This window comes from Dongia soli (assembly GCF_034044715.1).
Taxonomy (GTDB): Bacteria; Pseudomonadota; Alphaproteobacteria; order Dongiales; family Dongiaceae; genus Dongia_B; species Dongia_B soli.
The window spans coordinates 1-227065 of the sequence record NZ_JAXCLW010000005.1; the positions used below are offsets into that span (position 1 = coordinate 1).

213 protein-coding genes, 2 pseudogenes and 1 riboswitch (1 of these 216 cut by a window edge) are annotated in these 227065 nt (G+C 61.2%); of the genes and pseudogenes, 110 read left to right on the forward strand and 105 right to left on the reverse strand.

Annotated features, from left to right (window positions below; genetic code table 11):
• The 3 genes from SMD27_RS24225 (at position 1) to SMD27_RS16720 (ending at position 2565) form a co-directional block, all read left to right on the forward strand.
• Positions 1–135, forward strand: coding sequence for a DUF3788 family protein (locus tag SMD27_RS24225; protein WP_407651940.1), 135 nt, complete (start codon positions 1–3; stop codon positions 133–135).
• A gap of 675 nt (positions 136–810) precedes the next feature.
• Positions 811–2211: an ATPase domain-containing protein gene (locus SMD27_RS16715; RefSeq protein ID WP_320509563.1), complete on the forward strand. Its 1401-nt coding sequence runs from the start codon at positions 811–813 to the stop codon at positions 2209–2211.
• Positions 2212–2217: 6 nt separating this feature from the next.
• Positions 2218–2565: a response regulator gene (locus SMD27_RS16720; protein ID WP_320509564.1), complete on the forward strand. Its 348-nt coding sequence runs from the start codon at positions 2218–2220 to the stop codon at positions 2563–2565.
• Positions 2566–3294: 729 nt separating this feature from the next.
• Here SMD27_RS16720 and SMD27_RS16730 read toward each other — a convergent pair.
• Positions 3295–3696 (reverse strand): helix-turn-helix domain-containing protein, encoded by a 402-nt coding sequence (locus tag SMD27_RS16730; RefSeq protein ID WP_320509565.1) that lies wholly within the window; start codon positions 3694–3696, stop codon positions 3295–3297.
• 197 nt (positions 3697–3893) lie between these two features.
• On the opposite strand from SMD27_RS16730, the gene SMD27_RS16735 reads away from it, so the two are divergent.
• From SMD27_RS16735 to SMD27_RS16765, 7 genes are all read left to right on the forward strand, one after another.
• Complete coding sequence (locus SMD27_RS16735; RefSeq protein ID WP_320509566.1) at positions 3894–4229, forward strand: ArsR/SmtB family transcription factor; 336 nt, start codon at positions 3894–3896, stop codon at positions 4227–4229.
• Positions 4226–4699, forward strand: coding sequence for an SRPBCC domain-containing protein (locus SMD27_RS16740; protein WP_320509567.1), 474 nt, complete (start codon positions 4226–4228; stop codon positions 4697–4699). Before SMD27_RS16735 ends, SMD27_RS16740 begins: the two co-directional genes overlap by 4 nt.
• Positions 4696–5283 carry a glutathione S-transferase family protein gene (locus SMD27_RS16745; protein WP_320509568.1) on the forward strand — a complete coding sequence of 196 codons (588 nt, stop codon included), beginning with the start codon at positions 4696–4698 and terminating at the stop codon, positions 5281–5283. Before SMD27_RS16740 ends, SMD27_RS16745 begins: the two co-directional genes overlap by 4 nt.
• A gap of 231 nt (positions 5284–5514) precedes the next feature.
• A complete protein-coding gene (locus SMD27_RS16750) occupies positions 5515–6015 on the forward strand; it encodes a DUF1579 domain-containing protein (protein ID WP_320509569.1) in 501 nt (166 codons plus the stop codon).
• Positions 6016–6157: 142 nt separating this feature from the next.
• On the forward strand, positions 6158–6595 hold the full coding sequence (locus SMD27_RS16755; RefSeq protein ID WP_320509570.1) for a VOC family protein: 438 nt from the start codon (positions 6158–6160) through the stop codon (positions 6593–6595).
• An 86-nt stretch (positions 6596–6681) separates the two neighbouring features.
• Positions 6682–7107, forward strand: coding sequence for a YciI family protein (locus SMD27_RS16760; RefSeq protein WP_320509571.1), 426 nt, complete (start codon positions 6682–6684; stop codon positions 7105–7107).
• A 56-nt stretch (positions 7108–7163) separates the two neighbouring features.
• Entirely contained in the window at positions 7164–7703 is a 540-nt protein-coding gene (locus SMD27_RS16765; RefSeq protein ID WP_320509572.1) for an SRPBCC family protein, read from the forward strand.
• Positions 7704–7731: 28 nt separating this feature from the next.
• Here SMD27_RS16765 and SMD27_RS16770 read toward each other — a convergent pair whose 3' ends face one another.
• The gene (locus SMD27_RS16770) at positions 7732–9225 is read right to left on the reverse strand and encodes a sensor histidine kinase (RefSeq protein WP_320509573.1); all 1494 of its coding nucleotides are present in this window, start codon (positions 9223–9225) and stop codon (positions 7732–7734) included.
• Positions 9226–9782: 557 nt separating this feature from the next.
• On the opposite strand from SMD27_RS16770, the gene SMD27_RS16775 reads away from it, so the two are divergent.
• The 3 genes from SMD27_RS16775 (at position 9783) to SMD27_RS16785 (ending at position 12384) form a co-directional block, all read left to right on the forward strand.
• Positions 9783–11819 carry a methyl-accepting chemotaxis protein gene (locus SMD27_RS16775; protein ID WP_320509574.1) on the forward strand — a complete coding sequence of 679 codons (2037 nt, stop codon included), beginning with the start codon at positions 9783–9785 and terminating at the stop codon, positions 11817–11819.
• Positions 11820–11962: 143 nt separating this feature from the next.
• Positions 11963–12142, forward strand: coding sequence for an SHOCT domain-containing protein (locus tag SMD27_RS16780; protein ID WP_320509575.1), 180 nt, complete (start codon positions 11963–11965; stop codon positions 12140–12142).
• Positions 12143–12168: 26 nt separating this feature from the next.
• Complete coding sequence (locus SMD27_RS16785; RefSeq protein WP_320509576.1) at positions 12169–12384, forward strand: hypothetical protein; 216 nt, start codon at positions 12169–12171, stop codon at positions 12382–12384.
• 3 nt (positions 12385–12387) lie between these two features.
• Here the strand turns inward: SMD27_RS16785 and SMD27_RS16790 are convergent, their stop codons facing one another.
• From SMD27_RS16790 to SMD27_RS16825, 8 genes are all read right to left on the reverse strand, one after another.
• Positions 12388–12960: a hypothetical protein gene (locus SMD27_RS16790; RefSeq protein WP_320509577.1), complete on the reverse strand. Its 573-nt coding sequence runs from the start codon at positions 12958–12960 to the stop codon at positions 12388–12390.
• A gap of 294 nt (positions 12961–13254) precedes the next feature.
• Positions 13255–15549 (reverse strand): xanthine dehydrogenase family protein molybdopterin-binding subunit, encoded by a 2295-nt coding sequence (locus tag SMD27_RS16795; RefSeq protein WP_320509578.1) that lies wholly within the window; start codon positions 15547–15549, stop codon positions 13255–13257.
• A 12-nt stretch (positions 15550–15561) separates the two neighbouring features.
• Positions 15562–16032 carry a (2Fe-2S)-binding protein gene (locus SMD27_RS16800; RefSeq protein WP_320509579.1) on the reverse strand — a complete coding sequence of 157 codons (471 nt, stop codon included), beginning with the start codon at positions 16030–16032 and terminating at the stop codon, positions 15562–15564.
• A 288-nt stretch (positions 16033–16320) separates the two neighbouring features.
• A complete protein-coding gene (locus SMD27_RS16805) occupies positions 16321–16740 on the reverse strand; it encodes a DOPA 4,5-dioxygenase family protein (protein WP_320509580.1) in 420 nt (139 codons plus the stop codon).
• Positions 16737–17606 carry a hypothetical protein gene (locus SMD27_RS16810; RefSeq protein WP_320509581.1) on the reverse strand — a complete coding sequence of 290 codons (870 nt, stop codon included), beginning with the start codon at positions 17604–17606 and terminating at the stop codon, positions 16737–16739. Before SMD27_RS16810 ends, SMD27_RS16805 begins: the two co-directional genes overlap by 4 nt.
• A 133-nt stretch (positions 17607–17739) precedes the next feature.
• Positions 17740–18279: a DinB family protein gene (locus SMD27_RS16815; protein WP_320509582.1), complete on the reverse strand. Its 540-nt coding sequence runs from the start codon at positions 18277–18279 to the stop codon at positions 17740–17742.
• A gap of 59 nt (positions 18280–18338) precedes the next feature.
• Complete coding sequence (locus tag SMD27_RS16820) at positions 18339–18983, reverse strand: helix-turn-helix domain-containing protein (protein WP_320509583.1); 645 nt, start codon at positions 18981–18983, stop codon at positions 18339–18341.
• Between the two features lie 241 nt (positions 18984–19224).
• Complete coding sequence (locus SMD27_RS16825; RefSeq protein WP_320509584.1) at positions 19225–19509, reverse strand: hypothetical protein; 285 nt, start codon at positions 19507–19509, stop codon at positions 19225–19227.
• Positions 19510–19917: 408 nt separating this feature from the next.
• Between SMD27_RS16825 and SMD27_RS16830 the strand changes: the two genes are divergently transcribed.
• Positions 19918–20313, forward strand: coding sequence for a hypothetical protein (locus SMD27_RS16830; RefSeq protein ID WP_320509585.1), 396 nt, complete (start codon positions 19918–19920; stop codon positions 20311–20313).
• A 26-nt stretch (positions 20314–20339) separates the two neighbouring features.
• On the opposite strand, the gene SMD27_RS16835 is transcribed toward SMD27_RS16830, so the two are convergent.
• The 4 genes from SMD27_RS16835 to SMD27_RS16850 all read right to left on the reverse strand — a co-directional run bounded on the left by SMD27_RS16835 (position 20340) and on the right by SMD27_RS16850 (position 23289).
• Positions 20340–21068: a hypothetical protein gene (locus SMD27_RS16835; protein WP_320509586.1), complete on the reverse strand. Its 729-nt coding sequence runs from the start codon at positions 21066–21068 to the stop codon at positions 20340–20342.
• 134 nt (positions 21069–21202) lie between these two features.
• A complete protein-coding gene (locus SMD27_RS16840) occupies positions 21203–21955 on the reverse strand; it encodes a hypothetical protein (RefSeq protein ID WP_320509587.1) in 753 nt (250 codons plus the stop codon).
• A 178-nt stretch (positions 21956–22133) separates the two neighbouring features.
• Entirely contained in the window at positions 22134–22427 is a 294-nt protein-coding gene (locus tag SMD27_RS16845; protein WP_320509588.1) for a hypothetical protein, read from the reverse strand.
• 619 nt (positions 22428–23046) lie between these two features.
• On the reverse strand, positions 23047–23289 hold the full coding sequence (locus tag SMD27_RS16850; protein ID WP_320509589.1) for a hypothetical protein: 243 nt from the start codon (positions 23287–23289) through the stop codon (positions 23047–23049).
• Positions 23290–23620: 331 nt separating this feature from the next.
• On the opposite strand from SMD27_RS16850, the gene SMD27_RS16855 reads away from it, so the two are divergent.
• On the forward strand, positions 23621–24142 hold the full coding sequence (locus SMD27_RS16855) for an SRPBCC family protein (RefSeq protein WP_320509590.1): 522 nt from the start codon (positions 23621–23623) through the stop codon (positions 24140–24142).
• A gap of 9 nt (positions 24143–24151) precedes the next feature.
• On the opposite strand, the gene SMD27_RS16860 is transcribed toward SMD27_RS16855, so the two are convergent.
• Positions 24152–25516 carry an MFS transporter gene (locus SMD27_RS16860; RefSeq protein WP_320509591.1) on the reverse strand — a complete coding sequence of 455 codons (1365 nt, stop codon included), beginning with the start codon at positions 25514–25516 and terminating at the stop codon, positions 24152–24154.
• 130 nt (positions 25517–25646) lie between these two features.
• Here SMD27_RS16860 and SMD27_RS16865 point away from each other — a divergent pair, with 130 nt between their 5' ends.
• Complete coding sequence (locus SMD27_RS16865) at positions 25647–26273, forward strand: TetR/AcrR family transcriptional regulator (RefSeq protein WP_320509592.1); 627 nt, start codon at positions 25647–25649, stop codon at positions 26271–26273.
• A gap of 346 nt (positions 26274–26619) precedes the next feature.
• On the opposite strand, the gene SMD27_RS16870 is transcribed toward SMD27_RS16865, so the two are convergent.
• A complete protein-coding gene (locus SMD27_RS16870; RefSeq protein ID WP_320509593.1) occupies positions 26620–27717 on the reverse strand; it encodes a glycosyltransferase family 4 protein in 1098 nt (365 codons plus the stop codon).
• Positions 27718–28066: 349 nt separating this feature from the next.
• On the opposite strand from SMD27_RS16870, the gene SMD27_RS16875 reads away from it, so the two are divergent.
• Complete coding sequence (locus SMD27_RS16875) at positions 28067–29866, forward strand: ABC transporter ATP-binding protein (protein WP_320509594.1); 1800 nt, start codon at positions 28067–28069, stop codon at positions 29864–29866.
• Positions 29867–30000: 134 nt separating this feature from the next.
• Positions 30001–30516: a YciE/YciF ferroxidase family protein gene (locus SMD27_RS16880; RefSeq protein WP_320509595.1), complete on the forward strand. Its 516-nt coding sequence runs from the start codon at positions 30001–30003 to the stop codon at positions 30514–30516.
• Between the two features lie 890 nt (positions 30517–31406).
• On the opposite strand, the gene SMD27_RS16885 is transcribed toward SMD27_RS16880, so the two are convergent.
• From SMD27_RS16885 to SMD27_RS16915, 7 genes are all read right to left on the reverse strand, one after another.
• Positions 31407–32018: a glutathione S-transferase family protein gene (locus SMD27_RS16885; RefSeq protein WP_320509596.1), complete on the reverse strand. Its 612-nt coding sequence runs from the start codon at positions 32016–32018 to the stop codon at positions 31407–31409.
• A 175-nt stretch (positions 32019–32193) separates the two neighbouring features.
• The gene (locus SMD27_RS16890; RefSeq protein ID WP_320509597.1) at positions 32194–32526 is read right to left on the reverse strand and encodes a hypothetical protein; all 333 of its coding nucleotides are present in this window, start codon (positions 32524–32526) and stop codon (positions 32194–32196) included.
• Positions 32527–32540: 14 nt separating this feature from the next.
• Positions 32541–33203 carry an SOS response-associated peptidase gene (locus SMD27_RS16895; RefSeq protein WP_320509598.1) on the reverse strand — a complete coding sequence of 221 codons (663 nt, stop codon included), beginning with the start codon at positions 33201–33203 and terminating at the stop codon, positions 32541–32543.
• Positions 33204–33333: 130 nt separating this feature from the next.
• Complete coding sequence (locus SMD27_RS16900; protein ID WP_320509599.1) at positions 33334–33765, reverse strand: hypothetical protein; 432 nt, start codon at positions 33763–33765, stop codon at positions 33334–33336.
• A 34-nt stretch (positions 33766–33799) separates the two neighbouring features.
• Entirely contained in the window at positions 33800–33985 is a 186-nt protein-coding gene (locus SMD27_RS16905; RefSeq protein WP_320509600.1) for a hypothetical protein, read from the reverse strand.
• A 5-nt stretch (positions 33986–33990) separates the two neighbouring features.
• A complete protein-coding gene (locus tag SMD27_RS16910; RefSeq protein WP_320509601.1) occupies positions 33991–34215 on the reverse strand; it encodes a hypothetical protein in 225 nt (74 codons plus the stop codon).
• 45 nt (positions 34216–34260) lie between these two features.
• Positions 34261–34473 carry a hypothetical protein gene (locus tag SMD27_RS16915; protein ID WP_320509602.1) on the reverse strand — a complete coding sequence of 71 codons (213 nt, stop codon included), beginning with the start codon at positions 34471–34473 and terminating at the stop codon, positions 34261–34263.
• Between the two features lie 315 nt (positions 34474–34788).
• On the opposite strand from SMD27_RS16915, the gene SMD27_RS16920 reads away from it, so the two are divergent.
• Positions 34789–35178: a hypothetical protein gene (locus tag SMD27_RS16920; protein WP_320509603.1), complete on the forward strand. Its 390-nt coding sequence runs from the start codon at positions 34789–34791 to the stop codon at positions 35176–35178.
• A 106-nt stretch (positions 35179–35284) separates the two neighbouring features.
• Here SMD27_RS16920 and SMD27_RS16925 read toward each other — a convergent pair whose 3' ends face one another.
• The 3 genes from SMD27_RS16925 to SMD27_RS16935 all read right to left on the reverse strand — a co-directional run bounded on the left by SMD27_RS16925 (position 35285) and on the right by SMD27_RS16935 (position 39586).
• The gene (locus SMD27_RS16925) at positions 35285–36118 is read right to left on the reverse strand and encodes a 2OG-Fe(II) oxygenase (protein ID WP_320509604.1); all 834 of its coding nucleotides are present in this window, start codon (positions 36116–36118) and stop codon (positions 35285–35287) included.
• A gap of 174 nt (positions 36119–36292) precedes the next feature.
• Complete coding sequence (locus tag SMD27_RS16930; RefSeq protein ID WP_320509605.1) at positions 36293–39109, reverse strand: CHC2 zinc finger domain-containing protein; 2817 nt, start codon at positions 39107–39109, stop codon at positions 36293–36295.
• Positions 39110–39337: 228 nt separating this feature from the next.
• The gene (locus SMD27_RS16935; protein ID WP_320509606.1) at positions 39338–39586 is read right to left on the reverse strand and encodes a helix-turn-helix transcriptional regulator; all 249 of its coding nucleotides are present in this window, start codon (positions 39584–39586) and stop codon (positions 39338–39340) included.
• A 434-nt stretch (positions 39587–40020) separates the two neighbouring features.
• On the opposite strand from SMD27_RS16935, the gene SMD27_RS16940 reads away from it, so the two are divergent.
• The 4 genes from SMD27_RS16940 to SMD27_RS16955 all read left to right on the forward strand — a co-directional run bounded on the left by SMD27_RS16940 (position 40021) and on the right by SMD27_RS16955 (position 44474).
• Positions 40021–41463, forward strand: a complete 1443-nt coding sequence (locus SMD27_RS16940) for an APC family permease (RefSeq protein WP_320509607.1) — start codon at positions 40021–40023, stop codon at positions 41461–41463.
• 221 nt (positions 41464–41684) lie between these two features.
• Positions 41685–43118: an NfeD family protein gene (locus tag SMD27_RS16945; protein WP_320509608.1), complete on the forward strand. Its 1434-nt coding sequence runs from the start codon at positions 41685–41687 to the stop codon at positions 43116–43118.
• 35 nt (positions 43119–43153) lie between these two features.
• Positions 43154–43927: a slipin family protein gene (locus tag SMD27_RS16950; RefSeq protein WP_320509609.1), complete on the forward strand. Its 774-nt coding sequence runs from the start codon at positions 43154–43156 to the stop codon at positions 43925–43927.
• Between the two features lie 103 nt (positions 43928–44030).
• A complete protein-coding gene (locus SMD27_RS16955) occupies positions 44031–44474 on the forward strand; it encodes a polyketide cyclase (RefSeq protein ID WP_320509610.1) in 444 nt (147 codons plus the stop codon).
• 121 nt (positions 44475–44595) lie between these two features.
• Here the strand turns inward: SMD27_RS16955 and SMD27_RS16960 are convergent, their stop codons facing one another.
• Positions 44596–44838 carry a DUF378 domain-containing protein gene (locus SMD27_RS16960; protein WP_320509611.1) on the reverse strand — a complete coding sequence of 81 codons (243 nt, stop codon included), beginning with the start codon at positions 44836–44838 and terminating at the stop codon, positions 44596–44598.
• Between the two features lie 484 nt (positions 44839–45322).
• Between SMD27_RS16960 and SMD27_RS16965 the strand changes: the two genes are divergently transcribed.
• From SMD27_RS16965 to SMD27_RS16975, 3 genes are all read left to right on the forward strand, one after another.
• Positions 45323–46189, forward strand: coding sequence for an EamA family transporter (locus tag SMD27_RS16965; protein ID WP_320509612.1), 867 nt, complete (start codon positions 45323–45325; stop codon positions 46187–46189).
• Positions 46190–46215: 26 nt separating this feature from the next.
• Positions 46216–47655, forward strand: coding sequence for an amidase (locus SMD27_RS16970; protein ID WP_320509613.1), 1440 nt, complete (start codon positions 46216–46218; stop codon positions 47653–47655).
• 237 nt (positions 47656–47892) lie between these two features.
• A complete protein-coding gene (locus SMD27_RS16975) occupies positions 47893–50445 on the forward strand; it encodes a bifunctional diguanylate cyclase/phosphodiesterase (RefSeq protein WP_320509614.1) in 2553 nt (850 codons plus the stop codon).
• 8 nt (positions 50446–50453) lie between these two features.
• On the opposite strand, the gene SMD27_RS16980 is transcribed toward SMD27_RS16975, so the two are convergent.
• Both SMD27_RS16980 and SMD27_RS16985 read right to left on the reverse strand, forming a co-directional pair.
• A complete protein-coding gene (locus SMD27_RS16980; protein ID WP_320509615.1) occupies positions 50454–51629 on the reverse strand; it encodes an enolase C-terminal domain-like protein in 1176 nt (391 codons plus the stop codon).
• A gap of 108 nt (positions 51630–51737) precedes the next feature.
• Complete coding sequence (locus SMD27_RS16985) at positions 51738–52391, reverse strand: TetR/AcrR family transcriptional regulator (protein ID WP_320509616.1); 654 nt, start codon at positions 52389–52391, stop codon at positions 51738–51740.
• A 100-nt stretch (positions 52392–52491) separates the two neighbouring features.
• Here SMD27_RS16985 and SMD27_RS16990 point away from each other — a divergent pair, with 100 nt between their 5' ends.
• The 8 genes from SMD27_RS16990 (at position 52492) to SMD27_RS17025 (ending at position 62993) form a co-directional block, all read left to right on the forward strand.
• Complete coding sequence (locus SMD27_RS16990; protein WP_320509617.1) at positions 52492–53667, forward strand: HlyD family secretion protein; 1176 nt, start codon at positions 52492–52494, stop codon at positions 53665–53667.
• Between the two features lie 38 nt (positions 53668–53705).
• Positions 53706–55289: an MDR family MFS transporter gene (locus SMD27_RS16995; RefSeq protein WP_320509618.1), complete on the forward strand. Its 1584-nt coding sequence runs from the start codon at positions 53706–53708 to the stop codon at positions 55287–55289.
• 224 nt (positions 55290–55513) lie between these two features.
• Positions 55514–57052: an ABC transporter substrate-binding protein gene (locus tag SMD27_RS17000; protein ID WP_320509619.1), complete on the forward strand. Its 1539-nt coding sequence runs from the start codon at positions 55514–55516 to the stop codon at positions 57050–57052.
• 77 nt (positions 57053–57129) lie between these two features.
• Positions 57130–58068 carry an ABC transporter permease gene (locus tag SMD27_RS17005; RefSeq protein WP_320509620.1) on the forward strand — a complete coding sequence of 313 codons (939 nt, stop codon included), beginning with the start codon at positions 57130–57132 and terminating at the stop codon, positions 58066–58068.
• Between the two features lie 9 nt (positions 58069–58077).
• Complete coding sequence (locus SMD27_RS17010) at positions 58078–58932, forward strand: ABC transporter permease (protein WP_320509621.1); 855 nt, start codon at positions 58078–58080, stop codon at positions 58930–58932.
• Entirely contained in the window at positions 58929–60611 is a 1683-nt protein-coding gene (locus SMD27_RS17015) for an ABC transporter ATP-binding protein (protein WP_320509622.1), read from the forward strand. Before SMD27_RS17010 ends, SMD27_RS17015 begins: the two co-directional genes overlap by 4 nt.
• Positions 60598–62058 carry an amidase gene (locus tag SMD27_RS17020; RefSeq protein ID WP_320509623.1) on the forward strand — a complete coding sequence of 487 codons (1461 nt, stop codon included), beginning with the start codon at positions 60598–60600 and terminating at the stop codon, positions 62056–62058. The genes SMD27_RS17015 and SMD27_RS17020 overlap by 14 nt, the downstream gene beginning before the upstream one ends.
• Positions 62055–62993 carry a MurR/RpiR family transcriptional regulator gene (locus SMD27_RS17025; RefSeq protein WP_320509624.1) on the forward strand — a complete coding sequence of 313 codons (939 nt, stop codon included), beginning with the start codon at positions 62055–62057 and terminating at the stop codon, positions 62991–62993. The genes SMD27_RS17020 and SMD27_RS17025 overlap by 4 nt, the downstream gene beginning before the upstream one ends.
• A gap of 14 nt (positions 62994–63007) precedes the next feature.
• Here the strand turns inward: SMD27_RS17025 and SMD27_RS17030 are convergent, their stop codons facing one another.
• From SMD27_RS17030 to SMD27_RS17040, 3 genes are all read right to left on the reverse strand, one after another.
• Positions 63008–63193, reverse strand: a complete 186-nt coding sequence (locus SMD27_RS17030; protein ID WP_320509800.1) for a hypothetical protein — start codon at positions 63191–63193, stop codon at positions 63008–63010.
• 113 nt (positions 63194–63306) lie between these two features.
• Positions 63307–63741 (reverse strand): CBS domain-containing protein, encoded by a 435-nt coding sequence (locus SMD27_RS17035; RefSeq protein WP_320509625.1) that lies wholly within the window; start codon positions 63739–63741, stop codon positions 63307–63309.
• A 483-nt stretch (positions 63742–64224) separates the two neighbouring features.
• A complete protein-coding gene (locus tag SMD27_RS17040; RefSeq protein WP_320509626.1) occupies positions 64225–65118 on the reverse strand; it encodes a LysR substrate-binding domain-containing protein in 894 nt (297 codons plus the stop codon).
• Positions 65119–65364: 246 nt separating this feature from the next.
• On the opposite strand from SMD27_RS17040, the gene SMD27_RS17045 reads away from it, so the two are divergent.
• Entirely contained in the window at positions 65365–66114 is a 750-nt protein-coding gene (locus tag SMD27_RS17045) for a sulfite exporter TauE/SafE family protein (protein ID WP_320509627.1), read from the forward strand.
• A 252-nt stretch (positions 66115–66366) separates the two neighbouring features.
• Here SMD27_RS17045 and SMD27_RS17050 read toward each other — a convergent pair whose 3' ends face one another.
• Positions 66367–67350, reverse strand: a complete 984-nt coding sequence (locus tag SMD27_RS17050) for a malate dehydrogenase (protein ID WP_320509628.1) — start codon at positions 67348–67350, stop codon at positions 66367–66369.
• A 350-nt stretch (positions 67351–67700) separates the two neighbouring features.
• Between SMD27_RS17050 and SMD27_RS17055 the strand changes: the two genes are divergently transcribed.
• The 6 genes and pseudogenes from SMD27_RS17055 to SMD27_RS17080 all read left to right on the forward strand — a co-directional run.
• On the forward strand, positions 67701–68897 hold the full coding sequence (locus SMD27_RS17055) for a thiolase family protein (RefSeq protein WP_320509629.1): 1197 nt from the start codon (positions 67701–67703) through the stop codon (positions 68895–68897).
• 357 nt (positions 68898–69254) lie between these two features.
• Entirely contained in the window at positions 69255–70004 is a 750-nt protein-coding gene (locus SMD27_RS17060; protein WP_320509630.1) for an acetoacetate decarboxylase, read from the forward strand.
• Positions 70005–70466: 462 nt separating this feature from the next.
• Entirely contained in the window at positions 70467–70916 is a 450-nt protein-coding gene (locus SMD27_RS17065) for an allene oxide cyclase family protein (protein ID WP_320509631.1), read from the forward strand.
• A 122-nt stretch (positions 70917–71038) separates the two neighbouring features.
• Positions 71039–71479: an RrF2 family transcriptional regulator gene (locus SMD27_RS17070; protein ID WP_320509632.1), complete on the forward strand. Its 441-nt coding sequence runs from the start codon at positions 71039–71041 to the stop codon at positions 71477–71479.
• Positions 71480–71616: 137 nt separating this feature from the next.
• Entirely contained in the window at positions 71617–72105 is a 489-nt protein-coding gene (locus tag SMD27_RS17075; RefSeq protein WP_320509633.1) for a group III truncated hemoglobin, read from the forward strand.
• 176 nt (positions 72106–72281) lie between these two features.
• Positions 72282–72860, forward strand: a pseudogene (locus SMD27_RS17080) (alternative oxidase); the annotation flags it as partial.
• 86 nt (positions 72861–72946) lie between these two features.
• On the opposite strand, the gene SMD27_RS17085 reads toward SMD27_RS17080, so the two are convergent.
• The gene (locus tag SMD27_RS17085) at positions 72947–73504 is read right to left on the reverse strand and encodes a histidine phosphatase family protein (RefSeq protein ID WP_320509634.1); all 558 of its coding nucleotides are present in this window, start codon (positions 73502–73504) and stop codon (positions 72947–72949) included.
• Between the two features lie 172 nt (positions 73505–73676).
• Here SMD27_RS17085 and SMD27_RS17090 point away from each other — a divergent pair, with 172 nt between their 5' ends.
• On the forward strand, positions 73677–74378 hold the full coding sequence (locus tag SMD27_RS17090; protein ID WP_320509635.1) for a DUF4136 domain-containing protein: 702 nt from the start codon (positions 73677–73679) through the stop codon (positions 74376–74378).
• A gap of 19 nt (positions 74379–74397) precedes the next feature.
• Here SMD27_RS17090 and SMD27_RS17095 read toward each other — a convergent pair whose 3' ends face one another.
• From SMD27_RS17095 to SMD27_RS17105, 3 genes are all read right to left on the reverse strand, one after another.
• Positions 74398–74685 carry a hypothetical protein gene (locus tag SMD27_RS17095; protein ID WP_320509636.1) on the reverse strand — a complete coding sequence of 96 codons (288 nt, stop codon included), beginning with the start codon at positions 74683–74685 and terminating at the stop codon, positions 74398–74400.
• A gap of 139 nt (positions 74686–74824) precedes the next feature.
• Positions 74825–76024, reverse strand: a complete 1200-nt coding sequence (locus SMD27_RS17100; protein ID WP_320509637.1) for an adenylate/guanylate cyclase domain-containing protein — start codon at positions 76022–76024, stop codon at positions 74825–74827.
• 129 nt (positions 76025–76153) lie between these two features.
• The gene (locus SMD27_RS17105) at positions 76154–76654 is read right to left on the reverse strand and encodes a PAS domain-containing protein (RefSeq protein WP_320509638.1); all 501 of its coding nucleotides are present in this window, start codon (positions 76652–76654) and stop codon (positions 76154–76156) included.
• A 391-nt stretch (positions 76655–77045) separates the two neighbouring features.
• Between SMD27_RS17105 and SMD27_RS17110 the strand changes: the two genes are divergently transcribed.
• Positions 77046–77759, forward strand: coding sequence for a class I SAM-dependent methyltransferase (locus SMD27_RS17110; RefSeq protein WP_320509639.1), 714 nt, complete (start codon positions 77046–77048; stop codon positions 77757–77759).
• A 118-nt stretch (positions 77760–77877) separates the two neighbouring features.
• Complete coding sequence (locus tag SMD27_RS17115) at positions 77878–78027, forward strand: DUF3096 domain-containing protein (protein WP_320509640.1); 150 nt, start codon at positions 77878–77880, stop codon at positions 78025–78027.
• On the opposite strand, the gene SMD27_RS17120 is transcribed toward SMD27_RS17115, so the two are convergent.
• Positions 78017–78520, reverse strand: coding sequence for a host attachment protein (locus tag SMD27_RS17120; RefSeq protein ID WP_320509641.1), 504 nt, complete (start codon positions 78518–78520; stop codon positions 78017–78019). The genes SMD27_RS17115 and SMD27_RS17120 overlap by 11 nt on opposite strands.
• Before the next feature lie 293 nt (positions 78521–78813).
• Positions 78814–79473: a TetR/AcrR family transcriptional regulator gene (locus tag SMD27_RS17125; RefSeq protein WP_320509642.1), complete on the reverse strand. Its 660-nt coding sequence runs from the start codon at positions 79471–79473 to the stop codon at positions 78814–78816.
• Between the two features lie 220 nt (positions 79474–79693).
• On the opposite strand from SMD27_RS17125, the gene SMD27_RS17130 reads away from it, so the two are divergent.
• The 6 genes from SMD27_RS17130 to SMD27_RS17155 all read left to right on the forward strand — a co-directional run bounded on the left by SMD27_RS17130 (position 79694) and on the right by SMD27_RS17155 (position 84090).
• Positions 79694–80656: a homocysteine S-methyltransferase family protein gene (locus tag SMD27_RS17130; protein WP_320509643.1), complete on the forward strand. Its 963-nt coding sequence runs from the start codon at positions 79694–79696 to the stop codon at positions 80654–80656.
• Positions 80657–80807: 151 nt separating this feature from the next.
• On the forward strand, positions 80808–81203 hold the full coding sequence (locus SMD27_RS17135; protein WP_320509644.1) for a Rap1a/Tai family immunity protein: 396 nt from the start codon (positions 80808–80810) through the stop codon (positions 81201–81203).
• Positions 81204–81269: 66 nt separating this feature from the next.
• Positions 81270–81566: a YMGG-like glycine zipper-containing protein gene (locus SMD27_RS17140; RefSeq protein WP_320509645.1), complete on the forward strand. Its 297-nt coding sequence runs from the start codon at positions 81270–81272 to the stop codon at positions 81564–81566.
• A 357-nt stretch (positions 81567–81923) separates the two neighbouring features.
• Positions 81924–82322 (forward strand): Rap1a/Tai family immunity protein, encoded by a 399-nt coding sequence (locus tag SMD27_RS17145; protein ID WP_320509646.1) that lies wholly within the window; start codon positions 81924–81926, stop codon positions 82320–82322.
• Between the two features lie 23 nt (positions 82323–82345).
• Positions 82346–82657 carry a YMGG-like glycine zipper-containing protein gene (locus tag SMD27_RS17150; protein ID WP_320509647.1) on the forward strand — a complete coding sequence of 104 codons (312 nt, stop codon included), beginning with the start codon at positions 82346–82348 and terminating at the stop codon, positions 82655–82657.
• 149 nt (positions 82658–82806) lie between these two features.
• Entirely contained in the window at positions 82807–84090 is a 1284-nt protein-coding gene (locus SMD27_RS17155) for an AI-2E family transporter (protein ID WP_320509648.1), read from the forward strand.
• A 6-nt stretch (positions 84091–84096) separates the two neighbouring features.
• Here SMD27_RS17155 and SMD27_RS17160 read toward each other — a convergent pair whose 3' ends face one another.
• The 3 genes from SMD27_RS17160 to groL all read right to left on the reverse strand — a co-directional run bounded on the left by SMD27_RS17160 (position 84097) and on the right by groL (position 88098).
• Positions 84097–85137 (reverse strand): isopenicillin N synthase family dioxygenase, encoded by a 1041-nt coding sequence (locus SMD27_RS17160; RefSeq protein ID WP_320509649.1) that lies wholly within the window; start codon positions 85135–85137, stop codon positions 84097–84099.
• Between the two features lie 410 nt (positions 85138–85547).
• Positions 85548–86126: an HPF/RaiA family ribosome-associated protein gene (locus SMD27_RS17165; RefSeq protein ID WP_320509650.1), complete on the reverse strand. Its 579-nt coding sequence runs from the start codon at positions 86124–86126 to the stop codon at positions 85548–85550.
• A gap of 322 nt (positions 86127–86448) precedes the next feature.
• The gene (groL, locus tag SMD27_RS17170; RefSeq protein ID WP_320509651.1) at positions 86449–88098 is read right to left on the reverse strand and encodes a chaperonin GroEL; all 1650 of its coding nucleotides are present in this window, start codon (positions 88096–88098) and stop codon (positions 86449–86451) included.
• 431 nt (positions 88099–88529) lie between these two features.
• On the opposite strand from groL, the gene SMD27_RS17175 reads away from it, so the two are divergent.
• From SMD27_RS17175 to SMD27_RS17195, 5 genes are all read left to right on the forward strand, one after another.
• Entirely contained in the window at positions 88530–88976 is a 447-nt protein-coding gene (locus SMD27_RS17175) for an Hsp20/alpha crystallin family protein (protein WP_320509652.1), read from the forward strand.
• A gap of 173 nt (positions 88977–89149) precedes the next feature.
• Positions 89150–89548: a group II truncated hemoglobin gene (locus SMD27_RS17180; RefSeq protein ID WP_320509653.1), complete on the forward strand. Its 399-nt coding sequence runs from the start codon at positions 89150–89152 to the stop codon at positions 89546–89548.
• Between the two features lie 250 nt (positions 89549–89798).
• A complete protein-coding gene (locus SMD27_RS17185; protein ID WP_320509654.1) occupies positions 89799–90500 on the forward strand; it encodes an SRPBCC family protein in 702 nt (233 codons plus the stop codon).
• Positions 90501–90513: 13 nt separating this feature from the next.
• Positions 90514–91683 (forward strand): zinc-dependent alcohol dehydrogenase, encoded by a 1170-nt coding sequence (locus SMD27_RS17190; protein ID WP_320509655.1) that lies wholly within the window; start codon positions 90514–90516, stop codon positions 91681–91683.
• A 35-nt stretch (positions 91684–91718) separates the two neighbouring features.
• Positions 91719–92285 carry a type 1 glutamine amidotransferase domain-containing protein gene (locus SMD27_RS17195; protein WP_320509656.1) on the forward strand — a complete coding sequence of 189 codons (567 nt, stop codon included), beginning with the start codon at positions 91719–91721 and terminating at the stop codon, positions 92283–92285.
• A 31-nt stretch (positions 92286–92316) separates the two neighbouring features.
• Here the strand turns inward: SMD27_RS17195 and SMD27_RS17200 are convergent, their stop codons facing one another.
• The 4 genes from SMD27_RS17200 to SMD27_RS17215 are packed head-to-tail and all read right to left on the reverse strand — an operon-like array spanning position 92317 to position 94922.
• Positions 92317–93180, reverse strand: coding sequence for an energy-coupling factor ABC transporter ATP-binding protein (locus SMD27_RS17200; protein ID WP_320509657.1), 864 nt, complete (start codon positions 93178–93180; stop codon positions 92317–92319).
• Complete coding sequence (gene cbiQ / locus SMD27_RS17205; protein WP_320509658.1) at positions 93180–93923, reverse strand: cobalt ECF transporter T component CbiQ; 744 nt, start codon at positions 93921–93923, stop codon at positions 93180–93182. Before cbiQ ends, SMD27_RS17200 begins: the two co-directional genes overlap by 1 nt.
• Positions 93910–94251, reverse strand: a complete 342-nt coding sequence (locus SMD27_RS17210) for an energy-coupling factor ABC transporter substrate-binding protein (RefSeq protein WP_379990119.1) — start codon at positions 94249–94251, stop codon at positions 93910–93912. The genes cbiQ and SMD27_RS17210 overlap by 14 nt, the downstream gene beginning before the upstream one ends.
• Entirely contained in the window at positions 94251–94922 is a 672-nt protein-coding gene (locus SMD27_RS17215; protein ID WP_320509659.1) for an energy-coupling factor ABC transporter permease, read from the reverse strand. Before SMD27_RS17215 ends, SMD27_RS17210 begins: the two co-directional genes overlap by 1 nt.
• Before the next feature lie 63 nt (positions 94923–94985).
• Positions 94986–95200: riboswitch (cobalamin riboswitch) on the reverse strand.
• 222 nt (positions 95201–95422) lie between these two features.
• Between SMD27_RS17215 and SMD27_RS17220 the strand changes: the two genes are divergently transcribed.
• The gene (locus tag SMD27_RS17220; RefSeq protein WP_320509660.1) at positions 95423–96364 is read left to right on the forward strand and encodes a GNAT family N-acetyltransferase; all 942 of its coding nucleotides are present in this window, start codon (positions 95423–95425) and stop codon (positions 96362–96364) included.
• On the opposite strand, the gene SMD27_RS17225 is transcribed toward SMD27_RS17220, so the two are convergent.
• Complete coding sequence (locus tag SMD27_RS17225) at positions 96336–97103, reverse strand: DUF6796 family protein (protein WP_320509661.1); 768 nt, start codon at positions 97101–97103, stop codon at positions 96336–96338. The genes SMD27_RS17220 and SMD27_RS17225 overlap by 29 nt on opposite strands.
• 651 nt (positions 97104–97754) lie before the next feature.
• On the opposite strand from SMD27_RS17225, the gene SMD27_RS17230 reads away from it, so the two are divergent.
• Both SMD27_RS17230 and SMD27_RS17235 read left to right on the forward strand, forming a co-directional pair.
• Positions 97755–98009, forward strand: coding sequence for a hypothetical protein (locus tag SMD27_RS17230; RefSeq protein ID WP_320509662.1), 255 nt, complete (start codon positions 97755–97757; stop codon positions 98007–98009).
• A 24-nt stretch (positions 98010–98033) separates the two neighbouring features.
• Complete coding sequence (locus SMD27_RS17235) at positions 98034–98642, forward strand: DUF938 domain-containing protein (RefSeq protein ID WP_320509663.1); 609 nt, start codon at positions 98034–98036, stop codon at positions 98640–98642.
• Between the two features lie 9 nt (positions 98643–98651).
• Here SMD27_RS17235 and SMD27_RS17240 read toward each other — a convergent pair whose 3' ends face one another.
• Both SMD27_RS17240 and SMD27_RS17245 read right to left on the reverse strand, forming a co-directional pair.
• A complete protein-coding gene (locus SMD27_RS17240) occupies positions 98652–99131 on the reverse strand; it encodes a metallophosphoesterase family protein (RefSeq protein ID WP_320509664.1) in 480 nt (159 codons plus the stop codon).
• 222 nt (positions 99132–99353) lie between these two features.
• Positions 99354–100874 carry a malonate--CoA ligase gene (locus SMD27_RS17245; protein ID WP_320509665.1) on the reverse strand — a complete coding sequence of 507 codons (1521 nt, stop codon included), beginning with the start codon at positions 100872–100874 and terminating at the stop codon, positions 99354–99356.
• Between the two features lie 171 nt (positions 100875–101045).
• On the opposite strand from SMD27_RS17245, the gene SMD27_RS17250 reads away from it, so the two are divergent.
• Both SMD27_RS17250 and SMD27_RS17255 read left to right on the forward strand, forming a co-directional pair.
• Positions 101046–103274: a mechanosensitive ion channel family protein gene (locus tag SMD27_RS17250; protein ID WP_320509666.1), complete on the forward strand. Its 2229-nt coding sequence runs from the start codon at positions 101046–101048 to the stop codon at positions 103272–103274.
• Positions 103275–103387: 113 nt separating this feature from the next.
• A complete protein-coding gene (locus SMD27_RS17255) occupies positions 103388–106390 on the forward strand; it encodes a PAS-domain containing protein (protein ID WP_320509667.1) in 3003 nt (1000 codons plus the stop codon).
• A gap of 5 nt (positions 106391–106395) precedes the next feature.
• On the opposite strand, the gene SMD27_RS17260 is transcribed toward SMD27_RS17255, so the two are convergent.
• The gene (locus SMD27_RS17260) at positions 106396–107370 is read right to left on the reverse strand and encodes a small ribosomal subunit Rsm22 family protein (RefSeq protein ID WP_320509668.1); all 975 of its coding nucleotides are present in this window, start codon (positions 107368–107370) and stop codon (positions 106396–106398) included.
• A 250-nt stretch (positions 107371–107620) separates the two neighbouring features.
• Positions 107621–109336, reverse strand: a complete 1716-nt coding sequence (locus SMD27_RS17265) for an MFS transporter (protein ID WP_320509669.1) — start codon at positions 109334–109336, stop codon at positions 107621–107623.
• Between the two features lie 153 nt (positions 109337–109489).
• Between SMD27_RS17265 and SMD27_RS17270 the strand changes: the two genes are divergently transcribed.
• Positions 109490–110323, forward strand: a complete 834-nt coding sequence (locus tag SMD27_RS17270) for a metallophosphoesterase (protein WP_320509670.1) — start codon at positions 109490–109492, stop codon at positions 110321–110323.
• A gap of 88 nt (positions 110324–110411) precedes the next feature.
• Here SMD27_RS17270 and SMD27_RS17275 read toward each other — a convergent pair whose 3' ends face one another.
• A complete protein-coding gene (locus SMD27_RS17275) occupies positions 110412–110612 on the reverse strand; it encodes a hypothetical protein (RefSeq protein WP_320509671.1) in 201 nt (66 codons plus the stop codon).
• Between SMD27_RS17275 and SMD27_RS17280 the strand changes: the two genes are divergently transcribed.
• On the forward strand, positions 110611–111189 hold the full coding sequence (locus SMD27_RS17280; RefSeq protein WP_320509672.1) for a hypothetical protein: 579 nt from the start codon (positions 110611–110613) through the stop codon (positions 111187–111189). The genes SMD27_RS17275 and SMD27_RS17280 overlap by 2 nt on opposite strands.
• Positions 111143–111760, forward strand: a complete 618-nt coding sequence (locus SMD27_RS17285; protein WP_320509673.1) for a DUF6766 family protein — start codon at positions 111143–111145, stop codon at positions 111758–111760. Before SMD27_RS17280 ends, SMD27_RS17285 begins: the two co-directional genes overlap by 47 nt.
• Positions 111761–111771: 11 nt before the next feature.
• On the opposite strand, the gene SMD27_RS17290 is transcribed toward SMD27_RS17285, so the two are convergent.
• The 3 genes from SMD27_RS17290 to SMD27_RS17300 all read right to left on the reverse strand — a co-directional run bounded on the left by SMD27_RS17290 (position 111772) and on the right by SMD27_RS17300 (position 114190).
• Positions 111772–112413 carry a glutathione S-transferase family protein gene (locus SMD27_RS17290; protein ID WP_320509674.1) on the reverse strand — a complete coding sequence of 214 codons (642 nt, stop codon included), beginning with the start codon at positions 112411–112413 and terminating at the stop codon, positions 111772–111774.
• Positions 112414–112500: 87 nt separating this feature from the next.
• A complete protein-coding gene (locus SMD27_RS17295; protein ID WP_320509675.1) occupies positions 112501–112848 on the reverse strand; it encodes a putative quinol monooxygenase in 348 nt (115 codons plus the stop codon).
• A gap of 103 nt (positions 112849–112951) precedes the next feature.
• Complete coding sequence (locus SMD27_RS17300; RefSeq protein ID WP_320509676.1) at positions 112952–114190, reverse strand: 2OG-Fe(II) oxygenase; 1239 nt, start codon at positions 114188–114190, stop codon at positions 112952–112954.
• A 764-nt stretch (positions 114191–114954) separates the two neighbouring features.
• Between SMD27_RS17300 and SMD27_RS17305 the strand changes: the two genes are divergently transcribed.
• A complete protein-coding gene (locus tag SMD27_RS17305) occupies positions 114955–115164 on the forward strand; it encodes a hypothetical protein (RefSeq protein WP_320509677.1) in 210 nt (69 codons plus the stop codon).
• A gap of 79 nt (positions 115165–115243) precedes the next feature.
• Here SMD27_RS17305 and SMD27_RS17310 read toward each other — a convergent pair whose 3' ends face one another.
• Positions 115244–116266: a GGDEF domain-containing protein gene (locus tag SMD27_RS17310; protein WP_320509678.1), complete on the reverse strand. Its 1023-nt coding sequence runs from the start codon at positions 116264–116266 to the stop codon at positions 115244–115246.
• 231 nt (positions 116267–116497) lie between these two features.
• Entirely contained in the window at positions 116498–117262 is a 765-nt protein-coding gene (locus tag SMD27_RS17315) for an SDR family NAD(P)-dependent oxidoreductase (RefSeq protein WP_320509679.1), read from the reverse strand.
• A gap of 540 nt (positions 117263–117802) precedes the next feature.
• Here SMD27_RS17315 and SMD27_RS17320 point away from each other — a divergent pair.
• The 4 genes from SMD27_RS17320 to msrA all read left to right on the forward strand — a co-directional run bounded on the left by SMD27_RS17320 (position 117803) and on the right by msrA (position 121791).
• Positions 117803–118261, forward strand: coding sequence for a hypothetical protein (locus SMD27_RS17320; RefSeq protein ID WP_320509680.1), 459 nt, complete (start codon positions 117803–117805; stop codon positions 118259–118261).
• Between the two features lie 398 nt (positions 118262–118659).
• The gene (msrB, locus tag SMD27_RS17325; RefSeq protein ID WP_320509681.1) at positions 118660–119172 is read left to right on the forward strand and encodes a peptide-methionine (R)-S-oxide reductase MsrB; all 513 of its coding nucleotides are present in this window, start codon (positions 118660–118662) and stop codon (positions 119170–119172) included.
• Positions 119173–119174: 2 nt separating this feature from the next.
• Entirely contained in the window at positions 119175–121034 is a 1860-nt protein-coding gene (locus SMD27_RS17330) for a cytochrome c biogenesis protein DipZ (protein WP_320509682.1), read from the forward strand.
• Positions 121035–121047: 13 nt separating this feature from the next.
• Entirely contained in the window at positions 121048–121791 is a 744-nt protein-coding gene (gene msrA, locus SMD27_RS17335) for a peptide-methionine (S)-S-oxide reductase MsrA (protein WP_320509683.1), read from the forward strand.
• A 177-nt stretch (positions 121792–121968) separates the two neighbouring features.
• Here the strand turns inward: msrA and SMD27_RS17340 are convergent, their stop codons facing one another.
• The 3 genes from SMD27_RS17340 to SMD27_RS17350 form a co-directional block, all read right to left on the reverse strand.
• Positions 121969–122475 carry a GAF domain-containing protein gene (locus SMD27_RS17340; protein ID WP_320509684.1) on the reverse strand — a complete coding sequence of 169 codons (507 nt, stop codon included), beginning with the start codon at positions 122473–122475 and terminating at the stop codon, positions 121969–121971.
• A 1160-nt stretch (positions 122476–123635) separates the two neighbouring features.
• Positions 123636–124499, reverse strand: coding sequence for an endonuclease/exonuclease/phosphatase family protein (locus SMD27_RS17345; protein WP_320509685.1), 864 nt, complete (start codon positions 124497–124499; stop codon positions 123636–123638).
• Positions 124500–124523: 24 nt separating this feature from the next.
• Positions 124524–127073, reverse strand: a complete 2550-nt coding sequence (locus SMD27_RS17350) for a VTT domain-containing protein (protein ID WP_320509686.1) — start codon at positions 127071–127073, stop codon at positions 124524–124526.
• 530 nt (positions 127074–127603) lie between these two features.
• Between SMD27_RS17350 and ligD the strand changes: the two genes are divergently transcribed.
• The 9 genes from ligD to SMD27_RS17395 all read left to right on the forward strand — a co-directional run bounded on the left by ligD (position 127604) and on the right by SMD27_RS17395 (position 139984).
• Complete coding sequence (gene ligD / locus SMD27_RS17355; protein WP_320509687.1) at positions 127604–130474, forward strand: DNA ligase D; 2871 nt, start codon at positions 127604–127606, stop codon at positions 130472–130474.
• A gap of 118 nt (positions 130475–130592) precedes the next feature.
• A complete protein-coding gene (locus tag SMD27_RS17360) occupies positions 130593–130964 on the forward strand; it encodes a response regulator (protein WP_320509688.1) in 372 nt (123 codons plus the stop codon).
• 161 nt (positions 130965–131125) lie between these two features.
• Complete coding sequence (locus SMD27_RS17365) at positions 131126–132031, forward strand: STAS domain-containing protein (protein ID WP_320509689.1); 906 nt, start codon at positions 131126–131128, stop codon at positions 132029–132031.
• Between the two features lie 3 nt (positions 132032–132034).
• The gene (locus SMD27_RS17370; protein WP_320509690.1) at positions 132035–132415 is read left to right on the forward strand and encodes an STAS domain-containing protein; all 381 of its coding nucleotides are present in this window, start codon (positions 132035–132037) and stop codon (positions 132413–132415) included.
• The gene (locus tag SMD27_RS17375) at positions 132405–132809 is read left to right on the forward strand and encodes an anti-sigma regulatory factor (protein ID WP_320509691.1); all 405 of its coding nucleotides are present in this window, start codon (positions 132405–132407) and stop codon (positions 132807–132809) included. The genes SMD27_RS17370 and SMD27_RS17375 overlap by 11 nt, the downstream gene beginning before the upstream one ends.
• Positions 132806–133930 carry an ATP-binding protein gene (locus tag SMD27_RS17380; protein ID WP_320509692.1) on the forward strand — a complete coding sequence of 375 codons (1125 nt, stop codon included), beginning with the start codon at positions 132806–132808 and terminating at the stop codon, positions 133928–133930. The genes SMD27_RS17375 and SMD27_RS17380 overlap by 4 nt, the downstream gene beginning before the upstream one ends.
• Before the next feature lies 1 nt (position 133931).
• Positions 133932–135767 carry an ATP-binding protein gene (locus SMD27_RS17385; protein ID WP_320509693.1) on the forward strand — a complete coding sequence of 612 codons (1836 nt, stop codon included), beginning with the start codon at positions 133932–133934 and terminating at the stop codon, positions 135765–135767.
• A 31-nt stretch (positions 135768–135798) separates the two neighbouring features.
• Positions 135799–137475 carry a response regulator gene (locus SMD27_RS17390; protein WP_320509694.1) on the forward strand — a complete coding sequence of 559 codons (1677 nt, stop codon included), beginning with the start codon at positions 135799–135801 and terminating at the stop codon, positions 137473–137475.
• 622 nt (positions 137476–138097) lie between these two features.
• Entirely contained in the window at positions 138098–139984 is a 1887-nt protein-coding gene (locus SMD27_RS17395) for a serine hydrolase domain-containing protein (RefSeq protein ID WP_320509695.1), read from the forward strand.
• A gap of 16 nt (positions 139985–140000) precedes the next feature.
• Here the strand turns inward: SMD27_RS17395 and SMD27_RS17400 are convergent, their stop codons facing one another.
• From SMD27_RS17400 to pdxR, 3 genes are all read right to left on the reverse strand, one after another.
• Entirely contained in the window at positions 140001–140321 is a 321-nt protein-coding gene (locus SMD27_RS17400; protein WP_320509696.1) for a DMT family transporter, read from the reverse strand.
• Between the two features lie 83 nt (positions 140322–140404).
• A complete protein-coding gene (locus tag SMD27_RS17405; protein WP_320509697.1) occupies positions 140405–140860 on the reverse strand; it encodes a carboxymuconolactone decarboxylase family protein in 456 nt (151 codons plus the stop codon).
• Positions 140861–140977: 117 nt separating this feature from the next.
• The gene (gene pdxR / locus SMD27_RS17410) at positions 140978–142429 is read right to left on the reverse strand and encodes a MocR-like pyridoxine biosynthesis transcription factor PdxR (RefSeq protein ID WP_320509698.1); all 1452 of its coding nucleotides are present in this window, start codon (positions 142427–142429) and stop codon (positions 140978–140980) included.
• A gap of 235 nt (positions 142430–142664) precedes the next feature.
• Between pdxR and SMD27_RS17415 the strand changes: the two genes are divergently transcribed.
• Complete coding sequence (locus SMD27_RS17415) at positions 142665–143312, forward strand: FMN-dependent NADH-azoreductase (RefSeq protein WP_320509699.1); 648 nt, start codon at positions 142665–142667, stop codon at positions 143310–143312.
• Entirely contained in the window at positions 143312–143893 is a 582-nt protein-coding gene (locus SMD27_RS17420; RefSeq protein WP_320509700.1) for an LOG family protein, read from the forward strand. The genes SMD27_RS17415 and SMD27_RS17420 overlap by 1 nt, the downstream gene beginning before the upstream one ends.
• A 34-nt stretch (positions 143894–143927) precedes the next feature.
• Here SMD27_RS17420 and SMD27_RS17425 read toward each other — a convergent pair whose 3' ends face one another.
• A complete protein-coding gene (locus tag SMD27_RS17425) occupies positions 143928–144209 on the reverse strand; it encodes a hypothetical protein (RefSeq protein WP_320509701.1) in 282 nt (93 codons plus the stop codon).
• A gap of 99 nt (positions 144210–144308) precedes the next feature.
• Positions 144309–145550: a cytochrome P450 gene (locus SMD27_RS17430; RefSeq protein WP_320509702.1), complete on the reverse strand. Its 1242-nt coding sequence runs from the start codon at positions 145548–145550 to the stop codon at positions 144309–144311.
• A gap of 175 nt (positions 145551–145725) precedes the next feature.
• Here SMD27_RS17430 and SMD27_RS17435 point away from each other — a divergent pair, with 175 nt between their 5' ends.
• Together SMD27_RS17435 and SMD27_RS17440 are read left to right on the forward strand one after the other, a co-directional pair.
• A complete protein-coding gene (locus SMD27_RS17435; RefSeq protein WP_320509703.1) occupies positions 145726–146592 on the forward strand; it encodes a glucose 1-dehydrogenase in 867 nt (288 codons plus the stop codon).
• Positions 146593–146660: 68 nt separating this feature from the next.
• On the forward strand, positions 146661–148247 hold the full coding sequence (locus SMD27_RS17440) for an alpha-amylase family glycosyl hydrolase (protein WP_320509704.1): 1587 nt from the start codon (positions 146661–146663) through the stop codon (positions 148245–148247).
• Between the two features lie 202 nt (positions 148248–148449).
• Here the strand turns inward: SMD27_RS17440 and SMD27_RS17445 are convergent, their stop codons facing one another.
• Positions 148450–148950, reverse strand: coding sequence for an SRPBCC domain-containing protein (locus SMD27_RS17445; RefSeq protein WP_320509705.1), 501 nt, complete (start codon positions 148948–148950; stop codon positions 148450–148452).
• Positions 148951–149149: 199 nt separating this feature from the next.
• Here SMD27_RS17445 and SMD27_RS17450 point away from each other — a divergent pair, with 199 nt between their 5' ends.
• Positions 149150–150946, forward strand: coding sequence for a serine hydrolase domain-containing protein (locus SMD27_RS17450; RefSeq protein WP_320509706.1), 1797 nt, complete (start codon positions 149150–149152; stop codon positions 150944–150946).
• 346 nt (positions 150947–151292) lie between these two features.
• Here SMD27_RS17450 and SMD27_RS17455 read toward each other — a convergent pair whose 3' ends face one another.
• Positions 151293–151976, reverse strand: a complete 684-nt coding sequence (locus SMD27_RS17455) for a tetratricopeptide repeat protein (RefSeq protein WP_320509707.1) — start codon at positions 151974–151976, stop codon at positions 151293–151295.
• 213 nt (positions 151977–152189) lie between these two features.
• On the opposite strand from SMD27_RS17455, the gene SMD27_RS17460 reads away from it, so the two are divergent.
• Positions 152190–154079: an ABC transporter ATP-binding protein gene (locus SMD27_RS17460; protein WP_320509708.1), complete on the forward strand. Its 1890-nt coding sequence runs from the start codon at positions 152190–152192 to the stop codon at positions 154077–154079.
• Between the two features lie 39 nt (positions 154080–154118).
• Here the strand turns inward: SMD27_RS17460 and SMD27_RS17465 are convergent, their stop codons facing one another.
• The 3 genes from SMD27_RS17465 to SMD27_RS17475 form a co-directional block, all read right to left on the reverse strand.
• The gene (locus SMD27_RS17465; RefSeq protein WP_320509709.1) at positions 154119–155558 is read right to left on the reverse strand and encodes a FecR family protein; all 1440 of its coding nucleotides are present in this window, start codon (positions 155556–155558) and stop codon (positions 154119–154121) included.
• A gap of 1133 nt (positions 155559–156691) precedes the next feature.
• The gene (locus SMD27_RS17470) at positions 156692–157426 is read right to left on the reverse strand and encodes a DUF4142 domain-containing protein (RefSeq protein WP_320509710.1); all 735 of its coding nucleotides are present in this window, start codon (positions 157424–157426) and stop codon (positions 156692–156694) included.
• Positions 157427–157537: 111 nt separating this feature from the next.
• Positions 157538–158542, reverse strand: a complete 1005-nt coding sequence (locus SMD27_RS17475; protein ID WP_320509711.1) for a M14 family metallopeptidase — start codon at positions 158540–158542, stop codon at positions 157538–157540.
• Positions 158543–159125: 583 nt separating this feature from the next.
• On the opposite strand from SMD27_RS17475, the gene SMD27_RS17480 reads away from it, so the two are divergent.
• Entirely contained in the window at positions 159126–162941 is a 3816-nt protein-coding gene (locus SMD27_RS17480) for a hypothetical protein (RefSeq protein WP_320509712.1), read from the forward strand.
• Positions 162942–163511: 570 nt separating this feature from the next.
• Here SMD27_RS17480 and SMD27_RS17485 read toward each other — a convergent pair.
• The gene (locus tag SMD27_RS17485) at positions 163512–163889 is read right to left on the reverse strand and encodes a hypothetical protein (RefSeq protein WP_320509713.1); all 378 of its coding nucleotides are present in this window, start codon (positions 163887–163889) and stop codon (positions 163512–163514) included.
• Positions 163890–164100: 211 nt separating this feature from the next.
• On the opposite strand from SMD27_RS17485, the gene SMD27_RS17490 reads away from it, so the two are divergent.
• From SMD27_RS17490 to SMD27_RS17505, 4 genes are all read left to right on the forward strand, one after another.
• Positions 164101–165204, forward strand: coding sequence for a polyamine ABC transporter substrate-binding protein (locus tag SMD27_RS17490; protein ID WP_320509714.1), 1104 nt, complete (start codon positions 164101–164103; stop codon positions 165202–165204).
• 258 nt (positions 165205–165462) lie between these two features.
• The gene (locus SMD27_RS17495; protein ID WP_320509715.1) at positions 165463–166641 is read left to right on the forward strand and encodes an acyltransferase family protein; all 1179 of its coding nucleotides are present in this window, start codon (positions 165463–165465) and stop codon (positions 166639–166641) included.
• A 143-nt stretch (positions 166642–166784) separates the two neighbouring features.
• Complete coding sequence (locus SMD27_RS17500; RefSeq protein WP_320509716.1) at positions 166785–167300, forward strand: PAS domain-containing protein; 516 nt, start codon at positions 166785–166787, stop codon at positions 167298–167300.
• A gap of 111 nt (positions 167301–167411) precedes the next feature.
• Positions 167412–168110, forward strand: a complete 699-nt coding sequence (locus SMD27_RS17505; RefSeq protein WP_320509717.1) for a hypothetical protein — start codon at positions 167412–167414, stop codon at positions 168108–168110.
• Between the two features lie 21 nt (positions 168111–168131).
• On the opposite strand, the gene SMD27_RS17510 is transcribed toward SMD27_RS17505, so the two are convergent.
• Together SMD27_RS17510 and SMD27_RS17515 are read right to left on the reverse strand one after the other, a co-directional pair.
• Positions 168132–168620, reverse strand: a complete 489-nt coding sequence (locus SMD27_RS17510) for a nucleoside deaminase (RefSeq protein WP_320509718.1) — start codon at positions 168618–168620, stop codon at positions 168132–168134.
• A 270-nt stretch (positions 168621–168890) separates the two neighbouring features.
• A complete protein-coding gene (locus tag SMD27_RS17515; protein WP_320509719.1) occupies positions 168891–170264 on the reverse strand; it encodes an MgtC/SapB family protein in 1374 nt (457 codons plus the stop codon).
• A gap of 147 nt (positions 170265–170411) precedes the next feature.
• Here SMD27_RS17515 and SMD27_RS17520 point away from each other — a divergent pair, with 147 nt between their 5' ends.
• Positions 170412–171161, forward strand: coding sequence for a DUF4142 domain-containing protein (locus SMD27_RS17520; RefSeq protein ID WP_320509720.1), 750 nt, complete (start codon positions 170412–170414; stop codon positions 171159–171161).
• 241 nt (positions 171162–171402) lie between these two features.
• Here SMD27_RS17520 and SMD27_RS17525 read toward each other — a convergent pair whose 3' ends face one another.
• Positions 171403–172137 (reverse strand): NAD-dependent epimerase/dehydratase family protein, encoded by a 735-nt coding sequence (locus SMD27_RS17525; RefSeq protein WP_320509721.1) that lies wholly within the window; start codon positions 172135–172137, stop codon positions 171403–171405.
• A gap of 174 nt (positions 172138–172311) precedes the next feature.
• Positions 172312–173010, reverse strand: coding sequence for a hypothetical protein (locus SMD27_RS17530; protein WP_320509722.1), 699 nt, complete (start codon positions 173008–173010; stop codon positions 172312–172314).
• Between the two features lie 224 nt (positions 173011–173234).
• On the opposite strand from SMD27_RS17530, the gene SMD27_RS17535 reads away from it, so the two are divergent.
• Positions 173235–173891 (forward strand): cupin domain-containing protein, encoded by a 657-nt coding sequence (locus SMD27_RS17535; protein ID WP_320509723.1) that lies wholly within the window; start codon positions 173235–173237, stop codon positions 173889–173891.
• Positions 173892–173977: 86 nt separating this feature from the next.
• Here SMD27_RS17535 and SMD27_RS17540 read toward each other — a convergent pair whose 3' ends face one another.
• The 7 genes from SMD27_RS17540 to SMD27_RS17570 form a co-directional block, all read right to left on the reverse strand.
• A complete protein-coding gene (locus SMD27_RS17540) occupies positions 173978–174190 on the reverse strand; it encodes a con-10 family general stress protein (RefSeq protein WP_320509724.1) in 213 nt (70 codons plus the stop codon).
• A 170-nt stretch (positions 174191–174360) separates the two neighbouring features.
• Entirely contained in the window at positions 174361–174588 is a 228-nt protein-coding gene (locus SMD27_RS17545) for a hypothetical protein (RefSeq protein WP_320509725.1), read from the reverse strand.
• Positions 174589–174649: 61 nt separating this feature from the next.
• Positions 174650–176077 carry an Nramp family divalent metal transporter gene (locus SMD27_RS17550; protein WP_320509726.1) on the reverse strand — a complete coding sequence of 476 codons (1428 nt, stop codon included), beginning with the start codon at positions 176075–176077 and terminating at the stop codon, positions 174650–174652.
• 59 nt (positions 176078–176136) lie between these two features.
• A complete protein-coding gene (locus SMD27_RS17555) occupies positions 176137–177063 on the reverse strand; it encodes a manganese catalase family protein (protein ID WP_320509727.1) in 927 nt (308 codons plus the stop codon).
• Between the two features lie 35 nt (positions 177064–177098).
• Positions 177099–177608: a ferritin-like domain-containing protein gene (locus SMD27_RS17560; RefSeq protein WP_320509728.1), complete on the reverse strand. Its 510-nt coding sequence runs from the start codon at positions 177606–177608 to the stop codon at positions 177099–177101.
• 512 nt (positions 177609–178120) lie between these two features.
• Positions 178121–178921, reverse strand: a complete 801-nt coding sequence (locus SMD27_RS17565) for a CTP synthase C-terminal region-related (seleno)protein (protein ID WP_320509729.1) — start codon at positions 178919–178921, stop codon at positions 178121–178123.
• Between the two features lie 44 nt (positions 178922–178965).
• Positions 178966–179859, reverse strand: a complete 894-nt coding sequence (locus SMD27_RS17570; protein ID WP_320509730.1) for a LysR family transcriptional regulator — start codon at positions 179857–179859, stop codon at positions 178966–178968.
• Between the two features lie 117 nt (positions 179860–179976).
• On the opposite strand from SMD27_RS17570, the gene SMD27_RS17575 reads away from it, so the two are divergent.
• Together SMD27_RS17575 and SMD27_RS17580 are read left to right on the forward strand one after the other, a co-directional pair.
• On the forward strand, positions 179977–180189 hold the full coding sequence (locus tag SMD27_RS17575; RefSeq protein ID WP_320509731.1) for a DUF1127 domain-containing protein: 213 nt from the start codon (positions 179977–179979) through the stop codon (positions 180187–180189).
• Positions 180190–180373: 184 nt separating this feature from the next.
• On the forward strand, positions 180374–180847 hold the full coding sequence (locus tag SMD27_RS17580; RefSeq protein ID WP_320509732.1) for an OsmC family protein: 474 nt from the start codon (positions 180374–180376) through the stop codon (positions 180845–180847).
• A gap of 89 nt (positions 180848–180936) precedes the next feature.
• Here the strand turns inward: SMD27_RS17580 and SMD27_RS17585 are convergent, their stop codons facing one another.
• Positions 180937–181128, reverse strand: a complete 192-nt coding sequence (locus SMD27_RS17585; protein WP_320509733.1) for a DUF2934 domain-containing protein — start codon at positions 181126–181128, stop codon at positions 180937–180939.
• Between the two features lie 158 nt (positions 181129–181286).
• Here SMD27_RS17585 and SMD27_RS17590 point away from each other — a divergent pair, with 158 nt between their 5' ends.
• Positions 181287–182360, forward strand: a complete 1074-nt coding sequence (locus SMD27_RS17590) for an NAD(P)-dependent alcohol dehydrogenase (protein WP_320509734.1) — start codon at positions 181287–181289, stop codon at positions 182358–182360.
• Between the two features lie 133 nt (positions 182361–182493).
• Entirely contained in the window at positions 182494–182784 is a 291-nt protein-coding gene (locus SMD27_RS17595; protein ID WP_320509735.1) for a DUF1330 domain-containing protein, read from the forward strand.
• A 175-nt stretch (positions 182785–182959) separates the two neighbouring features.
• Here the strand turns inward: SMD27_RS17595 and SMD27_RS17600 are convergent, their stop codons facing one another.
• The 3 genes from SMD27_RS17600 to SMD27_RS17610 all read right to left on the reverse strand — a co-directional run bounded on the left by SMD27_RS17600 (position 182960) and on the right by SMD27_RS17610 (position 186699).
• Entirely contained in the window at positions 182960–184300 is a 1341-nt protein-coding gene (locus tag SMD27_RS17600) for a cation:proton antiporter (protein WP_320509736.1), read from the reverse strand.
• Positions 184301–184416: 116 nt separating this feature from the next.
• Positions 184417–185070 (reverse strand): YbhB/YbcL family Raf kinase inhibitor-like protein, encoded by a 654-nt coding sequence (locus SMD27_RS17605; RefSeq protein ID WP_320509737.1) that lies wholly within the window; start codon positions 185068–185070, stop codon positions 184417–184419.
• A 423-nt stretch (positions 185071–185493) separates the two neighbouring features.
• A complete protein-coding gene (locus SMD27_RS17610) occupies positions 185494–186699 on the reverse strand; it encodes an aromatic ring-hydroxylating oxygenase subunit alpha (protein ID WP_320509738.1) in 1206 nt (401 codons plus the stop codon).
• 253 nt (positions 186700–186952) lie between these two features.
• On the opposite strand from SMD27_RS17610, the gene SMD27_RS17615 reads away from it, so the two are divergent.
• Positions 186953–188647 carry an acetolactate synthase large subunit gene (locus tag SMD27_RS17615; protein WP_320509739.1) on the forward strand — a complete coding sequence of 565 codons (1695 nt, stop codon included), beginning with the start codon at positions 186953–186955 and terminating at the stop codon, positions 188645–188647.
• 650 nt (positions 188648–189297) lie between these two features.
• Here SMD27_RS17615 and SMD27_RS17620 read toward each other — a convergent pair.
• From SMD27_RS17620 to SMD27_RS17635, 4 genes are all read right to left on the reverse strand, one after another.
• On the reverse strand, positions 189298–191826 hold the full coding sequence (locus SMD27_RS17620; RefSeq protein ID WP_320509740.1) for a tetratricopeptide repeat protein: 2529 nt from the start codon (positions 191824–191826) through the stop codon (positions 189298–189300).
• Positions 191827–191859: 33 nt separating this feature from the next.
• Entirely contained in the window at positions 191860–192891 is a 1032-nt protein-coding gene (locus tag SMD27_RS17625; protein ID WP_320509741.1) for an HAD family hydrolase, read from the reverse strand.
• Between the two features lie 75 nt (positions 192892–192966).
• Positions 192967–195375 carry an arylsulfatase gene (locus SMD27_RS17630; RefSeq protein ID WP_320509742.1) on the reverse strand — a complete coding sequence of 803 codons (2409 nt, stop codon included), beginning with the start codon at positions 195373–195375 and terminating at the stop codon, positions 192967–192969.
• Between the two features lie 30 nt (positions 195376–195405).
• On the reverse strand, positions 195406–197082 hold the full coding sequence (locus tag SMD27_RS17635; protein WP_320509743.1) for an arylsulfatase: 1677 nt from the start codon (positions 197080–197082) through the stop codon (positions 195406–195408).
• Positions 197083–197941: 859 nt separating this feature from the next.
• Between SMD27_RS17635 and SMD27_RS17640 the strand changes: the two genes are divergently transcribed.
• Positions 197942–198817 (forward strand): hypothetical protein, encoded by an 876-nt coding sequence (locus tag SMD27_RS17640; protein WP_320509744.1) that lies wholly within the window; start codon positions 197942–197944, stop codon positions 198815–198817.
• 84 nt (positions 198818–198901) lie between these two features.
• Positions 198902–199630, forward strand: coding sequence for a DUF3313 domain-containing protein (locus tag SMD27_RS17645; RefSeq protein WP_320509745.1), 729 nt, complete (start codon positions 198902–198904; stop codon positions 199628–199630).
• Between the two features lie 15 nt (positions 199631–199645).
• Here SMD27_RS17645 and SMD27_RS17650 read toward each other — a convergent pair whose 3' ends face one another.
• The 3 genes from SMD27_RS17650 to SMD27_RS17660 form a co-directional block, all read right to left on the reverse strand.
• Positions 199646–199813: a hypothetical protein gene (locus SMD27_RS17650; RefSeq protein WP_320509746.1), complete on the reverse strand. Its 168-nt coding sequence runs from the start codon at positions 199811–199813 to the stop codon at positions 199646–199648.
• A 185-nt stretch (positions 199814–199998) separates the two neighbouring features.
• Positions 199999–200961, reverse strand: coding sequence for a DUF4118 domain-containing protein (locus SMD27_RS17655; protein ID WP_320509747.1), 963 nt, complete (start codon positions 200959–200961; stop codon positions 199999–200001).
• A gap of 185 nt (positions 200962–201146) precedes the next feature.
• Positions 201147–201773 (reverse strand): isochorismatase family cysteine hydrolase, encoded by a 627-nt coding sequence (locus SMD27_RS17660; RefSeq protein ID WP_320509748.1) that lies wholly within the window; start codon positions 201771–201773, stop codon positions 201147–201149.
• Between the two features lie 129 nt (positions 201774–201902).
• Here SMD27_RS17660 and SMD27_RS17665 point away from each other — a divergent pair.
• Positions 201903–202067 (forward strand): annotated as a pseudogene (locus SMD27_RS17665) (IS630 family transposase); the annotation flags it as partial.
• Between the two features lie 15 nt (positions 202068–202082).
• Here SMD27_RS17665 and SMD27_RS17670 read toward each other — a convergent pair.
• Both SMD27_RS17670 and SMD27_RS17675 read right to left on the reverse strand, forming a co-directional pair.
• The gene (locus SMD27_RS17670; protein ID WP_320509798.1) at positions 202083–203000 is read right to left on the reverse strand and encodes a class I SAM-dependent methyltransferase; all 918 of its coding nucleotides are present in this window, start codon (positions 202998–203000) and stop codon (positions 202083–202085) included.
• A 178-nt stretch (positions 203001–203178) separates the two neighbouring features.
• Positions 203179–203919, reverse strand: a complete 741-nt coding sequence (locus tag SMD27_RS17675; RefSeq protein ID WP_320509749.1) for an SDR family NAD(P)-dependent oxidoreductase — start codon at positions 203917–203919, stop codon at positions 203179–203181.
• A gap of 99 nt (positions 203920–204018) precedes the next feature.
• Between SMD27_RS17675 and SMD27_RS17680 the strand changes: the two genes are divergently transcribed.
• Complete coding sequence (locus tag SMD27_RS17680) at positions 204019–204624, forward strand: TetR/AcrR family transcriptional regulator (protein WP_320509750.1); 606 nt, start codon at positions 204019–204021, stop codon at positions 204622–204624.
• Positions 204625–205403: 779 nt separating this feature from the next.
• Entirely contained in the window at positions 205404–207203 is a 1800-nt protein-coding gene (locus SMD27_RS17685; protein ID WP_320509751.1) for an adenylate/guanylate cyclase domain-containing protein, read from the forward strand.
• Between the two features lie 88 nt (positions 207204–207291).
• Here SMD27_RS17685 and SMD27_RS17690 read toward each other — a convergent pair whose 3' ends face one another.
• Positions 207292–209331 carry an NAD(+) synthase gene (locus SMD27_RS17690; RefSeq protein ID WP_320509752.1) on the reverse strand — a complete coding sequence of 680 codons (2040 nt, stop codon included), beginning with the start codon at positions 209329–209331 and terminating at the stop codon, positions 207292–207294.
• A 191-nt stretch (positions 209332–209522) separates the two neighbouring features.
• Entirely contained in the window at positions 209523–209780 is a 258-nt protein-coding gene (locus tag SMD27_RS17695; RefSeq protein WP_320509753.1) for a DUF2934 domain-containing protein, read from the reverse strand.
• A gap of 503 nt (positions 209781–210283) precedes the next feature.
• Here SMD27_RS17695 and SMD27_RS17700 point away from each other — a divergent pair.
• The 6 genes from SMD27_RS17700 to SMD27_RS17725 all read left to right on the forward strand — a co-directional run bounded on the left by SMD27_RS17700 (position 210284) and on the right by SMD27_RS17725 (position 218001).
• A complete protein-coding gene (locus SMD27_RS17700) occupies positions 210284–211072 on the forward strand; it encodes a terminase small subunit (protein ID WP_320509754.1) in 789 nt (262 codons plus the stop codon).
• A gap of 1194 nt (positions 211073–212266) precedes the next feature.
• Positions 212267–213787 (forward strand): terminase, encoded by a 1521-nt coding sequence (locus SMD27_RS17705; RefSeq protein ID WP_320509755.1) that lies wholly within the window; start codon positions 212267–212269, stop codon positions 213785–213787.
• Between the two features lie 347 nt (positions 213788–214134).
• Positions 214135–214305 (forward strand): hypothetical protein, encoded by a 171-nt coding sequence (locus SMD27_RS17710; protein ID WP_320509756.1) that lies wholly within the window; start codon positions 214135–214137, stop codon positions 214303–214305.
• Between the two features lie 77 nt (positions 214306–214382).
• Positions 214383–215600, forward strand: coding sequence for an ABC-three component system protein (locus SMD27_RS17715; protein ID WP_320509757.1), 1218 nt, complete (start codon positions 214383–214385; stop codon positions 215598–215600).
• Positions 215597–216106 carry an ABC-three component system middle component 5 gene (locus SMD27_RS17720; protein WP_320509758.1) on the forward strand — a complete coding sequence of 170 codons (510 nt, stop codon included), beginning with the start codon at positions 215597–215599 and terminating at the stop codon, positions 216104–216106. Before SMD27_RS17715 ends, SMD27_RS17720 begins: the two co-directional genes overlap by 4 nt.
• Positions 216103–218001, forward strand: a complete 1899-nt coding sequence (locus tag SMD27_RS17725; RefSeq protein ID WP_320509759.1) for an AAA family ATPase — start codon at positions 216103–216105, stop codon at positions 217999–218001. Before SMD27_RS17720 ends, SMD27_RS17725 begins: the two co-directional genes overlap by 4 nt.
• A 19-nt stretch (positions 218002–218020) precedes the next feature.
• On the opposite strand, the gene SMD27_RS24345 is transcribed toward SMD27_RS17725, so the two are convergent.
• The 3 genes from SMD27_RS24345 to SMD27_RS17735 form a co-directional block, all read right to left on the reverse strand.
• A complete protein-coding gene (locus tag SMD27_RS24345; RefSeq protein ID WP_452094313.1) occupies positions 218021–218260 on the reverse strand; it encodes a YunG family protein in 240 nt (79 codons plus the stop codon).
• Entirely contained in the window at positions 218202–218327 is a 126-nt protein-coding gene (locus tag SMD27_RS17730) for a hypothetical protein (RefSeq protein ID WP_320509760.1), read from the reverse strand. Before SMD27_RS17730 ends, SMD27_RS24345 begins: the two co-directional genes overlap by 59 nt.
• A 336-nt stretch (positions 218328–218663) precedes the next feature.
• Complete coding sequence (locus SMD27_RS17735) at positions 218664–219101, reverse strand: hypothetical protein (RefSeq protein ID WP_320509761.1); 438 nt, start codon at positions 219099–219101, stop codon at positions 218664–218666.
• 415 nt (positions 219102–219516) lie between these two features.
• Between SMD27_RS17735 and SMD27_RS17740 the strand changes: the two genes are divergently transcribed.
• Positions 219517–220881 (forward strand): calcium-binding protein, encoded by a 1365-nt coding sequence (locus SMD27_RS17740; protein WP_320509762.1) that lies wholly within the window; start codon positions 219517–219519, stop codon positions 220879–220881.
• 339 nt (positions 220882–221220) lie between these two features.
• On the opposite strand, the gene SMD27_RS17745 is transcribed toward SMD27_RS17740, so the two are convergent.
• Complete coding sequence (locus SMD27_RS17745) at positions 221221–222141, reverse strand: OmpA family protein (protein ID WP_320509763.1); 921 nt, start codon at positions 222139–222141, stop codon at positions 221221–221223.
• Between the two features lie 371 nt (positions 222142–222512).
• On the opposite strand from SMD27_RS17745, the gene SMD27_RS17750 reads away from it, so the two are divergent.
• Together SMD27_RS17750 and SMD27_RS17755 are read left to right on the forward strand one after the other, a co-directional pair.
• Entirely contained in the window at positions 222513–223361 is an 849-nt protein-coding gene (locus SMD27_RS17750) for a carbonic anhydrase (protein ID WP_320509764.1), read from the forward strand.
• A gap of 109 nt (positions 223362–223470) precedes the next feature.
• Entirely contained in the window at positions 223471–224349 is an 879-nt protein-coding gene (locus SMD27_RS17755) for a tetratricopeptide repeat protein (protein ID WP_320509765.1), read from the forward strand.
• A 122-nt stretch (positions 224350–224471) separates the two neighbouring features.
• On the opposite strand, the gene SMD27_RS17760 is transcribed toward SMD27_RS17755, so the two are convergent.
• Complete coding sequence (locus SMD27_RS17760; RefSeq protein ID WP_320509766.1) at positions 224472–224699, reverse strand: hypothetical protein; 228 nt, start codon at positions 224697–224699, stop codon at positions 224472–224474.
• 382 nt (positions 224700–225081) lie between these two features.
• Between SMD27_RS17760 and SMD27_RS17765 the strand changes: the two genes are divergently transcribed.
• On the forward strand, positions 225082–225414 hold the full coding sequence (locus tag SMD27_RS17765; RefSeq protein WP_320509767.1) for a GYD domain-containing protein: 333 nt from the start codon (positions 225082–225084) through the stop codon (positions 225412–225414).
• 94 nt (positions 225415–225508) lie between these two features.
• Here the strand turns inward: SMD27_RS17765 and SMD27_RS17770 are convergent, their stop codons facing one another.
• The 3 genes from SMD27_RS17770 to SMD27_RS17780 all read right to left on the reverse strand — a co-directional run.
• The gene (locus SMD27_RS17770) at positions 225509–225721 is read right to left on the reverse strand and encodes a hypothetical protein (RefSeq protein ID WP_320509768.1); all 213 of its coding nucleotides are present in this window, start codon (positions 225719–225721) and stop codon (positions 225509–225511) included.
• A gap of 42 nt (positions 225722–225763) precedes the next feature.
• On the reverse strand, positions 225764–226681 hold the full coding sequence (locus tag SMD27_RS17775) for a PAS domain-containing protein (protein ID WP_320509769.1): 918 nt from the start codon (positions 226679–226681) through the stop codon (positions 225764–225766).
• Positions 226682–227005: 324 nt separating this feature from the next.
• Positions 227006–227065 carry the 3' end of a hypothetical protein gene (locus SMD27_RS17780; RefSeq protein WP_320509770.1) on the reverse strand. 1059 nt of this gene lie beyond the right edge of the window, so only the last 60 of its 1119 coding nucleotides appear in the window; the start codon falls outside the window, past its right edge; the stop codon is at positions 227006–227008.

The following is a 227065-nucleotide window of genomic DNA, read 5'->3' on the forward strand; positions in this document are numbered from 1 at the left end:
TTGGTCAAGCTCTACGATGACGCCAAGACATACCCGGACGGGAAATGGCTGACAGTTGAGATTTCATCCGCAGATGATCGGCATGACGTGACGGAGCTTTTGACGATGAAGCGCCCTCCACGGCAAGGCGGTTGAATGTTGCCGCAATGCTGATTTTCGGGCGCCGCAAATGTCCGGGATTTAATGGTGCGAAGCTCGGGCGACCGTCCGAAAACGCAAGAAAGAATTCGGAAGGCTGGACTAGATCCAAGTCTTGGACGGTTCAGGCATTTGCGCAACGAAGCTAGATGTTCGATCCACCATGTGGATAATTGGAGTTCCGCCATGCGCTGGCCCGCTATGCCGCAGGCCGTCGTTGGTTGTGCCGTGATATAGATTCGCTATGCTCGCTCGGAGACTACGCGATCTAGGGCCGGAAAGTTTCCAGGCGTAGCGGACTGCATCTCCGACCAAGACGGCCTTGTTTCGAAGCTTGACTTTCGGCCAATCTGGCTAGGTCCAAATATATTTCGGCGGATTGCGCATCAAAGATAATCAACCAACCGCACGGCTATGCGACATAGAAGCGAGAAAAGTGATCCATGTCGTGTGCAGTTGCCGCCACCAAGCGCTACCGGATTAGCCAAGAATAAGCAGGCAGATCAAGCCCGTACTGGCATTGATCCCAGAGCGAACCGCACAGCTTGTGACTGGCCGAGTCTGGCTTTTCAAGTCCACCGACGATAGGATCGCTTCGCGAGTCTTGGAGGCCTGGCCAGACGCCAGCCAATTGCCTTTTCAGGGCGCTTCCAACGTAAGCGAGAAGGTAGAGTGGTGATCGAAAAATTTAATACGGGCGTCCCAGGGTTGGATCGGATTCTGGCAGGTGGCTTTCAGCGCGGATCTGCCTACATCCTGCAGGGCCCGCCGGGCGCCGGCAAGACTGTCTTGGCTAACCAGTTCTGCTTCTCACATGCCCGAGGTGGAGGGCGCGCGCTCTACATGAGCCTGTTGGCCGAGAGCCACGATAGAATGCTCGCTTATATGAGCGAGATGGCATTCTACGATTCGTCCTTCTTGCCGGAGAACCTGCAGTATGTGAGCGGTTTTGGGGTGCTTGAACGGGAAGGCCTGCCAGGCCTGCTCAAACTGATGCAGCATGAGATCAAGCGGCATCGAGCCACTGCCGTCGTTCTAGACGGTATCTTCGTCGCGCATTCCGACGTGACGGAGGGGGAATACCGCAAATTCGTTCACGAGCTTCAGGGGGTTGCCAACTACCTGAACGCCGTCCTCGTCATGCTCACACATCAGAACCGCAACTCCGGAAGCCCTGAGCATACGATGGTCGACGGATGGATAGAGCTTTCCGACGAGCTGAAGGACTTTCGCTCTTATCGCACCATCCAGGTCAAGAAGCATCGCGGTTCTGGCATTTTACCTGGCAAGCACCATTTCAGAATAGACGACCAGGGAATTTCCGTTTTCCCTCGTGTCGAGGTTATTCCCACCAGGGAGCTGACCCGGCGATTGCCGTCCGTCCGGATATCCACGGGCATTGGCGATCTGGACAAGATGCTTTGCGGCGGCCTAACCAAAGCCTCGGCCACGGTCGTCTTCGGCCCTACCGGTACCGGAAAGACGACCCTGGCCCTGCATTTTCTGGCGGAGGCCACGCCGCAGGAGCCGGCGATCATGCTCGGCCTTTACGAAACTCCGGCCGGCCTCTTGAATAAAGCAGGTAGCATCGGACTCGACCTAGATGCTGCGATCGCCTCCGGAGCGGTCGAACTCGTCTGGCGTCCGTCCGCGGAGAATCTCGTGGACGAACTCGTCCTTGACCTGCTTGCGAAGGTCGAGGCGCGTGGCGCAAAGCGTGTTGTGGTCGACGGGATTGTTGCTCTGCGGGACAATTTGGTCGCAAGGGGACGTTTCGCCTATATCCTGAGTGCGATGAATGCCCGCCTGAGCGAGCTTGGCGCCACGGTCGTCTATACGTCGGAGATCCGCGACATGCATGCGCCCAGCATGTTGCCAAGCGACGATATCTCCATGTTCGTCGAGAATGTGATTGTCTTAACCTATCTTCGCCAGGAAGATGCGCTGCGCCGGTCTCTTTCGGTATTGAAGCTGCGAGACAGCGACTTTGACCCAAGGGCAAGGGAATTCTATATCGGCGATTCCGGTATCATTTTCGGGATGGACCCGCAGCTTCGTCAAAATGGAGCATAAATCGCTGTGCTTCGCATTCTGCTCGTGGAAGACGAAAGGCTCCTCTCGACGGTCACGAGCGTGACGCTGGAAGACGCCGGCTATCACGTCACCGTTGCATTCGACGGCCAGAATGGCTTCGAAATCGCCCTTCAAGATCGGCCGGAACTGATCATCACGGATTTCATGATGCCGCGCATGACAGGATTGGAAATGACGGCAAAATTGCGCCAGCATGGGTTTGCGGGGCCCATCGTGCTTACCACCTCTGTGCCCGAGGCTCAATTGCCGGGGCGCAACGAATACAACGCTTATCTAGCCAAGCCGTATACGGAAAGCCAATTGCTCAAAATCTTGGACAAATTCATACCCTGAAGGGCAAATTGGGTTTCGGCCAGTCTAGCATCGCGGGGAACCGTGCGGCTGCCGGTGATCGAACTCCGCGCGGTTCGGGACGAACATGAATGCCACGACGGGTTGGCGATATCGATAACCAGCCCCTGAGCAGCAAAAGAGATCGGAACCCACCCACTCGCTGCAAGGATCCTACGTCTGCAACAAGAGGCCGACGTTGTGGCGGCGGAAGGCATCTCGGAAAGCGCCTTTTCCATTTGGAATCAAAGAGATAGATCGTTATATGCCGAGTGGCGGTCTCGCCTTGGGTGGGCTGTACGAAGTCGCCGGCGGCGGGCGCCCGGATCTCTTCGCGCCGGCGCTGGCCCAGGCCCGGTTGAAGCCGGGCCGGGTCATCTACATGGAAGCTGGTGACCGAGAAGACAGCATTGGCTGCAGCAAGCCGCTGAGACGGCCGGGACGATCGGCATCGTCGTGCGCCGCTGGCGTCGCCAAGCGGAAGCATCCGATTTCGGCCAGCCAACGGCCGCCGTCCCGCGCTGGCGGGTCTCGGTCCTGCCCTCGGCGCCGTTGCCGGTCCCGCAACCAGTGGGCCAAGCTCTGGAGGCCGGGTGATCATCCGACGAAGAATTCGGTAATCTCCTGTCCGCTCAAGTTCGCGAGCCCACCGCGCGTGCTTCGTATCTCAGCTTTCGGAACCGCATCGCGCGGGCTCCGGTGTAGCGAATAGATCGATTTGCGACATGGAGGTTATTGGGAGCCGTTCTTGCGCTTGCCCTTGGCCGGTTTCGCCCGGGCCAGGAGAAGATCGATGAAGTCGATAACCAAGGCTAGATCGTCATCCGAAAGTTCGGCCAGCCGGCCTTCAAGGACATGGCGCTTCGCGGAGGTCGTCCCAGGGATGCCACTAAAACGTTTCTCGATCGCGGCGAGCGGGTCCAAGCCCATCTGATGACAGACCGCCTCTATGGTTCGTATCGAGGGGAGGTGCTGCCCTTGCTCAAGCTTGTGCAACCCCTGACGATTGACGTCCGCCTCGCGCGCCACAGCCGCAAGGCGCATGCCTTGAGCTTCCCTGACGGTCTTGATGAACGTGCCGAAGGTCTCGGCGCTGAAGTGGCGAAGGTGGGTGGTCTTTGGAGGCCGCGGCATACCCCTGTTCCGCAATCGCCAGCAACGGCATTTCCTGCCTCGTCTTATCGCATAGTCTCCGGCGCGATTCAGTATTATGCAAAACCGGATTCATTAATTAGCAAATCGCGCATTTATTCTGCAAACCGACAAACTTGACAAAACCGGCCGCCAAGATTATTTAACCGATAAGTTATTTAACCAATCGGTGAAATGATATGTCAGCCGATCATTTGAGCATGACTTTCGCGGCTTTGGCCGATCCGACGCGCCGGGCGATCCTGGCGCGGCTGGCTTTGGGCGAGACCTCGGTGACAGAATTGGCGGAACCTTTCGAGATGAGCCTGCCGGCGATTTCCAAGCATTTGAAAGTGCTGGAACGGGCGGGGCTTATTACCCGCGGCCGGGAAGCGCAATGGCGTCCATGCCGCATCGAGGCCGGTGCGTTGAAAGACGTGGATGACTGGCTCAATTTCTATCGGCGTTTTTGGGATGAGCGGTTCGATCGGCTGGATGATTTTCTTCGCCAACAACAAAAGGGAGAGAAAAAATGAGCGCAGACAATGAGCGTGTGCTCGTCATCACCCGTGTCTTCAAGGGGCCACGTCATCTGATTTTCAATGCCTGGGCTGACCCGGCGCAATCCCGGCAATGGATGGGGCCGCGCGGCTTCACCGCGACCGAGGTGACCCAGGATGCGCGACCCGGCGGCATCTGGCGACTTTGCCTGCGGGCCGATGACGGCAGCCGCGAGCTGTGGCAGGGCGGGGTCTTTCGCGAGATCACGCCACCCGAGCGGCTCGTCTTCACCTTCGCCTGGGATGATGCGGCCGGCTGTCCCGGACATGAGATGCTGGTGACGGTGACTTTTGCGGAGCGGGAAGACGGCACGACGCTGATGACCTTCCGCCAGGAGCTCTTCGACACGATCGAAAATCGCGACGGGCACCGCGACGGCTGGGACAGCACCTTCGACCGGTTGGCGGATCATTTGGCGGCAATACAGGGAAGGCATGCAGGATGAAACTTTATCTCACCCCCGCCGCCTGCAGCTTGGCCGATCATATCGCGCTTTGCGAGGCGAAGATCGCTGTCGAGACGGTCAAGGTCGATCTCACGACGCGGCGCATGGAAGACGGTGGCGATTTCACCAAGATCAATCCGAAGGGTTATGTGCCCGCCTTGGAACTGGATGACGGCACCGTGCTGACGGAGAATGCGGCAATCCTCTGCTGGGTCGCCGACCGCGCGCCTGATCTGGCGCCGCATGGCGAGATGGGGCGGATCCGCCTGATCGAGATGCTGAGCTTCATCGCCAGCGAGATACACAAGCCCTTCATCCGCAGCTTCTTTCCCATCGATGAGAAAGATAGGGAGACGGCCGACCGGATGATTGCCACAAGGCTGGCTTTTCTGGAGGAGCAATTGTGCGGCGATTATCTGTTCGGCGAGAGCTATAGCGTCGCCGATGCCTATCTCTATGTCATGCTGCACTGGGCCAATCTGACCAAGCGGCAGGTGCCGGCGAAGCTCGCCGCGTTCTTTGAACGCGTCCATCGCCGGCCGGCGGTGCAAGAGGCGCTGCGGCGCGAAGGGCTCGCCCAATAGCGAGGCGCAACCCATGTCGGCAGGCCTGGCATCACGCTCGCCTTTGACAATGCCACCGAACTGGACAACAGTAAAACGCCCATGCAGAGGCCTGGACGTTAAGAATGCTGCCCTGCGTTTGGGGAGGAATGTTGCAGCGCGGCCTTGCCATCGCCGTCTGCGGAAATACCGGCAAAATTCCAGCTTTCAACCGCGTTTACGAACGACCGTGCCGATCGTCAGGAGGCAGAGATGAAAGCCGAACCGCAGAAGGAACATCGCTGGCTGGACCGCTTCATCGGCGATTGGAGCTTCGAAGCCCAGGCGCTCGTGAAGCCGGGAGCTGGGATCGTGCCGGGACAGTCGGCGGAGACCTTCAGGGGGAAGGAACATGTGCGCTCGCTCGGTGGGTTATGGATCGTGGCGGAAGGTGAGGGCGAGATGCCGGGCGGAGGCATGGCCACGACTTTGATGACCTTGGGCTATGACAGCGCGAACCGGCGTTACATCGGCACCTGGATCGGCTCGATGATGAGCTATCTCTGGGTTTATGACGGCAAGCTGGATACGGCGGAACGCATGCTGACGCTGGATTCGGTCGGTCCCAGTTTCCGCACGGAAAACAAGTTGGCGAAATATCAAGACATTACGGAGTTCAGGGACGATGGCGTCAGGATCATGACCTCCCGGATCCTGCTGGATAACGGGACCTGGCACGAGTTCATGACGGTGCAATACCGGCGTGGGACTTAAATTGTCAGATTAGGACTTCCATCGGTTCATCGATCGTCGCGAAAAATAAAAATCTGCCTGTCGAATTCCCTCCCGCCGTTCGACTAGGTTGCAATCGGCAAGAGATCAGCCGGGAAGCCTGACTATCAGCAAGGGGAAAATCATGGAAGTTCAACCTTATCTCTTCTTTGACGGCCGCTGCGAAGAAGCGATCGAATTCTACCGCAAGACCTTGAAGGCGGAAGTCGTCATGATGATGCGTTTCAAGGACAATCCGGACCTGAAAGCCAATCAGGGCAAGCCGCAACAGGAGGCGGCGGCCTGCATGCCGGCGGATCTCAACAAAATCATGCATTCGGCTTTGCGAATCGGCGAGACCATGATCCTGGCCTCGGACGGGCGGGGCGAAGGCAAGCCGGAATTCAAAGGTATCTCCTTAGCTCTCACCGCAGCTTCCGAAAGCGAGGCCGATCAGGTCTTCGCGGCGCTCAGCGACGGCGGCCAGGTCCAGCTGCCGCTGACCAAGACTTTCTTCTCGCCGCGTTTCGGCATCGTCGCCGATCGGTTCGGCGTGAACTGGATGGTCGTCACCAAAAGCTGACGCAGACCTTTATTGGCGAGGGCCGCCGGCCGGTCGCGATGGCTGGCCGAGGCGCGCCGTCATTACCGGATCGGATGGAGAACGAAATGCGCTTTATGATGTTGATGATCCCGAAAGGCTATGAAAGTGCCAAACCGGGCGCCATGCCGAGCGCCGAGGCGGTCGCGGCGATGATGAAGTATAACGAAGAACTGCAGAAAGCCGGCGTGCTGGTGGGGCTGGACGGGTTGCATCCGCCCTCGATGGGCGCCAGGGTCTCTTTCGTCGGCGGCAAGGCGAAGGTGACCGATGGTCCCTTCATCGAGGCCAAGGAGGTTCTCGGTGGTTACTGGATGATCAATGTGACCTCGAAGGAGGAAGCCGTCGCCTGGGCGATGCGTTGTCCCGCTTCGGAAAATGAAGTGATCGAGATCCGCCAGGTCCAGGAAATGGAGGATTTTCCCGAGGATGTGCAGAAGGCGGCCGAGGGTTTTTCCGAAATGCGGGCAGCGGCGAAAAATCGCGGGAAGTGACACTGGCGCGTATTGCGGAACGGTTTGCAATTGCGGTGATTGATCATGCGGAATTCATGGGAATTGCAGTCATTGTGATCGTCGTCTTGTTGGGCGGGGTGGCAGTGCTTGCTGCCGCCAAGCCCGACACCTTCCGCGTCGAGCGGTCGATCGATATCAAGGCACCGCCGGAAAAGATCCTCGTCTTCATCGAGGATTTCCACCGCTGGGGCCTGTGGTCGCCTTATGAGAAGCTGGATCCGTCGATGCAGCGCAATTTCAGCGGCGCCGCCACCGGCAAGAGCTCGGTCTATAGCTGGGCGAGCGACGGCAAGGCGGGTGCAGGCCGGATGGAGATCACCGATGTCTCGCCGTCACGGGTTCTCATTCAGCTCGATTTCAGCAAGCCCTTCGAGAGCCATAACCTGGCGGAGTTCACGCTGACGCCGAGCGGGGATGCCACCAATCCCGATACCAAGGTAATCTGGGCGATGTATGGGCCCAATCTCTTCATCGGCAAGGTCATGAGCCTTTTCTTCGACACCGACAAGATGATCGGCGGTGATTTCGAAACCGGCCTCGCCAATCTGAAGGCCCAGGCGGAAAAGACCGATTGAAATAATGAGCCGTCGGTCGCGCCGACGATCAGGCCGTGGCCAATTGTTGCGGCTCGCCGGCTTGCGTCACGGGAAAGCGCAAGGTAACGCGGGTGCCGACGCCGATATGGCTGGCGATATCCAGCGTGCCGCCCTGAATCTCGATCAGCCGGCGGCTGAGCGGCAGGCCGAGGCCGATGCCGCCATGGCGTTTGGTCAGGATGGGTTCGGCCTGCCAGAAGGGGTTCGCCACCAGTTGCAGGTCTTCGCGGGTGATGCCGGGCCCGCCATCCTGGACCGTGATGGTGAGATGGCGGTCGCGGATCAGCGTGACATAGATGCGGATGATGCCATCGACCGGCGTGAAGCGGATCGCATTGTCGAGGATATGGCTCAACGCTTTGCGGGTCGCATGGTGGTCGAGTTCCAGCACCGGCAGATTGGCCGGCACATCCGCCTTGATCGCGATGCGCCGTGTGTCGGCCAAGGGCCGCGCATCGAGCATGCAGGTGTCCAGCAGCGCGTGCAGGGAAACCGGCGCCATCCGTATCTCGTAGTTGTTGGCGTCGAGGCTGGCGAAATCGAGAATGTCGTTGATCTTGCACAGCAGGCGCCGGCTGCTGGACTGGATATCGGCGGCATAAGCCACGCGCGACGCGTCATCCAGCGGTCGGCCGGTCATGGTGAGAAGATCGGAAAAGCCGATGATGGCATTCAGCGGCGTGCGCAATTCATGGCTCATATTGGCCAGGAAGTTGCTCTTCGCCCGGCTGGCCGTCAGCGCCTCTTCGCGCTGTTTCTGGTACATCTGCGCCAGATGTTCGAGATCGACCGCTTGCTTTGCCAGCAATTCATTGGCTTCCATCAGGGCCACCTCGGATTCCTGGCGCCGGCGGTTCTCCTCGGTGAGCTCGGTGGCGCGCTGTTCGGCGGCAATGGTGGCATCACGCTGGGCGGAAACCAGCAGGCTGAGGCCGATGGTGAAGTCGAGAAGCGCGCCGATCATGAAGCCGAAGGGCGCGATGCCCGGGACATCGCGCAGATAGGGATAGTTCGCCAAATGCAGCGCGCGAAGGATGAAGATGGCGCCGACCACGATATGGCCGCGATTAGGCGCGCTGGCATCGCGCCGGATGAAGGACCAGCCGATCAGCGCTAGAATGACGGCGGGTACGGTATAAGGCGGAATGAGATAGAGCAGGCGCGGCGTGCCAAGAACAGGGGTGAGCCCGATCCAGGCAAGCAAGGCGGCGACCAGGATGATGGCGCCCAGCGGATGAAGCGGGCGGTGCCGGTCGAGCCTGCTGCCGAGCCAGAGACAGGCGACGGCGAGGGTGATGCAGATCTCACTAGCCGGGGAGGAGGCCAGGGCACCGGTGGTGGTCGCGAAGGAAAAGCCGTATCGAGCCGCATTCAGGAGAAAAGCAGCGCCCCAGAAGCGCAGATACGGCAAGGAACTGACAGCCGCCAAATAGAAACAGGCAGCACTGACCAGCAAGGCCGCAATCGCCGAGATGACCAACGCCGTTTCAAGGGAAAACATCGATAATCCGGGTCCGCATGTGTCAGCTCAAATAGGGGCGCCGCGCAAGCGGCCTCTTTGGACAAACATCCGAGTTTTAACGGCAGACCGTTAACAGGATGTTGAAAAAATTCCTTCGTCTGTTCAGAACTCCCCCGCCTATAGCGTGCTTTTTTTTGCAGCCGCAAGCACTGTAAGCGCCCTCGTGAAAGCGTCCGAATTTAGACGGATTATTGAGGCAAATCCAACCCAAAGGCCGGGGAAAAATGCGGCGACGGTATTGGCGGCCGCGCCGCGCGAATCCGGTCGCACGCCGTGGCTTGCCCTTATGTCCATGGAATTGCGGCGAGTTGCGGGCCTGGGGCGGTCATTCTGGAGCGCTTATCCACCGGTTTGTTTCGGAAGAATAATCGGCCCGTTAGGAAAATATTTATTTCCTCGAGATAAGGCGGAGGGCGGATGTCACGTCCAGGCGTCCGGCTGCCTCCTATTGCATGGTAAATGGCGCCGGCACGCCAGATGAGCCCGGTGCCGCAAGGCGCCGTTCCTGTCGTTCAGAGTATAAAGGCTGGGGCCCGATGATTACGAAACTCCTCGATTTGCAGTTCCTGTCGCGACTGCGCATTGCAACGCGGATCGCCATCGGTTTCGCGCTGCTTTTGCTGTTGCTGGTGGCCGTGGCGGGAATGAGCTATCTCGGCTTCCATCGCATCGGCAACGACATGGAAAACTTCGCCGGCATTTCCCAGGAAACCACCGGCGTCCTGCAAATCGACCGTGACGGCGCCTTGCTGCGGGTCGATGTCGAGGCCTTTTTCCGCGACCGGGACAAGGAAGCGCTGAAGCGGGTGATGTCCACTTTGGGTAGCTTGAAAAAGCGCCTGTCGGATCAGATCAGCAATACGGCGGAAGCGGGGCGGCGCGCCGCCTTGAGCGAGATGAACCAGGTCATCGACGCCTATCGCACCGACCTCACCGTCGCGACGGCGATGAAGACCACGCAGGACCGCCTGATCAATACAACCTTGCCGAAACTCGGTTCGAAAGCGAGCGGCATCGTCGATGCCCTGCAAAGCCGGGCGATGCAGGCACAGCAATTCCAGGCTGCCGCCATTGCCGGTCAGTTGCAGGCGAGCATCATGACATCGCGCCTTGCCTCGGCACGTTATACCGCGACGCCCGATCCCAAGCTGATCGATGATGCGGTGAAGAGCGTCAGTGACTTCAATGCCGGCGGCACTGCGCTGCTGGCCGCCTTCTCAGGCGATGCGCAGGCCCAAAGCGATGTCGACGATGCGCGTAAATCCCTGCAAGATTATGTCGCCTCGCTCAACCAGTTGAAGGCGGTGAGCGACAAGATCAGCGGGTTGCTGCGCGACAAAATGGCAAAGGAAATGGCGCGTTTCACCGATCTCGCCGCCGAGGTGCGCGACCAGCGTCTGGCAAGGATGGGTGAGGTCAAGGCCGCTGCCGATACGGCGATCCGCAACATTCGCATGCAGACCATCGCCGGTGTGGTCATCGCGCTGATCCTGGGCGTCGGGTCGGCGATGCTGATCGGCCGCAGTGTCTCGCGCCCGATCCGGTCGATGACAGCGGTGATGCATCATCTGGCGGAAGGCAATCTGGACACCGAGATTCCCGCCCAGGAGAATCGCGACGAGATCGGCGACATGGCGCGGACCGTCGTCGTCTTCAAGGATGCGCTGGTCAGCCAGCGTGCGGCGGATCAGGCGGCCAAGGCCGATGCCGAGGTCAAGCTGCAGCGCGCCCAGGCCCTCGATCATCTGATTGCCGGTTTCGAAGGCAAGGTGGGCGAATTGGTCACCGCTTTGTCCTCGGCGGCCACCGAACTGGAAGGCTCGGCGCAATCCATGTCGAGCACGGCGGCCCAGACCAACCAGCAATCCACCGCCGTGGCTGCGGCAGCGGAACAGGCGACCGCCAATGTGCAGACGGTGGCGGCCGCGACGGAAGAATTGACCTCCTCGATCCAGGAAATCGGCCGTCAGGTGGCGCAGTCAAGCACCATGGCGCGGCGCGCGGTCGATGAGGCCCGCGAGACCGACCGGCAGATCCAGGGGCTCGCCAGCTCTGCCGAAGCGATTGGCGAGGTCATCAATCTGATCAACGACATTGCGGGCCAGACCAATCTGCTTGCCCTCAATGCGACGATCGAGGCGGCGCGGGCCGGCGAGGCCGGGCGCGGCTTTGCGGTGGTCGCTTCCGAAGTCAAGAACCTCGCCACCCAGACGGCGCGGGCGACGGATGAAATCGGCAGCAAGATCACCGAGATCCAGAGTTCGACCCAGCAGGCAGTGGGCGCCATCCAGAACATCGCCAAGGTGATCGAGGAACTGAACCAGATCGCCGCCGCCATCGCTGCGGCAGTCGAGGAACAGTCGGCGGCAACGGCTGAGATTGCCCGTAACGTCCAGGAAGCAAGCCGCGGCACCACCGAGGTCTCCGGCAACATCCTCAGCGTCACGGAAGCCGCCAAGGAAACCGGCTTGGCGGCGGGGCAGGTGCTCGATGCCGCCACGGTGCTCGGCCGGCAGTCGCAGAGCCTGAACGGCGAGGTCGATCAATTCATCACTCAGGTCCGGGCGATCTAAGCCTAGGAACTGCATCGTCCGATAGGAACGGCCGCGACGGGAGTACTGTCGTGGCCGTCTTTTTTCATGCTAGATTGCTGCTTCGGATTTCCGCAAAACGGGGGCAGTCGATGCTGGGCCGGGTTTTGATTATCGGAATTTCCTTGAGCAGCCTACTGATGCTAGCTGCCTGCGGCGGCGGCGGGGCGAGCCAGGACACCACGGTGCGCAACACCACGGTGAGCAAGGGCCAGGCCTTGATCGATCTCAAGAACGCCTATGATTCCGGCGCCATGAGCAAAGACGAATACGAAGAAGAACGGGACAAGATACTCGACGAGTAATCAGCGAGACTATCGGGAGGGTGGCGATGACACGATCCTATGTCACTGCCGCGACGATCGCCGCGTCGCTGGTCGCGACCGCTCTGTTGCTCGCGTCATGCGGATCGGACCATAAGACCATCACCAACCGCCTGGTGCCGATGGCGCAATCGGAGGCGGATCTGAGACGCGCTCTGGATATGGGCGCGATCTCGCAATCCGAATACAATGACCAGATCGATAGGCTGCATCACGGCGATTAGGCGTCAATCGAAGTGATAGGTGAAGCCGATATGGGCGGCGGCGTTCTGCTCGTCGAGCTTCCAGCCCTTGCCGTCGGCGGCGCAGCAGGCATTCGCTACCTGATCGTTGCCGCCGACGCTCATATACCGGTAGTTCAATTGCGCTGACCAGCTTTCCGTCGGCTTGTATTGCAACGCATCGCCCGACGGCTCGTCCGGCGCTTTCATCGGCTTAAGCGCGGCCTCATTGACGGTGCGGGAGGTCGCGGGCGGGGTCGGTTCGGTCGTGGTTGGCGAGCTGGCATCGGCTTGGCCGGCTAGGGCCGGCGCGCCATTCAGATCCGATTCGCCAGTCAGCGGCTGGGTGATCGGCGTCGTCGCGCCGACAACATTGACGGCATCACTGGAGACCGAGAGATCGACATTGGCGCCGGCCTGGGCAATGGGCGGCGTGTTGGAGACCGTCATATCCGTTGCGTTGAACGTGACATCGGGTTTAGCCCGGACATCATCACCCGCCGCATTGGTCAGCAGCCCCAGGCCGCCGAGGCTGATGATGGCGGCCGTCGCGGCCAGAGCATGCATAACAGGTCGCATGAGAATCACCCTTCAATCCGTTGCAACCAGGTTTTTTTGTCCGCCGTTAGCCCAGAGAAGGGACGAGCCGCACCGTGGTTGACCAAGTCGGAAAGAAACGTGCCGGCGGATCGATAGTTCCACTGCCGTGAGTTATCTATTGGTGACCAATTTCTAGCGTCCCGGCTGCATTTGTCACGGAATGATCACAGCCCCGTGAAACCGGTTTGGCATAACGAGTCGGGGAAAGACAAACCGCCCGACTGCTTCGACAATCGGCGGTTTGTTGTAACTTCAGCAACTTCGGATGCGAAGTTATGTGCCCATTGCCGCTTTCACTCTCTCCGCCGTGATCGGCAGGGACCGGACCCGTGCTCCAACGGCACGATGGATCGCATTGGCGATGGCCGGGGCCACGGCATTGAGTGGCGGCTCGCCGAGGCCGACCGGGAATTCCGTACTGTCGGTCACATAGGAGACATCCAGTTCCGGGACCTGCGACATGCGGAGCGGCGTGTAGCTGTCGAAGTTCTCGGGCTGGATCCGGCCATTCTCAAACTGGCCCTGCTCATGGAGGGCGATGCTGACGCCCCAGAGGGTAGCGCTCTCCATCTGCGAAATGATGCCATCAGGATTGATCGGCAGGCCGGCATCCAGCACCTGGGTGATCTTATGCACGGTCACATCGCCGGTCTGGCGATCGACCGAGACCTCCACGGCACAGGCGGCGAAAGTCGGGACAGCGTGGCTTTGGCCGGCACTGACGGCCAGGCCGATCGCCGTATCGGCGGGCAGGGTTTTCTTGCCATAACCGGAACGCTCGGCCACCATTTGAAGAACGGCGGCCTGACGCTTGGCGCCGCCGCGATTGCTCACCGTGTCGCCACCTGCCTGCCGGCCGGCGCCGTCGAGATGCTTGAGGCGGAAGTCGAGCGGATCGGCCTTCGCCTTTTCCGCCATTTCATCGATGAAGCTTTCGACGGCCCAGGTGGTGAAGCCGGGACCAACGGCCCGTAGCCAGCCTGGCGGCAGCACTTCCTGGGAATGTTCATTCTTGATGGCGCGCAGATGATGGTTGGGCAGGCTGTACCAGAAATCGGCGCCATCGAGCGCGGAATCATCGAGCTTTGTCTTGCCGTCGGCACCGGTCGACATGAAGAACGGCGCGATCATCGCCATCGGCCAACCCGCCACCACATCGTGACGCACGGCGGCGAGTTTGCCATCGGCATCGAGCGAGCCTTGCATCGCCTGGTAGCTGGGCGCACGGGCGCAATCGAAAGCGAAATCGTCGGCACGGCTGTAGATCAGCTTCACCGGCCGTTCCATGGCCTTGGCAGCGAGCGCGGCGGGGATCATGTAGTCGCTATAGAGACGCCGGCCGAAGCCACCGCCGAGAAATTGCTGGTGGACGATGACATTCGCCGGATCCATGCCGAGTGCTGCGCCGACCATCTGCATGCCCGAGGTCTGGAACTGATTGCCGCAATAGATGTGGCAGGTGCCATCGACCAGCACCGCCGTGGCATTGACCGGTTCCATCGTCGCATGGAAATTGGGATCGGTCGTATAGACGACGTCCAGCTTGTTCGCATCCTTGGCGAGGAGATCTTCTGCGTGACCCTCATTCACGCTGCTGACGCCGGATTTGGGATCATCCGATAGCTTCTTCGCCGCCTCGAAAATTGTCTGGGTCGAAGCGGTCGCATTAGGACCGGTGTCGTAGCTGACTTTGATCGCATCGGCGGCCTGGCTGGCGGCGTGATAGGTCTCTGCCGTCACCACCACCCAGCCATCGAAATGCTTGCTGGGATCGTCGATCTTGATGGCTTTGACATAGCCTTTGACGCCCTTGGCGCCGCTATCGTCGATGGCGGTCACGCGGGAGCCGGTCCGGGTTGGTGGCACGATCGGCTTGCCGTAAAGCATGCCGGGCAGAAAGACATCAATGCCGTAGCGGGCGGTGCCGTTGGTCTTGGGCGGAATGTCGAGAGCAGGGATCGGCTTGCCGACGATCTTGTAGTTCGCCGGTTCCTTCAGCTTGATCGCCGCCCAATCACTTTCGCCGATGGCATTGCCGATATGCCCCTGCGTGATCAGCTCGCCATAGGTGATCGATTTTCCCGAACTGTGCTTGACCGTGCCGTCGGCGGCACTGCATTCACCTTCCGGCACCTGCCAATGTTTCGCTGCCGCTTTGATAAGCGCCATGCGGCCGGCGGCACCGGCGCGCGACATGGTGTCGAAACTGGTATTCACGCTGGTCGAGCCGCCGGTGATCATGAGGCCCCATTTCGGCGCGCTGTCCACATGTTCGATGCGTACATGCTCCCAGGGCACTTCCAGCTCCTCGGCGAGCGCCTGGGCAAGAGGCGTGCCGACATGCTGGCCCATCTCCGCCTTGGTGATATAGACCGTCGTCGTCATATCCGGCGCCATCGAAAACCAGAGGTTCGGCGCGAAATCTTCGGCGCCGGGCAGGATCACATCGGCCTGTGCCGAGGGCATGCGGCCGAAACCGGCGACCAGGCCGATGCTGGCCAGGGAGCCGACCAGGAAGCCGCGACGATCGAGAACGCCTTTATCGGTCGTGGGGGTGAGATCGTTCATGGCCGTCCTCCCTTACTGCACGCCGGCTTGTTCATTGGCTGCGGCGACGGATTTGATTGCCTTCTTGATGCGGATATAGGCCATGCAGCGACAGAGATTGCCGTCCATCGCATTGACGATCTCTTCGTCGCTGGGCTTCGGCGTCTGTTTCAGCAAGGCCGCGGCCTGCATGATCTGGCCGGACTGGCAATAGCCGCATTGCGGCACTTGTTCCTTCACCCAGGCCACCTGCAGCGGATGCTGACCTTGCGGGTCGAGCCCTTCGATCGTGGTGATCTCGCTGTCGCCGACATCGCTCAAGGCGGTCTGGCAGGAACGGATCGCTTCCCCATTCTGATGCACCGTACAGGCGCCGCAGAGGCCGGCGCCGCAACCGAATTTCGTGCCGGTCAGTTGCAGATGCTCGCGGATGACCCAGAGCAGCGGCGTGTCGCCGGGAAGATCGACATCGAATTTTTGGCCGTTGATCTTGAGCGCTGTCATGGCAGGTCCCTTCGGTCGCGACGAAAGTGCCGTCTGTCGGGCGATGTATCAGAACGGCAAGTCACGCGAGAGCAGGCGCAAGACAATACAGCTTAAATTGAGGCGTCAGTTCACCTCGCCTCGGTCAAGCCGAATGCGCCAGCGCTGGGGGCCGGAAGAAGCCGTCTGATATCTTTCACAGGAAGGAAAAGGCTCTCACAAATCTGTGAGACTGTCTAGTGGATGAAGGCCCAATAGGGATAAAGATCGATGACAGAAGGACGAAGCGGCGATGGCACGCGGGTAGCGTCAGATTTCCGTAACGCTGGGTGTTGTGTTCGGCCCCAACCTCTCCGGCTCTTCATCCGCTCCAATCGTCTCCGGCAAACTATCCTCCTTGACCGGCAGCTTCTCGCCGATCCAAAGCGCGTGGACAATATGATCATCGCGCGGCCGGTCGGTATTGGGATGAATGATGATGCTGAGACCGCGATGGTTCAGCATCAGCCAGGGCACGAGCTGGGGGAAGACCTCGACGGCGAAGGCGATCTGGTACATCGATTTCAGATGCGGTCCCACCAACTCGTCATGCCAATTGCCGACCCGTACAACAAAGCGCTCGGCGATCTGCCGGCGCAGGATTTCCGCATCACCCTTGGTCTTGGCCACATCGTAATAGATATGCGCGTGATAGGAGGCGATCTCGGCGATGCGTTTTGGCTGTGTCATTGCTGTTGTGTCCCGTCGTTTCGCGCCGCCAAGGCCTTAGCTGGATGCGAGGACCCGATCATCGGGATCAGCTCGACGGATGTCAGCGGATCCTCCTCGATCTGGCGCAGACGATAATACAACACGGCCTGCAGCGTCGTCGTCAAATAGCTGGTGATGGCCGTCTCGATAATTGCGGCATAGTCACCGATGCGGGAGGGCAGGATTTCAGCCACCGAAGGAATGATACCGATAAGCGAAACGCAGCCGGCGATTGCCATATAACCGCCGATGGCGGCGAAGAAGATGAGAAGGAGTTTCCAGCGGCGGCCGCGCGTGAGGAAAAGAGCCTGCCGGACACTTGGCCAGAAACCACGCCGTTCAATAGCGACGACAGGCGTGAAGATGATGAAGCTGATATAGAACCCGATCAGCGAGAAGCCGGCCCAAAGGCCGATCAAGCTGTTGATGAAGCCCTTCCCGGCGACAAAACCATGGCCCACCAGGGCGATGGCGAGCGCCACAGCAAAAATCAGCAGGCCGGTAAAAAAGAGAAGCAATCCTAGAGCGACGCAAACGATCAAGACGCGGCGAACCGCCCATTGCAGGGCTGCCTTGTAATCGACCCGGAAACTATCGAGATATTGCAGGCTGGCGAAGATCACGACCAGGCTGGTGAAGACCGAAGGCAGGATGATCGCCGCCTGGATCAGATAATCAATGAAATTCGTGTTTAAACTTGGCGGCAGGCCGTATTCGGCCGGGCTGCCCGGTGTTACAAGAAAGAATCTCGGTGCGGCCCCGCAGAGCATGATGAGAAAAAGTGGCAGAAAATGCCGCCGCGAAAACGCTCCGGCATCGCGGAAAGCTTGTCGAAAAAGAAACACCGAATATCTCAATGTTTCAGGACGAGGGCCTCTCGCCGCTTCACCCACCATGTTTCCCCCAACTTATCCGCGCATTCCCTGGATGCGCGCCCCGGCACAGATTACGCCATCCGTCCGATCGAAAGCCAGCCTCTCACCAACCGATCTTGAGACGCTGCAAGTCGGCCTCGCGTTGCGGTGCGTCGGAAGCCAGGAAGAATTCGTCGAGCTGCGGTGGAGCCACATCAGTACCGGCCAGCATGGCATGGGCCTGGCCGCGATGATGGATCTGATGCACGTAGAGATGGGCGAGGATATCGCCGATAGTTTCGCGATAATCGACGCCGTCGCGCCGGTCGATGGCCACGATCCGCTCCAGATCGCTCTCGCCGAGGCTGTCGCAGAAGGCGATCAACTGCCGGTCGGTCTCGCGTTGCGCCGGCGCCAGTTCCGCCATGGTGGAATATAGAATCTCCTCGTCAAAATAGGGCCGGCCGGTGCCCCGCATATCGGCGAGATAATTGCGGTCGACGATGAGGATGTGATTGAGCGTCGCCTGCAGCGAAGGAAAAAAGCTGATCCGCCTGGCAGAAAAATCGGCATCGCTCAATTTAGCGCAGGCATCCAGGAGGCGCGCATTCGACCAGGCATTGTTGCGGGCCATGGCGCGGAAATGATTGAGGAGCGATGGCATGGCAATCTCCATATCGAGCTGTGCCGGTGCGAGCTATACCGGGGACGTAACCGCGCGCTTTACGGTTTGATCCACAGAACCGGCGTTGCCGAGAGGAGGGCGATGTTCTCCTTTTCGCCATTGCCGTCGGTCAAGGTATAGCGATCGAAATCGAAGCCGGGGGCGACATGGCCGAGGATCAGCTTCTTGTTGCCGAGACGGACGACTGAGAGGCGGCCGATGGCGCTGGGCTCCACCGTTTCGCTGGGCTTGAAATAGAGCAGGCTGCCGCGCATCAGGACCGGGCGGAAGACATCGCCGATTGCACGGATGGCGACCGCACCTTGCGGCAAACGGGACGGGGCATCAACCTGCTGTTTCGGCGCTTTGCCGTCCTGGCGGATTTCGCCGCTCCCATCGACCGTGCCGATCAAGGGGATCGGCCCCGCGAAAGATGCGGCGGTCCCGCTTTCAGAAATCCCATTGCCCGTGCCGGCTGCCTGGCTCAATTCCAGGCCCGCATTGCGTAACACGTCTTCCACGGCGAGGCCGAGGAAATGCGCGATCTGTTGCGCTTCCGTCAATTGCATGGCACGGCGCCCCTGGAACATCAGGGTAATAGCCGAAGGATCGAGTTCCATGAAGCGCGCCATTTCCCGCTGGCTCTTGCCGGCAGTCTGAAGGGCGTCACGGAAAAATTGGTCGTTGATCGGGAGTAGTTTCATAAAGCCATTGTTGTTCAAATAACAATGGAACGCAAGGGGAATGTTGGTATTGGCCCATAACGCTACTAAATATAGCGTTGTGGCGGGGTAAAATGGTATTATTGTAATTAAAACAACGATTTGACCTGCGCCGGATTATTCCGTCAAGCGAGAAGGGGGCATAAGCTGCGGTCTTCGCTGTCGAAAAGCAGCCGGGCAAGCGGCCCGTGAGGCGATTGACGGCAAGGCTGGTGGGCAGCGCTCAGCCGTCGTAGCGGCCGAAAGCGGCGAGGTAGAAGTCGCGTTCCAGCAGCTTGAAATTGCGCTGGGCTTCGATGAGGGCGGCGCCGAGATCGATTAAATTTGTCTCCATCTGATATTTCGATGGCGCCGCTGCAAAGAGCGGATCCTTGCCGGCAATGGCCAGCAGATAAAGCACGGCGTCCCGCAGCTGCGCCGGCGTCATCGCCTCCAGCGTATCGGCACCGTAACGTTCAACGACATGGCGAAAACGCGCCGCTTCGACGGAACCCGCGAGACGCCGCATTTGCCGCTCCTGCGCCATATCTTCCGGTCTCGCTTCTCCCTGACTCATGGCCGCCCCTGTCGTCATTGCGCCGCATGTTTTCGTATCTGTTTCCATGACAAGCCGTTTGCTGTGTGAGGGTGTTGATATTATCTCAAAGAAGGCGGGTAACATCAATCTTCAGGCTTCCATTCCCACGACTTTTTTTTGATTGCCGCAGGAAAGCATATCGCATCGCGTGTCATAGAGGGCGGCTGCGGGTCCCTCTCCCCGAGGCCGCGCCAGCGTGGGCTGACTTCGCGAAGAGCCGCTTGACCGCATCGCCGCGAAGAGGTCAAATGTTCACGTAATGTTCTCTCTCTATGCATAATTATCGATATTACGTAATTCTGGTCTACGGGTCAATCAGCGAATTAGGAGGAACGTCGTATGTTTGAGCGAAAAATGAAGATCAACCGGCTCGCGATAAGTGTCTTATTGGCGGGTGGCTGGATGAGCTGCACGAGCCCGGCAATGGCGGCGTCTTGCCAGCCCTGGCAGATCGATTGCAATGGCAAGGCGATGAATGGCGGAACTGTCGATGGTTACGGCAATACCTGGAACCAGAATCTCGGCGGCGGCTATAGCGATCAGAATGGCCGGAGCTGGAGCCAGAACATGAACGGCAACTGGACCCGCAGCGACGGCTATAGCGTGGAGAAAACCATGAACGGCTATCGCGACAGCCGCGGCGAAACCTTCGAACAGACACTGGGCGGCGGCTATCGCGGCAGCAATGGCACCGAATGCACGCAGCTCATTAGTGGCAATTGGAACTGCAACTGAGCTGCGCTTGGCCGTGATCGCTAAGGTTAGCGCTTTAGAGCGGTGCTGATTTGCGCGGCGATCGGCTGAACGCTGGAGCGGATGCCGTTGGCCGCGCGTTGCGGATCCTTGAAGACGGCGTCCTTGCTGCGGAATTCATAGCCGCTCGAGGGCTGGAGCAGTGTATCGCCGCCATTATGCCGACGGGCGTAGCTGTAGATGTCGCTATAGAGGACGCGCTGGGTTTTGAGGTCGGTCAATTGCGCCCGCACCATGACGGCGGGTTCATACGGATTCCAGGTCCGATAAGCATAGCCGGCAGACGGGATCGCCAGGTCGAGCACCGCATCCGCCTGGCCCTTCAGCGAACTGTAGTCCGTGGAAAGCTCGCCCGGCCGCGCGGCCGCAAGGCTGACGACCGTCACCGTGTAACCGAGCTTTTGCAGATCGGCTTGCAAAGCGCTGCTGAGATCGGCGCCCAGCGTCAGATGTTGCGCCTTCATATCGCCGTTGAATTTCACATTGAAATCTTTTCCGGCATTGGCGGCTTTGACGCCCTCGGCCGTCAGCACGCCGAGAAGACCACCGCCATTATTGGCCCAGTCGCCATTGGCGCCGAGCAGGAAAGGGGGATCCAGTGGCTTCACCACAGCGATCTTCTTGATGTTGGTGGCTTCTTTGGCCTGGAAGGACTGGCTTGCGCAGCCGGCCAGAAAAGATAAAGCCAGCAAAGCCGGCAGCAGGCGGCTCACCCGCCTTTTCAGATTTTTTGTCATCGCACTTCCCCAATGATGCGCGATAGCGCGCACCTGAAATTCAACTCTTTGTATCCATTTCGGAGGAGGACGACAAGACGCTGCGGTATTCCGGCTGGTGGTGCAGTCGGTTCCTGAGATGCAGCAGGGCGGTGTTATCGCTTGATATCGTCTGCCACGACCTTGGCCATCACCGGCAGGGCGGCGCGGACGCCGTCGACGGCGCGGGCCGGATCGTCGAGAATGGCCCTGCCGTTCTTGAAATCGTAGCCGTTGTTGCAACTGACCACCTTGTCCTTGGTCCGGATCGCCGATGCATCGGCGCAATAATAGGTCCGTTGCAGCAAGATCTGGCCGGTAGCTGTCTCGGTCAGACGCGCATCCAGGCGCATTGCCGGCCGATAGGGTTGTCGATTGGCATGGGCATAACCGGCCTGCGGCACGACGAGGTCGAGCACCGCATCACTGCCGGCAATCTCCGGTCGGTTTTTCAGGGCCGCGACATCCGGCAAGAATTGGCCGGTCTCGGGATTGGGCACGGAGATGACGGTGACCTGATAGCCGTCATCGCGCAATTCCTGCGCGATATCGGTGGCAAGCTCTGGGCCGATCGACAACTTCTGCTTCTCGACGTCATTGCGGAAGGTGACGACCGTGACATTGCCAGTCACATTCGTTTTCGGAAGTTGCTCCAGCGGCACCATGCGGTCCTGCCGCCAGTAGAGATCGTAGAGCATCGGTTCGGCCGGCGTGATCAAGGCGATCTTCTTGACCTGACCGAGGCCGGCCGGATTTGTGACATCGGGTGTTGGTGGCGTCGAACAGCCGGCAATAAGGGAAGCTGTCGCAATCGCCAGCAGAACACCCGTCGATCGTTGCATCGACTGCCCCGGCACCGTGTCACTCATAGCGTCGCTCCCTCAAGGCCATCCCGCACGAATTGATCACGAGCGCATGTGATCTGTGGTTGTAAAGCCTAGGGAAAGCTCGCCTCGCAAGCAACGGCCTTGACGATCAAGATTATGCGAGGAATTCGCCGCTTGGTCGTGAAGACCGGTTGGCGCGACCACGCCGAAAAGAGCCGGTTTAGCCGGGGTCCCCATCGCCCAGATGAGGGGCGGCCGGGCATGGCGCTCGATAGCGGCGGTGGCGCAGCCGGTCGGCGATCTCGTGGATCAGGCGCCAGACATCGCCTTCCTTCAGATGATCCGCCTGCCAAAGCACGGGCATCACCGGATCCGACATCAGATCGTCGAGCGTGGCTTCGCCGTGAAACCGGCCAAGGCGGAAGCCGGCATTGGATGTTGTTGATGCTATGGCTCGGTGGCCGTTCTGGCCGCCGATTTGCGGTGCGTTTTCGGGCATGGCCTGTATCGACATCAGGGCACCTTTGTTTGAACTTGCTGCCGTTTGATGTCCGGCAGCTTGGGGGCTGATCTTGGCGGGAATTCGCCGTTTTCCTGGCAATGATTGGGAAAGAGGAAGCTTGGAAACGGAATCGAATGGAGAGGAACGTGGCAGGAAGTCTAATCGGCAATCTTAACATTATACTGCCGGGACGCAGATTTCCTGCGCCGACCCTGCAGGCCGCGTTGTGTGCCAGGCAGTAACGCGTGGCGGCGAGGAGCGCGCTAAAGCGGCGGGGGAACGGAGGCGAGAAAGTGGCGGATAGCCGAGCCCGAAAGCATGCAAGGGAACGCCAAGGTGTCCGCCGGCGCTTGGGGGCTCGCTCGGCAGGAACAGGGAGGACTCATCTTGGCGTTCCCTTGGGCAATGAACGCATGTGCCCGGTAGGAGTTCCCAAGTTTTTTCGGCAGCATGAAAATTTTCCCGGAAGCTGTCTTCCCACACGCATTTCTGACGCCAGCCTGACGCGATCACCTCTTGGCGAAAGCCCAAATGAGTCGGCCGGCTTTCGGAAAAGCCGGCCGCTTGAGCGTAGTTGGTGGCGTGGTCGTGGTGATGGTGGCGGACGCGTAAGGGGAGGCGTAATCTGTCGTCAGGTGTGCTGTGACTGATTGTGCCGATGCCAGAGGCCATTATCATGGCGGCGCGCAGCAACATCGGCGATGGTGCGGCGCACATCGCCTTCGCTGATGCCATGGGCATGCCATAGAACGGGCATCATCGGATCGGCCAGCAATTCATCGAGGCTGAGCTCGCGGCGCGTTTCGTGGTCGCTGTCATGCCCGGCCTGCGAGCCGCATGGATAACTCTCATAGGATTGGCTTTGATCGAACATCCCGCACCTCATTCGTTTCTTCATTGCGCCGGTCGTTGTCGTTGCGTCGTCGGTTGCGACATTCGCCAGCGGCTCTTTCTATGGGACGGAAGATAGATGTCGAACGTGGCGAGACTTGGGCAGTCGGATGAAGCTTTGGTCACGATATTGTTAGCCGCCATCGTATCCCGGTGTGAGGATGCAACGCGCCCTGAGCTGTTGACTCCTGCATCAGGCAATTTGACTCAAATTCCCGACGAGGTTTCAAATGATTTCAGCCGAAGTTCCAGCGAGGCGATGGCTGAGGCAGAGGCGAACGCCCGATAGAAGGCGGCATCGATATTGGGAGTAGATGATGAGCAATTTCGGCGACTTCACGGATACGGATACCTTGCGGTTGGTGCGTGTGCTGCTGGCTAAACCGGCCCAGGTGTGGACCTATCTCACGGAACCGGAGAAGCTCTCCACTTGGCTGGCGGAAGCGGAAATCGATCTCAAGCTGGGCGGCCGCGTGCAACTGCACATGTTGGCGAAGGATGGGCCGGCGGCGCAGCGCCCGATGATCCACGGCACCGTCACGCGCTGTGATCCGGCACAGCTATTGGCCTTCACTTGGCGGGATTCGACCTGCGGCATCGATGCGCCGGAGACGGAAGTCTGTTTCGAGTTGAGCCAGCAGGGCGAGAAGACGGTGTTGACGCTGATCCATCACCGCTTGCCGGCGGAATGGCTGGCGCCGGTCGGTGGCGGCTGGCATCTGCTGCTGGAAGATCTGCAGAACCGCCTGCTCGGGCGCCGGCCCGAGCCTTTTATGCCCCGGGCGCAGGCGATCTTTCCGGAATATGAGACGCGGGCGAAATCGATCCGCGGTTGACCGCCCAGATTATGAGGTCGCGAGCGCCGGTGCCCGTGAGGTGTCGCGGATCAACAGCGCGAGGAAGGCGGCGATCACCCCGGTAGAGCCGGCGATGACGAAGGCATCTACGTAATTCCCCTGAACTGTCCGCATGTAGCCGCCGAAGAAGCTGGCGCAGGCGGCGCCGATCTGATGACCGGCGGCGATCCAGCCGAAGACGATGGGCGCATCGCGGTCGCCGAAGACTTCATTGGCCAGGCGCAAGGTCGGCGGCACGGTGGCGATCCAATCCAGGCCATAGAAGACCGCGAAGATCGTCAGGCTGTAGACAGTAAAGTCCGAATAGGGAAGGTAGACCAAGGACAGGCCGCGGATGCCGTAATAGACGAAGAGCAGTTTGCGCGGATCGTAGCGATCGGTCAGCCAACCCGACCCGGTCGTGCCGAAGAGATCGAACAACCCCATCAGCGCCAGCAGGCCGGCGGCGCGGAATTCCGGGATCCCCATATCGCCGCAAAGGGCGATCAGATGTGTGCCGACCAGGCCATTGGTGGTGAAGCCGCAGATGAAGAAGGTGGCAAAGAGCAGCCAGAAGGCGCGATGCCCCATCGCGTGCCATAAAGTGCCGAGCGTGCGGGACACAAGATCCTTGGCCTGCAGGCGCGGCGGATCCTGATAATGGCCTTCCGTGCCGTAAGGCTGCAGGCCGATGCTGCTCGGCCGTTCCGGCAGGAGAAAGAAGACCAGGGGGATCAGGACGGCGCAGGCGAGGGCGACGCACCAGACCACCGGCTGCCAGCCGCCGTTTTGCGCCAGCGCGGCCAGGAAGGGCATGAAGATCAAATTGCCGGTCGCGGTGCTTGCCGTCAGCAGGCCCATGATCAGGCCGCGATTGGTCTTGAACCAGCGATTGACGACGGTGGCACCCAGCACCACGGCGACGCAACCGGAGCCGAGGCCGGAGAGAACACCCCAGGTCAGCATCAGATGCCAGGGCTCGGTCATCAGCGTACTGGCCGCCGTTGCCGCCGACATCAAGGCAAGCGCGCCGATCAGCGTGCGCCGCAAGCCGATGCTTTCCATCAGCGCGGCGGCGAAGGGCCCCATCAGGCCATAGAGGAAAATGCCGATCGCGGCAGAGAGCGAGATGACGTCGCGGCTCCAGCCGAAGCTGCGCTCCAGCGGCGGGATCAGCACGCCCGGCGCGCCGCGTACCCCTGCGGCGATCAGCAGCGAGGCGAAGATCACGGCGACGACGATAAAAGCGTAATTGCGGCCGCGGCTAAAACCGAAGACGCTGAGCAGGCGCGGACCAAAGACGCCGCCGCCGGGGGGCAAGGCGGTTGTCGTACCGGTTCCGGTATCGGGCTGGCGGGGCGGCTGGTTCTGCATTATATTCCCTATGTGACTGACCGGTACGTTCTATCAAAAAAAATACGTACCGATCGGTAACATCGTCAAGCGGAAATTCGAAACCGCGCCATAAGCTGCAGAGGGCCCGGCCACCTTGGCGGGTGTGAAAGTGAAGAAGGATCAACCCCAGAGCGATTTACTGAGCGCGCCGGACAAAAAACCGGCGACCAAGAAAGTGCGGGCGGCCGACCGCATCCGGGAGACCGCACGGGCACTGTTCTACAGGGAAGGCATCCGCGCGGTTGGCGTCGATGAAATCGTCACCCAGGCCGGCGTCACCAAGCCCAGCCTCTATCGCAGTTTTGCCTCAAAGGATGAATTGGCCGCCGCTTACCTGCGCGACTACGACGGCGAATTCTGGCAGCGTTTCGATCGCTGCGTCGCCATGCATCCGGGCAATGCGAAAGCGCAGTTCCTGGAATATGTGCGGGGACTCGGCGTGCGGGCGAGCAAGGATGGCTATCGCGGCTGCGGCCTCACCAATGCCGCCGTCGAATATCCCGCAGCCGATCATCCGGCGCGCCACGTGGCGCTGGAAAGCAAGATCGAATTGCGCCGGCGCTTGCGCCTCATGGCCAGAGACATGGGCGCCCGCGATCCGGACACGCTCGGTGACGGCTTGCAACTGCTGCTCGAAGGCACCTATGCCTCGGGCCAGCTTTTCGGCGATGACGGCCCGGCCTCGGTGCTTGCGGAAATCGCCGAGCGGCTGATCGATGCCAGCATTGGGAAGTAGGCGGTACAAAAAACTGACGTTGGCCTGCAACGCCATCTAACGATCATCGCACAACGTTGCACCAAATTCGCTCGTCACCCCTCGGGCTTGATTCGGCGTTTGGTACGCGACGGATTCGTGCAGTTGTTGCCGTGGACCCTCGGGTCAAGCCCGAGGGTGACAACCCAGTTTGATATTGAGCGCCGTGTGAGACGCGGTCTCATCTCTTTCGTTAATGATCATGGCACATTATCCGCTATCGCCCGCTTGCCACCCTCGGACTCGATCGAGGGTCCATCGAAGAGACTGACGTAGAAGGGCCGCATGACGGCATTGCACCATCATGCGGCCCTTGGATGCGTGAAGGTTACCGACGGACCAATGACTGCAACGGTTCGGCGCTGTCGGCGTCCTTGACCAGGCGCAGGGTCGGCTTGGTGCGGCCAGCGAGTTCGTTGTAGAGGGCGACATATTCCGAGGCCATGCGCTTCGCGGTGAAGCGCGTCTCGAAATGCTGGCGGATCCTGCCGCGCGAGAGTTCGCCGAGCCGCGAGACGGCGGCGACCGCTTCATCCTCGTTCTTGACGACAAATCCCGTGAGGCCGTTATCGACAACTTCCGGCACAGATCCGCGATTGAAAGCCACGACCGGCGTGCCGCAGGCCATGGCTTCGATCATCACCAGGCCGAAGGGCTCCGGCCAGTCGATCGGCACCAGCAGGCCCATCGCGTTGCTGAGGAAGGTCGACTTCTCCCGGTCGCTGATCTCGCCGATGAATTCGACATTGTCGTGTGTGTCGATGAGCGGCTTGATTTTTTCCTGGAAGTATTTCTGATCGACCTTGTCGACTTTGGCGGCGATCTTCAGCGGCAGGCCGCAGCGAGCGGCGATGCTGATGGCGCGATCGACAGCCTTCTCCGGCGCGATGCGGCCGAGGAAAGCGAGGTAGCTCGGTTTGCCTTGCTGCGGCATCAGCAGATCTTCCGGCAGGCCATGATAGACGTTGCCGACCCATCCGGCTTGCGGCAGCGGGCGACGCTGTTCATAGGAAATCGAAATCACCGGCGCCGAGGAGAAGGTCGTGAAGACAGGCTGATGTTCCGGCAAATCCAACCGGCCGTGCAAAGTGGTGACGAAGGGCGTCTTCTGTCTCGAGAACAGGGAGAAGGGATAGTAATCGAGGTGGAAGTGCAGGATATCGAATTCGTGGACGCGCTGCCTGACGCGCTCCAGCATCACCATATGCAGGGCAATCGGATCGAGCACGGTGTCGTCGAGGCGCACCGCACGCGGCCACATCGGCTCGAGTTTTGCCGAGGTCTCGGAATCACCACTGGCGAAAAGGGTGACGTCATGGCCGAGATCAACGAGTGCTTCGGTTAGCCATGAAATCACACGTTCCGTGCCGCCATAGAGGCTCGGTGGTACCGCCTCAGTGAGCGGGGCTATTTGCGCAATACGCATCTAATGGACTCCCTATTTCGCCAATTTTGGAAAAAATGAATGCGCCCTGTTCTTTGCGATAACCCTCCACTCCGGGTGCCGTGGTGGCAAATAACATGGAAGTGAGGCCGCCGAGGCCTAGGTAAAATGGAAGTGAAGAGCAGGGGGCTTGTGTCAACGGCGCTTGCGGTGTTGCGATAACTCCGCCATATGGCGCTGAACATTTTCCAAGGGAAACGACTTCCACCGCGATTCCGAACTCGGCTCATTAAACGTTCGGACTCGTGAGAGTTCCCCCCAATATCACCTTGCAGTTTGCTGTCCCTCGCAAGTTCAAGTGCACCGGAGATGGCATGGAGTTGAACAATCGATGCAACGCCTCACACGCTACGCCCAACACCCCTTCGCGTTTTGCCTGCTTTATGTGCGGCGGCGCGCCTTCTCCCATGTTTTTATTCTTGCCGCGGTGCTAGGCGCAGTCGGCTGTTCGGTCAGTACACAATATGGCGTGAAGTTCCTGGTGGACACATTGTCGCGGGGCGCGAGCGGTGATAATCGCGTGTGGCTGGCCTTCGGCGTGCTGATTTCGTTAATAGCGGGCGACAACTTATTGTGGCGTGTGGCGGGCTGGATCGCGAATTATACGTTTGTTGCCGTAACAGGCGATATACGCAGCGACCTGTTCCGCTATCTAACAGGACATGCGCCCAGCTATTTCGCCGATCGCCTGCCCGGCATGTTGTCGAGCCGCATCACCGCGACCTCCAACGCGGTCTTCACCATGGAGAATATGCTGTCCTGGAACGTGCTGCCGCCCTGCGTGGCGACGATCGGCGCGATCATGTATCTGCTTACCGTCAGCGTGCCGGTAACGCTGGTCGCCATGGGCGCCGCGCTGGCACTTTCTTTCGTCATCTTCCGGATGGCGAAGGCCGGCAATCCCCTGCATCACCGCTTTGCCGATAAGGCGGCGGCAGTCGACGGCGAGATGGTGGATATCATTTCCAACATGTCGATCGTGCGCGCCTTCGGCGGCTTGCACCGTGAATACAACCGCTTTGACGAGACGATCGGCCGTGAAATGACGGCACGCCGGCACAGCCTGTTCTATCTGGAAAAACTGCGGCTGTTCCACGCGGTCGTCACCATCATTCTCACGCTGGGCTTGCTCGCCTGGGTCATCGCGCTCTGGGAACGCGGCCAAGCCACCACCGGCGATGTGGTTTTGGTCTGTACGCTGGGCTTCACCATCCTGCATGCCTCACGCGATCTTGCGGTTGCTTTGGTCGATGTCACCCAGCACATGGCGCGGTTTTCGGAAGCGATCGATACTTTGCTGGCGCCGCACGAGATTCACGACCATCCGGCGGCCTCGGAACTGGCGCCACGGCGCGGCCATGTCCGGTTCGAGAGTGTCGATTTCGCCTATCCGAAAGGGCGCCGGGTTTTCGGGAAATTCGATATCGATCTCGGTGCCGGCCAGCGCATCGGCCTGGTGGGTGAATCGGGCAGCGGCAAATCCACTCTGTTCGCTCTGCTGCAACGCTTCTACGACATCCAGGGCGGCCGTATCCTGATCGACGGCGCCGATATCTCCCTGATCACCCAGGAGAGCCTGCGCGAGGCAATCACCATCGTGCCGCAGGATATTTCGTTGTTCCACCGTTCGGTCATGGAGAATATCCGCTATGGCCGGCCCGATGCGACCGATGACGAAGTCTATCAAGCTGCGACAGCAGCCCAGTGCCTGGACTTCATCCTGGCTTTGCCCGAAGGTTTCGCCACGGTGGTGGGCGATCGCGGGGTAAAGCTCTCGGGTGGGCAGCGCCAGCGTATCGCCATTGCCCGGGCTTTGCTGAAGGACGCACCGATCCTGCTGCTCGACGAAGCGACGTCTTCGCTCGACAGCGAATCCGAAGAGGAAATCCGCCAGGCGCTCGACCGTCTCATGCAAGGCCGTACGGTGATCGCCATCGCACACCGTCTTTCGACGCTGCGGGGCTTTGACCGTATCGTCGTTCTGCGGACAGGGCGTGTCATCCAGGACGGCCCGCCCAGCTTGCTGATGCAGCAAAAGGGGCCTTATCGCGATTTGATCCAACGGGAACGAAGCCGCCTTCTGCAATCGGCCGAGAGCGAGCAGGAGGTTCGCGCGGCTTCGGCGGGCTAAGCTGGCCAGAGGCGCATCGCCGCGTACGCGGCTGCTACGGTCCAGGCACTGCGTTCCGCTTCACCCAACAGCAATTTGGAACCAACATGGCGATGCCGGCTTCTTAGGCTACACGCATCTAAGAGGAGGCAATCATGGCCCGAAAAATGAAAGCGCTCGACGACCTTTTTCTCGACGGCTTGAAGGACATCTACTACGCCGAGAAAAAAATATTAAAAGCCCTGCCGAAGATGGCGAAGGCCTCGACCGTGACGCAGCTTGAGGAAGCTTTTTTGACCCATCGAGACGAGACCGAAGGTCAGATCGAGCGGTTGGAACAGGTGTTCGAGATGCTTGGCAAACGGCCCCAGGGGAAAACCTGCGACGCAATCGATGGCATGATCGCCGAAGGCGAGCAGGTGATTGCGGAATATGAAGGCAGCGACGCCGTCGATGCCGGCTTATTGGCAGCCGCGCAAGCGGTCGAACATTATGAAATCTCCCGTTATGGGACATTGAAGGTGTGGGCAAAAACGCTCGGCATGAACGAGGCGGGTACGCTTTTGGATGAGACCTTGGAAGAAGAAAAGCGCACCGACAAGCTTCTCACCAAGATCGCCCAATCGGCAGCGAACAAAAAAGCCGGGGCGGGCAGAAGGGCTGCGGCTTGAACGAACCCGTCCGCATCGGGCAAGTCCTGCGACAAAGATCCGCCGGCATTGCCGTCAGGCTGCTCTCCCCTTTAGACCCAGGCGGGGCGCCGTGACGCGCACCGAGCGCGGCCAGCCAAAAGAACAGAGCCTCCGAGGCGGCTCCAGCATTCCACGGTCCGTGACGGTTTGTTCCTTTGCGGCCGTCACGAAAGGTAAATTTCCAGGGCGATGCGGCGGGCGGCGGCGGCCTTGAGGGTGAGTGGGAGTACCGGCGGATTCCTTGGTTTTGCCCAGCTCCGGGCGTTGCCGGTCGCCCTAATTGTTGTTCTGGGCCATCCTCGTCCCTTTCCATGGCCGGCGCCGCGCTGCAGACCCATCCAGATCACGAGCCGATGCGCGCGATGGAATCGCGTCGCGGTATTGGGAGCTTCGTCACTCATTCATCCTTATCGCAAGCTGGGAAAGCTTGCGGTTGCGACCGGGCAAGGCGAATGCAATGGAATGGCGTTACCAAAAAAGACGGAAACGGCTGCGCGCTGAATATGGAGGAGTTCATCGCAGCATCGCCGTTTCCGGCTGAGTCGGGGCTGGTAGGACCGTTAGGTACTACGGACAGGAGGCCAGTCCGCTGGTGCGAGGATCCAACGTAACTGAGAGCCAAGCCTCCGCTGCCAAAACCTTGCATGCGTCAAATGGTTCCGGTGGAAAATAATGGAAGGAAGCCGGGCTTGGTTGCCCCGAGGAACATTCGACTGTTCCCTGGTTGGCGCGGGGCTTGTTCGCCCCATCTACCCACGAACAGTACGAAAAGCTCAGGCGTGGCGCTCGCCGAATCAATAACGACGTCGGAGTTAGCTCCGATCCGATTTACGCCCGGTCTTCTTCCACCTACCGTTATGCCGGCCTCGTCAGATAGCCTGGGCTTTCTTCACGGCCGGACGCTCGGCCATGCGGTTGCGGTGATCGAGGACCTTGGGGAACCGGGTTACATCGACACCATCGCTTTCCAGCCAAGAGGCAATGGTGAAGAGATAGGGGTCGCAGATCGTATATTGCCCGCCCATTACCCAGCCGCCTTGAGGCAGCGCTTCTTCGATCAATTCGAAACAGGCGGCCACGGTTTCGGGGACCTTGCGCTTCATCTCCGCGATGGCGGCCGGATCGTCGGCCCAGCGCGAGCCGCGCGGACCATGGGCATGGGCGACATGCACGGTCGCGGCGAGATAGGCGTTGAAGGCCTGGACCTGACCGAAGGCGAAGGCGTCGTCGAGCGGCGCAAGCTTGGCCGCTGGGAAGCTCTGCGCGATGTAAGCAAGGATCGCCGGATTTTCAGTCAGCACGCCGCGATCGGTCGACAAAGCCGGCACGCGGCCTTTGGGGTTGATCTTGAGATAGTCGGCGCCGCGCTGCTCGCTCTTGGAAAAATCCAGCCGCACGAGTTCATAGGGAGCGTCGGCCTCTTCGAGAGCGATCCGAGAGGCGAGGGCGCAGCTACCTGGGGAATAGTACAGCTTCAGCATGATGTCTCCGCATGAGAACGAGGTGTTGGTGGTGATGGCTAAAGCACGCCGACGCGCTGTTGCACGTCGAAAGCTTGCATCGCGAAACCGGCCGGTGTCGAGGTGAAATACCATCCGCAAGAAGGTGGCGCCATCGGATCTATCCTCTGCTATCCCCGTGCCGGAGAATAGCGGGTTATTTCAGCAATCGGACATCGAATTCCTGGACTTCGACCTTCCCGGTCTTCTTGTCATAGAGGCAGAGCATGGCGCCGCGCTGGTTGTTCATGTGCTTTTGCGGCCACCTGCCGTCGATGAGGGCCACCGCCTGGTTTTCGAAATAGAGATCGCTCCAGGTCAGCTTCGCCGATTTCAGCTCTGCTTTGGCGAGGCAGGCCTTCCGCATCTTGTCGGCCAGTTGCTGCCAGGCATCGGTCGATGAGGCGTTGGCCGATATGAGGATCGCTGGCAGGGCGGTGATGACAAGCGAGAGGGCGGGAACGAGGAAGGCTTTGCTGGAACGTGGCATCTGTTGCTTTCGTGTTAGTGAAGGGGAGCAATCAGCTCGGCGCCGGCTGCCTTCACGCTGCTCACCGCCTTGCCGACCTGGTGCGCCTGCATCTGGGCCGATGGAAAGGCGCGCATCATGTCGACAGCTTTCATAAGCGATGTTGCCGGTGACAGCCAGGCCTCATATTGATCCGGCGGCAGGATGACCGGCATGCGTTCATGGATCGGTGAGATCAGGCCATTGGATTCCGTGGTGAACAAGGCGCAGCTTTCGATCTTCTCGCCATCGGGCGGAGTCCAGTCTTCCCAGATGGCGGCGAAAGCGAAGGGGCCGTTATCTTTCAGGTGGAACAGCCAGGGCCGCTTTTCCTTGCCGACCACCTGCCATTCATAGAAGCCGTCCGCTAGCATCAGGCAGCGGCGCTTGGTCATGGCCATGCGAAACATCGGCGAGGTGGCGGCATTCTCCGATCTGGCCGCGATGACCGGTGCGCCTTTCGGCATTTCCTTCAACCAGAAGGGCAGCAAGCCCCAGCGCATATAGACGAGTTCGCGTCCCTCAGTGGTTTGCCGCAGGACCGGGACCTGCTGGGTCGGGGCGATATTATAGCGTGGTTCGAGGTCGATCTCGTTGCGCGGCCGGAAGCATTCTCGCACGGCTTCGTCACTGGAGGTAAAGATGTAGCGACCGGGCATCGCAATCTCCTCAAACGCCAATTGCTGCCAGTGTGATCAGCGCAGGTTTGGTCAGGAGCACGTCTTACCAAGCGGCCAGTATCGCAGGATGGGAACGACCCTGCCAGCAGGTTTGCGTTAACGGATGCGGTTAACGCCAGCGCCGGAGATGGTCGAGCGTCGCCGCATCCAATGTCGGGGTCAGGCCGCGCAGATTGCAATGGCTGATATAAGACAGCATCTTGCGGCGCAGCGCGTGATAGCCACCCGGCTGATCGCGCCACTCCTCGAACAACTTGCGTTCGACCTGGAAACTCCCGCAGCCGGTGCAATGCTGCTCGATGCCGTTCTCGATATCTGTCGTCACCTCGGCGCCATAGCCGCAGATCAGGCAAGGGCGCTTATGCGGATCGCTCCGCAGGCGGACCATGCGCTCGACAACGCATTGCATCTTGTCGGCATCATCCGCTTCGCCGCGATTGGCCATATCCTCCGCCTTGGTCAGCAGGTCCTGCTCGGCGCAGCCTTTCTTGATCATATCCCAGGCGGCATGTGCTAACTCATTGTCGTTATGGAAGATCATGACAGCCCTCCCTCGGTCGGCATCGTTTAACCCGCTACTTGGCATTTGGTTGCTGCAACCGGCCGATGGCGGTGGCAACGCGCTGCCACAACTCGCTGCCCGCTTCGTCACCTTTCTCGGCCAGCGATCTGGCATAATCCGTTGCCTCCTGTTGGGCATCGGTCCCGCTGGCGCGCAGCATCTGCCAGGCATGACGCAGAACGGCATCCTCGCTGATCATTGGCCTTATCCTTTCACTTGCATGACGGTGATGGAAGCCCGGCCGCGCTGACCACAGCGGCGGCAGCGCAATTGTTTCTCGAAAGCGGCTAGCTGGATCTCGCGGCTGATCTTCGCCGGCACATCGGCCGGATAGATATTGTTGCGATGGCCGCAGGCATGGCAGCTCGCGACCAGCATTTCGCGGCGGCTGATCTCACGCAGCCGGACATGTTGAAAAGCGCCCTGCATCACATCCTCTAATCATTTCGGCCGTTGATCCTCAGCGGTTGATCCTCAGCGGTTGATCACGGTGACGATCACATCGCCTCTGCGCCGGCATCGCTTGCACCGGAAACGCGGCTCAATAGAGCGGATCAGGGTCATGTAGTGGAACTGCGCGAGATCGGGCTGATGCAGGCGCCCGACATGCCCGCAGGCGCAACGCACTTCCAGCCAGTCGCCTTCTTCCAGGTCGCGAAACCGGGCAATCAGGTAAGTCGAACGCATGGTCTATTGTTCTCTTTTTGTTCTCACAAAGAATGCGCCGGGGGGCCCGGGCGAGTCAATCGACCGGCAGTTGCAGGAACCGTAAGAAGATTCGAAGAATTGGACGATAAACGGCACCCAGCGCGGCCGGCTCCTATCGCTGAAATATTGCCCGGCCGGCAGATTTTACCGGGTAAATTGTGCCGGGCAGCGGCGCCTCATCAGGCTTGCCGCCTGATTTTCCGGGATATTTACTGGCACGAAACCTGCTCCTGAAGGGCAAAGAGCCTGTCCGTCTATGGGACCACCAGCGGCGGCAGAGAACAGGAGGATCCGGTGCAGGTCGCGAATTCTTTTTCGGCTTCGATGGCAAGCAAGCTCCTCATCCAAAAGGTCAGCGATACCACGACCCCAAAGGATGACGACAAGAAGACGACCGGGCTGGGCGATCAAAGCGGGCTGAGCCAGCCCGCCCAGGACTTCCTCGATTACATGAAAAAGACCCCGGCCCAGCGCATGGTCGATGCCTGGCTGAAGCAGCATAACCTGACGCAGGAAGAACTGAACGCCATGCCGGCGGATCAGCGCGAGGCGATCACCAAGCAGATGGCTGCCGATCTCAAGGCGCAGATGCAGAAGGACCAGATGCAGAAGCAGGAGCAGGCGAAAGTCGGCAAGCCCTCGGCCGCCGGCGGCATCGCCACGCTCATTGCCAATGCGATGTGATCGCCCGTCCTATGTTTGAGCCGGCCTGCTGATCAAGACTTCCAATCTCCGTCGCACGCAGCTTCACGCTTCGGCCCTGTTCGGAGGTCTCCCAAGGATGGAGCTCCTACTTCGACCGGCGGATCTCGCGGATCGCGTTCCAGTTACCGACCGCTGCGGGCAAAGAGATGAGGGGCAAACGGAAAAGGTGATGTGGCACTTCTGCGACCAGATTGATGTATCTGCGTGACAGCGAGCCAGGATGCCTTGGCGACACGCCATGAACCGAAGATGGCGAATTCACAAAACAGACAAACTGGTTGGCTGAATAATGGCTCGTCGCGCAGTGGGTGACATCCTTCGCTAATATCATTCGATATGGCAGGAAACGTGGCGATCTGTTCCACCGGTAAAGCTCCAGGTGACCCCCCTCCGTATCGTCTTCATGATCCCTTAGATAAAAGAGACCGGCAATCAGGGTCTGCCGCTTATCGACGTGGGGCGTCTTGATCGCTTCCATCATCATTCCGGGCGGATTGACCACGAACTGGCATTCCAGTTTCACGTCTGCCGGGCCGGAATTGCCACGTACGCCGACACGGAAGTCTTCGAGCGGCCGTCCCAGGCGTTCCTCCAATCTCGGATAGATGCTTCGGATGGCTTGGCCAAAAACCCGCACCAGGTCGCGCCAGTAATCCTCTGAAATGTGGTACTGAAAAAAATCCTTCCATTCGCGAGAAATTTGCCGCGAGGCAAAGACAGCGGCGCTCGACATTCGAACAGCGACATTGCCGTGAGAAGGAACCCGATCACCGCAAACAACGGTGTTGGAAGGAAATGACCTTTCGAGCTGGGCGTAATATTCAGGGGAAATAGCGCCGCAGCGCGTTAAGTGTGGGAATGGTTCTTTAGCGACCTCTTCGTTCGTTATGTTCCCGAGAAGACTTTCGACAGTACCCACTAGGATTCCCCTCCGATACCTCTGACTGCCCCGCTAATAATCATGCGCGATAACACCGAATTCTATCATCTCCGAAAGTATCCGATAAGCCGGTTGCCTTTCTTGCCCGCGGATTGCGTCAGCCCGCATTGACACCGGGAGCATGGACATCGAGTGGCCGGAAGGTCCGCTCTGTTACGCTGATATTGCACTGCGACTGGCCGATGCCGGGTCGGCCCCTTTCACCGCTTCGCTTTCATTCTCCATCCCCAGCAACTTTACCGGCAGCCTCGTCGCGCGGCTGCGCAGACCTGGGCTGAAATAGGTATTGGGGGCGGCTTCGGCGCCGGGGAGCATGCGCAGGGGACGAAGCCAGTCGGCGGCCCAGGGCGTGCCCTCCAGCAATTTCTTCAGCGGGCTGGCATTATTGGCGATCAGCACATGATCGCCATCGAGACGGAAGCCGTTGGCGCCCAGTTCGGCGGCCCAGTCGCCATATGAGTCCGGATTGCCATGCACCGCCATGATCGCCTGGCCCACCGTCACCTCGCGAATGCCGGCGGCGGTCGGCACGCGCAGGCGGCGGGTGGCGAGGCGTTCCAGCAAGCGGGTCTCATCGCCGACGGCACCCAGTGCCGTATGGTCGTGCCAGTCGCGCTCCTTGATCCAGGCCTCGGCATCCTCGACGCTGATTGCCTTGGTGCTGTAGCAGAGATAAAGCCCCGCCAGCATGGTGCCGATCTGATCGGCGGCGCGGCGTGAATGCAGGATGCGCGCGGCGGCGGTCTTGAAGGTCTCGGCATTCTTCAGCAGCACCTCGATATGGGCGATGGAGCGGGCGAGCATGGGCGCGGCGTAATCCGGGGTGAACCAGCTGTCGATATCGTCGGTCAATTGCCGGTAATGCTTGTCGGCTTCCGGTGCGTCGTTCTTGCGCAGGACCAGCTTGCTGATGCGCGTTTCATCGGCGTAATGCGAGACCGCCGTGTTGATCGAGGAAAAGCAGAAACAGGCGCGCAGGGTATAGGTGATGGGCTTGCCGGCGGTCGAACCTTTCACAACGGTGCCGCCGCTGGAACTGACCCGTGCCAGGTCGAGGATCTGCTGCATGCGCTGGGCGGCCGCTTGATCCTCGCTTTCCGCTTCGTCGAGGATGACCGGCCGCGCATCCGAGCCGAGCAATTGGCGGATGCCGGCTTCGGTGGTCTTGCCATCCATGTATAAGGCGAAGAAGCCGACGACACGGCCGATGATGTCTTTCAGCACGGTCGATTTGCCGGCCTGGGCCGGGCCGGTGATCCAGATATGCGGCCGCCAGGCGAGTACGCCACAGATGAGGGCGATGACGCACCAGCCGGCGAGAAGATCGCCGCTCAAGCTGTTCTCCCAGCAGAGCCGCTTGCAGATCTGCACCAGCCGGTTGGCCTCCGCCGTGCCGGCCGGTTCCGATGGCTTCAGCGTGAGGGCAGGCGAGGCTTCATAGACATATTCGCCGGTGACGACGGCAGGGTCGTAAGCCCTGCCGTCGATATAGGCGACCGGGCCGGTATGCACGACGATGCGTGCGCGTCCGTCTTCATAATTGTCGCGCCAGGCGCCGCGACCGCGCAGCCGGTCCGCGGTGAAGAGCCCGACGCGGTGCGCCGCATTGATGAGCGCATCCGCTGCCGCATCGAGATCGAAGCCGTTGCGGCCGGGATGATGCTGTGCCCAGTAAGCGAGCGGGGCGAGGGTCAGGAGATGCGCCTTGCTATGGGCGGCAGCGCTCAGCGCCACGACTTGCTGCGAGGCGCGGGGATAATAGTAATAGAGGCCCTTGTTGAAGCCGAGGATGCGGAAAGGCGGTGCATCTGCGCTGCGGTCCGATGCGTGTTCGTGCAGCGGGATCTCCGGCCCGTCATAAGGTGGCAGGGGAATCTCCGCATCGGCCGCATAGGGTGCTGCCTCCTCCTGCGGCATCGTCGTCGCCGGTGCTGGCATCGGTGCCTGCCAGTTCCGCACCCGCGCTGACAGCCAGGCGAGCAGCTCATCCGCCATCATGCCGCCGCATTCGGCATCGGCGGCATCCCAGCCGGCCGGCTTGTCGTGATCCCAGGGAATGAAGCGTATGGTCTTCGCCCCGGCCATATGGCAAAGCTGCGCGACACCGTCATGCCAAAGCTCTTGCCGGTCGTGCCAGCCGAGCATCGCCTCTTCGCCCGGCTGGTCGGCATCGCCCCACAAGACAACGCTTCGGCCCTGCAGTACCGACCAATCGGCATGGCGCGCGGCCTTGCCGCCGCCGGGCCAGCAGGTCACCGCCAGCGGCAAGCCGGCAAAGAGCCGCCGTGCCGCTTCAGCGGCTTTCTCGCCTTCCACCACCAGCACCTGGTGCCCAGGATGCGCCGCCAGTTCCGGCAAATTGTAGAGCGCACGGGGTCTGTCGAAGGCCCAATGGGTCCAGGCGTGGGTGCCGTCGGGCAGGCGGGCATGGCGGATCTGCGGCGTGATCTTGCGGCCATCGGCAAGATCGATGCGCAATACATAGCCGATCAGACCGCCGTCTTTATCGCGATAGGGAAAGACTAAACTTGGCCGATAAGTGACCCAAGGCCGGTCGGGCCGTTTCGGATTCCAGCAGCGCACCGCCTGTCCGGCGGCGATCTCTCGCGTGCCGGAATCGGCGGCGGTGAGATCGGCATAGGGATCGGGCGTCGTCGCGACCGGTTCGCGCCCCTGTGACTGATGCGGTGTTGCGGCGCTGTCCTCACTCTCGCCGCCGAGCAGGCGACAGGCCGCGCGGAAATCGAGGCTGTGATAATCGGCAATGAAGCTGATCACATCGCCATGGGCGCCGCAGCCGAAGCAGTGATAGAAGCCCTTGGCCTCATTCACCGTGAAGGAGGGCGTCTTTTCCTGATGGAACGGGCACAGGCCGAGCCATTCGCCGCCATTGCGCGTCAAGGCGATGCGCCCGCCAATGGTAGCCGACAGCGGATTGGTGCGGCGGATTGTGTCGAGATCGAAGGTCATACCCGATTGCGATCCACGGTTGAGTAACTTGCTGGAAGTTGAGACAGCGATCGCGTCGACCGCGAGCCCTCACCCCGGCCTCCCCCCGCCCGGAGGCGGAAGCCGAGATGCGTCGGCACGCCGAGGCGAGGGAGAACAAGGCCGAACCTGCTGTCCCACAAAAATGCGACCTCCGTTATCGGCAACAGCGCTCCCTCGCCCCTCAGGGGAGAGGGTCGGGTGAGGGCGTCAGGCTTCCTCGAAATCCAGTTCTTCCGGCTCGCTGTTGTCGCGCAGCAGATCCTGGATCGCTGCGACCAGCCGGGCGGAGCCGGGATCGCGGCCCTTTTCCAGATCGGTGATGCGCTGGGTCTGGGTATCCAGCAGGGTCGCAAGCTGCGCCCGGCTGAGGCCGTGCCGGCGGCGATATTCCCGGCTGGAGGCGCCGGCTTTTTCCAGGTCTTCGTTGCTAAATTTACAATAGTCCAGGCGTGACATATCCTTAACCTCCGTTAGCGGCGGTTTTTCAGGGGAAGATGGCCTCAGGGAAAGCGGCCATTATTGTTTAAATAACAACATACACTTTCCGATGATATAAAATCAACATCAAAGCGATCTGGAACCAGGCTCCCTGGTTTCTGACAACAAGGATACTTGCCGGTAGCCCGTCGAGGATCGGCTGCACCGCGTGATAGGATTACCGTCTCCGAGCCCTGCGCGGTCTTGGTGCCGAAGGCGGAGACGGGGAGCTGGGCGAGGCGAATGGCGTCTTTTACCCGATCGCACGGCTTCGCGGCGCTGGCGCCTATGCCGCCTTGTTGGCCATCCGCTGCATCGGATTCTGTGTTACAATTTATCGTACTTGGTTGCCGGCCATCCGAAAAATCTCGGCCAGATCCTTCTGAGCCGGAGAGTGACGGGAGGATGTCATCATGGCGCAGGCGGTTCCTGAGAAAGTCGAGTTGTTCAAAGGGATCCGGTGGTATGACGGTTTCGTCGTGGCGCTGGCCAATCCCGGTTTCCTGATCGGGTCGTTGGGCTATTCCATCGGTGCGCTGGGCGGATGGGGTGCTGCCCTGTTGTGGTCAATTTCGATGTTGATCGGTGTGGGGTCCAACTGGATCTATGCCGAGATGGCGTCGATGTTTCCCGACAAGCCCGGTGGCATTGCGCTCTATGCCCACGAAGGCTGGCGCCGGTATTTTTCCTTGATTGGCGTGGTCGCCACCTTTGGCTACTGGTTCGCGTGGTCTACCGTGCTGTCGATCTTCGGGATCGTCGTCGGGACCCTTGTTCAGTCCCAGTGGTTTCCTGGCCAGACATGGACATTCTTTGACGGTGCGATTGATGTCGGGCTGCCGCATTTCATCGCAGCCGGTCTGATCCTGTTGGTTTGGGCGTTCAACATCTTCGGCATCCGGCCTGCCGTCTGGTTCGGATATGTCACGGGTGTGCTGCTGTTGATTCCGCTGGCCGTCTTCATCATTGGGCCGTTCGTAACGGGGCAGTGGCAAGCGGCCAACTTACATTTTGGCATGGGCGACAACCATATCACCCTGAAGCTGGCGCTTGTCTGGCTGTATGTCATGGGCTGGTCATCATATGGCGTTGAAGCCTGTGCGGCCTTCGCGCCGGAATATAAGGACACAGTGAATGATACGAATCGCGCCCTCAAAAGCGCGGCGCTGTTTTCGCTTGTCGTTTATGCCTTATTGCCGCTGGGCATCACTGGGACCATCGGCGAACAGGCAGCGGTGAAGGACCCGGTTGCTTTCTACGTCCCGGCTTTCACGCAGATCGTGGGCGGCGCCTCGGGATTGATGGTTTTCCTTCTCGCGGCAAGCTTGGTCCTGTCGATGAATACCGCGACGGCCGATGGCTCGCGCGCTTTATACGGTATCGCGCGCGATGACATGACGATCAAAGAGCTCTACCAATTGAACAAGTACCGCGTGCCGAGCCGGGCGATGACGGTTGATATGATCGTCAACCTGCTGCTGGTGTTTTTTGTCGGCAATACGCTGGGAATCCTGGTGGCAGGGAATCTCGGCTATATCCTGGCTCACTTCTTTGCGCTGACAGGGTTCTTGCTTCTGCGCAAGGATCGTCCGGATTGGCCGCGCCCAATCCGCGCCAATAATATCTGGATTCCGATCGCGGCCCTGCTGGCTGTGGCGAACCTGGTTTTCATCATCTTTGGTGTGACTAACCCGGATATTACCGGTTACGGCACTTTTCGCGATTTGCTGATCGGCGTCGGTGTGTTGTTGATTTCAGTGCTGCTCTATATCTATCGCCGGGTCGCCCAGGACCACCAGTCCGTCAGGCTGCGCGAAATGCCGCCGCCGCTTCCGCCTGCAGGGGCACACGGCTAGACGGCGTGCCGCTTGATCCTGGTCCGCGTTCAGGCGCGATGCAGGCTGCCGCACTCGGCTCCTGCCTAACAGCGCCTGACAGGCTGAACAGGCAGGGCGCATCAGCAGCGGTCCAAACCCTGAGCCTTTGCGAATGCGGCGGGCCCTGCGCAGAAAGGCGGGCCATGCAGTCCGGTCTCTCCCAACACGTTCGCAGCGCAACCGGTCGAGGCAGACATTGGTTGGGAGGGCTTGCACTCGTCCTCGGCACCCTTGCCATCTTGGCCACCTCGGTCTCGATCGCTGCGCCGCGAAGAGCCGTGGTGCTTGAGCTTGACGGCATCATCGGCCCCGGGATCGCCGACTATGTCCTGCGGGAGCTCGCGGCCATAAAGCCCGAAGATACTGAGCTTGTTATCCTGCGCATGGATACGCCGGGCGGTCTCGATACGTCCATGCGAGAGATCATCCGGGCCATGCTCGCCGCACCGGTGCCGATCGTCACCTATGTCGCACCTGGCGGCGCGCGCGCAGCAAGTGCCGGCACCTACATCACTTATGCGGGGACTATCGCTGCCATGGCTCCGGGCACCAATTTGGGAGCCGCCACGCCGATACAGATCGGTGCTTCTCCCTTGTCGCCCGGTGCGCAGCCGGGCCCGTCGAGCCAGCCATCGCCTGACAAGGACGGTCAAGCGCAGCAAGGTGCCGCCGACAGCAAATCAACAGGCAAGCCTAAAACTGAACCGGCTAACGTCGCGCCCAACACCACGGAGCCATCTCCTGCTGAACCAATGGATACAGAATCCCGCAAGATGATCAATGATGCGGAGGCCTATATCCGCAGCCTCGCCGATCTCAATGGCCGTAACGCCGAATGGGCGGCAAAGGCAGTGCGGGCGTCGGTCAGCCTGCCTGCATCCGAAGCCCTCAGGTTGCACGTCATCGACATCATCGCCGATGATGTTCCGGACCTGCTCCATCAGATCGATGGCAGGACGGTGACGATTGGCGGCAAGCCCCGGCGCCTGGCCACCGCGGAGCTTCAGGTGGTGGACCTCGCGCCAGATTGGCGTACGCAATTGCTGACCATCATCGCCAATCCCAATATCGCCTATATTCTGCTGCTGATCGGCGTCTATGGGCTCTTCTTCGAATTCGCTAATCCGGGCACGGTGGCGCCCGGCGTCATTGGCGGGATCAGCCTCTTGCTTGCTGTCTTCGCCCTCAATCTCTTGCCGGTCGACTATGCCGGCGCCGGCCTCGTGCTGCTGGGTATCGCCCTGATGATCGCGGAAGCATTTATCGGCTCTGTCGGGGTGATCGGCATCGGTGGCGTCATCGCTTTCGCGGTAGGCTCGCTCCTCATGTTCCGCTCCAGCGCCACCGGTTTCGGCCTTTCACTATCGGTGGTCGTGGCAGCCACGGTCGTAACGGCGGGCTTCTTCCTCCTGATAGTCGCCATGCTGTTGCGCTCGCGACGACGGCCAATCGTTACCGGCAGGGAAGCCCTGATCGGCGGCGAAGGCGAGACGGTGGCATGGCAGGGCGAGCGCGGCCGGGTTCGCGTGAAGGGCGAGATCTGGCAGGCCTATGCGCGCCATCCGTTGCAGCCCGGTACGCGTATCAGGGTGATCGGCCGGGAGGGCCTCATCCTTACTGTCGAGCCGATCTGACAGGCAACCGGATACGCAGCCACGGAGGCGGAACCATGCTCACCACGGTCGTCAGCATTGCCCTCATCGCCATTCTCGCTTTGGGCATCTTCAGTTCGGCCGTCCGGATCCTGCGCGAATATGAGCGGGGCGTCATGTTCACACTCGGTCGCTATACTGGCACCAAAGGGCCGGGTCTTGTGCTGATGGTCCCTTTCGTGCAGCAGATGGTGCGCGTGGATCTGCGCATCGTGGTCGATGATGTGCCGCCCCAGGACGTGATCTCCCGGGATAATGTCTCGGTCAAGGTGAATGCCGTGATCTATTTCCGAGTGGTCGATGCAGAGCGGGCGATCATCCAGGCCAAGAACTACATGGAGGCGACCAGCCAACTCGCACAGACGACGTTACGCTCGGTGCTGGGCAAGCACGAGCTTGATGAGATGCTGGCCGAGCGGGACCGGCTGAATGTCGACATTCAGGACGTGCTGGATAAGCAGACGGATGCCTGGGGTATCAAGGTCTCGAATGTCGAGATCAAGCGCATCGATCTCGATGACAGCATGATCCGCGCGATCGCCCGTCAAGCAGAGGCGGAGCGTACCCGCCGCGCCAAGATCATCAATGCCGAAGGCGAGCAGCAGGCGGCGCAAAAACTGCTCGATGCTGCGCGCATTCTGGCGCCGCTGCCTCAAGCGATGCAGTTGCGGTATCTTGCCACCTTGTTCGATATCGCCGGCGAACGCAGTTCAACCATCGTATTTCCTTTCCCGATCGATCTGATGCAGTCCTGGGCCGCGCAAGCCCCGCGCGGTCCGGAGCAGCAATAGCGGCGGGCATTACCGCCGGATTTCCGGAAAATGTGGTAGAGTGGCTGCGACAGGCCTTCGGTCGGCGGTTCCGTCATTGGGCGGCTCCGCCATTCAGCGAGCGATGAATCTCCATTTCGAAAGCGGTGATGACATGAGTGCTGCCTTGCCATGCCGGACGCTTTCCGTCTGGGTCGATTGCGATCCGCAGACCGTGTATGCCTTTCTCGCCGCCCCGACGAATTTTCCCAGATGGGCGTCCGGCTTATGCTTCTCGATCGAGACGATGGGCGATGACTGGCTGGCCCAGACACCGCATGGTCCGATGCGCGTGCGTTTCACGCCACCGAACGATCTCGGTGTGGTCGATCATTATGTCCTGCCGGAAGAAGGGCCCGTCATCTATGTGCCGATGCGCGTCATCGCGAATGGAGGCGGCAGCGAAGTCTGCCTGACCTTGTTCCGCCAACCCGATATGTCCGACGAAAAATTCGCCGGGGATGCTGACTGGGTGGAACGCGACCTGCAGGGATTGAAGCGGGTCTTGGAACAGGCCGGCGAACAATAAGTCCGCCGGCCTTCACTCCGGTCAGTAGCTGAAGCGGAAGCCGCCGCCGGTCCCGCCGGTCGGATAGGCGGTAATCCGAACGATCAGTTGACGAGTGCCATAAGGCCTGTTCGGGCGTGAACTAGGAGATTTCACGGATTCGCGCCTTGCTGGACAGCATTCTCACGAGATTGGTGATCTGATAGATCGCCGCGATCGCCACCAGCACGTAGATGACGCGCGATATGCCGGACTCTGTCGCTGTGTACGAGGCGCCATCACCGAATATTGCCCGCACCAGGTCGAATTCGAACAAGCCGACCAGCCCCCAATTCAATCCGCCAATAATAACGAGCAATAGAGTAATAATATCGAGCGCGCGCATTTGCTTTTCCTCTTGTAAGGTCGTGCCTCAACACCGCGCCCGCATATTGGTTCCCGAATTCGATGCCATTGATCAGCCGCTTCCGAATTCGCCGTCCGTTACTGCGCGTGCCGTTCCACGCTGCAACTTCTCCAGCCCCTATCGGTTCTATCCGGGATCCAACCCCGCGGAACACCGCAGGGCCTTGTAGAGTGGAGGGAAAGTCGGACCGCCGCGCCTTGTTAAAAAATATCTGTGCCGAAGGGGTCCGCAGGTACTTCTCGCGGCCTGAGGTCGCCAGGAGAGCACGGGCTGGATGGATTGGGGACGGCCACCAGGATGGTTCCCATCGCCCGCCGCTTCGCCAGCCAAGCAAATAGGACATGACCCGTCTGCCGCGCGGATGGCTGGAGCTACGGCGCGTCCGCTGATAGCTTGCCCCGTCTAGCGCGGAGGGGAAGATGCGGATGTCACTGGCAGCAGGATCGGCCGGCGGAGGGAAGGGATGACGCCTGCCTCGGCCAGCTCGGCCACATCACCCGCCCATTCGCCGCTCACCGGGCCGCTGCTCGCCGCCGGGGCGATGATCTGCGTGCAATCCGGTGCGGCCTTGTCCACGGAAGTGATGAATGTGCTGGGCGCGCCGGGCACCACCTGGCTGCGGCTTTGCTTTGCCGCAGTTTTCCTCATCCTGCTCAGCCGGCCCAGATTCCATCTCTACAGCAAGGCGCAGTGGAAGGCGGCGATCATGCTGGGCGTCGCCATGGCGGCGATGTCGCTGTGCTATTTCGAAGCCCTGATGCGCATACCGCTTGGCCTTGCCACCTCCATCGATTTCCTCGGGCCGCTCGCCGTCGCGGTAGCCGGCATGAAGCGTGCGCGGCATCTGATCTGGCCGGTGCTGGCCGGGCTTGGCGTCATCATGCTGGTGCATAATGGGACCGGCTGGACAGTGGACCTGGTCGGCGCCGGTTTCGCCCTGGGCGCCGCGGCGGGCTGGGCCAGCTATATCCTGCTCTCGAAGCGGGTGGGGTCGGTCTTCTCCGGCCTGCAGGGGCTCGCCATGTCCTTTGTGGTTGCAGCAATCGCCAGCCTGCCTTTCGGTATCGGCGGCGTGGTGGCGGGAGTGACGCCATTTTATCTACTTGCCGTCGCCGCTTTGGCGGTGCTGGTACCGCTGTTGCCTTATGCCTTGGAGATGACGGCGCTGCGCCGCATGTCGACCCGTGCTTTCGGTGTGCTGATGAGCGCCGAGCCGGCGATCGGTGCGCTTTGCGGCCTGGTATTGCTGGGACAGGAGCTTTCCCTGTTGCAATATGCCGGCATCCTCTGCGTCACCGCTGCCAGTATCGGCGCGGTGGCTGAGAAATAAGGTGCTGAAACAAAAAGGGGGCGATCATGACGGATGACCAGGCTTTTGCCGCTTTCGATGGGTGTGGTCTTGCCGAGGAGATCGCGACAGGACGGATCACGCCGCTGGAAGCGGTCGATGCCGCCATCCGCATCATTGAGCGCCATAACCCGCTGCTGAACGCTGTCGTCATGGAACGCTTCGACGCGGCCCGCGCCGAGGCGAAGAGAGCAGGCGCGGGCAGCGGCCTTTTCGCCGGCGTGCCGTTCCTGGCGAAGGATATGAATGTCTTCACGGCGGATATGCCGACGACCTTTTCCTCGCGCTTCTTCGCCAAAGCGGCACCGCGCCCGGATAGCGAGATCGTGCAGCGTTGGAAGCAGGCCGGCTTGATCATTCTCGGCAAGACCAGCACCCCGGAATTCGCCGCCGATTTCGTCACCGAGCCGAGTTTCCGCGGCCCCTGTCGTAATCCCTGGAATCCGGATCTGACGCCGGGCGGTTCCAGTGGTGGTGCGGCAGCAGCGGTTGCCAGCGGCATGGTGCCGCTCGCCCATGGCACCGATTCCGGCGGATCAATCCGCGTGCCCGCCGCCTGTTGTGGCCTCGTGGGTTTCAAGCCGAGCCGTGGCCTCACGCCTTCGGGGCCGGTTTATCCCGAACTGGCAGGCGGCCTCAATTGCGATCACGCGCTGACCCGGTCGGTACGCGATACGGCGGCGATGCTGGATATCACGGTTGGCCCGGAACTGGGCGGCGCCTATTACATTCCGAAACCGGCGGAAGCCTACCGCGATGCCATCCGGCGCAAACCGGTTCGTCGCCGGATCGCTTATACCGCCACCGCGCCCTCCGGCGTGACGGCGATGCCGGAGATCGTCGCCTTGCTGCACCGCACGGTCGAGGTCCTGCGCCGCCAGGGACATGAGCTGATCCCGGTGGCCTTGCCCGGCGATGTCGATCCCTATGACGCGGCGGCGAAATTGTGGATGCCCCCTTTGGCGTTGGAGATCGAGGAGCGGGAGAGGGCGCTCGGCCGCGCGGCGCGCGACGAGGAACTGGAGGCGCTCAGCCGCTATTCGCGGCAGGTCGCGGCAAAGATGACGGCGCTGGATTATCTACGGGCCAGGCAGCGCGCCCATGACATCACCGTCGCCATGGCGCGTTTTTCCGAAAGCTTCGACCTTCTGCTGACGTCCACCATCGGCACCCTGCCGCCGGCGATCGGCGCCATCGACAGCCGGTCGGACAGGTTCGATCACGATGCCTGGCAGGAGGGCGCTTATTACTTCGCGCCGTTCACCGAACTCTTCAACATCACCGGCCAGCCGGCGATCTCTTTGCCTCTGTTTCAGACGGAAGCGGGGATGCCGGTTGGGATGCAGCTGATCGCCAAGATCGGCCAGGATGCCGAGCTGCTGCAACTCGCCGCGGCGCTGGAAGCCGATCTGCCCTGGAGAGACGTGCGACCGCCTTATTGGAGCTGAGGCATCATAAAAGGCTCTATTCCCGGCAAAACGGCTGCATGCGCACACCCATATATGCGCCGATTAAGCAATTGCTAAGAAATAATGACGAATATTTAAAGGCGCCGCCCAGGTGGGTGGCGTGGATATTGACGCTTTTCTGGGGGGCCTCTCAGAAGCACATATCCGGACGATAATGCCGCCTGGGTAGTCCGCCGCGAAGCTGTCGCGCGGAATTGGCGGTGAAGGAATGCCGCCATGCTGCGTGTATATGAGTGCCTGACGCAAGAACACGACCTGCGTCTTGTCGTCTTGGCCGGGCTGATCTGCCTCCTCGCGAGCTACACAGCCTATAGCCTGGTGCAGCGCGCACGCGGAGCATCCTTCCGGGCGCGCATCAGTTGGATCTCGGGCGCAGCCCTTGCGACTGGCAGCGGCGTCTGGTCGACCCATTTCATCGCCATGCTGGCCTTCCAGCCCAGCGTTCCGGTTACCTATGATTTTGGCCTCACCGTTGCATCGATCGTCATCGCGGTCCTGATCTCCGGGCTCGGCCTGTCGCTCTCTTTGGTCGGCAGCGAAAGATATGCGACCGACCCGCGTTATCGCGGGCATATCCTGATCGGTGGCGCCGTGGTGGGGCTCGGCATCGCGGCGATGCATTATGTCGGCATGTCAGCGATCAACGTTTTCGGCTGGGTGCATTGGGATAAAAACATGGTGATCGCCTCGGTGCTGATCGGCATGGCACTCGGCGGCGTGGCGGCCAAAGTCGGTCATACCAAATCCGATTTCAGATCCCTCATGACGGCGGCGACGTTGCTGACCCTTGGCATCTGCGGCATGCATTTCACCGCCATGGCGGCCGCGTCCATCGTGCCGGATCCCACCGTGCCGATGCCGTTGCAGTCGATTGACCCGCAGGAACTGACGATCCAGGTCGCGGCCGTCGCATTTCTGATCCTGGCGCTCAGCCTGGCCGGCGCAATCATCGACCAGCATCTTGCCCATCGCAGCGCGGTCGAGGCGCAGAAACTGCGTGCCAGCGAAGCGCGTTTCCGGCAGCTCGCCGATTCCACCTTCGAAGGCATCATCATTCATGTCGATGGGAAGATCGTCGATGTCAACGATGCGCTGAGCAACCTGGTCGGTCTGCCCGCGGACCGGCTGATCGGCCGGCATTTCCTTGATATCGTCGCACCGTCCAGCGCCGCCAAAGTGCAAATGCAGCTCTCGGTAATTGCCGAACGCCGCGCGACCGCCGGTGGCCGGAAGACCGACCCGGCCCGTAGCGATCAGAGCGGGGCAGAAGCTCCGACCGCGGTCAAGGCGATAGAGATCGAGCTGCGCCATGCGGACGGCACGATCATTCCGGTGGAGGTCTTCGGCCGCATAATTCAGCACGGCAACACCGATGCGCGCGTGGTTGCGGTACGAGACATCCGCGAGCGCAAGGCGGCGGAAGAACGCATCCGCTTCATGGCGCATCACGATGCCCTGACGGGCTTGCCCAACCGCAATCTGTTTCACGACCGCCTCAATCATGCAATTGCCCGCAGCAAGCGTGGCGCCACGACGGTCGCTGTCCTCTGCATGGATCTCGACCGCTTCAAGAACGTCAACGATCTCAGCGGTCATGCGGCCGGCGACGAATTGTTGCGGCAGGTGGCGAACCGCTTGAGCGCCAGCGTGCGCGCTGAGGATACCGTGGCGCGGCTCAGCGGCGACGAATTCGCCATCGTCCAGGTCGGCGTCAATCATCCCGATGGTCCGGCCGTCCTGGCCGACCGTTTGGTCAAGGCCATGGCCAAGCCCTTCGATCTCGGAGGACAGCAGACGATCATCGGCACCAGCATCGGCATCTCGCTTTTCCCGGGCGACGGCGACAAGGGTGACGAATTGGTGCGCGCCGCCGATACCGCACTTTACCGCGCCAAGAGTGCGGGCCGCGGTACCTTCCGTTTCTTCGAGGCGCAGATGGATATGCGCCTGCAGGAACGCCGGCTGCTGGAACGTGATCTGCGCCAGGCTTTGGCCACCAACCAATTGGAAGTGCATTACCAGCCGCTGGTCGATTGCGATCAGGTCAAGGTGCTGGGTTTCGAGGCACTGGTGCGCTGGACCCATCCCGAGCGCGGTTCCATCTCACCCGCCGAATTCATTCCATTGGCCGAAGAAAGCGGGCTGATCATTCCGCTGGGCGCCTGGGTGCTGCGTACCGCCTGCACCGAAGCCGCGGCCTGGCCCGATGACAAGATCATCGCCGTCAATCTCTCGCCGGCGCAATTCCGCCATGCCGATCTTGCCCGCGAAGTCCTGACCATCCTCGATGAGACAGGATTGCCGCCGCATCGGCTTGAGCTGGAAATCACCGAAGGCGTGCTGATCGATGACACAGACCGCACCTTGGAAACGCTCAACACCTTCAAGGAAGCCGGCGTGCGCATCTCGCTCGACGATTTTGGCACCGGCTATTCCAGTTTGAGCTATCTGCAGCGTTTCCCCTTCGACAAGATCAAGATCGACCGCTCATTCATCTGGGAAATGGAGAAGAATCCGGATTCGATGTCGATCGTGCGCGCCGTCATCGCGCTGGGCCGTTCGCTTCGCATCACTGTGACGGCGGAAGGCGTCGAGACCCAGGAACAGCTTGCCTTGCTGCAGAATGAGCAATGCGACCAGGCGCAGGGCTTCCTGCTCGGCCGGCCGCTGCCGCTTCGCGATGTCGGCAAATTGCTGGCTGAGCCGAGGCTCACCGTTGTTTCAACGGATAAGCCGGTCCGGGAAGCGCCCAAGCCGGCCGCGGAGTAAGCCGTTCTTCAGCCGGTAAGACGGCGCAGCAGCTTCATCAGCTCGGCACGACCTTCGAAGCCGATGCCGGGCAGGTCCGGCAGCCGGGCCTTCCCGATGGCGATTTCGGTATCGTCGGTAAATCCGCCGAAAGGCTGGAAGCTGCAGGGATTGTCCTCGCAGCCGCCGAGGCCGAGTGCGGCGACGATATGCATGGCGAACAGATGGCCGCCATGGGGGAAGAAGGTGCTCCGGTGCCAGCCGGCAGCCTCCATCGTGGCAACGATATCGAGATAATGCGTCAGCCCATAACAATGGACCGGATCGAATTGCAGGAGGTCGTGTTCGGGCCGCAAGCCGCCATGCCGATGCAACAGCTTCGCTTCTGCTAAGGAGAACAAAGCCTCGCCAGCGCCGATCGGTCGGGTATATAGCCGGGCGATATGCGAAAGGGTTTCGAAATCCAGCGGGTCGCAGGGGTCTTCGAACCATCGCAAGCCAACAGGTCCAAGCACGCTCGCCATCCGCAAGGCGTCTTCATGGCCATAGCTGTTCATCGCATCGACCGCGAGATGGCCGGGACCGGGTAGCAGTTTCAGCACTGCGTCGATGCGCTGCAAATCCTTGGCCTGGCTGGCGGCGCCAATCTTGATCTTGAAATCGGTATGCCCGCGATCGAGGCTGCGGCGCATTTCATCGGCAAGGCGCGTCAAATCGCCGAGCGGATAAAGATAGCCGCCCGATGCATAGACCGGCACTTGCGGTTTTTCCGATAGCTGTTCCGGCAGATCGCCGCCCAGTCGATCGGCGATAAAACGATAGAGCGGCAGATCGGCGATCTTGGCCGCCGCATCCCAGATCGCCATGTCCAATGTGCCGACGGCAACGCAGCGTTCGCCATGGCCGCCCGGTTTTTCACCTTGCATCATGGCCGTCCAGGCGCGCCGGGGATCGAGATGATAATGATCCGGCGTGGCGAGATCGACCGTGCTGGCGACGAGACGCGGCGCGAAACGTTCGCGGATCAGCCCGCTCTGGCCATAGCGTCCGAAGGACGAGAAGCCATAGCCGATGATGGGCCGTCCGTCGCGCTGAATATCGGTGATGACGGCGACGATACTGGTGGTCAGTCCGCCCGACGGCAGAACCGGGTCGACGAAGCGGGAGATCGGTATCGCCTGTTCTCGGATATCGACGATGCGCATGGCGTATCATGCCGTCTTGCGGCGCCTCCGGCTAGAGGCGCGCCGCAAGATGTGATGAGGCTAAATCGTTAAGGCCGGCCCGCCGGTTCGTCTGGCGGGGTGCCAATATCAGGCCAGGCAGCCATTCAGGAACAGCGTCGCGCAAGCCCTCGCCCTGCGCTCGATCTCCGCTTCAGTCGGTATATCCTGCTGGCCAAGAAGTATGTCGCGCTGCGGATCCATCAGCATCATGCCGCGCAACATGCCGACGGCGGCGCGCGGATTGTCCAGCTTGATGGCGCCGCGTTCCTGGTGATGCACCAGCCAGGCTTCCATCACATCATTGATTTTTGTCACAGCCTGGTCATAGAAGGCGCGCCCGATCTCCGGAAACCGTCCGCTCTCTGCCGTCACCAGCCGCATGATGGCGATCGTCTCGGGTGCCAGTGTCAGCTTGCCGTAATTGGTCAATATCCGGGTCAGCGCCTCCACCAAGGGAAGCTGGTCCAGTTGCGCCTCGTCTACGGTCAGGATGAAGCTGCCGGCGCGGTCGGCGATGAACGCGCCGAATAATTCCGCCTTGTTGCTGACCAGCTGGTAGATCGTGCGGGTGGAAACGCCCGCCCGCGCGGCAATCTTGTCGATGCAGGTATTCGCATAGCCATTGGCCTGAAACTCCTGAGCCGCCGCTTGAACGACCAGGCGGCGATTTTCCTCCTCGGAGCGGGCCGGGGGTCTCCCACGGCCACGCTTGATCACTTTTTTATTTTGTAAAACGATCATTTTCAAAATCCCTTGACGTCTGGTCCGCTCATGCCTAATTTTGGAAAACGATAGTTTTACAAATAACGCAGCGCCTCTCTTTGTCAAGCAGGACACGGCCATGAGCAACGAACCCCGCATGATGGAAGTTGACCCTGAGACCTCCACCTCGACGGCGGAGGACCTCCCGGCAACCCGCAAGCCAAAGAGAAAAAAGCTGCTTTTTCTGGGGGTTGGGCTGATTGCCTTGATCGGCGCAGGCTATTACGGCTGGGATTACTGGACAATCGGCCAGTATCTCGTTTCCACCGACGACGCTTATGTGAAGGCCGACAGCACCATTGTTGCTCCTAAGGTATCAGGATACCTCGACAATGTCCTCGTCAGTGACAATGAACGGGTGAAAGCCGGGCAGGTGCTGGCTCATATCGATGACCGTGACTTCCGCGCCGCTTTGAATCAGGCCAAGGCCGATGTGATGGCTGCACAGGCGGCAGTTGCCGGCAAGGAAGCTGCCTTGCAGACCCAGCAATCGATCATCGACGCGGCGCGCGCCACCATCGAGGTCGATAATGCCAATCTCAGCTTCGCCCAGCAGGACGACCAGCGCTACAAGGCCCTGGCCAAGACCGGTTTCGGCAGCACCCAGAATGCGCAGCGCGCCGGCTCCCATAACGCGGAGATGCGCGCGGTGCTGGCTCGTGATAGCGCGGCACTCGCCACCGCTTTAAGCCAGGTCGAGATCCTGAAGGCGGAACTGGCGGAAGCCAAGGGCACGCTGGAACATGACCAGGCCGCGGAACATCAGGCCGAACTCAATCTCTCCTATACGACGATCGTTGCCGCGGTCGACGGCGTCGTCGGCAACCGCACCTTGCGCGTCGGGCAGTATGTCCAGGCGGGCACGCAGCTGATGGCGGTGGTGCCGACCCAGGCTGCTTATATCGTCGCCAATTATAAGGAAACGCAGCTGACCGACGTGCAGCCCGGCCAGCCTGTCGAAGTCGAGGTCGATATGTTCCCGGGCAAAAAGGCGCGCGGCCATGTGGACAGCATGGCGCCGGCCAGCGGCCAGGAATTCGCACTGCTGCCGCCGGACAATGCGACCGGCAACTTCACCAAGATCGTGCAGCGCATTCCGGTGAAGATCGTGCTCGATCCCGGCAGTCCCCTGGCCGGCGATCTGCGACCCGGCATGTCGGTCAATCCCACCATCGATACGAAAGCGGCGCCGGTGAGCCAGGGAACGCAGCCGGGGAACAAGGTCGCCGCTTCTGACACCGCCCATGCAGGCTGAACCTCGATAATCCGTCGCCTCATCCGGAGGAAACGATCATGACGACCACAAGCCTGACAAGTGCCGCGGCGGCGAGCGGCGGGAAATCCTCGGTTGCCACCTGGATCGCGGTCAGCGCCGGCATGATCGGTGCCTTCATGGCCATTCTCAACATCCAGATCACCAATGCTTCGCTGCTCGATATCGAAGGCGGCATCGGCACCGGCGTCGATAACGGCGCCTGGGTTTCTACCGCTTATCTGATCGGCGAGATCATCGTCATTCCGCTGACCGATTTCTTGAGCCGCGTCTTCTCCTTCCGCCGCTTCATGATCGGCGGCACCTTCTTTTTCATGGTCTTCTCCATGGCCTGTGCCGGCGCCCATGACCTCGGCACCATGATCATCCTGCGCGGCCTCCAGGGTTTTGCCGGCGGCGTCCTGATTCCCATGGCGGTGACCATGGTCGTCACCAAGCTGCCGAAGCCGCAGCAGCCGCTGGGCTTCGCCATGTTCGCTTTGTCCGTCACCTTCGCCCCGGCGATCGGTCCGACCATCGGCGGCTATCTCACGGAGAATTACGGCTGGCAGACGATCTTCTTCGTGAATACGCCGCCCAGCATCCTGATGATCGTGGCGCTGCTCTTCACGCTGGAGAAGGAGCCGATGCGCCTTGGTCTGTTGCGCGAAGGCGACTGGCTCGGCATCATCACCATGGCGATCGGTCTATCCGCCTTCCAGACCATGCTGGAGGAGGGCAATAAGGATGACTGGTTCGGCTCACCCTTCATCGTGAAGCTCGCCATCATTGCGGCGATCTTTCTGTCCGCTTTCGTGTGGATCGAACTCAAGGTCAAGAATCCGTTGGTCAATCTGCGCCTGTTGCTGAACCGCAATTTCGGCATCGGCACCCTTTCCAATGTGCTGGTCGGTTTCGCGCTCTTCGGCACGGTCTATGTGCTGCCGCAATACCTCGCCCAGGTGCAGCGTTATAATTCCGAGCAGATCGGCAACGTTCTCGCCTGGACCGGCTTTCCGCAGATGGTCCTGATTCCGCTAGTTCCATGGCTGATGAAGAAGTTCGACATCCGCTATATCGCCATCTTCGGTATTGCGCTTTTCTCGGTCAGTTGCTTCATGAATATCCATCTGTCGCTGGATGATTCCGGCGATCAGTTCCTAATCCCCAATATCGTCCGCGCCATCGGCCAGGCCTTCATCATCACGCCGCTGACCTCGATCGCCCTGGCTGCGATTGGGCCCAAGGATGCCAGCAATGCTTCCGGCCTCTTCAATATGCTGCGCAATCTGGGGGGCGCCGTCGGCACCGCCGCGCTGCAGACCATCATCACCAAGCGGGAGCAGTATCATTCAAACATCATCGGCCAATCGGTGACGGTGTTCCGGGACGAGGTGCGCCAGCGCCTGGACGAGCTGACCAATTACTTCCTCGCCCATGGCGCCGATCGCGCCTATGCCCAGCATGAAGCGGTCGTGGCAATGGGCAAGATCGTGCGGCGCCAGGCTCTGGTCATGGGCTTTGCCGATACCTTCGCGGTGATCGGCGTGATGCTGGCGATCGCCGCCGTGTCACTGGTCTTTGCCGCCAAGGCGAAAGCCGGTTCGGCCGCGACCGCCCATTGAACGCTAGCGCAGCGCACCGGACACGCACGGAATTCCGGCCAGCGTCACTGCCTAGCGGCTCACTGATTGTCGGCTCACTGCTTGTTAGGGTCGGGCCGCGCCGCCTTCGGCATGGCCAGTTGACATTATGTTATCTTCATAACATAGTTTCTGCGCCGACGTAGAAGTCTAACAACATAAAATCAGTAACCCTGCGCCGGTCCATCTAATTTGAGGAAACGGCCATGTTCTTGAAAACGCGCGTTCGGGCGCTGGCGTTTGCCGCTGCGCTCTTGGGGACTGCTTCGGCTTTGGGCCTTGCCGGCAACGCCCAGGCTGATGATGCCATCCGCATCGCTTCGCCCTATCAGACGACGGTACTGGACCCGATGCGGTCGGCAGCGGCGGGCAATATCGAAACCTATGGGCTCCTCTATGCCCGGTTGATCCGGCGTAATCTGGAGACGGGCGCCTTGGAGCCGGGCTTGGCGGAAAGCTGGGAAACCTCCGCGGATGGGCTGACTTACACGCTGCATCTGCGCGAGGCGACATTCTCCGACGGATCGCCGATCACCGCGGAAGACGTAGCTTTCAGCCTCGATCGCATTCACGGCGACAAGCAATCGGCTTATCCGGCGCCGCTCAGCGCGATGGAAAGCGTCAAGGCGACCGATCCGAAGACTGTCGTGATCAAGCTGAAATCAGTCTTCGTGCCCTTCCTCGGCAATCTGGAAATCTGGAACATGGGCATTGTCTCCAAGGCCGATGTCGAAAAGCGCGGCCTGGAAAAGGCCTTCGCGACAGTGCCGGTCACCTCCGGACCCTATGCGGTGAAGGAGTGGAAGCCGAACCAGAAACTGGTCCTGGTGCCCAACAAGCATTATTGGCGCCAGGGTTATCCGAAAAGCGATGCCATGGTCGAATTGCTGGAGATCGCCTCGCCAGAGACGCGTGCGGCGATGCTGAAATCCGGCGAGGTCGATGTGGTGCGCGGTGTCGAATGGGCGCAGGTTGACGAGCTGAAGGCAACCGAGAACGTCGATATGCGGCTCGAACCCTCGACCGTCATCTATATGACCCTGCTCAACGAGACGCGTGAACCCTTTTCCAACATGAAGGCGCGCCAGGCAGCGGCGCATGCGATCGACAACAAGGCGTTGACCAAGGCGATTACCCATGGCTATGCCACGCCGGCCAATACCACTTTGCCCGGCGCGATCGAGTATCACGACAAGAGCAATCCCGGCATCGCTTATGATCCGGCCAAGGCCAAGGAAGAGCTGGCGGAATCCGGCATGACCGGGCGTGAGGTCAAAATTCTCGCCACCGCCGGCGCCGCCGAACAGCAGATGGCCCTGCTATTGCAGGCCCAATGGCAGGCCATCGGCCTGAAGCCGGTCATCGTCAATGTCGATAACGCCGCCTGGTGGGATGCCACCGGCAAGGGCGATTACGATGCCGCCGCCACCTGGTGGTACAATGAAACGCCGGATCCGGACCTCGCCGTGCGTTGGGCAGTCTGCGGCAGTTGCGGCTCCGCTTCTTTCAATACGCATTACGATAACAAGAAGGTCGATGACCTGGTCGAGCAGGGCACCCGCGAGACCGATCCGGCCAAGCGGGCGGAGATCTATAAGGAAATCCAGAAGATCACCACCGATGAAGTCTCGCAGATCCCGCTTTATTACGCGCCGAATGCGACGGCCTATAGCAAGCGCCTCAGCGGGCTGAAGCTCACCTCCTCGCTGCAATGGACGTTGGAAGAAACGACCTTCGTTAAGTAAGACGGCTGGCTCTCATCCCCGTCCTGCCCCTCGCGCCATGCGAGGCGGCAGGGTGGGGAAGCCGGCGGGAGATCGTTTTGGGACATCTGCAAGCAATCCTGCAGCGCCTGCTGCAATTGATTCCGGTTCTGCTTGGCATCACCATTGTCGCCTTCCTGCTGCTGCATCTGGCACCGGGTGATCCGGCGCGGCTGCTGGCCGGTGATCGGGCGAGTGCCGAGACGATCGCGGCGATCCGCCACCAATACGGTCTCGATTTGCCGCTTTGGCGGCAGTTCCTGACTTATATGGGTAATCTTCTGCAAGGTGATATCGGTCAATCGCTGCGTTTCCAGCGGCCGGTCGTCGAGCTGATTGGGCAATTCATGTGGCCGACTTTGTTTCTCGTCAGCTATGTGGTCGTCCTCTCGGTGCCGCCGACCCTGATCCTCGCGATCACGAGTGCCCGCAAGCCGGGCGGACTTGCCGATCAGATCATCCGGCTGATCGGCGTCGCTGGCCTGACCATTCCGGTCTTCTGGCTCGGCATCATGATGTCGCGTTTCTTTGGCGTCGCCCTCGGCTGGTTCCCGGTCTCAGGCTATGGCGAGGGCTTCCTCGATCACCTGCATCACCTGTTCCTGCCGGCGCTTTCCACCGCCATCTGGTTCATTCCGGTGCTGACGCAAAGCCTGCGCGCGGCCTTGATCGACAAGGCGACGGCGGATTTCGCCACTGCGGCCAAAGCCCAGGGCGCCAGTCAGCGGGACATCTTCTGGTCGACCGTGCTGCCCAATGCAGTCTTGCCGACGCTCAACCTGCTCGGCGTATTGGTTGCTTTCATTATCGGCGGCACCATCATCGTGGAAATGGTCTATGCCGTACCCGGGCTCGGCACGCTGATGATCAAGTCCTTGCTGGGGCGCGATTACTATGTGGTGCAAGGACTGACCCTGGTCTTCGCCGTGGCGACCGTTCTGATCACCCTGGCGGTCGATGTGCTGACAGCGATCATCGACCCCCGCGTCAAGCTGTGAGGCAAGGCAATGGCGGTAATCTCTCTCGGCAATGATGCGAAAGTGAGGCGCGGCCGACAGCTGCCCTGGACCATGATCATGGCGATCGCCATTCTCGGCGCCTGGATCCTGTTGGCGGCGGGTGCGTCTTTGGTCGCGCCTTATGACCCCGATGCGGTCGATATTATGAATATGATGGCATCGCCCAATGCACAGCATTGGTTCGGCACCGACCAGGTGGGACGTGATGTGTTCTCACGCGTGATCTATGCGGCGCGGGTCGATCTCTTCATGTGCGTAGCGGGCGTAGTTCCCCCGCTCATGATCGGCGCGACGATCGGCCTGCTGAGCGGCTATTTCGGCGGTTTCGTCGATGGCTTCTTCATGCGGCTTTACGACATCACGGCGGCTTTTCCCTTCTTCGTCCTGGTGCTCGCCATCGTCGGCGTGTTGGGGCCGGGGCTGACGAACTACTTCATCTCCCTGGCTTTGGTCGGCTGGGTCACTTATGCACGGCTGGTGCGAGCGGAGGTGCTGACGATCCGCGACAGCGAATATGTCCAGGCGGCGCGCTCGCTCGGCTATGCCACGCGCATCATCCTCCTGCGCCATGTCCTGCCTAATGCCTTCGGCCCGGTCATCGCCTATGCGGTGAGCGATGCGGTGCTGGTCATGCTGGCCGGCGCCAGTCTCGGTTTCCTCGGCATGGGCGCGCAGCCGCCGCTGGCGGAATGGGGTGTCATGATCAGCGACGGCCAACCCTTCGTGCAGCAGGCCTGGTGGATCTGCTTCTTCCCCGGCATCGCGGCAATCACTCTCGGCCTCGGCTTGGCCTTCCTCGGTGATGGCCTCGCGCAGATACGCCGCAGGCAGGTGGCGCAATGAAGGGCGAGCGTCACATGGAAAAGCAGGCGGCCTTGCTGAGTGTTGCCGATCTGACCGTAGCCTTCGGCGGTTTGACGGTCGTGAAGGGAATCTCCTTCGAGCTTCATCCCCGCGAGATCATCGGCATTGTCGGCGAGAGCGGCTCCGGTAAATCCATCGCCTGCCGCGCGGTGGCAGGCTTGCTGCCGTCGAGCGCAGTGGCCACGGGCAGGGTGATGCTGGAAGGCCGCGATCTGATGCGGCTTGATGAAACACAGTGGCAGCAGGTGCGCGGCCGCGATCTTGGCATGATCTTCCAGAATCCAGCCTCGCATCTCGATCCGCTGCGCCAGATCGGCCGCCAGGTCGCGGCGCCGCTGATCCGCCATCAGCATCTCGGCCGCCGTGATGCCCAGGAGCGCGCCGTCGAGCTGCTGGCGGATGTCGGCATCCGCCAACCTGAAATGCGGGTGAAATCCTATCCGCATGAATTTTCCGGCGGCATGAAACAGCGCGCCATGATCGCTGCCGCCATCGGTTGCGGCCCGAAGCTGCTGATCGCCGACGAACCGACCACGGCTTTGGATGTCACGGTCCAGGCGCGCATCCTGAAACTGCTGAAGGATCTCAACCAGCGGCACGGCCTTGCGGTCATTTTGATCTCCCACGATCTCGGGGTCATTGCCGATATTTGCTCGCGCGTCGTGGTGATGCGCCAGGGCGAGATCGTCGAACAGGGACCGACAGGGCAGGTGGTCGGCGATCCGCAGCACGCTTATACCAAACTGCTGATCGATTCCCAGCCGAGCCGGCGAGCCAGCCGGGGATGGAGAGTGGAAACGAAGAGCGCCGAAACATCGCCTTTCCTGGCGGTGGAGAAGTTGTCGGTTTCCTTCCCGGTGAAACGCGGCCTTGTGGCCGGTTTGCTGAACCGGGGCGAAGCGACGTTCCTCGCGCTGGATAAGGCGGATATCCGCGTCGCCCAGGGAGAAACGGTCGGCATCGTCGGCGAAAGCGGCTCCGGCAAGAGCACGCTTGCGCGTGCCATCACCCGGCTCAATCAGCCAAGCGGCGGTGCGGTCAAGCTCGGCGGCGAAGACGTCCTCGGTCTGGCCGGCGAGGGGCTGACGCGCTTCCGCCGCCGCGTCCAGATGGTCTTCCAGAATCCCTATGACTCGCTCAACCCCCGTTTGACCGTGGCCGAAGCCATCGCCGAGCCGATCTGGCGACATGGTCTCGCCAGCCGCCGCGAAGCGGCGAAGCAGGCGGATGATTTGCTGGAAATGGTGGAATTGCCGCATGCCCTACGCGACCGGAAGCCGCGCCAATTATCCGGAGGGCAATGCCAGCGTGTCGGCTTGGCGCGCGCTTTGGCGCTGCGGCCGGAAATGCTGATCGCCGATGAAATCACCTCCGCCTTGGATGTCACCACCCAGGCGCAGATTCTCGATCTGCTCACCCGGCTGAAGCAGGAGCGCGATCTGACCTTGCTCTATATCTCACATGACCTCGCGGTCGTCAGTGCGTTCTGCCAGCGCGTCTATGTCTTCAAGGCGGGACGCATCGTCGAAAGCGGCGCGGCGCAACAAGTGCTCACGGAACCGCAACACGATTATACGCGCGAACTGGTTGGCGCGGTGATGCATCTGGCGCCCTCATCACAGAAGAAAGGATTGGAACCCGATCATGCGGTTGGATGAATATGCGGCCTATGACGGCATCGGCCTTGCCACATTGCTGGCAAAAGGTGAGGTGACGCCGCACGACCTCGGGCGGTGTGTCACTGAAGGCGTGGCCGCGCTCAATCCACAGCTCAATGCCGTGGTGGAACTCTATGAAGACGCCATTGCCGTCTTGCCGCATGCCGCAGGGGCCGCTCCCTTTCATGGCCTGCCGACCCTGACCAAGGATTTTCCCATCGAGGCGGGACGGCCGGCGGAATTCGGCAGTCGTCTCGCCATGGGCCATCGCGCCCGCCATGATGCCGTCTTCTGGTCGCGGCTGCGAGCCGGCGGTCTTCTCAATATCGGCCGCACCGCCAGTTCGGAATTCGGCATTGCCGCGGCGACCGAGACACGCCTTTACGGCGCCACCCGCAATCCCTGGGACAGGACCCGTGGCGTTGCGGGATCGAGCGGCGGTGCGGCAGCCGCGGTTGCCGCCGGCATGGTGCCTTTCGCCCAGGGGAGCGATGGCGGGGGATCGATCCGGACACCGGCTTCGTTCTGCGGCGTCATCGGTTTGAAGCCGTCGCGCGGCCGCATCACCGGATCGCCCGGCGCCAATGCGCCCTTGCTCGGCATTGCCATCGCCTTCATGCTGACGCGCAGTGTGCGCGATACCGCTTTGCTGCTGGATCTCTGCCATGGCCCCGATGCCGGCGATGGTTACGAGATCACCCGGCCCGCCATGCCTTATACCCGGGCGATCGAGCGGGCGCCCTCAGGCCTGCGCGTGGCTCTCTGCACCACATCCTGGTCCGGCTATCCCGTCGATCCGGAGATCATCGCCGCGGTCGAAGCGACTGGACGGCAGCTGCAATCGCTCGGCCATCATGTCGAGACCGCCTCGCCGGATTTCGATTACGAGCCTTATCTCGCGGCGCAGAAGGTGATCTGGGCTGCCGAGAACGCGGCCTCGCTGCCGGCGCTCGCACGCATTCTCGGCCGTCCGATTGATGAGACGACATTGGGCTCGACCGTGCTCGCTTTGCATCGCTACGGCCTGACGGTGAGCGGCGCGCAACTGGTCGATGCGCTGGAAGTCTATGACACGGTCACGCGCCAAGTAGGGCGGTTCATGTCCGGATACGATCTCCTGCTGACGCCAACCTGCGCCGCTTTGCCGGAAGAGATCGGCACTTATGATCCGTCGCGACCGGGTCTGACGGTGGATGATGTTTTCGCAGATCTGGCGCCGAAGGAGACCTTCTCCGCCTTGTTCAACGCGACCGGCTTGCCGGCGATTTCGCTGCCGCTGGGGCAGAGCGTGTCGGGATTGCCGATCGGGCTGCAATTCATCGCGAATTTCGGTGGCGAAGATATTCTGCTTGCTTTGGCGCGAGTCCTGGAAGGAGATTTGGCTGGCAAATCGGGGGCATGGCCGGCGAGGCCGCCGCTGCATGTCGGTAATCTCAGCAGGATATGATGGCGAAACGAACGGCATCGCCGAAGAAAGGCATGAAAGCGAAGCAGCCCGATCTGGCGGCGCCGATCGATCTGGAAAATCTGCTCCGGATGCGCATGATCGATCTCTCACCCTCCGAACAGAATCTGGCCGCTTATATGCTGGAGAATGTGCAACTACTGCCTTTCGAAACGGGCGCCAGCATTGCGCAGGCGGTCGGGGTCAGCGAGATGACCGTATCCCGTTTCGTGCGTGGCCTCGGTTTCGACAGCTTGCGCGATCTGAAAGGCCGCTTGCGGCATGCGATGGCCGAGGAAGACAGCGAGATCGACGACAATATGGAGCGCTTCCAGGTGCGCAACAGCCGGCAGCGCGCCTTGAAGGAGAGCCTGCGCCTGGAACTTGATGCCATCGTCAAGGCTTATGCCCTGACCGATACCAATGTCTGGGGCGAGGCGGCGGAGTTGCTGACGACCATGCCGACGGTTTATGTGGTCGGCTTCCAGGCCTCCCAGGGCCTCGCCTTGGATTTTTCCAGCCGGCTGCTCTGGAGCCGACCCGGTGTCATTCATATCGCCAATGCCTCGGGCACCTTCGGCGAAATCGTCACCGCCGATCCGAAGACCAGCGTCATCGTTCTGGTGGATACTGCGTCCTATGCGATACGCGGCGTCAAGCTGGCCGAAAAGCTGAAGGCGTCGAATGTGCCGTTGATCGTGGTGACCGACAAATTCAGTCATTGGGCCTTATCATTCACACGCTTCGTCTTCGAAGGCCACACCCATGTGCAAACCTTCTGGGATTCAAGCGCAAGCCTCAGCGTCATCCTGAACTTGCTGATAGATTCCGTGGCCACCAGACTGGGCGCCAAGGCGCGTGCCCGCTTCGATACAATGAGCAGCCTGGGCGATATGTTCGGAGAATTTGTTGGCGGGCGCTACCTCGATAGGAAATAGCGCCCGCCAACCTATCAATGCGCCGGCAGCGATGGGACGCTTGAGCCCTTATCGTGGATGGCGAAACGGTCCATCATCGTCGTGCTGGCCTCGTTGAGACCGAGGATCTGTACCTCGCTGCCCTGGCGCCGCATTTTCATGACGACTTTATCCAGCACGCCGACGCCGACCAGCGAGGCGATGCGCTTGGCGCGGCACAAACGAGGTTGTCACCCTCGGGCTTGACCGGAGGGTCCATGGTCGAGGCCGGTTACGATGTTTAGGCCGATTGCAATGTTTAATGGCGGACAAGTCCGGCGCATATCAGCCGGCCCTACTGCATCTGCGTGTGGTTGCCGCCCGGTTCAACCACGCCGGTCAAGGCCGAGCCGGTGGCTTCGGGATCGTGCTTCAGGGCGGCGTCGGCCAGCGAGACGACGCCGACCAGCCGCTTGTCGCGATTGACCACCGGCAGGCGCCGCACCTGGAGATCGCCCATATTTTCGATCACATGGTCGATCTCTTCATCCGAGAAGCAGTATTTGACCTCTCGCGTCATCACATCGCGTACCCGGGCATCGCCATCCTTGCCGGAGGCGACGCCGCGAATGACGATATCGCGATCGGTGATGGTGCCGATCAGCCGGTCATTCTCGCCGACCGGCAGGAAGCCGATATCCTCCGAGGCCATGATGCGGGCGATCTCTTCGATGGAATCGTTGGGGCTGGCGATATGCACATCGCTCGACATGATTTTCGCTACCTTCATCTGCCTGTCTCCACTTTGTCTGTTTCGCACTGATTTGGCGTCGATAACTCGGGGCGCATCGCATGCGCGGCAGCCTCGCCGCAGCGAACCATGCCCCTGCTCTTTGTGAACGGCGCATGATTCAATGCCACCCATCAGCCGAACAGATCGGGTAGCGACCCGTTCCCCGAAACTGGTACCTAAACGGGTTCTGACCTATTACGATTAGGATATGCCACTCTGACCCGCTCTCTCGTCAGAGGGTTATAGCGGGCCTCGTGGCGCCGACCGGCTACCACTCGATACTGCAGCGTAGGCTGGCGAGCCGAGAACAAAGAAGACGGGACCTACTCTACGCTTGTAGCTACATAACGCGCTCTATGTTCACGCGTGGCGAACCGTGGCTTCCTCATGTCGGTGAGAGGATAATGGCGAGGAGCGGCGTGAATGACGGAAGAATCAGCAAGCCTTCTAACGGCTGGACAATTGCTCCAGCCATAACGCCTAAGGGATAGCGACCTTCGGCTCCATGAGCTGTTGTGCGAGCAAGCCGGCGTGTGGCGGGAGCGCAGAAAAATCACGCGCGCAAAGATAAAGCTGCCTAAGCGCCCAGGGGTCTCGCAGCGGCACAATTGCCAAGCCGAGATGCCCCAAATCTTTAGCGGAAGCTTCCGATAAAATGGCGATCCCAACACCGGACTTGACCAACATCGCGACCCCCTCAATCCGTCTGAGTTGAATGCGGTAGTAAATCTGGCGACCCAGGCGGGCTGCGCGTTCTCCCAGATGAGCTTCCAGCGCGGCGTCGGACAAGCCGACGAACGGCTCACCCACAACTTCCGCAAAAGCTATCGATCGTTGATCGCTGATGCGATGCGTTTCGCTCGCCACAACGACCAGTTGATCCTGCGCGATAAGGCGGGTTTGCAACGCTGCCAAATCGGCGATGTCGGCCACAACTCCCAAATCCGCACGACCTTCCGCGATGGCCAGTGCAATCTCAGTGCTTGGCCGTTCATGGAGGTCGATAGAAAGATCCGGATAGGCTACCAAGAATCGGCCGAGTTGATGCGGTAGAAAAGCAGCCAACCCAGCCGTGTTGGATAAGAGCCTGATGCGCCCTTTCAGGCCAGTGCCGTAGGTGCGCAGTTCTCCACGCATCTGCTCCACTTGGTCCAGGATCAAACGGGCATGGCGGACCAGGGCATCCCCGGCCGCAGTCGTTGTGACCCCCCGCCTGTTTCGCTCCAGTAATTGCGCGCCAAGCGAAGTTTCCATCCCGGAAATGCGCTCGCTCACGGATGCGAGGGCTAGATTCATGCTCTCGGCGCCCTTGGTGAGGCTGCCTTGCTCCACCACGGTCAGGAACAACCGCATATCCGTCAAATCGAAACGCAATGCCTTTCCTTCGCTTCTGCCGAACCTTCCCATCGGAAACTAGCCAATTGTGACGTTTGGCTCGCTCGCTTACTTTACTACGCGAGACGTCAGGCTTCCTGATTTTTTGTGGCAGCGCAAGGCATTGATGAAGCTAGCGCCTGACGAGAGGCGGTTCGCTTGCGGGTCCGTCGCACCCGTGTGCGCGCGTGCCATCGGTTCACGCGAAGTCATCCAATGCAACGCTTTTCAGGCGGGTGAGCCAAAATGAACGACTATTTTTCACCGCACGTCCTGATTATCGCGTTGACATTCTTCCTCGCCGGGATCGTCAAGGGCGTGGCGGGGATGGGGCTACCAACCGTTGCGATGGGTATTCTCAGTGCGATCATGTCGCCAGTCAGCGCAGCTTCGCTGCTGGTTATCCCATCCTTTGTCACAAATTTTTGGCAGCTATTTACGGGGCCGAATTTCCTGGCCTTGATGCAAAGACTTTGGCTGATGATGCTCGGCATCGTGGTGGGCACCCTTGCCGGCTCATGGCTTCTGACGAGCGCCAATACGGAATACGCAAGTGTTGGATTGGGCTCCGCCCTGGTTCTCTATGCGGTGCATAGCCTCTGGGCGAAGCCGTTGTCGGTTCCCGCTCGCCTTGAGCATTTTCTATCGCCCGCTATAGGGTTGACGACCGGGGTGATCAACGGAGGGACTGGCCTTTTTACGATCCCGGCCGTTCCCTATCTCCAGGCCCTTGGCCTTTCCAAAGACAATCTCATCCAGGCGCTCGGGCTGTCATTCACGGTCTCGACAATTGCGCTTGCGGCGGGCCTGGCTCGTGGCGGAGCTTTCCATCTTGGAAATATTACGTTGTCCGCACTTGCCGTCATTCCCTCGTTGCTGGGTATGTGGGTCGGAACAGCGATCCGTGGGCGCATAAGCGCCACAACTTTTCGGCGCTGGTTCCTGATCTTCCTTGCCGTTCTTGGTCTTGAACTCGTCGGTCGTCCATTCTTCTGAGGCAGATGGCGATGCGCCGGAACGCAAGCCCTCCATTCCGTCGGACCCCGCTACCATCACCCAGCGCTATGACGCTCTCGTTGCGGGTGGAACAATTGAGCGCGATCTAGCGCAAGAAGGAAGGATGCCGGCGTGACTGGACGCGACGAGGTCGGCATGGTGCGGATCCGCATCTCTCGTCGCTGGCGAGAGCAAAGAAAAAGGCGGCGGTGCCGTGGCACCACCGCCTTCATCTCAATCGAGACCAACCGCTTACTTCAGCAGATCGGCAATAGCGTCGCGCTCTTCGATCAGCTCGGCGAGGGTCTTGTCCATCATCTTGCGGGAGAACTCATCGATCTCCAGGCCCTTCACGCGCTCATACTTGCCGCCGCTGCAGATCACCGGGACGCCGAAGATGATGCCTTCGGGAATGCCATAGGAACCGTCGGAGGGAACGCCCATGGAAACCCAGCGGCCATTGCTGCCCTGGACCCAGTCGCGCATATGATCGATCGCGGCATTGGCGGCCGAGGCGGCGGAGGAGGCGCCGCGCGCTTCGATGATCGCACCGCCGCGCTTGCCGACGGTCGGGATCAGCGTCTCACGGTACCAGGTTTCGTCATTGATCAACTTCGGCAGCGGCTGGCCCTTGGCGGTCGCGAAACGGTAATCGGCATACATGGTGGGGGAGTGATTGCCCCAGACGGCGATCTTCTCGATTTCGGCCGGGCCGACACCGGCTTTCGCCGCGAGTTGCGAGACAGCGCGGTTGTGATCGAGCCGCAGCATGGCGGTGATATTGCCGGCCGGCAGGTCCGGCGCGCTCTTCATGGTGATATAGGCATTGGTATTGGCCGGGTTGCCGACCACCAGCACCTTCACATCGCGCTTGGCGGCTTCATTGAGCGCGCGGCCCTGCACCTTGAAGATCTCGGCATTGGCGGAGAGCAGGTCGCGGCGCTCCATGCCCTGGGAGCGCGGGCGGGCGCCAACCAGCAGGGCGGCATCGATATCGCGGAAGGCAGTCTTCGGATCGTCGGTCACGACCACGCCGCTGAGCAACGGGAACGCGCAATCTTCCAATTCCATGACCACGCCATTGACCGCCTTCTGGGCCTGCGGCAGGTCGAGAAGCTGCAGGATGACCGGCTGGTCCTTGCCGAACAGATCGCCATTGGCGATGCGGAACAGCAGCGAATAGCAGATCTGACCGGCAGCACCGGTCACTGCCACGCGAACAGCGGGTTTCGACATGTATGAGATCCCTTTCTGAATAAGGCGGTCGAGTCAAAGCCGGCCGCGCGGCACCGAAAAGATGCGGCAGACTGTACCGGCGTGGGGCACTCTATAACCGTCTTCGTGACAGTGGCAAGCATTGCGGCAAGCCTTGTCGAGGCTGCAATCGCCAGCAGCCATACTTCAAGCATTCGTTAGCGATACGCGCATAACTTACGCGGTTTCCTTTCATAAGGCCGGAGCAGGCAGCGCGCTCGACTCGCTTGTCTTCCTCTTGGCAGATTATATGATGGTCATCATATATATATCAGGATAACGGCCATCGCCATCAGACCTGCTATCATCCGGCGCTGCCTAGGAGAGCCATCATGCCCGCTCCAACTTCAACAGATCCTGTCGTCATTGCCGCCGCTCTGCGGACACCCCTCGGCCGGTTCCAGGGCGAATTGTCCGGCGTGACGGCGCCGCAGCTCGGCGCCCATGTGATCCGCCAGGCGCTCGACCGGGCGAAACTGGCGCCGGACCGGGTGGATGAGGTGCTGATGGGTTGCGTGCTGCCCGCCGGTCAAGGCCAGGCCCCCGCGCGCCAGGCGATGCGCAGCGCCGGCTTGCCTGATGCGACCGGCGCCACCACGGTGAACAAGGTCTGCGGGTCCGGCATGAAGGCAACCATGCTGGCCCACGACCTGATCCTCGCCGGCTCGGCCGAGATCGTCATTTCCGGCGGCATGGAGAGCATGACCAATGCGCCCTATCTGATGGCGAAGGCGCGTGGCGGCTATCGCATCGGCCATGACCGGCTGTTCGATCACCTCATGCTGGACGGGCTGGAAGATGCTTATGAAGGCGGCCGGCCGATGGGCAGTTTCGGCGAGGCAACGGCGGAGGCCTATCAATTCACCCGCGCCGATCAGGACGAATATGCCATCCGCAGTCTGACCCGTGCCCGCCAGGCGATCGAAAGCGGCGCCTTCGAAGCGGAGATCGCCGCCATCGAGGTGCCGGCGAAAGGTGGCGCGGTCAGTGTCGCGCGCGACGAGAATCCGCTGAAAGTCTCGCCGGAAAAGATCCCACACCTGAAACCTGCTTTTTCCGTGAACGGCACCGTCACCGCCGCCAGTTCCTCGGCCAATGCCGATGGCGCGGCGGCTTTGCTGCTCACCCGCCGCTCGGTGGCGGAACGCGAGGGTCTCCCGATCCTGGCCGAGATCAAGGGCCATGCCACCCATAGCCAGGATCCCGCCTGGTTCACCACCGCGCCGATCCCGGCAATCCGCAAGCTGATGGCAAAGACCGGCTGGTCGGTGGATGATGTCGATTTCTTCGAGATCAACGAGGCTTTCGCCGTGGTGGTGATGGCGGCGATGCGCGATCTCGACTTGCCGGCTGAAAAGGTCAATGTGCATGGCGGCGCCTGCGCCCTCGGCCATCCGATCGGCGCCACCGGGGCGCGGATTATCGTCACTTTGCTGCATGCGCTGCAACGTCACGGCGGCAAGCGCGGCATCGCCGCGCTTTGCATCGGCGGTGGCGAGGCGACGGCAATCGCGATTGAACGGGTGTAAGTCCGATCATCGTCAGGCGATGACCGGCGGCACCGCTGGCTCGTCTCCATTGCAATGGCCATCGGACGCCGCTCGCGCCAAACCAGCTTGTCACCCTCGGACTTGATGCGAGGGTCCAGCGCGGCGGAAGGCCATAGCATACGCGGTTGAATGTTGCGTATTGGTGTCGGTCGGGAAGCGTCAGGATATCGACATATTTACCAAGCAGCATCACCCGTTGTCACAATTCCATCGCCCTTCTTGCTTCTAATGAGCGACCGCTCAGCGACCTTGGAGCTGTCGTTACTTCATCTTCATTAATTGCCTGCATTCCACCGACATCGTTTCATCGCCGTCATACCCCAGGAGACAATGATCATGCGCAAGGAAGAGGTTCTCGCTCTCCCCTCGATGCCGGCAGCCGGCCCCAGTTACCCCGCCGGTCCCTATCGTTTTTACGATCGGGAATACATGGTCATCACCTACGAGACAGATCCGGCCTTGATTGCCCAGCAATTGCCGGAGCCTTTGCAGCCTCTGGCGCAGCCGCTGGTAAATTACGAATGGATCTCCATGCCGGACAGCACGGGTTTTGGCGCTTATAGCGAATGCGGCCTGGTCATTCCCTGTCGGCTGGGCAGCGAGGAGGTGAATTTCGTTTCGCAGATGTATCTCGATGACGATCCGCCGACCGTGGCCGGCCGCGAGATCTGGGGCTTTCCGAAGAAATACGCCCATCCGAAGCTGGAGATCGTGAAGGATACGCTGACCGGGACCTTGGAATATGCCGGGCAGCAGGTCGCCATGGGTACGATGGGCTATAAGCATGAGAGCATGGCCGGCAACGGCGAGCGCACCATGGCCGCCTTGTCAAAGACGCAGGTCAATCTGAAGCTGATCCCCGGGGTCGATGGCGAGCCCGAGATCTGCCAGCTGGTTTCCTATAACCTGACCGATATCGTCGTGAAGGGTTCCTGGAGGGGCCCGGCGCGGTTGCATCTCGTGCCCCATGTCAATGCGCCGGTGGCGGATCTACCGGTCCGGCGTGTGCTCGGCGCGCATCACTTCATCGCCGATCTGATCTTGCCCTATGGCCGGGTCGCCTATGATTACAAAAAGGAAGGCTGATGGAGGCGACTGGCGCACTATTGCGTCAGCCTTTATTTGACTGAGCCACCGGCCGCGAGACCAACCGACAACCAGGCTTCCGGTGGGCGAACTTCGACCGATCGGAAAAATCGGTCGTTGCCTGCGTCGATACATCGGGATGCCGCCAAGCGGCGACATGATGCCCGCCTGGATACATGAAGGCCACGCTTCATCTGCCGTTGTTGTGTCATGATCGATGCTTCCTGAATCGTCGTTCTCGCTTGGCTCCAGTAATCTCTACTTGCGCTCTAGGGTAAGCGAGCATTCCTTCGACCGATGGCAAGGAAAGCTCGCGGACTGGGGCGGCAGGCAAAAACGCCATCAAGCGGGCCGAACGGATACGTGATTGGCAGCGCCGATCGTTGCAGGCCTAGCATATTCGCTGCCCGCTTCGATGAGGCGTGTTGCGCATTCAATCGACAAGGAACGGAGGAGGATCAGATGACAAAGCTTCTTGCTGGTCTCGCAGGTCTCGGCGCGGCACTCGCGATAGGGTTCCTCACCACCGCAACCGCGCGGGCGGAAATGACGATTGTTGTGGTGGAACGTGCGACGACGGATGCCGTCACCGATCTTGGCGCGAAGGGCGACAGTGCGGGCGATCTGCTGACCTTCGCCAATGATATTTACGACGAACAGAACGGAAAGAAGATCGGCACCGATAACGGCTGGTGCATCCGCACCGTGGCCGGCAAGGCCTGGGAATGCTTCTGGACAATCAGCCTGCCGAAGGGACAGATCACGGTGCAGGGCCCGTTCTATGACGCGGGCGATTCCGTGCTGGCGGTAACCGGCGGCACCGGCTCCTATACGCTCGTGCGCGGCCAGATGGGCTTGCATGCCCGCGACGACAAGGGCAGCGAATACGATTTCAAATACAGCCTGCGGTAAGGTGAAAAACGAGGGCGTCTTGTTCCGGCCTTGCAGAGGGGCACAGCCTTGACGATTAAGCCGGTCGGTCTATAACAGGTGGACTGAATGCATCTTATGCCATAGTCGATCGGACGAGCACCTTGCGCCTGACCTTGCATACCGATTACGCCCTGCGCCTGTTGATGCTGCTCGCTTTGGAGCCGGATGAGCTGCATACGATCGAGGAGATTGCCTCGCGCTATCGCATCTCGCGCAACCACCTGATGAAGGTGACGCAGACCCTGGCGAGCGCCGGTTTCGTCGACAGCCTGCGCGGGCGGGGTGGGGGATTGCGCCTCGGCAAGCCGGGCGGGGAGATCATCCTTGGCGATGTGGTGCGGGCGACCGAGGACGGGTTCAATCTGGTCGAATGCTTCGACCGCAAGTCGAATACCTGCGTCGTTGCGCCGGTCTGCGGCCTGCGCGGACCCCTGGAAGAGGCCACATTGGCTTTCCTGGCCGCCTTGGACCGCTATTCCCTGGCCGATCTCGTGGCCAATCCGGGGTCGATGCGACGCATGAAGATGCTTCTCGCCGGTTAACCGGCGGCGGCTCCAGTCATTCAGGTTTCTGTCGGGCAGAATGCCCCAGGTGCAAAAAACCTGTTGTCTCCGCCGGTTTTGCTCCCAAAATAGGTACTAACGATACCTCTTTAAATCAATGACAAAGCAGGCCGGCGATGACTTTGCCGATACGATCCGGGCAATTGGCGGAACGCCCCGAAAAGCGGGCGCAGATCACCGCGGCGATCCAGGCGGAAACCGGGATTGATGAGACGATGATCAAGCGCCTGGTCCACCGGTTTTACGACGCCGTCCGTGCCGACGATCTGCTGGGGCCGGTCTTCGCCGCGCGGATTTCCGATTGGGAACCGCATCTGGCGCGCATGTGCGAGTTCTGGTCATCGGTCGCCCTGATGAGCGGCCGCTATCACGGCCAGCCGATGCAAAAGCACATGCCTCTTCCCATCCATGCCGATCATTTCGACCGCTGGCTGAACCTGTTCGAGGCGGCAGCCAAGGAAGTCTGCCCGCCCGCCGCCGTCACGCATTTCATGGAACGCGCGCGACGCATCGCGGAAAGCCTGGAACTTGGCATTGCCGGCATGAACGGCGTCCTGCTGGGCAAGGGCGATCGCTATCGCCCGGCGGCGGCAAAGTCGGATTGAGCCTGGGGAACCAACCCGGCCTTGCCGGCAGCGCCGGTCGGCAAACGCCATGTTGGGGGCAACGGCGTGTGGAGAAGAGGGGGCATCATGACTGCTTCGAAACTGGTCGATCTGGCCGTTCATCATAAGCCGATGGGGCTGGGTGATCGCGTGGCTTTCGCTTTCGTCAAAGTGCGCGCTTCTGCGCCGATACCTTCTTCGCCAAGCGCTATGGCCACCGGGCGATCGTGCTGGAAACCGTCGCCGCCGTGCCCGGCATGGTGGGGGCGACGCTGACCCATCTGAAATGCCTGCGCCGCATCTGCGACGACAAAGGCTGGATCCGAACCTTGCTGGATGAGGCCGAGAATGAGCGCATGCATCTGATGACTTTCATCGAAATCGCCAAGCCGAATTGGCTGGAACGCACGCTCATCCTGCTGGTCCAGGGCGGCTTCTATAACGTCTTCTTCCTGCTCTACCTGATCTCGCCAAAAACCGCGCATCGCGTGGTCGGCTATTTCGAGGAAGAGGCGGTGATCAGCTATACGCAATATCTGGCGGAGATCGACGCAGGGCGGCATGAAAATGTCCCGGCGCCCCAGATCGCCAAGACCTATTGGCACCTGCCGGAAAATGCCACCTTGCGCGATGTGGTGATCGCCGTACGGGCCGATGAAGCCGGTCACCGCGATGTCAATCACGGCTTTGCCAATGAGCTGAACGGCGATATCTCGCCGGCAGCCCCGGTTGCGCCGGACCGCGAGGCGGCTTGAGACTGATCTAGCGGTTTGAGAAGAAAGGCGGCAGAAGCGATATCGCTTCTGCCGCCTTTTTCTTTGCCTGCCTTGCTATGGGGGGCTTAGCGCGTGATCGCCCATTCCACGACTTCGCAGTTCTTCAACTGGCGGCCGACCAGGCGATAGAAGAAATCGCCATGGCCGATCACCGCGATGCGCTTTTCCGCGCGGGCGGCGATCATCTCCTTGAAGCTGGCGACGCGGTCGAGCAGGACATGTTCCGGTTCGCGCGCGAAGCCGTGTTCGCAAAGCGGCCCATCGACATGCCACCAGGGATCGCTGAGATGGGCGAAATCCAGAGTCGGGAATTCGCTGGCGAGATCGCGGATGCTGCGGCCGATATCGCAGCTGCTGTTCAGCCATTCGCGATGCAAGGCATCGACGATGATCGGGGCGCGCGTAGCGAAAATACCCGTGGCTGTCTGGATGGCGCGGGTGAGGGGCGAGGCGATCACCAGATCGAAATGCTGGCTTGCCAGTGCCTCCCGCGTCGCGGCCACCTGTTGAAGCCCGATCTCGCTTAACCGTGCATCGAAATGCATCGGATCTTCGCCGGTCGCTTCGTAATGCGCGTTGAAGGTCGATTGGCCGTGGCGGATCAGGTGGATGGTATCGGGCATGACTCTCTCGTCGATATTTTGCACCGGTTATATAGGCGGCTTTGGTGAAGATATGAAGTCGAAGCCGCGCCCGTTCCCGTCAAGCCTGACATCTTGATTTTTTATGCGCGCAAAAGTTATATTTCTGGTATTAAATTCCCTTTAAGAGATATAGTGGAACTGGGGAAGCGGAATGCTGAGACGCATCATCCTGCCGGCTTTGGCCTTGCTCGGCCTGGCATTGAGCCTCGCCGGCTGCACCTCGATCTTCCACGCCAATGTCAGCTCATTTCAGCAATTGCCGCCCGGCCTGCAGGGCAAGACGATAATCGTCGTCGCCCCGGCGGATCAGCAGGACAGCATGGAATTCATCGCCTACCGGCCGGTCTTGGAAGCCCGGCTGGCGAAGCAGGGCTTCGTCGTGACGCGCGATGCCGATATGGCCGATCTTATCGCCGGTGTGCTCTATGGCATCGATGACGGCAAGACCAGCAGCTACAGCTATATGGCGCCGATCTATGGCACGATTTCGGGTGGCGGCACGGCGGATTATTCGGGCACGGTGAATACGCCGAATGGGCCGGTCCCATATCGGGGAACCGTCGATGTGCCGGAGCAGCGTGGCGTCATCGGTTATGAACCGAGGACCGTCACCGAGACCACCTATCTGCGACATTTGCAGCTGATGATCCTGGATGCCCACGATCTCTCGCGGCACGATGCCCTCTATCTCGGCAAGGTCGTGTCGACCGGCCGGTGCTCCTCGCTGCCGGCTGTCTTCGATAAATTGGTTGAGGCGCTGTTTGAGGATTGGCCCGGCACGAATAATGCCGTTCGCCAGGTCAGGCTAAGCGCCGGCGACATCGAATGCGGCGGTTTAACGGGCGCGCTGTGACCTGGGGCCCTGAGGCGGCTCAGCCCCGGTGCTTCTTCCGGCCGGCTTTCGCCGTCTCTATATTGACGGCGGCATCTTCACTGTGCGGACAGGCGGCATTGGGAATCCAACCGGGGGGATCGCTGGCGGGGAAAGAATCGATCGAGGCGGTCATGACGCAATCCTGCCGGTCCCGCTCGGAATAGCCCTGGACCAGCTCTTCGCCGGCCTCGGCATGCCAAGTCTCGTCGCTCTTGCTGCCTGCAAGTTCCGGCCGCGCGGCGCGGCTCTTGCTTTGGCCGGTCTTGCGTTTGGCATGCTGTACCATCTTCGCCTCACTAGCCGTGATACGGAATGCCGGCTCCGGCAATATCGAAGCCCGAATTCGTGTACTGGAACACGATCTGGAAAGGAAAGTTCCGGGAAAGCGCGGCCATTCCCCGGTGTTCACTGTCAATCCGGCGTGTTCATTCCGTTTCGTCGACAGCGAAGATGCGCTGCTCGCCATCGATATCGCGCAGGACATGATGGCCAAGATCCATCAATTTGCACGAGCAGGTATCGGCGAAGGTTTCCGAGACCAGCAAACGCTGGCCGAGCTGTTTGGTCAGTTCCTGCAGACGAGCGGCGCGATTGACGGCCGGACCGATCACCGTGAAATCGAGGCGGGTCGGTGCGCCGATATTGCCATAGGCAACTTCTCCGACATGCAGGACCAGGCCGTAATCCAGCGGCGGCAATCCCTCCATCCGGCGGGCTTCGTTGATCTGGACAGCGGTCGTACCGAATTCCCGGGCGGCGCTTAAGGCGCGGCCACAGGTATCCTGGATGCCCTTCTCATCACCCATGATGGGAAAAATGGCCAGCACCGCATCGCCGATGAATTTCAGGACCTCGCCGCCATGGTTTTCGATCACCGCGACCATCGGTTTCAGCCAGCTGTTCAGCCCCTGGATCACATCGGCGATCGAAGCTTCCTCCGAAAAACGGGTGAAGCCGCGCATATCGGCCAGCCAGATCGCCGCCTGGATATGCTCAACCTGGCCGAGCTCGATCTGGCCATCGGTGATGCGCTCGCCGCTCCGCGGCCCGATATAGATGTCGAGCAGGTCGACGGCGAGACGGCGTAGCACATGGCGTTCGGCATAGGGGCTGAAGAGCAGGGCGGCGAGCTTCAGATCGTCGATCTGTCGCTCGGTGAAGCCGTCCGGCATTTGCGTGGCGAATGAAACCACAGCGGTGCGACGCTTTTCCAGGAAAGGCAGGGGGATCATCACATAGTCGGTGGCACCGGACTGCCGTAAATCTTCAAGCAGCGGTATATCCGGGCTTGGCCGATCGAGGCGCCGGCGGAAAGTTTCATTGGTTTCATCGACGATGCGCGTCGGACTGTTCGTGTAATCCGGCGATTGCATGACCTCGCTGCGTTGGGCGTCACGGACGGTGAGGTTGTCGTCCTTCCAGACCAGCATGATGCCTACCTGTTCGGGATGCAGCACCTCCAACCCTAACTGGCCGCGCCAGAGCGGCAGATCGCGCCGGCGCAATTCGTTGCAAAAGGCGGAAAACAGCGTTTTCAGATCGCGGCGTTCCAGCGCCTCGCGGGCCAGCCAGCGTCCCAAGCCATTGCAGGTTTCGCTTTCCGCGCCTATCAGGTTTTCCAGCATCCGGCGAGCCCTTGCATCCGACCGACGTCAATTTGTCCGAACCGCGCCAGTGAGTCGATTGATTGCGCTGGCTCGCGCGCTCGATGCGCGCGTTAATCTATCAAACTTTCTACGATAATGACGCCAGTTCTACTCGAAATATTTCACATTGTTGTAAAGCTGGCTCGAAAAGGGCTCCAGCTTGCCGAAGTCTTCCAGCGCCAGAAACTGCGCCACCTCCGTGCCGCCCTTGGTCAACGGAAAGAGGCCGAACTCATAAGTGAAGCTGCCGCCCTCCACCGTGGGCGAAGTGACCTCGCCATAGACCGGTATCCTTTCGCGGTAGCAGAGCTGGTAATGGCCATACCAGTCTTCCTTGACCTCCGGCCGCAGCAATTCATCGAGATAGCGGCCGGTGAAATCGATTCCCGAAACCCGTACGACGCGCGTTCCGACCAGGCGATAGCGAATGCGAAAGGGGTCAAATTCGGGTTCAGAAATGAGAATATTGGGCAACAGCTCTTTCAGCTCCAGCGGATCGATATCCCGCCGGTCCGGTATGTCGCCTCCTGCCCGCTTGCTTTGCCAGTAATCGTGCAGCTTCCGCAACAGCGGACTGCCGACGCGTTCGAGTTCACGCCAGCATGGCATTATCAGCCCAACGACTAAGCATTATTCCCCACCCAGTTCTATTTTCCTGTCGGTCTTTTGCTGTCTCGCCGGACGAGTCACCAAGTCGAGCTCAACTTCCGGTACACAGCCGTCGCCGATTCTGTCGCAATCAGTTTATCCCTAGTTGCAGGCGAGATACAGATAGAGGTTTTGCCCGATTTTTTTCGTCGATCAGGGCGCAAGAGGGGGAACGCAGCCGCAGATGGAGGTGTTACACCGCTGCCGGGGCGAGCCATGCGCGTTGGGCTGATGCAGCCTATCGAGAAGCCCGGCCTAAGCAAATGATCCTCAGGACGAATGCCGGGGATCAACCTCGGGGGGATCAACCGCCGGGATGGGGTGAGGCGCATTAATCAGCGAGAGGAGAATCATGTCGCAGGCAACCGATTTCCACCGCGGTGCTTATGCCGATGGATCCTATCTGGATCTGACCGGCGGCACCTGGCATTTGCAGGATTCGCAAATGAAGGCCGGCTGGATCATGAAACTTCTCGCCAGTCACCCTGAGGCGAAGGTTAACACTGTCTGCGAAATCGGCTGCGGCGCCGGCGGCATTCTCGCATCCATGCAGACGCGCATGCCGGAAACGGCGCAATTCACCGGCTATGAGATCAGCCCTCAGGCTCATGAGATGAGCCGCCAGTTCGAGAATGACCGGTGTCAATTCATTCTTGGCGATGCCTTTGCCGATCAGCGGCATTACGATCTCGTCATGGCGATCGACGTCTTCGAACATATCGAGGATTGTTTCAGCTTCCTGCGCCAGACCCATGAGAAGGGGCGCTATCAGATCTATCATGTACCGCTGGACGTACATGCGAGCGGCATCTTGCGCGGCAAAAATGCCTGGGACAGTTCAGGCCATATTCATCTCTTCACGCTGGAAACGGCGCTGAAATCCCTTGAGTTCACCAATCATCGCATCATTGACTGGTTTCTCACCAATGGCGCGGCCGAATTGCCGAACCGCAAGGCGCGCACCAAGGTGCTGAATACGGTGCGATATGCGATGCAGAAGGCGGTATCGGAACGTTTCGTCGCCCGGTTGCTGGGCGGGTATTCCGTGCTCATCCTGGCTGAATAACCGATTTCACTTCTTTCCCGCATCGCTTGCATGCGATAAAGCAAGGACCGGCCGCCGGCAAGGGCGGCCGGTCCTTTGCCAGCCTTTTCCCATTCAACCGTTTTCGGAGATGTCCGATATGACCATCAGTGTCGTGATGCTTCAGCCGCTGATTGCCTTGCTTGCCGGCGTTCTCATTCTGATCATGCCGCGGCTGCTCAACATCATCGTCGCGCTTTATCTCATCCTGGTCGGCATCTCCGGCCTATGGCCGCATTTCATCCACTGAGCCCGGAGACGGCAGCGGTCGCGTAATTGCCCGTGGGATCTGATTGCATGAACCACCCTGAGCCTTCGCGTTCTGCCGAGCCTGGCAAGCGTTCATGCAGCAGAGACCGGATCTCGGCGGTGATGTCCAGCGTGCTGCCCTTGGTCAGATCCTTGGCAAGTTCGGTCTGGATCAGATGGCCGAGGCGGTTGTCGATATTGTCATGCAGAACATCGAGCATCTGCGGCGGCGCGATCAGGATAAGACGCTGGAAGTCATTGCATCGCGCTGCATCCTCCAGGCGTTGCACCATTTGGCGCACGAAGTTGCGCAAGATTGCGGTCGCGGTGGTGCTGCAGGCGGGATCGGAAGCCGGCGCTCGTTGATACGGCTCTTGCGGCCGCATGATGCCGATCGCATTCACCTTGCCATTAGCAAGACAGGACCAGATCTGCGCGTAGCGCGGACTGGCGACGAGAACCCAACTCTTCGATTTTGGTACTGCCGCGGTCATTCATCACCTTTGCCAATGGGCTCCGATAGCGGAGCACGAACGCAAGACGGAGAAATGCAGCACAAGCAGCCCTAACATAAGAGCGCGGCGGCGCCCAAATGCCAAGGAAAAAGCTGCCTTATAGTGAGAAGAATCACAGGTGACACCACCATTTCCCCACGACAGTAATTTCGTGGCGGCCGAAATGTTCCATCATGATCGTCGCGGTGATGCCCACCGCAATGAAAAAATTAATTTCCGGGTTAATTAAGGGGGAACGTCACCGTTTTTTCACAGACGGTGGGACGCTGCGATCAGCTCGGCATGAAAATTGATCTGATAATGTCGCGATATATCAGGATCTGCTGCGGTAGGATGGAACCATCTTGCAAGGCGCGGCCCAGTACCAAGCCGCCTTCAACCAAAGTTACCGCCATATCGGCCAGTTTATCGGTATCGATCTCGTCGCGGGGCGGATACTTGTCGGCGATATCCTGAAAATACTGGCGAAACCGATCGCGCCAGGCCTGCATGCCGGCGGCATTCAAATCGCGGATGTCGCGGCTGGAAAGCTGGTCCTGATAGCAGAAAGACGCCGCCAGGCAGCCGGGATGCGCTACCGGCAGGCTCGCCATCATTTCCGCGAATAGTTTCAGGCCGACGAGAAAACCGTGCAGCGGATCGTCATGCAATTCCCTGGCGCGGCGAAAGAGGTCGTCGAGTATCTCCTTGTCCTGCCGGATGTAGCGCTCGATGAGCGCCTTGGCGAGATCGTTCTTATCCTTGAAATGATAGAAGAAGCCGCTCTTGGTGATGCCGGCCGCGGCGATGATTTCATCGATCGAGGTTGCGGCGAAACCCTTGGCCAGGACCGCTGCCTCCGCATGCGTCAGGATGCGCTCGCGGGCGCTACCGCGTCTACTGGCCGCAAGGGGAACCGGCGCGGCGACAGAGATAGGATCCGATCGTGCCATGCACAACTGTACCACAGGTGCAGCCAGGCGACGGAGGAAAGCGACAGCTTGCTGGCAGTCAACCTTCATGCATCCCGCTAATGTGCTGTCCGTCACATAGAATTTTCAAAATCGTCAAACCGGACCATTGATTGGCTAGTCGCGGCGCTCTGACTGCATCATGTTTCATTTGTGGGGACGTGATGCATTAGCATCTTCATTTGGGAATGGAATCCACGAGATGAGCCTGTATCGTAATCGACTACCGCAATTGGCCGACAATGTGTTCCTGACCGATGGTGGTTGCGAGACCACCTATATTTTTCACGAAGGTAAGGAGCTACCGTATTTCGCCCTTTTCGATCTGCTGAAGAGCGAGGAGGGGCGGGCATGGCTGCAGAGCTATTATGCGCGCTATATGGCGATCGCCAAAAGCAATGGGACCGGCTTCATTCTGGAAAGCCCGACCTGGCGCGCCAATCCCGATTGGGCGGCGAAACTTGGCTATAGTCAGGCCGCGTTGGATGCGGCTAACGCGCAGGCGATCGATGTGATGCGTACCTTGCGCGATCATGCGATGGCAAAAGATGGCGGAAAAGCGCAGCCCATCGTCATCAGCGGCTGTCTCGGCCCACGCGGTGACGGATATGACCCGGGCCAGATCATGACGGCAACCGAAGCCGAAGAGTATCATAGTGCACAGATACGGGTCTTCGCCGCCTCGCAAGCGGATATGGTATCCGCCATGACCATGACCAATGCCGAGGAGGCAATCGGCATCGCCCGCGCCGCGGCCTCTGCCGGCATTCCCTCGGCGATATCCTTCACCCTGGAAACCGACGGCAAACTGCCGACCGGCCAGAGCCTGCGCGATGCCATCGAGACGGTGGATGACGAGACCGACGGCAGCCCAGCCTATTTCTGCATCAATTGCGCCCATCCCACGCATTTCACGACCATGCTGGCCAATGACGGCGATTGGCTGCTGCGGCTGCGCGGCATCCGCGCCAATGCGTCCAAGCGTAGCCATGCCGAATTGGATGAAGCAACCGATCTCGATGACGGCGATCCGGTTCAGTTGGGCCGCGAATATCTGGCGATCCGCCGGCACGCACCCTGGATCAACGTGCTGGGCGGCTGCTGCGGCACCGATCATCGCCATGTTGAACAGATCGGCCATTGCTGCGCGTCGGCTGCAGGATAGAAGGACCGCCCTGTTAAGCAAGCTTAGGTCTCAGGGCCGCCCATCTGGATCTCCGGATGGGTGGTTTCTTGTGCGAAAAACTCGTGTATCATTCACGCCAGTTCCCAGACAGATCATCGAGCTTGAAGACGCAACGTGGTGGAGGCGCGAGATGGCCTATCGTCAGGTGTCGATTGCGGTGACCGCGTTCTTGCTGATGGCGGCTGCGCCGGTCGGAAAGATCGCCCAAGCGGCGACAGCAGAGCAGTTCCAGGTGCGCACGACGGCGGATTACGTCGCCGTCTGCACCACATCGCCGAATGACGATACCTACCAAGCGGCGATCGCTTTCTGTCATGGCTTCGCCGTGGGTGCCTATCAATATTATGCCGCTGTGGCCGAGGTATCGTCGCAAGACCGCTATGTCTGTTTGCCCGATCCGCCGCCGTCGAGAGTGACGGCGCTGACGGAATTCGTCACCTGGGTCAAAGGCAATCCGCAATATATGCAGGATAGGCCGGTCGATTCCATCTTCCACTTTTTGAAGACGCGTTATCCTTGCAGCTAGTGATGCCGGTCAATGCTTCTAGTCAATGCGCCGCTGTCGTTATTGAGGGAGAGGGATATGAGAAAGATGCAGTTGCGCACAGGCCGCGTCCAGGCGGGCGTCGCTACAATTCTCCTCTCCGCGTGCTTGACGGTGACGGGCTGCACCGGCATGAGCGATACGCAGCAGCGCACCGTGACCGGCGCGATGGGAGGTGCTGCCGGCGGTGCCTTGATCGGCGCTATCGCTGGCAATGCGGCACTGGGTGCTGCCATCGGTGCGGCGGCCGGCGGTGTCGGCGGCTTCGTCTGGGATCAGCATAAACAGAGCGAGGATGCCGCCTTTCAGCGCGGTGTGGCGGCCGGCGGGCAGACCACCGATTGAGGACTGGAACGCGTCCCGGGCCTTGCGCACGGAGCTTTGTTGCCCTCGCCATGGAACGATGTGACAGTTTCCGACTTTCGGGAAGGTATTGTTCGTTGAGAAGGCCTCACGTCGGTTCCGTCAAAGTCGCCCGTCTCCGAGAAGCTAAAGTTCGCCTCGCTCGGGGGGGCCGGGAGGGAAGCTTGGCGCGTGATGTGCCGACCGAAATAACCTTTCCGCAGGAGCTGCTGCTCCAACCGCCACGGCCCATCCGGATTTTCGGATCGGCCGTTTCTCGCGCGAAAAAGTAGTGTATCATCCACGCCAGTTACCAGATCGATCAGCAAGCTTGAACACGCAACCGAGTGGAGGCGCGAGATGGCTTATCCCCGAGTAGCGGTGGCGGTGATCGCGTTCTTGCTGGTGGCGGCTGTGCCGGCCGGGTACAGTGCCGAGGCAGCGACTGCGGATCAGTTCGAGGTGCGGACAACCGCTGATTATGTCGCCCTCTGCACCACACCGCCGGAGGATGACACTTATCAGGCGGCGACGGCCTTTTGCTATGGCTTTGCGGTGGGCGCCTATCAATATTATGCCGCCCTGGCGGAGCAATCGGCGAGCTATCGCTACGTCTGCCTGCCGACGCCGCCTCCGACCCGCAGCAGCGCGCTCACCGACTTTGTCGCCTGGCTCAAAACCCATCAGCAATACTTGCCGGAGAAGCCGGTCGATACCATATTTCGTTATTTACAGGCACGCTATCCCTGCGGCCAGTGACGGCTGCATGTATGGAGGTGACCATGAGACGGATGCATATACCGACCGGCTCTCCGCGGTCTCTTTTATCTGCCTCCCTGTTGTCCGCAACACTGCTCGTCAGCGGCTGCACCGGCATGAGCGATACGCAGCAGCGCACCTTGACCGGCGCGGCTGGCGGTGCGGCGGGCGGTGCAGCGATCGGCGCCATTGCCGGCAATGCCGGCCTGGGCGCGGCGCTCGGCGGTGTGGCCGGCGCTGCCGGCGGCTATATCTGGGACCAGCACAAGAAGAGCGAGAACTCTGCCTATCAACGGGGCGTCGCCGCCGGCCAGAAGCAGCAAACGACGAATTGAGGATTGATGACAGGTTGCCTCCGCGCCGGGGTGGCTGACGGCGCCCAATCCTGCGCGATCCTGCGCGCACGAAGCTTTGTTGTGACCGGAAGGGAACGATCAGACGATTTAGTGCTTTGGGGAGGCATACTGTTCGTTGAGAGGCCTTCATGTCGGTTCCTTCTAAGTCGCCTGCCCCGGCAAAGCCGGCCTCCTCCCCAAAGTCCGTTTCGCCCCGCCGCAACAGCCCTGGCAATGGTGAAGAGGGAACGTCAGCCGGGGGGGCATCGGCTGCGGACACTCCCGCCACGATAACTTTCCCGGAGGATTTCCGCCTCATCGTCCAGCTTGGCCTGCTCATTCTGGCATTGCTGGCGGCCATGTATGTGGCAGCGGAAGTAATCCTGCCCATCGTGCTGGCCTTCGTGCTGAAGCTGCTGCTGCAACCCGCAATGCGCGGCTTCGAGCGCCTGCATGTGCCGCGCCCGCTCGCCGCCTTGCTGGTGCTGTCGGTTTTCTTCGGCGCGATCCTAGGCGTGGGGACGGCCTTATCCACCCCTGGCGCCGCTTGGCTGGAGCATTTGCCGCAAGCGGTGTCGAAGCTGGAAGAACGGTTGAGTTACCTGCGGGAGCCGCTCGGCGCGATGCGCAATTTCCTGCGCCGTGCTGAAGAGCTAACGCAGGTAGGCCCGGCCGACCCCTCGCCGGTCGTCTCGCCATCCCTCGCCGGGTCTTCGGAAAATCTCAGCGTCGGTGCCGCCGCTGTGCCACCGCCCGCACCGCCGGCTCCGGCACCCTCTGCCATGTCATCCGAAAGCGGCGCCTTGTTGCATCAGATCTTCATGGGCACCTGGAGCTTCGCCGCCGGCTTTGCCACCACGATCCTGATGCTGTTCTTTCTGCTGATTTCCGGCGATACCTTCCTGCGCCGACTGGTGGAAATCCTGCCGAGTTTCAGCAACAAGCGGCAGGTCGTGGATATCTCTCAGCAGATCGAGCGCGATATCTCGATTTATCTGATGACAATCACCATCATGAACGCGTTGGTGGGCACGGCGACTGGGCTGATGATGTGGACCTTCGGCACCGGCGATCCGATCCTCTGGGGCGCCGTTGCCTTCCTGTTGAATTACATTCCGGTCATCGGGCCGCTCTTCGGCGTCGGCCTCTTCCTTCTGGTCGGGCTGCTCGGCATCAACACGGTGTGGCAAGCGATCCTGCCGGCCGCCTGCTATCTGATGATTCACCTGATCGAAGGCCAGATCGTGACGCCGCTGATCCTGGCCCGGCGCTTCACGTTGAACCCTGTCCTGGTCATCATGACGCTGGTCTTCTGGTTCTGGATGTGGGGCGTGGTCGGCGCCGTGTTGTCGATCCCGATGCTGGCCATCGCCAAAATCATCTGCGACCGCATCCGGCCGCTTGCCGCTTTAGGGCACTTCCTTTCCGGATGAAAGGACCTATTGCGCTGCCGATAGGCCGCGCGGTGGGCGGCGATGTTCGAGCCCGGCGAATTCAACGAATTTCGTCGTCGATTGCCAGAGATAATCGCCATAGAGGAAGGGCGTGAAGGCTTGCATGTCCGCTAAGGGCAGGGGGCTGATCACCGCATCGACGCGCGGCTCGTAGAAGAAGGGAATGGAATATCGTTCCTGGCCCCAGCCGATCACGCGATGTTCCGTCGCCTTGATGCGGCCGCCGGTCCAGCGTTCCAGCAGCTTGCCGAAATTGACCACCAGGCTGTTATCCGTGGGCGGCACATCGATCCACCCACCGTCGCGGTGGCGCGCCTGCAGGCCTTCGACGCCGTCCTGTGCCAGCAGGGTGACAAAGCCGGAATCGACATGCGGCGTGCCGAGGAAATATCCGGTGCGGCCATCATGCGTGACGGTCAGGCGGTCACGCTGCAAATTGCCATAGGATGCGTCGCTACGTACAGGATAGCGGATCAGCCGGAAGGTCGAGATGCCGCCTTTGAAAGCCGCATCGAAAATCCCGTCGTCGAGGCCGAGGCCGCGGGCAATGGCGCGCATCAACACGCCGCCGACCTGTTCCATGCCGCGATAATAAGCGCCGGCATCGGCACGCCAGCCCGGCAGATCGCTTTCCGGCGGCAAGGGTGTCGCTTCGCGCAAGGGATCGGTATTGTCGATGACGGCATCGCCATAGGCGACATCCGGACCCATATCGATGCCTTCCTTATATGTCTCGAAGCCGTTCTGCAGCGGAAACCAGCCGCGATAGATATTCTGGTTCTCGGGCCGGAATTTCTGTCGCAATAACGGGCGGCGCTGCTGCTCCGTCAAAGCGAAGGCGCGTTTCAGCTTCTGCAACTGCGCCGGAGCGATGGGGATATGCGCCGCCAGGCCGGTGACCAGCATGAAGCCGCTCTCCGAAGCCGCAGCGGCGATGGCACGGTCGGCGGCCTCCCGCGCCAGCGATGCGGCCGGATCGAAGAGGGCGGCGATATCGATACTGGGTATCATCATCGGACGGGTCATCGGAGCGGCTCATGCGAGGGGATCGGTGCGCCGAGCTTAAGACGCCTGATCTCCACTGCAAATGGCAATAAACTCATCGCCGGTTCACATAATTCGATAGCTGGTGCTCCATACCTGCCAGATAGCTCCGCAACGACATAAATTTTGATCAATTCCGTCGCGGTCAGCCATCGCAAGGGGGATGGGGATGACGAAACCTGGTGTAACCGGCAACAGTCATCAGCCGCCGCCATGGAACCCTCGGGTCAAGCCCCTGGGGTGACAACCGCGTTGCGGATTGCTTTTGTGCGAATCTCTCGAAAGCGGCGGTCGCAGCCATCGCAGCGCGTCCAGGAAAAACAAGGTTGTCACCCGCAGACTTGATCCGAGTGTCCATGGTCGAGGCCGGAGACGATGTCGGAGCACATGCTTTACGGCATGCTTTGCGGCGCACTTTGCAAACGAACGGAGCTGGCCTGGGGACCCATCGGGCCTTCGGTGGTGGCGCGGGTCACATGCACCATCATGCCGGGCTTGATATCGTCGAAGCGGCCGTCAATAACGGCGTTGCGGGTAAAGTAGAGGCTATCGCCTTCGCGGATTTCGATGAAGCCGTAATCCTCCAACGGCATGATCTCGCGGATGCAGCCGGTTTCGCCCGCACCCTCATGCTGCTTCACGTCGCGGGCAATGACGCGAGAGACATCCTCAAGCTGTCGCTGTGCCGCATCGAAGGCCTGGTTGACGACAGCAAGGGAATCGCCCTTGGCATCACGCCGTTCATCGGATTTCTTGGCGACGATGGTCGGGCGCCCCGGTACGTCCAGTTCGATGGAAATACCCAATGGCGATTTGGCATTCGAACTCTTGTTCCTTAATTCAACCACAACCCGGCAGCCGATCAAACGTGGAAAGAAGCGCTCCAAGCGATCCACGCGGTCGCGGATGAGCGTTTCCAGATGCGGCGAATTGTCGAGGTTTTTAAAAGCGATCTGCAGGGGTTTTTCCATCGGCATTCCTCACACGCAGGTCAAAAATCGGCGCGTCCCCGCTTGCCGCATCCCTCTTCCATTGCGCGGCCAGACAGGCGCGTCAGGCACAAGCCTATCTTCTCTCGAACAGGATGACCAGCGTGGAAGTTCCACCAAAGGACGACAACAGAGGCTGAGGCGCAACACTGTCGCGTGTCGGTTGTTCAGTATCGCGAGCCGGCGAGAACCGGCCCGCGATACCGCTTGCCCTGCATATGACGGTAGAGGGATATCACAATTGTGATGACAATCGGACCTTTGCTGCGGGTAAGTCTCCCTTCAGGCAAAATCCCATACTGCCCTAGAAGCCCATGTCACCCATGCCGCCCATGCCATCCATTCCCGGCGCGCCTCCGGAAGCGGGCTTTTTCTCCGGCCGTTCGGCGACCATCGCCTCGGTGGTGATCAACAGGCCAGCCACCGATGCTGCATCTTGCAAAGCCGTGCGAACAACCTTGGCGGGATCGATGACACCGGCATTGACCAGATCCTGATACGCACCGGTGGCGGCGTTGAAACCGATATTGTATCTGGATTCTTCTAGCAATTTGCCGACGATCAGCGAGCCGTCCTCGCCGGCATTCATGGCGATCTGACGAGCCGGCATCTGCAGCGCGCGGCGCACGATCTCGATGCCGGCCTTCTGGTCGGCATTGGCGGGCTTCAGGTTTTCCAGCACTTTGCTGGCCCGCAGCAGGGGCACGCCGCCGCCCGGCAGAACCCCTTCCTCGACGGCGGCGCGTGTTGCATGCAAGGCGTCATCGACGCGGTCCTTGCGTTCCTTCACTTCGATCTCGGTTGCGCCGCCCACCCTGATGACCGCAACGCCGCCGGCAAGTTTCGCCAGACGCTCCTGCAATTTTTCGCGGTCGTAATCCGAAGTCGTCTCCTCGATCTGAGCGCGGATCTGGGCGCAGCGCCCGTCGATCTCCTTCTTCTTGCCGGCGCCGTCGACGATGGTGGTGCTCTCCTTGTCGATGACGATCTTCTTCGCTCGGCCCAGCATCTCGATGGTGACATTCTCGAGCTTGATGCCGATATCTTCGGAAATCATCTGCCCGCCCGAGAGAATGGCGATGTCTTCAAGCATCGCCTTGCGGCGGTCGCCGAAGCCCGGTGCCTTCACTGCCGCCACCTTCAACCCGCCGCGCAATTTGTTGACGACGAGCGTCGCCAAGGCTTCTCCCTCGACATCCTCGGCGATGACCAGCAAGGGCTTGCCCGTTTGCACCACCGATTCCAGCAGCGGCAACATGGCCTGCAGGCCGGAGAGTTTCTTTTCGTGGATCAGGATATAAGGTTCTTCCAATTCCACCCGCATCTTGTCGGGATTGGTGATGAAATAGGGGGAGATATAACCGCGATCGAATTGCATGCCCTCGACGATGTCGAGCTCGGTCTCCAGCGACTTCGCTTCCTCGACGGTGATCACCCCTTCATTGCCGACCTTCTGCATGGCCTGGGCGAGGAAGCGGCCGATCTCCTGGTCGCCATTGGCCGAGATGGTGGCCACCTGGGCGATCTCGTCATTCGACGTCACTTTTTTCGCATGGGACTTGATGTCGTTGACCACCGCTTCCACGGCGAGGTCGATGCCACGCTTCAGATCCATCGGATTCATGCCGGCGGCGACGGATTTCGCCCCTTCCTTGACGATGGATTGCGCTAGCACCGTTGCCGTGGTCGTGCCGTCGCCGGCGATATCGCTGGTTTTCGACGCGACCTCGCGCACCATCTGTGCGCCCATATTCTCGAACTTGTCGGCCAGTTCGATTTCCTTGGCCACCGTGACGCCGTCTTTGGTGATGCGCGGCGCACCGAAGGCTTTGTCGATCACGACATTGCGGCCCTTGGGTCCGAGCGTCACCTTCACCGCATTGGCGAGGATATCGACACCGCGCAGCATCTTGTCGCGCGCTTCGGTGGAGAATTTCACGTCTTTCGCAGCCATCTTTATCTCCTTGCTTTCACAATAGGACGTCAGAATGGTTTTGCTGATGCGGAAGGCGGGGAGCGCCTGCGCCAGACGGCGCTGAAATGGGCGGTTCCGTTGCCCAGAGCAAGTGCATCGCTTGAAAATTTTGGCACTCCGCAGCCCGGAGTGCTAGAATATAAATAGCTCCCCGGCGGCGGAATTCCGGCCGGCGGCGCTGCTGCGCGTCCCTATTCAGCGCGCGCGCTCCTGTATTGGCGAGACCGGCTCGCTTCGTTTCAGCCGACTTGACGACGCGCCGCGATCACCTAAATCGACGATATTGGATGGCGGCCAAAGAAACGCCCAACCGCCGGGCGTGCTGGCACCATCCCCTTCATTGCACAAGGTCTGACGAATGGAGGTCCAGGATGCGAAATCTCATTCCATGGGGTCGTAGCGATCGCAACATGCCTGCGCGCAATTATGGCGACGACGGCAGCCCGTTCTTCTCCCTGCACCGCGAAATGAACCGGCTGTTCGACGACTTCTTCCGCGACGTCGATTTTCCTGCCATCGGCCGTCGCGGCTGGGCGGGGGGCTGGCCGCAGGTCGAGATGCGGGAAACCGACAAGGAGGTGACCATCGTCGCCGAATTGCCGGGAATGGAAGAGAAGGATGTCGAACTCAGCCTGCAGCAGAATGCGCTGACGCTGAAGGGCGACCGGAAATCGGAAAGCGAAGGCGCGCTCTACAGCGAACGCTGGCATGGCCAGTTCCAGCGCACCATCCAGCTCAGCCCCGATATCGATCCGGAAAAGGCCACGGCGGCTTTCAAGAACGGTATTCTGACGGTTACCTTCGCCAAGCGGCCCGAAGCGCAGAGCACGACGAAGCGTATTCCGATCGGCAAATAATAATCGGCAAGTGCAACGGCGGCCGCGCTCTCCAGGGCGCGGCCTCCTTTTCGACGAAAAAAGGCATTTCCGGTGCCGCTTTTGATCTGCTACGCTCCGCTCCCGGTGCAGTAGTTCGACGAACAGGAATTCACCATGCCATCGCATACCGGGGAATCGGTGGGAAAGGGAAAATGACGGTCTCAGCGAAAACCTCGCTTTACGATCTGGTGGGCGGCGCCGAAGGCGTGAATCGGCTGGTCGAGACCTTCTACGACATCGTGGAAAAAGAGCCGGCGGGCCATGTGCTGCTGCTGTTGCATCTGCGCGGCAATGGTGTCGCCCATTCCCGTGTCGAACAATTCAATTTCCTCTCCGGTTTTCTCGGCGGTCCGCGCCTCTATGTCGAGAGGCATGGCCATTCTGATGTGCGCGAGATGCATGCCCATGTTGAAATCGGCAGCGAGGCGCATGACGCCTGGTTGACCTGCATGGCGATGGCGATCGACCGGGTCGGCATCGCTGCGGATGTCAAAGAGCGGCTGATGGGGCATTTCCGCCGCGTGACGGCAATGCTGAAGAATCGTCCTTGATTATCTCCTGATTCCGGCGCCCCGCCGGAACAATCATCACGCCCGTATGTTGGCGCTTATGTCTGGCGGATGAACCGGACAGTTGGCCTGTTCTCTTTTTTTTTGAAGCGGACGGGCCTTGCGCGACCAAGCTTCTACTGTGCCCTGCGTTCGAACCAAGTGCCGATCATGTCCTGCTGATGCGTCCGCAGGACACTCGGGCGCAGTGTCACGCCTCACACAACCGCATCGAGCCGCTGAGGAGATAAGAATGGGCTATGCAAGGGAATCTTCGCCCCGACAGGATCGGCGGCGCGGCTCTACCCAGGCCGGGAACAGGGGCAAGGGCCTTGGCAACGTGGGCATCGCGGTCGCCCTGGCCGGCGCGGCGGCGCTGGGGGTGATCGGGGTCCAGGCGCTCAGGCGTAGCTCCAAGATGCGGGTCGGTGGGATGAGTGGCGCGACGGCTGGGGCCTCCGCCCACGGACCGGAGGTGGAGCGATCGCTGACGATCGAGAAAAGCGTGGATGAGCTTTATCGTCGCTGGCGCGACCCACAGAATTTCCAGAAGATCATCGGCCATTTCGCCGAAGTCGAAAGCCTCGGCGACGGTCGCGCCCGCTGGTCGGCGCCGGCGCCGCTCGGCGAATGGTATATGCGCCAGGTCGAGGATCGCCCCGACGAGCTGATGCGATGGGAGGCGGAAGAGGCTTCCGCGCCGCTGCAGGAAAGCTCGGTCCGTTTCCGCCCGGCAAAAGGCAAGCAGGGCAGCGTCGTCACAGTGCATATGCGGCTGAACCCGCCGGGCGGCGTGCTGGGCCGGGCGGCAGCAAAGATCATGCATAACGTCATCCCCGCGGAGATCGCGTCGAAGATGCTCCATTACTTCAAGAGCCTCGTCCTTACCGGCGAAGTCCCGACCACCGATCGCCAGCCGTCAGCCCGGCGGGATCCTGACCGGCGCGACTATTGAGGAGGAGGCATACATGCGCGCACTTTGCTGGAACGGTGTCAACGACCTGCGCGTCGAGACGGTCAGGGACCCGCAGATCGTCAATCCTCATGATGTGATCGTGAAGGTCCGCAAGACCACGACTTGCGGTTCGGACCTGCATTTCATCAACGGCTACTTGCCGACCATGCAAGTGGGCGATGTTATCGGCCACGAATTCATGGGCGAGATCGTCGATGCCGGTTCGGAGGTCACCAATGTCGCAAAGGGCGACCGCGTCGTGGTCCCATCCTTCATTTCCTGCGGCCAGTGCTGGTATTGCCAGCAGAAGCTCTTCTCGCTTTGCGACTGCACCCATCCGAAGCCGGAACTGCAGGAGCCGTTCTTCGGCTATCCCACTGCGGGCATCTATGGCTACACCCACGCCTTTGGTGGCTATGCCGGCAGCCATGCCGAATACATCCGCGTGCCCCATGCGGATGTCGACTGCTTCAAGCTGCCCGACGGCGTTGGCGACGAGCAGGCCGTGTTCTTGTCCGATGCCGTGCCGACCGGCTATATGGGCGCCGATTTCTGCAACATCCATCCCGGCGATGTCGTGGCCGTCTGGGGCTGCGGCGGCGTCGGGCTGATGGCGCAGAAAAGCGCCTTCCTGATGGGGGCGGAACGGGTGATCGGCATCGACCGCTTCCCCGAGCGCCTGGAGATGGCGCGCCAGCATGTAGGCTCGGAAACCATCGACTATACCGCGGTGGACAGCGTTCTCGACGTGCTGAAGGAGATGACCGAGGGGCGCGGGCCCGATGCCTGCATCGATGCGGTCGGCATGGAGGCCCACGGCACGGGCCCGCAATATGCCTATGACCGGGTCAAGCAGACGCTGGGCCTGGAAAGCGATCGCGGCCAGGCTTTGCGCGAGGCGATCATGGCCTGCCGCAAAGGCGGCACCCTCTCGGTGCTCGGCGTCTATGGGCTGATCGACAAATTCCCCATGGGCGTCATCGTGAACAAGGGGCTGACCTTGCGCACCGCGCAACAGCATGGCCAAGCCTATCTGCCGCGTCTCCTGGACCATGTGCAGAAAGGTGAGCTCGATCCGTCCTTCCTGGCGACGCATCGCATGTCCCTGGAAGACAGTCCGAAAGGCTATGGCCTTTTCAAGCACAAACAGGATGGCTGCGTGCGGGTGGTCTTCACGCCCTGACATCGCATCCTAACCAAGATTGAAGGAGCAACCACATGTCCGATGTCACCGGATTGAAAGTCGCCATTCTCGTCACCGATGGCTTCGAGGAAGTCGAATTGACCGAACCGCGGAAGGCGCTGGATGCGGCCGGCGCCGAGACCTCGGTGGTATCGCCCAAGGACGACCAGGTGCGGGCCTGGCGCTTCACTGAATGGGGCGACAGCGTGCCCGTCGATATCCCGCTCAGCGAGGCCAGGGCCGAGGAGTTCAGCGCGCTCCTCTTGCCTGGCGGTGTGCTCAATCCCGATGCGCTGCGGATGGATGTGAAGGCGGTCGCCTTCGTCAAAGCCTTCTTCAAGGATGGCAAGCCCGTGGCCGCGATCTGTCACGGCCCCTGGACCCTGATCAATGCCGGTGCGGTGCAGGGCCGGCGCCTGACATCATGGCCCTCGCTCGAAGTCGATCTGCGCAATGCCGGCGCCGATTGGGTCGATCAGGAAACGGTGCTGGACCAGCGTCTGCTCACCAGCCGCAAACCCGATGACATCCCCGCTTTCACCCGTGAGTTGATTTCCCTGCTCAGCAAAGTACGCGCTCAAGGCCAGGACGCTTTTGCTTGAACCGCAGCCTCGACTCATCGCTCATCTAACACTAGACGGAGAGATCCGCCGCGATCCTGTCCATCGTCGCTGTCTCGTGGCCGATGAGCTGGAGGAGATCGCGTCGGGTCCGGGGCAGGGGACCGGTTGCGGGCAGCATGCCGGCGGCACGCATCGCCTGGGCGATCTCCCAGATGAGCGGTGGGCGCATATGCAGGCGGTGCAGCAGGGCCCGATCAGCAAAGATATCCTCCGGCGCGCCGTCGCAGGCGATGCGGCCTTCCCCGAAGATGACGATGCGGTCGGCCCAGCCATAGGCCATGTCGATGTCATGGGTGGTGAGCAGGATCGCCGTCTCCTGGCCGGCAATGCGCCGCAGCGCCGCCATCAGGTGACTGACGCTGAACGGATCAAGCCCGGCACTGGGTTCGTCCAGCAGCAGATAACGCGGCTGCATGGCGACGATGCCGGCAATGGCGACACGCTTGCGCTGGCCGAAGCTCAGCATATGGGTCGGCCGGTCGCGCAGATCCTCGATACGCATCGCCGCCAAAGCAGCATCGACCTGGCCGCGCGCCGCGTTCGGCGCGAGGCCGAGATTGAGCGGCCCGAAGGAAACATCCTCGAAGACGCTGGCGGCGAAAAGCTGGTCGTCGGGATCCTGCAGCACCAGGCCGACCTGCCGGCGCAGATGGCGCAATCCCGCTTTGTCGTAGCGGATCTCTTGTCCATCCAGCCGCACGCTGCCGCGATCCGGCCGGATCGTGCCGTTGAGCAAGGTGAGGAGCGTGGTCTTGCCGGCGCCGTTCGGGCCCAGGATCGCGACTTTTTCGCCCGGCTGCAGCGCGAGGCCGATGCCGGAGACCGCGGCGATCCCGCCGGGATAGCTGTAATCGGCCGCAACGATTTCCAGCATCAGTAACCGACCCGACCGATCATGGCGATGGTGGTGATAAGGGCGGCTGTCCCAGCAAGGCGCACCAGCGATAATTTTTCCTCAAGATCGATGAAGCGCAATTCGCCATCATAGCCGCGCGCCGCCAGACCGGCTTCCACGCGCTGAGCCCGGTTGAGCACGCGCGGCAACAAGGCGGCGAGCAGCAGGCCGAGCGAGCGCAGGCTGCGGCGATAGCCATCATAGCCAAGGCGGTTGGCCTGGGATCGCGAGGAGCTTTCGACGCAATCCAGCGTCAGCCAGATGAAGCGGAACATCATGAGGGCGATATCGCTGGCTTCGGGACCGATGCCGGCCCGGCGCAGCAAGCGCAGGATGTCGGTCAGCGGCGTGGTCAAAGCAAGAAAGAGCAGGGCGGCGACACAAGCGAGGCTGCGCAAGGCGATGAAGCCGGCCGGCAGCAGGGCCGCTTCGGAAAGACCAAGAACCGGCCAGGCGCTATTGAGCTGCAGGGTCACGACCTGCGCCAGGCTGCTGAGGGCGATGAACCCGGCCGGCACGCTGGCGCTGCGCAGGATGTCGCGGCACGAGATACGGGCGCCCCAAAGCAAGAGCGCGGCGCAGCTCACAAGAACGACGCCCTGCGCCATCCAGCCCGGACTGCACAAGGCGGCGGTCATCATGCCGATTGCCAGCGCTGCCTTTTCCAAAGCGGGAAGGCGGCGCCAGCGATTGGTCTGGGCGTTGCGATCAATGAGCCGCATGATCCTGCGGATTGCTGGCAGCTTTGGCCGGACTTCCTTCTTCGGCCAAGCCCCCTGCTTCGGCCAAGCCCCGGCGGCGGCCGAAATAATAGCCGAGCAAGCCGGCGCCGATCGCCGCCTGCAAGGCGAAGAGCAGGCTTTCGATCTCGCTGCTCGGTGGTTCCCAAAGCGGCGCCGCCCAAGGCTTGTAACTGGGATCGAGCGCAGTGATCGCTTGTTCCGCCTGGTTGTCGGAACCGGCGAATTCCGCATCCTTGCCGTGGATCAGCAGCGGTACAACGGCCAGCGCGATGACGGCGGCGAGCAGCCAGAGATTGCGCTTCATCATCACGCGGCCTTCCGGGAAATATTGCTGAGGACCGCCAATTCGCCATTGCTGTATTTCGACAGCAGGTTCCACACCACCACAGTCAGCAGGCCTTCGCTGATCGCCAGCGGCACCTGGGTCACGGCGAAGATGCCGAGGAATTTCGCGGCAGCGCCGATGATGCCGCTTGCCGGATCAGGGAAGGCGATGGCGAGCTGGAAGGAGGTCGTCACATAAGTGGCAAGATCACCCAAAGTGGCGGCGGTGAAGATCGCGATGGTGGTGCCGAGGCCGATCGCCTGGATGCCGCGATAGAGGCCGTAAGCGACGAAGGGGCCGACGATGCCCATGGAGAAGATATTGGCGCCGAGCGTGGTCAGGCCGCCATGAGCCAGCAGCAGCGCCTGGAACAGCAGCACGATCGCCGAAAGCACGGTGGTGACGGTCGGGCCGAACAGCGAGGCGGCAAGGCCGGTGCCGGTCGGATGCGAGCAGCTGCCGGTCACCGATGGCAGTTTCAGCGCCGACAGGACGAAGACATAGGCGCCGGAGGCGGCGAGCAGCATCTTCACCTGCGGATGTTCGCGCACCACACGGGCGATGCGGCGCAGGCCGAGAATGACAAATGGTGCGGATGCGGCAGCCCAGCCGATGCAGTGACTGGCCGGCAGATAGCCTTCCATAATATGCATGATCCCTCCGATGCATGTCCCTCTATCGCGCATCGAGGCATATGCCTCCGGGGTGGAAGGCCGGCGCCGATGCGTCCGATGGCAGGTCTCCTGGCTCGCGGGTTATCGCCTTGCATCGACCTTCCCGGCTCGCGCCAGTGGTACGCTTGGATGCTCGGCTATCCGCTTACAGTTGCGGGGGCAGCCACGGTCTTGGCCCCTTTTGGGTCGTCCGCACCGTGTTCCCTATTAATCCCCTGGACTTCAGCCGTCGGGGAACCATCAGCGGGGCGGATCATGCTCAGGCACCCTTGCGGTGTCAAGCTCGGCAGGGCGAAATCCTTCGCCGTTTTTTACCGGTCTCTCAGGGCGCCGATCAGCCCCGGTTGTCACCTCGGACTTGATCTGCGGTTCATGGTAACAACCGCGCTTGGCCTCGCCCATGGATCCTGAGGTCAAGCCCGAGGATGACGACCTTGTTTGTTTTTAGTGCTCTGCGATGACCATCGCCGGCAGAGTTGGTGGCATGGAGGCGTTTCCTGCCGGCTGTGGTTGAGTTATTGTCGCGCATGCATCCTTATCCGGGCCTCACCTATCGCTGCGACGATCTGACCGACCCGGCCAAGCGGGTGGCCTGGGTCGAGCTGCTGCAGGAGATTTTCGGCATCGATCTCGGTCCCTTCAGCGCCTTGAATATCTGGCCGCCGGATTACCGGGCCTTCTCCTATCTCGACGGCGAGGCCATGGCGGCCAATGTCTCGCTGCGGCCGATGCCGATGATGATCGGTGGGCGCCGGGTGGAGGTGGGGCAGATCCAGTCGGTCGCCACCCGGCCCGCCTATCGACGGCGCGGCCTGTTCGGCGACCTGATGCGGCGCATGCTGGCGGAGGCCGATCGCCATTATGAATGCCAGATGCTTTATACCGTCAGTCCGGATCTCTATATGCCCTTCGGCTTCCGGCCGCTGACCGAGCATTATTTCCGCGGCCAGCTCCATGTCGCGGCCGGTGATGCGGGGGATCTGCGGATCGAACGGCTGGATATCGGCCGGGAAGAGGACCGTGCGACGATCCTCGGTCTCTTCAACCGGCGCCGACCGGTCTCGGATCATTTCGGCCTCTGCGATGATCATGCGATCTTTCTCGCCAATCTGCTGGCCCGGCGCGACTGGCATCTCAGCTTCCTGCCGGCGGAACAGGCATTGATCGTCTGGGAACAGCGCGATCGGACGACAAGGCTGCTCGATATCGTCGCCCCGCGCATTCCGCCGATGGCGTCGATTGCCGCGGCACTTGAACTCAGCGAGATGACGGAGATCAAGATTCTCTTTCCGCCCGACCGCCTCGTCGGCAATCTGACGGCAGCACCCTATAAGACCGACGACAATGTCATCCTGATGGTGCGCGGCCCCTTCGCGATCGAGGGCACGCCCTTCATGCTGCCACCGACGGCGGAATCGTGAAGGCTCTTTGCACGCCGCGTTCTTTCCACAGATAAAATGTCGACAATCCATAAGCGAGCAGGAAGGCGATGTTGATGCCGGCGCCGTTGAGCCAGCTGCACACCGGATGAGGCGCGAGGTGGGGCAGGACATGGGCGACGAGCAGCAAGGTGACCGGGTTGATGATGGCGGCGAACCAGCGCGGATAGAGGCTATAGCCGCGCGCCGTTATGACGGCGAGCAGCGCCATGCCGCAGAACAGCAGGATGTCTGCTGCCAGATAGGCGATCAGCAGGACCCTGTTGAATTGCTGCCCCAGCTCCAGGAAGGCCGGATAGGCTTCTTGTGGCACATTCAGCATCGCCTTATAGACCATGCCGACGAAATAGAAGGCGCCATGCGCCAGCGGCGAATAGGCATTGCCGCAGAGCATCAGCAGGAAGACCAGCGTGGCCAGCACCCGGCCCGCCGGCCGCGCCACCACATAAAGGTGACAGGAGGCGGCAAGGTAAAAGGGAATGGCGAAATTGGCGATCAGCGCGCCGGCCGCCAAACGCGGTTCGGAAGCCGGCAGCATACTTGACAAGCCGCCGAAATCGATCGCCCCGGCATAACGTTGGAGCAGCAGCGGATATTCGTCGGGCGTGGCATGGCTGCCGACAATCAGCATATCGCCGATGATCCAGCAGATAGCGCCGATAATGCCGGCAATACCGGTAAACCGGAGGAAATGTCGTTGCATATCGGTGACGGGCATCATGTGTCTCGCTGTGGTGATCGATTCTGTCGTTGCACGGTCCCATAGACCAGGTCCGAGGGCGACAGATACTACGCAGCAAAGCCACAGGCTTGCTGACGTCGACTGTCATGCCGTGCACGTTACTGCCCGTCCCCGCGCGGCATCGACAATCGATAAAGCTGACGCAGTGTGCATGCAGGAGACAGCTTTGTCACCCGCTGCCTGTAGCGTCGCCAAATTGTCATTAGCTGCGAACCCTCGCCGTGGTCCACACACTGTTCGGTGAGCCGCGCATGATGCGCCGGCGCATGGCGCGGGCGACAATGACGAGGGCAAGGGCGCCGAAATCGCGGTGATATCAATCACAGCCATCGCCCAACCGCCGATCAGGATGCTGGCGCCAGGATGTTGACCTGCGACAAGAGCGTTACTGACCAGGATGAGATCGTCGATCCAACACGGACCGACCATGCCGGCCTCGCCGTTGTCTTCTCACCGAGCCGACTATTGAAGGCAGTGCCGAGCCGCACGGGCCGGCGTCTGCATGGTCGAAGCCGCCTTGACAGCCCCATATGCAGATGATGAGGGCGAGGCAGGCGGTAGGCGATATGACAATGAGAATTACTCGCAATTCAGGAATGGAGTCAAGATGCGGCTGGTCCGGTATACAGCTTGAAAGGGCCCGCTTGCCTCGGCGCGATCATCCGTTATGCTCGGCACATGGAAGATGTCACCTTAGATCCGGCCCTGATGGGGCGATTAGCCAAAGCCGTGGGCTTTATCTGCGGTCCCAGGCATGCTTGCACCGTTGCGCTGGCGAAAGCGGCGGAAACGGGCGCCCCGGCGGATATCAAGCGGGCCCGCGCGCTGTTCCTCAAGTTGAAACATGCCGAGCGCCAGGGCGCCCTGGCCATGCTGGCCGACTGAGCGCTCGCCGATTTCCCCACCAGCATGATGAACGACCAGCGCCTCCACTATCCCGCCACTGCCCGCAACCGCGATCCGATCCTGGCGGTGCTGCGCCAGATCCTGCCGCCGCGCGGCCTTGTCCTGGAAATCGCCAGCGGGTCGGGTGAGCATATCGTGCATTTCGCCGAGGCGCTGCCGCATCTCGACTTCCAGCCTTCCGATCCGATCACCGAGGCGGTGCAGAGCATCGATGCCTGGCGCCAGTCGGCGGGTCTCGCCAATATCCGCCCGGCACTCACGCTCGATGCCGCGGCCGCGTCCTGGCCGGTCGAAGACCTGGGCGCGGTCCTGTGCATCAATATGATTCACATTTCCCCCTGGGAGGCCACGGAAGGCCTGATGCGCAACGCCGCCGCGTGCCTGCCGGCGGGTGCGCCGCTTTATCTTTATGGCCCCTATAAGCGCGGGGGCCGGCATACGGCGGCCAGCAATGAGGATTTCGATGCGAACCTCAAGGCGCGCGATCCGCGCTGGGGGGTGCGCGACCTGGAAGCGGTGGCCGCCCTGGCGGCGGCGGCGGGCTTTTCCGCACCGACCGTGACCGAGATGCCGGCCAATAATCTCAGTTTGGTGTTTCGCCATGACGGTTGACGCGGCGCGCTAGGCGATCGAGAGCTCGATCAGTTCCGCGGCAACCTGGCCGCCGTCGATGCGCAATTTGCCGACGGCGATCGGCAGCTTGAAGCGTCGTGGCCCGGCACTGCCCGGATTGATGAAGAGCACACCGTTCTCTTCACGACAGAGCGGCTTGTGGGAATGGCCGGAGATGATGACGCGGCAGCCGGCCGGCGGCGGCATCTGTTTGAGATCGGCGACATTGTGAATGACGAAGATGGTAATGCCGCCGATCGTCAGCGTCTCGGTATCGTGCAGGGAGCTGGCCCAGGGCGCCATATCGTTATTGCCGCGGATCGCCGTCACCGGTGCAATCCGCGCGAGATCACTGAGAATTGTGGCATCGCCGATGTCTCCCGCATGAATGATGCGGTCGCTGTCTTCCAGTGCGGCGCGTGCCTCGGGCCGCAACAAGCCGTGCGTATCGGAGATCAGGCCGATCCTGGTGATGCGCGATGACGTCATGCCTTCATCTTGCAGGCGGTTTTGTGGTGAGTCCAGCGCCGCGGGATCGCGTCCGGCCTCTGCCGTGGACCCTCGGATCAAGTCCGAGGGTGACAACCTTGCTTGCTGTGACTGCCGTGCGAAAACTTTTGGCGATGTTGCCGATCATCACAGGACTTAATGCCACTCTGGCTTGTCACCCTCGGACTTGAGGGTCCATAGTTGCAACGGACGAACGGCAAGCTAATTGCGAAACAGATCCTTGTAGCTGTCACGCAGGATGTTCTTCTGCACCTTGCCCATGGTGTTGCGCGGCAGGTCTTCGAGGAAGGCGATGTGTTTCGGCTGCTTGTATTTGGCAAGCCGCGTGGCAAGCGCCGAGGAGACGGTGGCGGCGCTCATCTGCGCGCCTTTCTCAAGCACGACCACCGCCACGACCGCTTCACCGAAATCGGCGTGGGGCACACCGATGACAGCACTTTCAACCACGCCCGGCAAGAGGTCGATTTCGGTCTCGACTTCCTTGGGATAGACGTTGTAGCCGCCGCTGATGATCAGGTCCTTGCCGCGGCCGATGATATGCACATAGCCGCGTGCATCGATCTTGCCGAGATCGCCGGTGATGAAGAAGCCGTCGGCGCGGAATTCGGCCTTGGTTTTTTCCGGATTGCGCCAATAGCCCTTGAAGACATTCGGCCCCTTGATCTCCAGCATGCCGATCTCGTCCCGGCCGATCAATCTGCCGGTCTCCGGCTCGGTGACGCGGATCTCGATGCCGGGCAAGGGGAAGCCGACCGTGCCGGCGATGCGCTCGCCATCATAAGGGTTGGAGGTGTTCATATTGGTTTCGGTCATGCCGTAGCGCTCCAGGATGGCATGGCCGGTGCGGGCCTGGAACTGGTGATGCGTCTCGCTCAGGAGCGGCGCCGAGCCGGAGATGAAGAGGCGCATATGCCGTGTCGCCTGGCGGTTGAGGCCGGGATGCTGCAATAGCCGCACATAGAAGGTCGGGACACCCATCAAGGTGGTCGCGCGCGGCATCAGCCGCATGATCTCATCGGCATCGAAACGCGGCAGGAAGATCATCGAAGCCCCGGCGGCGAGGATGACATTGGTGGCGACGAAGAGGCCATGGGTATGGAAGATCGGCAAGGCGTGCAGCAGCACGTCATCACCGCTGAAGCGCCAGTAATCCTTCAAGGTCGCCGCATTGGAGAACAGATTGTCATGCGACAGCATCGCGCCCTTGGAACGGCCGGTCGTGCCGGAGGTATAGAGGATGGCGGCGATATCGTCCGGTCCGTTGGCGGCATCGATAAATTCCTTGGCTGTCACCTGGCGCATTGACGTGGTCAGGCTGCCGCTGCCATCCGCCGCCATGGTCTCCAACTGCTTGGTTCCGTGTTTCGCCGTCAGCGCGCCGATCTCGCCGGCCCGGCGCGGATCGCAGACCACCATGACCGGTTCGGCATCGCCGATGAAATAGTCCAGTTCGGCGGCGGTATAGGCGGTGTTGAGCGGCAGGAAGATGGCGCCGAGGCGGATGGTCGCCAGATAGAGCAGGATCGCTTCGACGCTCTTCTCCACCTGGACCGCCACGCGGTCGCCGGGCTGCACACCCTTGTGGCGCAGCACATGGGCCAGTTGGGCGCTTTCCGCGATCAGGTCGCCATAGGTCAGCCGGCCGCCGCCGGGCCGTTCGATGCAGGTTTTCGCCAAAGCGGGAAAATGCCGGCTGAGGGAGGTGAAGAGGTTCTGGCTCATGATGCGGACGGGAATCGTTACGAATAGGGCATCAGAGGTAGCAGATGTTGCGGGCGCCGGCATGGAGATTTTCGCCGGCGACCGCAACCCGCTCCCAGGCAAATCGGGTCTTGCAATGCTATGCTGGGGACGGCCGAATCGGCACCGGCACACAAAGGGCGGGGGAGTCAAATGCGTTACTTGTTGTTTTTCCTCCTCATCGCGGGCCTGCTCGCCGCCGGGCCTGTTTTAGCCCAGTCGCCGGCGCCCGGCAGTTCAAGCGCGGGAAATGCCAATCCGGCAAGTCCCAGCCCGGAGAAATTGCGCGAATTGACCGATTTGCTGGGCGATCCGGCGATCCAGGCTTGGCTTCGCAGCCAGGCGCAGACACCGGGCCAATCCCCGGCTCGGTCTGCGCCGGCGACGGGCGAGACCGCCGAAAGGGGCGGCATGGGGGCGATACCGGCTGCCATGCCGCAGCATATGGTGGCCAGCTGGCTCGATGCCATCCAGGCCTTCATTCGCCAGACCGCGGCGGCGGTTCCGGCCGTACCGGCGGAAATGCGCAAGGCCTGGACCATTCTGTCCTTCGATATCGAGGAACATGGCCTCTTCAGCATTGTCCTGCTGCTCGGCGTCTTCCTCGCCCTGGGCGCGGGGGTGGAGCGGATCCATTGGTGGCTGACGACCAGTTTTCGCAAACGCGTGATCGCCGCCCCATTGCGCAATGTGCATGACCGGCTGCGCATCGCCGGCATCCGGATGATCTATGGCCTGAGCCTGCTGGCTGCGGTGGCGATGGGCAGTGTCGGCGCCTTCCTGCTGTTCGACTGGCCGCCGCTCCTGCGCGAGATCGTGCTCGCTTATCTGCTGCTCTTCCTGATCGTGCGGCTGGTCCTGATCCTCGGCCGCATCATCCTGGCGCCGGGGGCAGAACGGTTTCGTCTGTTGCCGATGGCAACGGTGACGGCACATTTCTGGTTCATCTGGTCGGCAGTCCTGACCGGCTATTTCTTTTTCGTCAAATTCTCGCTCGGCCTGCTCAAGACCCTGGGTATGAGCCGGCCCGCCCTCGACGTCATTGCCTTGGCGAGCGGCATCGGCCTGCTGGCTTTGGCCCTGTTCGTTGCCTGGCGCTGTCCGGCCATGGATGGGCGGCCGCGCTTGCATCGTTTCGGCACCTGGCTGCTTTCCGCCTATATGGTGGCGGTCTGGCTGGTGCTGCTGACCGGCAGCTATGCCCTGTTCTATGTCGGCCTCATTCTATTGCTGCTGCCGATCGTCATTCATTGCAACCAGCTTGCCGTAAAGCATGTCCTGCGCCCCCCCAGCCCTGGCGGGAGCGGTGAGGACGCGGCAGGTGAGAACGGCGCTGGTGCGACCGGAACAGCCGAAGCCGAGATTTCGTCATCATCACTGATCTCTGTCTCGCTGGAACGCGGCTTGCGGGCGCTGCTGCTGATCGGCGGCGCCTTCCTGATCGCCCATATTTTCGATTTCGATCTCAGCATGCTGGCGGCACAGGATACAATGGCGATCCGCCTTCTGCGCGGCGTGCTCCATGCCGTCGTCATCCTGCTGATCGCCGATGTCGTCTGGCATATGCTGAAGGCGCTGATCGATTCTCGGCTGCACCTGGCGCTGGAGCGCGGCCAGGGCAACAGTGATGAAGCAGGACGCCAGGCGCGGCTCCGCACCCTGCTGCCGATCCTGCGCAATATACTGTTCGTCGGCCTCGCCACCATTACGGTGCTGACGGCGCTCTCGGCGCTCGGCATCGAGATCGGGCCGCTGATCGCCGGCGCCGGCGTGGTCGGCGTGGCCATCGGTTTCGGCGCCCAGACCTTGGTCAAGGATATCATCAGCGGCATGTTCTACCTGCTCGACGATGCTTTCCGGGTCGGCGAATATATCCAAAGCGGCAGCTATAAAGGCACGGTCGAATCCTTCAGCCTGCGCTCGGTCAAGCTGCGGCATCATCGCGGACCGCTCTACACCGTGCCCTTCGGCGTGCTCGGCGCGATCCAGAATATGAGCCGCGACTGGGTGATCGATAAACTGACTGTTGGCGTTCCCTATGACACCGATCTCGACATGGTGAAAAAGCTGATCAAGGAGATCGGCAAGGAGCTGAAGAACGATCCGGAACTTGCGCCGCATATCATTGAGAGCCTGAAAATGCAGGGCGTCGAGCAATTCGGCGATTACGCCATTCAGATCCGCATGAAGATGATGACCAAGCCGGGAGAGCAATTCGTGATCCGCCGCCGGGCCTTTGACATGATCAAGAAGGCCTTTGCCGCCAATGACATCCGCTTTGCCCAGCCGACGGTCCAGGTAGCCGGCGAAAAAGCGGCCGTCGAACAGGCGGCGGCGCAAACCAGTTTCAGCCTCACACGTCCATCTGCGGTGCCGGAATAAGTGCTTAAAACCGGCGCGAGGCTCAGCGGGCATTGCGGCGGCATTTAATCCAAGTTTAATGTTTGTTTTCCCAGACTATTCACCAGAGAAAGGAACCGGCCGGGAGCGGCGAGATGCATTCAATCGGCAGCATCAGTCTTCAGCTTCTTCAGAATGTCTCTCTTTTTGCGCTGGTGGTTGTGGGTTATGCCGCGATCCGGCGGCGCCAGACGCTCTCGCCGGTGCTGCGCGATGCGATCATCGGCCTGGTCTTTGGTGGCTGCATGGTGCTGGCGATGAGCCTGCCGGTCGTGCTGGGGCCAGGGGTCATGATCGACGGACGGTCGGTGCTGACGGGCACGGTCGCGGTTTTCGGCGGGCCGCTCGGGACGGTGGTCGCTCTGGTCATGGCGATCGGGTATCGCGTCTGGCTCGGCGGCTCGGGCGCGGCGGCCGGGGTCATCGCGATCAGCATTGCCGGACTGGTCGGCTTGACCTTCCGCAGCCTGTTGCTGCGCGGCAAATTCAAATCCGGGCCGCTCACCTTCCTGGTCCTCGGCACCTTGGTGGTAAGCGCCACAATCGCCGCTTTCTTCCTGTTGCGCTGGAACGCGATTTCGCCGATCGCGCATGAACTGGTGGTCCCGCTTTATCTGGTGGTGCCCATCGGCACTGCGGTGCTGGGTGCCATGCTGATGCGCGAGGATGCGCGCCTGGCCTTGCAGCGGACTTTGTCGCGGCAGACCCGTCTCTTTGAAACCATCTTCGATTCCATGAGCGAAGGCGTGACAGTGGCCGATCCTGACGGACGGATCATTCTTGTCAATCCGACGGCCGAACGTCTTGCCGGCGCGCCGGTCGGCTCCATGCTCAATGCTGAGCGGATCAGCAAATTCGGCATGCTGGAAACCGACGGGCAAACGCCTTTCGCGGTGGAGAAACTGCCGCTCGCCCGGGCGATCAGGGGCGAGGCCACCGACGATATCGAGTTGATCGTGGATAAGAGCGGGGACGGCGCTGCCCGCCGCTTGACTGTCAGCGGCCGGCCCCTGATTGACGAGGATGGCAAGATCCAAGGCGGTGTCGCCGTCTTTCGCGATATCACCGAACAGAACCGGATAGAGGAGGAGCTGCGGCGCAGTGAGGAGCTCTTCGCGCTGGCGGTTTCCGGTAGCCGCGACGGCATCTGGGACTATAACCCGGTGACCGAGGCGATCTGGTTTTCGCCGCGTTACAAGGAAATTCTCGGCTATACCGATGCCGATTTCCCCAATGACCTGCAATTCTGGAAAAGCCTGATGCTGCCCGAGGATCATGCCGCCTCGACCAAGCAGTTCTTCGAATACCAGGCCGGCTTCTGCGACAGCATCGATATCATCCAGCGTTTCCGGCACAAGGATGGCAGCATCGTCCATACCCATAACCGGGCCCTGGGCCGGCGGGATGAAAGCGGGCGCATCATCCGTTTGGTAGGCGCAATTACCGATATCACGCCGCTGATCCGTGCAGAGGAACGTCTGAAATCCGCAATCGGCGCGATGGAAAGCGGTTTCGCCCTGTTCGATGCTGAGGATCGCCTGATCATCTGCAATGACGGTTTCCTAACCCCGGCGGCACGGGAGGAATATGATGTACGGCCGGGGTGCCGTTTCGAGGATATCTTCCGTGCGCTTGCCAGTGGCCCGCTCAGCGCGGTCGATGCGGCAGCCGATCCGGAAGCCTGGCTCGCCTGGCGCCTGGAGATGCATCGCAACCCGCCGCAAGAGCCGCTGGAAGTTCAAAGCACCGATGGGCGCTGGATGCGTGTTACCGAGCGGCGCACGGCGGAAGGCGGCTATGTCTGCATCTGGACCGATATCTCCGCCGTCAAGGCGGCGGAGGCGCGGCTGCGCGATGCCATTGAAAGCATTCATGAAGGCTTCGCGCTGTTCGACGAGGATCTGCGCCTGATCATCAACAACCAGCGTTTCTGCGATCTCTATCCGCGCAGCGCCCCGGTGATCCGCCCTGGCGTCACCATGGCGGAAATCTTGCGCTATGGCGCAGAGAACGGGGAATATCCCGATGTTGAAACGCCCGACGAGATCGAGAATTTTGTCCGCCAGTGGTCGGCCCGTTTCCGCCAGCGCCAGCCCTTTGTCGGCGAAGGTCCCTTCACCGACGGCAGATGGGTACTGGTGAGCCATCGCAGCACGGCGAGCGGCGGCTATGTCAGCACCCGCGCCGATATCACGGTCCAAAAGCAGCGCGAGGAAGCGCTGCAATTGCAGCAGGCGCTGCTGCGCTCCATCACCGACGCGATCCCGGCCATGGTGGCCTTCGTCGATGCCGAGGGACGCTATCATTACTGCAACAAGGCCTATGCCGATGCGCGCGGCACCGATCGCGAAACCATCGCCGGTCGCAGCCTGCGCCAAGTCTTTGGCGAGAATTACGACGAGATCGCAGCCAATGTCGAGGAAGTCATGCAGGGTCGCACGATTTCCTTCGAAAGGCCGCTGATCGATGCCAGGCATCGCCATGTCGAAGGGCGTTATATCCCGCAGCTTGGCGTCGGCGGCGAGGTCGAGGGCTTCTATGTGGTGCTGTGGGACATCACCGAGCGTCACGCCAAGGAACAGAAGCTGATCGCGCAAGCCAATACCGACCGCCTGACCGGTCTGATGAACCGGGCGCAGTTCACCGAATTATTGCAGGAGGAATTGAACCGCCAGGCGCGCTATGGCCAGAACATCGCCGTCATGTTCCTGGATGTCGACCACTTCAAGACGATCAACGATACACTGGGCCATGCCGCCGGCGATGCGGTGCTGAAGACTTTCGCCGAGCGGCTGCGGGCGAATATCCGCAGCTCGGATTACGTCGCCCGGTTCGGCGGCGATGAATTCGTCATCCTGTTGATTGCTCCACGCAGCGAAGCCGATGTGCGCGCGGTGGCGGAAAAACTGGTAAGTGCCGTGCGCGAGCCGCTGATTTTTCAAGGACAGGAAATCGCGCTTTCCACCAGTATCGGCATCGCTTATGCCAGCACCGCGGTACATGCGCCGGAGATCTTGCTGGCGACCGCCGATACGGTGCTCTACGAGGCCAAACGGGCGGGGCGCAATACGTTCCGGCTTAGCCCGGTCGTCTGCTGAACGGATTAAGGCTTCAGCAGATCGCCCCAATCGACGCGGCGGGCGGCTTTGAACAGCGCGCCGTCGCGTTTGGTGATCAGGCTCTCCGCGGCTTTGCCATCGGTCTGGCAGAGTTTCAGGCTGACGCGGCCGCTGCCACCGCGGGGCGGGGCGATGACGCGAGGTGCTGGTTCCGCCAGTTTCAGCTCCGGCCGCGCCACCGCGAGATAGATGAATTTCTCATCCTCCCATGGCACCTCGGCGCCCTTGGCCTGGCGATGCAACCGGCTGCGGGCGACACGGCGGGCGAAATGGCACCAATCCGGCGCGATCAGCGGACAGGCTGCGGCATGGGGGCAGGGCGCGACGATTTTTGCGCCTGCAGCGATCAGGCGCTGCCGCACATCTAGAATGCGTTGCCAGCCGGCCGGCGTGCCGGGTTCGACGATCAGCAGGATGCCGCCGGTTAGCGACCACAGCCGGTCGATCAGCTTTTCGCGTGCCGCGGGCGCCAGTTCGTCCAGCACGTAGCAAAGCGTGACCAGATCGTGCTGCAGCAGATTGCCTAGTCCCTCGGCGAGATCGCCGGCCTGCCAGCGGACCTGGGCAATCGCCATCTCGGCGGCAAGCTCTTCGCCCCAGCGGCGGATCGCCGGGCTGGCCTCGATCATCAGGGCATCCTGCAACCCGTTCCAGCAATCGCTGGCGGCCCAGAGCGCCGAGCCGGGACCGGCGCCGATATCCAGCAGCGAGCGCGGCGCGAAATCCGGCGCACGTTCGGCCACTTCGCCCATGCTGGTACGGATCGCCGCAAAGGTCGCCGGCAATCGGGTCGCGAGATAGGCAAGTGCGGCGGCATCGTCAGACAAATGCAGGCGGCCGTCACGGACTTCCGCACGATAACGCTGGGACAACACCGCCGCCGCCTGCGCCAGATCGGCGAGGGCGATACCGTCCAAGGCGCGATCGACCGCTTGGCGCAAGGCGTGAGGCAGTTCCATAGCCAGTGACTAGAATCTTCGCAACGCGCTGGCAAGCGGTCAGTTGCACGTCTTAGATCGTGCTCGGCTTCTGCCATGGACCCTCGGGTCAAGCCCGAGGGTGACAGCGGGGGGTTGATGGGCGTTGTGCGAATTCATGGACGGTGATGCCGCCGGTCATCGCACAGCGCCAAATGTGAAATCAATCGCGATGATCATCGCACAGTGTTGATGCCATGCGATGGCCGCCGGCACCGATTCGGCCTCTATCTCAATGCTCGATCAGCACCATGGGCTGGTGATGGCCAGGGCCTTTCTTGACCCAGATGAAGGCCACGATTGCGGCGAGGATCAGCAGGACGGCGGAAATGAGGAAGGTTTGATCGAGGCCGGTGACGATGTCCTGAGCCGCGACCAGGCCGCCGAACAAGGCGACACCGACCGCGCCACCCACTTGCCGCGCGGTATTGAGCACGGCCGAGGCGGTGCCGGCGCGGTTGCGCTCGACACTGGCGAGGATCGAGGCGGTCATGGCCGGGACGGTGATGCCGGTACCGGCAGGAATCAGCGCCAGCAGCGGCGCCATATAGATGAAGGGCGTCGTCGCATCGACCCGGCAGAGCAGCGCGAAGCCGATGGCGCCGACCACCAATCCGCCGGCCATCGGCAGGCGGAAGCCGAAATGCGCGGCGATCCAACCCGAGGCGATATTGGCAACGATGAAAATCGCCGTCAGCGGCAGGAAGGCAAGGCCGGTCTGGACCGGCGAATAATGCCGCACTTCCTGGAAATAGAGGCTGAGCACGAAGATCAGGCCGTAGAAGGTGAGATTGGCGGCGATTCCCACGACCACCGCGGCAGAGAAGGTCGGCTGCCGGAAGAAGACCAAGGGCAGCATGGGATGGCGGCTCTTGGCCTCGGTCGTGATGAAGGCCGCGAAGGTGAGGGCGGCAGCGACCAGCCCGCCCATAACCCAGTGATCCGACCAGCCGCGCGGCCCGGCTTCGATCACCGCGCCGGTCAGGCAAGTCAGCATGATAATGGCGATGATCTGGCCGATCAGGTCGAAGCTGCCGCGCTTATGGGTGGGCGCGGCGCTGACATGGCGCCAGGTCATCCAGACGGCGATGGCGCAAAGCGGGATATTGACCAAAAAAATACTGCGCCAGCCGAATTCGCCGATCAGGAAGCCGCCGATCACGGGACCGGCCGCCACGGCGGCGCCGCCGGTCGAGCTCCAGATGCCGATGGCGCGGGTGCGCGCCTTGTGATTATCGCCGCAGACATGGGCGATCAGGGCAAGCGAGGTCGGCATGATCATGGCGGCGGCGATGCCCTGCACGGCGCGGGCGGCGATCAGCAGCGGCGTATTGGTGGCGATGCCGCAAGCGAGCGATGAAAGCCCGAACAGCAGGATGCCGAGGTTATAAGTGCCGCGCGACCCCATCCGGTCGCCCAGCGCGCCAGCGGACAGCAGGAAGGCGGCGAAGGCCAGGGTATAGGCATCGACCACCCATTGCAGCCCGCCGACCCCGGCCGCCAGCTGCGACCCGATATGCGGCAAGGCGACATTGACGATGGTGATGTCGAGCTGCACCACGACCAGTCCCAGGCTGGTTGCCGCCAGCGTCCAGCCGAGATTGGGAACGCGTCCTTCCCGCCGGGGGGCCGACGGCCCGGTGCCGCCATTCGCGTTATCATTGGCGGTGGGAGACGGGCCATACTGGTCCGCAGCGATGCCGGTTTCGGAACGCGCGGCATTGCCGCTGCGATTTTTCCCCTGATCGATCATGATGCTTTCGGTATCATTTATGAGTGTATTGTGACGGGCCGATCCCGCTGAAACGGGTTCGACCGCCCCCTTTTGAGCTGTGCCACGCTCGGCCCCGACGAGGGAAGGACCGTGCCACAATTGACCCGCCGCGATATCGATGCCGATATAGGAATACGCCGCATAGAGGAATTCTCCCCGGGGAGCATTCTCCATGGGCAAGCAATGATATGATCGGGCAGGCGGATGGAGTGAGACGGATTGATATCAGCCCGTCTCGATCCACGACAAGCGTCGATCCTACATGTAGGGCTTCCGGTTTTCACATGACTGATGCGAAACGGGGCCGGCGAGAAAGAACTTAAGCTGATGATTGCTTGCGAGATTTCCGATTGGATGCAGGCACCCGCCTCGGTCACGCGACCGGTCTTCGCGATCGGCGATGTGCATGGCTGTGCGGACTTGCTGGTGAGCTTGCATGACACAATCCGAAAAATCGTGACGGGCGAGGCCGAAGGTCAGGATGGTGCGCCGCTTCTGGTGCATCTCGGCGACTATATCGATCGCGGCCCGCGGCCCTTGGCAACATTGGAACTAGCCTTGCGCGGCTGCGAGGGCATCGAGACGGTAAGCCTGCCCGGCAATCACGAACAATATTTATGGCGGGCCTTGACGGAGCGACCGCCGACGGAGGTGTTGCTGAGCTGGGTAGGCCGGAATGGCGGCGCGGCCTTGGCCCTGGAACTTGGCTATACGGACGCGGCCACCGTCTTTGCCGATTCCGACCGCTTCATTGCCTTGCTGCGCGAGCGGCTGGGCCCCGATCTGCTGGCGCGGTTCGCAGCCATGCCACGCTACCTGCGGCAGGACCGCTATCTGTTCGTCCATGCCGGCATCCATCCCCATATCGAGCTGCAGCGGCAATTATCACTGTCCTGGCACGACTTCGATGGGGACCGGGCGGAGATCGATACGCTCTGGATCCGCGAGCCCTTCCTCTATCATGCGGGGCGGTTTCCGGAGAATGTCGTCGTCGTTCATGGCCACACGATCGATGCCGTACCGGCTGTGCGCTCGAACCGCATCGGCGTCGATACCGGCGCGTTCATGTCAGGCCATCTGACCGCCGTCGAATTGCGCGGCAACCGCCTGCGCTTCATCACCACCAGCGGCCCGCCCGGTAAATGGGTGAACCGGATCTGATCGCGGCCCCGCGTCAATGGCAAGCGACGACGCCATCACCCATCCGGGTGACTGCCGATTCACCTGTTGCTCGGGCGCCGTATCGCTTTCAGCTTTTCAGCTTGGGATCGTGGCTGTGATGATCGTCGCGTTCGCCGCCGCCGCCGGAGACACGGCTCTTCGGGCCGCTGGTGGCTGCCTCGCCGCCTTTGACGGGATAGCCTTCCGGCGTGGTGCCCGGTTTGCGGGGCTCCGAGCTTGGCGTGGTGCGATCCTTGACGGCATGGGTTTTCGGCTCACGTTGCGGCATGTTATCGATCCTGCTGATAACCCTGGTTATGGGTGTTCTGGTGAATATTGCCCTGGCGGCCTTGTTCTCTCAGATTTTCCCGGTCGCCTTTTTTGTCGTCGGCCGGTGCCCGGCCTTCCGCCGGACTCGCTTTGCCACCATGGCGCGGTGGCTGTCCCGCAGGTGGCTTGCCGGGAATATCATGCTTTGCCATGACCTTACTCCTCCTGACTTGGAAACTCGCTCAATGCTTGGATCCATACTGGCGCTGCTCGCCGCATCGGCCACTTTGTTTGCCGGTGATTGGGTCAACAATTCTGGCCTCTTCCGACGATTCTATCTCGCATTAACCCACGAGCCGGCGTTTCGCTCCCGGTTTTCACCATTGCCTGTTCAGGAAGGAGTTACGGAACTGCGCTTCGCTGGAGCTGTTTTGTGGACGCAGGCAACCGGAGACGGCTTTGGCGAAAGAAGCAGTGTTGATGAGAGAGGCCGGATTAAGAGGTTTCTGGCGGCGCAATTCACTGAGCATCGTCGTCCTGGCGTTCTTTGTGTTTTTCTGGGCGGGCCAGGCCGTGGCGGGATGGCTCAGTTATAACGAGATGCGGATCGAGCATCAGCTCGCACCCCTCAATCTTACCCGCTATCTCTCCAGCAGCCATTTCATCGAAGCGACCAGCGAGAATTGGGAAAGCGAATTCCTGCAGATGGGTCTCTTCGTCCTGCTCACCGTCTTTTTACGGCAGAAGGGATCGGCGGAATCGAATCCAATGCCGGAGGAGGAAGGGGAAGAAGATAGCGGATCGGCGGAACATTCGATCAAGAGCGAGCCATCCGCCGCCCGGCAGCGTCCGCGTCGGGGTCTGGGGCGATGGCTGTACGAACATTCGCTGAGCCTCGCTTTTTTCCTGCTCTTTTTCCTCGCTTTCGTGGCGCATGCGATCAGCGGCGCGAGTTTGGAGAATAGCGAGCGCATGGCGCATAATGAGCCGCCGCAAGAGCTTCTCGGTTTTCTTGCCTCGTCGCAGTTCTGGTTCGAATCCTTCCAAAACTGGCAAAGCGAGTTCCTGGCCGTCGGGGCTATCGTGCTGCTATCGATCTGGCTCCGGGAACGCGGCTCATCGCAATCCAAGCCGGTCGATGCGCCGAATGAGAAGACCGGCGGCTAGGCGTGGCCGGTTCACGGCAGCTCACGGCCCGAATGCGGATCGATATCATAAGCGTAAGTCTTGTCGAGGAAACCTTCCTGCTGCCGGACCCGCCCGATCCAGGCGCAGAGCTGCGGATAATCCGCGAGCGGCAGCTTCGCCTCTTCCGCCCGATGCACATAAGCGAAGACCGACATATCGGCGATGCTATAGGCATCATCGACCAGGAACTGGCGGCGGGCAAATTCACGATCGAGGATCGCCAGAACTTTCAACGAGCCCATCCGCTTGCTCTCGACCAACTCGGCCCGCCGGCGCGTCGCTTTGCCGGTCATGATCCAATGCCGCAAGGTGGCGATGGTGGATTGCACATAATCGGCTTCGAAGAACAGCCATTGCAGCACCTTCGCCTGTAGAAAGGCGTCCTCCGGCAGATAGCGCGTCTTGCGCGCCAGATGGAACAGGATGGCATTGGATTCGGCGAGGACGCCGCCATGGGCAAAACGCAGCACCGGCACGGCGCCGGTCGGGTTGAGCTCTAGGTAATCCGGCCGCTGGCCCTCGCCGTCGAAGATCGCAATCAACTCGCTGCGATAATCGCGGCCAAGATGGCTCAGCAGCAGCCGGACCTTATAGGCATTCTGCGACGGCAGATAATCATAGAGCGTGAGCATGCGCGCCATCCGATGATGAAGGAGATGCCGCGATCCTGCCCGAATCTCCGCCGCGGGACTTCCCGCTTCTTGCGACGCAAAGTGGTTTTAGCGGGTGGCGGTTTTCGGCGATGAAATGACGCCTTCCACCGGCGCCAGGGAAATCTTCGAGGCGAGCACATCGGCCTTCTGGATTTCCGGCGGGCTCGTCAGCAATTCGCTGGCCCGTTCCTGCAACGCAGCGGCAACCTTGCCGGCGAGATGCGCATCGCGGCCATGCTCGCTGGAAAAGGCATCGAAGATGGCGAAATGCGACCGGCCAAGCCGGACAGCGAACCAGGCGATCGTTCCCGGTTCGGCCTGGACCATCGCCTGCGCATGGCGGAGGAGGTCCGCCAATGCATCTTCCTTACCTGGCTTTGCTTCCAGCGCGACATAGAGGGCAAGCTTGGGCATGGCATGATCCTTCCCATCTGAAGACCTCCGAGACCGTCATTCTACACCCGCCGGCCGCGTCTGGCGAACACTCGCATATGCAGCGGCTTATGTGGCGAAATATTCAGCGGTTCTGCTTGTCTTCCGGCGGGACGAAATCGGCAAAAGGCGTTGCGCCGCCGGTTTGATCGGAGGCGGCGCGATAGGACGCCTCGCCTTCGAGATAAGGATTGTTCGCCTCGCGCTGCCGCGCCGCCGCCTCGTCATAGAGGAAAGGCAGGAAGGCATAGCGCCGGCCCTTGGTCACCGCCCGCGCTTCGTGCAACAGGCTGCAGGAGAAGACGACGGCACCGCCGGTCGGCGCACGATAGGTGACGCGGCCATATTCGGGAAAGGCCAGGTCGCCACCTTCATAATCGCCGGCATTCAGGTTGACGGTCACGGCGAAGCGGCGATGGGCCGTGCCCTTGGTCGTGTTATCGCGATGGGGGCGGAAATAGCCGCCGGCCTCGGCGTCATAGCAGGCCACCAGGTAACGCTCCATGCGGGTTACCTGGAAGTTGAAGGCCTTGTGAATCTCCGGCACAAGGCGCCGCATGATGCGGTCGCGAATGGCTTGGCGCAGCGTCTCGTCAATGATCGTCCAGTCGCTGCGGCGCTTGTGGCGGTGATCGACCACCTGCACCGTCTTGCCGTCACGCTCCACCATATAACCGGATTCAATCGGCTCGCTGGCATTATAGCCGTCGATCAGGCGGCGGCAGAGTGCCGGCTCGAAAAGATGCGGTAGGACCAGGACCGGGGCTTGCGGCTGGAACGGGCGGGGCGGGGGCAAAGGCGGCAGTTGGCGCAAAAGACTCATGACCGTCATGGCCTGGGCCTTGCCGTCCGGTTCGGCGACGATGGCGAGGATGCGCAGGTTGCAATCCAGCACATAGGTGACCGGCCGGAACGCCGCCGAGCTCGCCGCGGCCTGGGCCGTCAGATCGGCGGCAAGCAAATTGTAGAGGCGGGCGACCGCCCCGTCGCTGTCCCAGAAAATATCCATCCCTGGCGCCTTGGTGGTAAGCGATGGGCGGTTGCGGTCTTCCCGGTCGAGGGCGACGCCGAAGAAATAGAAATCCGGGTTGAGGAAGAATTCGCCATGGGTCTGGACAGTCTCGATCAGCGACCCGCCAATGGGATGGCGCGTGCCGCCGAAAAAGCACAAAACGATGTAGCGCCCCGCCGCGCTGGCGAAATTGAAGCGCGGATTGACATTGCTGGCGGCGATGAAGGTGGGCGCCGGATCTCCGGGGGAAAGCAACCGCAATGCGGCCGCCGGCCCGCCTGCCAAACTGCCCGGCGCGGATGTGCCGGCCATCGGTTGCAGTTCGGCCGTTTGCTGCGCTGCTGACTGCGACTCTGCTGTCCGGGTACTCAGGATCGTACTCCCTCTGCGATCTGCTGAACGCATTGTGATCGAGGCGGGGATCGCATGCAATGACAGCCACAGGCTGAAAATCTTCCCTACAGGATGTTCGTCGCAGGCAGCAAGCCGGCGCTGTGGTTTCGCGCAGCGGTTGGTGATGCTGGATATGGGGGTGATTTTCGATATCCGAAATCCGCCGCTGTTACCGGCGGATTTCCCTGCGCCGTTACCTTGCCGGGCATGCGCCGGGCAGACTCTCTGGGGCGCGGCTCGTCTGCTGCGCCGCGGCGGCCATAAAAACGCCTGTCGTGATGGAACCTCATGCTTAATGGCCAGTTAATTTCAAGAGGGGTGGCGGACCTATGGTTGAAAGACCGGCCGGCGGAGGATCCGGCCCCATTTTCCGGATAGGCAAAATTAGTTGTGGATATCCGCCTGTCTCGGCCTCGACAAACAGGGTCGATTTCTGTCACTCTATTTGCTGCATAACCGCGCCAGCTCCGTCGGCGGTGTGAAAGCCCGGCAAAGATGCAGGGCGATGATTATCCGATCAAATAAGACGTTAAATATAAATGGGCCGGCAAATGTCCGGTCACCGCAGAGGACGGTTCTGCATTAGACATGGGTATCGTCTCCCAAATCGGCCTCATGAGAGGGCGAGGCGAAGGGAGGCCGACAACCTTGGCCCAGAAGGGCTTGATAAGAGAGGGTTGCCGATGATCAGTGAACAGGACGTTTACCGGAGGGCTTCCATCATGCTGCGCGACCGCAAGCCGGGCGACGCACTCATGCAGGCAGCGGAGATGGTCGAAGCTTGCCGTGACCGCCGCGATACCGAAGGCCGCAACAACTGGATTCTCATTACCCTGGCGATCCAGGAACTGGTCTATGAAAGACAATCGCCCAGCAGTCGCGGCGCGGCGTAATCGCCGCTTCAGCTGCACGGGCTTCAGCTTCAAGGCACGGCATTGACCGGACGGGCATCGCGCCGACGCGTCGTGTGCCTCAATGCGAGTTGCTTGCTTCCACCCGATTGCGGCCGTGGCGCTTGGCTTGGTAAAGCGCCTGATCGGCCTGATGCAGCGCCGCTTCCAAAGACATGCCTTCGGTGATTTGACAGACACCGATGCTGATCGTCAGGCCGAAGGTTCGGCCCTCCGCGGCAAGCTCGATCCTCTCCACTGAGTCACGTAGCCGCTCGGCGGCCGCCATGGCTGATGTCAAATCGGCATGAGGCAGGAGAAGCGCAAATTCCTCGCCGCCGATCCGGCCCAGCAATGTCTCGGGCCGCGCCGCCCGTTTCAATTGGCGAACCGTTTCCACCAGCGCCCGGTCGCCGCTCTCATGGCCATAGGTGTCGTTGATCTTCTTGAAGTGATCGATATCCGCCATCATCACGCTGACCGCCTGGCCATAACGGCGTGCACGGGCAATCTCGCGTTCGGCACGGGCAAGAAACTGCCGCCGGTTGCCGGCACCGGTCAGTGAATCGAGACCCACCAGGCGCTGCAGATCGATATTGGCCCGATGCAATTCCAATTCATCGACCACGATAGCGGCCAGGTCCTCCAGCATCGCGCGATGCTCATCCGATATCGATCGCGGCTTGCGGTCGATGACGCAGAGCGTGCCGAGCCGGTGTCCTTCGCGCGATCTCAATGGCGCGCCGGCATAGAACCGGATATAGGGCGCGCCGGTGACCAGGGGATTATCGGCGAAGCGGCGATCGGTGGCGGCATCTTCCACCACCATGACATCATTGTCCTGGATCGCATGGCTGCAGAAGGCAAGCGAACGCGGCGTCTCGGCCACATCCAATCCCTCGCGCGCCTTGATCCATTGACGCTTGGCATCGATCAGCGATATGAGGGAAATCGGCATATCCAGCAAATTGGCGGCAATTTTGACAATACGGTCGAATTGCGGCTCGGCCGGCGTGTCGAGAATTTCGAACGACTGCAAAGCGTGAAGACGCTGATGTTCGATACGCGAAGAGTCCGGCACTGCGGTGCCATGGTCGACAGGCATCCAGTTTCCCTCTTATCAGATCGAGCGCCGGTTCTCCGGCCGGTTGTTGGAACGGGCGGTGATCTAACGTTTACCCGCTGCAATCGGTTCGTTGCGTCCGACGGGTTTCTTGCCTGTCAGGTTCACGTCCGAGTGAAGAAGATAAACAACCTGTCGATTCGACATCAAGCTGCCGCCGAACCGCAACATCGCCCCCAGTTAACCAAAAGCAGAATGTTGGCGCCGGTCAGGTCAGCCTCCCAGGACCTGGCCGCCATCGGCGACGATGGTCTGGCCGGTAACCCAGCTCGCCATCGGGGAGGCGAGGAATTCCGCGACATTGGCGATCTCATCCGCGCGGCCGTAACGGCCGAAGGGGATCGATTTCAGCGTGGCCTCGTATAAGTCCGGATTCGTCGTCTTGCGCTTCTCCCAATAGCCGCCGGGGAATTCCACCGAACCCGGTGCGATGCAATTGACGCGAATGCCCTGTGCCGCCAGGGCGAGCGCTTGCGAGGTCGTGTATTGGATCAGCGCCGCCTTCGCCGCCGCATAAGCCGGCGTGCGCATGGATGGCCGCAGGCCGGAGATCGACGAGATATTGATGATCGAAGCCTTGCCGGATTGCGCGAGATGCGGCAAGGCGGCATCCGATGCCCGCACCGCCGCCATCACATCGACCGTCAGGCAATCCTTCCAGGCATCGACCGTCTCTTCGGAATATCCCGTCGCATTATTGATCAGCACATCCACGCCACCGAGGGCAGCGGCAGCCGCCGCAATATAACGGTCGATCGCCTGGTCATCGGCAAGATCGCAGACGGCGGCATGTATTTTGTGCGCCTGTCCCTTGCCAGCATGATCCGACAACTCGCCTTCAGTTTGCCGCAGGCTGCTTTCGCCACGCGCGCAGATCGAGACAGCTGCGCCTTTCTTGGCAAAGGCGAGGGCCGTGGCGCGACCGATGCCGCGGCTGCCCCCGGTGACGACGACTTTATATCCGGTGAAATCGAGCATGCTGGTTTCCTTTGAGGTGCTTGATGACGTCGACGTCAATATCACGTCTCCGCCATCTTTACCCGACATTCCGTCGAGACAAGTCCGAGGGTGACAAGCGAGTGGCCGTTCATGGTGTGCGGTGAAAGGAGAGGCCACCAGCAACGAGCGAAGCCCTCACACGCTGCCGAGGACAAACAAGCTCGTCACCCTCGGGCTTGACCCGAGGGTCCATGGCAGAAGTCGAACACGATCGGCCAGTGGCAGTGGTCTGTGTGCGTCCGGAAAGAGCATCCAGCGCGGCGATGGACCCTCGGATCACGTCCGAGGGTGACAAGCGAGTGGCCGTTCATGGTGTGTGACGAAAGGAGAGGCCACCACCAACGTACGAAGCCATCACACGCTGCCGAGGATAAACAAGGTTGTCACCCTCGGGCTTGACCCGAGGGTCCATGGCAGAAGCCGAGCACGATCGGCCAGTGGCAGTGGTCCGTGCGCGTCCGGAAAGAGCTTTCAGCGACAATGATGGACCCTCGGATCACGTCCGAGGGTGACAAGCGAGTGGCCGTTCATGGTGTGCGACGAAAGGAGAGGCCACCACCAACGTACGAAGCCACGCCGCGCGGCGAGGTGGTGTCCCGGGAGGACACGCCCGAAATTCTGCGCAATCTTGTCGAGCGGCGCAGTATGGAAATCCGTGACGCCGGGTCGCAGAAGAGCTGGCCGGATCTTTCGCTGCCGGATCACTCCACGGTATCTCAGTCCGGTTTTTCCGGCACGGCGGAGCGGATGGGGATGAGTTGGTCATGGCGCCGACGGACCTCACCGGCGGGGGAGCCGCAAGCGGAGCCGTGGCCGGATGAACCAGCCAGGACGGCAGAAACCATGAGCGCAGTGATCGTTCCGTCGCTGACAGCCGAAGCGGCGACAAGAGCGGTGAAGCCGCTGGAGGCCGATCTCGTCCCCGAAGCGATTGCCTTTCCCGATGCGTTGAGGCGTCCTCTCGGATACCTGCGGTGAGGCCGAATGCCCGCCTCCCGAGATCGCCCCGCTCGATGCAGAACTGGCGGCGCGGCTGGAGGCATTGACGGCGGAACAGGAGCTTGCACCGGAGAGTCTGCGCCCGCTTCCGCCCGCGCCGGGACGAGGCCCGTTACCTGCGCTCGCCCTGGTCGGCCGACTGGATGCGTGAGGAAAGCTAGGCTGGCGAGCCGGCCCGCCGCGGATTCAGACTTTCTTTCAGTTTCAGCAAGTTATTGGCGGCGGCGAAAAAAAGCGTTTCATGCCGCGTAACCGCATGGCGCGGTCCGCCGAATGGAATAGTCAGGATGCCCCGGCGTCTATCGAGGACGCCAGCCACTGGCAGATTGCTCACTGCCAGATTGCTCACTGGCAAATTGTTCATTGGGAGATTGCTCATGTTGTCGCGACGCGCGGTTCTGACCGGGACGGTTTTCGGCCTTGCGGGTGCCGTGGCCATCTGGCGATCGGCTTCGTTCCTGGCGAGAGATGCGGCGGCCGATACCGCAAAAGAGAGCTTCGCCGTCACCCATAGCGAAGCCGAATGGCGCAAGCTGCTGACCGCCGATCAATATGCGGTGCTGCGCGAGGCGGCGACCGAGCGGGCCTTCAGCAGCCCGCTGCTGCATGAGGAACGGCGCGGCAATTTCGATTGCGCCGGCTGCGATCTCCCGCTCTTCTCCTCGACCACCAAATTCGACAGCGGCACCGGCTGGCCCAGCTTCTGGGCGCCGCTCGACAAGGCGGTCGGCACCACCGACGACTCATCCTTCGGCATGATGCGCACGGAGGTTCATTGCAGCCGCTGCGGCGGCCATCTCGGCCATGTCTTCGATGACGGGCCGCAGCCGACCGGCCTGCGCTATTGCATGAACGGCCTTGCTCTTACCTTCAAACCGGTTGCTGTTTGATCATGATCCTCTTTCTGCTCGCCTATCTCGGCGGTGTCCTGACCATCCTCAGCCCCTGCATCCTGCCGGTGCTGCCGTTTGTCTTTGCCCGCTCGGACCGGCCGTTCGTGCGCAGCGGCCTGCCGATGCTGGCCGGCATGGCGCTGACCTTCGCCTTGATCGCCAGCCTGGCGGCGGTGGCGGGCGGCTGGGCCGTGGCCGCCAATCAATATGGCCGCATCGCCGCCATCGTGCTGCTGGCCCTGTTCGGCGTGACCCTGCTGTTCCCGGCCTTGGCCGACCGCCTGATGCAGCCGCTGGTCGCCTTGGGCGACCGGCTGTCGCAATCGGTCTCGGCAAGCGCCGATGGCGCGCGCTCGCCGATCCTGCCTTCGGCGTTGCTGGGCGTCGCCACCGGGCTTCTCTGGGCGCCCTGCGCCGGTCCGGTCCTTGGCCTCATCCTGACGGGTGCTGCCCTGCAGGGGGCGAGCGTGCAGACCTCGCTGCTGCTGCTCACTTATGCGGCCGGTGCCGCGACATCTCTGGCGCTGGCCTTGTTGATCGGCGGCCGGGTCTTTGCCGCGATGAAGCGCTCGCTCGGTGCCGGCGAGTGGATCCGGCGCGGCCTTGGCGCGGCGGTGCTGGTTGCCGTTGCCGCCATCGCGCTCGGCCTCGATACCGGTTTCTTGACCCGCGTCTCGCTCGCCAGCACGGCATCCTTGGAACAGAACCTGCTCGACAAGCTGCATCCGTCCACTGACGGAAATGCGATGAAGAGCGGCACGCTGTTGGGCCGGGATGAGAAGATGAAGGCCGAGAGCGGCCAGATGACCGCCGACGGTGTGACGCCCGATGGGGGCGCGATGATGATGAAGGCCAAGCCGGCTGCCGCCGAGGCCAAAGCCCTGCCGGTCGAAGGCAAGCTGCCGCCGCTGGATGGCGCGGTGCAGTGGCTGAATTCGCCGCCGCTTTCCGCCGAGGCGCTCAAGGGCAAGGTCGTGCTGGTCGATTTCTGGACCTATTCCTGCATCAATTGCCTGCGCGCCTTGCCCTATGTCGAAGCCTGGGCGCAGAAATATAAGGAGCAGGGCCTGGTGGTGATCGGCGTGCATGCGCCGGAATTCGCCTTCGAACGTGATATCGCGAATGTGCGCAAGGCGGTGGGCGATCTCGGCATCACCTATCCGGTGGCGATCGACAATGATTATGCGATCTGGCGCGCTTTCGATAACCAGTACTGGCCGGCGCATTATTTCATCGATGCCGAGGGCCGCATCCGCCATCACCATTTCGGCGAGGGCGATTACGACGGTTCCGAACGGGTGATCCAGCAATTGCTGGCGGAAGCCGGCAACAAGCAGGCGGCCGCCGGATTGGTGGATGTCAAGGGAACCGGTGTGCAGGCGGCGCCCGATATGAACGATATCGGCTCGCCTGAGACCTATATCGGCTATGAACGCGCGGCGAATTTCATCTCGCCGGGCGGTGCCTTGCCCGATCGCGGCCATGACTACACGGTGGACGAACCGCGCCTCAACGAATGGGGGCTCTCCGGCAACTGGACGGTGAGCGGCGAGCAGGCGGTGCTCAACAAGGCTGAGGGCGGCATCGTCTATCGCTTCCATGCCCGCGACCTGCATCTGGTCCTGGGTCCCGGCAGCGACGGCAAGCCGGTGCGCTTCCGCGTCACCATCGACGGTACGGCACCGGGCGACAATCATGGCACGGATATCGATGCCGAGGGCAATGGCACCGTCACCGGACAAAAGCTCTACCAACTGGTTCGCCAACCTCTCCATGAGGGCGGCGAGATTGCCGATCATACCTTCGAAATCCGTTTCCTCGATCCAGGCGTGCGAGCCTATGCCTTCACCTTCGGCTGATAGGAGCTGCGAGATGAGAACCAGACCGACCCGCAAGGCACCGCGTTTCTTGCGACATGCCCCGCTTGCCGTCGCCGTCGCCGCGACTTTGCTGCTGGCGGCAGCCGCCGGCTTCGGCGTAACACCTTCCGCCGCCGATGAAGGCCGCGCCATTCCCGCGCCGGCGGTGGATGAAACCGCCAATGCGAAGACCGAGACAGCCGTCCTGGCCGGCGGCTGCTTCTGGGGCGTGCAGGGCGTGTTCGAGCATGTGAAAGGCGTCAGCAATGCCGTCTCCGGCTATGCCGGAGGCGATGCCAGCACGGCCAATTACGAGACGGTGAGCGAAGGCGAGACCGGCCATGCGGAGTCGGTCAGCATCACCTTCGATCCGCATCAGATCAGCTATGGCCGCATCCTGCAGATCTTCTTCTCGGTCGCGCATGATCCGACGCAATTGAACCGCCAGGGTCCCGATCGCGGCACCAATTACCGCTCGGCGATCTTCCCGGCCTCCGCCGAACAGGCCCGCATCGCCAAGGCCTATATCGCCCAGCTCAGCCAGGCGCATATCTATGAGGCCGCCATCGTCACCACCATCGAACCCGATCGCGCCTTCTATCCGGCCGAGGGCTACCACCAGGATTTCCTGGAGCGGAATCCCAGCTATCCTTACATCGTGATCAACGATTTGCCGAAGGTGGAGAACCTGAAGCGCCTGTTCCCGGATCTTTATCGCAGCGATCCGGTCCTGGTCTCGGCCGCCGCGACGAATTAGGCGCCGTTTTTCAGCCACCACGATGGACCTTCGGGTCAAGTCCGAAGGTGACCGCCGAGGGTGGCTGACCTTGTGCGATGACCGGCAACCGCGTCCTAGCGCACACACGCCACAGCAAACTCAGTTGTCCCCCTCGGGGCTTCACCCGAGGGTCTCCGACAGAAGCGGGGCGCGTTGTCAGATATTGCTGGCCGTCAGATAAACCTCAGCCAGCTTTTCGACACCGGCTTGATCCTCGGTGTCGAAACGGGCGGGGAGGGGACTGTCGAGATCAAGCACGCCGATGATGCGGCTGTCCTTGATCAGCGGCACCACTAGTTCCGAGCGCGAGGCGCTGTCGCAGGCGATGTGATCGGCGAAAGCATGCACATCCTCGATCCGCATGGTCTCGCGCTTCGCGACCGCTGCGCCACAGACACCGCGCCCGATGGCGATCCGCACGCAGGCAGCCTTGCCCTGGAACGGGCCGAGCACCAGTTCTTGTCCCGCTCCGTTTTGGGCATCGCGCAGGAAATAGAAGCCGGCCCAGTTGAGATCCGGCATCATCTCGAACAGCAAGGCGGCGCTATTGGCCGCATTGGCAATGGCGTCCGTCTCGCCATGCAGGAGGCTGCTCAATTGCTCTGCCAGTTCGGCATAGAATACCGGCTTGCTGTCGCTCTCAATCGCCCGTGCCTCGAACATGGCCGTTCCTTTATACTGGACTTCAACGGCGCGCATCGTCGCGCAATCGCAGCCTGCTTACAACAACTCACTCGTCACCCTCGTACCAGAGCAGTTCCGGGGCCGAAGGTCGGCCCACGCCGACGGCGATCAAGTCCGAGGGTGACAACCTTGTTTGTGGTTGGTGCGCGGCGAGAGCTGGTCGGTGGAGAATGATGCCCGCCGCCGTGAGGCGCGATTCATGAAGCGCCTGGTGGCCCCAAGGCGATCGGCCTGGAGGCCTCGGGCGGTTCTGAAAAGGCGCTGCTCAAGCGGCTGAGGGCGGCCGGCCTGCCGGTCTACCTGCTCGATGCCGATACCGGCGTTTCGCCGCCGGCCACCGGCGGCCAAAGCGGCCAAGGTGATGGCATTCTCCAGGAAAATGCGGGAAGGGAGGGTGGAAATACCGTCTCTTTTTGCGGGTCTTAGGGCTGGGCAGCCGGTCCCGCCCAGCCGCGGCGCCCCAGATACCGTTCAAACCTTATTCGCCGGCTGGAACCGCAAGGCGTGTCAGGCGTTTCCGCTTTGATGTTGAATTATAGCGCCGAAATCCGCTGGTTCCTGCATGGACCGATTCCAGGCGCGATGGCGGAATGGTTTGCCATCGACGTGCTGGGGAACGAACCTGAGGAACGCAGCGACGACTATATTCTGCTCCCGCTCTGCCCCAGCGCCGGGATCAAGCTGCGTGAAGGCAAATTGCAGGTAAAAAGCCTGTGCCGCGAGCCGTCGCCGCTCATGATCACGGACGAAATCAATGGCCGGGCCAGCCGCTGGGTCAAGTGGTCGCTTGACCTCACCAGCTCCTCGGCGCGCAATTTTTATCGCCAGAACGACACGATCCGGGTGCAAAAGAAGCGCTGGCAGCGCAAATTGGTGCTGGATGGCGATTTCGCGGAGGAAGTCGCACCGGGCAGCAAGGCCGAACGGGGCTGCACCATGGAGCTCGCGGCCTTGCAGGTGGAAGCCGATATCTGGTGGACGCTGGCTTTGGAATCCTTCGGCGCCCCCTCGACCATCCAGGACTCGCTGCAACGCTGCATTCTGCACTTTTTGCGCCGCTCGCCGCCGCCGATCCGGCTGCTGGCCGCGGATTCCAAATCCTATTCGGAATGGCTGGAAATCGTGGCGCGGGGCTCCTCTCAGGAACCGCCGGCTTCCGGCCCGCCCGGCTCAGATCTCCTTGGCAATACGCCGTCGCTCGGCGGCTCCGGCGCCTCGATGCGCTCCATGCTTTCCGCGATCCTGGGGGCCGGCAACGCGACATCCGCCACCACCGGTAAGTGATCGGAGGCGAGGGACCCCTCGGGATCGGTCCAGCTCCGCAACAATGAGCCGGGGTCGCAGCAGAAAACCCGATCCAGTTTGAAGATCGGCCGCCGCGCCGGGAAGGTCTTGTGCAAGGTGCGGACCGGCACCCAGCGGTGCAGCATGCGCCGCACTTGGCCGTTCCAGTCATTGAAGTCGCCCAGCATCACCAGATTGCGCTGCTTGCATCCCTCGCCAATCAGGCGTTCGGCGATACTGGCCAGGGTACGGATCTGGCTGCGCTGCTCGATCATCCGCAGGCCGAGATGGGTGGCGACGATATTCATCAAGCCGAAAGGTGTGCGCACCGCCGCCTCGATCACGCCGCGCGGCTCCTGGCGCGACACGCTGATATCGTGGAGATTGACATCTTCCAGCGGCCAGCGGCTGATCAAGGCATGGCCATAATGCCCATCGGGCGCGATGATGGTCTTGGCTTCGGCGGCATGGCGGCCCAGCACCTCCTTCAACAAGGCCAGCGGCATGGCGTCATGCGGATGGCCCCTTGAATCGATTTCCTGCAAGGCGACGATGTCCGGATCGTGATGGCGGATCAAAGCGATGATGCGGTCGAGATCGTAGCGCCGGTCCGGTCCGATCCCCGAATGAATGTTCCAGGTCAGCAGCCGCATGCTGGCGGGCCGTCCGGGCCGCCCAGCAAACGGATTTCTGCCGGCGATGTTGCTTTGATCATTCATGACGCCAACTTGGCCAAATATCCGCTAGCCGAAATAGGCTCTCAGCCGTGCCGCCAGCTTTTGCAGCGCGATCGCAAGGACGATGGAAGCGAGGAACAGCAGGGCCAGCAGGGAAAGATTGAAGAGGTTCGGTTCGCGCACCAGGGTGATGACACGGTCGCCCAGGATGGACATGACAAGCACGCCAGGCAATAGTCCCAGCATGGTGCCCAGGACGAAATCGAGCGCTGGGATTCGAAGCCCGCCGGCTGCAAGATTGACTACGGTGAAAGGGGCGACGGGCATCATGCGGGCCACGGTCACCGCCAGAATGCCGCGTTTTCGCAGACTTTCATTGATGCGGTTCAAATGCGGTCCGAAGGTGTGCCGCAGCAGGTCGGGGCCCAGCCACCAGCCGACGATATAGGTCGAGACGGCGCTGATCATCGCGCCGAGGATGGCATAAAGGGCGCCCGGCCAGGCGCCGAAGGCCACTGCGGTCGCAGCGATCAGCACGACCACTGGAAAGGCGATGAAGCCGGCGATGATGAAAATGGCGACCACCGCCAGCAGCGCCCAGAGACTATTGCCGCCCTGGTCATGCGCCGCCAGCCAGGGTCGCAAACGCGAGGGATCGGTGATGGCATCGGCGACCGACGAAAGGGGGGTATAGCTCCAGGCCAGGCCCATCACGACGGTAAGGACCATCAGTCCAATGAAAATGAACAGGCCGCGCCGGTTGGAAGGTCGAGGCTCGCTGCTTTTGCCCGCAGCGGCGGGAGGAAACCTGCCGGTTACTTTTCCGCCCGCGTCGCTATCGGTGCCTCGGTTTGGGGCGCTGTTTTGCTTCTGCACTGTCTCTGCTTCGATCGAAGGAGGGACATCGCCGGCCGTACTCGCCGAGACCGGAACCCCATCACCGTGCCGCCGGCCGGCGCCTTTGCCAATACCGCTCTTGCCAATACGGCTCTCCGTCGAGGCCGGCTGCAGCAACAATAGGGGGTCGATCGGGCGAGGCGGATCGGCAATGGCGGCGGCGGCCATCCCGCCCGGCAGGTCGGATTCCAGATCGGGGATCGGTTCCAGGCAATGGCTCTCATGAAAATTGTCGATGGCCCGCAGCATCGACCCGGTCTTCTCCAGCGCGCCGCCCATTTCCGCTGCTTCCGCGCCGCAATGTTCGCCCATCAAGCGGTTGCGGATGCGGCCGATCATGGCGCGCTGCTCCTCGCTTTCAGCAACCAGCACCAAGTCACATTCGGTATCGCTGCCCATCGACCGGTTGCAGAGATTGGCCGAACCGACCCGTAAATACCGGTCGTCGACGATCATGACCTTCGAATGTATCTTTACGTCGATATCGATCGCCGAGGCGTCATCGCTGATATGCGGGTGGCACAGGGCCACGCGGTCCCTCACGCCGGCATCCCGCAAGATATCGACGAAACGCTGGCGGCCATCCGTCATCGCCATGTTCTCGATCCAGCCGGCATATTCCTTCGGCGTGACGATCACCGCTTCCAATTCTGGCTTGGTCTGCATCGCCTTGGCCAGGCATTCCGCGAAGCCGCTATGGGTGGCGTATTGGCTTTCGATATAAAGGTGGCGCTGTGCCGCCGCGACCATGTCGCGGAACAGCATTTCGATCTCCCGGGTTTCCGGTATCTCCAGGAAGGCCGCCCTGGTGCGTGCGATACCGGCGGTGACATCGCAGAAATCGGGCCTGAGCCGGTCGGGCCAGGGATCCGAACCGGTGTCTTCCGGACGCGGCAATGTCTCCTTGGCGGCGCATTGCCAGCGGCCGCGCACCAGGTCGCCCAGATGGCGCGCCGTCTCGCCGCTGACGGCCAGCTGCACGTCATGAAAGGGCGGGTAGGACTTGCCGTAGGGATCGGTGCGGCGTGAATCGACCGGTAGATGCGCGCAGGTATCCCAGCGCCTTATGGTGAGATCGAGGCCGCCGCAAAAAGCGACCTTATCATCGATCACCACAATTTTTTGATGGTGCGAAGAGGCGAGGGGGACGCAATCATCGAGACAGAGATCGACTTGGGGCGGCGTGCTCCAGCGCAGCGACAGGGCCGGCATGCTTTCGCGCTCGGGAGCATAGATGACGGCATAGTTCCACAGCAGGATCTTGATCGACAGCTCCGGCCGGCGCGTTGCAAGTGCTGTGAGGAACGGTCCCAATTGCGTCGGCAGACCGTCCTCCGGCTTCGTCTCCGGGGGTAACAGGGGCGTGCGGCTGTCCACATCCCAGCCGGCGATGTAAATGGTACGTTCCGCCCTCAGCATGGCATCCCGCAAGGCGGAGAAATAGTTCGCTGCATCGACGAGGACCGCCGCCCGCTCAGCCTTGGTGATGCGCCAGACATTGCGCTTCGGCTGCAGGCAATGATCGCCATACTGCCGGCTATCGATGATGTCGCCGCTGGAATCGAAGTCGTTATCGGCGCTCAGCCGCTCGATCCCTGCGCGGTCGAAACCGCTGCGATCGAAACGCTTGACCACCCCACCACGATTGTCGCGGCCGATGATGCCACGGGTGAACCAGCTTCGACCTCGCTCCGCCCGTTTAAGTGATGCTGGATTCACGATCGGAATTCCTCCCGCCTTGACTTCGTGTCGCGGATTAAACAGGTCGCTAACGGCGTCGGTTCCGCCAGTTCACATCTTGATGAGACTGTCGAAGGATAACGGGCGGTTTGACGGCAATAAGGGAAGCGGATGGCAATCAGGGAAGCGCAAGCCGGGAGCGGCAAAAATTAACCCGCTCAGATCCGCAAATGCGCGGCGGAAGAGAGCGGGCGGAGCCATGCGGTCCTGTAGATATAGCCGTAGCGGAATCAGGAGGATCATCGCTGACGGGTCGCCCCGCCAAGGAAATCGACCGCCACGGTGATGCGTCGAATGGAGCGATCATACCGAACTCGCAGCCGCGCCCGCATCACTGTCGCGTGAGGCGCGCTGCCCTAGCATCACGGGCGCGTGAGGTGCAGCGCCTGCTCACGGCACGGTGATGACTTGGGGGAGGGGACTGGATGATCACGCCGGCGTGATCGGCCCCGGCGCAACGAACCGCGCAATCTGCTGTTTCTGCATATCGCGCGATTTCAGGAGCGATTATGGCGCAGACGAGGCAATCCGGTACCGGCAAGAAAGCCAGCCCCAAGAAGACCGCCAGGAAAACGGCCAGCCGTAAAGCGGCGAGCTCCCCAGGCACCGGCCGCAAAACCGCGAGCCGCAAAACTGGCGGTCCGCTGGCAACCTACCGGTCTATGCGGGATTTCAGCAAAACCCGCGAGCCGGCCGGCGCGGCGGACCCGGCCGCACGAAAAGGCGATCAGCCTTTGCGCTTTGTCATCCAGAAACATGATGCGACGCGTCTGCATTACGATCTCCGCCTGGAACTGGGCGGCGTCTTCAAATCCTGGGCGGTGACCAAGGGACCGTCGCTCGATCCCCATGACAAGCGCCTCGCGGTAGAGGTTGAGGACCATCCGCTCGAATATGGCGATTTCGAAGGGACGATTCCCCAGGGCCAGTATGGCGGCGGCACGGTGCAGCTTTGGGATCGCGGCTATTGGCGGCCGGAAGACGGGCAATCGCCGGAACGGGGACTGGCAAAAGGCGATCTCAAATTCATCCTGGAAGGCAAGCGGCTGCATGGCAGCTGGGTCCTGGTGCGGATGAAAGGCGACCGCTGGCGCAGCTCGGGACGGGGCAAGAAACGCAACAACTGGCTGCTGATCAAGCATCACGACGATGCGGCGGTGGAGGGGGACGGCGATGCGGTTCTGGCGGAGGACAAATCCGTCGCCTCGGGCCGTAAGATGGCGCAGATCGCCGCCGGTACCGGACGCGCGCCGAAACCCTTCATGCAGGCGAAAGCACCGGAGGCCGATGCCGTCTGGGGCACGACGGCCGAGGATGATGCCGCCGCATCGAAGCCTTCCAACCGCGCCATCCGCAAAAAAGCCGAGCCGGAGCAGGCTGCCGGCAAGCCGATCACGAAAATGCCGACTTTCATCGAACCGCAGCTCTGCACCCTGGTCGAGCGGCCGCCTTCGGGCGCCAACTGGGTGCATGAGATCAAGTTCGACGGCTATCGCATCCAGATGCATGTCGAAGCTGGCAAGGTCACGTTATATAGCCGTCGAGGTCTCGACTGGACGAAGAAGTTCGCCGCCATCGCCCGCGCCGCGGCGAAGCTCCCCGATGCCATCATCGATGGCGAGGTCTGCGCCCTCGATCATCGCGGCGCGCCGGATTTCGCCGCCTTGCAGGCGGCGCTGTCGGAAGGCAAGACCGATGCGCTGGTCTTCTTCGCCTTCGACCTGCTGGTGGCCGAGGGCGCCGATCTGCGCAAGGAAAAGCTCAGCGTCCGCAAGGCGCGGCTGGAGGAACTGCTTGGCGACCACGCCGGCAAGTCGGCGCTTATTCAATATGTCGAGCATTTCACCAGCGGCGGCGATGCGGTGTTGAAATCCGCCTGCCGGCTGGAGATGGAAGGCATCGTCTCGAAGCGGTTGGATGCCAGCTATCTCTCCGGCCGCGGTCATTCCTGGGTGAAATCGAAATGCCGCGCCGGGCATGAAGTGGTGATCGGCGCCTGGGCCGATACCAACGGCAAGTTCCGCTCCTTGCTGGTCGGCGTCTATCGCGGCGGCCATCTGGTTCATCTTGGCCGCGTCGGCACCGGCTATGGCGGCAAGGTGGTGCAGCAATTGATGCCGCATCTCAAAAGACTGGCGAGCGACAAGAATCCCTTTGGCGGCAAGACCGCGCCCAAGGCCAAGAGCAATATCCATTGGGTCAAGCCGGAATTGGTGGCGGAGATCGAATTCGCCGGCTGGACCGGCGACGGCAATATCCGGCAGGCCGCCTTCAAAGGCCTGCGTCTGGATAAGCCGGCGACCGAGATCGCGGCCGAGTTGCCGGTATCGCCCAGTAGCACCGACGTGGCGGAGCCGGTACCGGGCGGCGAAAAATCCGCAAAGGGCAAAGGCGGGGCGGAAAAGGCGGCGCCGGGAAAGACCACGACGAAGACGGCTGGCCGAATGGCCGCGCTCAAATCGGCAAAGACCGCCATCATGGGCGTGTTGCTGTCGAATGCCGATAAGCCGCTCTGGCCTGACGGCGATGCGGCCGAAAGCGACCGGGCGATCACCAAGCTGGAACTGGCGCGTTATTACGAGGCGATGGGGGAGTATATCATGCCGCATATCGCCGGCCGGCCGTGTTCCATCATTCGCGCGCCTGACGGCTATCAGGGCGAAAAGTTCTTTCAGCGCCACGCCATGAAAGGCATGAGCAATCTCCTCGACCTGACGGAGGTATGGGGCGACCGGAAGCCCTATCTCCAGGTGGACCGGGTGGAAGGCCTGGCGGCGCTGGCGCAGATCGCCGCGCTGGAGCTGCATCCCTGGAACTGCGCACCGAAGCAGCCGGAAGTGCCGGGGCGTCTGGTCTTCGATCTCGATCCTGGCCCCGATGTCGATTTCGACGCGGTGGTCGCCGGCGCCAAGGAAATCCGTGAAAGATTGGAAGCGCTGGGCCTTGTCGCCTTCTGCAAGACGACAGGCGGCAAGGGCCTGCACGTGGTGACGCCGCTGAGCACCGGCGGCAAGAAGCAGGTCGATTGGCCGGCAGCGAAGCGCTTCGCCCATGAAATCTGCAAGCGCATGGCGAAGGACAGTCCGGACCGTTACCTGGTGAACATGGCGAAGGAGCGGCGCAAGAACCGTATCTTTCTCGACTATCTCCGCAATGACCGGATGTCCACGGCGGTGGCGCCATTTTCACCGCGCGCCAGACCCGGCGCAGCTGTTTCCATGCCCTTGACCTGGGCGCAAGTGCGCGACGGCCTCGACCCGCAACGTTTCACTTTACGGACCGTACCGAAACTGGTCGCGCGCAGTCGCGCCTGGGCCGATTACGATGCGAGCGCACAACCCCTGGCGGCTTCCATCGCGCGGCTTGAGAAGCTGGGATAGAAGGTAGCTTTAAGGTCCCTGTTCCCGGCATCGGGCCAGGGACAATTTTTGCTGGGATCGCTGTCCGATCGATCAGAGCGTGGTGACGGAAGCCGCATCCCTGGGGAGGAGTAAAGAGATGCCGCGATTGCTGGTGATGGATGATGATGCAGATATCGGCATCATCATCGGCGATGTCGCGACGGGATGCGGTTACGAGGTCAAGGTCATCCAGGATTCGACCGAATTCATCGATACCTATGAAGCCTTCCGCCCCCATGTCATCGTGCTGGACATCACCATGCCGAAGATCGACGGCATCGAATTGCTGCGCTCGCTGGCCGATCGCAAGTCGCCGGCGCATATAGTGCTTTTCAGCGGCATCACCGCGCAGCTCATCGAATTGTCGTCGCGGCTGGGCAAGGCCTACGGTCTCGATATTGCCGGGCAATTGGCCAAGCCGGTCCGCGTCGCCGACCTCCGCGCGCGCTTGTCGGCGTTGATCGCATGAAGGGCGCGGCGGAGCAGAGGCGTTCACCGAAGCGGTGGGCCATTTCGTGTTTACTCTCTGCGAGATTCCAGGCTATCGTTGCGCCGCTGTCAGAGCCTCCGCGAAACTGCGCGACGGCCTCTTTCATTTCCGATATGTCCAAAGAGTGAGGGGGAACTGAGATGGCGAAAGCTCCGCTATCCGATCTGCCGAGGATCTTGCAGGAACACGAGAGCCAGATCCTGGCTGAATGGCTGCAGTTGCTGGGCGAGGTGGTCAAGACCGGTCGCGGCCGCATCACCGAAAAGGAACTGCAGGATCAGTGCCGCGAATTTCTCGCCAGATTGCGCGAGGCGATCAGCGACGGCAATGTCGACAATATCCGTGCCGAAAGTTTCGAACGTCTGCGCGACATGCTGGGGCACATGTCGCGAACCCGCGCGGCCCAGGGCTTCACGCCCAGCGAAACCGCCAACTTCGTTTTTTCGCTGAAGCAGCCGATTTTTGAATTGCTGAAAAACGGGAAGGCATCGGAGGGAAGCTGGGCGCTCAGCACGCTGCTCGATCAGCTCGGCCTCTATTCGATGGAAGAGTTCCTGAAGCGCCGCGAGGAAGTGATCCTGCGCCAGCAGCAGGAAATCGCCGAGCTCTCGACCCCGGTGGTCAAATTGTGGAATGGCATCCTGGCCTTGCCGCTGATCGGCACGCTGGATAGCAGCCGCACCCAGGTGGTGATGGAGAACCTGCTGCAAAGCATCGTGCAGGAAGGGGCGGAAATCGCCATCATCGATATCACCGGCGTGCCGACGGTGGATACGCTGGTGGCCCAGCATCTGTTGAAAACCGTGGCGGCGGCGCGGCTGATGGGCGCCGAGTGCATCATCAGCGGCATCCGGCCGCAGATCGCACAAACCATGGTTCATCTCGGCGTCGAGCTGAATGTCGCGTCGAAGGCATCGCTCGCGGATGCCTTCGCACTGGCCTTGCACCAGACCGGCCGCCGCGTCACGCGGCTGCAGGGTAATGAGGCGCAGGCGCCGGGCGCTGCGCCGGCAGGCATCCCGGGACAGACGAACATCGGGGGCTGACCGATGGATCGCATACCCATTCTGCAGATGGGGCGTGCCCTGCTGATCACCATTCAGGTGGATATGCATGACCAGTTGGCCCTGGCGCTGGAAGAAGACCTGACCGCGAAGATTGCTTCCAGCGGAGCGCGCGGCGTTCTGATCGATATCTCCTCGCTGGAAATCGTCGACAGCTTCATCGGCCGCATGCTGGATAATATTGCCGCCGTGTCGAAACTGATGGATGCGGAAACGGTCGTTGTCGGCATGCGTCCGGCGGTGGCGATTACGCTGGTCGAACTCGGCCTGTCGCTTTCCGGTGTGCGCACGGCGCTCAATGTCGATCGCGGCATGGCGATCATCCAGCAGCGCCTGCATGACTATGAGATCACCGATGGAGGGTAATTCGGGCGATGTGCTGGTCATCAATAGCGCCGATGATATCGTTCGCGTCCGGCAGGCCGTGCGGGCCAAGGCAATCCAAATCGGACTGAGCCTGGTCGATCAGACCAAGATCGTCACGGCGGCGAGCGAAATCGCCCGCAATACGCTGGATTATGGCGGCGGCGGGACGGCGACGCTTCTGGTTCTCGAAAACGGCGGCCGGCCGGGCCTCAAGCTGGTTTTCGAAGATCAGGGTCCGGGCATTGCCGATCTCGAACGCGCCCTGACCGACGGCTACACGACGGGAAAAGGGCTCGGCCTGGGCCTTGGCGGGGCCAGGCGGCTGTCGAACGAATTTAAGATCGAGTCAACACCCGGCAAGGGCACGCGGGTCGTCATCGCGCGCTGGAAATGATGCAAGCATTCCCTGTCCAGGACAGTTCCCATATCGCCCAGGTGCGGCGCGACATCCTCGCCACCGCCCAGCGGATCGGTTTCGACACGATCGAACAGGGGCGGGTCGCCATCGTCGTCACCGAGCTTGCCACCAACCTTCTCAAACATGCAGGCGGCGGCATCCTGCTGGTGGAAAACCAGCCCGCTTTCGCCGATCCGGTCCTGGATTGCGTGGCCCTGGACAAAGGCCCCGGCATGCATGACATCGCCGCTTGCCTGGGCGATGGCTATTCGACGGCCGGCAGTGCCGGTAGCGGCCTCGGTGCCGTGCTGCGTCAGGCCGACCTGGTCGATATCTATTCTCAACCGCAAAGCGGGACAGTACTTTTCGTCAGGCTGCGGCCCGGAGAGTCGAAGGGGGCACAACCGGTCCCCGCGTCGCGGAACCCTTCGACCGCGCGGTTGTTTAGCCCGGGCAAAATTGCGAGTGGTGAGACCGAAGGCTGGGATGTTGAAAACTGGGGTGGCGTCTGCGTGGCGAAACCGGGAGAAGATGTTAGCGGCGACAACTGGCAAGTCAAACGGCGTGACGACGGCTTGATCGCGGTTACGGTGGACGGGCTTGGCCATGGCATGCTGGCGGCGGAGGCGGCAAATGCCGCTTTGGCCATTTTCGATCAGCATTATCAGCGCCGGCCGGCGGAAATCATCAATGCCATGCATGCCGGCATGCGCCATACGAGGGGCGCAGCGATCGGCATCGCGCATCTCGACCGGGTCGCTCAAAGCGTGCATTTTGCCGGCATCGGCAATATCGCGGCGGCATTGATATCCGCGGAAGCGGGCCCGGCCCAGGAGGCGTCAGCGTTGCGGCGCGGTCCCCGTCGCATGGTGTCGCAAAATGGTACGGTCGGCCATGCCCTGCGCCGGGTCCAGGAAATGGATTATCCTTTCGATCCGGTGCAAGGCGGCGGAGAGGCGATGGTCATCATGCAATCCGATGGCATTGCCAGTTCCTGGTCGCTCGATGCTTATCCCGGCCTGACCGATCATCATCCATTGACCATCGCGGCGACGCTTTACCGGGATTTCCGGCGTGGCCGGGACGACGCCACAGTCTTGGTGACGCAGGTTAGGTGAGATGCAGCAGGCGGTGACCAGTCCGGGCTTGATCGACCTCGCCGGATATCCGATCCGCAGCGAGAGCGACATTGTCCTGATCCGTCAGCAGGCCCAGCGCCTGGCCCAGGGTCTCGGTTTCGACCGCCAGGATCAGACGCGGATCGCCACGGCGGTGTCGGAGATCGTCCGCAACGCTTTGCAGCATGGCGGCGGCGGCACGATTAAATTCGCCATCGAAGCTCCGGTCGAGGCATCGGCCGAGACATCCGTGGCGGCACGGGATGAAACCCAATATCTCGTCGCCGATATCGGCGACTGCGGCCCCGGCATCGAGCAACTGGAAGATGTGCTGCAGGGTCGGGGCGGGAACAATGCCGTCGGCCTGGTCGCGGCGCGCCGGTTGATGGAACGGTTCGAGATCGACAGCTCCCCGGCGACCGGCACGCATATCCGCATGAAGAAGCGCTTGCCGCGCAGTTATGCCTTGGATGATGGCGCATTGAAGACGCTGACGGCCGGCCTTTCCGCCCGCGCGGCCGAGGAGCCGGTGGCGTTGGTCCAGCATCTCAACCACGAGCTCGCTCTTTGCCTGGAGGAATTAAACAGCCGCCAGGAAGAGCTGGAACGGTTGAGCGCCGAGCTTGAGGACACCAATCGCGGCGTCGTTGCGCTTTATTCGGAGCTCGACGACAAGGCCGAGGAGCTGAAGCAGGCGAGCGAGCTGAAGTCGCGCTTCCTGTCCAACATGGGACATGAATTCCGCACGCCGCTGAATTCCATCCTCGCTCTTTCCGGTTTGTTGCTGGACGGGCTCGATGGCAGCCTGACCAGCGAACAGTCGCGCCAAGTCACCTATATCCGCCACGCGGCGGAAGGATTGACCGAACTGGTCAATGATCTGCTGGACCTCGCCAAGGTGGAATCGGGCAATGTCGATCTGCGGCCGCGCGATTTCACCGTGCATGAATTGTTCGGCAGCCTGCGCGGCATGTTGAAGCCACTCTCGCTCAATGACCAGGTCGCGCTGATTTTCGACGAGGGCCGGGACCTACCCCCCTTGCGCACCGATATGGGAAAGCTGTCGCAGATCCTGCGCAACTTCATTTCCAATGCGCTCAAATTCACCGAGGAAGGCGAAGTCCGGGTGACTGCGCGGCTGACCCCGGATCGGCGGCGCATGGTCTTCGCCGTGCGCGATACCGGCATCGGCATTGCACCGGAACATCACGAAGCGGTTTTCGACGAATTTCTTCAGATCGAGAACCGGCTTCAGGCGCGCTACAAGGGCACTGGCCTCGGCCTGCCGCTGTCCCGCAAGCTGGCGGAACTTCTGGGCGGCGAAGTGACGCTGGAAAGCCAGCTGGGCGAGGGTTCGACCTTCACCCTTTATATTCCCGCCAGCGGCGGCCATGCGCCGGCGGCAGACTCCGAGCAAGCGCGCGAGAGCGGATTGGCACCGCAGCAAAGCGCCTTCGCAGCCAAGAGCATTCTCGTCATCGACGATGAGGAAGCCTTCCGCTATGTGCTGCGCCAGCTCATGGTCGATACCGGCTATCGCATCCTGGAGGCCAATGATGGGGCCGCCGGCCTGGACCTGATGCGAGCGCAGCACCCGGACGCGGTTTTCCTGGATTTGCAGATGCCGGCGATGAACGGGTATCAGGTGCTGGATAGACTGGCAGCCGACCCGGCCCTGAAGGATATCCCGGTCGTCATCTGCACGTCTTCCGTGCTGGATGCCGCGGACCGCGACCGGCTCGCCGCCGCGACCGCTGTCCTGCCGAAAAATGAGCTGACGCGCGACGCGGTCTCGGCCATGCTGAAGCAGCTTCATCTGGCGGAAGGGGGCAAATGATGCGCGATTGCGGTCACAGGCAAGTCGTCACATGAACAATTCCGGCGTCACCATCCTGAATGTCGATGATACCGAAGCGCTGCGCTATGCGAAGTCGCGCATCCTGAACCGCGCCGGCTATGCAGTGCGCGAGGCGAGCACCGGGCATGATGCCCTGCGCGAAGTGGAAACGTCGCAGCCTGCCTTGGTGCTCCTCGACGTCAAATTGCCCGATATCAGCGGCACCGAGGTTTGCCGGCTGATCAAGCAGCGTTACCCTTCGGTGCTGATCCTGCAAACCTCGGCGACCTATGTGACCGGGGCCGACCGTGTCGCCGGCCTGGACAGCGGGGCCGATGCCTATCTCATTCAACCGGTGGAGCCCGAGGAACTGGTCGCGGCGGTGCGCGCGCTTCTGCGCCTGCAGGCGGCCGAGGAGGCCTTGCGCCAAGCCAATGAGGGTCTGGAGCAGCGTGTCGCCGAACGTACCCGTGAATTGGAGGAAGCCAATCGGAGATTGCGCCATGAGGCGGAAGAGCGCGCCCGTGCCGAGGCGGCGTTGCGGCAAAGCCAGAAGATGGAAGCACTCGGGCAATTGACCGGCGGCATCGCCCATGACTTCAACAATCTACTGGGGGCGATTTCCGGCAGCCTGCAATTGATGCAGCGCCGGATCAAATCCGGACGCGTCGATGTCGAGCGCTATATCGAGGCGGCTCTATTCGGCACCAATCGCGCGGCGAAACTGACCAGCCGCCTGCTGGCTTTCTCGCGTCAGCAGCCGCTCAATCTGCGCTCGGTCAACGTCAATGACCTGGCGCGCGGCATGCTGGATATGCTGCGCCGGACGATGGGCGAGCAGATCAAGGTGGAGCTGGATCTGCAGGCCGAGCCCGCCTGGACGAGATGCGATGAAAACCAGCTTGAGAATGCCTTGCTCAATCTCGCCATCAATGCCCGCGATGCCATGCCGAGCGGCGGCCATTTCCGGATCGAAACGCGGAACGAGACCTTGCAGAACGGGTTGCGGGACGAACTGGTCAATCTGGCGCCAGGGAATTATGTTACTCTGGCGGTCGTGGATACCGGCTCCGGCATGACGGCGGAGGTGAAGAAGCGGGCGATGGAACCCTTCTTCACCACCAAGCCGATCGGCCAGGGAACCGGGCTCGGCCTCAGCATGATTTACGGGCTGATGACGCAATCTGGCGGTGCGCTTGTGCTGGAGAGCGAGGTCAATCGCGGTACCAGCGTCAAGCTCTACCTGAAGCGGGAGGAGCCCGCCTCTGCCATGGCGCGGCACGCCCCTGATGGGGAAACGGAAATGCCGAAGATCGAAGCGACCATCCTGGTCGTGGAGGATGAGGAACTCCTCCGCTCAATGATGATCGAAGTGCTGCAGGAGGAAAACTACCAGACCCTGGCGGCCCATGACGGTCCAAGCGCGCTGGAGCAGTTGAACGGCGACGCTCCAATCGACCTGCTGGTGACGGATGTCGGCCTGCCGGGCATCAATGGCCGCCAGCTGGTGGAGCGCGCCCGCACAATCAAGCCGGATCTGAAAATCCTCTTCGTTACCGGCTATTCCCGCGACCTCCTGCGCCGGCAAATGGCCGAACCGGGCGAGGATGAAAGCGCCCACTGGATCAAGGGCATCGAAATCCTGCGCAAACCCTTCGAACTAACTGACTTCAGCCAGACCGTCAGGGGCATTCTGACGGGCGAGTAAGGCGTCGAGTGCGATCGTCCTGCGCTCATCCGACATCATGCGCGACCTCCACCATGGACCCTCGGGTCAAGCCCGAGGGTGACAAGCGAAGCGGTGGTTGCGCCGTGCGATGGCATTCTCGTTCGTGACGAGGCTATCGGCACATCCGTCGCATGACGCTAGAAGCAAACAAGGTTGTCACCCTCGGGCTTGACCCGAGGGTCCATCGTCGCGACTGATGGCTGGCTGCTGTTCCGCCTCGCGCTATTGTCTTCCAACATCATGCGCGACCTTCACCATGGACCCTCGGGTCAAGCCCGAGGGTGACAAGCGAAGCGGTGGTTGCGCCGGCGATGGCATTCTCGTTCGTGACGAGGCTATCCGCACATCCGTCGCGCACCCGCCAGGACAACAAAGGTTGTTCCCAGGGCCGACTTCAGTCTCCACCGCTCGAGCAATTGAAACCTACAGCCTGTAAAACCTGCAATCGAACTTTTTCCTGGAATCACACCCGGAAGCTACACACCACCATGGGGACGTGTTCCTCACCGGGAGTGGAGCGGATAGGTTTAACATCGCCCTTGCCGAGTTTCAGTTTTCCGGGGTATCGAGAAAGAGGCTCGACGGAAAAGCAGAGGGGACCATGCCGGCTTGGCTTAAGGGTGTCTGCGGCGCAGCTGTGCTCGCGGGGTCGCTCGTCTTCTCACCGCCGCTTTGGTCATCACCGGCCCAGGCCGAACATGAGGCCGACTATGAGACGGTGCAGCGAGGCGAGCTGACGCTCAGTGAGCTGCAAAAGGGCAAGGTCTCGGGCTTGGTGGAAAATCGCTGGTTCGCGCCCGGCGCGGATGCCGAACCGGCGCATGAAGAGTTCACCGGCACGCTCATCGTTCCCGAAAGCCAGATGAGCACGGAACCGGCGAAATTCACCAGCCGCTCGGTCCAGGGCAAGGACCCGAAAATCTTTCCGGCCCTGCGGCTGTCGTTTTTTACCTATAAGGGCGATCTGGTGCCGGTATCGCAGGATGTGATCCGCGCCGGTTCCATTTCCGGCACCCGCAGCTATTGGGACATCATCGTGCAGCCCGGCAAGCTCTGGTCGGAAGCCGGCGACAAGGGCTGGTCGCGCGCCTCATTCCCCTTCGCCTTGGCCAATTCGCGCGAAGGCGAGACCCATAACGGCGTCGCCACCTTCCTTTATAAGGGCAACCGCATCAGCCGGCTGCAATATCAGGTCGTGCAGCAGACCTCGCCCTATAATGTGGTGGATTATTTCACCGCCTGGGGCACGGTCTGGGCCGGTGTCACCCAAACGGTGGAAGCGAGCGGCGCCGAGGATCGCGGCCTGCCGGTCAATCTGACCAAGTTGAAGGCGACCTATCAGCAAGATATCGACGACCGTTTGCTGATCAAAAGCTGGGATGATCTCGGCAATCGCGTCGGGGCCGCGAAGCTGAAAGATTTCGACAGCGCCATGTCGCCCTCCGACCTGCTGGTCAGCGGGCTCTATTTCGACGGCAAGCTCTATCTGAAGGAATGCAACAGTGCCGCCGGCCCACTGCCTTATTGCGACCGCCAGCGTTTCGGCGTCTGGTCGATGGGCAATTCGCTGACCAACCTGGTTGCCTTGCTGCGCCTCGGCCAGAAATACGGACCGGAAATCTATAATGAGAAGATCGTCGATTACATCCGCCCCGGCTATAACGGGGATGATTGGGCCGACGTCACCTTTGTCGATGCCCTGAACATGGCGACCGGTATCGGCCGGGGCAGTATCAAGCGCGATCCCAATAATATCGCCGATGGTTATATCGACGAAGCCTATGGCCGCTGGTATGAGGCGCGCGGCATCCAGCAGAAACTCGACTGGCTGTTCAAGGACGGGCAGAAATATCCCTGGAAGCCGGGCGAGGTGGCGCGGCTGCGAGATGAGGACATGTTCCTGCTCGGCGTGGCGATGGATCGCCTGGTCAAGCGCAAGGAAGGTGCGCAGGCCGATATTTGGTCGCTGCTGATGAAAGAGGTCTATGCACCGATCGGCATTCGCTATGCACCGACCGACCGCACCATCGAGGCAAAGGGCGAGGGCGCCTATACCGCCAAAGGCGGCCAGCCGCTGATGGCCTTCGGCTATTATCCGACCTTGGCCGACATGGTGAAGATCGCGCAATTGCTGCAACATGGCGGCTGGCATGCGGGCCGCCTCCTGCTCGACGACAAAAAGCTCGCCGAGCTTCTGCCGGCGAAAGCGGGCGTGAATCCCAAGCTGCGCGGCCTGCCGACCGGCAACTTCAACAAATATGGGGAACTTACCTATGCCTGGTCGCTATGGCAGGCACCCTTCGATTCCGCGGAAGGCTGTACCCTTCGCGTGCCGCAGATGGATGGCTGGGGCGGCAATTACATTGTCATGATGCCGGGACACATCACGGCAATCCGCCTCGGCAAAAGCTGGAAGCCTGATGCCGATGTCGCCGACACGACCGGCATGATGCAGGTCGCCAACCGGCTGACGTCTTTCTGTCACTGACGATTTGCTGCCACGCTCAGTTTCCCGAGACCAGCTTGAGGCCGATGACGCCGGCCAGGATGAGGCCGATGCAAGCGATCCGCATCGGTGCCGCGGAATCGCCGAGGAGCAGGATGCCAATAATGGCTGTTCCGGCCGCACCGATACCGGTCCAGACCGCATAGCCGGTGCCAACTGGCAAGGTGCGAAGCGAGATCGACAGAAGAACGACGCTCGATAAGCCGGTGGCGACCGTCAGCAGTGCGGGTATCAAGCGCGTAAAGCCGGCTGACGACTTCATGAAGAAAGCGAAGGCGATTTCGAGAAGGCCGGCCAAGCCAAGTAGTGTCCAAGCCATATGCGACAGGTCCCTTGAAGAATTGCAAGAAGCGAGCGCCGGCTCATAGATCCGTCCATGGCGGAAGCGCTCGCTATTGAGGTTTATGCTTTGGCAACGGCCGCTGGTGTCGAGCGGAACGCGACCCCGAAGCGATTGAAGGCGTTCATCAGGCCGATCGCATAGGTGAGATCGGCAAGTTCGCTCTCGCTGAACTCGGCGGCAGCAGCCTGGTAGTCTGCATCGGGAATGCCGGTCTCGGCGACGCGGGTCACGGTTTCCGCCCAAGCGAGTGCGGCCTGCTCGCGCGCGGTGAAGACCTTGCCGGCATCGCGCCAGACGGGGACCAGGACGAGCTTGTCCACCGCCAGGCCGGATTTGAGCAGGTCGCGAGAATGCATGTCGATGCAAAAGGCGCAGCCATTGATCAGCGAAACCCGCAGATAGACAAGATTGATCAATGCGTTTGGCAGGCTGCTTTTTTGCAGGGTGACATATACCCCGCCGAAAGCCTTGTAGCCCTCAGGCGAGGCCTTGGCGTAGTCGATACGGTTGGTCATGACGAAATCCTTAAGCTTGTAATCAAGGACTTCATCGTGATGCATCTTGGCCTAGGAGGGGAGATCCAAGAATGATCTTCCGTACTAGGGCATGATTCTGCCGGCTTCGCTAAATGGTCACAGCAGCTTCAGGATACGCTTACCCAGATTTTCCGCCGTCTTCCGAGAATCGATATTCGTGAAATTAAGCAGCAGCGCGGATGCTTTATGACGATCCATCATCCAATCGGAGAGCGCTTCACCATATAGGCCTACCTCGCCCATGCGCGCAACAAGACGGCGGTCCGACTGCCTGCCGCGCAGGCGCAAGATCAGATGCATGCCGCCCGGCGGTGAACCCACTTCCATATGCTGCCCTAGGACGCTTTCCAGGCCTGCGGCTGTGGCATCCCGGCGCTCGGCATAGAGCTTGCGCATCCGCTGGATATGGCGCGCAAAGTGACCTTCCCTGATGAAGGTGGTGACGATGGTTTGCGTAAGCTCGGGGCTGCTCCCTGCGAAGGCTTGGCTGATCTCCTCAAACCGCTCGATCTGTGGTTCCGGCGCGACGAGATATGCAAGTCGGAGGCTGGGGAAAAGCACCTTGCTGAAAGTGCCCGCATAAAGCACGCGGTCTTCGCGATCCAGGCTCTTCAGGGCGGGGAGGGGGCGGCTGACATAGCGGTATTCGCCGTCATAGTCGTCTTCGATGATCCAGGCCTTGTTGCGTCTCGCCCAGTCCAGCAGCGCCAGTCGCCGCGGCAAGGACAAAGAGACGCAGAGCGGGCTTTGATGCGCCGGCGTCACCACGGCCGCGAGCGCCCGTGGCGCCAGCTTGATCCCATCGGAAACGATCATGCCATCCTGGTCCACCGGTACCGCGACACCGGCGATCTGCATATAGCCGAACAACTCCCGTGTCGGCGGATAACCGGGATTTTCCAGCCAGACACGATCGCCCGCTTTCAATAAGGCATGAGCGATCAATTCGATGGTGTGGCGATATCCCGAAGTCACGAAGACCTGGGAAGGTGCGCAGTTGATCCCACGCGAAACCCGGAGATAAGCGGCGATCTGCGAACGCAATGCCGGCAGGCCGTATATGGCGGGATGAGCCATGCTGGATGGCTGTATCGCTCGAACGCATCGTGCGCCGAGGCGGGCCCAGACCTTTCGCGGAAACGCATCCAAAGCCGGCAGGCCCATCTGGAACGGCAAAATCGAATCCGGACGAAAACTGGTTGAAGCGAGGCCGCTATCGGATGGCGGCCTCGGGGGTATTACCGGCATGCGCGGTTTGAGATCCGGCGTCACGATGGTCCCTGCCTGGCCACGCGCCTGGATGTACCCTTCGGCCGCAAGCAGGGAATAAGCCGCTTCGATCGTGCCTCTTGCCAATCCCAATTCCTGGGTCAGCGCTCTGGCCGAGGGTATCCGGTCGCCCGGCTTCAATACGCCGCTGGCGATCGCATCGCGAAACCGGTCGTAGATCTGTCGGTAGAAGGGTGTCGTCGCCGCTGGATCCAGCGGTGAGATCGTCGGCGGCGAGATCGTCGCCGGTGAAATCCTCGTGGGCTTCGCGGTATCCATGGACCAGCCGCCTCGGCATTTGCATTGAAACCGACGATATCATCATCGCCAGATGATGTCAGTCAGGCGCGGCGCGCGGGCATATTGATAACGATCATGGCCCAATTTCTGTTTCAGTTCATGGACCTTGGATATAGGCCATGGGCTTTGTAGAGTGGCTGCTTCCGAGGCGCTCAACGAGAAAGCCACGGCTGTCAGGCATGGGCGCCGGCATTCAGCAAAGCTTGGAACGACAATGAAGAATATTCTGCATGTGAGTTGCAGCCCGCGCGGCGAAACCGCTGAAAGCTCTAAGTTGGCGCAAAAAATCATCGGATTTCTGCGTCAGAAAGAGCCGACCGCGATCGTGGTGAATCGCGTGATCGGCGACGGCACCCTATCGCATATCGACAAAGACTATGCGATTTCCCAGGGATCGTCCGCCGACGTCTCCCAGGAAGGCTCGATGGCACAATCCGAAGAGTTGATCCGGGAGCTGGAGGCGGCCGACGTCGTCGTCATCGGTACACCCATGCATAACTTCACCGTCCCCTCTGTACTTAAGGCCTGGATAGATCATGTCGTCCGTGCGCGCCGGACGTTCAACACGACACGGGCGGGAAAAGTGGGCACCTTGCGCGACCGTCCGGTCTTCATCGCGATCGCTTCGGGCGGCCGGTTTTCCGGGGAGCGCGCACGTCAGCCGGATTTCCTGACCCCGTATCTGAAGGCGATCCTGGCGACCATCGGCTTGCACGATTTGACATTCTTCTCCGTTCAGGGAACAGGTGCTGCACCCGAAGCGGTGGTTGAAAGCAGGATCGAGGCGGATCACGCTTTGCAGGCGTATTTTTCCGCATCGCCTGCTATCACCTCGACTGTCTTGAAGGAGAGGGCTATCTGATGACTTTGCGGCCAATCAAGGCGGTTGCCGTCTTTTGCGGATCGAATTTCGGCGCTTCAGAGGAATTCGCCGATGGCGCAGGCGCGCTCGGTCAAGCTTTGGGAAAAGCCGGCATCACTGTCGTCTATGGCGGGACGACGAAGGGGTTGATGGGTATTGTCGCAGATGCGGCGCTGGAGGCCGGCGGCAGCGTTCATGGTGTCATTACGGCGAGCCTGCATCAGCGCGGACACTCCCATTCAGGTCTGACGATCCATGAAATTGCCGAGACGCTGGGCCGGCGCAAGGAACGCATGGTTGAACTCGCCGATGCCTTCATTGCCTTGCCCGGCGGGATCGGCACCGTCGAGGAGCTTATGGAAGTCTGGACCATGAATCAGTTGGCGGAGATCGACAAACCCGTCGGCTTGTTGAATGCTGCCGAATTCTTCAGCCGGTTTTTGGACTTCATCGACCATATGGTGGACACGAGATTCCTGCCGGCGGCTCATCGGCGCGCGATATGCGTCGATACGGATGCCGGGGCGCTGATTGAGAAGCTTCACAACTATGTGCGCGTCGACGTGCCCAAATGGTTATAGGGCCGCGCCGGTGCGCATCCGGTAGTCCGGCCGCTTATTTCTTGAAATTGCCCCGCGGGCCGATCTTCTCGGCTTCGTCGGTCAGCTTTTCCTCAAGCTCACGGTTGTGCGATTCTGCCGCGATCTCCTTTGCCTCTTGCCGCGCCGCATCGCGTTCGACCGCGCTGGGCGGTACTTCCGGCGGTGTCAGCGGCGGTGTCGCCATCCGCTTGCCCGGCTTTTCCGGCGCGGCCCAGCCGTAAGTATAGCCGGCTTCTGCCGCGCGGTTTGGATCGGCGGGGAACTGGGTTTTCGGCAAAGGGGTTTTCTTGGTCATGGGCGCCTCCTTTAGAAGAAGAACGCCTAACCTTTCCAAGGGTTCCATCGCAGCGTGGGATAGGCGTCCGGCAGCGAAGCGAACTTCCTGCGCGCGACGTCACGACTGCAAGGTGAGGATGAGTCCGCTTTTCGGCAGAGTCGGAGAGCGGTTAGGGGAAATCCGCAAGTCCTGTTCGGGCACCTCATATCGAAGCTGCGATGCCAGCATCGCAAGCGCGCGATCGAGCAATTCGATCGTGAGGGACTCCCCCGGACAGCGGTGATCGGTGCGATAATCGCGCGCACCCTGCGGTATGAGGTCATAGCCGCTGCGACGCCATTTCAAGAAACGTTCGGGCCGAAAGCGCCCGGGGTCGCGCCATAGCCGCGGATCATGATTGGTCGCATAGAGTCCAAGCAGGACCCAATCGCCCGTTGCAAAATGATGGCCGGCAAAGTCGAAAGGATGCCGCACCCGGCCACCGATAACCGGGAAGAAGGGATAATAACGCCGGACTTCCTGCGCGAAAGCGATCGTAAACTTGCCATTGGAATCGTTGCGCAGCGTGTCCCGCCAAGTCGGATGCTCATGCAGGGCCAATCCGGCAAAGGTGATGAACCACGCGACCGCGACGGTCGGACGCAAGATATTGAGGAGCTCAACGGCGGCGCTCCTCGTATCGAGCAGCTTTCCATTCGCATCGTGAAAGGCAGCGATGCGGGCCAGCGGCGTGGCCGAGCCGGGCAAAAACCGGCCGCCGCGCACATCTGAAACAAGGCGCCGCAGCCGGCGCTCCACGCGAAGCCGCAGCGCTACCCCGCGCCACTTGCGCGGCCCCACCGAACCTGCACCATCCACCATCGCCGCCAGGGCGCGGCCCAAGCCGGCACGCTCCGCCTTCTCCAGCGGAATGCCGCTCCATTCGCAAGCTGCCGCGCAGAGGATATCGACCATCGCATCCCGCAGGACGATATGGCCGCGTTGCCGCCAATCCGGCAGTTTTGCGCGCCAGTGCCGATCGAAGCAGTCGCCGAGGCGGGCGGCCTCACCTGGCGTGGCCATGTCGAGAAAGAGCTGCTTGCGCTGGGCATGGGCCGCGCCATCGAGCAGCTGCACGCTGCCTTTGCGCTGAAGCAGCCGCAAGGTGGTCTGCGGCATCGCCCCGACCCGCGTGAAACTGCTGCCGTCATAAAAGCGGCGTGCCGCAGCCTCGCCCCTCATGCAGACAACCTGCCGCATCATGATCCGTGTCGCGAAGATATCGGTGTCCAGCCGGCGGCATCTGTTGCCGATGAAGTTATACCCCTCGCGGAAGAAGGCGAGCGTGTTGTCAAATGCCGGGTCTTGCGGGATGGCCATTGGGAAGACACCTTTACCGCTCCGTGTTCATCTTGGGTCGCTGGGTGACCGACATCCCCGACCGTCTCTGTTCGGTCCGCTCGGCCTCAAATCGGTGATGAGGAACACCTGACGCCAGCATTTGTTTCCTTGGCAGTCGCTATTGCGTCGCTATTGCTCAGGGAAGGAAGACCACATGCAAGACCCACGCAGCAAATATCCGCAGCCGCCATATCCGAAGCAGCAACAGGATATGCCGGGCACCACTGAAAAGATGTCGCCGCCCTCCGATCATGGCGAGCAGAGCTATCAGGGTTCCGGCAAATTGGAAGGCTGTGCGGCGATCATTACCGGCGCGGATTCCGGTATCGGCCGCGCGGTGGCGATTGCCTTTGCCCGTGAAGGCGCCGATGTTCTCATCTCCTATTTCGACGAGCATGAGGATGCCAAGGAAACCGCGAATTGGGTCACCAAGACCGGACGCAAGGCGGTGCTGGCGCCCGGCGACATCAAGGACGAGGCCTTTTGCAAGAGCCTGGTGGAGAAAGCTTTCCAGGAATTCGGGCGTCTCGACATCCTGGTCAACAATGCCGCCCATCAGGCTTCCTTGGCCAAGATCGAAGATATCAGCGCGGAAGAATGGGACACCACCTTCCGCACCAATATCTACGCGCAATTCTATCTGGCGAAGGCCGCGATCCCGCGGATGAAGCCGGGCAGTTCGATCATCAACACCACGTCGATCAACGCCGCCAATCCGTCACCCAAGCTGCTCGCCTATGCGACGACCAAGGGCGCGATTGCGAATTTCACCGAAGGCCTGGCCCAGCTGATTGCCGAGCGCGGCATCCGCGTCAATGCAGTTGCCCCCGGACCGGTTTGGACGCCGCTCATCCCCTCCACCATGTCGGCCGAGCATGTCGAGAATTTCGGCAAGAACACGCCGCTCGGCCGCGCCGGGCAGCCGGCGGAAATGGCGGGCGCCTTTGTCTTCCTCGCTTCGGAGGAAGCCAGCTATATCACCGGCGCGATCATCCCGGCGACCGGCGGTCGGCCGATGTAATCTCCTCGCGGAAAGTCATCGCGGAACCGTGACCGCAACATGCCGGAATTTTACTGCCGGAGTATCAGATGTCAGAAGTGATATGGTGGAAGCGCGGGGTCATCTATCAGATCTATCCGCGTTCATATCAGGATTCGAATGGCGACGGGATCGGCGACCTGAACGGCATCGCCAGCCGCCTGGACTATCTTGCCGGTCTCGGTGTCGATGCAATCTGGATATCGCCTTTCTATCCGTCGCCCATGGCGGATTTCGGCTACGACATCTCGGATTATTGCGATGTCGATCCGATCTTCGGCACCTTGCAGGATTTCGACCGGCTGGTGGAGCGGGCTCATGGCCTGGGTCTGAAAGTCATTCTAGATTTCGTGCCCAATCACAGCTCCGATCAGCATCCCTGGTTTCGGGAAAGCCGATCCAGCCGGTCCAATCCGAAGCGCGACTGGTACATCTGGCGCGACCCGGCGCCTGATGGCGGCCTGCCGAATAATTGGGTCAGCAATTTCGGCGGCAGCGCCTGGGAATTCGATGCCAGTACCGGCCAATATTACTATCACGCCTTTCTCAAGGAGCAGCCGGATCTCAATTGGCGCAACCCGGAGGTGCGGGAGGCGATGCATGAGGCGCTGCGCTTCTGGATGCGCTATGGCGTCGATGGCTTCCGCGTCGATGTGATGTGGCATCTGATGAAGGATGAGGCTTTTCGCGACGACCCACCCAATCCGGGCTATCGCGAAGGCTGGCCGGATGTTCAGCGCGTGTTGCAGGTCAATTCCGCCGATCGGCCCGAGGTTCATGAAGTGGTGCGCGGCCTTCGCCGCGTGCTGGACGAATTTCCCGATCGCGTCCTCATCGGCGAAATCTACCTGCCGATCGAACGGCTGGTAACCTATTACGGGGAGGATCTGAGCGGCGCCCATCTTCCCTTCAATTTCCAGCTCATCAACGCGCAATGGAATGCGCCGACCCTGGCAAGCTTGATCGCCGAATATGAGGCCGCCCTCCCGCCGGGCGGCTGGCCCAATTGGGTGCTCGGCAATCACGACCAGAAGCGCATCGCCGCACGTGTCGGCGAGGAACAGGCCAGGGTGGCCGGCATGCTGCTTCTCACCTTGCGGGGCACGCCAACCATGTATTACGGCGACGAACTCGGCATTGGCGCGGTCACGATCCCGCCCGATGCGGTGCAGGATCCCTGGGAGAAGAATGAGCCGGGCCTTGGTTTCAACCGCGATCCGCAGCGCACGCCCATGCAGTGGTGCCCCGGCGAGCAGGCGGGATTCAGCAGCACCAAACCGTGGCTCCCGTTATCCGATCATTTCCGCGAGGCCAATGTCGAGACGCTCAGCAAGGACCCGCGCTCCATCCTCTCTTTGTACCGAGCCTTGATCGCCTTCCGGGTCCAGCGGCCGGCATTGCGTCTGGGTGATCTGCGCCTGCTTCCCTGCGGTGAGCGGGTTCTCGCCTATGAACGTCGCCTCGGCGATGACAGGATCACGGTCGCGCTCAATTTGTCGTCTGAAGGGCAGGTGGTGGAACTGTCGTCACGGGAGTCTCACCGCGTGATCCTGTCTACTTATCTGGACCGTCAGACGGAGGTCGCGACCGCCACGGTGACGCTGCGACCGAATGAGGGCATCATTATCGCGGCATAAGCATGATCGCCGTCCGATGCACCTTCGACCTCGTTTTGCGTCGTGCGCGGCCTTTGCCATGGACCCTGGGATCAAGTCCGAAAGTGACGAGCGGAGTTGGTGTTGGCGGGGTGCGATGATCATCGCCTCCGGTGATCCCAGGGCGCCGGTGACGAACGGGGTCCGAGGGTCTATCCCGGCGGGCGACGAACAACACCCATCATCATCGCTGGACGTTCTCCAGGTCGACGCCGTAGCGTGCGGCATTGCGCTGCATATAGACGTCGAGTGAATCGATCGGATCGCCCCGCAAGGCGGCGCCCAGCATATCAAGATAAGTGTGCCAGCCCATCGCATTCTGCTTTTCGAACCGCTCCAGCACCGGCAGATGCATCAGCTTGAGATCCGTTCCGGTGGCGGCTGGGGTGAGATCGATGGTCAGGTAAGATTCCGGATAGGCCGAGATCGTGTCGCCCGGCCCGAAGACGTTCCAGCTATAGACAAGTTGGCGATATGGCTGCCAGCGTGTGACGAAACCGCGTATATGGCCGGCGGCCAGCTGCACCTTGCCACCTTCGCGCGGCTCGATGATGCCATCCTCGCCATACCAGCCGGGCAGTTTGGCGCATTGTGTGAGATGCGCCCAGACACTCTCGATGGAGCTGTCGAAATGCCGTTCGAAACGGATTCCCGGCACCTGGAACTGCCTGCCCAGATCGCTCATGCAAACGCTCCCCCTGCTTGATTTCTTTGGCTCATCGCAACGCCGGCGAGAGGTGCATATAGAAACACGCACGGTGTTTTCCGGCAAGTTCTGACGATTAGCATCAAAAAGCCGGGCGCGACGCGGCGGAGGATGACGTGCTGGCTCATCAAGAAGCCGCCATCTGTAAAGCTTGGCAATAATAACTGGAGGAAACCTCATGACGATTTCACTGCACCGATTTTGCCGTGTCGCTCTCCTGGCAAGCGTCCTGGCGCTGCCGGCCTCTCTGGCCGCGGCCGACCGCTCCGAACTCGATGCCACGGCGTTTCACAAGGGAAAGCCGACCGGGCTAATTGACAACCGCTGGTTCCTCCCGGGCGAAGATGCCAAGCCTGCTTTGCAGGACTTCACCGGCACTTTGGTGTTGCAGGAAGTCGAAATGGGCACCAATCCGGCGAAATTCACCTCCCGCAAAGTGCTGGGCAAGGACCCGAAGATCTTTCCGGCGGTGCGGCTCTCCTTCTTCACCTATAAGGGCGACCTGGTGCCGGCGACCCAGGATGTGATCCGCGCCGGGTCGACGCCGGCAGGCCACAGCTTCTGGGACATCATCGTGCAGCCGGGCCAGGTCTGGTCGGAGCCCGGCGATAACGGCTGGTCGCGCGCGGCCTTTCCTTTTTCTTTGGTGCATTCGGTCGAAGGCGAAACCCATAACGGCATCGCCACCTTCCTCTATCGCGGCGGCAAGGTCAGCAATCTGCGCTTCCAGATCGTGCAGCAGACCGCACCTTATTATGTGGTCGATTATTTTTCCGCCTGGGGTTCGGCACCGGCGGCATTGAAACCCGGCGCGCCGCGCAATCTCAGCGAATTGAAGGCGACTTACGAGGCCGACCTCGCGAACCGCGTGCCGGTGAAGTCTTGGGACGATCTCGCCGGCAAGATCGGGTCCGACAAGCTGAACAATTTCGACAGCGCCATGCCGGCCGGCGAAATCCTGACCAGCGGCCTCTATGACGGCGAGACGCTCTATCTGAAGGAATGCAAGAGTGCGGCCGGGCCGCTGCCTTATTGCGACCGCCAGCGTTTCGGCGTCTGGTCGGTGACCAAGGCGGCCGCCAATGCGGTGGCGCTGCTGCATCTCGGCCAGAAATACGGCGACGAGGTGTATCAGGAAAAGATCACCGATTACGTGAAGCCGACCTCCCATGCCGATTACTGGAAGGACGTGACCTTCTGGGATGCGATCAACATGGCGACCGGCATCGGCAATGGCAGCGCCAAGCGCGATCCCAACAGCATCGAAGACGGCTATCTCGACGACACCTATCCCGCCTGGTACGAGGGCCGCTCGGTCCAGGACAAGCTGAAGGCCCTGTTCCGCGATGGGAAGAAATATCCCTGGGAACCGGGACAGGTGGCGCGTTATCGCGATGAGGACATGTTCATCCTGGGCGTGGCAATGGATGCCTTCGTGAAAAAACGGGAAGGCCAGCACGCGGATCTCTGGTCGATGCTGAGCGAGGAGGTCTATCGCCCGATCGGTATCCAATATGCGCCGATCAACCGCACCATCGAAGGTGATGGCCGTGCAACGGACAAGCCGGGCCAGCCGTTAATGGCCTATGGCTATTATCCGACGCTCGGCGACTTGGTGAAGATCGCCAAGCTTTATCAGGATCGTGGTCTACATGATGGCAAGCAATTGCTCGACCCCGCCAAGATCGACGCGCTGGCCTATGGCACGAGCGATCGCGGTTTGCCCACGGGCGACAAAACCAAATACGGCGAGACGCATTACTTCACCGCCTTCTGGCAGGCGCAATATCAATCGCCCGAAGGCTGCCACCTCTATATCCCGCAGATGGATGGCTGGGGCGGTAATTTCGTCGTGCTGATGCCCGGCGGCTATACCGGCATCCGCCTCGCCAAGAACTGGGACGGCAATGAAGCGGCCTCCGACACCACCGGCATCATGGAAGTGGCCAACCGGCTGACCAAGTTCTGCCAGTAATTGAGGTGATCCGCGGGTGACGAGCCTCGGATCAAGTCCGAGGGTGACGAGCGAGTGTGGTAGAGGTGCGGTGCGATAGTCATCATTGTCGCAGGTCATCGCACGGCGCCGATGGCAGGCAAGCTTGTCACCCTCGGGCTCGACCCGAGGGTCCATGGCAGCGACTGATGAACGTTGCCTGATGGGCCAGTCTTCGTCCTCGGCCGACATTCTGCCCGGCCTCTACAATGGACCCTCGGAACAAGTCCGAGGGTGACAAGCGAGTGTGGTGGAGGCGCGGTGCGATAGTCATCATTGTCGCAGGTCATCGCCCGGCGCCGATGGCAAGCAAGCTTGTCACCCTCCCTTAAATCGCCTCGTCGCCCAGACGGTGTTTGACCAGTTCCGCATTGGTGCGGGCGGCGGCATTCATCGGGTCGATTTTCAGCACGCGTTGGAACGCGTCGAGCGCCGCCTGGTCGCGCTGCATTTGCAGGTTGATCAGGCCAAGACCGGCCAAGGCGCCGAAATGGCGCGGTTCCAGCGCCAGGGTGCGGTCGATATCGGCCAGCGAGGCCATGTAATTGCCCATCAGGAAATAGAGCGTGGCGCGCTTGTTCCAGCCTTCCGCGAAATTCGGCGCCCGTTTGACCAATTCGCTGAAGTCGCGCAACGCGGTATCGTAATCGTCATTCGACATCGCCATCGACCCTTCCACCAGCAGCATGTCCAGCTCCCGGTTGCCGGTCTGGGCCCAGATCGCCCAGATGATCGCTTCGATGGTCTGGGCTTCCTCAGGTGAGGCGGCTTTCTGCAAGGCGTCGAAGAGGGGCATCAGGCGGGAATCTTTTTGATCCGCCATGGCTGGCCCGACCGGCAGGATAGAGAAGGGCAGGGCGGTCAGCGCGATCGCCGCCAGACTGGTACTCGATATTGTCATAATTGGCAGCGCGACGGCGATACGCGCCGCGATAGGGGAAAAGCCGGTCAGGAAGGCTGCGAACGGTCTCATCTCGACCCGCCATTTCGACCGATGGGCTGTCTCGGCCATCGGTGCCGGATCCAGGGAAGCTTAGCGCCCAGTGACCCGTGAGTACAGAACCGGCCGAGAGCGGAAATGTTCCACCGCACCGGTCCGGCAGCAACCTGCCAGGAACCAAAAGGTGGAGGCGTCGACACCCCCTTCTGGCAAAGGCGATCACAACAAGCTGAGGACAGCCGGACCGATACCAGCCTTGCGACCGCGCCGGGGGAGGTTTAGATCATGACCATCATGTCGATCTTCCGCTATTTCGAAAGCCTGCTGGAACCGACCGAGATTGCGACCAGCGAAACGCCGCCCCCAGGGCTCGTTGCCTTCTATTGGCATTTCGCCCGTCAGGCCAGGACGCTGATCTTCTGGCTCTTCATCTCCGGCCTGCTGGTCGCCCTGCTGGACGCTTTCATCCCGTATTTCATCGGCAAGCTGGTCAATCTGGTCAATGCGCATAGTTCCGCCGAGCTGCTGCGGGCCGCCTGGCCGGAGCTGGCCTTTATGGCGGTGGTGATCCTCGTGCTGCGGCCGGCCGGCGTTCTCTTTCAGAACCTCATCACCAACCAGGCGGTGGGGCCGAGCCTGACCAATCTCATCCGCTGGCAAAGCCATTACCATGTCGTGCGGCAAAGCTGGAGCTTCTTCCAGAACGATTTCGCCGGCCGCATCGCCGCAAGGGTCATGCAGACCGGCCCGGCCTTGCGCGAAAGCCTGGTCCAGGCGACGGGGGCGGTCTGGTACATCATCATCTACGGCAGCTCGGCCCTGGTGCTGCTGGCGCGCAATGACTGGCGCCTGACGGTGCCGGTCATCATCTGGTTCGTCTTCTATATCCTGATGCTGCGCTATTTCGTGCCGCGCATGCGCGACCGCTCGCGGCAGATGTCGGAAGTGCGCTCGATGCTGACCGGCCGCGTGGTGGATTCCTACACCAACATCCTCACGGTGAAGCTCTTCGCCCGGCCGCATGACGAAGACCGCCATGTCAAGGAAGCGGTGGATGAACATACCGCGACCTTCCGCCGGCAATTGCGCACCATGAGTTCCTTCGTCGTCATCCTCGCCATCCTCAATGCCTTGCTGCTGGCCGGAACCGGTGCCATTGCCATCTGGCTCTGGCTGGGCGGCACCATTGCCGTTGGCGCGGTGGCGATGGCCATTCCGCTCGCCTGGCAGCTGGTGAACATCTCCGGCTGGGTGGCGCATAACGTGACGGCGATCTTCGAAAATATCGGCGTGGTGCAGGACGGCATGCGCTCGATCGCCGTGCAGCAGCAATTGCCCGATCGCCCCGGTGCGCAGCAGCTGGTGGTCAAGAATGGCGGCATCCGGTTCCATGACGTGCATTTCGGCTACGGCACCGAACGCGGCGTGCTGCACGGCATCGATTTGATGATCGCGCCGGGCGAGAAGGTCGGGCTGGTCGGAGCCTCGGGGGCGGGCAAATCGACCCTGGTCAATCTGCTGCTGCGTTTCTACGATTTGGAACGCGGCCGGATCGAGATCGACGGGCAGGACATCGCCGGCGTGACGCAGGATTCGCTGCGCGCACATATCGCCATGGTGACGCAGGATACATCGCTGCTGCACCGCTCGATCCGCGACAATATCCGCTATGGCCGGCCGGATGCCAGCGAAGCCGAGTTGCGCGACGCGGCGGAACGCGCCCATGCACTGGATTTCATCGAGAAGCTGGAGGATTGGCAGAACCGGCATGGCTTCGATGCCCATGTCGGCGAGCGCGGCGTCAAGCTTTCCGGCGGCCAGCGCCAGCGCATCGCCATCGCCCGCGTCATCCTCAAGAACGCGCCGATCCTGGTGCTGGATGAAGCGACCTCAGCCCTGGATTCCGAAGTCGAAGCGGCGATCCAGGAACAGCTCGACGATCTGATGCAAGGCCGCACGGTGATCGCCATCGCTCACCGACTCTCCACCATCGCGCGGATGGACCGGCTGATCATCCTGGATCACGGCCGCATCGTCGAAAGCGGCACTCATGCCGAATTGCTGCAGCTCCGCGGCACCTATGCGCGGCTTTGGCAGCGCCAGTCCGGCGGCTTCCTGGACGACCGCGCCGAGAGCGAGGAGCCGACGACGGAACGCGCGCGGGCCTTTTCTTAAGGGCGGCATTTCGGAAGGAAGGCGCAGCGATGGCGGGCTTCAATCCCGCAGCACCGTCAGCAATGGACCGACATGCACGGCATGCAGGTTGAAACGCTGGGCCAGCATGTCCACGGCCTCGCGCGGATGGCTCAGATCGAAGCTGCCGCTGACGCGCCGCTGGCCCAGGGAACTGCCGAGGATGATGATCGGCGCCGGGCTGTGGCGGTCGATCTGCTCGATGACCGACGCCAAGCTCTGGTTCTCGACCTCCAGCCGGCCACGCCGCCAACTGGCGGTTTGCTGTGGATCGGCCATGCGGATGGGGCTCATCGATCCGTCGAGACCATAGGCGATCCGCTGGCCGGCCTGGAGTTCGACCGGGGCATATTGGTCCCCATTGGGTTTATCCGGCGGGGCGACGCTGACCACTTGATCCGAGACCGTCACCACGGCGCCCGCCTTGGTGAGGCGCAGATCGAAACCGGCCCCGCTCGGCGTGCCGCTGTCATCGGTGATCACGCCGCCGGTGACAGTGCCGTTCTGAGCTTCGACGACGAAGGGGCGGGTCGCATCGCGGGCGACCTGGAAGAAGGCCTCGCCGCGCAACAGGCGGATACGCCGCACGGTGATATCGTAGGCGACATCGATGGCCGAACCGGAATCGAGCTGCACCTGCGATCCATCGGGCAGGGTGATGCGTGGCATCTCCTTGCTGGTCGACACCAGATCGGCGCGCAGCCGCATCGGACCATCGGCAATCAGGAACGCCGCCAGGCCCGCCACGACGGCAAGCGCGGCGACGCGGCCGATCGCGTATGCACCCTTGCCTGTGCCGGCGTCCTTCTGTCCGCCCCTTTGCATCCGGTGCGGCAGGGCAACATGCCTTGCTTCGCGCGCCGTCAATTCCCGCATCGCCGATTGTTGCTGCGCCAGTTTTTCCAGCGTGCTTCGCCGCATCGGCCGCGGCGACCAGGAAGGTTGCTCGGCGTGGATATCCGTGGCGGCAGCATCAGCCGACGCGGGTTCGACCATGGGAGCCTGCAATAGCGCGTCCCGGGATACGGCTGGCTTTACCGCAAGATGGTTTGGCATAACGGAAGCCGATGCATCGCCTGCCGTTGCGGACGCTGATATCTCTTCTGCGGGTGCATCCGCGTCCGGCCGCGCCGTGGTATTGGCCGCTTGCGGTGGCGGCGCATCCTGCAGGCGGAAGCCCTGCGGGGTCAGGGGATGGGTCGCCATCCAATGCAATCTCTTGGCGCGGTGAAAGGCAGAGGCATGCGCCCGGTCGCTGGCGAGCCAGCCGGCGAAAGCGAGGCGCTCCGCCGGGGTGACATCCGCCGCATTCAATCGCAGCACCCATTCCATCGCCTCTTCGTGACGGCGCATGAATTCGTGCTTCGACACTTTCTGCCGTGCGCCGGTCTCTTGAACATCCGAGATGATATCATTGTCAGCTTCCGGCCGTTGCTTCGGGATCAGTCGCATTTCTGTCATGCCTTTCAATGGCTACACAGTTGATTCCCAGTTGGGCATTTCCCAGACGTCATTTCCCGGTCGGTCATTCGCTGCCGGCCGTGAGCCGCGTGATCATCGATGTGCCGACTTCATCGGCGGTCGACGATCGGTCCATCGATCATCTATCTGTCGGGTGGTCCCCAGTATCGAATTCCCCGAATGCACCCCATCTTAATCACCCTGTGCCATTTTCGGCGTGACGGGCGTCACGGTGCTCTTCCTTATGGCACAGGCGCCTGTCGGGAAGATGAGGGCGATCTCCGGAAGACCCTCTTTTCGCCGTCAATTTATTCCCCGACAGCTTCATGTTGTGCGTGATGGTTTTGTTATATGAGGCGCGAAAGTTATCGGCGACTGCACATCATTTTATGAGATCCAAAAAGGCTGCGCGCAGTTACGGTTTTTTAACCGGCGAGGCGCAACATAATGCCATATGCGGCCAAACCGACGGCTTGCAGGCGTCACTGGGACCATGACGCGCAGAGTTGGGAAATGCAGGGACCGCACTCCTTGGGGGAGGCGAGACGGCCGGCGCGTTGGGGCAGATTAACCGCGCCGGCCGATCGTTTTTTGGAGTCGCCGGGAGTTCGCAGATCTGGATAATGGCGCGACGCTGCCCCACCGGTAAGCCATCTGACGTGACCGACCATCACACCGACATCAGCGACCAACCATCAGCCGCGCCGATGGACCCTCGGATCAAGTCCGAGGGTGACGAGCGGTTTTGGTGTTGGCGGGGTGCGAGGCCATCGCGGTTGCATTCGTCGCAGGCCAGTTACGACAAGCAAGGTTGTCACCCTCGGGCTTGACCCGAGGGTCCATGGTGGAAGCCGGCTAGGACATCAACCGACGCGGCGATCCGGCGCAATGCAGCGGCCAATCCTCAGCGGCGCAGATGGACCCTCGGATCAAGTCCGAGGGTGACAAGCGGGTTTGGTGTTGGCGAGCCTCGAGGCCATCGCGGTTGCATTGCTCCGCGGTGGCATTCGTCGCAGGCCAGTTACAACAAGCAAGGCCGTCACCCTCGGACTTGATCCGAGGGTCCATCGGTGCAACTGACGGCTGGTTGCCTCGTCTTGCCGCGCCAGGCAATCCACAGGCACCCACTGCGGTTATGAGTGCAGCGACTTGTTGATATCGGTGATATGGGAGAGATGCATCTCCACCACTTTCGAGACCTCGCTGGCGAAGTTCTTCAAATCGGGCTGATCGCCATTCTCGGCATAGGTCTGATGCAGCTTCAGGGCGTCCTCATGACCTTCGGTCTGGATCTTCGCATAGAGCTTGTCGAAATCATCACCCTTCGCTGCTTCCAGCTGCTTCAGCAGTTTCTCATGTTCTTGGTCCAGCTTCATCGGCGCTTTCAGGTTCAGCTTGTCCTGGCGGATCAGCGATTTCAGTTTCGCGGTCGATTTGCCGTGATCGGTCACCATCTGCTGCGCGAATTTCTTGATCTCGGCATTCTTCGATTGCTTGAGCGCCAGTTTGCTCGACGTGATCTCGAACAGGTCGGTCATCGCCGCCTTTTGGACATAGGTCTTGCTTGCGGCGGAGAGGCTCTTCGTCGATTTGGTGCTGGTATTTTCAGCCGGCGACATGGTCGCACCGGTGCCTGCATTGGTGCCGCCTTCACTGCCGCTTTGGGAGGTGTTGCCGCCGGCACCGCCGGTTGCGCCGCCCGTATTCGAATTCTGCGCGAGCAGGATCAAACTATCGGAACGGCCGGCTGCGCTGGCGGCGGACGTGGCCACAAGCGATATCGTCGCGGTAGCAGCCAGCAAGGCGATGACCCGACAGGTTCCATACAGGAAAGACGAGGCGGGACGGGCTAAGGCGGGACGGGCCATAAGACATCTCCTAAGGAAAGGAAAAGGAATATGCCCTACAACCAGTCTGGAGAAACGAGGTTCCCGATCGTGGCGCTGCGCTCCGTTCAGATTGTTTGTCCGGTTCGCCCGTCAGTTCCTTTTGCGCAAGGTGGCGAGATGCGCGAGGCAGTCGCCGCGCTGCACCAGGCCCTGATGACGCTGGCAGATAACGATCCCGTCATGATGAAAGTGATGCGGCACCGCCGACCGGGCGGGATCGTCGATGCTGTGCATATCGCCGCAATGATCGCCCGCAGCCACCGTGGCGCCCAGCGCAACGGCCGGTTCGAACACGCCATCGGCTTCGGCATAGACATAGTAGTCGCGGCTGAGCACCTCGATCTCCACCGTCTCCGGCGGCGGCGGCAAAGCGGGATCGGCTTCGATGACGCCGAGATGCGCCAGCAGGCGCTGCAAGCCGTGCTCGACAATTTCGACGCCGCGCGTCGAGACGGTGCCGCCGCCGCCGAATTCACCGCCCAGCGAGACGATGTCCTGGCGGTTGGATTCCGAGGTCGAGAGACGCGGATCGGGGCTATGGCTCCAGATCAGCAGATGCGGCGCGCCGAAAGCGCGGGCGGCGGCGAGTGCCTTATCATCGAGCGCCGGCTTGCCGCTGAGGCGCGTCGAGACGAAGGGTGAATAATCCAGCGAGGAACCGCCGGCATGGAGATCGTGATAAACATCGGCCATCGGGAACAGGACCTGGCTGACATAATGGGCGATCTGCGCGGTCGGCCCGCCCAGCGGATCGCCGGGATAAGCGCGGTTGAGATTGCCTTCGTCGAGCGGCGAGGTCCGCAGGCCGGCGCGGGCGGCCGGCGCGTTCAACATCGGCAGGATGATGACGCGCCCATTGACCGCATCCGGCTGCAACCGACGCAGCAATTTGGTCAATGCGATCTGGCCCTCATATTCATCGCCATGGGTGCCGGCGCTGAGCAAAACTGTCGGTCCCTTGCCGCCGGCGACAATGCCGAGCGGAATGGTCAGCGTGCCATAGGCCGAGCGGTGCACCGAATAAGGCAGATGCAGATTGCCGATCTGCTTGCCGGGCCGGTCGTAATCCAGGCGGGTCCAGATTTGCGTCGTCATGATCGAACCTGTTCTTGTTAGAGTCTTCTTGCATCCCGAATGCGAAACCAATCTATCCCGGCCTTCAGTCTTTGCGATAGCTCTCTCATAACATTTTGCCGGACGCACACTCTAATGATGATGCGGCCTGACTTCATGCCGATCCGGCATGAAGATCGCCGTCAATTTTTCCTTCCGGTGAAAAAGCGGCCGCGCCTCCTCAAGAAATTTGTGTGATCCGCTTCATGCAAGCATGCTTTCCGGTTGCAGCAAGCGGCGAAACGCGTGATGATCGATCGTCCTTCAATACTGCCGACGAACAACATCAGAACGCGTACCGGCAGAAGACCGCGAAGGATCCGGTCGACCACGATTGCAGATTGACGTCGCGCGTGCCGATTACGATTGGGGAATGGCGGTCATGAAGTGGCCGCCGTGATGTGCGGTTAAATAATCCGAGAAGATTCCTGTGCCTGCCGGCCGTATTGCCGCGCGGAAGAGACGATCATGTGTCGCCACATGACAAGGGCGAAGCAGCCGCGGGGCCGCGGCTGGACGATTAGCAAGACGATTTCGCAAGACGATCTTGAGGGGGAACCGTCCGATGCCAGCACTCGCCACCACTTCGCCGACGCATCTCAGCATCTTCGTTACCGATCCCGATACCGGCCGGCCGGTTCCGCGCCTGCCGCTCTACGCTGAAGTGGCCGTGCCGCGCTTCCTGCCGAAGCCTGCACCGGAGACGCGATTGGACGAGCCGATGCGATCGGCCGTCTCGGATGTCGATAATGATCTGCGGCCGCCGGCGCGCGACCGCGTCGAACAGGCCATGCGGGAAGCCCTTGCGGAAGTGCTGGATGAGGCCAGCCGCAACTGGCTGGCCGATGACCTGCAGCGGGCGCGCGATTCATTGCTGCGCATCTTCAGGGATGTGCTTGAGGCATCGGGGCGCGATCATCTGGCGGATATTCCCGCTGCCGAGTTGAAGCCGCTGATCGTCGCAGCCTTGAAAAAGCTCGCGCAACGCCTGGGCCTTGGCCTGCGGCCGGTGGAAGAGGAGACGGGTATCATCTGGGCCGATCCGCTCGGCGTGCTGACGACCGATCATGTGGGCTATGCATCCTTCGATCTGCGCCGGCTGCGGCCCGAGGTGCAGGTGATGCTGGCGGAAGCAATCGAGCTACGGCGCGCCAGTCCCGAAGAGATGCTCAAGGTCGCGATCTGGGTCTATCCGTATCGCCAGCCAGACGGCAAGCAGCCGGAACGTTTTGACGCGCTGGACCAAGGCCGTTTTGCCTTTGATGCGATCGCCGCGCGTTTCCTGATGAAGCCGTCGCCGCTGCCGCCCTCTTTGCTCAATATGGGGCCGCGCGCGTTACAGAATCCCAGCCTGACCGATTGGCGCCTCTCGCCGGCTTCCTTCGCCGCCAGCCCGAAATCCCTGGTCGGCGAGGATGGCTGCGAGGAACTGATCCCGGCCAGCCTCGCCTTGCAGGAATTCGTCCTGCGGCAGGTGGTGCGGCTGACCACGCCGCCCAACGACTTCCACCTGCCGGCGGGCTTCAAGGCGGCCTATGTCGATGATTACAAAGTCTCCTGGTTCTCGCTCGGCCATTCGCTGGGCGAAATTCTCTACAGCCTGCCGCTGGCGCCCGGCGAGACGGTGCGTCTTGCGGTGATCGACTGGTCCTGGGACAGCCTGACCAAGCGCGACGAGACCACCAAGCTGACAGAGGAGATCCTGCATCAGACCCATCGCGACCGCACCATCACCGAGACGGTGAAAGCCGGGCTGAAGGAATTGCAGCACGGCTCCTCTTTCATGGGCGGCATGGCCAGCTCGGCTGGTGCGACCGGCGGCGCCAATCTCGGCGTCGTCGGCCTCGGCGCTGCGGTCGGCAACACCTGGAGCCTCGGCGGCTCGACCGCGACCAGCGATGGCAGCCGCGATCTGGCGGCGGAGAATGTGCAGCGCCTCAATGACAGTTTCTCCCAGGCAAGTTCGGCCCAGCGGGAGCTCAATTCCACCGTCGTCATCCAGGCGCGGCAGGAGGAAAAGGAGAGCATCCAGACCCGCACCTTCTCCAATTACAACCACAGCCACACGCTCACCATTCTGTATTATGAGGTTTTGCGGCATTTCCGCGTGACGGTGGAATGGGTGCGCCGGCGCCCGGCGGTGCTGCTGCAAATTCCCGATCGCATCGCCAATTTCGATGCGGCGAACCTGCTCGCCAACCGCTTCCTGCTGGAGCCGGCCTTGCTCGATCCCGCCTTGAAGCCGGGTTTTGATGCCTTGGAGAAGCAGGAGATGATCCGCGAGTACCAGACCCTGAACGGCATCGCCGCCAGCGATGCCTGGACCACGCCGTGGTGGGAAGGCGATATCGAATTCTCGCTCTTCGAATTTGGCCTCAAGACCGCCGAAGGGTTGAAGGACAAGACCGACGAATTGGTCATGATCAATCTCATCCTGCTCGACGGCACCACGGTGACGCGGCCGCTGGTCCATGCCTGGGAGAAAGGCGCGCAAACCGACAATGTCAATGTCGGCAACCGGCTCGACGATGTCTGGATGAGCTGGTTCATCGCCAAGCCGGATGCGGCGGTCAAATGGAAGAACCTGATGGGTTTCGAAATCGTGCTGCACGATTCCGATGAATGGCGGCTGGACCGGCTCTCCATCACCGCCTTCCATGCCGGCGGGCCGATCTCGCTCTTCGACAATGCCGATGTCGATTACTGGTTTCCCGATAACGGCAGTTCCAACACCATCACCTGGATCAAGCGGCCGGGACCGATACCGGCCGCCCTGCCGCCGGCCAACCGCTCGCCGGAAAAAAGCCTGAGCCAGCAGGAATACCGCCTGACCAAGCGGCTGATCGACCACGCCAACGGCAACAAGGAATATTATAACCGCGTCATCCTGATGGGCACCGATCCCAATGCCATCGCCATCGCCTTCGAAGGCAAGAACTGGATCGCAGGCCAGACCTTGGCGGATAATGTTGATCCGACACCGCTGGAAACCTTCGGCAGCTATATTGCCTATCCCTTGGCCAAGCAGGAATCGGCGATCGACGACACGCTGGTCGTGGATATCGCCGCCGCGCTCAACGGTAGCGATGCGGCGCGCCGGCAATGGGCGTTCGACAAACTGGCGGCGATGAGCGAGGCGGATCGCCAGCATGTGATGGAGCGCCTGCCGCTCGCCTCGGCGAAATCGGAACGGTTGATCACCTTGCCGACGCGCGGCGTCTTCGCTGAGGGCAAGCTCGGCCATTGCAACATCTCCGAAGAGATCGACAATACCCGCTTCTGGAAATGGGAGGAGCATCCGATCCCGATCGAGGCGCCGGAAATCGCGCCGGTGACGCCGGTGACGCCGCAGCCCCAGCAAGTGAGCGCTGCGCCCACACCTTTCCCGCAATCGCTGGTCAATATCGTCAATCCGTCGCCGGCACCCGATCCGACTGGGCTCGGCGCCGCGCTCAACCTGCTCGGCACGCCCAATATCTTCCGCGACATGTCGGGCCGGCAGGAAGTGGCCGATCTCCTGAAGAAGCTCTCCGACAACACCATTGCCATCGCCGAGGCGGCCAATAAGGCGCGGGAGATCCAGGCGAAATACGGCACCGATCTCGACAAGAACGAAAAGGATCTGGCGCTCGGCCAGACCCAGGCCAATGCCGAAGTCGCACGGGCGATGATCCAGCAACGCCGCGAGGAGGCGCAGCAGGTGAAACCCAACGAGGCCCAGGATGCGATCAAGCTGTCCGAATCCGAAACCCGCAAGGGCAACAAGACGCCGGAAGAGCATAAGGCCTATAGCAAGCAGGTGCAGGAGAACGTGAAGGGTGCGGGCCAGAAGAAGAAGCCGAAAGCCAATATCACCTTGCAGATCAATCTGGAGGGCTATGGCCCACGCCGCCTGGTGGGGCGTTTCGGGACGACGGTCAAGCAGCGCGGCAATGATGTCGGCTTCCTGATGGCGACGGATTATTCCGATCTCGGCTATCTCAAGGTCGGCGTGCTCAATGATTACGACGATAACCGCTATGACGTGGTGGTGGAGGGCGAGGTTCTGTCCGGCGTCGGCATCAATGCCATGCTGAAAGGCGGCAATACGGTGGTCATTCCGCGCGCCGATTTCGATCTCACCGATTACTTCTATCTGAATGCCGTGGCCGTCACCGAAACTTTCGATTTCGAGACGACCAAGAGCGATGAAGTCACCAAGGAAGTCGCCAACAAGATCGGCGGCTCGGTGGAAGGCTCCTATAAGCAGATCATCAGCATGAAGACCGAAGGTGGCGTCGAATGGAAGGACGGCCAGTCCCATACGGTGGCGACCGCCGTCAAGGTGAAGGTCGTCTATTACACTGGCGGCTTCCGGATCAGCTACAACAAGGGTGAGTAGGGGGCCGGCGACATATATCGAAGCCGGGCTTGATATTGGATGAATCGCTGCTCGCCGAACCCCACCGCTTTCATCAGTTGCCACGATGGACCCTCGGGTCAAGCCCGAGGATGACAAGCGGGTTTGGCGCCGGCGCGGTGCAAGAACTGTCGTCATCGCCAGCCATCGCACGGTGTCGATGACAAACTACCTGTCACCCTCGGACTTGATCCGAGGGTCCATGGATGAGGCCGGGCTTGATGTTGGATAACATTGCTGTCCGAAGAACCCCGCCGCTTTCATCAGTTGCCACGATGGACCCTCGGGTCAAGCCCGAGGGTGACAAGCGGGTATGGCGTCGGCGCGGTGCGAGAACTGAAGCCGGGGATGACAAGCGGGTATGGCACCGGCGCGGTGCGAGAACTGAACCGGGGGATGACAAGCGGGTTTGGCACCGGCGCGGTGCAAGAACTGTCGTCATCGCCAGCCATCGCACGGTGCCGATGACAAACTACCTGTCACCCTCGGACTTGATCCGAGGGTCCATGGGTGAGGCCGAATTCGGTGTTGAGAGTAAGCGAGGGGCCGGGCTTATTTCGCCTTTTTTGCCGTCTTTGTCTTCCCCTTGGACTTCGCCTTCGCGGCGGGCTTAGCCGCGGACTTCGCCTTGGCAGCCGGTTTGCCCTTCGATGCGGCTTTCTTTGCCGGTTTGGCGCTATCCATCAGGCCGGCGCGATAGGCGTGGGCGGCCAGGGTCAATTGGCGGAGATGGGCGCGGCTAAGGCCGATGGTGAGCTGGGTGCGGGCCAGTTCCCGGCGGATGGCGCCATCCACGAATTCGATGGCGCGGATCTGTGTCTCGATTGCCTTTTCCAACCCGTTGATCAGGTCGATCACCTCACCGGCGGCGGCAACGCCTTTATCCAGTTTCTTCAGATCCTGTTTGCTCGGCTTGGCTTTATTGAACATTTTTCCCCCAATGATCGGCGAATCTCGGTCGGCGGCCTCTCGGCGCCGACACTCTAAAGGGAGCGCGCTGCGGATGGAAGACAGTGAATGCTGCCATTCCATCAGGGAATGTGCGCAGAAATTCATATCACCTGGGCACCCGGTTCACCGGGGTGCTAGCCTCGAATAAAACTCAACTAATCATAAAAATGAACGGAGGAGGGGTAGGGGAATGCAACGGCAGATGAAACGCATCGGCATGGCGGGCCTTGCCCTGGTCGGGCTAGGCGTGCTGGCAAGCGAGGCCTGGGCCGAGGACAAGGAAGTCAACGTCTATAACTGGGCCGATTACATCGGCGCCCATACGATCGAGAAATTCGAACAGGCGACCGGCATCAAGGTGCGCTACGACCTGTTCGATTCCAATGAAGTGGTGGAGGCAAAGATGCTGGCCGGCGGTTCCGGCTATGACGTCATCACCATCACCTCGAGCTATCTCGGCCGGCAGTTGAAGGGCGGCGTCTTCCAGAAGCTGGACAAGAGCAAGCTGCCGAACTGGAAGAATCTCGATCCCGTCGCGCTGAAATCGATGCGCGACGCCGATCCCAACAACGAATATGGCGTGCCCTATTTCTGGGGCACGACCGGCATCGCCTATAACGTCAAGAAGATCAAGGAGCGCATGCCGGATGCACCGATCGATAGCTGGGCGATGCTGTTCGACCCGGCGGTCGCCAGCAAATTCGCCGATTGCGGTATCGGCCTCCTGGATACGCCGACCGTCCTGCCGCTGACCCTGGCTTACATGGGCAAGAATCCGGATACCAAGAGCGAGGCCGATTATGACGAGGTCGGGCAGGTGATGGCCAAGGTCCGGCCCTATTTCCGCAAGATCGACAATGCCGGCTATAAAGACGCTTTGGCGACCGGCGAGCTCTGCCTCGTCATGGCCTGGAACGGCGATGTCGCTTCGGCGGTCAATACGGCGAAGGAGGCGAAGACCGGTGTCGAGATCGCCTATACCCTGCCGAAGGAAGGCACCTATTACTGGATCGATGCCCTGGCCGTGCCGAAGGATGCGCCGCATCCCGAAGCGGCGATGAAATACATCAACTTCCTGATGAATGCGCAGATCGCCGCCGATGGCATCAACACCGTTACCTATGCCAGCGGCGTCGGCGCTGCAAAGGCGCTGGCCGATCCGGCGATCACCAATGATCCGATCATCTATCCGACGGCCGAGGATGAGAAAAAACTCTTCGGCGGCGAGATTGAGGACCTAAAGCTGGAGCGTTTGCGCACTCGCATCTGGACTAAATTCGTCGCCGGCAACTGAGATCGTTACAGCTTCGCCAGTGAATCAGGCGCGCCGCCGATCCCGCGGCGCGCCTGCAGCTTTTCCCGCCGATTTCGATAGCGATCCGGCAGGTTTCAGCTAACATGGCGCGTAACTAAAGCTGGGGACCGACGGCGGGTTGAGGGGAGATGCCACGCGATTTCGACCTGCTGTCAAATCCGACGAACGCCACCAATCTCCACGCCGATAGCGGAACGATCCCCGACAGGTCGCGCAATCCCATTGTGAGGTGCTTGCATGAGCGATGTCAGCAAGAGTGCCAATCGCGATAAGTTCGGCTGCATCGAAGTCGGCCGTGGCATCGCCGCTCTGCTCGTCGTCTTTCACCATACCGGGAGCATCATGGCCGAACCGCGGTTCTTCAATGCCGAGCCCTTCGGCGGCCATTTCCGCAATTTCAATGTCGGTGTGGATTTCTTCTTCGTCCTCAGCGGATTCATCATTACCTGGATTCATTGGAACGATATCGGCCTGCAAGACCGGATCGGTGCTTTCGCCGCCAAGCGTTTTGTCCGCATCTTTCCGTCTTACTGGTTCATCCTGTTCCCGCTGATCATTCTCTACCTGGTCGTCACGTCGGCGGGCCAGCCGAGCCAGCGTGACCCGGTCAATATCGTCCTCTCCATCCTTCTTCTGCCTTATACGGCGCAACCTGTTCTGGGTGTGGCCTGGACATTGACGCACGAAATCTTCTTCTACGCGCTCTTCGCCGTCATCATCTGGGGTGGACGCCGGGCCTTGATGATCCTGCCCATCTGGGCTGTGGCCATTCTGGCGGCGAATATACTGGAAGCGCGACAGGCGATCGCCCCGCTCGCTTACCCATTCTCGTTCTTCTTAAGCCCGTTCGATCTCGAATTCATTATGGGGGTCGGGGCGGCGATCGTGCTGCGCCATGCCAGGATACCGGCGCCTTGGCTGGTCGCCGGCACCGGCGTCGTCATGTTCCTCAGCTTCATGTGGTTTTTTGCGAATATTCAGGACATTTCCTTGGTCGGGCGGCTGGCCTTCGGCACGGCAGCGACTCTTTTCGTCCTCGGTGTCGTGGAAATCGAGCGGGTACGGCCGCTCAAGCTGCCGAAATTTCTTCTGGCACTCGGTGCCGCATCCTATGCGGTGTATCTCGTCCACTCGGTCGAATTGTCGTTTTCCATTAATTTATCATCACGCTTCGGCCTATCGACATATCTGTCGCTGGATACGATCGCGCTGGGCCTGGCCTTGGTGGCGGCTGCTTTTGGAATTGCCTATCACTATGTGATCGAGGTGAGACTTATCAAGTTTACCCGCAATATCATGGGACCGCGCAGGCGCGATCCGATTGTGGATCGCAGCCCGGTCCCGGGCAGCTCCGTGCTGGAGCGTGCGATGAGTGCCGCCGAGCCAGAGCAGAAAATATCGGGGATCGAACCGTGAGGATGGCCCGTTGATCGACGGGGGTAAGGTCGGCTCTTGACGCGCCTGCAGCGATCCCGGTTCGATTTTCGGTAGCATGCGAACGGGTTTCGGTTAACATGCCGCACAACAAAGCTGGGAACCGTTGCGCGGGTTTAGGGGAAATGGCACGCGATTTCGACTTGCTCCATGCCTATTGGCACAGTCTGGCCGACGGGGATGTGCCGGACCATGATCTGGTGGATCCGGGATCGGTTCTCGATCTCCTGCCCTACCTCATGATCGTCGAGTTCGAAGAGGCGCCCTTCCGCGTGCGCTACCGGCTGAGCGGCAGCAAGCTGGATTACGTTTCCAATATCGATCTGACGGGACGCTATCTCGATGAATTCGCCGTCGATCTCGGCCCCGACGGAGAGAACGATCCCGATGGGCCACGTAATCAGGCGGTGGCAACCTTGATCGGCCTTTACATGGCCTGCCGCGATATGCGCAAGCCGGTCTATGGCGTCTATGGCTGGCCGGACAAGAACGGCTATCTCCGGCCGGTGGAGGTGGCGATGTTTCCCCTCCTGGTGCGCGGCGAGATACGGCAATGCCTTGCGCTTGAATATTACGGATTCGATCCCGCACGCGGTCCCAGTGCCCCGGCACTCGATCCGCGCCTGCCGGTTTTCGATTGACCCGGAGCGAGCTGGGCCGGACTCGGCAATTTCCTGTGGATTGAATCTCCGAATCATTTGACAACTTCAGGTGCTATAGTCACGCTTCCTTCACATGCTGGGGGGACGCGCATGGGCTGGGGCACCGCTATCGGCGTCATTGTTGTCGGCAACCTGCTGTATTTCGGGTTGCGAGCCTGGCTGGGACGCGGCATCAGGCCCGGCATGTTCGGCCAGGTGTCGGACCTGGCGACGAAACGGCTCACCGCGGAATTGATACGCCTCGATTTGCCCGACCATGCCGTCATCGCGCTTGGCCGGATAGAGGGACCGGCCCTGGCGCGGCAAATTCATAAAAGCCTCATGCATATGTCGACGATCGAAGAGGCATATATTGAGGAATTCACCGCCGCCTTATCCTTGCGCGTCCGGCGTTTCGCCGAGACCTGCGCCTTGCGGTTCCGGACGGAGACTGGGAGCGCCGCGCAATATGAAGAGGATTTCCAGGCCTATCGTCTCTGGTATGGAAACTTCATTGACGGCGCCTGCGAGGCCAATCCGCTGCTCGGCCTTATGCCGGACGGCAGCAGCCTTTGCGACGACCTGAACGCCGATTTGCTTTTCGACGCTTTCGATGCAGGTTTCGACCCCGCGCGGCTGGGCCGCAGATTGGCCGATGAGACGATGCCGGTTGGAAACATAACGCCGGATTATCTCGATGGCGTTCTGCGCCGGCTGCTGGCGGAACAAGCCTCGCCAACCGAAGACGGCGCCGGGTCCGAGGGCGGGAATCCGCGCCACCAATATGCACCGGTTCGCGCCGCCTCATGACTCGGTCACGCCGACGTCAGATCAACCTGGCGCCTGACGATGCCATAACTCGTATAGATCGGCTCCGCCGGGACGGATCGGCACGCAGGTGATTTTCAGCTTCTGCTGGTCGAAGGGCTTGCGCATCTCGTCATAGATGGCGGCGGTCGAGAGGCCAAAGGCTTTACCGACCTCATTGTCATAGGCGTAATAGACCGCATCGATGCCGGTCATATGCATGGCGGCCAGGCACATGGGGCAGGGATGGCCGCTGGCATAGATGACGCAGCCCTCAAGCCGCGGCGAGCCCAGCTTGCGGGCAGCCGCGCGGATCACGGTCAATTCGGCATGGGCGGTCGGATCGTTGGTGGCGAGGATCTCATTGACGCCGGTTGCAATGACTTCGCCGTCTTTTACCAGAACGGCGCCGAAGGGCCGCGCGCCGGTCGCGCGCAGACTTGCCAAGGCAAGATCGATCGCCTGTGTCAAAAAAGCCTCGATCTCCGCCGGCTTTTGCGATGAGCTCGCCATGACGCTCCTCCTGCTGCTGTTGTTCTCAGCATATCGGGCAGGCCACCGCGAGCAATGATTGTTTCGCGGCCGGCCTCTGCCATGGACCCGCGGGTCAAGCCCGAGGGTGACAACCTCGTTTATGGCGGACGCCGTGCGAGACCATTTGACCGTCGCTTCGGCGGTATCGCCAGTCTCGCAGCATGCCCAATGCCACATGCGCTCGTCACCGTCGGACTGATCCGAGGGGCCTCGGAGCGGCTGATGGCAGGCGGTGCGAGGATGCATTTCTCAGGAGTCGTTCTGCTGCCGTGATTGTTCGGGGGCCTTCAGCAGATCCTTCATGAAACCAAGATCCCGCGGCACCGGAATGAGGGCCATCAGGACCATGACGACGAGGGCAATGGCATTCGCACCGCCGACATAAAGGCCGAGGCGCTTGCCGCCGATGCCGGCGGCCATCGCCGCTTTCGCCACCGTATTGACCCCGGCGGCGAGCAAAATGGCGATGATCGCCGCTTCGGCGCTGATCTGGCCGCCAGTGCCGCCTGCAGCGTCACTGCCGCCCCGCCCACTGATCCGCGCCATGGAGAGGGTCAGCGCATCGACATCGACGACGCCGGAAATTGCCGCGACGGGATAGATCGCATGCGCGCCGATATAGGTCGTGGCGAGCTCCGAGATCAGCATGATGATCGCAATCAGCGCCGCCATCTTCAGCGCCATGCCGAGATCCAGCGGGTTCTTCAATTCAAGCTTCGGCGGCGCGCTCTTGCCATTGCGGTTGAGCGCGGCGGGACGCAGGATGAGGAAGAGACCGATCACCGCCGTGACGAGACCGGCAGCGCCCAGCGGCACCGCCAGCCCCAGGATCAAGGACGGGTTGAGTGCACCGGCAATGACGACGACGCGGATCATCATGATCACCCCGGCAATCAGGATGCCGCCGGCCAGCAAGGGAGCCGCATCATCATGCGCCTTGCCCCAGCGTGCGAAGGAAACTGTCGTTGCCGTGGAGGAGGTGAGGCCACCGGCCACGGCGGCGAGGGCGAGGCCGGCCTGATCGCCGATCAGCTTGACGGCGACATAACCGGCGAAAGACAGGCCGGCAATGAGAATGGCCAACAACCAGATCTCCGCCGGATTGATGGTTTGCCACGGATCGATCTTGCGGTCGGGCAGCAGCGGCAGGAACAGGAAGGACATGGCGAGCAGGATCAGAACTGCGCGGATCTCCGGCCAGGTCAGTTTCTCGATCCAACTATGCAACGGCTTCTTCAAGGCAAGCAGCACTGCCATGGCGACGGCGGCAGCGACGGCGACGTGGAGATCGCCGAGAACGGCATAAGCGCCGAGCAAAAAGGTCAGCAGGCCGGCGACCACCGTGGTGGCGCCGAGATCGCCTTGCGCCCGCGCTTCGCGCCAGCTGAAGAGGATGAAGGCGGCGGCGAAGACGACGAGAGCGGGTGCGAGCAACAAGGGCGAAGCGGCCGCGGCGATGGCGCCGCTGATCCCGCCCATCAAGCCGGTAAGGGCAAAGGTGCGCAGGCCGGCCGTGCGCTCGCCTTCACCCGCTTCACGCGCTTTCCAGCCGCGTTCGAGGCCGATCAGCAGGCCGATCGCCAAAGCGGCACCCAGGCGATGGAAAAGTTCCAGCTCGCTCATCCGGCCTCCCGCTCGCCAATTCTTCTTCCCGTGGCGGTTTTGCCTTTGCAGGTTTTCTCATCTTTCGGTCATACGCGGCGAAAGGCAAGCAAATGGAACCGTCCCAGCTGGGCGTCGTTAACCCCTTATCCGGAGGGAGTTAAAACAATGACACAGCAGCACGCCTTTCGCTCTTCCCGCATCCTGCGCGCCACCTTGCTCGGCAGCGGCCTGTTGCTTGCCGCCGCGCCCGCTGCTTGGGTGAATACTGTCCTGGCCCAGGATCAGCAGCAGGCGCCGAAAGACGAGCAGCAAAAGGCGCCGCAGGACCAGCAAGGCAATCCGCCGGCCAACAACGATGCGAGCGGCGGGTTGCAGGCAGGCGGCGCGACCCCTGGCATGGGAACGAGCGAGACCGGCAGTACGGCGGCCGTGCCCGCCACCGAACCGACCGTGCCGGCCGATGCCCGGCCGCTGACGGCGCAGCTTTACGCGCAGACGGCTGCGGTCAACAACATGTTCGAGATCGAAGCCAGCAAGCTCGCTTTGACCAAGAGCAATAACAAAGATGTGAAGACATATGCCCGGCATATGATCCAGGACCACGAGGAGTCGGAGGCGAAGCTGGAAGGCGTGGTGCAGGAGAAGCGGGTCGGCGTGACCCTGCCCACATCGATGGACCAAAAACACCAGGATCTGTTGGCCGAGCTGCAAAATCTTGACGGTGATGCTTTCGACCAGGCCTATGTGAAGATGCTCCTTCTCGGCCATCGCGATGCGATCAAGCTGCACCAGTCCTATGCCGATAACGGTGAAACGGTGGAACTGAAAACCTTCGCCGTCACCGCCGTGCCGATGGTCGAGAAACACTTGCAGCGCATCGAAGAAATCGCCAAGGCGTTGAAGGTGAAGGCATAACGCGGCATCTGGCTTGAGAGATCGTGCACGCGCCGCAAGCCGCTGCAACCATTTCCCGATCGCCACGATGGACCCTCGGATGGCGACACCCTGTTTGTCCTTGGCGCGGCGGTGCCGCGTGGCATCGCCAAAGGGCTCGCATAATGTCGGCCATCCCTCGCTTGTCACCCTCGGACTTGATCCGAGGGTCCATGGCGGATGAGGGGTTGGGTCTTGCCGAGGGCCACTAAGCGACAGGGTTTCACGCCGCCAGTCTGAACCGGGGGTTCCAATTGAGATCGCGGCGCGCCTTGTCGAGCGACAAGGTGCCGTCATCTTCGGCGATGTTATAGACGCCCGGCTGTCCCCGTGTGATGGCGAGCAAAGCGGCCTTGGCGGCGGCATCGACATGCACCGGAGCGTCGCCGCTGGGCGCATCGAAGCCGGTGCCCGGACCGTAGAGCTTGCCGTAGCGCAGGACGATGCCCTCGATATAGGGCGTTTGCAGCACCGCCTCTTCCAGCATCCGCACGCCGCGCGCATTGGGGTCGAGCGGATCGCTTTCCAGGATCGGTGTGCCTTGGCGCTCTGGCGGCAGCGGCGCATAGGCGAAGGCGATGCTCTGCGCGATCATGCGCTTCGCCCCGGCAGCCAGGGACGCAGCGACCAGATGGCGGGTACCGATCTCGCGCAGGCGTGCATTGCGCTTGCGGCCTTCTTCCATCAGCGCCGGGTCCAGGCCCGGCGGCAGGTCGGTCAATTGATGGATGACGATATCAGGCGCGGCGGCGATCACCGCATCGCGCAGGGCCGAGGCATCAAAGACATCGACCACCACCGGCACGATGCCCATCTTCTGCAGCATCGCTGATTTCAGGTAGGAACGCGTCGTACCCGTCACCTGATATTCGGCTTGCAGCAATAGCGGCACCAGGCGCCGGCCAATCGCGCCGCTGGCGCCCGCCAGGAATACCCGTTTTGCCGTTATTTCGCTCATGTCAGACTCCTTTGTAACCTGGATGTCATGTAAGCGAAGCGATGGCAGAGACAAAAGGGCCAATGACCACGGAATCGACTGGGCCAAGGGAAATGAGGTCGCGGGATCGACGCAATGAGCGTAAGCCAGCGAAACGAATGCAGGAGGCAGAAGTGCAACGGAAGCTGGCGGTCTTTACCCCAGCCACTTCGCCTTCCAGCGGCGCGGCAGGCCAATAACGCGGTGCAGCCGGCTGCCCACATCGCCCTCATGCACGGGCCAGGCGCGGATTTCATCGCTCAGCACCATCTCGTCCGATCCGGTGCCGAGATCCCAGGGATTCTTCGGCAGTGCTCCCTGGCGGCTCAGCGATAACTTGAAACCGAAAGCATCGGCCGCCGAGGCCTCGGTCGAGGTCCAGAAGATGCTGAACGGCGTGAAATTCAAAAGTTGCAGGCCGGGCGAGGCATGGCCGAAGAGGTCATGCACCATATGGCCCAATTCGCTCTCATGGCAGTAATCGCCGATGCACGGCCCGGAGCCGTCCGGATTGCGTGCGGTGGGCAGACGCCAGCCCTTGATGCCGCGATAGTTCAGCCGTAACGCCCAGGACATTGCCCTGTCCCAGGTCATCTGCCCGTCCTTATCGAAGCCGCTGCTGCGCGCGTAATTCGTGTCTTGCAGCCAGGTGATGTCGCGCAGCCGGTCATACATCAGGCCATGGCCGCGATCGATCAAGCGCGGCTGCGGCATCAGCGCAAGATCGATGTCGCTGAGATCGATGTGAATCAGATGATCGTCGAAGGGGGCATGCTGCAACCCGATGATCTTGATCGTATCGGATTCTCCGGCCGTCAAGGCGCGCAGCATCTCGCTGGGATGGGTCTCGGTCATAACGCTTTCCCCCGTAAACGATCCACTCGGATGATCAGGCGATGCGATTCCGCGATTCCTTGACAAGATCATAACATATCGCGCCGATCATGCGACCGCGCATCGCGATCCGGCTCGATCATTTGGCCCAGTCGATTTTGCCAATCATGGCTCTGTGCGGTGTTTCGCTAGCGCTCTGTAATTCGGGCGCGCTGATCTTCGAGCGCGAAGACGAGGAGATGAAGATGAGTCAGGACATCGCGGGTCAGTTTGGCATGGCCGGCCAGTTGGGGGCAGGGATCTCCATCGAGGACGCGGGTCCTGGATCACGCGGTTCCGGATCAAGCGGTCCGGGATCGGGCGGGTATGAAGCGAGCGCTTCGGGCTCGCGCGGGGCCGGTCCGACAGTATCGTGGCGGCGCCTTGGCATGATCGGCGGCTTTCTCGGCCCCTTTTTGCTCGCTGGCCTTGCCGCCTTGCCGTCATTTCGGCACAGCCATGATCATGACAGCGCCTATTCAAGCGCAGCGGACGATCATTGGATGGCGCCCGGCGTGATGATGGTGGGTCGGCCGACAACCGTCAGTGTGACGCCCGTCACTAGTGATGCACTTAGCCACGTGCCGGGAAAATCGGTAACGGTGGAGATTGTCGAATTCCAGCCGGGCGCCCGGGCGCCGGAACATCATCACGCCGGCTCGGTGACGGTCTATGTGCTGTCGGGCGCGGTGCGCTCGCAATTGGCTGGCTCGCCGCCGATGATCTATCACACCGGCCAAAGTTTCTTCGAACCCCCCGGCGCCGTGCATCTCTTCGCCGAGAATCCCAGCTCCACGGACGTCGCCCGCATCATGGCGATCCACGTGGCGGATGATGGCGCTCAACTCACCACGTTTCACTGACAGGTCCCGCGCGGAATGAAGGACCGAAAATGAAAAGGGCGGAGAACACATCTCCGCCCGCCGATCGTCGATAATCTGTCCTTTGTTCAGGACTTGCCGCCTTTGCGTCCCGCTTCCGATGCGCGTTCGCGGTCATTGGCGAAGTTGCCGCCGCTTTCATGACCGCCTTTGCGCCCGGCTTCCGCGGCACGCTGCGGATCGTTCTTGAAGTTTCCGCCACTTGCCTTGCCGCCCTTGCTGGCGATTTCACGTTGCTTGTTCTGATCCATCGAAGCGAAGCCGCGTTTATCCTCTGCCATCTCAACTCTCCTTCAAGCGATTGGTTGGTGATGCTGATGCGTCTTTGAAAAAGCGTCGCTCGCTCTTCATCCCAGCGAACCAGCACTCCGACAACCATGAGCATAGATTCTTGTTCCGGGCTAAATTCTGCTCGCTTGGTAACTTTTCCCGCTCTCCGGATCGAACTGCATCAGGGCGGTCTGGCCTTCCTGGTCCCAAGCTCCGCGCTTTCCGGTGTCGGCTCATCCCCATCCGAGGTTTCGTCCGCCAAGACCGAGCGGCCGAGACTGTAGCCGAGGAGGAGCGCACCGAGGCCAATGGATAAAAGGCCGCAGATGCCGCGAAGGCGGCCGCCGAGAACAGCAAGGCCGAAGGTGCCGATCTGACAGGCGATATGTTTTTCAGCTCTGTGACGCATGATTGCTCCTTTCTGCCTGCGGTATTGTGATGTTCCGCCGAAGCCGCACGACCGCCGTCTTTCAGCCGTCGATCATGAAATCGCTGACCAGCTTCAGATTCAAAAAGATCAGCAACAGGGCGACGAAACAGGCGGGGAAGGTCAGCCACCAGGGGCTCGTCAATGAGCCCATCAGGCGCCTTTGCGTGCAGAAATGTATCAGCGGTATGACAGCGAACGGGAGTTGCAAGCTTAAAACTACCTGGCTTAGCAAGAGAAGCTCGGTCAGCGCCTTGTCGCCGGCGATCGCCGTGACGAGCAAAGCCGGGACAAGAGCGGCGCAGCGGGTTGTCATCTGCGCTGCCCAGGGCGGCAGGCGCAGGCCGAGAAAGCCCTCCATCACCACTTGGCCCGCCAGCGTCGCGGTGACGGTGGAGTTCTGTCCCGCCGCGAGCAGCGCCACGCCGAAAAGCACGCTGGCGAGCGATGTGCCGAGCAGCGGCGTCAGAAGGTAATAGGCATCCCTAAGATCGATCGGCAGCGGGATATCGCGTCCGTGGAAGGCGCTCGCCGCCAGGATCAATATGGCGGCGTTGACCAGGAAGGCGAAGAACAGCGCAAGGCAAGTGTCGAAAACCGCGTAAGACAATGTCCGGCGCTTCCCCTCCGTTTCGTCTGTATCCGATTCCTGTTTGCGGTAGCCGCTGCTGCGGACCAGCGCGCTGTGCAGGTAGAGGTTATGCGGCATCACCGTCGCGCCGATGATGCCGATCGCGAGGTAGAGACGCTCGGGATCGGAGACCAGATTGGGCATCGGGATGAAGCCGGCTGCGACGGCGCCGAGTGACGGCTGGGCGAATATCAATTCGGTAAGGAGACAGAAGGCGACGGTGAGGGTAAGGGAGATCACGACCAGTTCAAGCGCCCGCCTGCCGATTTTCTGCAGCCACAGGATCACCAGCGTGCTGAAGGCGGTGAGGCAGATGCCCGCCAGGAGCGGGATATGAAACAGCAGGGAAAGCGCGATGGCGGTGCCGACGACTTCCGCCAGATCGCAAGCAACGATGGCGATCTGGCAAACCGCCCAGAGCGCCAGGCAGACCGGCTTCGGATAAGTGTGACGACAGAGCTGGGCGAGGTCGCGGTCGGTCGCAATGCCGAGGCGCGCGCAGAGCGACTGCAGCAGCATGGCCATCAGATTGGCCAGGAAGACCACCGAGAGCAGGCTATAGGCGAATCTCGATCCGGCGGCAATATCGGTTACCCAGTTGCCGGGATCCATGTAGCCGACGGCGACCAGATATCCTGGTCCCAGCGCCGCCAGCAAGCGCCGATAGTCGATCGGCGACTTCTTCCGCTGAAGGGAGCTCGCCGGAGCGGAACCCGGCGTTTTCAATTCCGCTTCCGGCGAGCCAGTGATCGGCGAACTCGACTTAGATGGGCGGTTTTGCTGCTGCTCAGTCCCCTTGTCGGGATAAACGTCTTCCGAGGGATCGTAGCGTTTGAGCATGTTTTTCTTGGCCGCCCTGGAGGTGTCTGCCGGTAGTCTTTACCTGCAAGCGTTCAGCGCTATGCGCCTTCCACCAGCTCATCGTCCAGCAATTCATCGACCGGCTTGGTACGCCCGGCGCCGGGACCGGCACCGAGATCGGCGCCTGTGACCGGATCGATATCGGTCAGTGACGCGGTCCTGGCCGTCAAAGCTTCATCCAAGGCAAGATCGGTTTCGCCGAGTTCGACCGTCGCCGTGCCAATGTCCGCGGCAGCATCGCTGGGTTGCGCGTCGCCCGGCTCGTAATCCCATTGCTCGCCCTGGTTCCAGGGCCCGCGCATATCGCCTTCACCCATCGACATGTTGAAATAGGTGCTGGCAAATTCTTCCTTGCCCGGCAGCTTGCCCGGCGGGAAGTTCGGCCGGATCGAATAGAGCGCTTTCTCGAAAGATTTCTGATGCGCGATTTCGCGCGTCATCAGGAAGCCCAAAGCATCCTTGACGCCGGGATCATCCGTGACGTTGATCAGGCGTTCATAGACAATCTTGGCCCGCGCCTCGGCCGCGATATTGGACCGCAGATCGCAGGTCGGATCGCCGATGCTGTCGACATAGGCGGCGGTCCAGGGAACGCCGCCGGAATTGACGAGGGCGGCGCCGCCGCCATAAAGCAGCGATGTCAAATGGCTCTCGCCGCCATGGAAGACGTCGCTCATCAGCTCGCCCACCTCGACGCCTTCGGCCATCTTCGCCTTGACGCCCTTGTTCAGCATCACGACGATGTTGCCGATCACTTCGAGGTGGCTGAGCTCTTCGGTCGCGATGTCGTGCAGCATGTCCTTGCGGCCCGGATCGTTCTCGGAAAGCGCCTGGGTGAAGTAGCGGATGGCCGCCGCCAGTTCGCCTTGCGGACCGCCAAACTGTTCCAGCATCAGCGTCGCCAGGCGCGGATTGGGCTCCGACACGCGGACGGTGTACATCAATCGCTTGTTATGCATGTACATCGGGGGTGCTCCTCTTTAGTTCATGGGGTTTGCCACTAGTGCTTCGCTTCGACTCCCGGCGTTTCTTCGCGCGCTAGATATTTCCGGACCAGACCGGGCATGTTCTTGTCGAGCCATTCGGCCATCGCTTCTTCTTCCCGCAAGATCTGCGTGCAGATACCCGCTGTCGTCGTGTCGCCGACCGTCTCGGCAGCGGCAACGAGAATGCGGTAGGAGGCAATCTCCATCTGCTCGAAGGTGTAGCTTGCAAGCGAGCCTTTGATCACCTCATCGCCGACGAACAACCCGCTCAAACCCTGCGCGGCCGCCATCATTTTTGCCGCCGCATCCTTGATCGCCGATGAACTGCCGGCGCGGCGTTCGATGCACTCGTTCACCAGCTGGGCCTGGCGTCGAGTTTCTTCCAAATGCTCTTTCAACTTGGCCGTCACTTCCGGATAGTTCTCCAGCCGGCTGATTTGCGACTCCAGCATCGTTTCAGCTTGCTGTTCCATTGCATGCGCGTCGCGAAGCCATTCGAGCAGTCGTTCCTCTGCTGTTGCCATATTCCGCTCCCTTGTTCATTGCTCGCCTTATCGAGATGCGGCGCCTGATCCCGGATCAAGCGGCGTTCAAAGCATTGGTTCCCTTCTGCCGGCGAGAACGAATGCAACAGTCCGCTTGATCTCTTCATCCGCGCGATAAGGCTGCGCAGGCTAGCCGAGGAACACTTGCGCGTTTTGCCTGTTGACGTGCTGGTGCATTCCCGAATGTGAAAACCGCTTCTCCTGCCAGTTGCGCAGCACGTGTTGTTGTCGCCGTTGGTGATTTTATCGAGTGCAGCCGGCACCGAAGCGGTACGGGGAGATGTGCGGACGGATTTAGTTCCGGCTGCCATCAGAAGAACGTGCGGCCGCGGCAGCGAAGCGAGGGAGGAATTTGGCAGTGGAACCGAACGGGCTGGAGAGGCCATCCTCCGGATCGCGCGATTTCGGCACCGCTGCCATCGCGGTCGATGCGATCGCGGCGATATAGAAAGCCTCGAAAAGATCGTCGATCCGTAGGTGTCGCCCGATATTTAGCTGCTGTTGCGCAGTGTATGGTTGTGCCGGTCCCTGGCCGCCGCGGCAAAGGCGGCAATCAGCGGATGGTGTTCGCCGCGCAAGGCGGCGCGTTCCGGCTGAAACAAAGTGGCGATGAAGAAGGGGTGTCCATTGCTGCCGATGTTGCGGTCGATAGTGCGGGTGCCGAGTTCGAAGGCACGCGGCTCGCCGGCGGGATCGAATCCGGTGAAGCGCAGGCCGCCGCGCGCCACGCCGCCATCGATCAGCGCGCGATAGGCCGGATTGAATCCGTAGCTGCAATGATAGCGCTCGACGGTGCTGGTGCGGCCGAAGATCTCGGCAAGACGCGAACCCGGGGTGAAATTGATCGTGCCCGTGGCTCCTTTCAATGAACAGGCAAGGGGCGCGATCACTGGCATTTCCGCCTCCGGGTTTGATTCCGCATGATCCGCAGCGCGCTGGTCCAGCACCTCGCGGATATAATCGATCAGGGCATGCTGGAAGCCGCCGCAGGTGCCGAGGAAGGGCAAGCGGGTTTCGCGGGCGGTGCGAATGGCGGCAAGCGCGCCTTCCATGCTGCGATAGGGGCTGCCCGGCACGCACCAGATGCCGTCGTAATTGGCGAGCAAGGCGGCGGCATCGGTGCGCGCTTCGGGTACCGTCTCGGTGCCGATCCAGCTGAAGCCGATCTCGGTTCCCAGCATCGTGCCAGCCATGGCAAGGGATAGGGGAATCCCCTGATGCGCTTCCTTTGCGGGATTGTGATCGCCTATCAAAGCGATGCGAAGCGGTGCGGTACGATGCGGCTCGGCCATGAGACGGTTCCTTCTTTGACCAGATTATAGCGCGTTTCCCGGCATCATGCCGCCATGCCGCGTTGTTCCAGCGCGGTCTCGATCCAGTCGATGACGGCGCCGATCCGGGCGAGCGGCCGCTGGTCGGGATGGATGAGCAGCCAGATCTCGCGTTCCGGCAAAGCCGGCCAGTCCTTGTCCTTCAAGCGGCGAAACGCGGGATCGCCTTTCACCAGTGCGATCGGCAGCAGGGATTTGCCAAGGCCGGCCCGCACGGCCGCGACGATGCTCTCCGGATCATTGACTGCAAGCGGCACGCGGCCGTCATGATCCCGCGCCGACATCTGCATCAGCCACTTTGCCTGGGGTATCTGCGCCATGCTCTCGTCATAGGTGATCCAGGGCAAGGCGGCGGCCTCGCGCGCCGAGGCGGCGGCCGGGGCATAAACCGCATAGGCCAGCAGGCCGACCTTGCGGGTCAGCACCGCCGCGCCGACATCGCTGCGCGGCCGGCCGAGACGCAAGGCGATATCGGTCTCGCGCTTGGTCAGGCTGAGATAGCGCATATCGGCAACCAGTTCGATCTGCAAACCGCGATGCTTCTCCTGCAGCAGGCCCATGGCCGGAAGCAGCACGCTATTGACCAGGATCGGCACGGAGGTCAGCCGCACCTTGCCGATCGCCGCCGCATCCTTGCCGGCGACCGCGCCATGCAGCCGGTTCACATCCTGCTCCACCTGTTCGGCAAATCCCATGGCAACCTCTCCGGCTTCGCTGGGCAGCAGCCGGCCGCCGGGCGCGCGCACGAAAAGCCGCGCTTCCAGCGCCTTTTCCACCGCACTCAGGCGGCGGCTCACCGTCGTCTCATCGACGCCGAGCAGCCGCGCCGCCGCGGCCAGGCTGTTGCCACGTGCGATGGCCAGGATGTAGCGCAGATCATTCCAGTTGATGGCCTGCATTTTTGCAGCTTCCTTTCGCATAACTTCGGCTGTTCCCGGCAATTATGCGGGCGTAAAAGAAGACCTGTCCAGCCCGCTTTCGCGCGTGCTGCTTCGACATAACGGGGAAAGGCCGTCATGAGCCGCAATTTCGCTTTGCGCATCACTGTCGGTTGCTGGGACCTGCTCGGCAGCCTGTTGCTGGCGGGATTCGACTGGCTGGCAAGGTGCCACGAGGCAGCCCGCCAGCGCCGCGCTCTCGGGGCGATGGATGACGATCAACTCAAGGATCTCGGCCTCAGCCGCGCCGATATCGAAGATGAAATCGGCCGGCCCTTCTGGCGTGTATGATGGCGGCGGCGCGCCGTGCGATAGGGCAATGCAAAACGCAGCCGTTCGGCAGTCGCTCCGATGGACCCACGGGTCAAGCCCCAGGGTGACGACCTTGTTTGTTGCAGCATCGTGCGATGAAGCGACCTGCTGTGCCGGCCTGCGACCAGGCAAAGAGAATAGATGACAACAAAGGAAACACCCCATGCCGCATGATCACCATTACGCCACGCATCTCATCTGGACCGGCGCGGCGCAGGGACCGACCAGCGCCTATCGTGCCTATAGCCGCGACCATACGGTGCAAAGCGCTGGCAAGCCGCTGCTGCATCTGACCGCGGACGCAGCCTTTCTCGGCAAGCCCGAGCAGTACAATCCGGAAGATCTGTTACTGGCGGCCTTGTCGGGCTGTCATATGCTCACTTATCTCGCCTTGGCGGCGCGGGCGTCGCTGCATGTCGTCGGCTACGAGGACAAGGCCGAGGGCAGGATGGTGCAGAAAGATACGGGCGGCGCCTTCACGGAGGTCATGTTGCGTCCCGAGGTGATCATCGCTGCCGGCCATGATCGTGATCTCGCCTTGCACCTGCATCACCAGGCGCATGAGGATTGCTTCATTGCCGCCTCGATGAATTTCCCGGTGCGGCACGAACCGGTCGTCACCGTCGCCGGCGCCTAGGCGGGATCGCAAAAGAAAACCCTCCTTTCCCGGGAAAGGAGGGTGCGGGCAGTCGCGCTGGCGGGCGGTCGTGCTATACGAGCCGCGGCCTAGCGGCCCCGTTTGCCGATCTCGGATTCTTGATTGATCGGATAAGGATCGACCGGCAGGCCCATCTGCTCTTCCTCTTCGATCATCTTGCGGGCGAGTTCCATGTAATCTTCCGCCTTGTGCTGGTCATCGCCCTGTTCCTTCCATATTTTGTGCGCGCGCTGGCGGATGCGGTCTTCTGATACCGTCATCTATCCCTCCTGACGTCGAATTTCGTTATTCGTGAAAACACATGAGACGAAGCGGAGTTCCGGTTGCGGCCTTGGTTTGAATGGCCGGCGCACCTATGCTGCGAGCGGGAGACGCCTTCGCCATTCACTGGCTTGACCCGTGTTGGAAGGAGAATGAGATGCCGAAGATGAAAGCAGCGATCTTCGTCGAACCCGGCCGCATCGATCTCGACGACAAAGCCATTCCCGATATCGGTCCCCTGGATGCGCTGATGCGCGTGACCACCACGACGATTTGCGGCACCGATGTGCATATCCTGAAGGGTGAATATCCGGTCGCCAGAGGTCTTATCGTCGGCCATGAACCGGTCGGTATCATCGAGCGGCTTGGTTCGTCCGTCAGCGGCTATCGCGAGGGTCAGCGGGTGATCGCCGGGGCGATTACGCCCAGCGGCCATTCTTATGCCTGCCTTTGTGGTTGCGCCTCGCAGGATGGCGCCGGCACGCGCCATGGCTTCAAGGCGATGGGCGGCTGGAAATTCGGCAACACGATCGATGGCTGCCAGGCGGAATATGTGCTGGTGCCCGATGCCATGGCGAATCTGAGCCCGGTTCCCGATCATCTCAGCGACGATGAAGTGCTGATGTGCCCGGATATCATGTCGACCGGTTTTTCCGGCGCGGAAAGCGGCAAGGTGCGGATCGGCGATGCCGTCGCCATCTTCGCTTTGGGGCCGATCGGCCTTTGCGCCGTGGCGGGCGCGAAGCTGATGGGTGCCACCACCATCATCGGCGTCGATACCGTGCCGGCGCGGATCGAGATCGCGCGCAGGCTCGGCGCCACGCATGTGGTGGATTTCAAACAAGCCGAACCGGTCGCGGAGATCATGCGCCTGACCGATGGCCGCGGCGTCGATGTCGCCATCGAAGCCCTGGGCACCCAGGCGACCTTTGAATCCTGCCTGCGCGTGCTGCGCCCTGGTGGATGCTTGTCGAGCCTGGGCGTCTATTCCACCGATCTCAAAATTCCGCTCGATGCTTTCGCTGCCGGTCTCGGCGATATCAGCATCGTCACCACACTTTGTCCCGGCGGGAAGGAGCGGATGCGGCGGCTGATGGAGGTGATCGCCTCCGGCCGCGCCGATCTGAAGCCGCTCGTCACCCATCGTTTCAAGTTGGATGAGATCGTCGCAGCCTATGACCTCTTCGCCCATCAGCGCGACGGCGTGCTGAAAATCGCGATCACGCCTTGATCACCCGCGCGGCGCGGTGGTTCCGCTTGCGAGATCCCGGAAAGCTTCCGGATCGAATCCGCCTAGCCTTGGGTGGCTGCTTTACGTCAGTGCACGCGCTATATAATGTGCAGGCATTATTCGGAGATATGTCATGCCAGCCTACGTGCACATCAATTTGCGGGTCATCGACCCCGCCAAGCAGGCCGCGCTTGCTCCTCGCTTTCAGGCTGCTCTGGAAGAGGCGGGTGGGCGGATTCTGTATTTCGGTCGTGTCGCGCAGGTTCTTGAAGGCGATGAGACGCCTTTACCGATGGCTGGCGTGCTTGAGTTTCCGACGCTGGCCCAGGCGCTTGCATTCTACAATTCGGAGACGTACGCCCCGATCAAAGCAGAACGCCGTGAAGCCCAGCAAGCGAGAATGTTTGTTGTTGAAACCGGCTGATCGCGTGCGTGCCGACCGGCCACCGCCGCTTATCCTCGGCGCGATCACCTTTCAGTACTCGTAGAACGGATGACTGCCGCAGTCTCGACGGCATTCTCGGGATACTGCGTTTGGGGCCGCGATAGCGCAAGGTGCCGGCGATGGCGATGCTGGCCGCGGCATCGGAGTCCATGGCTTAGGATTTAGGTGGGAGGGAGCGGTCCAGCGAGCCAGGCACCGATGACTCGGGTGCTGGCGCTTCCAGCGTGGGGTTTGCCGGCGCCGGTGAGCGGGCGCGCAACAACGGCCGCAAGGTGAGGCCCTGGACCAGTACGGTAAAGACCACGACGGCATAGGTCGCTGCAAAAATCAGCGGATAATGTTCATCGCGCGGCACCGAAAGCGCCAGGGCGATGGAGACCCCGCCGCGCGCGCCGGCCCAGAGCAGGACGCCGAGCGAAACGCGCGGCGCTTCCGTCATCCTGTGCAGCAGGATGAGCGGTAAAGCGGTCGAAATCAGGCGGGCGATCAGCGCGACCGGAATGGCGGCCAGGGCGGAAATCAGCAGCAAGCGGGTCGGCGCCGGATTGGCCGCCAGTTCCAGCCCGACCAGCAGGAACAGCACCATGTTCAGGATATCGCCGATCAGCACCCAGAACTTCACCGAATATTCGCGGCTCTGCCGGCTCATCGATTGTTCGACGCCATGATAGCCGAAGATCAGGCCGGACATGGCGGCGGTGACGGGACCGCTGACATGCAGCGTCTGGGCCAAGGTATAGCCGCCCAGGACCAAAGCGAGGCTGATCATCACCTCGACCTTGTAATCGTCGATGCGGCGCACGCCCTGCAGGGCCAGCCAGCCGATCAACATGCCGAACAGAACGCCGCCGATCGCCTCGCGGCAGAACAGTAACAGGGCTTCGCTCCAGGTGAAACTTTCCGGCGCCAAGGCGGCCGTCGTGGCGAGGCTGAAAAGGACGATGGCGACGCCGTCATTGAACAGGCTTTCGCCGGCCAGGGTCGCCTTCAAACTGGCCGGTATGCGGGCACTTTCGGTGACGCCTTCAACCGCCGTCGGATCGGTCGGACTGATGAGCGCGCCGAAAATGAGGCACCATAGAAAGGGTATGGCAGCACCGAGCCAGCCGAGCACCAGCCAGAACCCGATGGCGATCACCGCGGTGGACAAGACGACGCTGATGCTGCTGAGGCTCATCACCTGCCAGGCATTGCGCCGCAAAGCCGGGAAGTCTACCTGCACCGCGAGAGAAAACAGCAGGAAGGAGAGCAATCCGTTCAGCAATGTGGCGCGCAGGCTGATGCGATCCAGGAAATCACGCAGCCGCTCCAGCGCCCGCAGCTCCGGCGCCGCATGATCCAGGGCGATCACCGCCACCGCCGCAAGACTGCCCATGAGGGTGAGCGCAATGGCCGGCGGCAGATGCAGCAGGTGATAATTGAGATAAGCCAGGACAGTGGTGGCGAAGATCAGGATCGCCGCGATTTCGAAAGGGCTAAGGCCGGTCGGCTCCATACGGCAGGTCTTGTCCCTCTAGCGGTGGAAGCGGCATGTCGACTGACAACAGGCCTTGCCGCCGCAAGTTCCCACGCGAGGCGCGTTGCCATTCAGACTTAGACGGGTGCGGATATCTACGACCGGGGTGGTTCGACTCTGTCGGGATTGAGGCTGTAGGTGCCCATGATCTGCGCCTGGGCAAGGATGCGGCCCTGGATCGCCTCGCGCAGATTGGTGCCGGTCAGCTCGGCTTTGACATCCAGCCGCGCCACATCCAGTGCATAAAGCGTGAAGAAGTAATGATGCACCAGGCTGTCATTCCAGGGCGGGCAGGGGCCGTCATAGCCGTAATAGGTGCCGCTCATCTCCGGATCGTCGGCAAAATAGCCGGTGTAATCGTTGATGCCGTGCCGCATCATGCCGCTGCTATCCGCCGATACCTGGGGCCCCGGCTTGCCGCGTGGCGTGACGCCGTTGCTATGGCTGCCGGCGGCGATCTCGCGCATTGCAGCGGGAATGTCGATCAGGGTCCAGTGAAAGAAGTCGATGCGCGGGAGATCGGCCGGCACATCCCGGTCTTCCTTGTTTACATCCTCGGCCTGGCTCGGCACGTCCTTGTCGTGAACGATCAGCGCGAAGGATTTCGTTCCCGGCGGCACTTCATCCCAGGCAAGATGCGGATTGCGGTTGCCCGAAAAGGCCATATGGGTCTTTGGCGCGATCACGCCCAACGCGAATTCTGCGGGAATTTCCAGGCCATCGGCGAAACTGTTGCTGCACAGATTCATCTCTGACTCCTGCGTGTGGGAGCGGTCGGCGCTGATCGGCCATGAAGTCTAGCGCAGAGGCATAGTCGTTTGAAATTGGGCGATGGTATCAAAAGGCGGTGAAGCAACGCGGCCCGGCAGATGTACGTCCTAGGAGCGCGTGACATCGGTCACAGCACGATGCGCCTGGCGGGTATAAGCGTGGAATGCATAAGGGCGCGCTCCTGCAACGCCATGCCCCGTCTCCGCCATGCCCCCGTCTCCGCCATGGACCTCTCGGGTCAAGCCCGAGGGTGACAACCTTGTATGTCATCGCCGCCTTGCGATGACCGCTGCCCGCCATTCATCGCGTGCTGCAGGCAACAAGGCGCTTGTCACCCTGGAACTCGATCCAAGGGTCCATCGGAACGACTGATGAATGTTCACCGGCCTGCACCAGCGCCTTCACCCGATCGAACGCAGATACCAATCGACGAAGCGCCGGGCGCCGCCTTCCATCGGGGCATAGGGGCCGGGCTCGTAGAAGGCGGAGTTGATGCCTTGCTGGTTGAGCTCGATGATGCGCTTGTCGGCGATGCTGGTGACGTTCCAGAGCCAGGTGAGGCGGGCGAGATCGTAATCGATCCCTTCCCTGGCATCGTCGCGCACCAGCCAGATCACTTCCATCTCCGTCCGATCCACGGTCTTCGGGATGAAGCGGTAGATCAGGCCGTGATCGGGATAGGCGAGAAAATTGCTGACCGGGCCGACATCGAAGAAGGTGACGCCGCCATCGTAATCGGTGAAGTCGCCCATCAGCGGCGCCACCGGCCCGCCATCCTCGCTACCGCTGACCGCCCCTTCGGTGAGCGCAGAGCGCAGGGCATCGGCAGTTTCCTGGCCGTGCTCGGCATGTAGCGCGTAACGGTCAAGCTCGCAGATCGCCACACCGAGGGAGACGCTGCGCTGCCGGAGCTTCGCATCGATCTCGGTATTCTGCGCCGGCGGGCGCGCAAAGACATGATGGCGCGAATATTCCTGATGTGCCGGGCTGCAGTGATAGCATTCCATGTAATTTTCGACGGCGAGCTTCCAATTCGCCTTGACCGGAAAGGTCGCACGATGGGCGATCTTCGCCGCGGCCCAGCCATAGGGTTTCGCCGTGCCGGCCATCACTTCCTCGACATGGACAAGGCCGAGCGGCGTTTCCGCGAAGGAGATGAAGATCAGGCCCTCGATGACACGCAGGTGAATCTGCTTAAGGCCATGAGCGTCGCGATCGAATTCGGCCGGCATCAACCTTGCCGAGCGCAAGGCGCCATCGGTGCCATAGGTCCAGGCATGATAAGGGCAGACGAAGCTGCGGGCATTGCCGGCGGGTTCGGTGCAGAGCCGCGAACCGCGATGACGGCAGACATTGAGCAAGGCCCGGATCTCGCCATCCTGGCCGCGGCAAAGGATGACGGATTCGCTGGCGATCTCGACCGTGACGAAATCACCCGGCCGCGGCAGGCTGCTGAGATGGCCGGCGCAGAGCCAATGCGGCATGATCATGCGCTGCATTTCATGCTTGAAGATCGCCCCATCATTATAGAAAGGCTGCTGCAAGGCATGGCCCGGCTTTTGCGCGGCGATCAGTTGCGTCAGCATCTCGCTGGGTTGCGAATGCAAGCGACCCTCCCTCGTCAATCCTTTCGGCATCGTTCTTGATTGATACCCAACCTAGCGTCTGCGATTTGCGCGATCAAGGATTCCTTGAATGAGAATTCAAAAAGAGAGCGTCATGCGGATGTCGTCATGGCGGTCATGCGTAAGCTCAGCCTGTGCGGGAAGAAGGCTGCCTTGACAAGATAGCATTGCACCTTGCCTGCATCCGGCACTAACCTTGCGGACGAACTCATTGTTCTATTTGGAGTATGTGATAATGAAAGCTTCGGATCTGCTGGTGCGCTGTCTTGAGCGCGAGGGCATCAAGTACATTTTCGGCGTGCCGGGTGAAGAAAACGCCGATTTCATGATGTCGCTGCAGAAATCCTCGATCCAGTTCGTGCTGACGCGGCACGAGCAGGGTGCCGCCTTCATGGCGGAGGTTCACGGCCGGCTGACCGGCGAACCCGCCGTCTGCCTCGGCACGCTCGGGCCAGGCGCCACGAATCTCATCACCGGTGTTGCCGATGGCAATATGGATCGGGCGCCCATGCTGGTGATCACCGGGCAGGGGGCGACCACGCGGCAGCATAAAGAAAGCCACCAGATCATGGATGTGGTGGAGATGTATAAGCCGGTGACGAAATGGGCGGCGAGCATCCGGCATCCGGACTCAATTCCGGAAATGGTGCGCAAGGCGGTCAGGCTCACGCGGTCGGAGAAGCCGGGGGCGGTGCTGCTGGAACTGGCGGAAGATGTCGCCAAGATGGAGACCAAGGCCGAGCCGATCGAGCCGCATCGCTATCGCCGGCCGCAATGCGATATGAAGAGCCTGAGCGAGGCGGTCGAGCTCATTCGCCAGGCGAAGCAGCCGATCATCATCGCCGGCAACGGCATGATGCGGCGGCGCGCGACGCCGGAGCTGCGCCGGCTGGTCGAGGTGACGGGGATCGGCGTCATCAGCACCTTCATGGGCAAGGGCGCGGTGGCGCGGACATCGCCGCATTGCCTCTACACGATCGGCCTGCAGCAGAAGGATTATCCGGCCTTCGCGGTGGACGAGGCCGATCTCGTCATCACCATCGGCTATGACCTGGTCGAATATCCACCGCGTCTGTGGAATCCGAAGGGCGATAAGAAGATCATCGATATCGACACGCTGCCGGCGGAAATCGACAACCAGTACCAGGCCCATGTCGAGCTGACCGGCGAGATCGCCACCAATCTCGCCCTCCTCACCGAGGCGCTGGAACAGGGGAAGCATCCGAAATACGATCTGCCGCGCCAGACCCATTGGCGCGACAAGATGACCGCGGATCTCGCCGCCCATAAGGACGATGCGACGGAAGGCACGATCCGCCCGCAGAAGGTGCTGTGGGATGTGCGCGAGGCTCTGGGCCCCAGCGATATCCTGCTCTCTGGCGTCGGCGCCCACAAGATGTGGATCGCCCGCTACTATCATTGCGACGAGCCGAATACCTGCATCATCCCCAATGGCTTCTGTTCCATGGGCCTGCCGCTGCCGGGCGCGATCGCCGCGCATCTGGTGGCGCCGGATCTCGCCGTCGCCAATCCGGCAACGGGCAAGGAGAAGAAGCCGGAGCCGAATGTCTTCGCCATCTGCGGCGATGGCGATTTCCTGATGAATGTGCAGGAGATGGAGACTGCCCGCCGGCTCAATGCCGATATCACGGTGATGGTCTGGGAAGATGGCGGCTATGGGCTGATCGCCTGGAAGCAGGACAACGAATTCGGCAAACATACCGATCTCGCCTTCGGCAATCCGAAATGGCTGGAGCTTGCCAATGCCTTTGGCTGGCAGGGGCAATATGTCGACAAGGCGAAGGACCTCGCCCCCGCCTTGCGCAAGGCGATCGACCATAAAGGCCCCTCGCTTATCGTGGTGCCCATCGATTACCGCGAGAACCCGCTGCTGACCAAGCGGCTGGGCGAGATCGAAGTGACGATCTAAGCCGAAGGTCGGGCGGGGAAGATTTTGGCGGCGGCGGCGCTGCCTGACCCCAGCCCGACCCTCCCCCGTGAAGGGGAGGGGGGCCATGACGCGATCGGCGTCGCTAAGCTGGCGCATTCGGCCATCGCCGGTCGCACGGCGCAAATGGCATCCTCGCATGTCACCCTCGGGCTTGGCCCGAGGGTCCACGGTGGAGGCCGGGTGCGATGGTGATCATGTCGACGCATTGCACGAAATGCAGCCGTTCATCAGTCGCTCCCATGGACCCTCGGATCAAGTCCGAGGGTGACGAGGTGGTTTGATGCTGCGCGGTGCGATCTCGTTGGTGAGGCGATGCAAAAGTGCAGCGGTGCCGCGCCTCGCGGTCCGTCAAATGCCACGCCCGCTTGTCACCCTCGGGCTTGACCCGAGGGTCCATGGTAAAGGCCGGGTGCGATGGTGATGATGTCGACGCATTGCACGAAATGCAGCCGTTCATCAGTCGCTCCCATGGACCCTCGGGTCAAGTCCGAGGGTGACAAGCTGGTTTGTCATAGATGTCGTGCGATGGTCGGCCACATCGCCATCACGGAGTTCGCGCCAAGTGGACAACAGACAAGGTTGTCACCCTCGGGCTTGACCCGAGGGTCCATGGCTGAGGCCGGGCGCCTTTACGGAGAGTTCGGCTGCGGCGTTGCCGGCACCGGGCCCCTCAGCTCGCGCATGAGGGCGGCGAGGCCTGGATCGGCGGGGGCGATGCGGGCCAGCCGTTCTGCATAGCCGAGTGCAGCGGCATTGTCGCCGGCATCGCGGCTGAAGCCGATCAGCGCCACTAGCATGTCTGGATCGTCCGGTCGGCGGGGCAGGGCTTCCTTGAGCACCGCCAAGGCGTCGTCGACGCGGCCGGCCGTGTGCAGGGCGATGGCATAGACATAGGCATAACGCGGCCGGTCGGGCTCCAGCGCCGAGGCCTGAGCCAATTCGCTCAACGCCTCGTCGAGCCGTTTCAATCTCACCAGCGTCAGTCCGAGTGCGTGATGCAGGCCGCCATCCTGCGGTGCGAGGGCGGCGGCATTCCGCAAAACAATTTCGCCGTCTTTGTCGCGACCGAGCTCGCGATAAAGATCGGCAAGATTGATGGCGGCGGCGGTATATTGCGGGCTAAGGCGTAAGGCCGCCCGGAACTCGATCTCGGCTGCGACCGGATCGCCGCGACTGGCGAAGAAGCTGCCAAGGGCGGTGCGCGCCTCGGGCCGGTCGGCATTGAGGCGCTGCGCGGCGATGAATTCCGCCGCCGCCTGCTCGAAAGCCGTGTGATCGGATGGCGGCAGGTTGGGAGCGGGGGTGGCGGCAAGCAAGGCGACGGTGCGGATGCGCACCCCGCGGCTGGGATCGGCAAGAAGCGGCGAGGCGAGTTGCCAAAGCTGGGCCGGCGATCCAATCCGGCTGCGGAGCGCGCCATCGAGCATGTCGAGCGCGCCGATCCGCACCACCGGATCGGGATCGGCCAGGGCGTTGCGCGCAAGCTCGATTGTTACCGGCGACACATAATCGGCCAGTTCGGCGAGTGCGCTTGCACGGGCGATGGCGGGGGCTTTGCCATTGGCGGCGACGGCAGCCAGCAGCGTGGCGGCATCGGGCTGACCCGACCAGGCCGCCTGGAAAGCCGGCGCGTAAGTCTGGAAGCCTTTGCGCTGCGGCCCATGCCACGCCTCGATCGCCGCCGCCGCCCAGGCCGGCGGTTTGTCGGTGTGGCAATCGTTGCAGGCATTGGGCGTGCCGAGCGCCGCCGAGAGATCCGGACGGGGAATGCGGAAACTGTGATCGTGCCGGCGGTCGACCACCATATAGGTGCGCGCCGGCATATGGCAGGAGGCGCAGGCTAAAGGCGGGTTGGCCGCCGCATGGCGGTGATGCTGGACGGCAGCGTATTTGTCGGCCGCATGGCAGCGCAGGCAGGTACCATCACCAGAAGCGCGCAGCTGAGCGCTATGCGGGTCATGGCAATCGCTGCAGGTGACGCCGGCGGCAAACATGCGGCTCTGCTTGAACGATCCGTAATTATAAACCTCGCCAAGCATCTGCCCGTCGGCATGATAAAGATCGCGGCCGATTGGCGTGACCGAATGCGTGTCGGAAAGCCATTGTCCCGGGATCCAGTCTTCCGAGATCTGGCCGCGCCGCGCATGACAAAGGCCGCAGGTCTCAACCTCCTTGCGCAAAGCTGCGGGGGCGGCGCTGCGATGCGGCGCACCGGTTGACGCATCGAGAGTCCAGGAGACGCCGGCGCGCTCGTCAAACTGGACGATGAGGCCTTTCGTCGGATCATCCTGTTGCCCGAATAATTGTCTAAGCGGCCGCCAGCTTTGTCCGGCTTCGGCCCAGCGGACATGTTCCGAGCCCCGGCCATGGCAAGCCTCGCAACCGACGCTGATTTCCGACCAGGTCGTGGCGAAGCGATCGCGCGCCGCATCGTAATTCTTGCTTATGCCGGTCGAATGGCATTCGGCGCACATGAAGTTCCAGTTCTGGTTCAGCTTGGTCCAGTGGAGGATATCGTCATGGCGAATTGCTTCCTGGGGATAGAGATGGAACCAGCGCTGCCCGCCTGTCTCTTTCGGCCGGCTGTCCCAGGCGAGCGACAATGCCTGGATCCGGCCATCGGGAAACGCGACCAGATATTGTTGCAGCGGATCGATGCCGAACGTGTATTTGATTTCGAAGGTGGCGAGCTTGCCATCCGGCCCATCGGTCTCGACGAGAAATTTCCCGTTCTTGCGGAAGAAGCGCGACCGTACACCGAAATACTCGACCTGCGCATTGGCGAAATCGCCCAGTACCGTTTTGTCGCTGGCATGGCTCATGGCGTGATGATGCTGCGATCCACGCCACAACTCGGCCTCGGTCCGATGACAGGTGGCGCAGGAATCGCTGCCGACGAAGCTGGCGGCCGCGAGGGACTTGCTTGCGGTCTCGCCGGTAGCGGGGTTGCGCGCGGCATCGCTTAAATATTGAAAGGTGAGTCCGGCGGCGATGGCCAAGGCGAGCACACCGAAAGCAGGAATCCAGTAGAGCCATTTCGCGAGCCGGCGCCTGGCCACAGCGCGCCATGTGCCATCACCGGATCGCAAGCTCTGCTTGCCGGCGGTATCCTTCTGACTGCGGCTTTTTGCGGGAAGCTTCCGTCCCTTGCGCGTCAATGACCTCTCCCGTCAGTGACTTCTCGCATCCCTTTACCGCTTCTCGAAGGGATAGATGATCTTCCAGTCATGTTTCATGTCGAGGATGGTCCAGCCTTTCACCCTCGCTTCATCGAGCGCCTTGTCCAAGCGGCCGATCGATGAATTCCGGTCATAGGCCCATTCGCGAACCGCATCGGTATGATGCACGATGAGCGCCAGGCGAACGCCTTGCCCGGCCGTGGTCCATTGCAGCATTTCGAGGTCGCCGTCGGAATTGCCGAAAGCGGCGATCGGGCGGCGGCCGATATATTGTTGGATGCCGACCGGCTTGCCGCTTTTGTCGTCGATGAAGTTGATCTCCGGCAACCGCCTGAGCGTCGGGATGGCGTCGCGCATTTCGAAGACCGTCTTGACGCTGCTGCCGATTACCTGTTCCGGCGGAATGCCGAAGACACGCTCCGTCCAGGGCCGCATGAACTCGATGCCGCCGCCGGAGACGATGAAGGTCTTGAAGCCGCTCGCTCGCAGATAGGCCAGCAATTCCAGCATCGGCTGATAGACCATTTCAGTGTAGAGATGCCCGGTCTTCGGATTTTTGGCCTTGGCGATCCAGCCGCGCACGATCCGGTCGAAATCCTCGGTGGTCATGCCGGTATGCGTCGTCACGACGATCTGTTCTATCGCCGGTTCGCCGCCCGCCAGCGCAGCCTTCACGTCACCTCTCAGCAACGAGGCGAAGGGTTCCTGGCTCTTCCATTCGGGATGCTGCGGCGCCAGCTGCTTGACGCGATCGAGCGCGAAGAAAAGCTGCACATAAAGCGGCTGTTCGACCCATAATGTGCCGTCATTATCGAAAGCGGCGATGCGCTGGTCCGCCGGCACAAAATCCGGCGAGCCCGCGGCGGTGACGCGCGCGACGAAAGTGAGAATGGCTTTCTTGGCCCCCGTGTCGTTCCAGGACGGCAACGGATCTTCCACGGCTTGCGCCAAGGTCGGGAGCAGGATCACAAAGCCGAGCATGACAGCCAAACAACAAGCTTGCCGGAAGGCGACAAAGGCCGTCATCAAACGAATTTTCATCATCGCCATTCTCTGTGCGAAGGTCATGCAGAAGGTGCCGCTCGTCATCGAGCAGCCATGCAGCCGGCATCTCCAGCCTCAGCCCCCTGAGCCAAGGCTGAAGGTGAGTTTGTCGATCTTGCCGGTAAAACCGAACGGCGCCTGATAATCCTTATCCTCGACCGAGCTGCGCGTATCGATGCCAACATCGAATGTTTCATCGATCGTCATCATGAACGGAATGGTATGCGGGATCGTCTGGCTGGCGACCTCCTTGCCATCGACTTTCAGCACGCCATGGCCGCCTTTGCCATAGCCCGGTCCATCAGATTTGAAATCGAAGGCGATGGTATGTTTGCCGGGCGACAGCGCTTCCTTGCCTTCCCAGCGAAACCGTTCGAGGTTCAGGAGGTTATAGAGGAAGACCGGCTTTTCGTTCAGCACGTACAGGCCATAGCCGCCGAAACGGCCGCCCAGTGTGACGAGCATGCCATCCGCACCTTCCGCCGGAATCTGGATCTCCGCCGTGATAATGTAGGATCTGTTGAGGATGTCGGGCGCGCTGCTGGGCGGCAGGCCGGACATCGTGTCCGAATAGCTGAAATCCGCCCGTCCGGCGGTTGCGCTGGGCCTTGGCGCGGTGAGGCGCTGGGCGACCGAATTATCCAGTGGGAACACGTTGTATTTCGCGGCTTCCACCAGGAAAAGCTGCTGCATTTGCCGCAGCTTGTCCGGGTCCTTGGTCGCCAGATCGTTGTTTTCGGAATAGTCCTCGGCGAGGTTGTAGAGTTCCCACTTATAACCATCGACGACATCCGGCATTTTCGTCAGGCCCATCAGCCAGGGTGGGCTCGGCGGGGTCGTGGCGGCGATCCAGCCGTCATGATAGATCGCGCGGTTGCCGAACATCTCGAAATATTGGGTCATGCGCTTGGACGGGGCATCCGCTCTCGCCTTGTCCCAGGTATAGGCCATGCTGATGCCTTCGATCGGCTTCTGCGCAATGCCGTTGACCATCACCGGCGCCGGGACGCCCACGGCCTCGAGGATGGTCGGCACGATGTCGATGATGTGGTGAAACTGGCTGCGGATCCCGCCGGCATCCTTGATGCGGTCCGGCCAGGCAATCGCCATACCCTGCCGCGTCCCACCGAAATGCGATGCTACCTGCTTGGTCCATTTGAACGGCGTATCGAAGGCCCAGGACCAGGCGACCGACATATGCGGTGTGGTTCGGTCGGAACCCCAGGCATCGTAGAATTTCAGTTGATCGGCGACGGGTATATCGATGCCTTGAATGGCCGCAAGGTCGAATGTCGTGCCCAAAGTGGACCCCTCGGCGCTGGTGCCGTTATCGCCCTCGATATAGATGATGAGGGTGTTGTCGAGCTTGCCCAGGTCTTGCACCTCCTGGATGACCCGGCCGATTTCGTGATCGGTATAGGCGACATAAGCCGCATAGACCTCTGCCTGGCGGGTGAAGAGCTTCTTCTCGTCGGCGCTGAGCGTGTCCCACTTCGGCAGGTCGTCGGGCCAGGGGGTAAGCTGCGTGTTCTGCGGTACCACGCCAAGCCGCTTCTGGTTGGCCAGGATCTGCTCGCGCATCTCGTTCCAGCCCATATCGAATTTGCCTTTGAACTTCTCGATCCATTCGGGTGTCGGCTGATGCGGCGCGTGGGTGCCACCCGGCGCGAAATAGAGGAAGAAGGGCTTGTCGGGCGCTGCCGCGCTCACCTGCTTCAAATATCTGATGGCTTCATCCGCCAGATCGGTGGTGAGGTTGTAGCCGGGCTTGCCTATCCAGGGGAAAATCTGGGTCGTGTTCTGGAAGAGGTAGGGCGTCCATTGATTGGTCTCGCCGCCCATGAAGCCGTAGAAATAGTCGAAGCCCATGCCGGAGGGCCATTGGTCAAAGGGACCTGCCTGGCTGTATTGGAAGCTGGGCGTGTTATGCTCTTTGCCGAACCATGAGGTGAGATAGCCGTTACCCTTGAGAATGGCGCCGATGGTTGCATTGTCCAGGCCGATGATCGAGTCATAGCCCGGATAGCCGGTGGATTGTTCGGTAATCACACCGAAGCCCGTGGAGTGATGGTTGCGGCCGGTGATCAGCGCTGCCCGGCTGGGCGAGCACAAGGCGGTTGAGTGGAACTGCGTATAGCGCAGGCCCATCTCGGCGATCCGGTCCAGCGCGGGTGTTGGAATGACGCCGCCGAACGTGCCCGAAACGCCATAGCCGGCGTCGTCGGTCATGACCAGGAGCATATTGGGCGCGCCTTTCGGCGGAACGATCGAAGGTGGCCAATAGGGCTTCGACCGGTCGGCGCTGGGATTGATGTCGCCACCGAATTGCGATGGCGGTGCAGGCAGATATTTTCCGTCAATGGTGGTGGTCGCGTTGGGCGATCCCGGCGTGCCGGTGATCTGCTGGGCCATCGATGGAACGGTTCGCAGCAAGCAGGCAGTGAACGCCGCCACAACGATGATCGTCAAGCTGCCAGCTCTCATAACATCCTCCGTGTCAAAACGACAGCGGCGCTACTGTCCCTCGTGGCGCTTCATCATCTCCTCGACCTTGGCCTTGACGGCATCCAGGTTGAAGGAAGCGGGGGCTTGCATCGGGGGATAGTCGATCGCTGTCTTCGCCAGCTCCGCCACTGCTTCCTGTACACGGACGAAACGCCAGAATTCACGGGCATAGAAATCGTTCAGGTATCCGCCGCCCGAGTTGTTCAGGCTCTCTCCCCGGATGGACGGGGTCCGCTCGAAGGGATCCTGGCGCAGATTGACAACGGTGGGCATATCCGTCGTCACTTTCTCACCCGGCCAGCCAAAGGGCTGCTGATAGAATTGGAACTTGAGATCGTCGATGCGGATGGCGCCGAGCTCCGGCCCGCCGAAATAGAAGAGTTCGTGCCGTGCGGACGGTCCCTTGCCCAAGAGCAGGTCCATCTGGTTATAGCCGTCGAGATGGTTCTTGTAGGTTCGCTCGCCAAGGCTCACACCTTTCAAGAGCTGGTCCTTGATTTCCGTATTGCCGGCGGCAGCGGCCAGTGTCGGGAACCAGTCGAGTCCGGACACGATGCCGTTTTCGACGCTGCCCGGCTTAATCTTGCCCGGCCAGCGGATGATCGCCGGCACGCGGAAGCCGCCCTCGAAAACGGTTCCCTTGGTGCCCCGGAACGGCGTCATGCCGCCATCCGGCCAGGTGAAGACTTCGGCCCCGTTATCGGTGGTGAAGATGATGATGGTGTTATTGGCCTCGCCGATATCGTCGAGATGCTTCAGCAAGGCGCCGACGCTGTCGTCGAGCTGCGCCATGCCGGCTTCCTCAAGCCCGTAATTGCTCGTGGGATTCATCATCGCCTGGTATTTGGGCGAGATATAGGTGAAGACATGCATGCGGGTCGTGTTATGCCAGACGAAGAACGGCTTGCCGTCTTGCTTCGCCTTATCCATGAAGGCCGTGCTGGCCTGGACCAGGACCTCGTCGAAGGTTTCCATGTTGTATTTGGCTGTGCGGCCTTCCTGCCAGTGCTGGCGACCGGCCATGTTGGGAAATGGCGCCAACGGTCCTTCATCGACAATCCGCTGCTTGCCGATCTTGCCCCAGCGCGGCTGGACGGTCGCGTCATCCGTGTCGGTCGCATAAGAGTGAATCAGATCGCGAGGGCCATATTTGTCGACCCAATCCTGCGGATAGTCGAACCAGTACGGATCCGACATGGCGTCGAGATGGTAGAGATAGCCGAAGAATTCATCAAAGCCGTGGACCGTCGGCAGATACTTGTTGAGATCGCCCAGGTGATTCTTGCCGAATTGCCCCGTTGCATAGCCGAGCGACTTCATTACTGTGGCAAGCGTTGCCGCCTGATCCGGGAGACCGACATCGGCGCCGGCTTGGCCCACCGTCGTCAGGCCGGTGCGCAGGGGCAGCTCGCCGGTGATGAAATTGGCCCGGCCCGCAGTGCAGCTCGCTTCTGCGTAATAATCGGTGAAGCGCATCCCCTCGGCAGCCAGCCGATCGAGATTCGGGGTCTTGCCCGACATGATGCCCTGGTTATAGGCGCCTATATTGAACCAGCCGACATCGTCGCCCATGATCACCAGGATATTGGGCTTGTCGGCCGCCATGGCGCGTGAGGGGATCGACAGGGTCACGGCGATGGAAAGTGCCGCGGCACTGATGAAAAAGGTTTTTAAGCGCATAAGCATCGGAGTTTCCCCTTCCGCCAATTGCTGTTGATCTGCTTGCTTTCCTGATATCCGGGCCGGCGAAGATTTGTGCGGCTTGCGCAGATTCCGGCAGGTTGCCGCTGGCAAATCCGCCGATCTCAAAGGTGATACAAATCAAATGGTGTTGTGCAGTAAGGCCCGGTCTGCGGTCGTGAAGGTCTTGTTCACCTGCGGGATCTCATACGCGGAGATCAAGCATGGATCTAAATTGCGGAAACAGGCCTAGGCCTTGCGTTCCGGTGCGCGAGGCACCAGACCACATCCGCAGTCAATCCGGAGATAGTCCCCGAAGGCGATACTTCTTGAAGCGCGGGACGATAGCATCTGTCGGCGAGCGAAACATCCTTCAAACGGATGAGATGATCGACGTTGCCTGCATCATCGGCGGGAACAGCATTAACCTGGATGAGAATATGAGCCGCTATTGCGTTCCGATGCCGCGGCAGGTGAATTGTCAGCAAGCCGCGTTGTCACCAAGCCGTGTCGCGGCGAGGCCGCATTGACCGGCACCTGCATCAGGCATAGGCTGGTGCGACATCATCGGATGAGCGACGGCGCATCACCAAACCGTCTTCATCCCATGCGAGATTGCCGGCGGAGATCACGCTGCGATCTCACCGTGCGCGGCGGAACAGGCTTCCAGCGGGGGATATGATGCGCGAAGTGGCGGCCAAATCGTTTAGACCTGTCTGGTAAAAGCTGCATATCGTCTTGCGGCGTGGAGCAATCTGGCCTCGGCGGCCAGCAGAACGGCATGTGGACCCACTGCGATATAGGCGCGGCGGGAAGTGCGTCGACGGAATGCCCATAAATCCCATCACCGGCCAGGATATGCCTCGTGAGACGACAAAGGTTACGTGGCCATGGAGGTTTTGTTCGTCGCTGTCGTGTCATCGGCAGCACGGCATCGTTGCTCTGTGTCCTGATCGATCCCGTCATGGCGGCCGATCCGGTCGGCAGCAAGACGGCGCCGACATCTTCCCCCTGGCACTTTCTCATAGCTCCCTATGCCTGGGCCTATGGCATTTATGGGACCGTTGGTTTCGGCCGGCAATCGGCGGATGTCCATGCCAGCTTCCTCGACATCCTGGAACATTCCGACAGCCTCGTCGCCCTGCAGGGGCATGTGGAGATCCAATATGACCGGTTTGGCATCTTCCTCGATGGCAGTTATGCCGATATGGATGCCTCATTCCATGGCGAGCATTTTACCTCGGATGTGCAGCAGCAACTGGTCTTTCTGGAGACGGGCGCCTTCTATCGGGTGATCGAAGATGCGCCGCTCTGGCATCCATCGCCGGAGATCGGCGGCGGTGCGATCTCCGTCGATGCCTTGGCCGGGGCGCGCTATACCTATCTCAATGCGAATACCGACAATGCGCTGAAAGTATTCGATCAGACTTTCCGGCGCGATTACGATTCGACCGAGGATTGGTGGGATCCTTTCATTGGCGGGCGCTTGCTGCTGGGGCTGACGAAACGCTTTGATTTCAGCCTGCGCGGCGATGTCGGCGGCTTCAATGTCGGCTCGGACTTCACCTGGAACACCCAGGCAATGCTTGGCTATCACTTTTCCATGTGGAATGCGGTGGGTGAAGTCTGGGCCGGCTATCGCGCGATGGGGCAGGATTACGATAACGGCTCCGGTCGCAAGGAGTTCAAATGGGATGTGATCCTGCACGGCCCGATCCTCGGCATGACGGTCCGCTGGTAAGCCTGCATGAAAATGCGTGCGTTCAGATAGCGTGAGTCATCGGCGGCGGCTGGCCGACCGGTCTTTCATCCAGGGAGGTGTATCGTGACGACATTGACATCGCATGGCATTCATCCGCGGCCGGTCCTTCGATCGTTGGCGGTCATCGCTGCGATCTGTGCGATCGCTGCTTGCAGCCGGACCACACAGATGAGCGATGTGAAGCCCGCGGGCGGCTTCCTGCCGCAGCCGGTGCTGCTCCAGCCGGGGAAAAGCGGCGAGGCGTCCTTGGTCTATCTCAATCCCCAGATGTCGTCAGGCGGCTATGACAAGGTCATTCTTGATCCCGTGACGATCTGGGTCGGTCAGGACTCGCGCCTGAACGATCTGCCGGCCGATGTGCAGCAATCGCTGGCGGATACGTTCAACGGGCATATCTACGAGGCGCTGTCGAACGAATGCCAGATGACGACGGAACCCGGCCCCAATACCATCCGCGTCCGCGTGGCTCTGACCGATGCGGTGCAATCGGATCCCGGGCTCAACACCATCTCCACCTATATTCCGCAAGCCCATGTGGTCTCGACCCTGGCCGCCTTTGCCTTCAATGACGGGGCCGGTGTCTTTGCCGGCTCTGCTTCAGCCGAAGGCTATGCAACCGATTCGAAGACCGGCGTGCTGCTTTGGCAAGCGGTCGATCAGCGCGCGGGGCAGAATGCCCTGGGCACCAATACGTTCAATAGCTGGGAAGATGTCGACAATGCCTTCGTCGCCTGGTCGAAGCAGTTCGCGGAACGGCTGAGGAAGCTCGGCATCTGCCAGAAACAGGCCTGACCGCAGTTTGCGCGATCACCGGCGGTCGGTTCCACTCGCCGATTGCCGGAACGCTCTCGCCCAGCGGTGCCGCTCATCGCAGCGCGTCAACTGCCACGCTCGCTTGTCACCTTCGGGCTTGAAGCCGGGCGCGGTGCCGGTGATGTCGATGGCTTGGTAACTGCCCCCTTCATCAGTCGCCAAGATGGACCCTCGGATCAAGTGCGAGGGTGACGACCTTTTGTTTGCCGTTCGCGCGATGCAAGCTCGTGGTAGCGCTTACAAAAGTGCAGTGGTGCCGCTCATCGCAGAGCGTCAAACGCCGCGCTCGCTTGTCACCCTCGGGCTTGACCCGAGGGTCCATGGGCGAAGCCGGGCGCGGTGCGAGCTCACCTTGCGTAGCTCTCCGTCACATCGAGGCCGAGACAGAGGATCTCGGTTGTCTCGGCGCCGGCATCGACCGCGGTGGCGGTCCAGCGAATGCGGCGGGGCCGGTTGTCTGCGCCGCGCCAGGTGGTGAAGCCCTCGGCGGCGGGCTGGCGGCCGCTGGCCACGTCATGCAACGCGGCTTGCAAGGCGGCGCGCTCGCCGCCGGGGATCAGCAATTCGTAGATGCTGCGGCTGCGCGCCACCCTGCGGTCGAGACCGGTCAGTCTCGCCGCAGCGGGGTTGAGATCGAGCAGCCGGCCGCCGGCATCGAGGCGCAGCAGCAGGGCATCGCTGCGCTCGAACAAGGCGGTCGCGGCCGAATGCTGGGCGCGATGCCGTTCGAGCTTCTCGGTCAAGGTGTCATTCGCCTCGCGCAGCAGGCTGGTGCCGGCAGCGACATGGGCGGCGATCTCTTCCTGGGTCAGGCGCGCCATGGCCTCGGTCCGGCGCTGGCGCGCGACGACGAGACAGGTGACGGCAAGGCACAGCACGAAAGCCAGGAAATACGGCATCGAGGCCGCGGAGACGACAAAGGTGTGAAGGGGAAGGGTGAAGAAGTAATCGACCACCAGCATGGAGATCACTGTGGCGATCCAGGCCGGGACCGGGCCGCCGAACCAGGCGGTGACGATGACCGCGACGAAGAAGGGGAAAAGAAAGGTATCGCCGTTCCACCAGCGCATGCCAAAGGACAAGGCGGTGGCGATGGCGGTGGAGATCACGGCTATCACATAACCATATATCCCCGCCCAGTTATCGACGCCGGCTTGACCCTCCGTCCGGTCGGCGTATGGCTGATCGGATGGCGAATGGGCGAAGGATTGGCTTGCTGTTGACGGACCGGATGAGGCGGGACTGTCGGGTAGCGGAGTTTCCGGCGGCAATTGCATGACCTCCCCTTTGAGCAGATGCGCGATTGTCACGCCTGCTTGCCCCTGATGCAAGTGGCATGCAATCAGCCCGTTTTATCTGCGCACAGGAACCTGCGCAGAGGAAGGTGATGGCACTTCGTCCCATAGGCGGCGTCGCATAAATGCGCGCTGGCACCCGCTGCCCGTCTCCTAATACCTCACGCAGCAAGCTGTGCTGCAAGCCTGGCTATGGACGATTACGCCTTCGGCAAGGCCGCAATCAGCTCTGCCGTTGTCAGGATGGCATGGGCGAAGGTCGGGCCATTGATATCGTGGGCGGCATGCATCCCTTCCGGATGCAAGGCGGCGGTGGCGTCGCGCACCAGCGTCACATGATAGCCGAGCTCCTGGGCGTAACGTGCGGTCGCCTCGATGCAGGTATTGGCGAGCAGGCCGACGATGATCACATGGGTGATCCCTCGCTGCTTCAGGCGCATATCGAGATCGGTATTGGCGAAGCCGCTCGATCCCCAATGCTCCTGGGCCACGATGTCGCCGGGCTTCGGCACGAAATCGGGATGCCACTCGCCGCCCCATTCGCCGCGGGCGAAATGGTGCATCTGCATGATCTTGCGCTGCGAGGGGCTGGGATGATCCCAGTGCTCATAATCGCCCGGCTCCCAGCGGCGATGCGGCACGAACGCCACCTGGATGCCGGCGGCACGGATGGCGCGGTTCAGGGCGCGCAGGTTGTCGAGCAGCCCGACCTTCTCGGCAAGCTCCTTCAACATCGGGAAGACCCGGCCGCCCTCCGACAGAAAGTCGTTATAGGGATCGACCAGCAACAGGGCGGTGCGGTCGCGGGAATAGCTGGTCTCGGCCATCTCTCGTCTCCTCGTTGGAAGCCATCGGCTAAGTCCAGCCGCGCGTTGCACGCTTCAGCTATCGTTCAAGCTGGCTTCACCGACCTTCGTTGAATTCATCGCTGCCAATCTCCGGTCGATATCATCTTCTTCAACCCCATCGAAAACGCCTTCTCGAAACTCAAGGCGCTCCTGCGAGCAAAGGCCGAGCGTTCCGTCGACGCCTTGTGGAGCACTGTCGGAGAAATTGTCAACCTCTTCGAGCCTTACGAATGCGCCAACTACTTCGCGGCTGCAGGATATGACCCCGATTAAAATACGGACGTGTTCTTAGATTGCCGCGTTCCTGCAAACCGTGAGAACGAAGAATTCGCGGTAGCAGAAATCAGGCTGATCAAGCAGACTCTCAGGATTTGCTGCCAGTTCCTTCCAATAATACTGATCGCTTTCAGGGAGGTCGTAATCCGGCGCTGCAGTCGTGAAATAGGAGATTAAGTCGCGTACATAATTGCGCGTGTGCTCGCCAGTAGGGGCCCACCGTTCGACAAGCCAGCCTTTGCGCCAGACGATCTCCATCCCTGCGTCTCGCAAAAGTCTGGGAAGCGAAGAGCCACAATCGGTTCCAAGCACTCCCTTGTCGCGGAACGTCTGCAATCGCGCCGTCATGAAGCGGGCAAATACCCCGCGATCCATAGGCAGTATCTGCAGAAGCGTCGAATCGAAGTCCTTTACGGCGAGGATGCCGCCGGCCTTCAATACGCGTTTTACTTCATCCGTGGCCTGCTGAAATTCCGCCGGCGTGAGATACTGCATAACATTGGCAGACCATACGCAATCGAAGGAAGCATGTTTGAAAGGAAGCGACAGAATGCTGCCAACGCGGGTGCGCACCTTCGGCCGATCCGGGACATCCTTAATCAAGCTCTCGGCGCGTTGAATATTCTCAGGCGCAAGATCAAGAGCTGTCACGGACCCGTTGGAGCCAGTCAGCTCACAGATGAGCGGAAGGAAGCTTCCGCCCCCGCATCCCGCATCGAGCACGTCCCAGCCATGTTGCATTCCAACTCGGGTAAGTGCGTCTTCGTATTCCGGCCGCGATGACTCGAAATGAAGATCGAGCCAGCTTGCGTCACTCGCTTCATGGCCGGTTGATGTTGAATTTTTGCTGGTACTGATGTTCCCCTCCGCGAATCGCCGGTAGTACCTGACCTCGATAGCTGGCTCAGGTAAACAGACGCGACGTCTGATGGCAACTAATCCGTTATCGCCGCGAGACGCCTGCCGGAGGCATAACGACCATGACCCTGATTAAAACGGACGTGCTCTAGGCGATACTGGCACGTGCGAACCTCTGGCGGAATTTGAGGATCCCACAGAAGGCGCCGACCCTCTCCCCAGAAGGGAGAGGGAAGTGAGGGGCCAATCTTTAGGCGTTCACGCCGCCATCCACGGCGAGTTCGGCGCCGGTGATGTGGCGGCCGTCTTCGCTGGCAAGGAAAGCGACGCTCGCGGCGATGTCATCGGCTGTGCCGTAATGGCCGAGGGCGATGCGTTGGCGCTGCCCTTCCGCGTGGTCACCGGCGGCCGGATTCATATCGGTATCCGTCGGGCCGGGATGCACGACATTGACTGTCGTGCCGGTGGCGCCGAGATCCCGCGCCAGGCCTTTCGTCAGGCCGACCAAAGCGGATTTCGTCATGGCATAAATGGCCATGCCGGGGGCCGGGACCTGCGATGCCAGGCAACTGCCGATATTGATGATGCGGCTGCCGGGGCCGAAATGCAGGATCGCGGCGCGGCTCGCCAGGACCACGGCCGTGACATTGACGGCGAGATTGCGCTCGATATCCGCGAGCGACAGTTCCTCGATCTTACCGGTTTCGAAAATGCCGGCATTGTTGACCAGGATGTCGAGCCCGCCGAGCTTCGCCACCGTTGCCGCCACCGCGGCCTCGCCGGAACGGCTGTCGGCGCTGTCGGCGGCGATCGCCACGGCCTTGCGGCCTGTCGCGCGGATCTCCGCCGCCACCTTCTCCGCGGCTTCGGCCGAGCGCTGGTAGGTGATAGCGACATCCGCGCCTTCCGCCGCCAGCCGGCGCGCGATCGCAGCGCCGATCCCCCGGCTGCCGCCGGTCACCAGAGCACGTTTTCCGTTGAGTTTTCCCATAGCAGACTCCTTATGTATCGATCACTAAATAATTGCTAATGGAGGATTGCGGTCGACGTCAAGAGGAATTATTTATTGATCGCTAAAGAGAGGTGCGAAATGCGAACCGGACGGCCGCGCGGCTTCGATCGGGATCAGGCTCTGCAAATTGCCATGGAGATGTTCTGGCAACGCGGTTTTGCCGCCACCTCCATTGCCGATCTATGCGCTGCTTTGGGGATTGCGCCGCCCAGCCTCTATGCCTGCTTTGGCAGCAAGGAGGATCTCTATGAGGCCTGCATCTCCCACTACATGAACAATATGGGACCGCGCGTCTGGGGCGGGTTCCAAAAGGCGGCGACGGCGCGCGATGCCGTCGAAGCCTTTCTCCAGGATTCCGCCGAAGAGCTACCGGGAATGAACAAGCCGGCCGGCTGCATGGTCACCTTGGCCTATGCCGGCGGCGAGGGAAGCGAGCGGCTCAACCAGGTCGTCGAAGATGCCAGGCGCGAGAGCTTTCTGCTGGTGGAGCGGCGGATCAAAAAAGCGATCGCCCAGGGCGAGATCGGCAAGAAGGCAGATCCGGCGGCGATTGCCCGTTACGTTCTCAGTGTCCAGCAAGGCATGTCGATCCAGGCCCGCGACGGCGCCACCGCCGAGGAGCTGCGCGAGGTCGCCAGCGCCGCGATGAAGGCCTGGCCCGCGCTCACCGGCGAAGGTCGATGACGACCTTGTCGTTGCCGTCTCTGCAAAGTCATTGATGGCGCTGTTGCCAGTCATCACGGGCATTCGTGACACCCAGCCTGCGCGGCGGTCTCGGCCGGTGGATCGAACCACAGCCTCGACATCGGCTATGACGGGCAGGCGGCGAAGGACAGCTACAATCACAGCTTCAATGCCGATCTGGTTTGGAAGTTTTCAGGTGCTGACATTCATCTTGCCGGCATCACCTAGCCATGGATGACAAGCTGGTTTGTGGTGGGCGCTGCGCGGGATCGTTCGCCGATGCGTGCTGGCGGTGTTCCTGGCCATCGCAGGCTGCCTAATGACATCCCCGCTTGTCACCCGTGGCTTGATCCAAAGGGCCCTGGGCAGGAACGCGCGCTGCTTTGGATCCGGCTTCTCGATGTCGATCGAACTCGATCTTCGCGCCTCGTCTTCATCCCCTGTGGCGAAGGAGACACGACGTAAAACAAACACGTGGCTCGTCATACGCGCAAGACGGTCAGGCGATGGTAAGGCGGACATGACTGTTGTTAAGTGCCGATGCTTGTTCTGGAGTCACTGCGCGTGACGCGCATCACATCTCTTTACCGAATGCACTGCTGCTGACGCGGCCTTATCGGACAATCATCTTGTTGGCTGTGATTTAAAGCCGCATACCGGAATATTCACCCTGAAATTGTCACCCATACAAAAATTCAATGTTGAAGGGTGCAATGACGACGATCCGGCGCTAATCTACGGCGCAGTTGGGGACTGCGGTCAGTGGGAGCGTCGCGACGATGTCGGACTTTATTTCCCCTCACCCGCGGCTGGTCGCAATCCTGGCTGCCGACGTTGTCGGTTACAGTCGACTGATGGAAGTCGACGAAGTGGGCACGCTGAATGCTTTGAAGTCGCGGCGGCGGGAGATCGTCGAACCCTTGGTCGCGCGTCATCAAGGACGCATTTTCAAGGTTACCGGCGATGCGGTGCTGATCGAGTTCTCCAGCCCCGTCAATGCGGTGAAATGCGCCATCGAATTGCAGGCCGGCATGGCCTGCGCCAACAAGGCGGTGGCAGAGGACCGGCATGTCAATCTGCGCGTCGGCATCAATCTCGGCGATGTGTTGATCGAGGGGCGCGATCTCTATGGCGACAGCGTCAATGTGGCGGCACGGCTGGAAAGCATCGCGGCGCCCGGCGGCATCATGATTTCCGGCTCGACCTATGATCACATCGCCAACAAGGTCGGTATCGGCTTCGAGGATCTCGGCGTCCGGCAGTTGAAGAACATCGCCCGGCCGGTCAGGGTCTATCGCGCCACCGGGACGCCCAGCGTCATGAATACACCCGGCATCAGCCTGCGTGCTAGCACGGCCGATCTCCTGGCGACCGAGAAGCCGACGGTCGCCGTGCTGCCTTTCGTCAATATGAGCGGAAATCCCGATCCGGATTTCTTCTGCGACGGCATGACGGAGAATATCATCACCGGCCTGTCGCGCTTCCGCGATCTCTTCGTCATCGCCAGCAATTCGACCTTCGCCTATAAAGGCTGCGCCGTGAATGTCCAGGAGGTGAGCCGCGATCTCGGCGCGCGCTACATCCTGGAAGGCAGCGTGCAGCGGCACACCGAGACCCTGCGCGTCAATGTACGGCTGATCGACGGCCTTACCGGGAGACATCTCTGGGCCGAGCGTTATGACCGCCATATCGACTGCATCTTCGCGGTCCAGGACGAGGTGACGGCGCTGATCGTCGGCACACTCGCCAGCACCCATGGCGGCCGGCTGAACAAGGCCTGGCGGCACGGAGAAGCTGCAGCCCTGAGAAACGGTGCGGCGAACGGGCACGCCCATCCTGCTGCGCGCGATGACGAAAAGGGTGGTGGCGGCACCAAGAATCTGCCGGCGCTCAGCTACTTCCTGCGTGGCATGGAATTGCTGCATAGCTTCAACAAGGAGAACAACCAGCGGGCGCGCGAATTGTTCGAAATCTCGGCGCAGCTCGATCCCAGCTATGCCAAGCCGGTGTCGAAGATCGCCTGGTGCCATATGGTGGATGCCAATTTCGGCTGGGTCGAGGATGCGGCGGCCGCGCTGGAGAAGGGGCTGGAATTCGCCAGCGCCGCCATCGCCATCGATGATGACGAGGCCTGGGGCCATCACGCGCTGGCCGGCTATTACATGTTCAAACGGCGCTACGGCCCGGCCGTCGCCGAATATGAGAAAGCGGTGGCGCGCAATCCCAACGATGCCGATACGCTGACCGATTATGCCTGGTGCCTGGATTACGCCGGCCGGCCGAAAGCGGCGCTGGAGCTCGCGCATAAGGCCATGCGCCTCAATCCCTATTGTCCCGAATGGTATGTGGCACAGTTGGGGCAGATCTATTTCGATGCGCGGCAATATGAGGATGCCGTCACCAGCCTGTCCGGGTTGCGCGATCTCGATACCGTGCCGATCCACCTGATCCTGGCGGCGAGCCATGCGGCGCTGGACAATGATGCGGCGCGGCAGGCCATCGCCCATGTCCTGGAACTCGACCTCGCCCATTTCCGCAACAAGCTGCGCAAGGCGGGTCTGGGAGTAGCACGGCATTGAGCAACATGTCCGGCCTCTCCCATGGACCCTCGGATCAAGTCCGAGGGTGACAATCTTGCTTGTGATTGGCGCCGTGTGACAGGCGACGTTACGGAATGTTCTGCAATTCGTCGATCCAGGCAGTGGCGGAGATATCGCTGGGTGCGCGCCAATCGCTGCGGGGCGAGAGCGAGCCGCCCGAACCGATCTTCGGGCCGTTCGGCATCGCCGAGCGCTTGAACTGGCTGGTGGAGATGAAGCGGCGGAGGAAGAATTCCAGCCAGTGCTTGATCGCGGCGAGATCATGGGTCGGTTCCTGCTGCACAGAATCCCCGCCGGCATCCTGGTTCGGCACTGCCCAGGCTTGCTGCGCCAGAAAGGCGATCTTGCTGGGCGCGAAGCCGAAGCGGCTCAGATGATAGAGAAAGAAATCGTGCAGCTCATAGGGGCCGATCTCCGCCTCGGCGTTCTGCGCCTTACCGCGTTGCGAGGGGATGAGCTCGGGCGAGGAAGGGGCGGTCAGGATCGCGTCCAGCACGAAGAGGACGGGCGTCGCGAAGATCTTCTCATCGACGGCCCAGCGCACGAGAGGCCGCATCAAGGTCTTGGGGACGGAGGCATTCACATTGTAGTGGGACATGTGATCGCCCACACCGTAGGTCGTGTAGCCCAGCGCCAGTTCCGAGAGATTGCTGGTCCCGACCACCAGGCCCTGATGAAAATTGGCGAGGCGGAAGAGATAGGCGGCGCGTTCTCCCGCCTGGACGTTTTCGAAGGTGGTGTCATAGACAGCGTCGCCTTCACCCGCCGGATGGTGGATATTGACCAACATGTCGCTTGCCGCCTGGGTGATGTCGATTTCATGCGCACCGACTTCGAGATATTGCATCAAGCGCCAGGCAATGCTTCTTGTCCGTTTGCTGGTGGCGAGGGAGGGCAGGGTGTAAGCGAGGATATCCTGCCGCGGATAGCCGAGCCGGTCGAAGGCGACCGTGGTGACGAGCAAGGCCTGGGTTGAATCGATGCCACCCGATATGCCCAGCAGCGCCTTCTTGATGCCGGTTCCTTCCAGCCGCCGCATGAGACCCTGAACCTGGATCTCGAAGACCTCGCGGCAGCGGGCGGCGCGCTCCTCGACGCCGGCCGGTACATAGGGATAACGGGAAATGGCGCGTTGCAGGGTCCAGGAATTCTTGGCCGGGGTGAAGGGCACGGCAACGCGCCGCATCGGCCGCTGTTCCAGCTGTGCGCAATCATGAAAGCTGGTGAGGCGGAGGCGTTCCTGGCAAAGCTTGGCAAGATCGAGATCGGCGGAGATCCAATGCGAGCCGGTCGCGAAGCGGACGCTTTCCGCCAAGAGCTCGCCATTCTCATAGATCGTCATATGGCCGTCCCAGCAGAGATCGGTGGTCGACTCGCCATAGCCCGCGCCGGCATAGAGATAACCGGCCACACAGCGTCCGGATTGCGAGGCGCAGAGCAGCCGGCGGTAATCCGCTTTGCCGGTGGTCACATTGCTGGCGGAAAGATTGGCAAGCACCGTGGCGCCGCTCAGGGCGGCGCGGCTGCTGGGCGGGACCGGCACCCAGAGATCTTCGCAAATCTCCACATGCATCGCGAAGCCGGGGCAGGCCGGCACCTCGAAAATGAGATCGCGGCCAAAAGGGATATCGGTTCCCGACAATCGGGCCGTCGTCGAAACGGCATGTTCGGCGGAACAGAAGTAGCGCTTCTCGTAGAATTCGCGATAGCTCGGCAGATAGGTCTTGGGCACGATGCCGAAGATTTCGCCGCGATAGATGACGACCGCGCAATTGAACAGACGTTGATCGATCCGCAGCGGCGCGCCGATCACCAGGATCGGCGCCAATTCCTTGCTGGCATCGACGACCGAAAGGAGCGCCGTTTCGACCGAGGTGAGAAGGGCATCCTGGTGAAAGAGATCATCGATCGAATAACCGGAAAGACTGAGCTCGGGAAAAACGATGAGGCCCACTTGCTGCTCGCTGGCCTGGCGGCTCAGCGTCACGATCTCATTGGCATTCAAGTCGGGCTGGCCGGGCCAAACCAGCGATGTCGCCGCGGCGACGCGGAAGAAGCCATGAGTGTAGATGGAGTGAAACGACTCTGCACGACGTGACGTGCTCATGCGAACCCCCGCAATGACCTGAACCGTCGATACCGTCCAGATCGTAACCTTGAATATTCCTCAAATGAAGCGAGAGAAGCCTGTCCGGCAGCTGGCGTGCTGCGCTTCGCTCTGTTGCGGCGATCGAGATACCTTCTAAGACTGAAAGCCGCAGGGGGGAATATACGCATGAGCCTACGCCGCTATGCGCGCTAGCTCTCATCCGTGTCGCGGTTGAGGGGATAGAGGTTCGGGACGAAATCGGAATTTTCTTCGGCCGTCATCTGCTGTTCGGCTGTCGCGAGATAGTCGTCTGGCTGGCCGCTTCTGCCGGCTTGCAGCCATAATTCATAAGCGCGGCGGCGGATCAGGTCGGGGCGATCGAGATCCGCTTCGTCTTCGTCGAAGAGATCTTCGTAGCTGGCCGGCGGATTGCTGCCGGCATCGCCCGGCTTGCCTCCGATGCTCATGATCGCCTCCCTCCAGAATCGCTGCGGCGCAGACTCAACGTTGGTGCCGATCACAGGTTCCCCCGCAGAAAGTGAGGAGGGGCGTTGGTGAAGGCTGCCCACGTTCCTGGCGGACGAACCCCCACCCCGACCTTCTCCCAAGACGGGGGAGGGAGCAGAAACGCCGGCACGGAGGCTTCCTCGCCGCGAAGGAGCAGGATCGAGCAAGGAGAAGGATCGAAGGTCGGCGCACCCTCGAGGCCTAGCGGCGGAGGAGCGTCACCGCCGAAGCCAGGGAATCCGCCGGGTTGCCGGTTGCGGTGACCTGGGGAAGAGCCCCAGAGAGAGCCATAGAGACATCTATAGAGGCATCTCCATGTATTGACTATATATCAACGTCAGACAGCGTCATATATATAATATTATTTGATATATAGTTATTATTATATAAGGGGTTGAGTGCGGTTTCCCGACGGGTTGCCGGGCCGGTTGCCAAGCGGTGGCGGCGTGACGGGTGCTTTCCAGTGTTGATATTAAATCAACAATGCTTTATCCTTACCGGCATGAGCGATGAGAGCCAAACACCGCGCCAGCCGGAAAAGCCGAAGCGCAGCCCCCGCCCGAAGGGGCCGATGAAGCCGATCAACGACCGGCAGCGCGCCTTCGTGCAGGAATACCTGGTCGATTTCAGCCCGCGGCGCGCGGCGATCCGGGCCGGCTATGCGCCGAAGCGGGCGAATGCCAGCGCCTACACATTGATCCGCCGGCCGGATGTGCAGGCCCTGATCGCCGAGCGCCAGAAGGAGGCGCGGCTGCGCGCCGAGATCACCATCGACCGCATCGTCGCCGAACTGGCGAAGATCGCCTTTGCCGATCCGCGCGATCTCTTCACCGCCGATGGCCGCATGAAGCCGATCCATGAGATGGATGATGCCAGCGCCGCCAGCCTCTCGGCCTGGGAGGTGATGGTGCTGGCCGGCACGCGCTCCGCCGCCGCGAAAACCGGCGCCGCCAAGGCCGGCGAGATGGGGGTGCCGGCGGAGACGATCGGCGACCTGCCGCTGGAGGTGCGCAAGATCAAGCGCTGGGACAAGACCAAGGCGCTGGAACTGCTCGGCCGCTATCTCGGCCTCTTCAAGGACAAGGTGGAGCTGAGCGCCAGCAGCGATCTCGCCGCCTCGATCGAAGCGGCACGGCGGCGCGCGATGGAGGGGCAGGCCGGTGCGGCGCGGGTGATCGATGCGGCGGTGATTGAGGGGGATGTCGTTGAGGGCGAGGCGCGGGAGGTTGAGGGGGAAGAACGTTGCCGATGATTAGCCGGCGGCGCGAAATGCCGTCGCAGAGCGCCAGCACCAAACTGGATTGTCACCCTCGGGCTGGGAAGGGTGGCAGCGTGCGATGACCGGAAACGCCGCCTGGTGCCTCGCACGACGGCAACACGAAACTGGGTTGTCACCCTCGGGCTTGACGCCGTCGGCGCAGGCCGACCTTCGTCGGCGGGTCCATGGTTTAGGCAGGCGCGATTGCCACTGATGAAGACGAATGGCGTGTCGTCACCGATGCTTGCTGTTCATCAGTCGCTCCGGTGGACCCTCGGGTCAAGCCCGAGGGTGACAAGCAGGGGATCTAGGCAGCGTGCGATGCGGGTTGAGGGAGAGCTGCGTGATGATGGCTGAGCCGAGCGCTGTCGCCACCTGATGCCATCGCACTGCGCCGGCACCAAACTGGATTGTCGGAAGCTGCCGGTCATGTTCGTCGCAATCCGTTGGCGCTAAACGGGGTTGTCACCCTCGGGCTTGACCCGAGGGTCCATGGCGGCAGCCGCAGGATCGTCGCCGACGAGGATGCAGTTCGTTGCACGGAGGCCGCTGTTCATCAGTCGCTTCGGTGGACCCTCGGATCAAGTCCGAGGGTGACAAGGGGGGGATCTAGGCAGCGTGCGATGACCGGAAACGCCGCCTGGTGCCTCGCACGACGGCAACACGAAACCGGGTTGTCACCCTCGGGCTTGACCCCGTCGGCGCAGGCCGACCTTCGTCGGCGGGTCCATGGTTGAGGCCGCGCAAGGTCAGCGCCGACGAGGATGCAGTTCGTTGCACGAAGGCTGCTGTTCATCAGTCGCTCCGGTGGACCCTCGGATCAAGTCCGAGGGTGACAAGGGGGGGATCTAAGCAGCGCGCGATGACCGGAAACGCCGCCTGGTGCCTCGCACGACGGCAACACGAAACCGGGTTGTCACCCTCGGGCTTGACCCGAGGGTCCATGGTTGAGGCCGCGCAGGATCTTAGCGGACGAGGATGCAGTTCGTTGCACGGAGGTCGCTGTTCATCAGTCGCTTCGGTGGACACCCGCCGACGAAGGTCGGCCTACGCCGACGGCGGTCAAGCCCGAGGGTGACAAGCGGGGGACGTAGGCAGGGTGCGATGACCGGAAACACTGCGCCGCAGGATCTTTCATCACACCATGCCGACAACCAATCATCCAACCAACGCAGCCCACGGCCAATCATGAACCCCAACTCGAACACCGCCGCCGCTCCCGCCGCACGAGACGCCGAGGCGGCATTGATCGCCGATATCGCCGGCTTCAGCCGCGATCCTTTGGGCTTCGTGCTCTATGCTTTTCCCTGGCGCAGCGCCGGCACGGCCTTGGCCGAGCGCGACGGGCCCGATGACTGGCAGCGCGATATCCTGCGCGCGGTGGGTGAGGGCCTCATGACCGCCGGCGAGGCGATCCAGGTGGCGGTCGCCAGCGGCCATGGCATCGGCAAATCGGCTTTGGTCGCCTGGCTGCTGCTCTGGTCGCTTTCGACCCATGAGGATACGCGCGGCGTCGTCACCGCGAATACCGACAGCCAGCTGCGCACCAAGACCTGGGCGGAGCTGGCGAAGTGGCATCGCCTGTGCCTCTGCAAGCACTGGTTCACCTTGAGCGCCACCGCGCTCTATGCGGCGCAGGCCGGGCATGAGAAGACCTGGCGCATCGACATGGTGCCCTGGTCGGAGCGCAATACCGAGGCCTTTGCCGGGCTGCATAACCAGGGCAAGCGCATCGTCGTGGTGTTCGACGAGGCCTCCGCCATTCCCGATCAGATCTGGGAGACGACCGAGGGCGCGCTGACCGACAGCAATACCGAGATTCTGTGGCTCGCCTTCGGCAATCCGACGCGCAACAGCGGCCGGTTCCGCGAATGCTTCGGCCGCTTCAAGCATCGCTGGCGCCATCGCCAGATCGACAGCCGCTCGGTCAGGATCACCAACAAGAAGCAGATCGCGCAATGGGTGGCCGATTACGGCGAGGACAGCGATTTCGTGCGGGTGCGCGTGAAGGGCCAGTTCCCGCGCGCCGGTTCGATGCAGTTCATCGGCAGCGATCTCATCACCGCGGCGATCCAGACGGAGGCGCGCAGCTTCGCCCATGATGCGCTGGTGATCGGCGTCGATGTCGCGCGCTTCGGCGACGACCAGAGTGTCATCTATGCGCGCAAGGGCCGCGACGCGCGCACCTTCCCGCCGATCAAATTGCGCAATGTCGATACCATGACGCTGGCCGGCCGCGTCGCCGAGGAAGCGCGGCGCCTCAAGGCCGATGCGGTCTTCGTCGATGAAGGCGGTGTCGGTGCCGGCGTGGTCGACCGCCTGCGGCAATTGAATGTCAATGTGATCGGCGTGCAATTCGGCGCCAAGGCCGATGGCCTCTCGCCGACCGACGCGGTGGAGCGCTATGCCAACAAACGCGCGGAGATGTACGGCAACTTGCGCCAGGCATTGAAAGCCGGCCTCGCTCTTCCGGATGACCAGGAGCTGATTGCCGACCTCACCAATATCGATTACGGCTTCAATGCTAGAGACGAGATCCAGTTGGAGAAGAAGGAAGAGATGAAAAAGCGGGGGCTCGCCTCGCCCGATTTAGCCGATGCGCTGGCGCTGACCTACGCCTATCCCGCTATGGCTGGGGCCGGGGCGGGGCGGCATCTCGGCGGGGGAGGTGGCGGCAGGCTGGTGAGTGAGTGGGATCCGTTCGGGTGAGTTGCCGAAGTGAAAGTTCCCCGGTCGCGGGGTCACAAATTCGGCTTCCGCCGTTGATCAATGTGAAACCCCCACGGACATTGGAGCAAGCCTTGGACCAACTGGCGCTCCATGCTTGCGAGGCGAACATTCGATGGGCCAGTGCTTTGACCAACAAGCACCGGACAAGAACCTCCCGGCAACCGAATTCGGGCTGGACGTGATGATCAAAACCATGGCGATGACGAGAAGAGAGATGATCAAGACGTAACGCCAATACCGCCGCATGTACTCATCCCATCACATTGCACACCGATGCTAAACCAGCCGAAGCCCAAGCACGCCAGGTCCTGAAAGCCGGCCTCGCATTGTCGGATGACCAGGAACTGATCGCCGGCTTCACCAACATCGACTACGGCTTCAATGCGCCAGACGAGATCCAGTTGGAAAAGAAAGAGGACATGAAAAGGCACGGCCTAGCCTCCCTGCATTTAGCCGATGCGCTGACGCTCACCTACGGGCGGGGAGGCGGCGGTTAACGAGAGGATATTCCCAAAACCTCTTTACATCGAACTTTATAATATTTATCGTTCAAATTGTACTCGGGGGGTACGCAATGAGCGACGAGTTTGTATTTGAGTCTATTGCTGCGGCAGGCGGGCATGTCGATGTTGTGTTTGTTCATGGCCTCCGCGGAGACTTAAAGGGAAGCTGGATCTCCAGCGGTTCGGGTGAGCCCGAAGGAGACTATTGGCCACTTTGGTTGGCCAAGGACATACCTGGCATAAACGTCTATGCGCTCGGCTATCCGGCGAGTATTTTTGCGCAGTGGGCAAAGGGGGAGATGGGATTATTCGAGCGCGCAAAAGCTGTGCTCGAATACATGGCGTCGAAAGGCTTCGGTGCAAAACCGATAGCGCTTATCACTCACAGCTTGGGGGGGCTGCTGGCGAAGCAAGTAATTCGTACAGCGATAGATAATCCGAATACCGCATGGAATTCGATCGCCCAAAACTGCAAAGCCATCTTTTTCATAGCGACGCCACACAGTGGTGCCAGTTTGGCCGCTTTACTAAAGTTCGCAGTCCCCAGGCTTATATCGAAACATGTAGAGACGCTCAACCAAGGCTGCGATCAGCTCAATGAATTAAATGAAACCTATCGCAATCTAGCCTTGCGGCTGGGCATTACGACATTTCCTTACTACGAGAAGTACAGAACTAATAACGTATCGCTTGTCGTCACAAGAGAAAGCGCGGACCCGGGATGCGGAGAAAATCAGCCTATACCTATAGACGCTGATCATATTTCGATCTGCAAACCAAAAAATCGCGAGGCCCTCCTCTATTGCAGCATCAAATCGCATCTCTCCAAATTCGTTTCATCCTCGAACGATAACACGCAGGGTACCATCAGTACCGACTCTGATCTTGTTGATGCCTTTGACAATGATGGTTTGACAGATCCATCCGATCTTGATCGCCGCACACTCTATCAAAAGATGGTGGCTGCCAAGCGAGAGCATGAATACGAGAAAGCGAATAAGCTGCAGAACAACTTTGCACAAAATTATTATCGACTTGGACTTTTCCCGTCTGCTCGCCAGATTAACGACGATCTGCTCTCGGATGTAGCGCAGCGATTTGACACGCATGTATTCTCAAAAATTTGCCAAGGGGCTTCGGAAAGCGAGATCAATATCGCTCTCCAAACTCTTGTGATTGATCCGCTTGTGCAGAAGTACAGTTCGATTTCTAATGCCAATTCGCAGTCAGTTTTAAAAGCGCTCTATTTTCTAACCGAGAGATGTCACATCCGGTGGGATGCGACATGAATTTTCGACTGTGGTATCCGCAGCTAGACGTTTACGACACGGTTCGTCGCATGAGCTGTTTATTGGCTGCTTGGAGAAGAGACGCTTCTGGGGTCGAGCGATTTTATATCCTCGACTTTTTTCTTTCTGCACCATGTTTGCTCCACAATACGCATATGCCTAGTGACACGCGTCAACACTTTCGAAGCCTAAATATCGAAAGACCCAACAAGGGGTTCTTAGCATATCCTGCGTCGCCGATTCTCTTCTCGAAGATGGAGTCCGTGCAGAAATCGGCAATGCAAACTATGATTGGAAAAGGGTTGATAGATATCGATGCATTTAAAATCGGAATTATCTCTCCATCATTAAGTGGCAAGGATTTCTGCCTAAATATGCATCACCTTCATTCGACAGATAGCGAACGCAACGTGATTATTTTTCTAGTAGAGCACTTCTCCAAAATCGGAAGCGATGGCCCAATAGGGCTGCGGAATGCTACTGGGCTTAGAAGGGGGCAGTTGTGAATCCTACATTTCTATCTCTGCAACGTTTGCGGGTTATGAAAGGAGGGAAAGCTGCTTACGACCAAAGCTTCCACCGCGGAGTAAACATAATCCGCGGCGAAAATGGTTCTGGAAAGTCGACGATCGCAGACTTCATTTTTTTTATACTGGGTGGTGAATTTGCGGATTGGAAGGAAGCAGCCAGCTACTGCGAAGAAGTGCAGGCGCAGCTAGAGACAAGAAACGGCATAATTACAGTGCGTCGAAGCATTGCGACTAAGCTGGAGCCAACATTTGTCTTTTATGGGCCAATGGAACTCGCTGAGAAAAGCGGAATAGACGGATGGCACAGGCATACGATTCGACGAGTTGATAAGGCTTTAAGTTATTCTCAAGTTCTCTTTCGAGCCTGCGGTATCCCGGAAGCTCCAAGTCAAAATTCTTCGAATGTAACGTCGCATCAAATCCTCCGATTAATGTATGGAGATCAAAGAACACCAGCACCTCGCCTGTTCCGTTTCGAGTCTTTTGACAACAGAGACATTCGCATTGCGGTTGGCGAGCTTCTTTGTGGCATAAATGGATATCGTCTTTACGAGACGCAACTTGAACTTAGGAGCTTGAACGCTCAGTTCGATGAAACTCAACGCCAATTGTCGGGACTATATACTGGGCTTCCGCCCGACAGTAGTCTAAGAAGCGTTGCGTCGTTGGATGAAGAAATCGTCAGTTTGAAAAGCGAAGCTGTTGCAGTTGAGCGCAAAATTGAAAACGTTGATGACGAACTACAAGAGAGTGATGATAAGGCCTTCCGAGAAGATCGGATTAAAGCGTTGTTAGAGCTGCGAAAAGCTAAGGATGCGCTGCGCAACGCCGAACTTTTACAAGAAACTAGAAGGCACGAACGAGACAGTCTTGGAGCTTTTATAAAATATCTCGAGGATTTGTCAGAAAAGCTTAAGTTGACTGCCGATGCGGGCGAGTTGATTGGCAGTATAGAGTTCACCTACTGCCCGGCATGCTTAAATCCGCTACGTGAGCACACTGATCCTAACACATGTATCCTGTGCGGCTCTTCACTGGACATTGAGAAGCAACGATCAAAATATCTGCAGTTGCAGATCGACACGCGTATGCAGTTGAAAGAATCAAATCAGCTCCTAGATGCGGGCGCTCTCGAGCTAGCCAATGGGGAGTCGGACCTTCGGGCGCTCAGGAGAGATTATGAGCGAAAATTATCAGAGTTCGCGACGCGCTTTGACTTGAGTAACTCTCCGAGAGAGAGCCATTTAGCTAGGTTCAATATTCGACTAGGCCAGATCCACGCCGAGCTAGGGCATATCGAGAAATTACGCGACACACTTGAAAAGATCGACAAGCTTTCGGCCAAAAAAGGAAGCATACAGCAAAAAATTGACAACGCCAAAGCTTTGCAAGAAAGGCTGCAGGGCGCTAGCACTAAAAGGCTTTCTACTGCCATGGGGCTTGTGTCCAAGATAGCTCGACAGATTCTAGCCAAGGATTTGCTGCGACAAGAAGAATTCAAAGAGGCTAAGAACGTCACTGTAGATTTTGGCGACGATGCTATTTTGGTCGATGGAAAGCTCAACTTCGCCGAAAGTAGCAACGTTATTCTAAAAAATGCTGCTTTGGTTGCGCTGTTTTCTGCAGCGACGCAAGACAGCGAATTTTGGCATCCGCGCTTTGTTCTCCTGGATAACGTTGAAGACAAAGGCATGGAGGAAGTTCGGAGTCATAATTTCCAGAAGTTAATTGTAAACGAGTCTCAGAAGGCAAAGTTTGCACATCAGATCATTTTCACCACTTCTACGATAAATCCCGAACTGGAATTGGATGAATACGTAATTGGCCCAAAATATACGCGAGAGAATCATACTCTCAACCTTAAGGGCTGATATATGCCAGTGACACCCTTTAACGAGAGGAGTACTCCATATTCAAAGCTGCATAGTTCTCCTCAGCCGTACCAGCCAGTGCCCCGTCGCGTGAGCCAGCGATATCGGCGAAGGCGGTAGGCGCATCGAACTGCGATGTAGCGAGGTCGATGCGAGTTCCGCCAATTCCGTTGTAGGAATGATCGCCGTCGCAGGCGGCTTCAATATCTCGGCGCCGTATAGTCGTGCAGCAGGATCGCGGTGACGATGCATTGGCCACGTGCGCGATTATTCGGTAGCATCGGCGGCTCGATGCCGAGCATCAGGCGCTGCAATATCTTCAGCACGCTGTCGGCATCAAAGCGTTCATATTTCTCCTATCGGAGTCACGGCAACGAAGGCGGGCTGCTCGATAGAGCATAGCCTTTTGAGGCCATACATGGCTGCTCCATCTCCATCGCTGAATAGACATAGCCAGCATTCACGCCTGTCTGGCGGCATGCATACAAGTCCGTGGCTGTCTGTTGCAATCCGACACCGGGCTTTACCCAATATTGCTGGGCCACGCAGCCGGCAAGACTGATGGACAAGGCCGCGAGCGCGATCACTCGGTTAGTCACAATTACTCCATTGCAGTATAGGTGTGCTAGTCAGTCGGTCAAAGGGTGTCAGGAGAGCGCCGCTCACTTGGCGCCAAGGCTCGACATGAACTTGTCTGCCGCCGGGCCGGTGCAGTCGCGGCCGCTTTGCGCCATGACTTCTTCGCCGGTCTTGTTGTCGATGAGGCTGAGATTGTAAACAATGACCTTGCCGCCGAGCATGCAGTAATCGGCGAATGTCTGCGCGATCATGAGGCGATAGCGCGTGTTATAGGTGTTGTAAGACGACAATTCGGTCGTCTCGCCAATTGTCCCGGAAATTTTGTCCGGTCCATGATCCACCACCAGCTTCCAGCCAGCCGCATGCAGCCGGCCCTTCAATTCGCCAACAAGCATGGCATTCCCGGGTGGGACGGTGATGGTCTTCTCAGTTCCGTCGATCTGACCGTAAACTTGTTGGTCGCTGGAAATACAGCCAGTCAGAAGCCCGGCCAGCATGGCCAAAGCGAGCAATCGTTTCATGAGGTCCCCCCATGGCATCGCGGTCCACTCCCGCCCCCGGAAGTCCCAGATCAGAACACGCAATGCGATAGGAGTAGATTGCCAGAGTCGCGCCCGAGCGGCAATGGGGCGGATGGTGTTATCGCCCGTCGATATCCATCATGTCAGTTGCTTGAAATGCGCTGGCGCAACACGCAAAATCGCGCCGGGGTGGCCCCGCATCTCGGGGGCGGTACCGAATTCAGAGCGGTACGCCCATTATCTGGGAGTGGATTAAGGCTGGCCCATCGCCTCAACTTTGAATCTTGACGATAGCTGGCAAGATGCGCGGACGGCGCTTCCAGGCGACAGAAGTTCGTAAGGTGCGCGTCGTATATTATCGCCCCTTTTCCCACGCTTCACCCGACCCAAGGCATCCCAGATAATGGAGACCGCCATGGCGCAGCTTCAACCAACAACGACATCATTTAATTCCGCTTCCACCGACCCGGCCAATAGGCTGGCCACGATCAATCCGGCAGATTTCTCGACGCAGATCGACAATCCCTTCCTCATTTACGAGCCCGGAACGACCTTCGTCTTCAAGAGCCCCGACGGCACATTTGTCGACAATTTCGTTATCACGCGGGAGACCCGCGTGCTTGAGGGTGTCACCTGCGTGGTGATTCATGATCAATCCATCGACCACGGAGAACTGGTTGAAAACACCTTCGATTACTTCGCCCAGGATAAGGCGGGCAATGTCTGGTATTTCGGCGAGGACACCCAGGAGATCGAGAACGGCAAGGTGGTGAGCACCGAGGGGACCTGGCATGCCGGTGTGAACGGTGCGACGCCCGGCATCGTCATGGAGGCGCATCCGCAGCTCCATGATTCATATGACCAGGAACACGCGGCCGGGATTGCCGAGGACCATGCCCAGGTGACCAGCCTGACCGGATCGGCGGTTACGCCTTATGGCTCCTTCCATCATGATCTCCTGGTGACGGCGGAGACCTCACCGCTGGAGCCCGGTGCCTTGGATGAGAAAAAATATGCACTCGGTGTCGGCGACGTGCTTGAACTCGACAAGGTCACCGGCGACCTCATTCAGCTCAACCAGGTCAAGGTCGATGGCACCGCCGGCAACGACGCGCTGCGCGGTTATGCCGGCGGCGACTTCCTCAACGGCCATGACGGCAATGATCACCTGAATGGCCTGGGCGGCAGCGACAAGATCTATGGCGGCAGGGGAAATGACCTGCTCGACGGCGGCCATGACACGGCTGTCGACCGGCTCTATGGCGGGCAAGGCAACGATACCATCCATGTCCGCACCCACGACCGGGCCTTCGGCGGCGACGGCAACGACACGCTGCAGCTTTTTGACAATACCCATTTCGGTTCCATCGCCGGTGGCGAAGAGGCAAATCGCAACCTGGCGAAGGCCAGCGGCGATATCCTGCAATTCAGCGGCCACCTGGATCTCACCCATGACAGCGTCAGCGATAAGATCGGCGGTATCGAGACGCTGTCGATGAAAAACGGCGAGGGCGGCGACGGGCTCAAGCTCGACGCCCATGATGTACTCGATCTAGGCGACGGCATCTTCGACCCGAAACATACCGGCGATCCCTTGCCCAAGGGCGATGCCGTGCGCGTCGAGGGCAATAGCGGCGACCAGCTCACCCTGAACGGCGGGCAATGGAAGGAAGCGCAGGCCGCAAATACGCCGGATGATTTCAACCTATTCAGCGCCCATACATCATCGGGCCATGCCTATGTCCTGGTCCAGGAGGATGTCACGGTGCATATCACCTGACGGGGCCCGAGCGGCTGCGTGTTATCCGTCCTGGTTGGCCGGCAAAGTAGACGGGCGCCGCACCCGCCCGATCAGGACCAGAATACGCGTCATCACGATCCTGGCCGTTGATGATGGTGCCAGGGCAGCAGTTCGGTTAGCGGCCGGGACCGGACGCTAACGGAATACCCTGTCGGTAATCGGCCCATCATGCGGCCGTCGAGATCGGTTTCGCATTGCCCGCAATACGGCAGAGCACGCAAAATCGCGCCGGCCCGCCGCAGTGAGGAGCGACTGCGGAGTTCCGGCGCGACCTTGTGTTGCGCCCGGCTTTAAGCCAGGCGGGTCTCCAGCTTTCGGTTAGAAGTCGAAGGAGACGCCGATCGTGGTGTTGATGATGCCGTGATCGGCATTGCGGTTGAACGGCATGTCATAGGCGACTTTCATGTCGAAGAGGCCGGCCTTGAAGCCGATCTCCGGTCCGGCGATGCCGTCATCATCGATACCGGAGCCGTAGAGATAGCCGACATTGCCGCCGATATAGGGGGCGACGGGCAGGTCGACATTAAGGAGGTCGCCGAGATAGAAGTCCGGCCCGACCACGGTGCGGCCGCCGAAGCCCTCATTATCCGTGTCGAAGTGATAGAAGCCGGCCTGCTCGACGCCGACGGTCATCCAGCTCGTCACCTTGTAATCGAGGCCGAGATTGATGCCGGCGAGATGGCTGTGGCCGTTGCTCTCGTCGACGAAGTTATAGCCGTAGAAGCCGCCGGCCGAGAACATCCAGCGTTTCTCTTCCTTGGGCGCCGGCTGCGGCTGGGGCGGGGGCGCCGAGGCGACCGGTGTCTCGGGCGCCGGGGCCGGGGGCGGCGGTGGCGGCGCCACGACGTTGATTTCCGTGCGCCGGTTCTGGGCTTCGCGCACGCCTTGCCCGGTCTGGACCGCAAGGTCGCTTTCACCGGCGCCGGTTTCCGAGATCGACGCGCGCGGCACGCCCAGCTTCTCCAGCGCATCGGCGACCGCCGTCGCGCGGCGCTCCGAGAGACGCTGGTTCAGCGTGGAGGTGCCCGATGTATCGGTATGGCCGACGACCGTGATATGGGCCTGACCGGTGCGGTCATATTCCTGCTTCGCCGAGGCGATGGTCGCCTGTGCCGTGGAATCGAGCGTCGCCTTCCCGAGCGGGAAGAAGACAACAAACTTACTGTCGTTTTGAGCCAAAGCCGGCAAGCTTCCCACCATGAGGAAGCCGGCCGCCAACAGCATGAGCGGGCGCTTCATGAACAATCTCCTGATAATGTCTCGAGTCCTGACGCCTGCGGGCGCATCCATCCCCCGCGACCCAGGGCGACGCGTTGGATCGCCGCCGCCCCAACTAGCAGAAGAAGCTTGTTAAGGTTCCATCACAATCGGACTTTGTTCATCGCTTAGATGAGCTGGCGCGCTTAGGCGCTTCGCTTCGCGATTTTTTATCACCATGTTCGCTGGCCCCTTCTTGACCTCTCTGCGCGAGGAAGAGTGTGCCCTCTTCGCCCTGACGATTGGCTGTCGGCGGCGCGACTGTTTGTGACAGTTGTTCGCGCAGCGCGTTTAGCGCGCCGCTCCGTTGCGTTCCATGCTATGCTGGCCGCCGATCTTGTCGGGAGGGTGAGATGGGGGAGCGATCCAGAACAGATCGCGCGCAGCCGACCACGCTACCTGCCGCCGGCTGCGCCTGCGGCTGTCATGCTTGCGGCGCCGATCATCAGCGCGCAGCGGACAGCCATACGAGCGGCGCGCAAGGAAGCTCGCGCCGCGATGTCCTGCGCGGCGGATTCTCCGGCCTTGCCTTTGCCGGGCTGGCGACAGCGGGACTGGGAACAGCTGGCATGTCGGGCGCGCTGCTCTCCTGGCCGCGCAGAGCCGCGGCGCAGAGCACGCTGCCCCCCGATGAGGCGCTGGCGCGGTTGCAGGCAGGGAATGCGCGCTTCGTGACGCAGCACATGAACTCCTTCGCCGAGGATCTCACCATCCTGAAGCAGAACACGGTGGCGAAGCAGGAACCTTTCGCCGCCATTCTCTCTTGCGCGGATTCCCGCGTGCCGGTGGAGCTGATCTTCGACCAGACGATCGGCCAGCTTTTCGTCACCCGCGTTGCCGGCAATGTGGCGACGCCGGAGATCATCGCCAGCCTGGAATATAGCGCGGCGGTGCTGGGCGTGCGCGTCATCATGGTGCTGGGCCATGGCGGCTGCGGCGCGGTGAAGGCGGCGATCGAGGGCAAGCCGGTGCCGGGGCAGATCAGCACGCTCTATGCCTCGATCCGGCCGGCGGTCGATGTGGCGGGCGGCGACGGCGATACGCCGGACCTCGCCTACACGATCAAGGTCAATGCCTCGGTCCAGGCGCATCTCCTCGCCACTGCATCGCCGGTCCTCGCCGGGTTGATCAAGGAGAAGCAGCTAAAGATCGTGCCGGCTTTCTACAATCTCGCCGACGGCAAGGTCGGGCTGTTGGTGTGAGAGGCAGCACGCCTGCTGACGTGCTGAAGTCATCGCAAGGATGATCGGCGCCGCCGCATCGACTGAAAGCGGCGGCGCATCGGATCAATGCCGAAGGTTGGGATCGATCATGTCGGAGCGCTGGTCTGCGAGCGGCATCGGCTTGCATCAGGCAACGCTACTGCGGGCAAGGCTGGCCGGCGGTTTTCTGCTGCTGTGCCTTGTCGCCATGTCGGCGGCTTCCCTTCGCGCCGATGAGGCGAGCCAGGTCGGCACCGTATCGCTGGCGAACCGGGCGCCGGCAAAGGTCGAGCCGATCTCCGCCGCCGAACTCGCGCGCGCGGAAACCGATCCGGAAATCGCCGCCGGGCGCGAGGCTTTGGCGGCGCAGAATTGGAAAGCCGCACTCGTACATTTCGATATCGCGGCGCAAGGCGGCAATGTGGTGGCCGAAACGCTGGCGGGGCGGATGTATGAAACCGGCCCGTTGATGCCGCCCGACCGCGGCCATGCCGCCGCGCTCTATCGCCGCGCCGCCCTGCGCGGCTATGACGAGGCGCAATATCGCCTGGGCCATCTCTATGAAAGCAATCTGGTCGCGGATCTGGCGGCGGCGATCAGCTGGTATCACCTGGCCGCCGCGCAGGGCCATGACATGGCGATCGCGCGGATGGGTGTCGCCTATTGGAGCGGCGAGGGCGTGCAGCAGGACGAAGCCGCCGCCGTGCAGCTCGCCCAGCGCGGCGCCGCGGCGGGCGGCCCGGCCTCGCAATTCCTGCTGGGGTCGCTCTATCTGATGGGGAGCGGTGTGCCGAAGAACAAGGAAAAGGCAATCGAGCTCTATCGCCTCTCCGCCGAACATGATTTCTATGCGGCGCAGCAGCGCCTCAGCGGCTTCTATCGCAACGGGATCGTGGTGCAGCAGGATGCGGGGCTGGCGGCCTATTGGGAAGATCGCGCCGCGCATAATATCGAGGGCATGCAGAACAGCGATTTTCTCATTCCCTAGCGCCGGGCACGCGGCCCCGGAACGCGACCTGGGCACGCCACCCCCGCACGTGACCCTGGCACGTGACCTGGGCGCACGGCGCGCAAGGCTGCCGCCGGTCTTCGCGATCTGCTGCGCGGCTGTCAGCGCCCCAGTTCCGCCGGCTGGGCGATATGGGTGAAATAGGTGTGGACGCCATCGGGGCCGGCGCGGCGGTCGAGCGTGCCGGCGCTGACCAGGCGGCTGCAGGTCTGCTCGATTTCCGGACGATAGCCGGGCTGGCCGTAGACCGCTTTGGCGAGGTCGGCTTCGCTGAGGCCAGGGCGTTGGTGGACGATGAAGTCGACGACGTCGGCGAGGCTCGCGGCCATGGCTGGTCTCCTTGGTTCGATGGCTCCCCTGATGCGCGGGCGATGGCTGCGCGGGTGCTCGGGGTGCGCTGATGGCTCCTATGACAGTGCTCGGGTTCGGCGAAGGCGCCGCCGGCGAATGATGGCATGACCCGGCGCGAAAGGCGAGGGCATGTGCGGTATTTGGCGCAAAGTTGAAGATGCCGGGCGGCGCGCCACTGCCGGATCGCGCGAAAGGGGCAGGGCGATACGCGCGCCGGTTGGTGGACCGCAAACGTAACGAGACATAAGCTTCCATCAGATCGGCGCGTTCCTTCCCTTGGGAGGAGCGGTGCGCCGAGCATTCCGATTGCCCGATGGACGACCGCGAATATCCCACCTTGTTTCAAGCGAGGAGGATCGGATGGGCTATTATCTCCTGCAATGGAAATACAAGGATGCGCAAGTGAAGCGCATGATCAGCAAGCCGCATAACCGCCAGGCCATGGCCGCCAAGGCGATCGAGCCCTTCGGCGGCAAACTGCACAGCTTCTTCTTCGCCTTCGGCCCGGTCGACGGTGTCGCCATCGTCGAATATCCCGACAATGAAAGCGCCGCCGCCGGTGCCATGCTGATCGCCGGCGCCGATGTGGTCGAGAGCCTCAGCACCACCGTGCTGCTGACCTCGGCCGAGGCGGAACAGGCCATGCGGCGCGCCGGCACCACCCGGCACAGCTACAGCGCCATGCCGGAGTGAGCTGCGGGCCAGTTGTTGGCTGGGGGTGATGGGCGGCGGGTCGTCTGATGGCGATGCGCGCGTCATCGCATCGCCGTAACCCCGCGCTCGCTTGTCATCCTCGGGCTTGATCCGCGGGTCCAGGCGGGAGGCCGACATAAAGCGGCGTCCCGGCCAGGCGCAGGCGCGTGGTGACGGCGAGGCTGCGCAGGGCGCGGCCGGGCAGGCGGGTTGCGTCGTGGAAGTCGCCCTCGTGGAAGAGCAGCGTGTCGCGCGGCGGATCGGTGCGGGCGCAAGCGGCGGCGACGAAGCTGCTGCCATCGGCCATGCTCAGCCCCGTCCTCGCATCGGCGGCATCAGGCGGCGCCCGTCACGCATCGCGCCAGCGGCCGGGGATGACGCCGCCGGAGGGATGGCCGTCGAGAATCCAGGGAGCCGGTGCAGTGTCGATCGGCTGGCCGTCCTGTTCGGCGATGGCGAGGCATTGCCGAACATGTCCGCCGACCCGGAGCGGGAAGAGGCCAAGCCAGAGACGGATCGGCCGGCGCAGCAGCGCAAGCGGCAGCTGCCAGCGGCGATGCTGTCCCGGCGCAAAACTGCTTGCCAGCGGATGTCCAACCAGGGAACTTCCGACCAGGGAACTTCCGGCCAGGGAATTTCCAGCCAGGGAACTTCCAGCCGGCCTGTTCGCAGCGAAGAACTCGCGCGGATCGGGCGCGGCTGCATACCAGTCGTAATGGCCGATATAGGCCTGGCGGTTGCGCAGGACTTGCTGGCAATGGCGGCGGATGAAATCGGTGATGCCGGTCCTGTCCTGCGCCGCCACCTCGTCGAGATAGCGGCCGGTTAGGTTGCGGCCATTCCAGTGATCGACCCGCGTGCCGGTCAGGCGATAGCGCAGGCGGCTCCGCCTCGCATCCCTTTCCAGCAGCAGCAGATCGGGCAGCAGCGGTGCGATCGCCGCCGGATTGATCAGGCTGCGGTCCGGCGGCAGGCCGTCGCCGAGGCAGAACCAATAGGTATGCAAAGCGGTGAGGCTTTTCGGCGGCTCATCGCGCATCGCCCGGTCGGCCAGGCTGCGCAAGGCGGGCATCTGCGCTGCGGCATTGTCGCGAGGAACCTCGCGCGCCGGGGGCATGTGGCGCCGTGTGGTATCGAGATGGCTGCCATCGGGAAAGGCGGCGCGGCCGCTGGCGAAGACGATGGGATAGACGACATTGTCGTTCATCGGTGCCTGCGGTGCAGCCTTCGCCGATGCGGCTTTCGGTTCCGTGGATTCTTCGCCCAAAGCTGTCGCTCCCCGTGATTGCGCTGCCGATACTCATGTGTCCGGCGATTGCGCCGTTCCGTGCGTCCCAGGCTTCTTGCGCCCGCTTTATCCCAGTACGCTCGCGGGCGCCGATTTATTCCAGTCGGCTAAATCGTGGTGCTGCGCTCCGGTTTTGTCGTCAGCCATTCGGATGAGGCCGGTGACAAAAGGCGTGGACAAGAGCGGGAACAATCGGGAGCGGTCACGACGGCGTGACGCGCCGCCGTGAGATGCTGGTCGCGGTCCAGGATTGTTGTCAGTGCGTTATGACCGAAAGTGCCGGGCCAACCACTACGAGGAGGATCAGGCCGACAGGCGCCGGCGGATTTCGCGGCAGAACAGGCGTTGCTGCAGATAAAGCAC

Bases quoted from the DNA above. Each gene is read 5' to 3' on its own strand.
- SMD27_RS16730 (WP_320509565.1), bottom strand. From the start codon at position 3,696: ATGCCGCGGCCTCCAAAGACCACCCACCTTCGCCACTTCAGCGCCGAG.
- SMD27_RS16735 (WP_320509566.1), top strand. From the start codon at position 3,894: ATGTCAGCCGATCATTTGAGCATGACTTTCGCGGCTTTGGCCGATCCG.
- SMD27_RS16740 (WP_320509567.1), top strand. From the start codon at position 4,226: ATGAGCGCAGACAATGAGCGTGTGCTCGTCATCACCCGTGTCTTCAAG.
- SMD27_RS16745 (WP_320509568.1), top strand. From the start codon at position 4,696: ATGAAACTTTATCTCACCCCCGCCGCCTGCAGCTTGGCCGATCATATC.
- SMD27_RS16750 (WP_320509569.1), top strand. From the start codon at position 5,515: ATGAAAGCCGAACCGCAGAAGGAACATCGCTGGCTGGACCGCTTCATC.
- SMD27_RS16755 (WP_320509570.1), top strand. From the start codon at position 6,158: ATGGAAGTTCAACCTTATCTCTTCTTTGACGGCCGCTGCGAAGAAGCG.
- SMD27_RS16760 (WP_320509571.1), top strand. From the start codon at position 6,682: ATGCGCTTTATGATGTTGATGATCCCGAAAGGCTATGAAAGTGCCAAA.
- SMD27_RS16765 (WP_320509572.1), top strand. From the start codon at position 7,164: ATGGGAATTGCAGTCATTGTGATCGTCGTCTTGTTGGGCGGGGTGGCA.
- SMD27_RS16770 (WP_320509573.1), bottom strand. From the start codon at position 9,225: ATGTTTTCCCTTGAAACGGCGTTGGTCATCTCGGCGATTGCGGCCTTG.
- SMD27_RS16775 (WP_320509574.1), top strand. From the start codon at position 9,783: ATGATTACGAAACTCCTCGATTTGCAGTTCCTGTCGCGACTGCGCATT.
- SMD27_RS16785 (WP_320509576.1), top strand. From the start codon at position 12,169: ATGACACGATCCTATGTCACTGCCGCGACGATCGCCGCGTCGCTGGTC.
- SMD27_RS16790 (WP_320509577.1), bottom strand. From the start codon at position 12,960: ATGCGACCTGTTATGCATGCTCTGGCCGCGACGGCCGCCATCATCAGC.
- SMD27_RS16795 (WP_320509578.1), bottom strand. From the start codon at position 15,549: ATGAACGATCTCACCCCCACGACCGATAAAGGCGTTCTCGATCGTCGC.
- SMD27_RS16800 (WP_320509579.1), bottom strand. From the start codon at position 16,032: ATGACAGCGCTCAAGATCAACGGCCAAAAATTCGATGTCGATCTTCCC.
- SMD27_RS16805 (WP_320509580.1), bottom strand. From the start codon at position 16,740: ATGACACAGCCAAAACGCATCGCCGAGATCGCCTCCTATCACGCGCAT.
- SMD27_RS16815 (WP_320509582.1), bottom strand. From the start codon at position 18,279: ATGCCATCGCTCCTCAATCATTTCCGCGCCATGGCCCGCAACAATGCC.
- SMD27_RS16820 (WP_320509583.1), bottom strand. From the start codon at position 18,983: ATGAAACTACTCCCGATCAACGACCAATTTTTCCGTGACGCCCTTCAG.
- SMD27_RS16825 (WP_320509584.1), bottom strand. From the start codon at position 19,509: ATGCGGCGTCTCGCGGGTTCCGTCGAAGCGGCGCGTTTTCGCCATGTC.
- SMD27_RS16830 (WP_320509585.1), top strand. From the start codon at position 19,918: ATGTTTGAGCGAAAAATGAAGATCAACCGGCTCGCGATAAGTGTCTTA.
- SMD27_RS16835 (WP_320509586.1), bottom strand. From the start codon at position 21,068: ATGACAAAAAATCTGAAAAGGCGGGTGAGCCGCCTGCTGCCGGCTTTG.
- SMD27_RS16840 (WP_320509587.1), bottom strand. From the start codon at position 21,955: ATGAGTGACACGGTGCCGGGGCAGTCGATGCAACGATCGACGGGTGTT.
- SMD27_RS16845 (WP_320509588.1), bottom strand. From the start codon at position 22,427: ATGTCGATACAGGCCATGCCCGAAAACGCACCGCAAATCGGCGGCCAG.
- SMD27_RS16850 (WP_320509589.1), bottom strand. From the start codon at position 23,289: ATGTTCGATCAAAGCCAATCCTATGAGAGTTATCCATGCGGCTCGCAG.
- SMD27_RS16855 (WP_320509590.1), top strand. From the start codon at position 23,621: ATGATGAGCAATTTCGGCGACTTCACGGATACGGATACCTTGCGGTTG.
- SMD27_RS16860 (WP_320509591.1), bottom strand. From the start codon at position 25,516: ATGCAGAACCAGCCGCCCCGCCAGCCCGATACCGGAACCGGTACGACA.
- SMD27_RS16870 (WP_320509593.1), bottom strand. From the start codon at position 27,717: ATGCGTATTGCGCAAATAGCCCCGCTCACTGAGGCGGTACCACCGAGC.
- SMD27_RS16875 (WP_320509594.1), top strand. From the start codon at position 28,067: ATGCAACGCCTCACACGCTACGCCCAACACCCCTTCGCGTTTTGCCTG.
- SMD27_RS16880 (WP_320509595.1), top strand. From the start codon at position 30,001: ATGGCCCGAAAAATGAAAGCGCTCGACGACCTTTTTCTCGACGGCTTG.
- SMD27_RS16885 (WP_320509596.1), bottom strand. From the start codon at position 32,018: ATGCTGAAGCTGTACTATTCCCCAGGTAGCTGCGCCCTCGCCTCTCGG.
- SMD27_RS16890 (WP_320509597.1), bottom strand. From the start codon at position 32,526: ATGCCACGTTCCAGCAAAGCCTTCCTCGTTCCCGCCCTCTCGCTTGTC.
- SMD27_RS16895 (WP_320509598.1), bottom strand. From the start codon at position 33,203: ATGCCCGGTCGCTACATCTTTACCTCCAGTGACGAAGCCGTGCGAGAA.
- SMD27_RS16900 (WP_320509599.1), bottom strand. From the start codon at position 33,765: ATGATCTTCCATAACGACAATGAGTTAGCACATGCCGCCTGGGATATG.
- SMD27_RS16905 (WP_320509600.1), bottom strand. From the start codon at position 33,985: ATGATCAGCGAGGATGCCGTTCTGCGTCATGCCTGGCAGATGCTGCGC.
- SMD27_RS16910 (WP_320509601.1), bottom strand. From the start codon at position 34,215: ATGCAGGGCGCTTTTCAACATGTCCGGCTGCGTGAGATCAGCCGCCGC.
- SMD27_RS16915 (WP_320509602.1), bottom strand. From the start codon at position 34,473: ATGCGTTCGACTTACCTGATTGCCCGGTTTCGCGACCTGGAAGAAGGC.
- SMD27_RS16930 (WP_320509605.1), bottom strand. From the start codon at position 39,109: ATGACCTTCGATCTCGACACAATCCGCCGCACCAATCCGCTGTCGGCT.
- SMD27_RS16935 (WP_320509606.1), bottom strand. From the start codon at position 39,586: ATGTCACGCCTGGACTATTGTAAATTTAGCAACGAAGACCTGGAAAAA.
- SMD27_RS16940 (WP_320509607.1), top strand. From the start codon at position 40,021: ATGGCGCAGGCGGTTCCTGAGAAAGTCGAGTTGTTCAAAGGGATCCGG.
- SMD27_RS16950 (WP_320509609.1), top strand. From the start codon at position 43,154: ATGCTCACCACGGTCGTCAGCATTGCCCTCATCGCCATTCTCGCTTTG.
- SMD27_RS16955 (WP_320509610.1), top strand. From the start codon at position 44,031: ATGAATCTCCATTTCGAAAGCGGTGATGACATGAGTGCTGCCTTGCCA.
- SMD27_RS16960 (WP_320509611.1), bottom strand. From the start codon at position 44,838: ATGCGCGCGCTCGATATTATTACTCTATTGCTCGTTATTATTGGCGGA.
- SMD27_RS16965 (WP_320509612.1), top strand. From the start codon at position 45,323: ATGACGCCTGCCTCGGCCAGCTCGGCCACATCACCCGCCCATTCGCCG.
- SMD27_RS16970 (WP_320509613.1), top strand. From the start codon at position 46,216: ATGACGGATGACCAGGCTTTTGCCGCTTTCGATGGGTGTGGTCTTGCC.
- SMD27_RS16975 (WP_320509614.1), top strand. From the start codon at position 47,893: ATGCTGCGTGTATATGAGTGCCTGACGCAAGAACACGACCTGCGTCTT.
- SMD27_RS16980 (WP_320509615.1), bottom strand. From the start codon at position 51,629: ATGCGCATCGTCGATATCCGAGAACAGGCGATACCGATCTCCCGCTTC.
- SMD27_RS16985 (WP_320509616.1), bottom strand. From the start codon at position 52,391: ATGATCGTTTTACAAAATAAAAAAGTGATCAAGCGTGGCCGTGGGAGA.
- SMD27_RS16990 (WP_320509617.1), top strand. From the start codon at position 52,492: ATGAGCAACGAACCCCGCATGATGGAAGTTGACCCTGAGACCTCCACC.
- SMD27_RS16995 (WP_320509618.1), top strand. From the start codon at position 53,706: ATGACGACCACAAGCCTGACAAGTGCCGCGGCGGCGAGCGGCGGGAAA.
- SMD27_RS17000 (WP_320509619.1), top strand. From the start codon at position 55,514: ATGTTCTTGAAAACGCGCGTTCGGGCGCTGGCGTTTGCCGCTGCGCTC.
- SMD27_RS17010 (WP_320509621.1), top strand. From the start codon at position 58,078: ATGGCGGTAATCTCTCTCGGCAATGATGCGAAAGTGAGGCGCGGCCGA.
- SMD27_RS17015 (WP_320509622.1), top strand. From the start codon at position 58,929: ATGAAGGGCGAGCGTCACATGGAAAAGCAGGCGGCCTTGCTGAGTGTT.
- SMD27_RS17020 (WP_320509623.1), top strand. From the start codon at position 60,598: ATGCGGTTGGATGAATATGCGGCCTATGACGGCATCGGCCTTGCCACA.
- SMD27_RS17025 (WP_320509624.1), top strand. From the start codon at position 62,055: ATGATGGCGAAACGAACGGCATCGCCGAAGAAAGGCATGAAAGCGAAG.
- SMD27_RS17035 (WP_320509625.1), bottom strand. From the start codon at position 63,741: ATGAAGGTAGCGAAAATCATGTCGAGCGATGTGCATATCGCCAGCCCC.
- SMD27_RS17045 (WP_320509627.1), top strand. From the start codon at position 65,365: ATGAACGACTATTTTTCACCGCACGTCCTGATTATCGCGTTGACATTC.
- SMD27_RS17050 (WP_320509628.1), bottom strand. From the start codon at position 67,350: ATGTCGAAACCCGCTGTTCGCGTGGCAGTGACCGGTGCTGCCGGTCAG.
- SMD27_RS17055 (WP_320509629.1), top strand. From the start codon at position 67,701: ATGCCCGCTCCAACTTCAACAGATCCTGTCGTCATTGCCGCCGCTCTG.
- SMD27_RS17060 (WP_320509630.1), top strand. From the start codon at position 69,255: ATGCGCAAGGAAGAGGTTCTCGCTCTCCCCTCGATGCCGGCAGCCGGC.
- SMD27_RS17065 (WP_320509631.1), top strand. From the start codon at position 70,467: ATGACAAAGCTTCTTGCTGGTCTCGCAGGTCTCGGCGCGGCACTCGCG.
- SMD27_RS17075 (WP_320509633.1), top strand. From the start codon at position 71,617: ATGACTTTGCCGATACGATCCGGGCAATTGGCGGAACGCCCCGAAAAG.
- SMD27_RS17085 (WP_320509634.1), bottom strand. From the start codon at position 73,504: ATGCCCGATACCATCCACCTGATCCGCCACGGCCAATCGACCTTCAAC.
- SMD27_RS17090 (WP_320509635.1), top strand. From the start codon at position 73,677: ATGCTGAGACGCATCATCCTGCCGGCTTTGGCCTTGCTCGGCCTGGCA.
- SMD27_RS17095 (WP_320509636.1), bottom strand. From the start codon at position 74,685: ATGGTACAGCATGCCAAACGCAAGACCGGCCAAAGCAAGAGCCGCGCC.
- SMD27_RS17100 (WP_320509637.1), bottom strand. From the start codon at position 76,024: ATGCTGGAAAACCTGATAGGCGCGGAAAGCGAAACCTGCAATGGCTTG.
- SMD27_RS17105 (WP_320509638.1), bottom strand. From the start codon at position 76,654: ATGCCATGCTGGCGTGAACTCGAACGCGTCGGCAGTCCGCTGTTGCGG.
- SMD27_RS17110 (WP_320509639.1), top strand. From the start codon at position 77,046: ATGTCGCAGGCAACCGATTTCCACCGCGGTGCTTATGCCGATGGATCC.
- SMD27_RS17115 (WP_320509640.1), top strand. From the start codon at position 77,878: ATGACCATCAGTGTCGTGATGCTTCAGCCGCTGATTGCCTTGCTTGCC.
- SMD27_RS17120 (WP_320509641.1), bottom strand. From the start codon at position 78,520: ATGACCGCGGCAGTACCAAAATCGAAGAGTTGGGTTCTCGTCGCCAGT.
- SMD27_RS17125 (WP_320509642.1), bottom strand. From the start codon at position 79,473: ATGGCACGATCGGATCCTATCTCTGTCGCCGCGCCGGTTCCCCTTGCG.
- SMD27_RS17130 (WP_320509643.1), top strand. From the start codon at position 79,694: ATGAGCCTGTATCGTAATCGACTACCGCAATTGGCCGACAATGTGTTC.
- SMD27_RS17135 (WP_320509644.1), top strand. From the start codon at position 80,808: ATGGCCTATCGTCAGGTGTCGATTGCGGTGACCGCGTTCTTGCTGATG.
- SMD27_RS17140 (WP_320509645.1), top strand. From the start codon at position 81,270: ATGCAGTTGCGCACAGGCCGCGTCCAGGCGGGCGTCGCTACAATTCTC.
- SMD27_RS17145 (WP_320509646.1), top strand. From the start codon at position 81,924: ATGGCTTATCCCCGAGTAGCGGTGGCGGTGATCGCGTTCTTGCTGGTG.
- SMD27_RS17150 (WP_320509647.1), top strand. From the start codon at position 82,346: ATGAGACGGATGCATATACCGACCGGCTCTCCGCGGTCTCTTTTATCT.
- SMD27_RS17155 (WP_320509648.1), top strand. From the start codon at position 82,807: ATGTCGGTTCCTTCTAAGTCGCCTGCCCCGGCAAAGCCGGCCTCCTCC.
- SMD27_RS17160 (WP_320509649.1), bottom strand. From the start codon at position 85,137: ATGACCCGTCCGATGATGATACCCAGTATCGATATCGCCGCCCTCTTC.
- SMD27_RS17165 (WP_320509650.1), bottom strand. From the start codon at position 86,126: ATGGAAAAACCCCTGCAGATCGCTTTTAAAAACCTCGACAATTCGCCG.
- groL (WP_320509651.1), bottom strand. From the start codon at position 88,098: ATGGCTGCGAAAGACGTGAAATTCTCCACCGAAGCGCGCGACAAGATG.
- SMD27_RS17175 (WP_320509652.1), top strand. From the start codon at position 88,530: ATGCCTGCGCGCAATTATGGCGACGACGGCAGCCCGTTCTTCTCCCTG.
- SMD27_RS17180 (WP_320509653.1), top strand. From the start codon at position 89,150: ATGACGGTCTCAGCGAAAACCTCGCTTTACGATCTGGTGGGCGGCGCC.
- SMD27_RS17185 (WP_320509654.1), top strand. From the start codon at position 89,799: ATGGGCTATGCAAGGGAATCTTCGCCCCGACAGGATCGGCGGCGCGGC.
- SMD27_RS17190 (WP_320509655.1), top strand. From the start codon at position 90,514: ATGCGCGCACTTTGCTGGAACGGTGTCAACGACCTGCGCGTCGAGACG.
- SMD27_RS17195 (WP_320509656.1), top strand. From the start codon at position 91,719: ATGTCCGATGTCACCGGATTGAAAGTCGCCATTCTCGTCACCGATGGC.
- SMD27_RS17200 (WP_320509657.1), bottom strand. From the start codon at position 93,180: ATGCTGGAAATCGTTGCGGCCGATTACAGCTATCCCGGCGGGATCGCC.
- cbiQ (WP_320509658.1), bottom strand. From the start codon at position 93,923: ATGCGGCTCATTGATCGCAACGCCCAGACCAATCGCTGGCGCCGCCTT.
- SMD27_RS17210 (WP_379990119.1), bottom strand. From the start codon at position 94,251: ATGATGAAGCGCAATCTCTGGCTGCTCGCCGCCGTCATCGCGCTGGCC.
- SMD27_RS17215 (WP_320509659.1), bottom strand. From the start codon at position 94,922: ATGCATATTATGGAAGGCTATCTGCCGGCCAGTCACTGCATCGGCTGG.
- SMD27_RS17225 (WP_320509661.1), bottom strand. From the start codon at position 97,103: ATGATGCCCGTCACCGATATGCAACGACATTTCCTCCGGTTTACCGGT.
- SMD27_RS17235 (WP_320509663.1), top strand. From the start codon at position 98,034: ATGATGAACGACCAGCGCCTCCACTATCCCGCCACTGCCCGCAACCGC.
- SMD27_RS17240 (WP_320509664.1), bottom strand. From the start codon at position 99,131: ATGACGTCATCGCGCATCACCAGGATCGGCCTGATCTCCGATACGCAC.
- SMD27_RS17245 (WP_320509665.1), bottom strand. From the start codon at position 100,874: ATGAGCCAGAACCTCTTCACCTCCCTCAGCCGGCATTTTCCCGCTTTG.
- SMD27_RS17250 (WP_320509666.1), top strand. From the start codon at position 101,046: ATGCGTTACTTGTTGTTTTTCCTCCTCATCGCGGGCCTGCTCGCCGCC.
- SMD27_RS17255 (WP_320509667.1), top strand. From the start codon at position 103,388: ATGCATTCAATCGGCAGCATCAGTCTTCAGCTTCTTCAGAATGTCTCT.
- SMD27_RS17260 (WP_320509668.1), bottom strand. From the start codon at position 107,370: ATGGAACTGCCTCACGCCTTGCGCCAAGCGGTCGATCGCGCCTTGGAC.
- SMD27_RS17265 (WP_320509669.1), bottom strand. From the start codon at position 109,336: ATGGAGAATGCTCCCCGGGGAGAATTCCTCTATGCGGCGTATTCCTAT.
- SMD27_RS17270 (WP_320509670.1), top strand. From the start codon at position 109,490: ATGATTGCTTGCGAGATTTCCGATTGGATGCAGGCACCCGCCTCGGTC.
- SMD27_RS17280 (WP_320509672.1), top strand. From the start codon at position 110,611: ATGTTATCGATCCTGCTGATAACCCTGGTTATGGGTGTTCTGGTGAAT.
- SMD27_RS17275 (WP_320509671.1), bottom strand. From the start codon at position 110,612: ATGCCGCAACGTGAGCCGAAAACCCATGCCGTCAAGGATCGCACCACG.
- SMD27_RS17290 (WP_320509674.1), bottom strand. From the start codon at position 112,413: ATGCTCACGCTCTATGATTATCTGCCGTCGCAGAATGCCTATAAGGTC.
- SMD27_RS17295 (WP_320509675.1), bottom strand. From the start codon at position 112,848: ATGCCCAAGCTTGCCCTCTATGTCGCGCTGGAAGCAAAGCCAGGTAAG.
- SMD27_RS17300 (WP_320509676.1), bottom strand. From the start codon at position 114,190: ATGGCCGGCACATCCGCGCCGGGCAGTTTGGCAGGCGGGCCGGCGGCC.
- SMD27_RS17305 (WP_320509677.1), top strand. From the start codon at position 114,955: ATGATCAGTGAACAGGACGTTTACCGGAGGGCTTCCATCATGCTGCGC.
- SMD27_RS17310 (WP_320509678.1), bottom strand. From the start codon at position 116,266: ATGCCTGTCGACCATGGCACCGCAGTGCCGGACTCTTCGCGTATCGAA.
- SMD27_RS17315 (WP_320509679.1), bottom strand. From the start codon at position 117,262: ATGCTCGATTTCACCGGATATAAAGTCGTCGTCACCGGGGGCAGCCGC.
- msrB (WP_320509681.1), top strand. From the start codon at position 118,660: ATGTTGTCGCGACGCGCGGTTCTGACCGGGACGGTTTTCGGCCTTGCG.
- SMD27_RS17330 (WP_320509682.1), top strand. From the start codon at position 119,175: ATGATCCTCTTTCTGCTCGCCTATCTCGGCGGTGTCCTGACCATCCTC.
- msrA (WP_320509683.1), top strand. From the start codon at position 121,048: ATGAGAACCAGACCGACCCGCAAGGCACCGCGTTTCTTGCGACATGCC.
- SMD27_RS17340 (WP_320509684.1), bottom strand. From the start codon at position 122,475: ATGTTCGAGGCACGGGCGATTGAGAGCGACAGCAAGCCGGTATTCTAT.
- SMD27_RS17345 (WP_320509685.1), bottom strand. From the start codon at position 124,499: ATGAATGATCAAAGCAACATCGCCGGCAGAAATCCGTTTGCTGGGCGG.
- ligD (WP_320509687.1), top strand. From the start codon at position 127,604: ATGGCGCAGACGAGGCAATCCGGTACCGGCAAGAAAGCCAGCCCCAAG.
- SMD27_RS17360 (WP_320509688.1), top strand. From the start codon at position 130,593: ATGCCGCGATTGCTGGTGATGGATGATGATGCAGATATCGGCATCATC.
- SMD27_RS17365 (WP_320509689.1), top strand. From the start codon at position 131,126: ATGGCGAAAGCTCCGCTATCCGATCTGCCGAGGATCTTGCAGGAACAC.
- SMD27_RS17370 (WP_320509690.1), top strand. From the start codon at position 132,035: ATGGATCGCATACCCATTCTGCAGATGGGGCGTGCCCTGCTGATCACC.
- SMD27_RS17375 (WP_320509691.1), top strand. From the start codon at position 132,405: ATGGAGGGTAATTCGGGCGATGTGCTGGTCATCAATAGCGCCGATGAT.
- SMD27_RS17380 (WP_320509692.1), top strand. From the start codon at position 132,806: ATGATGCAAGCATTCCCTGTCCAGGACAGTTCCCATATCGCCCAGGTG.
- SMD27_RS17385 (WP_320509693.1), top strand. From the start codon at position 133,932: ATGCAGCAGGCGGTGACCAGTCCGGGCTTGATCGACCTCGCCGGATAT.
- SMD27_RS17390 (WP_320509694.1), top strand. From the start codon at position 135,799: ATGAACAATTCCGGCGTCACCATCCTGAATGTCGATGATACCGAAGCG.
- SMD27_RS17395 (WP_320509695.1), top strand. From the start codon at position 138,098: ATGCCGGCTTGGCTTAAGGGTGTCTGCGGCGCAGCTGTGCTCGCGGGG.
- SMD27_RS17400 (WP_320509696.1), bottom strand. From the start codon at position 140,321: ATGGCTTGGACACTACTTGGCTTGGCCGGCCTTCTCGAAATCGCCTTC.
- SMD27_RS17405 (WP_320509697.1), bottom strand. From the start codon at position 140,860: ATGACCAACCGTATCGACTACGCCAAGGCCTCGCCTGAGGGCTACAAG.
- pdxR (WP_320509698.1), bottom strand. From the start codon at position 142,429: ATGGATACCGCGAAGCCCACGAGGATTTCACCGGCGACGATCTCGCCG.
- SMD27_RS17415 (WP_320509699.1), top strand. From the start codon at position 142,665: ATGAAGAATATTCTGCATGTGAGTTGCAGCCCGCGCGGCGAAACCGCT.
- SMD27_RS17420 (WP_320509700.1), top strand. From the start codon at position 143,312: ATGACTTTGCGGCCAATCAAGGCGGTTGCCGTCTTTTGCGGATCGAAT.
- SMD27_RS17425 (WP_320509701.1), bottom strand. From the start codon at position 144,209: ATGACCAAGAAAACCCCTTTGCCGAAAACCCAGTTCCCCGCCGATCCA.
- SMD27_RS17430 (WP_320509702.1), bottom strand. From the start codon at position 145,550: ATGGCCATCCCGCAAGACCCGGCATTTGACAACACGCTCGCCTTCTTC.
- SMD27_RS17435 (WP_320509703.1), top strand. From the start codon at position 145,726: ATGCAAGACCCACGCAGCAAATATCCGCAGCCGCCATATCCGAAGCAG.
- SMD27_RS17440 (WP_320509704.1), top strand. From the start codon at position 146,661: ATGTCAGAAGTGATATGGTGGAAGCGCGGGGTCATCTATCAGATCTAT.
- SMD27_RS17445 (WP_320509705.1), bottom strand. From the start codon at position 148,950: ATGAGCGATCTGGGCAGGCAGTTCCAGGTGCCGGGAATCCGTTTCGAA.
- SMD27_RS17450 (WP_320509706.1), top strand. From the start codon at position 149,150: ATGACGATTTCACTGCACCGATTTTGCCGTGTCGCTCTCCTGGCAAGC.
- SMD27_RS17455 (WP_320509707.1), bottom strand. From the start codon at position 151,976: ATGGCCGAGACAGCCCATCGGTCGAAATGGCGGGTCGAGATGAGACCG.
- SMD27_RS17460 (WP_320509708.1), top strand. From the start codon at position 152,190: ATGACCATCATGTCGATCTTCCGCTATTTCGAAAGCCTGCTGGAACCG.
- SMD27_RS17465 (WP_320509709.1), bottom strand. From the start codon at position 155,558: ATGACAGAAATGCGACTGATCCCGAAGCAACGGCCGGAAGCTGACAAT.
- SMD27_RS17470 (WP_320509710.1), bottom strand. From the start codon at position 157,426: ATGGCCCGTCCCGCCTTAGCCCGTCCCGCCTCGTCTTTCCTGTATGGA.
- SMD27_RS17475 (WP_320509711.1), bottom strand. From the start codon at position 158,542: ATGACGACGCAAATCTGGACCCGCCTGGATTACGACCGGCCCGGCAAG.
- SMD27_RS17480 (WP_320509712.1), top strand. From the start codon at position 159,126: ATGCCAGCACTCGCCACCACTTCGCCGACGCATCTCAGCATCTTCGTT.
- SMD27_RS17485 (WP_320509713.1), bottom strand. From the start codon at position 163,889: ATGTTCAATAAAGCCAAGCCGAGCAAACAGGATCTGAAGAAACTGGAT.
- SMD27_RS17490 (WP_320509714.1), top strand. From the start codon at position 164,101: ATGCAACGGCAGATGAAACGCATCGGCATGGCGGGCCTTGCCCTGGTC.
- SMD27_RS17495 (WP_320509715.1), top strand. From the start codon at position 165,463: ATGAGCGATGTCAGCAAGAGTGCCAATCGCGATAAGTTCGGCTGCATC.
- SMD27_RS17500 (WP_320509716.1), top strand. From the start codon at position 166,785: ATGGCACGCGATTTCGACTTGCTCCATGCCTATTGGCACAGTCTGGCC.
- SMD27_RS17505 (WP_320509717.1), top strand. From the start codon at position 167,412: ATGGGCTGGGGCACCGCTATCGGCGTCATTGTTGTCGGCAACCTGCTG.
- SMD27_RS17510 (WP_320509718.1), bottom strand. From the start codon at position 168,620: ATGGCGAGCTCATCGCAAAAGCCGGCGGAGATCGAGGCTTTTTTGACA.
- SMD27_RS17515 (WP_320509719.1), bottom strand. From the start codon at position 170,264: ATGAGCGAGCTGGAACTTTTCCATCGCCTGGGTGCCGCTTTGGCGATC.
- SMD27_RS17520 (WP_320509720.1), top strand. From the start codon at position 170,412: ATGACACAGCAGCACGCCTTTCGCTCTTCCCGCATCCTGCGCGCCACC.
- SMD27_RS17525 (WP_320509721.1), bottom strand. From the start codon at position 172,137: ATGAGCGAAATAACGGCAAAACGGGTATTCCTGGCGGGCGCCAGCGGC.
- SMD27_RS17530 (WP_320509722.1), bottom strand. From the start codon at position 173,010: ATGACCGAGACCCATCCCAGCGAGATGCTGCGCGCCTTGACGGCCGGA.
- SMD27_RS17535 (WP_320509723.1), top strand. From the start codon at position 173,235: ATGAGTCAGGACATCGCGGGTCAGTTTGGCATGGCCGGCCAGTTGGGG.
- SMD27_RS17540 (WP_320509724.1), bottom strand. From the start codon at position 174,190: ATGGCAGAGGATAAACGCGGCTTCGCTTCGATGGATCAGAACAAGCAA.
- SMD27_RS17545 (WP_320509725.1), bottom strand. From the start codon at position 174,588: ATGCGTCACAGAGCTGAAAAACATATCGCCTGTCAGATCGGCACCTTC.
- SMD27_RS17550 (WP_320509726.1), bottom strand. From the start codon at position 176,077: ATGCTCAAACGCTACGATCCCTCGGAAGACGTTTATCCCGACAAGGGG.
- SMD27_RS17555 (WP_320509727.1), bottom strand. From the start codon at position 177,063: ATGTACATGCATAACAAGCGATTGATGTACACCGTCCGCGTGTCGGAG.
- SMD27_RS17560 (WP_320509728.1), bottom strand. From the start codon at position 177,608: ATGGCAACAGCAGAGGAACGACTGCTCGAATGGCTTCGCGACGCGCAT.
- SMD27_RS17565 (WP_320509729.1), bottom strand. From the start codon at position 178,921: ATGGCCGAGCCGCATCGTACCGCACCGCTTCGCATCGCTTTGATAGGC.
- SMD27_RS17570 (WP_320509730.1), bottom strand. From the start codon at position 179,859: ATGCAGGCCATCAACTGGAATGATCTGCGCTACATCCTGGCCATCGCA.
- SMD27_RS17575 (WP_320509731.1), top strand. From the start codon at position 179,977: ATGAGCCGCAATTTCGCTTTGCGCATCACTGTCGGTTGCTGGGACCTG.
- SMD27_RS17580 (WP_320509732.1), top strand. From the start codon at position 180,374: ATGCCGCATGATCACCATTACGCCACGCATCTCATCTGGACCGGCGCG.
- SMD27_RS17585 (WP_320509733.1), bottom strand. From the start codon at position 181,128: ATGACGGTATCAGAAGACCGCATCCGCCAGCGCGCGCACAAAATATGG.
- SMD27_RS17590 (WP_320509734.1), top strand. From the start codon at position 181,287: ATGCCGAAGATGAAAGCAGCGATCTTCGTCGAACCCGGCCGCATCGAT.
- SMD27_RS17595 (WP_320509735.1), top strand. From the start codon at position 182,494: ATGCCAGCCTACGTGCACATCAATTTGCGGGTCATCGACCCCGCCAAG.
- SMD27_RS17600 (WP_320509736.1), bottom strand. From the start codon at position 184,300: ATGGAGCCGACCGGCCTTAGCCCTTTCGAAATCGCGGCGATCCTGATC.
- SMD27_RS17605 (WP_320509737.1), bottom strand. From the start codon at position 185,070: ATGAATCTGTGCAGCAACAGTTTCGCCGATGGCCTGGAAATTCCCGCA.
- SMD27_RS17615 (WP_320509739.1), top strand. From the start codon at position 186,953: ATGAAAGCTTCGGATCTGCTGGTGCGCTGTCTTGAGCGCGAGGGCATC.
- SMD27_RS17625 (WP_320509741.1), bottom strand. From the start codon at position 192,891: ATGATGAAAATTCGTTTGATGACGGCCTTTGTCGCCTTCCGGCAAGCT.
- SMD27_RS17630 (WP_320509742.1), bottom strand. From the start codon at position 195,375: ATGAGAGCTGGCAGCTTGACGATCATCGTTGTGGCGGCGTTCACTGCC.
- SMD27_RS17635 (WP_320509743.1), bottom strand. From the start codon at position 197,082: ATGCTTATGCGCTTAAAAACCTTTTTCATCAGTGCCGCGGCACTTTCC.
- SMD27_RS17660 (WP_320509748.1), bottom strand. From the start codon at position 201,773: ATGGCCGAGACCAGCTATTCCCGCGACCGCACCGCCCTGTTGCTGGTC.
- SMD27_RS17675 (WP_320509749.1), bottom strand. From the start codon at position 203,919: ATGGGAAAACTCAACGGAAAACGTGCTCTGGTGACCGGCGGCAGCCGG.
- SMD27_RS17680 (WP_320509750.1), top strand. From the start codon at position 204,019: ATGCGAACCGGACGGCCGCGCGGCTTCGATCGGGATCAGGCTCTGCAA.
- SMD27_RS17685 (WP_320509751.1), top strand. From the start codon at position 205,404: ATGTCGGACTTTATTTCCCCTCACCCGCGGCTGGTCGCAATCCTGGCT.
- SMD27_RS17690 (WP_320509752.1), bottom strand. From the start codon at position 209,331: ATGAGCACGTCACGTCGTGCAGAGTCGTTTCACTCCATCTACACTCAT.
- SMD27_RS17695 (WP_320509753.1), bottom strand. From the start codon at position 209,780: ATGAGCATCGGAGGCAAGCCGGGCGATGCCGGCAGCAATCCGCCGGCC.
- SMD27_RS17705 (WP_320509755.1), top strand. From the start codon at position 212,267: ATGAACCCCAACTCGAACACCGCCGCCGCTCCCGCCGCACGAGACGCC.
- SMD27_RS17715 (WP_320509757.1), top strand. From the start codon at position 214,383: ATGAGCGACGAGTTTGTATTTGAGTCTATTGCTGCGGCAGGCGGGCAT.
- SMD27_RS17720 (WP_320509758.1), top strand. From the start codon at position 215,597: ATGAATTTTCGACTGTGGTATCCGCAGCTAGACGTTTACGACACGGTT.
- SMD27_RS17735 (WP_320509761.1), bottom strand. From the start codon at position 219,101: ATGAAACGATTGCTCGCTTTGGCCATGCTGGCCGGGCTTCTGACTGGC.
- SMD27_RS17740 (WP_320509762.1), top strand. From the start codon at position 219,517: ATGGCGCAGCTTCAACCAACAACGACATCATTTAATTCCGCTTCCACC.
- SMD27_RS17745 (WP_320509763.1), bottom strand. From the start codon at position 222,141: ATGAAGCGCCCGCTCATGCTGTTGGCGGCCGGCTTCCTCATGGTGGGA.
- SMD27_RS17750 (WP_320509764.1), top strand. From the start codon at position 222,513: ATGGGGGAGCGATCCAGAACAGATCGCGCGCAGCCGACCACGCTACCT.
- SMD27_RS17755 (WP_320509765.1), top strand. From the start codon at position 223,471: ATGTCGGAGCGCTGGTCTGCGAGCGGCATCGGCTTGCATCAGGCAACG.
- SMD27_RS17760 (WP_320509766.1), bottom strand. From the start codon at position 224,699: ATGGCCGCGAGCCTCGCCGACGTCGTCGACTTCATCGTCCACCAACGC.
- SMD27_RS17765 (WP_320509767.1), top strand. From the start codon at position 225,082: ATGGGCTATTATCTCCTGCAATGGAAATACAAGGATGCGCAAGTGAAG.
- SMD27_RS17770 (WP_320509768.1), bottom strand. From the start codon at position 225,721: ATGGCCGATGGCAGCAGCTTCGTCGCCGCCGCTTGCGCCCGCACCGAT.